Annotated in this window: 200 protein-coding genes, 4 tRNA genes, 1 other RNA gene and 7 pseudogenes (2 of these 212 only partly in view); 110 read left to right on the forward strand and 102 right to left on the reverse strand. The window is 72.1% G+C overall.

Translation table 11 applies throughout. The annotated features are described in order from the left end of the window. From nirB to ACZ7HQ_RS02135, 5 genes are all read right to left on the reverse strand, one after another. Positions 1-1798, reverse strand: partial view of a nitrite reductase large subunit NirB gene (gene nirB, locus ACZ7HQ_RS02115; protein WP_470983480.1) — the 5' portion only. 812 nt of this gene lie to the left of the window's left edge; 1798 of the gene's 2610 nt are visible here — the first part of the coding sequence; the start codon lies at positions 1796-1798; its stop codon lies off the left edge, out of view. Further along, positions 1798-3012: an NAD(P)/FAD-dependent oxidoreductase gene (locus ACZ7HQ_RS02120; RefSeq protein WP_470983482.1), complete on the reverse strand. Its 1215-nt coding sequence runs from the start codon at positions 3010-3012 to the stop codon at positions 1798-1800. The genes nirB and ACZ7HQ_RS02120 overlap by 1 nt, the downstream gene beginning before the upstream one ends. A 166-nt stretch (positions 3013-3178) precedes the next feature. Further along, positions 3179-3814, reverse strand: a complete 636-nt coding sequence (locus ACZ7HQ_RS02125; protein ID WP_470983485.1) for a class F sortase — start codon at positions 3812-3814, stop codon at positions 3179-3181. Positions 3815-3932: 118 nt separating this feature from the next. Further along, the gene (locus ACZ7HQ_RS02130) at positions 3933-4442 is read right to left on the reverse strand and encodes a hypothetical protein (protein WP_470983488.1); all 510 of its coding nucleotides are present in this window, start codon (positions 4440-4442) and stop codon (positions 3933-3935) included. 398 nt (positions 4443-4840) lie between these two features. Continuing rightward, positions 4841-6493, reverse strand: coding sequence for a M4 family metallopeptidase (locus ACZ7HQ_RS02135; protein WP_470983491.1), 1653 nt, complete (start codon positions 6491-6493; stop codon positions 4841-4843). A 139-nt stretch (positions 6494-6632) separates the two neighbouring features. Between ACZ7HQ_RS02135 and ACZ7HQ_RS02140 the strand changes: the two genes are divergently transcribed. After that, on the forward strand, positions 6633-7076 hold the full coding sequence (locus ACZ7HQ_RS02140) for a gamma-glutamylcyclotransferase family protein (protein ID WP_470983494.1): 444 nt from the start codon (positions 6633-6635) through the stop codon (positions 7074-7076). Between the two features lie 9 nt (positions 7077-7085). On the opposite strand, the gene ACZ7HQ_RS02145 is transcribed toward ACZ7HQ_RS02140, so the two are convergent. The 4 genes and pseudogenes from ACZ7HQ_RS02145 to ACZ7HQ_RS02160 all read right to left on the reverse strand — a co-directional run bounded on the left by ACZ7HQ_RS02145 (position 7086) and on the right by ACZ7HQ_RS02160 (position 12518). Further along, positions 7086-7916, reverse strand: coding sequence for an arylamine N-acetyltransferase family protein (locus ACZ7HQ_RS02145; RefSeq protein WP_470983498.1), 831 nt, complete (start codon positions 7914-7916; stop codon positions 7086-7088). A 56-nt stretch (positions 7917-7972) separates the two neighbouring features. Then, the gene (locus ACZ7HQ_RS02150; protein ID WP_470983501.1) at positions 7973-10267 is read right to left on the reverse strand and encodes a molybdopterin oxidoreductase family protein; all 2295 of its coding nucleotides are present in this window, start codon (positions 10265-10267) and stop codon (positions 7973-7975) included. Positions 10268-10367: 100 nt separating this feature from the next. Continuing rightward, positions 10368-11835: pseudogene (locus ACZ7HQ_RS02155) on the reverse strand (membrane-associated oxidoreductase). 2 nt (positions 11836-11837) lie between these two features. Continuing rightward, positions 11838-12518 carry a SanA/YdcF family protein gene (locus ACZ7HQ_RS02160; protein ID WP_470983504.1) on the reverse strand — a complete coding sequence of 227 codons (681 nt, stop codon included), beginning with the start codon at positions 12516-12518 and terminating at the stop codon, positions 11838-11840. 163 nt (positions 12519-12681) lie between these two features. Here ACZ7HQ_RS02160 and ACZ7HQ_RS02165 point away from each other — a divergent pair, with 163 nt between their 5' ends. The 5 genes and pseudogenes from ACZ7HQ_RS02165 to ACZ7HQ_RS02185 all read left to right on the forward strand — a co-directional run. Continuing rightward, a complete protein-coding gene (locus tag ACZ7HQ_RS02165) occupies positions 12682-13536 on the forward strand; it encodes a sirohydrochlorin chelatase (RefSeq protein WP_470983506.1) in 855 nt (284 codons plus the stop codon). A gap of 73 nt (positions 13537-13609) precedes the next feature. Then, the gene (locus ACZ7HQ_RS02170) at positions 13610-14878 is read left to right on the forward strand and encodes a deoxyguanosinetriphosphate triphosphohydrolase (RefSeq protein ID WP_470983509.1); all 1269 of its coding nucleotides are present in this window, start codon (positions 13610-13612) and stop codon (positions 14876-14878) included. 104 nt (positions 14879-14982) lie between these two features. Further along, positions 14983-16248, forward strand: coding sequence for an NAD(P)/FAD-dependent oxidoreductase (locus ACZ7HQ_RS02175; protein ID WP_470983511.1), 1266 nt, complete (start codon positions 14983-14985; stop codon positions 16246-16248). Between the two features lie 47 nt (positions 16249-16295). Beyond that, positions 16296-18197, forward strand: a complete 1902-nt coding sequence (gene dnaG / locus ACZ7HQ_RS02180) for a DNA primase (RefSeq protein WP_470983513.1) — start codon at positions 16296-16298, stop codon at positions 18195-18197. Between the two features lie 191 nt (positions 18198-18388). After that, positions 18389-19568, forward strand: a pseudogene (locus ACZ7HQ_RS02185) (RNA polymerase sigma factor); the annotation flags it as partial. Between the two features lie 33 nt (positions 19569-19601). Here the strand turns inward: ACZ7HQ_RS02185 and ACZ7HQ_RS02190 are convergent. The 4 genes from ACZ7HQ_RS02190 to ACZ7HQ_RS02205 form a co-directional block, all read right to left on the reverse strand. Next, entirely contained in the window at positions 19602-21530 is a 1929-nt protein-coding gene (locus ACZ7HQ_RS02190) for an ABC transporter ATP-binding protein (protein ID WP_470983516.1), read from the reverse strand. Beyond that, the gene (locus ACZ7HQ_RS02195; RefSeq protein ID WP_470983518.1) at positions 21530-23263 is read right to left on the reverse strand and encodes an ABC transporter ATP-binding protein; all 1734 of its coding nucleotides are present in this window, start codon (positions 23261-23263) and stop codon (positions 21530-21532) included. The genes ACZ7HQ_RS02190 and ACZ7HQ_RS02195 overlap by 1 nt, the downstream gene beginning before the upstream one ends. 141 nt (positions 23264-23404) lie before the next feature. Next, positions 23405-24844 (reverse strand): FGGY family carbohydrate kinase, encoded by a 1440-nt coding sequence (locus ACZ7HQ_RS02200; protein WP_470983521.1) that lies wholly within the window; start codon positions 24842-24844, stop codon positions 23405-23407. Between the two features lie 48 nt (positions 24845-24892). Beyond that, positions 24893-25198 carry a YtxH domain-containing protein gene (locus tag ACZ7HQ_RS02205; RefSeq protein ID WP_470983523.1) on the reverse strand — a complete coding sequence of 102 codons (306 nt, stop codon included), beginning with the start codon at positions 25196-25198 and terminating at the stop codon, positions 24893-24895. Between the two features lie 159 nt (positions 25199-25357). Between ACZ7HQ_RS02205 and ACZ7HQ_RS02210 the strand changes: the two genes are divergently transcribed. The 3 genes from ACZ7HQ_RS02210 (at position 25358) to ACZ7HQ_RS02220 (ending at position 25761) form a co-directional block, all read left to right on the forward strand. Beyond that, positions 25358-25430 (forward strand) — tRNA-Asn (locus ACZ7HQ_RS02210). A gap of 6 nt (positions 25431-25436) precedes the next feature. After that, positions 25437-25509, forward strand: a tRNA-Asn gene (locus ACZ7HQ_RS02215). A gap of 175 nt (positions 25510-25684) precedes the next feature. Then, positions 25685-25761: transfer RNA gene (locus ACZ7HQ_RS02220), tRNA-Ile, on the forward strand. Between the two features lie 292 nt (positions 25762-26053). Here the strand turns inward: ACZ7HQ_RS02220 and ACZ7HQ_RS02225 are convergent. Beyond that, complete coding sequence (locus tag ACZ7HQ_RS02225; RefSeq protein ID WP_470983526.1) at positions 26054-26755, reverse strand: ANTAR domain-containing protein; 702 nt, start codon at positions 26753-26755, stop codon at positions 26054-26056. Positions 26756-26913: 158 nt separating this feature from the next. On the opposite strand from ACZ7HQ_RS02225, the gene ACZ7HQ_RS02230 reads away from it, so the two are divergent. Both ACZ7HQ_RS02230 and ACZ7HQ_RS02235 read left to right on the forward strand, forming a co-directional pair. Further along, on the forward strand, positions 26914-27273 hold the full coding sequence (locus ACZ7HQ_RS02230; protein ID WP_470983529.1) for an STAS domain-containing protein: 360 nt from the start codon (positions 26914-26916) through the stop codon (positions 27271-27273). Then, a complete protein-coding gene (locus ACZ7HQ_RS02235; RefSeq protein WP_470983531.1) occupies positions 27270-28232 on the forward strand; it encodes an anti-sigma factor RsbA family regulatory protein in 963 nt (320 codons plus the stop codon). The genes ACZ7HQ_RS02230 and ACZ7HQ_RS02235 overlap by 4 nt, the downstream gene beginning before the upstream one ends. 116 nt (positions 28233-28348) lie before the next feature. Here the strand turns inward: ACZ7HQ_RS02235 and ACZ7HQ_RS02240 are convergent, their stop codons facing one another. Beyond that, positions 28349-29251: a LysR family transcriptional regulator gene (locus tag ACZ7HQ_RS02240; protein WP_470983533.1), complete on the reverse strand. Its 903-nt coding sequence runs from the start codon at positions 29249-29251 to the stop codon at positions 28349-28351. Between the two features lie 93 nt (positions 29252-29344). Here ACZ7HQ_RS02240 and ACZ7HQ_RS02245 point away from each other — a divergent pair, with 93 nt between their 5' ends. Further along, positions 29345-30742, forward strand: coding sequence for an MFS transporter (locus ACZ7HQ_RS02245; protein ID WP_470983535.1), 1398 nt, complete (start codon positions 29345-29347; stop codon positions 30740-30742). Positions 30743-31109: 367 nt separating this feature from the next. On the opposite strand, the gene ACZ7HQ_RS02250 is transcribed toward ACZ7HQ_RS02245, so the two are convergent. Further along, on the reverse strand, positions 31110-32147 hold the full coding sequence (locus tag ACZ7HQ_RS02250) for a rod shape-determining protein (protein WP_470983538.1): 1038 nt from the start codon (positions 32145-32147) through the stop codon (positions 31110-31112). A gap of 346 nt (positions 32148-32493) precedes the next feature. Here ACZ7HQ_RS02250 and ACZ7HQ_RS02255 point away from each other — a divergent pair, with 346 nt between their 5' ends. Continuing rightward, the gene (locus tag ACZ7HQ_RS02255; protein ID WP_470983540.1) at positions 32494-36117 is read left to right on the forward strand and encodes a S8 family serine peptidase; all 3624 of its coding nucleotides are present in this window, start codon (positions 32494-32496) and stop codon (positions 36115-36117) included. 28 nt (positions 36118-36145) lie between these two features. On the opposite strand, the gene ACZ7HQ_RS02260 is transcribed toward ACZ7HQ_RS02255, so the two are convergent. Further along, positions 36146-37477 (reverse strand): carboxyl transferase domain-containing protein, encoded by a 1332-nt coding sequence (locus ACZ7HQ_RS02260; RefSeq protein ID WP_470983542.1) that lies wholly within the window; start codon positions 37475-37477, stop codon positions 36146-36148. Beyond that, positions 37470-38957, reverse strand: coding sequence for an acyl-CoA synthetase (locus ACZ7HQ_RS02265; protein ID WP_470983544.1), 1488 nt, complete (start codon positions 38955-38957; stop codon positions 37470-37472). Before ACZ7HQ_RS02265 ends, ACZ7HQ_RS02260 begins: the two co-directional genes overlap by 8 nt. Positions 38958-39181: 224 nt before the next feature. Between ACZ7HQ_RS02265 and ACZ7HQ_RS02270 the strand changes: the two genes are divergently transcribed. Continuing rightward, positions 39182-40045 carry an ATP-grasp domain-containing protein gene (locus tag ACZ7HQ_RS02270; protein WP_470983547.1) on the forward strand — a complete coding sequence of 288 codons (864 nt, stop codon included), beginning with the start codon at positions 39182-39184 and terminating at the stop codon, positions 40043-40045. Here the strand turns inward: ACZ7HQ_RS02270 and ACZ7HQ_RS02275 are convergent. Beyond that, a complete protein-coding gene (locus tag ACZ7HQ_RS02275) occupies positions 40039-40965 on the reverse strand; it encodes a LysR family transcriptional regulator (RefSeq protein WP_470983549.1) in 927 nt (308 codons plus the stop codon). The genes ACZ7HQ_RS02270 and ACZ7HQ_RS02275 overlap by 7 nt on opposite strands. 100 nt (positions 40966-41065) lie before the next feature. Here ACZ7HQ_RS02275 and ACZ7HQ_RS02280 point away from each other — a divergent pair, with 100 nt between their 5' ends. From ACZ7HQ_RS02280 to ACZ7HQ_RS02300, 5 genes are all read left to right on the forward strand, one after another. Continuing rightward, a complete protein-coding gene (locus tag ACZ7HQ_RS02280) occupies positions 41066-41896 on the forward strand; it encodes an oxidoreductase (protein ID WP_470983550.1) in 831 nt (276 codons plus the stop codon). 365 nt (positions 41897-42261) lie between these two features. Next, positions 42262-42831: a dihydrofolate reductase family protein gene (locus tag ACZ7HQ_RS02285; protein WP_470983552.1), complete on the forward strand. Its 570-nt coding sequence runs from the start codon at positions 42262-42264 to the stop codon at positions 42829-42831. An 8-nt stretch (positions 42832-42839) separates the two neighbouring features. Continuing rightward, complete coding sequence (locus ACZ7HQ_RS02290; protein WP_470983555.1) at positions 42840-43802, forward strand: GNAT family N-acetyltransferase; 963 nt, start codon at positions 42840-42842, stop codon at positions 43800-43802. 110 nt (positions 43803-43912) lie between these two features. Next, positions 43913-46657 carry an ATP-binding protein gene (locus ACZ7HQ_RS02295; protein WP_470983558.1) on the forward strand — a complete coding sequence of 915 codons (2745 nt, stop codon included), beginning with the start codon at positions 43913-43915 and terminating at the stop codon, positions 46655-46657. 71 nt (positions 46658-46728) lie between these two features. Beyond that, positions 46729-46869: a hypothetical protein gene (locus ACZ7HQ_RS02300; RefSeq protein WP_470983560.1), complete on the forward strand. Its 141-nt coding sequence runs from the start codon at positions 46729-46731 to the stop codon at positions 46867-46869. 75 nt (positions 46870-46944) lie between these two features. On the opposite strand, the gene ACZ7HQ_RS02305 is transcribed toward ACZ7HQ_RS02300, so the two are convergent. Beyond that, entirely contained in the window at positions 46945-47502 is a 558-nt protein-coding gene (locus ACZ7HQ_RS02305) for a hypothetical protein (protein WP_470983563.1), read from the reverse strand. A gap of 142 nt (positions 47503-47644) precedes the next feature. Here ACZ7HQ_RS02305 and ACZ7HQ_RS02310 point away from each other — a divergent pair, with 142 nt between their 5' ends. Then, positions 47645-48418 carry an IclR family transcriptional regulator gene (locus ACZ7HQ_RS02310; RefSeq protein ID WP_470983564.1) on the forward strand — a complete coding sequence of 258 codons (774 nt, stop codon included), beginning with the start codon at positions 47645-47647 and terminating at the stop codon, positions 48416-48418. Continuing rightward, positions 48415-49263 carry an SMP-30/gluconolactonase/LRE family protein gene (locus tag ACZ7HQ_RS02315; RefSeq protein ID WP_470983567.1) on the forward strand — a complete coding sequence of 283 codons (849 nt, stop codon included), beginning with the start codon at positions 48415-48417 and terminating at the stop codon, positions 49261-49263. The genes ACZ7HQ_RS02310 and ACZ7HQ_RS02315 overlap by 4 nt, the downstream gene beginning before the upstream one ends. 45 nt (positions 49264-49308) lie before the next feature. On the opposite strand, the gene ACZ7HQ_RS02320 is transcribed toward ACZ7HQ_RS02315, so the two are convergent. The 3 genes from ACZ7HQ_RS02320 to ACZ7HQ_RS02330 are packed head-to-tail and all read right to left on the reverse strand — an operon-like array spanning position 49309 to position 52602. After that, positions 49309-50712 (reverse strand): FAD-dependent oxidoreductase, encoded by a 1404-nt coding sequence (locus tag ACZ7HQ_RS02320; RefSeq protein WP_470983569.1) that lies wholly within the window; start codon positions 50710-50712, stop codon positions 49309-49311. Next, complete coding sequence (locus tag ACZ7HQ_RS02325) at positions 50705-51934, reverse strand: MAB_1171c family putative transporter (RefSeq protein WP_470983571.1); 1230 nt, start codon at positions 51932-51934, stop codon at positions 50705-50707. The genes ACZ7HQ_RS02320 and ACZ7HQ_RS02325 overlap by 8 nt, the downstream gene beginning before the upstream one ends. Then, entirely contained in the window at positions 51931-52602 is a 672-nt protein-coding gene (locus tag ACZ7HQ_RS02330; protein ID WP_470983572.1) for a toxin-antitoxin system, toxin component family protein, read from the reverse strand. Before ACZ7HQ_RS02330 ends, ACZ7HQ_RS02325 begins: the two co-directional genes overlap by 4 nt. A gap of 205 nt (positions 52603-52807) precedes the next feature. Between ACZ7HQ_RS02330 and arfA the strand changes: the two genes are divergently transcribed. Then, positions 52808-54328, forward strand: coding sequence for an arabinosylfuranosidase ArfA (arfA, locus tag ACZ7HQ_RS02335; protein WP_470983574.1), 1521 nt, complete (start codon positions 52808-52810; stop codon positions 54326-54328). On the opposite strand, the gene ACZ7HQ_RS02340 is transcribed toward arfA, so the two are convergent. Further along, entirely contained in the window at positions 54315-57266 is a 2952-nt protein-coding gene (locus ACZ7HQ_RS02340; RefSeq protein WP_470983576.1) for a glycoside hydrolase family 35 protein, read from the reverse strand. The genes arfA and ACZ7HQ_RS02340 overlap by 14 nt on opposite strands. Before the next feature lie 75 nt (positions 57267-57341). Between ACZ7HQ_RS02340 and ACZ7HQ_RS02345 the strand changes: the two are divergent. From ACZ7HQ_RS02345 to ACZ7HQ_RS02365, 5 genes and pseudogenes are all read left to right on the forward strand, one after another. Further along, positions 57342-57544 (forward strand): annotated as a pseudogene (locus ACZ7HQ_RS02345) (RrF2 family transcriptional regulator); the annotation flags it as partial. A 141-nt stretch (positions 57545-57685) separates the two neighbouring features. Continuing rightward, the gene (locus ACZ7HQ_RS02350) at positions 57686-58339 is read left to right on the forward strand and encodes a DUF4360 domain-containing protein (RefSeq protein ID WP_470983578.1); all 654 of its coding nucleotides are present in this window, start codon (positions 57686-57688) and stop codon (positions 58337-58339) included. Positions 58340-58611: 272 nt separating this feature from the next. Continuing rightward, a complete protein-coding gene (locus ACZ7HQ_RS02355; protein ID WP_470983581.1) occupies positions 58612-60039 on the forward strand; it encodes a family 2B encapsulin nanocompartment shell protein in 1428 nt (475 codons plus the stop codon). Between the two features lie 11 nt (positions 60040-60050). After that, a pseudogene (locus ACZ7HQ_RS02360) lies at positions 60051-60641 on the forward strand (SAM-dependent methyltransferase). 121 nt (positions 60642-60762) lie between these two features. After that, entirely contained in the window at positions 60763-62121 is a 1359-nt protein-coding gene (locus ACZ7HQ_RS02365; RefSeq protein WP_470983583.1) for an FAD-dependent oxidoreductase, read from the forward strand. On the opposite strand, the gene ACZ7HQ_RS02370 is transcribed toward ACZ7HQ_RS02365, so the two are convergent. Further along, on the reverse strand, positions 62041-62838 hold the full coding sequence (locus ACZ7HQ_RS02370; protein ID WP_470983585.1) for a GbsR/MarR family transcriptional regulator: 798 nt from the start codon (positions 62836-62838) through the stop codon (positions 62041-62043). The genes ACZ7HQ_RS02365 and ACZ7HQ_RS02370 overlap by 81 nt on opposite strands. A 233-nt stretch (positions 62839-63071) precedes the next feature. Between ACZ7HQ_RS02370 and ACZ7HQ_RS02375 the strand changes: the two genes are divergently transcribed. Continuing rightward, positions 63072-63737, forward strand: coding sequence for a DUF4097 family beta strand repeat-containing protein (locus tag ACZ7HQ_RS02375; protein WP_470983586.1), 666 nt, complete (start codon positions 63072-63074; stop codon positions 63735-63737). Positions 63738-63799: 62 nt separating this feature from the next. Here the strand turns inward: ACZ7HQ_RS02375 and ACZ7HQ_RS02380 are convergent, their stop codons facing one another. The 8 genes from ACZ7HQ_RS02380 to ACZ7HQ_RS02415 form a co-directional block, all read right to left on the reverse strand. After that, complete coding sequence (locus ACZ7HQ_RS02380) at positions 63800-65536, reverse strand: pyridoxal phosphate-dependent aminotransferase (protein WP_470983589.1); 1737 nt, start codon at positions 65534-65536, stop codon at positions 63800-63802. Between the two features lie 101 nt (positions 65537-65637). Continuing rightward, positions 65638-66801 carry an aldose epimerase family protein gene (locus tag ACZ7HQ_RS02385; RefSeq protein WP_470983591.1) on the reverse strand — a complete coding sequence of 388 codons (1164 nt, stop codon included), beginning with the start codon at positions 66799-66801 and terminating at the stop codon, positions 65638-65640. Between the two features lie 26 nt (positions 66802-66827). Beyond that, positions 66828-68072: a multiple monosaccharide ABC transporter permease gene (mmsB, locus tag ACZ7HQ_RS02390; protein WP_470983593.1), complete on the reverse strand. Its 1245-nt coding sequence runs from the start codon at positions 68070-68072 to the stop codon at positions 66828-66830. Then, the gene (gene mmsA / locus ACZ7HQ_RS02395; RefSeq protein WP_470983595.1) at positions 68069-69619 is read right to left on the reverse strand and encodes a multiple monosaccharide ABC transporter ATP-binding protein; all 1551 of its coding nucleotides are present in this window, start codon (positions 69617-69619) and stop codon (positions 68069-68071) included. Before mmsA ends, mmsB begins: the two co-directional genes overlap by 4 nt. 43 nt (positions 69620-69662) lie before the next feature. Beyond that, a complete protein-coding gene (gene chvE, locus ACZ7HQ_RS02400) occupies positions 69663-70772 on the reverse strand; it encodes a multiple monosaccharide ABC transporter substrate-binding protein (protein WP_470983597.1) in 1110 nt (369 codons plus the stop codon). A gap of 46 nt (positions 70773-70818) precedes the next feature. Then, a complete protein-coding gene (locus ACZ7HQ_RS02405; RefSeq protein ID WP_470983599.1) occupies positions 70819-71787 on the reverse strand; it encodes a hypothetical protein in 969 nt (322 codons plus the stop codon). 152 nt (positions 71788-71939) lie between these two features. Further along, a complete protein-coding gene (locus tag ACZ7HQ_RS02410; RefSeq protein WP_470983601.1) occupies positions 71940-72944 on the reverse strand; it encodes a zinc-dependent alcohol dehydrogenase in 1005 nt (334 codons plus the stop codon). Then, a complete protein-coding gene (locus ACZ7HQ_RS02415; RefSeq protein WP_470983603.1) occupies positions 72941-74104 on the reverse strand; it encodes a mandelate racemase/muconate lactonizing enzyme family protein in 1164 nt (387 codons plus the stop codon). Before ACZ7HQ_RS02415 ends, ACZ7HQ_RS02410 begins: the two co-directional genes overlap by 4 nt. A 200-nt stretch (positions 74105-74304) precedes the next feature. Between ACZ7HQ_RS02415 and ACZ7HQ_RS02420 the strand changes: the two genes are divergently transcribed. Continuing rightward, positions 74305-75237, forward strand: a complete 933-nt coding sequence (locus ACZ7HQ_RS02420) for an SCO2400 family protein (RefSeq protein WP_470983605.1) — start codon at positions 74305-74307, stop codon at positions 75235-75237. 187 nt (positions 75238-75424) lie between these two features. Then, the gene (locus tag ACZ7HQ_RS02425) at positions 75425-76576 is read left to right on the forward strand and encodes a serine hydrolase domain-containing protein (protein ID WP_470983607.1); all 1152 of its coding nucleotides are present in this window, start codon (positions 75425-75427) and stop codon (positions 76574-76576) included. An 81-nt stretch (positions 76577-76657) separates the two neighbouring features. On the opposite strand, the gene ACZ7HQ_RS02430 is transcribed toward ACZ7HQ_RS02425, so the two are convergent. From ACZ7HQ_RS02430 to ACZ7HQ_RS02440, 3 genes are all read right to left on the reverse strand, one after another. Beyond that, positions 76658-77329, reverse strand: coding sequence for a hypothetical protein (locus ACZ7HQ_RS02430; protein ID WP_470983610.1), 672 nt, complete (start codon positions 77327-77329; stop codon positions 76658-76660). A 109-nt stretch (positions 77330-77438) separates the two neighbouring features. Next, on the reverse strand, positions 77439-77858 hold the full coding sequence (locus tag ACZ7HQ_RS02435) for an organic hydroperoxide resistance protein (protein ID WP_470983611.1): 420 nt from the start codon (positions 77856-77858) through the stop codon (positions 77439-77441). Between the two features lie 95 nt (positions 77859-77953). Then, positions 77954-78988 carry an NADP-dependent oxidoreductase gene (locus ACZ7HQ_RS02440; RefSeq protein ID WP_470983614.1) on the reverse strand — a complete coding sequence of 345 codons (1035 nt, stop codon included), beginning with the start codon at positions 78986-78988 and terminating at the stop codon, positions 77954-77956. Between the two features lie 88 nt (positions 78989-79076). On the opposite strand from ACZ7HQ_RS02440, the gene ACZ7HQ_RS02445 reads away from it, so the two are divergent. The 3 genes from ACZ7HQ_RS02445 to ACZ7HQ_RS02455 are packed head-to-tail and all read left to right on the forward strand — an operon-like array spanning position 79077 to position 80949. Beyond that, positions 79077-79514: a MarR family winged helix-turn-helix transcriptional regulator gene (locus tag ACZ7HQ_RS02445; protein WP_470983616.1), complete on the forward strand. Its 438-nt coding sequence runs from the start codon at positions 79077-79079 to the stop codon at positions 79512-79514. A gap of 20 nt (positions 79515-79534) precedes the next feature. After that, positions 79535-80338, forward strand: coding sequence for an EI24 domain-containing protein (locus ACZ7HQ_RS02450; RefSeq protein WP_470983619.1), 804 nt, complete (start codon positions 79535-79537; stop codon positions 80336-80338). Beyond that, complete coding sequence (locus tag ACZ7HQ_RS02455; RefSeq protein WP_470983620.1) at positions 80335-80949, forward strand: LysE family translocator; 615 nt, start codon at positions 80335-80337, stop codon at positions 80947-80949. The genes ACZ7HQ_RS02450 and ACZ7HQ_RS02455 overlap by 4 nt, the downstream gene beginning before the upstream one ends. Before the next feature lie 15 nt (positions 80950-80964). On the opposite strand, the gene ACZ7HQ_RS02460 is transcribed toward ACZ7HQ_RS02455, so the two are convergent. Together ACZ7HQ_RS02460 and ACZ7HQ_RS02465 are read right to left on the reverse strand one after the other, a co-directional pair. After that, positions 80965-81102: a hypothetical protein gene (locus ACZ7HQ_RS02460; RefSeq protein WP_470983623.1), complete on the reverse strand. Its 138-nt coding sequence runs from the start codon at positions 81100-81102 to the stop codon at positions 80965-80967. Positions 81103-81366: 264 nt separating this feature from the next. Then, on the reverse strand, positions 81367-81948 hold the full coding sequence (locus ACZ7HQ_RS02465) for a TetR/AcrR family transcriptional regulator (protein WP_470983624.1): 582 nt from the start codon (positions 81946-81948) through the stop codon (positions 81367-81369). 105 nt (positions 81949-82053) lie between these two features. Between ACZ7HQ_RS02465 and ACZ7HQ_RS02470 the strand changes: the two genes are divergently transcribed. Together ACZ7HQ_RS02470 and ACZ7HQ_RS02475 are read left to right on the forward strand one after the other, a co-directional pair. Then, the gene (locus ACZ7HQ_RS02470) at positions 82054-84495 is read left to right on the forward strand and encodes a beta-glucosidase H (RefSeq protein WP_470983627.1); all 2442 of its coding nucleotides are present in this window, start codon (positions 82054-82056) and stop codon (positions 84493-84495) included. A 136-nt stretch (positions 84496-84631) separates the two neighbouring features. Beyond that, positions 84632-85564 (forward strand): hypothetical protein, encoded by a 933-nt coding sequence (locus tag ACZ7HQ_RS02475; protein WP_470983629.1) that lies wholly within the window; start codon positions 84632-84634, stop codon positions 85562-85564. On the opposite strand, the gene ACZ7HQ_RS02480 is transcribed toward ACZ7HQ_RS02475, so the two are convergent. Both ACZ7HQ_RS02480 and ACZ7HQ_RS02485 read right to left on the reverse strand, forming a co-directional pair. After that, a complete protein-coding gene (locus tag ACZ7HQ_RS02480) occupies positions 85561-86532 on the reverse strand; it encodes an aldose epimerase family protein (RefSeq protein WP_470983632.1) in 972 nt (323 codons plus the stop codon). The two genes, ACZ7HQ_RS02475 and ACZ7HQ_RS02480, sit on opposite strands and share 4 nt — an antisense overlap. A gap of 26 nt (positions 86533-86558) precedes the next feature. Further along, a complete protein-coding gene (locus ACZ7HQ_RS02485; protein ID WP_470983634.1) occupies positions 86559-87452 on the reverse strand; it encodes an SGNH/GDSL hydrolase family protein in 894 nt (297 codons plus the stop codon). A 277-nt stretch (positions 87453-87729) separates the two neighbouring features. Here ACZ7HQ_RS02485 and ACZ7HQ_RS02490 point away from each other — a divergent pair, with 277 nt between their 5' ends. Continuing rightward, positions 87730-88224, forward strand: a complete 495-nt coding sequence (locus ACZ7HQ_RS02490; protein WP_030341287.1) for a DUF3145 domain-containing protein — start codon at positions 87730-87732, stop codon at positions 88222-88224. A 75-nt stretch (positions 88225-88299) separates the two neighbouring features. On the opposite strand, the gene fabF is transcribed toward ACZ7HQ_RS02490, so the two are convergent. From fabF to fasR, 5 genes are all read right to left on the reverse strand, one after another. Next, complete coding sequence (gene fabF, locus ACZ7HQ_RS02495; protein WP_470983637.1) at positions 88300-89571, reverse strand: beta-ketoacyl-ACP synthase II; 1272 nt, start codon at positions 89569-89571, stop codon at positions 88300-88302. A gap of 86 nt (positions 89572-89657) precedes the next feature. Then, positions 89658-89906 carry an acyl carrier protein gene (locus tag ACZ7HQ_RS02500; RefSeq protein ID WP_361244522.1) on the reverse strand — a complete coding sequence of 83 codons (249 nt, stop codon included), beginning with the start codon at positions 89904-89906 and terminating at the stop codon, positions 89658-89660. A gap of 80 nt (positions 89907-89986) precedes the next feature. Then, positions 89987-91018, reverse strand: a complete 1032-nt coding sequence (locus tag ACZ7HQ_RS02505; protein WP_470983638.1) for a beta-ketoacyl-ACP synthase 3 — start codon at positions 91016-91018, stop codon at positions 89987-89989. A gap of 10 nt (positions 91019-91028) precedes the next feature. Continuing rightward, the gene (locus ACZ7HQ_RS02510; RefSeq protein ID WP_470983641.1) at positions 91029-91955 is read right to left on the reverse strand and encodes an ACP S-malonyltransferase; all 927 of its coding nucleotides are present in this window, start codon (positions 91953-91955) and stop codon (positions 91029-91031) included. A gap of 89 nt (positions 91956-92044) precedes the next feature. Continuing rightward, the gene (gene fasR / locus ACZ7HQ_RS02515; RefSeq protein WP_470983643.1) at positions 92045-93250 is read right to left on the reverse strand and encodes a fatty acid biosynthesis transcriptional regulator FasR; all 1206 of its coding nucleotides are present in this window, start codon (positions 93248-93250) and stop codon (positions 92045-92047) included. 141 nt (positions 93251-93391) lie between these two features. Between fasR and ACZ7HQ_RS02520 the strand changes: the two genes are divergently transcribed. Beyond that, positions 93392-94045 (forward strand): pirin family protein, encoded by a 654-nt coding sequence (locus ACZ7HQ_RS02520; RefSeq protein WP_470985168.1) that lies wholly within the window; start codon positions 93392-93394, stop codon positions 94043-94045. Between the two features lie 12 nt (positions 94046-94057). Here the strand turns inward: ACZ7HQ_RS02520 and ACZ7HQ_RS02525 are convergent, their stop codons facing one another. Further along, complete coding sequence (locus ACZ7HQ_RS02525; protein ID WP_470983646.1) at positions 94058-94879, reverse strand: serine hydrolase domain-containing protein; 822 nt, start codon at positions 94877-94879, stop codon at positions 94058-94060. Positions 94880-94898: 19 nt separating this feature from the next. Continuing rightward, on the reverse strand, positions 94899-95375 hold the full coding sequence (locus ACZ7HQ_RS02530; RefSeq protein ID WP_470983648.1) for a GNAT family N-acetyltransferase: 477 nt from the start codon (positions 95373-95375) through the stop codon (positions 94899-94901). 97 nt (positions 95376-95472) lie between these two features. Between ACZ7HQ_RS02530 and ACZ7HQ_RS02535 the strand changes: the two genes are divergently transcribed. Together ACZ7HQ_RS02535 and ACZ7HQ_RS02540 are read left to right on the forward strand one after the other, a co-directional pair. Continuing rightward, positions 95473-95937 (forward strand): MerR family transcriptional regulator, encoded by a 465-nt coding sequence (locus ACZ7HQ_RS02535; protein ID WP_470983651.1) that lies wholly within the window; start codon positions 95473-95475, stop codon positions 95935-95937. Continuing rightward, a complete protein-coding gene (locus ACZ7HQ_RS02540; protein ID WP_470983653.1) occupies positions 95934-96950 on the forward strand; it encodes an aldo/keto reductase in 1017 nt (338 codons plus the stop codon). Before ACZ7HQ_RS02535 ends, ACZ7HQ_RS02540 begins: the two co-directional genes overlap by 4 nt. A gap of 1 nt (position 96951) precedes the next feature. Here the strand turns inward: ACZ7HQ_RS02540 and ACZ7HQ_RS02545 are convergent, their stop codons facing one another. The 3 genes from ACZ7HQ_RS02545 to ACZ7HQ_RS02555 all read right to left on the reverse strand — a co-directional run bounded on the left by ACZ7HQ_RS02545 (position 96952) and on the right by ACZ7HQ_RS02555 (position 99800). Then, on the reverse strand, positions 96952-97797 hold the full coding sequence (locus ACZ7HQ_RS02545) for a DUF4429 domain-containing protein (RefSeq protein WP_470983656.1): 846 nt from the start codon (positions 97795-97797) through the stop codon (positions 96952-96954). Positions 97798-97863: 66 nt separating this feature from the next. Beyond that, complete coding sequence (locus ACZ7HQ_RS02550; RefSeq protein ID WP_470983658.1) at positions 97864-99081, reverse strand: alpha/beta hydrolase; 1218 nt, start codon at positions 99079-99081, stop codon at positions 97864-97866. Between the two features lie 83 nt (positions 99082-99164). After that, the gene (locus ACZ7HQ_RS02555) at positions 99165-99800 is read right to left on the reverse strand and encodes a TetR family transcriptional regulator (protein WP_470983660.1); all 636 of its coding nucleotides are present in this window, start codon (positions 99798-99800) and stop codon (positions 99165-99167) included. Positions 99801-99866: 66 nt separating this feature from the next. Between ACZ7HQ_RS02555 and ACZ7HQ_RS02560 the strand changes: the two genes are divergently transcribed. Both ACZ7HQ_RS02560 and ACZ7HQ_RS02565 read left to right on the forward strand, forming a co-directional pair. Then, positions 99867-101486, forward strand: a complete 1620-nt coding sequence (locus ACZ7HQ_RS02560; RefSeq protein WP_470983662.1) for an MFS transporter — start codon at positions 99867-99869, stop codon at positions 101484-101486. Positions 101487-101745: 259 nt separating this feature from the next. Next, entirely contained in the window at positions 101746-102051 is a 306-nt protein-coding gene (locus tag ACZ7HQ_RS02565; protein ID WP_470985171.1) for a small hydrophobic protein, read from the forward strand. Positions 102052-102152: 101 nt separating this feature from the next. Here the strand turns inward: ACZ7HQ_RS02565 and ACZ7HQ_RS02570 are convergent, their stop codons facing one another. After that, a complete protein-coding gene (locus ACZ7HQ_RS02570) occupies positions 102153-102959 on the reverse strand; it encodes a potassium channel family protein (protein WP_470983664.1) in 807 nt (268 codons plus the stop codon). A 70-nt stretch (positions 102960-103029) separates the two neighbouring features. Continuing rightward, positions 103030-105777 (reverse strand): pyruvate dehydrogenase (acetyl-transferring), homodimeric type, encoded by a 2748-nt coding sequence (gene aceE, locus ACZ7HQ_RS02575; RefSeq protein WP_470983667.1) that lies wholly within the window; start codon positions 105775-105777, stop codon positions 103030-103032. A 393-nt stretch (positions 105778-106170) separates the two neighbouring features. Between aceE and ACZ7HQ_RS02580 the strand changes: the two genes are divergently transcribed. The 6 genes from ACZ7HQ_RS02580 to ACZ7HQ_RS02605 all read left to right on the forward strand — a co-directional run bounded on the left by ACZ7HQ_RS02580 (position 106171) and on the right by ACZ7HQ_RS02605 (position 110705). Then, positions 106171-106608 (forward strand): DUF3052 domain-containing protein, encoded by a 438-nt coding sequence (locus ACZ7HQ_RS02580; RefSeq protein WP_470983670.1) that lies wholly within the window; start codon positions 106171-106173, stop codon positions 106606-106608. A 130-nt stretch (positions 106609-106738) separates the two neighbouring features. After that, a complete protein-coding gene (locus ACZ7HQ_RS02585; RefSeq protein WP_228620122.1) occupies positions 106739-107197 on the forward strand; it encodes a peroxiredoxin in 459 nt (152 codons plus the stop codon). A gap of 138 nt (positions 107198-107335) precedes the next feature. Further along, positions 107336-107911 carry a calcium homeostasis/redox stress adaptation protein gene (locus ACZ7HQ_RS02590; protein ID WP_366015830.1) on the forward strand — a complete coding sequence of 192 codons (576 nt, stop codon included), beginning with the start codon at positions 107336-107338 and terminating at the stop codon, positions 107909-107911. Positions 107912-108017: 106 nt separating this feature from the next. Next, complete coding sequence (locus tag ACZ7HQ_RS02595; RefSeq protein WP_470983672.1) at positions 108018-108596, forward strand: TerD family protein; 579 nt, start codon at positions 108018-108020, stop codon at positions 108594-108596. Between the two features lie 142 nt (positions 108597-108738). Beyond that, positions 108739-109878, forward strand: a complete 1140-nt coding sequence (locus ACZ7HQ_RS02600; RefSeq protein WP_470983674.1) for a DUF475 domain-containing protein — start codon at positions 108739-108741, stop codon at positions 109876-109878. A gap of 89 nt (positions 109879-109967) precedes the next feature. Continuing rightward, a complete protein-coding gene (locus tag ACZ7HQ_RS02605) occupies positions 109968-110705 on the forward strand; it encodes a TerD family protein (protein WP_470985174.1) in 738 nt (245 codons plus the stop codon). Positions 110706-110711: 6 nt separating this feature from the next. On the opposite strand, the gene ACZ7HQ_RS02610 is transcribed toward ACZ7HQ_RS02605, so the two are convergent. Next, positions 110712-111455: a TerD family protein gene (locus ACZ7HQ_RS02610; RefSeq protein WP_470983676.1), complete on the reverse strand. Its 744-nt coding sequence runs from the start codon at positions 111453-111455 to the stop codon at positions 110712-110714. A gap of 187 nt (positions 111456-111642) precedes the next feature. Here ACZ7HQ_RS02610 and ACZ7HQ_RS02615 point away from each other — a divergent pair, with 187 nt between their 5' ends. The 3 genes from ACZ7HQ_RS02615 to ACZ7HQ_RS02625 are packed head-to-tail and all read left to right on the forward strand — an operon-like array spanning position 111643 to position 116095. Beyond that, positions 111643-112809 carry an HpcH/HpaI aldolase/citrate lyase family protein gene (locus tag ACZ7HQ_RS02615; RefSeq protein ID WP_470983678.1) on the forward strand — a complete coding sequence of 389 codons (1167 nt, stop codon included), beginning with the start codon at positions 111643-111645 and terminating at the stop codon, positions 112807-112809. Positions 112810-112835: 26 nt separating this feature from the next. Further along, positions 112836-115283, forward strand: coding sequence for a phosphoribosyltransferase (locus ACZ7HQ_RS02620; RefSeq protein ID WP_470983680.1), 2448 nt, complete (start codon positions 112836-112838; stop codon positions 115281-115283). After that, a complete protein-coding gene (locus tag ACZ7HQ_RS02625; RefSeq protein WP_470983683.1) occupies positions 115283-116095 on the forward strand; it encodes an HAD family hydrolase in 813 nt (270 codons plus the stop codon). The genes ACZ7HQ_RS02620 and ACZ7HQ_RS02625 overlap by 1 nt, the downstream gene beginning before the upstream one ends. A gap of 202 nt (positions 116096-116297) precedes the next feature. On the opposite strand, the gene ACZ7HQ_RS02630 is transcribed toward ACZ7HQ_RS02625, so the two are convergent. The 4 genes from ACZ7HQ_RS02630 to ACZ7HQ_RS02645 all read right to left on the reverse strand — a co-directional run bounded on the left by ACZ7HQ_RS02630 (position 116298) and on the right by ACZ7HQ_RS02645 (position 119423). Then, positions 116298-116507, reverse strand: a complete 210-nt coding sequence (locus ACZ7HQ_RS02630; RefSeq protein WP_470983685.1) for an FmdB family zinc ribbon protein — start codon at positions 116505-116507, stop codon at positions 116298-116300. A 9-nt stretch (positions 116508-116516) separates the two neighbouring features. Continuing rightward, positions 116517-117056, reverse strand: coding sequence for a DUF4383 domain-containing protein (locus ACZ7HQ_RS02635; RefSeq protein ID WP_470983686.1), 540 nt, complete (start codon positions 117054-117056; stop codon positions 116517-116519). 92 nt (positions 117057-117148) lie between these two features. Then, positions 117149-118537 (reverse strand): hypothetical protein, encoded by a 1389-nt coding sequence (locus tag ACZ7HQ_RS02640; protein WP_470983688.1) that lies wholly within the window; start codon positions 118535-118537, stop codon positions 117149-117151. A gap of 115 nt (positions 118538-118652) precedes the next feature. Continuing rightward, positions 118653-119423, reverse strand: a complete 771-nt coding sequence (locus tag ACZ7HQ_RS02645) for a DUF4097 family beta strand repeat-containing protein (RefSeq protein WP_470983690.1) — start codon at positions 119421-119423, stop codon at positions 118653-118655. A 243-nt stretch (positions 119424-119666) separates the two neighbouring features. Here ACZ7HQ_RS02645 and ACZ7HQ_RS02650 point away from each other — a divergent pair. After that, positions 119667-119738: transfer RNA gene (locus ACZ7HQ_RS02650), tRNA-Val, on the forward strand. 73 nt (positions 119739-119811) lie between these two features. On the opposite strand, the gene ACZ7HQ_RS02655 is transcribed toward ACZ7HQ_RS02650, so the two are convergent. Together ACZ7HQ_RS02655 and ACZ7HQ_RS02660 are read right to left on the reverse strand one after the other, a co-directional pair. Beyond that, on the reverse strand, positions 119812-120153 hold the full coding sequence (locus tag ACZ7HQ_RS02655) for a hypothetical protein (protein WP_470983692.1): 342 nt from the start codon (positions 120151-120153) through the stop codon (positions 119812-119814). 62 nt (positions 120154-120215) lie between these two features. Further along, a complete protein-coding gene (locus ACZ7HQ_RS02660) occupies positions 120216-121124 on the reverse strand; it encodes a ketopantoate reductase family protein (RefSeq protein ID WP_470983695.1) in 909 nt (302 codons plus the stop codon). 93 nt (positions 121125-121217) lie between these two features. Between ACZ7HQ_RS02660 and ACZ7HQ_RS02665 the strand changes: the two genes are divergently transcribed. From ACZ7HQ_RS02665 to ACZ7HQ_RS02675, 3 genes are all read left to right on the forward strand, one after another. Beyond that, on the forward strand, positions 121218-121448 hold the full coding sequence (locus ACZ7HQ_RS02665) for a DUF2277 domain-containing protein (protein ID WP_470983697.1): 231 nt from the start codon (positions 121218-121220) through the stop codon (positions 121446-121448). Positions 121449-122076: 628 nt separating this feature from the next. Further along, positions 122077-122532 carry a DoxX family protein gene (locus ACZ7HQ_RS02670; protein WP_470983699.1) on the forward strand — a complete coding sequence of 152 codons (456 nt, stop codon included), beginning with the start codon at positions 122077-122079 and terminating at the stop codon, positions 122530-122532. 209 nt (positions 122533-122741) lie between these two features. Continuing rightward, positions 122742-123392: a DedA family protein gene (locus ACZ7HQ_RS02675; protein ID WP_470983701.1), complete on the forward strand. Its 651-nt coding sequence runs from the start codon at positions 122742-122744 to the stop codon at positions 123390-123392. 190 nt (positions 123393-123582) lie between these two features. Here ACZ7HQ_RS02675 and ACZ7HQ_RS02680 read toward each other — a convergent pair whose 3' ends face one another. Beyond that, entirely contained in the window at positions 123583-124227 is a 645-nt protein-coding gene (locus ACZ7HQ_RS02680) for an HNH endonuclease family protein (RefSeq protein ID WP_470983703.1), read from the reverse strand. 394 nt (positions 124228-124621) lie between these two features. Here ACZ7HQ_RS02680 and ACZ7HQ_RS02685 point away from each other — a divergent pair, with 394 nt between their 5' ends. After that, positions 124622-125203: a TMEM165/GDT1 family protein gene (locus ACZ7HQ_RS02685; protein WP_470983705.1), complete on the forward strand. Its 582-nt coding sequence runs from the start codon at positions 124622-124624 to the stop codon at positions 125201-125203. Positions 125204-125403: 200 nt separating this feature from the next. Then, positions 125404-126072 (forward strand): HAD family hydrolase, encoded by a 669-nt coding sequence (locus ACZ7HQ_RS02690; RefSeq protein ID WP_470983708.1) that lies wholly within the window; start codon positions 125404-125406, stop codon positions 126070-126072. Positions 126073-126194: 122 nt separating this feature from the next. Here ACZ7HQ_RS02690 and ACZ7HQ_RS02695 read toward each other — a convergent pair whose 3' ends face one another. Continuing rightward, on the reverse strand, positions 126195-127250 hold the full coding sequence (locus ACZ7HQ_RS02695) for a peptidoglycan-binding domain-containing protein (RefSeq protein WP_470983711.1): 1056 nt from the start codon (positions 127248-127250) through the stop codon (positions 126195-126197). Between the two features lie 138 nt (positions 127251-127388). Here ACZ7HQ_RS02695 and ACZ7HQ_RS02700 point away from each other — a divergent pair, with 138 nt between their 5' ends. The 5 genes from ACZ7HQ_RS02700 (at position 127389) to ACZ7HQ_RS02720 (ending at position 132366) form a co-directional block, all read left to right on the forward strand. Beyond that, positions 127389-129428 carry a DHA2 family efflux MFS transporter permease subunit gene (locus ACZ7HQ_RS02700; RefSeq protein WP_470985176.1) on the forward strand — a complete coding sequence of 680 codons (2040 nt, stop codon included), beginning with the start codon at positions 127389-127391 and terminating at the stop codon, positions 129426-129428. A gap of 52 nt (positions 129429-129480) precedes the next feature. Beyond that, positions 129481-130203: a helix-turn-helix transcriptional regulator gene (locus tag ACZ7HQ_RS02705; RefSeq protein WP_470983713.1), complete on the forward strand. Its 723-nt coding sequence runs from the start codon at positions 129481-129483 to the stop codon at positions 130201-130203. A gap of 50 nt (positions 130204-130253) precedes the next feature. After that, the gene (locus ACZ7HQ_RS02710; RefSeq protein ID WP_470983715.1) at positions 130254-130658 is read left to right on the forward strand and encodes a nuclear transport factor 2 family protein; all 405 of its coding nucleotides are present in this window, start codon (positions 130254-130256) and stop codon (positions 130656-130658) included. A 77-nt stretch (positions 130659-130735) separates the two neighbouring features. Next, positions 130736-131389: a hypothetical protein gene (locus ACZ7HQ_RS02715; RefSeq protein WP_470983717.1), complete on the forward strand. Its 654-nt coding sequence runs from the start codon at positions 130736-130738 to the stop codon at positions 131387-131389. Positions 131390-131394: 5 nt separating this feature from the next. Continuing rightward, on the forward strand, positions 131395-132366 hold the full coding sequence (locus ACZ7HQ_RS02720; RefSeq protein WP_470983719.1) for a hypothetical protein: 972 nt from the start codon (positions 131395-131397) through the stop codon (positions 132364-132366). Here the strand turns inward: ACZ7HQ_RS02720 and ACZ7HQ_RS02725 are convergent. Beyond that, complete coding sequence (locus tag ACZ7HQ_RS02725) at positions 132355-132798, reverse strand: DnaJ family domain-containing protein (protein WP_470983721.1); 444 nt, start codon at positions 132796-132798, stop codon at positions 132355-132357. The genes ACZ7HQ_RS02720 and ACZ7HQ_RS02725 overlap by 12 nt on opposite strands. 99 nt (positions 132799-132897) lie before the next feature. Here ACZ7HQ_RS02725 and ACZ7HQ_RS02730 point away from each other — a divergent pair, with 99 nt between their 5' ends. Then, a complete protein-coding gene (locus tag ACZ7HQ_RS02730) occupies positions 132898-133290 on the forward strand; it encodes a hypothetical protein (RefSeq protein WP_470983722.1) in 393 nt (130 codons plus the stop codon). A gap of 19 nt (positions 133291-133309) precedes the next feature. On the opposite strand, the gene ACZ7HQ_RS02735 is transcribed toward ACZ7HQ_RS02730, so the two are convergent. From ACZ7HQ_RS02735 to proP, 3 genes are all read right to left on the reverse strand, one after another. After that, complete coding sequence (locus tag ACZ7HQ_RS02735) at positions 133310-133981, reverse strand: O-methyltransferase (protein ID WP_470983723.1); 672 nt, start codon at positions 133979-133981, stop codon at positions 133310-133312. A gap of 46 nt (positions 133982-134027) precedes the next feature. Next, the gene (locus ACZ7HQ_RS02740; protein WP_470983726.1) at positions 134028-135152 is read right to left on the reverse strand and encodes a DUF2330 domain-containing protein; all 1125 of its coding nucleotides are present in this window, start codon (positions 135150-135152) and stop codon (positions 134028-134030) included. Between the two features lie 116 nt (positions 135153-135268). After that, complete coding sequence (gene proP, locus ACZ7HQ_RS02745) at positions 135269-136651, reverse strand: glycine betaine/L-proline transporter ProP (RefSeq protein ID WP_470983728.1); 1383 nt, start codon at positions 136649-136651, stop codon at positions 135269-135271. Positions 136652-136981: 330 nt separating this feature from the next. Between proP and ACZ7HQ_RS02750 the strand changes: the two genes are divergently transcribed. Continuing rightward, a complete protein-coding gene (locus tag ACZ7HQ_RS02750) occupies positions 136982-139039 on the forward strand; it encodes a bifunctional glycosyltransferase 87/phosphatase PAP2 family protein (RefSeq protein ID WP_470983730.1) in 2058 nt (685 codons plus the stop codon). Between the two features lie 43 nt (positions 139040-139082). After that, positions 139083-140603 (forward strand): glycosyltransferase family 39 protein, encoded by a 1521-nt coding sequence (locus tag ACZ7HQ_RS02755; protein WP_470983732.1) that lies wholly within the window; start codon positions 139083-139085, stop codon positions 140601-140603. Positions 140604-140615: 12 nt separating this feature from the next. On the opposite strand, the gene ACZ7HQ_RS02760 is transcribed toward ACZ7HQ_RS02755, so the two are convergent. Next, positions 140616-141785 (reverse strand): steroid 3-ketoacyl-CoA thiolase, encoded by a 1170-nt coding sequence (locus ACZ7HQ_RS02760; RefSeq protein WP_470983734.1) that lies wholly within the window; start codon positions 141783-141785, stop codon positions 140616-140618. A gap of 230 nt (positions 141786-142015) precedes the next feature. Between ACZ7HQ_RS02760 and ACZ7HQ_RS02765 the strand changes: the two genes are divergently transcribed. Beyond that, a complete protein-coding gene (locus ACZ7HQ_RS02765) occupies positions 142016-143251 on the forward strand; it encodes a cytochrome P450 (RefSeq protein WP_470983736.1) in 1236 nt (411 codons plus the stop codon). Positions 143252-143344: 93 nt separating this feature from the next. Here ACZ7HQ_RS02765 and ACZ7HQ_RS02770 read toward each other — a convergent pair whose 3' ends face one another. The 8 genes from ACZ7HQ_RS02770 to ACZ7HQ_RS02805 all read right to left on the reverse strand — a co-directional run bounded on the left by ACZ7HQ_RS02770 (position 143345) and on the right by ACZ7HQ_RS02805 (position 151585). Beyond that, entirely contained in the window at positions 143345-144043 is a 699-nt protein-coding gene (locus ACZ7HQ_RS02770; protein WP_470983738.1) for a YoaK family protein, read from the reverse strand. Positions 144044-144131: 88 nt separating this feature from the next. Next, positions 144132-144545, reverse strand: a complete 414-nt coding sequence (locus tag ACZ7HQ_RS02775) for an aggregation-promoting factor C-terminal-like domain-containing protein (protein ID WP_470983740.1) — start codon at positions 144543-144545, stop codon at positions 144132-144134. Between the two features lie 332 nt (positions 144546-144877). Then, positions 144878-145699 (reverse strand): ECF transporter S component, encoded by an 822-nt coding sequence (locus tag ACZ7HQ_RS02780; protein ID WP_470983743.1) that lies wholly within the window; start codon positions 145697-145699, stop codon positions 144878-144880. Then, positions 145696-147441 (reverse strand): ABC transporter ATP-binding protein, encoded by a 1746-nt coding sequence (locus ACZ7HQ_RS02785; RefSeq protein ID WP_470983745.1) that lies wholly within the window; start codon positions 147439-147441, stop codon positions 145696-145698. The genes ACZ7HQ_RS02780 and ACZ7HQ_RS02785 overlap by 4 nt, the downstream gene beginning before the upstream one ends. After that, a complete protein-coding gene (locus ACZ7HQ_RS02790) occupies positions 147438-148535 on the reverse strand; it encodes an energy-coupling factor transporter transmembrane component T (RefSeq protein WP_470983747.1) in 1098 nt (365 codons plus the stop codon). Before ACZ7HQ_RS02790 ends, ACZ7HQ_RS02785 begins: the two co-directional genes overlap by 4 nt. Next, positions 148522-149169: an SCO2322 family protein gene (locus ACZ7HQ_RS02795; protein WP_470983750.1), complete on the reverse strand. Its 648-nt coding sequence runs from the start codon at positions 149167-149169 to the stop codon at positions 148522-148524. Before ACZ7HQ_RS02795 ends, ACZ7HQ_RS02790 begins: the two co-directional genes overlap by 14 nt. Further along, complete coding sequence (locus ACZ7HQ_RS02800) at positions 149166-150374, reverse strand: prenyltransferase/squalene oxidase repeat-containing protein (RefSeq protein ID WP_470983752.1); 1209 nt, start codon at positions 150372-150374, stop codon at positions 149166-149168. The genes ACZ7HQ_RS02795 and ACZ7HQ_RS02800 overlap by 4 nt, the downstream gene beginning before the upstream one ends. A 329-nt stretch (positions 150375-150703) precedes the next feature. Continuing rightward, the gene (locus ACZ7HQ_RS02805; protein ID WP_470983754.1) at positions 150704-151585 is read right to left on the reverse strand and encodes an ATP-grasp domain-containing protein; all 882 of its coding nucleotides are present in this window, start codon (positions 151583-151585) and stop codon (positions 150704-150706) included. Between the two features lie 271 nt (positions 151586-151856). On the opposite strand from ACZ7HQ_RS02805, the gene ACZ7HQ_RS02810 reads away from it, so the two are divergent. Beyond that, positions 151857-152438 (forward strand): XRE family transcriptional regulator, encoded by a 582-nt coding sequence (locus ACZ7HQ_RS02810; protein WP_470983757.1) that lies wholly within the window; start codon positions 151857-151859, stop codon positions 152436-152438. Between the two features lie 14 nt (positions 152439-152452). Here ACZ7HQ_RS02810 and ACZ7HQ_RS02815 read toward each other — a convergent pair. Together ACZ7HQ_RS02815 and ACZ7HQ_RS02820 are read right to left on the reverse strand one after the other, a co-directional pair. Then, positions 152453-152902, reverse strand: a pseudogene (locus ACZ7HQ_RS02815) (nuclear transport factor 2 family protein). A gap of 40 nt (positions 152903-152942) precedes the next feature. Beyond that, complete coding sequence (locus ACZ7HQ_RS02820) at positions 152943-153962, reverse strand: MBL fold metallo-hydrolase (protein WP_470983759.1); 1020 nt, start codon at positions 153960-153962, stop codon at positions 152943-152945. A 193-nt stretch (positions 153963-154155) separates the two neighbouring features. Between ACZ7HQ_RS02820 and ACZ7HQ_RS02825 the strand changes: the two genes are divergently transcribed. Next, positions 154156-156276 (forward strand): right-handed parallel beta-helix repeat-containing protein, encoded by a 2121-nt coding sequence (locus tag ACZ7HQ_RS02825; RefSeq protein WP_470983760.1) that lies wholly within the window; start codon positions 154156-154158, stop codon positions 156274-156276. A 34-nt stretch (positions 156277-156310) separates the two neighbouring features. On the opposite strand, the gene ACZ7HQ_RS02830 is transcribed toward ACZ7HQ_RS02825, so the two are convergent. Further along, positions 156311-156640 (reverse strand): hypothetical protein, encoded by a 330-nt coding sequence (locus ACZ7HQ_RS02830; protein ID WP_470983762.1) that lies wholly within the window; start codon positions 156638-156640, stop codon positions 156311-156313. 127 nt (positions 156641-156767) lie between these two features. Here ACZ7HQ_RS02830 and ACZ7HQ_RS02835 point away from each other — a divergent pair, with 127 nt between their 5' ends. From ACZ7HQ_RS02835 to ACZ7HQ_RS02845, 3 genes are all read left to right on the forward strand, one after another. After that, positions 156768-158219: an aldehyde dehydrogenase gene (locus ACZ7HQ_RS02835; RefSeq protein ID WP_470983763.1), complete on the forward strand. Its 1452-nt coding sequence runs from the start codon at positions 156768-156770 to the stop codon at positions 158217-158219. 2 nt (positions 158220-158221) lie between these two features. Continuing rightward, a complete protein-coding gene (locus ACZ7HQ_RS02840) occupies positions 158222-158455 on the forward strand; it encodes a ferredoxin (RefSeq protein ID WP_470983766.1) in 234 nt (77 codons plus the stop codon). Between the two features lie 717 nt (positions 158456-159172). Further along, positions 159173-159598, forward strand: a complete 426-nt coding sequence (locus tag ACZ7HQ_RS02845; RefSeq protein ID WP_470983769.1) for a helix-turn-helix domain-containing protein — start codon at positions 159173-159175, stop codon at positions 159596-159598. 15 nt (positions 159599-159613) lie between these two features. Here ACZ7HQ_RS02845 and ACZ7HQ_RS02850 read toward each other — a convergent pair whose 3' ends face one another. Then, positions 159614-160252: a TetR family transcriptional regulator gene (locus ACZ7HQ_RS02850; RefSeq protein ID WP_470983772.1), complete on the reverse strand. Its 639-nt coding sequence runs from the start codon at positions 160250-160252 to the stop codon at positions 159614-159616. Between the two features lie 220 nt (positions 160253-160472). Between ACZ7HQ_RS02850 and ACZ7HQ_RS02855 the strand changes: the two genes are divergently transcribed. From ACZ7HQ_RS02855 to ACZ7HQ_RS02865, 3 genes are read left to right on the forward strand one after another with little or no spacing between them, the layout of a single operon-like run. Next, positions 160473-161879 carry a glycosyltransferase family 4 protein gene (locus ACZ7HQ_RS02855; RefSeq protein WP_470983775.1) on the forward strand — a complete coding sequence of 469 codons (1407 nt, stop codon included), beginning with the start codon at positions 160473-160475 and terminating at the stop codon, positions 161877-161879. Continuing rightward, positions 161873-162619 (forward strand): class I SAM-dependent methyltransferase, encoded by a 747-nt coding sequence (locus tag ACZ7HQ_RS02860; RefSeq protein ID WP_470983778.1) that lies wholly within the window; start codon positions 161873-161875, stop codon positions 162617-162619. Before ACZ7HQ_RS02855 ends, ACZ7HQ_RS02860 begins: the two co-directional genes overlap by 7 nt. Continuing rightward, a complete protein-coding gene (locus tag ACZ7HQ_RS02865) occupies positions 162616-163686 on the forward strand; it encodes a prenyltransferase/squalene oxidase repeat-containing protein (RefSeq protein WP_470983780.1) in 1071 nt (356 codons plus the stop codon). The genes ACZ7HQ_RS02860 and ACZ7HQ_RS02865 overlap by 4 nt, the downstream gene beginning before the upstream one ends. A 27-nt stretch (positions 163687-163713) precedes the next feature. Here the strand turns inward: ACZ7HQ_RS02865 and ACZ7HQ_RS02870 are convergent, their stop codons facing one another. Then, positions 163714-164007, reverse strand: coding sequence for a hypothetical protein (locus ACZ7HQ_RS02870; protein WP_470983783.1), 294 nt, complete (start codon positions 164005-164007; stop codon positions 163714-163716). A 129-nt stretch (positions 164008-164136) separates the two neighbouring features. Here ACZ7HQ_RS02870 and ACZ7HQ_RS02875 point away from each other — a divergent pair, with 129 nt between their 5' ends. Continuing rightward, complete coding sequence (locus ACZ7HQ_RS02875; protein ID WP_470983786.1) at positions 164137-164721, forward strand: hypothetical protein; 585 nt, start codon at positions 164137-164139, stop codon at positions 164719-164721. Here the strand turns inward: ACZ7HQ_RS02875 and ACZ7HQ_RS02880 are convergent. From ACZ7HQ_RS02880 to ACZ7HQ_RS02900, 5 genes are all read right to left on the reverse strand, one after another. After that, positions 164718-165728, reverse strand: coding sequence for an LLM class F420-dependent oxidoreductase (locus ACZ7HQ_RS02880; RefSeq protein WP_470983789.1), 1011 nt, complete (start codon positions 165726-165728; stop codon positions 164718-164720). The genes ACZ7HQ_RS02875 and ACZ7HQ_RS02880 overlap by 4 nt on opposite strands. A gap of 106 nt (positions 165729-165834) precedes the next feature. Continuing rightward, the gene (locus ACZ7HQ_RS02885; protein WP_470983792.1) at positions 165835-166593 is read right to left on the reverse strand and encodes a DUF5336 domain-containing protein; all 759 of its coding nucleotides are present in this window, start codon (positions 166591-166593) and stop codon (positions 165835-165837) included. Between the two features lie 116 nt (positions 166594-166709). After that, on the reverse strand, positions 166710-167642 hold the full coding sequence (locus ACZ7HQ_RS02890; protein ID WP_470983795.1) for an N-acetylmuramoyl-L-alanine amidase: 933 nt from the start codon (positions 167640-167642) through the stop codon (positions 166710-166712). Between the two features lie 22 nt (positions 167643-167664). Further along, on the reverse strand, positions 167665-168318 hold the full coding sequence (locus ACZ7HQ_RS02895; protein ID WP_470983797.1) for a class I SAM-dependent methyltransferase: 654 nt from the start codon (positions 168316-168318) through the stop codon (positions 167665-167667). 161 nt (positions 168319-168479) lie between these two features. Next, entirely contained in the window at positions 168480-170228 is a 1749-nt protein-coding gene (locus ACZ7HQ_RS02900; protein ID WP_470983800.1) for an MFS transporter, read from the reverse strand. A gap of 163 nt (positions 170229-170391) precedes the next feature. On the opposite strand from ACZ7HQ_RS02900, the gene ACZ7HQ_RS02905 reads away from it, so the two are divergent. The 4 genes from ACZ7HQ_RS02905 (at position 170392) to ACZ7HQ_RS02920 (ending at position 174447) form a co-directional block, all read left to right on the forward strand. Beyond that, the gene (locus ACZ7HQ_RS02905) at positions 170392-171579 is read left to right on the forward strand and encodes a lipid-transfer protein (protein ID WP_470983801.1); all 1188 of its coding nucleotides are present in this window, start codon (positions 170392-170394) and stop codon (positions 171577-171579) included. Between the two features lie 63 nt (positions 171580-171642). Further along, the gene (locus tag ACZ7HQ_RS02910) at positions 171643-173073 is read left to right on the forward strand and encodes an MFS transporter (protein ID WP_470983804.1); all 1431 of its coding nucleotides are present in this window, start codon (positions 171643-171645) and stop codon (positions 173071-173073) included. A gap of 51 nt (positions 173074-173124) precedes the next feature. Further along, the gene (locus tag ACZ7HQ_RS02915) at positions 173125-173664 is read left to right on the forward strand and encodes a SigE family RNA polymerase sigma factor (protein ID WP_470983807.1); all 540 of its coding nucleotides are present in this window, start codon (positions 173125-173127) and stop codon (positions 173662-173664) included. Then, positions 173665-174447: a hypothetical protein gene (locus ACZ7HQ_RS02920; protein WP_470983808.1), complete on the forward strand. Its 783-nt coding sequence runs from the start codon at positions 173665-173667 to the stop codon at positions 174445-174447. It abuts the gene before it with no gap. Positions 174448-174460: 13 nt separating this feature from the next. Here ACZ7HQ_RS02920 and ACZ7HQ_RS02925 read toward each other — a convergent pair whose 3' ends face one another. Next, positions 174461-175102: a response regulator gene (locus ACZ7HQ_RS02925; RefSeq protein WP_470983811.1), complete on the reverse strand. Its 642-nt coding sequence runs from the start codon at positions 175100-175102 to the stop codon at positions 174461-174463. A 62-nt stretch (positions 175103-175164) separates the two neighbouring features. Between ACZ7HQ_RS02925 and ACZ7HQ_RS02930 the strand changes: the two genes are divergently transcribed. Together ACZ7HQ_RS02930 and ACZ7HQ_RS02935 are read left to right on the forward strand one after the other, a co-directional pair. After that, a complete protein-coding gene (locus ACZ7HQ_RS02930; RefSeq protein ID WP_470983814.1) occupies positions 175165-175938 on the forward strand; it encodes a class I SAM-dependent methyltransferase in 774 nt (257 codons plus the stop codon). 168 nt (positions 175939-176106) lie between these two features. Beyond that, positions 176107-177669, forward strand: coding sequence for an alpha-L-arabinofuranosidase B (locus tag ACZ7HQ_RS02935; RefSeq protein ID WP_470983815.1), 1563 nt, complete (start codon positions 176107-176109; stop codon positions 177667-177669). On the opposite strand, the gene ACZ7HQ_RS02940 is transcribed toward ACZ7HQ_RS02935, so the two are convergent. From ACZ7HQ_RS02940 to ACZ7HQ_RS02950, 3 genes are read right to left on the reverse strand one after another with little or no spacing between them, the layout of a single operon-like run. Next, on the reverse strand, positions 177647-178921 hold the full coding sequence (locus ACZ7HQ_RS02940) for a sensor histidine kinase (protein ID WP_470983818.1): 1275 nt from the start codon (positions 178919-178921) through the stop codon (positions 177647-177649). The two genes, ACZ7HQ_RS02935 and ACZ7HQ_RS02940, sit on opposite strands and share 23 nt — an antisense overlap. Before the next feature lie 16 nt (positions 178922-178937). Next, on the reverse strand, positions 178938-179654 hold the full coding sequence (locus ACZ7HQ_RS02945) for an ABC transporter permease (protein ID WP_470983821.1): 717 nt from the start codon (positions 179652-179654) through the stop codon (positions 178938-178940). Further along, positions 179654-180616 (reverse strand): ABC transporter ATP-binding protein, encoded by a 963-nt coding sequence (locus tag ACZ7HQ_RS02950; protein ID WP_470983823.1) that lies wholly within the window; start codon positions 180614-180616, stop codon positions 179654-179656. The genes ACZ7HQ_RS02945 and ACZ7HQ_RS02950 overlap by 1 nt, the downstream gene beginning before the upstream one ends. A 238-nt stretch (positions 180617-180854) precedes the next feature. Here ACZ7HQ_RS02950 and ACZ7HQ_RS02955 point away from each other — a divergent pair, with 238 nt between their 5' ends. From ACZ7HQ_RS02955 to ACZ7HQ_RS02965, 3 genes are read left to right on the forward strand one after another with little or no spacing between them, the layout of a single operon-like run. Continuing rightward, positions 180855-181712 (forward strand): MaoC/PaaZ C-terminal domain-containing protein, encoded by an 858-nt coding sequence (locus ACZ7HQ_RS02955; protein ID WP_470983826.1) that lies wholly within the window; start codon positions 180855-180857, stop codon positions 181710-181712. A 25-nt stretch (positions 181713-181737) separates the two neighbouring features. Then, positions 181738-182814: a Zn-dependent alcohol dehydrogenase gene (locus ACZ7HQ_RS02960; RefSeq protein WP_470983827.1), complete on the forward strand. Its 1077-nt coding sequence runs from the start codon at positions 181738-181740 to the stop codon at positions 182812-182814. A gap of 14 nt (positions 182815-182828) precedes the next feature. Then, a complete protein-coding gene (locus tag ACZ7HQ_RS02965; RefSeq protein WP_470983830.1) occupies positions 182829-183794 on the forward strand; it encodes a 3-oxoacyl-ACP reductase in 966 nt (321 codons plus the stop codon). A 47-nt stretch (positions 183795-183841) separates the two neighbouring features. On the opposite strand, the gene ACZ7HQ_RS02970 is transcribed toward ACZ7HQ_RS02965, so the two are convergent. Together ACZ7HQ_RS02970 and ACZ7HQ_RS02975 are read right to left on the reverse strand one after the other, a co-directional pair. Further along, entirely contained in the window at positions 183842-184000 is a 159-nt protein-coding gene (locus tag ACZ7HQ_RS02970; RefSeq protein WP_470983833.1) for a hypothetical protein, read from the reverse strand. A 95-nt stretch (positions 184001-184095) separates the two neighbouring features. Then, positions 184096-185349, reverse strand: coding sequence for a hypothetical protein (locus ACZ7HQ_RS02975; RefSeq protein ID WP_470983835.1), 1254 nt, complete (start codon positions 185347-185349; stop codon positions 184096-184098). Between the two features lie 188 nt (positions 185350-185537). Here ACZ7HQ_RS02975 and ACZ7HQ_RS02980 point away from each other — a divergent pair, with 188 nt between their 5' ends. Genes ACZ7HQ_RS02980 through ACZ7HQ_RS02990 form a run of 3 tightly spaced genes read left to right on the forward strand, consistent with a single transcriptional unit; the run spans position 185538 to position 188497 of the window. Continuing rightward, positions 185538-186377, forward strand: coding sequence for a Nif3-like dinuclear metal center hexameric protein (locus ACZ7HQ_RS02980; RefSeq protein ID WP_470983837.1), 840 nt, complete (start codon positions 185538-185540; stop codon positions 186375-186377). Positions 186378-186393: 16 nt separating this feature from the next. Continuing rightward, the gene (locus ACZ7HQ_RS02985; RefSeq protein WP_470985179.1) at positions 186394-187137 is read left to right on the forward strand and encodes a zinc ribbon domain-containing protein; all 744 of its coding nucleotides are present in this window, start codon (positions 186394-186396) and stop codon (positions 187135-187137) included. 22 nt (positions 187138-187159) lie between these two features. Next, entirely contained in the window at positions 187160-188497 is a 1338-nt protein-coding gene (locus tag ACZ7HQ_RS02990; RefSeq protein ID WP_470983840.1) for a bifunctional RNase H/acid phosphatase, read from the forward strand. On the opposite strand, the gene eda is transcribed toward ACZ7HQ_RS02990, so the two are convergent. Next, positions 188469-189146 (reverse strand): bifunctional 4-hydroxy-2-oxoglutarate aldolase/2-dehydro-3-deoxy-phosphogluconate aldolase, encoded by a 678-nt coding sequence (gene eda / locus ACZ7HQ_RS02995; RefSeq protein WP_470983843.1) that lies wholly within the window; start codon positions 189144-189146, stop codon positions 188469-188471. The two genes, ACZ7HQ_RS02990 and eda, sit on opposite strands and share 29 nt — an antisense overlap. A gap of 81 nt (positions 189147-189227) precedes the next feature. After that, positions 189228-190019 (reverse strand): peroxide stress protein YaaA, encoded by a 792-nt coding sequence (gene yaaA, locus ACZ7HQ_RS03000; protein WP_470985182.1) that lies wholly within the window; start codon positions 190017-190019, stop codon positions 189228-189230. A 74-nt stretch (positions 190020-190093) separates the two neighbouring features. Between yaaA and ACZ7HQ_RS03005 the strand changes: the two genes are divergently transcribed. Beyond that, a complete protein-coding gene (locus ACZ7HQ_RS03005) occupies positions 190094-191527 on the forward strand; it encodes an RNB domain-containing ribonuclease (protein ID WP_470983845.1) in 1434 nt (477 codons plus the stop codon). Here ACZ7HQ_RS03005 and ACZ7HQ_RS03010 read toward each other — a convergent pair. The 3 genes from ACZ7HQ_RS03010 to ACZ7HQ_RS03020 form a co-directional block, all read right to left on the reverse strand. Then, positions 191514-192089 carry a hypothetical protein gene (locus tag ACZ7HQ_RS03010; protein WP_470983847.1) on the reverse strand — a complete coding sequence of 192 codons (576 nt, stop codon included), beginning with the start codon at positions 192087-192089 and terminating at the stop codon, positions 191514-191516. The two genes, ACZ7HQ_RS03005 and ACZ7HQ_RS03010, sit on opposite strands and share 14 nt — an antisense overlap. Further along, on the reverse strand, positions 192086-192832 hold the full coding sequence (locus tag ACZ7HQ_RS03015; RefSeq protein ID WP_470983849.1) for a MerR family transcriptional regulator: 747 nt from the start codon (positions 192830-192832) through the stop codon (positions 192086-192088). The genes ACZ7HQ_RS03010 and ACZ7HQ_RS03015 overlap by 4 nt, the downstream gene beginning before the upstream one ends. 121 nt (positions 192833-192953) lie before the next feature. Then, on the reverse strand, positions 192954-194492 hold the full coding sequence (locus tag ACZ7HQ_RS03020; protein WP_470983851.1) for an FAD-dependent monooxygenase: 1539 nt from the start codon (positions 194490-194492) through the stop codon (positions 192954-192956). Between the two features lie 57 nt (positions 194493-194549). Here ACZ7HQ_RS03020 and ACZ7HQ_RS03025 point away from each other — a divergent pair, with 57 nt between their 5' ends. The 14 genes and pseudogenes from ACZ7HQ_RS03025 (at position 194550) to ACZ7HQ_RS03090 (ending at position 208104) form a co-directional block, all read left to right on the forward strand. Further along, positions 194550-195173 carry a TetR/AcrR family transcriptional regulator gene (locus ACZ7HQ_RS03025; protein WP_470985185.1) on the forward strand — a complete coding sequence of 208 codons (624 nt, stop codon included), beginning with the start codon at positions 194550-194552 and terminating at the stop codon, positions 195171-195173. A gap of 88 nt (positions 195174-195261) precedes the next feature. Then, positions 195262-196084 (forward strand): annotated as a pseudogene (locus tag ACZ7HQ_RS03030) (AraC family transcriptional regulator). 85 nt (positions 196085-196169) lie between these two features. Next, a pseudogene (locus tag ACZ7HQ_RS03035) lies at positions 196170-196886 on the forward strand (DMT family transporter); the annotation flags it as partial. Positions 196887-197001: 115 nt separating this feature from the next. Further along, positions 197002-197403: RNase P RNA component class A (gene rnpB / locus ACZ7HQ_RS03040), an RNA gene on the forward strand. Between the two features lie 293 nt (positions 197404-197696). Next, positions 197697-200657, forward strand: coding sequence for an AfsR/SARP family transcriptional regulator (locus tag ACZ7HQ_RS03045; RefSeq protein ID WP_470983853.1), 2961 nt, complete (start codon positions 197697-197699; stop codon positions 200655-200657). A gap of 371 nt (positions 200658-201028) precedes the next feature. Next, complete coding sequence (locus tag ACZ7HQ_RS03050) at positions 201029-201316, forward strand: chorismate mutase (RefSeq protein ID WP_470983855.1); 288 nt, start codon at positions 201029-201031, stop codon at positions 201314-201316. Then, positions 201313-202188 (forward strand): menaquinone biosynthetic enzyme MqnA/MqnD family protein, encoded by an 876-nt coding sequence (locus ACZ7HQ_RS03055; RefSeq protein WP_470983858.1) that lies wholly within the window; start codon positions 201313-201315, stop codon positions 202186-202188. Before ACZ7HQ_RS03050 ends, ACZ7HQ_RS03055 begins: the two co-directional genes overlap by 4 nt. Then, positions 202185-202478: a Dabb family protein gene (locus ACZ7HQ_RS03060; protein WP_470983860.1), complete on the forward strand. Its 294-nt coding sequence runs from the start codon at positions 202185-202187 to the stop codon at positions 202476-202478. The genes ACZ7HQ_RS03055 and ACZ7HQ_RS03060 overlap by 4 nt, the downstream gene beginning before the upstream one ends. Before the next feature lie 39 nt (positions 202479-202517). Further along, positions 202518-202934 carry a DUF2000 domain-containing protein gene (locus ACZ7HQ_RS03065; RefSeq protein WP_470983863.1) on the forward strand — a complete coding sequence of 139 codons (417 nt, stop codon included), beginning with the start codon at positions 202518-202520 and terminating at the stop codon, positions 202932-202934. Between the two features lie 21 nt (positions 202935-202955). Continuing rightward, a complete protein-coding gene (locus tag ACZ7HQ_RS03070) occupies positions 202956-204380 on the forward strand; it encodes a phenylacetate--CoA ligase family protein (protein WP_470983866.1) in 1425 nt (474 codons plus the stop codon). Then, positions 204377-205354, forward strand: a complete 978-nt coding sequence (locus ACZ7HQ_RS03075; RefSeq protein WP_470983869.1) for a branched-chain amino acid transaminase — start codon at positions 204377-204379, stop codon at positions 205352-205354. The genes ACZ7HQ_RS03070 and ACZ7HQ_RS03075 overlap by 4 nt, the downstream gene beginning before the upstream one ends. Before the next feature lie 22 nt (positions 205355-205376). Then, positions 205377-205970, forward strand: a complete 594-nt coding sequence (locus ACZ7HQ_RS03080; RefSeq protein WP_470983871.1) for a prephenate dehydratase domain-containing protein — start codon at positions 205377-205379, stop codon at positions 205968-205970. A 17-nt stretch (positions 205971-205987) separates the two neighbouring features. Continuing rightward, positions 205988-206974: an ornithine cyclodeaminase family protein gene (locus ACZ7HQ_RS03085; protein WP_470983873.1), complete on the forward strand. Its 987-nt coding sequence runs from the start codon at positions 205988-205990 to the stop codon at positions 206972-206974. A gap of 53 nt (positions 206975-207027) precedes the next feature. Beyond that, a complete protein-coding gene (locus ACZ7HQ_RS03090; RefSeq protein ID WP_470983876.1) occupies positions 207028-208104 on the forward strand; it encodes a histidinol-phosphate transaminase in 1077 nt (358 codons plus the stop codon). On the opposite strand, the gene ACZ7HQ_RS03095 is transcribed toward ACZ7HQ_RS03090, so the two are convergent. After that, the gene (locus tag ACZ7HQ_RS03095; protein WP_470983878.1) at positions 208088-208540 is read right to left on the reverse strand and encodes an Lrp/AsnC family transcriptional regulator; all 453 of its coding nucleotides are present in this window, start codon (positions 208538-208540) and stop codon (positions 208088-208090) included. The two genes, ACZ7HQ_RS03090 and ACZ7HQ_RS03095, sit on opposite strands and share 17 nt — an antisense overlap. 159 nt (positions 208541-208699) lie before the next feature. On the opposite strand from ACZ7HQ_RS03095, the gene ACZ7HQ_RS03100 reads away from it, so the two are divergent. Continuing rightward, positions 208700-209638 carry a DMT family transporter gene (locus tag ACZ7HQ_RS03100; protein WP_470983880.1) on the forward strand — a complete coding sequence of 313 codons (939 nt, stop codon included), beginning with the start codon at positions 208700-208702 and terminating at the stop codon, positions 209636-209638. A 63-nt stretch (positions 209639-209701) separates the two neighbouring features. Next, the gene (locus tag ACZ7HQ_RS03105; RefSeq protein WP_470983883.1) at positions 209702-210904 is read left to right on the forward strand and encodes a cytochrome P450 family protein; all 1203 of its coding nucleotides are present in this window, start codon (positions 209702-209704) and stop codon (positions 210902-210904) included. A gap of 73 nt (positions 210905-210977) precedes the next feature. On the opposite strand, the gene ACZ7HQ_RS03110 is transcribed toward ACZ7HQ_RS03105, so the two are convergent. From ACZ7HQ_RS03110 to ACZ7HQ_RS03125, 4 genes are all read right to left on the reverse strand, one after another. Further along, positions 210978-211826, reverse strand: coding sequence for a thioesterase II family protein (locus tag ACZ7HQ_RS03110; RefSeq protein WP_470983886.1), 849 nt, complete (start codon positions 211824-211826; stop codon positions 210978-210980). Next, positions 211823-213703, reverse strand: a complete 1881-nt coding sequence (locus tag ACZ7HQ_RS03115) for an amino acid adenylation domain-containing protein (RefSeq protein ID WP_470983888.1) — start codon at positions 213701-213703, stop codon at positions 211823-211825. Before ACZ7HQ_RS03115 ends, ACZ7HQ_RS03110 begins: the two co-directional genes overlap by 4 nt. Continuing rightward, positions 213690-215636 (reverse strand): cobalamin-dependent protein, encoded by a 1947-nt coding sequence (locus tag ACZ7HQ_RS03120; RefSeq protein WP_470983891.1) that lies wholly within the window; start codon positions 215634-215636, stop codon positions 213690-213692. Before ACZ7HQ_RS03120 ends, ACZ7HQ_RS03115 begins: the two co-directional genes overlap by 14 nt. Positions 215637-216131: 495 nt before the next feature. Next, complete coding sequence (locus ACZ7HQ_RS03125) at positions 216132-216677, reverse strand: DoxX family membrane protein (protein ID WP_470983893.1); 546 nt, start codon at positions 216675-216677, stop codon at positions 216132-216134. 134 nt (positions 216678-216811) lie between these two features. Between ACZ7HQ_RS03125 and ACZ7HQ_RS03130 the strand changes: the two genes are divergently transcribed. Then, entirely contained in the window at positions 216812-217138 is a 327-nt protein-coding gene (locus ACZ7HQ_RS03130; protein ID WP_470983896.1) for a nuclear transport factor 2 family protein, read from the forward strand. A 173-nt stretch (positions 217139-217311) separates the two neighbouring features. After that, positions 217312-218529, forward strand: coding sequence for a D-alanyl-D-alanine carboxypeptidase family protein (locus ACZ7HQ_RS03135; protein ID WP_470983899.1), 1218 nt, complete (start codon positions 217312-217314; stop codon positions 218527-218529). Positions 218530-218747: 218 nt separating this feature from the next. On the opposite strand, the gene ACZ7HQ_RS03140 is transcribed toward ACZ7HQ_RS03135, so the two are convergent. Next, positions 218748-219506: an SDR family oxidoreductase gene (locus tag ACZ7HQ_RS03140; RefSeq protein ID WP_470983902.1), complete on the reverse strand. Its 759-nt coding sequence runs from the start codon at positions 219504-219506 to the stop codon at positions 218748-218750. Positions 219507-219701: 195 nt separating this feature from the next. Here ACZ7HQ_RS03140 and ACZ7HQ_RS03145 point away from each other — a divergent pair, with 195 nt between their 5' ends. The 5 genes from ACZ7HQ_RS03145 to ACZ7HQ_RS03165 all read left to right on the forward strand — a co-directional run bounded on the left by ACZ7HQ_RS03145 (position 219702) and on the right by ACZ7HQ_RS03165 (position 224590). After that, positions 219702-221006 (forward strand): multidrug effflux MFS transporter, encoded by a 1305-nt coding sequence (locus tag ACZ7HQ_RS03145; protein WP_470983905.1) that lies wholly within the window; start codon positions 219702-219704, stop codon positions 221004-221006. After that, a complete protein-coding gene (locus ACZ7HQ_RS03150) occupies positions 220976-222151 on the forward strand; it encodes a serine hydrolase domain-containing protein (RefSeq protein WP_470983908.1) in 1176 nt (391 codons plus the stop codon). Before ACZ7HQ_RS03145 ends, ACZ7HQ_RS03150 begins: the two co-directional genes overlap by 31 nt. Beyond that, positions 222148-223143 (forward strand): small ribosomal subunit Rsm22 family protein, encoded by a 996-nt coding sequence (locus ACZ7HQ_RS03155; protein WP_470983910.1) that lies wholly within the window; start codon positions 222148-222150, stop codon positions 223141-223143. The genes ACZ7HQ_RS03150 and ACZ7HQ_RS03155 overlap by 4 nt, the downstream gene beginning before the upstream one ends. 25 nt (positions 223144-223168) lie before the next feature. After that, positions 223169-223798, forward strand: a complete 630-nt coding sequence (locus ACZ7HQ_RS03160; RefSeq protein ID WP_470983912.1) for a TetR/AcrR family transcriptional regulator — start codon at positions 223169-223171, stop codon at positions 223796-223798. A gap of 63 nt (positions 223799-223861) precedes the next feature. After that, positions 223862-224590, forward strand: a complete 729-nt coding sequence (locus tag ACZ7HQ_RS03165; RefSeq protein WP_470983915.1) for a bifunctional DNA primase/polymerase — start codon at positions 223862-223864, stop codon at positions 224588-224590. 22 nt (positions 224591-224612) lie between these two features. Here ACZ7HQ_RS03165 and ACZ7HQ_RS03170 read toward each other — a convergent pair whose 3' ends face one another. Then, on the reverse strand, positions 224613-225302 hold the 3' portion of the coding sequence (locus tag ACZ7HQ_RS03170; RefSeq protein ID WP_470983918.1) for an SCO2278 family lipoprotein. It continues 303 nt past the right edge of the window; 690 of the gene's 993 nt are visible here — the last part of the coding sequence; its start codon lies off the right edge, out of view — the gene reads right to left on this strand; its stop codon occupies positions 224613-224615.

Here is a 225302-nt window from a genome sequence, read left to right on the forward strand (position 1 = left end):
CGATCACGATCAGCTTCTCGGGGGCGATCTCGCCGCCCGGGATGCGCGGCACGACCGAGTACGAGCCGTTCTTCTGCAGGTTGGCCAGGAAGTGGTCGTTGGTGTCCTGCAGGGCGGCCTGCTCGCCGTCCAGCACATAGCCGCTCGCGCCGATGGCCGGGGCGAGGGAGGCGATGATCGAGCCGACGGCCGGCTTGCAGGTCTCGCAGCCCTCGCCGCCCCGGGCGCCCTCGCGGCCGTAGCCATCCAGCAGCTCCTGGTACGAGGTGATACGCAGGGCGAGGACGATCTCGTACAGCTCCTCGCGGGTCTGGGCGAAGCAGCCGCACAGGCCCTTGTCGACCTCGATGCCGGACGCCTCCAGCTCGGCGTCGACCAGTTGGCCGAGCACCTTCACACAAGAGCCGCAGCCGGTGCCGGCCTTGGTGCACTTCTTCACCTCGGGCACGGTGGTGCACCGGTGCTCCGTCACCGCGCCGCGGATCGTGCCCTTGCTGACGTTGTGGCAGGAGCAGATGACCGCCTCGTCCGGCAGCGCGGACGGACCGAGCTGGGCCCCCGAGTCGGCTCCGGCGGGCAGGACGAGCGACTCGGGGGAGACGGGGGGCACCGAACCCGTCAGCGCGCGCAGGGTGCCGTACGCCTCCGCGTCGCCGACCAGGATGCCGCCGAGCAGCGTGCCGTCCGCGCCGATGACCAGCTTTTTGTACAGGCCGGCGCGGGAGTCGGAGTAGACGACGTCCAGGCAGTCCTCGGTGGTGCCGTGCGCGTCACCGAAGGACGCCACGTCCACGCCGAGCAGCTTCAGCTTGGTGGACAGGTCGGCGCCGGTGAAGGACGCCTCGTCGGCGGCGATGGTCGCCGCAGCCGTCTCCGCCTGCTCGTACCCCGGCGCCACCAGGCCGTACACCCGGCCGTCCGCCGCCAGCGCGCACTCGCCGATCGCGAAGACGTGCGGGTCGCCGACCGTACGGCACTGCTCGTCGACCGTGATGCCGCCGCGCTCGCCGACCGCGAGGCCGCAGTCCCGGGCCAGCTGGTCGCGGGGGCGGACGCCGGCGCTGAACACCACCATGTCGGTGGCGAGTTCGGAACCGTCGGACAGCTTCATGCCGGTGACGGCACCCGAAGCGTCCGTCACGATCTCCTGGGTGCCCACGCCGGTGTGGACGGTCAGGCCCATGCCCTCGATGGTCCGCAGCAGCGCCGCACCGCCCCCCTCGTCGACCTGCACCGGCATCAGCCGCGGCGCGAACTCCACGATGTGGGAGGTGAGTCCGAGGCCCTTGAGCGCACCGGCGGCTTCGAGGCCGAGGAGGCCGCCGCCGACCACCGCACCCGTCGTCGCCCGCGTCTTCGCGTACTCCTCGATGGCGAGCAGGTCCTCGATGGTCCGGTAGACGAAACAGCCCTCGGCGTCCTTGTTCGGGACCGGCGGCACGAAGGGATAGGAGCCGGTGGCGAGGACGAGGGTGTCGTACGCGAAGACCTGGCCGGACCTGGCCGTGACCTTCCTCGCCCCGCGGTCGATCGTCTCCGCCGGGTCACCGACGTACAGCTCGATGCCGTGCGCGTCGATGAACCCCATGTCCGTCAGGGAGAGGTCCTCAGCGGTCCTGCCCGAGAAGTACGAGGTGAGGGCGACACGGTCGTACGCCGGGCGAGGCTCCTCGCACAGCACGACCACGCGGTGCGTGGCGGTCAGGCCGCGCTCGGCCAGCGCTTCGAGGAAGCGCTGGCCGACCATGCCGTGGCCGACGAGCACGATGGTGGGGGTGGCCCCCGGGGTGGCGGTCATCAGGAGCCTCCGTCGTTGGTGAGCAGGTGGAGCAGGGGGCCGTCGTCGGGGAGCGGCTCTGCTCCCTCCCAGGCGCGGGCGAGCGCGCCGACGGTGCCGAGTTCGCCGACGAGGACCCCGCCGACCAGGCGGTCGTCGCGGACGACGACCTTGCGGTAGGTGCCGCGGGTGGCGTCGGCGAGCCGTACGACGTCGTCACCGGGGCGCGCCTCGGTCTCGCCGAACGCGGCCAGGTCGAAGGGGGAGCCCGGGCCGGTGAGGGTCAGCCGGGTCAGTGAACGCGTGCCGTGGTAGCGGGTGTCCGGGTCCCCGGCGAGCAACTCGGCGAGCGCGTCGGCCTGTTCCAGCGCCGGGGCCGCCAGGCCGTAGACCGTGCCGTCGTGCTGCACGCAGTCGCCGACGGCGTGGATGTGCGGGTCCGAGGTGCGCAGCGCGTCGTCGACGAGGATGCCCCGGTGGACGGCGAGACCCGCCTGCTCGGCGAGTCCGGTGCGCGGGCGCACCCCGCAGGCCAGGACGACGAGGTCGGCGTCGAGGGCGTATCCGTCCGCCAGCTCCACGGTGCGGACCGCGTCCGCGACGCAGCGCACGTCCCGCACCCGGCACTCGGTGTGCACCTCTACGCCCAGGTCCGTGAGGTGCCGCAGCACCAGCCGGGAGGCGTCCGGGTCGAGCTGGCGTTCCATGAGCCGCTCGGCCTGCTGGGTGAGGACCACCTGAGCGCCGCGCACGGCGAGCGCGCGGGCGGCGGAGACGCCGAGCAGCCCGCCGCCGATGACGACCGCGCGCACGCCCGGCCGGACCGCCTTGGCCAGCCCCAGGCAGTCGTCCATCGTGCGGAACGCGTGGACGCCCTCGGGGAGCTGGTGGCCGGCGGTGAACAGACCGCGCAGCGGCGGCAGCACGGGGTTGGAGCCGGTGGCGATGACCAGCGTGTCGTATGCGATCGAGCTGCCGTCGGCGCAGCCGACGGTGCGGGCGCCCCGGTCGATCCCGGTGACCCGGGCGCGCAGCAGGCCGCCGGGCGCCGGGAGGCCGATCACCTCCGGGGCGTACCGGCCGGCCAGCACCTCCGCGAGCAGCACCCGGTTGTACGGCGGGTGCTCCTCCTCGCCGACGAGCAGCGCGGGCGTGCCCAGCTCGCCGAGCCGCCGGGCGAGCCGTACGCCCGCGAGGCCGGCGCCGATCACCACCACACGCGTATTCGAGGTCATGCCCTGAGCGTGCGGTCCCGACGTTACCCGGCCGCATCACCCCTGTTTCCCGTGAGGAACGCTGCGCTCAGCGGGGGCGGGCGGTGAGTGTGAGGGGTCCGTGGGCGGGGCGGGGAGGGCTGTGAGGAGAAGGGGACCGGCGCCGACGGCTCCCCGCCGACGCCCCCTAACGGCTCCCCGTCAGATGCGCGAACACCACCACGTTGCCCTGATAGCCCGTGGCCTTCGAGTAGCCGCCGCCGCAGGTGATGACGCGGAGCTCGGGGCGTGCGGCCGCTCCGTACACCTTGTCGTCGGGGAAGTCCCGGGCCGCGTAGACCTCCACCGCGTCCACGGTGAACAGGGCCACGCTGCCGTCCCGGCGGTCCACCTCGATGCGGGCGCCCCGCTTCAGCGCCCCCAGGTCGTAGAAGACGGCCGGGCCCTCCGTGTTGTCGACGTGCCCGGCGACGATCGCGGTGCCCTTCTCGCCGGGCATGGTGCCGGACTCGTACCAGCCGGCCAGGTTCTTGTCCCGGGCGGGCGGCACGTCCAGGCTGCCGGACGGGGTGAGGGACAGTCCCATCAGCGGGGCGTTCACACGGATGGCGGGGATGCGGATGCGCAGGGGCGGGGAGGGCGCGAGGGCCGGGGCCGCGAGGCGTTCCTCGCCCGGATCGGGGCGGCCCTCGGCGGCGGCCGGCTGCGGCGGCGTATCCGTGCCGGGACCGCCGAGCAGCCACACCCCGGCGCCGAGGGCCACCACGGTGACCGCGGCTATCGCGGTGTCGCCGAGCCTGTCACGCCTGGCACTGCTGCGCATACACATCCCTCTCCCGGGGTGGGCCCCGAAGCCCCTTCCCCCTCCGGGCCGCGAGGGGCATCGGACCCGGAGGGGGCGGGACGTGCGGTACCGGCCGACGGACAGCGGAGGGTGTCCGTCAGATCCCGTCGCCTCTCGCCCGGCGATGCAGGAGCCAGGTACCGCCCGCGGCGGCGACGGCCAGCGCCGCCACACCCGCCGCGGTCTGCACGGGGTCGGGGCCGAGTGCGCCGCCGACCCCCGTCTTCACGCTTCCTCGCGGCTGCACCTGCTCGTGCGCCACGCTCAACGCCACCACCAGATCGCCCTTCACCTGCCGGTCGCCCTCGGCGCAGGCGGCGACGATCTCGTACGTCCCCGGCTGCGCGCTCGGCGGCACCTGGAACTGGCCGATCGCCTCGCCCTCGTGCGAGCTGGGCGCCAGCATGAAGGTGCCCGCGCCGACCGCGCCCGCGTCCCCGGCCGCCGAGCCCTTGTCCCCGCACGCGGCGGTGTTCACCGTGACCTGGGCGCCGGGAGCCACGGTGGAGGGGTACACCTCCAGGCTGCCGGTGCCGCCGGCGTGGGCGGGTGCCGCGGCTGCCACGACGAGCGCGGTCCCGGTCAGCAGACGGGCGGTGCGGCGCATGGTGCTCCCCGAACTTCGGCTCGACGGCGTGTCCAGGGGGCTCGCCCCTGCCCTATCGAGGTAAGTCGCAGTCCGGGACTTCCGCTCCCTGAGGGGGCGTCAGGAATGCGGTGAACGGGTGGCGGCCCCGACCCCCACACGGCCCAGCCCACCGAGGGTTCTGGCAGGTCACGGCCGTGTGCGGGGTCAGGCGAGAGACCGGTGCGAAGTGAACACGAATGGAGCGACACCCACCGTTGAACGGGTGACGGCACGTCAGTGCCGACGGCCCGCGGCGCGGCCGCCGGCCCCGGCCCGACCGGCACCCCGCTCCAGCCGACACGCGCCCGTCCGTGGGGCCGCCCCCACCTCGGGGCGTCGGTCCCGGGGCTTCCAGGGCCCCGGGACCATCACAGGGGTCAGTTCACGTTGACGGCGCTCCAGGCCGCCGCCACCGCGTTGTACTCCGCGCTGCCCGTGCCGTAGAGGTCCTTGGCGGCGTTCAGGGTCGCCGTGCGGGCCCCCGCGTAGTTCGTCGAGGAGGTCATGTAGACCGTCAGCGCGCGGTACCAGATCTTGCCGACCTTGTCGCGGCCGATGCCGGTGACCGTGGAGCCGTTGTACGTCGGCGAGTTGTAGCTGACGCCGTTGATGGTCTTCGGGCCGCTGCCCTCCGCCAGCAGGTAGGCGAAGTGGTTGGCGACGCCGGAGGAGTAGTGGACGTCGAGGTTGCCGACCGAACTGCTCCAGTAGTCCGCCGAGTTGCCGTCCCTGGACGGCTTGTCCATGAAGCGCAGGGCGGGCTGGCCGAAGCCGGACTTCACGATCTTCTCGCCGATGAGGTAGTCACCGGGGTCGGAGGGGTTGTTGGCGTACCACTCGACCATCGTGCCGAGGATGTCCGAGGTGGCCTCGTTGAGCCCGCCGGACTCGCCCGAGTAGGTCAGCGCGGCCGTCTTGGAGGTGACGCCGTGGGTCATCTCGTGCCCGGCGACGTCCAGCGCCACCAGCGGCCCGAAGGTGGTCCCGTCACCGTCGCCGTACGTCATGCAGAAGCAGCTGTCGTCCCAGAAGGCGTTGTTGTAGTTGCTGCCGTAGTGGACGCGGTTGTACGAGCCCTTCCCGTCGCCCGCGATGCCGTTCCGCCCCTGGACGTTCTTGTAGTAGTCCCAGGTCTCGTTGGTGCCGTACTGGGCGTCGACGGCGGCCGAGGAGCGGTCGGAGGCGGCGCCGCTGCCCCAGTGGTTGTCGGCGTCCGTGAACAGGGTCGCGGGCGCCCGGCTGAAGCAGATGCCGAAGAAGCACAGGTCGGTCTTGCCCTCGGCGTCACCGGTGAAGGTGTTGCCGCGGGTCGGGTCCTTGAGCTGGTACGACGATCCCGACTGGGTCGTTTCCAGCGGCACGGTCCCGCTGTAGAGCGACTTGCCGTCGCCGGTGGCGGTCTCGATGCTGTCCCAGGCGTCGATCTGGTGGCCGGTGCGGGCGTCGGTCAGCACGGTCCGGGCGACCGGGTTGCCGAGCGAGTCCAGGCCGGCGGCGTTGGTGCGCCAGGCGAGCCTCGGGGTGCCGTGCAGGGCGTCGACGATCAGTTCGGGCCTGGCCTTGACCTGCTTGAGCGTGTTGCCGAGGTGGACGGCGCGCAGCGCGTTCACGGCGAGGTCGGCGGCCTTGGGGGCGGAGATCTCCGGGGTGATCGAGGCGAGGGAGACCGTGCCCCGGCTGGCCCGGTTCGCGCTGCGGTAGGCGCCGTCCGGGGTCAGGTGGACCACGAAGTCGCCGCCCAGCACGGGCAGTCCGTGGTAGGTGCGGTCGTAGCGGACGTGCTGGGTGCCGTTCCTGTCCACGATCACGTCGCGGACGCTGGTCTTCTCGGCGGAGGTCAGGCCCAGGCTCGTGGCGTGGGCCAGGAGCGCCGAGGCCGCGTTCTGGATCGCGGTGGCCCGGGTCGGTCTGGCGTCGGCGTGGGCGGCGGGGGAGAGGGCCATGGTCAGCAGGGTCGCGGTGGTGACGGCGACGCCGGCGGTGGTGGTGAGACGACGGGATCCTCGGACGTGCTGGCGTATCCGGCTCATCGGTCTCCTCGGGGAAGCGCCCGGTCAGGCGTGGGGGCGGCGCTGATGTCCCCAGAGATTTAAGGGGCCATGACATGTCATGTCCATAGTCCCTTCATGGAGATGTGTGAGGAGCCGAAGGGGGTACAGAATCGTTCCCGTGATCACAGAGGAACCCGAGCGGTCCGGAACCCCGCTGCCGTTCTTCGTCTACGGCACCCTCCGCCCCGGCGAGGCCAACCACGACCTGTTCCTGCGGGGCCGCACCGCGACGGAGGAACCGGCCCGGCTGCCCGGCGCGGCGCTCTACGACGGCCCCGGCTACCCCTACGCCGTCGAGCGTCCGGGCGGCGGGGTCCGGGGCGAACTGGTCACCGCCCGGCCCGAGACCTACTCCGGACTCCTCGCCGCCCTCGACCACCTCGAGGAGTACGTGCCCGGCGACCCGCGCAACCTCTACGAACGCGTCGCCCGGAACGTCGTCCGCACGACCGACGGCACACCGGCCCGGGCCTGGGTCTATCTGGCCGCCCCGCGCGTCGCCGCCCGGCTGCGGACCGAGGGACGGCTGATCGAGGACGGCGACTGGCTCTCCCGCCGCTGAGCCGGCGGTTCAGCCCAGCAGGGCCGGCCCCTCGGGCACGGCCACCCCGAACTCCTCCTCCACCACACGCCGGGCCTCCGCCTCGTCCGTCAGCTTGCGCTCGGTCACCGTTCCGTCGGCGCGGGTCTCGGTCAACCGGGCGCCGTCCAGGGCGAGATGGCGCTCGGCGGTGGTCCGCTGCAGATAGGGGCGGCGCGTGAACGGGGAACGCGGGCTGGTGCTGACGTACCAGTTGAACACCTCGAAGTCGGACGGGGCGAACGGCTCCAGCGTGAAGGCGTACTGACCCGCCCACGTGCGCGTCCTGCGGTCGTACGCCTGCAACTCCAGCAGTTCCAGGGGCCCTTGGTGCGGCAGCGGCACCAGCCGGTGCCGGCGTCCCGCGCCCTCGAACTCCTCGCCGGTCACCAACGGCACCGGCACCAGCAGCGCACCGTCGGCGCCGAAGCCGACGTCCGCGAGGTGCGGCCGCGGCTCGCCCGGCACCGCGACCCGCAGCATCGCGTGGGTGCGCGGCCGGCTCTCGGGTGTCCCGGCGCCCAGCACCACCCGCCCGGCCAGCGGCGTCACCCCGAACCCCAGCGCCTGAAGCGCCAGCCGGAGCAGTGTGTTGTGCTCATAGCAGTAACCGCCGCGCCGGCCGTGGATCATCTTGGCCATCAGATCGGCCGGGGCGAGCGACGGAGCCCGGCCGGACACGGCGTCCAGGTTCTCGAAGGGCAGGGACAGCGCGTGGGCCAGGTGCACGCCCCGCAGGGTCTCCAGACCGGCCCGCCGGCCGCCCTGCCATCCGATGCGGTCCAGATAGGCGTCGAGGTCGTGCTGGTCGAAGTCGGACATGCCTCGAACCTACGTGCCCCGGCCGCCTGCCGCCGCGGCCTGCGGATCGATCCGCGCTACTCCCCTGGTCCTACGACCTCGACCCGCACGGCGCACGACTTGAACTCCGGCATCCGGGACGTCGGGTCGAGCGCCGGGTTGGTGAGCGTGTTGGCGCGGCCCTCGCCCGGCCAGTGGAACGGCATGAAGACGGTGTCGGGGCGGATGCCCGGGGTGATGCGGGCCGGGGCCACGGCGCGGCCGCGCCGGGAGACCACCGTGACCGGGTCGCCCTCGCCCGCGCCGATACGGGCCGCGAGGCGGGGGTGCAGTTCCACGAAGGGACCGGGCGCGGCGGCGTTCAGCTCGCCGACCCGCCGCGTCTGCGCCCCCGACTGGTACTGGGCCACCACCCGGCCGGTGGTCAGCAGCAGCGGATACTCGGCGTCGGGCTCCTCCGCCGTCGCCCGGTGGGCCACGGCGACGAACCGGGCCCGGCCGTCCGCGGTGGCGAAACGGTCGAGGAAGAGCCGGGGGGGTCCAGGGTGCACCACGGGCGCGGCGGCTCCGGGCGACACCGCGCCGCCGACGTCCCGGGCCGGGTCGTCGGGCAGGCCGTCGAGCACCGCGTCCTCCCCGTCGTCGACCGCCGCGGGCCTGCCGGTGGTGCCGGTGAGTGCGGGTCCGTCCGCCGGCCTGCCGGCGGGATCCGTGAGGGTTCCGCTGTCGCCATGCGCGGCCGGGCCGGTTCCGGTGTCGGTGTCCTGGGCCGGGCACGGCCAGAACACGCCGTTCTCCTCCGCCAGGCGGCGGTAGCTGATGCCCGAGTAGTCGGCGGGGCCGCCCGCGCTCGCCCGGCGCAGCTCCTCGAAGACCTCCTCCGGGTCCGTCGGGAAGCCCTTCTCCACCCCCAGCCGGGCCGCCAGCTGGTGCAGGACGTACAGGTCGCTGCGGACCCCGGGCGGCGGCGTGATCGCCTGGCGGCGCAGCAGGACCCTGCCCTCCAGACTGGTCGTCGTGCCCGTCTCCTCCGCCCACTGCGTCACCGGCAGGACCACGTCCGCCAGCTCGGCCGTCTCCGACAGCACGACGTCACAAACCGCCAGGAAGCCGAGGGACTTGATGCGCTCCTCTATGTGTGCCGCGCGCGGCGCCGACACCACCGGGTTGGAGCCCATCAGCAGCAGCGCCCTGATGTCCGTACCCAGGCTGTCGAGCAGCTCGTACGCGCTGCGCCCGGGCCCCGGCAGGCTGTCCGGGTCCACGCCCCACACGCCCGCCACATGGGCCCGCGCCGCCGGGTCGTCCAGCTTGCGGTAGCCGGGCAACTGGTCGGCCTTCTGGCCGTGTTCGCGACCACCCTGCCCGTTGCCCTGCCCGGTGAGACAGCCGTACCCGGACAGCGGCCGGCCCGCCCGGCCGGTCGCCAGGCACAGGTTGATCCACGCACCCACCGTGTCCGTACCCTTGGACTGCTGCTCCGGCCCGCGCGCGGTGAGCACCATCGCCGACGCGGGCTCGCAGAACATCCGAACCGTCTCGCGGAGCTGGGGGACGGACACCCCCGTGATCCGCTCCACGTACTCCGGCCAGTACGCCATGGCCGCCGCCCGCGCCTCCTCCCAGCCGGTGGTCCGCTCGCGGATGTACTCGTCGTCCGTCCGCCCGTCCGCCACCACCAGGTGCAACAGGCCCAGAGCCAGCGCGAGATCGGTGCCGGGGCGGGGGGCCAGGTGCAGGTCCGCCTGCTCGGCCGTCCTCGTCCGGCGCGGGTCGACGACGATCAGCGTGCCGCCGTTCTCCCGCAGCTCCGTGAAGAAACGCAGGGAAGGCGGCATGGTCTCCGCGAGATTCGACCCGACGAGGATCACGCACCCGGTCCTCGGGATGTCCTCCAGCGGGAACGGCAGCCCCCGGTCGAGACCGAACGCCCTCGTACCGGCCGCCGCGGCCGACGACATGCAGAACCGGCCGTTGTAGTCGATCTGCGAGGTGCCGAGCACGACCCGGGCGAACTTGCCCAGCGCGTAGGCCTTCTCGTTCGTGAGCCCGCCGCCGCCGAACACGCCCAGCGCATCGGCGCCGTACTCCTCGCGCGTGCGCCCGAGCCGCTCGGCGATCCGGTCGAGTGCCTCGGGCCAGCCCGCCTCCACCAGCCGGCCCCCGGTCCGCACCAGCGGCGAGGTCAGCCGCACTCCCGGCGCCAGCACCTCGGCCGCCGTCCGGCCCTTGCCGCACAGCGCGCCCCGGTTCACCGGGAAGTCCGTCCGCTCGGTCACCTCGACGCCCCCCCGCGGCAGGGGCGTGATGTTCATCCCGCACTGCAGGGCGCAGTACGGGCAGTGGGTGGGCGTCGGGGCGATCGTCTCCATGCCGCCCAGCGTGCGTCGGCCGTGTTACGGCCCCGCCCGCCTTTCGGTTACACGCCCGGCACGGCCACCTCCCCGCCGGGCCGGTGACGCCGTGAGGTCCCTACTGCCGGCTCAGCGAGCGGCTGACCCCCGCCGCGATCGTCGTCGCCAGCACCCAGCCGGCGGCGATCAGCAGATACGACAGCCACTGGTACCCCCCGCGCGGCGCGAACGCCCCCTCCTGCCCGAAGTCGATGATCGGCAGCAGCAGGTCGAGGGTGTAGAAGAGCGGGTTGAACGCGGGTGCCTCGGTGGGCTTGAGGGCGGGCGGATGGTGCAGTGCGAAGGCGAGCGTGCCGATGCACAGCAGGAGCAGCAGCCAGCCCGCGGCCCGCATCGGACGGAAGCCGTAGCCGACGGCCGCGTCCTGGAGGTAGCCCCACAGCCGGGCGTACGGCGGCAGGGTGCCGCGGTGGCGGCGGAGCCTGGCCAGCTGGACGGTGCGGGCTGCGGCGTCGTCGCCCACCGTGCGGTAGGCCGTGGCCAGCTGCTCGTAGGGGTGCGGGAGGTAACCGTCCGGCTCGCGTTCCAGCAGCGGAAGACGCTGCTCAGCGGGGAGGTGCGGGGTCAGGACGCGGTAGCCGAGCCCGTCGATCCGGACCTGCCGGGGCCACACCTCGGGCGGCACGTGCAACAGGTCGACCTGGGCGCGGCGCAGATTGACGGATCCCTCGATCGGCGCGGCCTCCCGCAGCCACAGCTCACCGACGACACCGCTGCTGGCGCGCAGGGCCTGGCCGCCCGGGTTGGACAGACGGGCGTGTGCGAGGTTGAGCTGACGGGGGATGCGGGCACCGCCCAGATTGACCCGGCCACGGGTGCGCAGCCGCATGCCGTGCAGGTCGGTGCCGACCGTCAGGACCTCGGCGTGCAGCGCGTCGTCTCCGGGGGCGTTCAGCTCCGCGTCGTTGAGGTTCACCTGATTGCGGACGACCGTCCCGTTCATGTGGACCTTGCCGTGTGCGACGAGGCCGGGGGCCCACACGTCCGTGCCCACCTCGGCGTGGTTGAGCTGGAGCACGGGCTCCTCGGGGACCTCGCCGGGAGTGCCGAGCCGCGCCCCGTTGGCGAAGAACGCTCCGGACAGCTTCGCGCCCGCCAGCCGTACCGGACCCGCGATGCGGCAGCAGGTGATCCGCAACACCCCGTCGACGCGGAGGGTGCCCGCGGTGAGCCCGGGAAGGACCGAATCGCTCAGTACCAGGGCGGGGATCCTCGCCCCGTACAGATCAGGGGTCTCGTCGAAGTGGCAGGCCCGCAGCCGGACGGGGTGCTCCACGGTCCCGTGCATCAGACTGAGCACCCCGGTTACGCGGGACCCACACCTTCAGACCGGCGATCCGGCCCTCCCGCACCGGGCCGTCCAGCAGCAACTCCCGCAGCACATCCGCCCGCAGGGTCCGCTCCGGACCCCATGAGGCGCCCTGCGCGGGGTCCTCGTCGTCGCCCTCCCGGAAGTCGACGCCCTCGCCGAGCGGGAAGGCGTCCCGAACGCGGCGCTCGGCGGGCGTCAGGTCCGTGATCCCCATGCTCAGCCCCGCCCCTGGCCCAGCGCCCTCGTCACCCCGCGCTCCCGGGGGCCCAGGAACGTCGGGTCCGGGTGGAACACCGCGTCCAGCACCGCCTTGCCGGCCGCGAACACCTCGCGCGTGCCGCCGTAGTACCAGGTCACGTCGTGCTTGTCGGCCACCCCGACCCCGTAGGAGTCCACGCCCGCCGCCTCACACAGCGCCACCGCCCGCCGGATGTGGAAACCCTGGCTGATCAGCACGGCCCGGTCCACCCCGAAGATCTTCTTGGCCCGCACACAGGAGTCCCAGGTGTCGAACCCGGCGTAGTCGCTGACGATCCGCCCGTCCGGCACCCCGTGCTTCGTGAGGTAGGCGCGCATGGCGTCGGGCTCGTCGTAGTCCTTGCGGCTGTTGTCCCCGGTGACCAGGACCACCTCGACCCGCCCGGCCCGGTACAGCTGCGCCGCCGCGTCCAGCCGGTGCGCGAGGTACGGCGACGGCTCCCCGTTCCACAGCCCGGCCCCGAACACCATGGCGACCTGCGTCCGCGGGGCGTTCGCCGTCGTACGCAGCCGGTCCGCCGTGGACACGTACAGCCAGGTCGCCGGCAGCAGCGCCAGCACACACCCGGCCATCACGGCCTGCACCAGCCGCCGGCGCCCCTCACGGGTGCGTGGCAGCCGCGGTCGACGGATCTTCATTCGGCCCCCCAGGGATCGGTGCCAACCGGTTCCGACCATGGAGGACGTCACCGGCAGCCGTCCGGTTCGCCTCACATCGAGCATCCGTACGACGTGAAGCCACGGAAAACACCCGTGACGGCCCGGCAACGGCCACGCAACCTGTCACCGTCAGGATCCTTCCATGACGGCGTCGCACCCTCCCCGCTCCGAGTCCGACCTCCACCTCGACACCACGGCGCACCTCATGAACAGCATCAGCAGCCGGCTCGCCGGGCAGCTCCGGCTCGTCCCCCCGCCCGTGCGCCGCCGCCCGGCCCCGCCCGCCCTCGTCCTGGTCGCCCACGGCAGCCGCGACCCGCGCGCGCTCGACACCGTGCGCACCCTGCGGGACCGCGTACGCGAGCTGCGCCCCGGCCTGGCCGTCCACCTGGGCCACATCGAGCTGAACGAGCCCCTGCTCCCGGACACCCTCACCGCCCTCGGTGACGCCCCCGCCGTCCTGGTCCCGCTGCTTCTCTCCCGCGGCCACCACGTCAAAGCGGACATCCCCGAGACGGCCGCGGCAGCGAAGGCGAGCACCCGGGTGGCCGCGCCGCTCGGCCCGCACCCGCTGCTGGTGGAGGCCCTGCACGACCGCTTGCTCGAGTCCGGCTGGCCCACGGCCATGGACCCGGCCACGCGCCGCACGAGCGCGGTGGTCCTCGCCGCCGCCGGCTCCCGCGACCCGGACTCGGCAACGGACACCCGCCGCACCGCCCGCCTCCTGGCCGGCCGCCTGGGAGTCCCGGTCGTCCCGGCCTACGCGTCGGCGGCGGCCCCGACCGTACCCACGGCCGTGCGCGCCCTGGCGGCACGCGGCCGGCACCGGGTGGCGATCGCGTCGTACTTCACGGCACCGGGCCGCTTCGCGACGCAGTGCGCGCAGACGGCACCGTGGATCGCCTCGGCCCCGCTGGGCGCCCACCCGGCGATGGCCCGACTGGTCCTGCGCAGATACGAGGAGAGCCTTTCCACGCGGTCGGCGGAAGCTGCCTAGGAACACGGAAGCCGCCCGGGGACGCGGGGCCGTATGACGGAATTCGGCAGACGAGTGGGCTTACTGTCGAATCATGGAAGGCACCGTATTCAGCTATGACCCGGCTGCCATGGAACGCTGGGCCACCGAACCCGACAAACGCCCCGGCCGCACCGCCTTCCAACGCGACCGCGCCCGCATCCTCCACTCGGCCGCCCTACGACGCCTCGCCGGCAAGACCCAGGTGGTCACGCCGGGAGCACACAGCCAGGTCTGGGACGCCAGTCCGAGAACCCGGCTCACCCACTCCCTGGAGTGCGCCCAGGTCGGCCGGGAGCTGGGCGCGGCCCTCGGCTGTGACCCCGACCTCGTGGAGGCCGCCTGCCTCGCCCACGACCTCGGTCACCCGCCCTTCGGCCACAACGGCGAACAGGCCCTGAACGCCTTCGCGGACGACTGCGGCGGCTTCGAGGGCAACGCCCAGTCCCTCAGGCTCCTCACCCGTATCGAGCCGAAACGGTTCACCGAGGACCGCTCGGTCGGCCTCAACCTCACCCGTGCCACCCTCGACGCCGCCACCAAGTACCCCTGGCCCCGCGGCGCCCACCCCACCGACCCGGCGTCGAGGAAGTTCGGTGTCTACGAGGACGACCGCCCGGTCTTCGACTGGGCCAGAGCACACGCCCCCGGCACCCGCACCTGCTTCGAGGCCCAGGTCATGGACTGGTCGGACGACGTGGCGTACTCGGTGCACGACGTCGAGGACGGCCTGCACGCCGGTCACATCGATCCCAACTGCCTGCACGCGGAGCCCGAGCGGCAGGCGGTGTTCGAGGTCGCCGTCGGCCGGTACGTCCCCGCCGGCACCGACCCGGCCGAACTCTCCGCCGCCCTCGACCGGCTCCAGGACGAGGAGTGGTGGCCGCACGGATACGACGGCACCGCGGTCGCACAGGCCCGTCTGAAGGACGCCACCAGCCAGCTCATCGGCCGGTTCTGCCTCGCCGCCGAGGGCGCCACGCGCGCCGCGTACGGCACCGGCCGGCTCACCCGCTACGACGCCGAACTCGTCGTACCCCGCGAGGCCCGCATGGAGTGCGCGGTGCTCAAGGCGGTCGCGGACCGGTACGTGATGCAGCGCGCCGAACAGGAGCGGCTGCGCGCGGACCAGCGGGTCGTCGTGGCGGAGCTCGCCGAGGCACTCACCGCCCGCGCCCCCGACGGGCTGGACCCGCAGTTTCGGGCCCTGTTCGACGGGGCAGGCGACGACCACGCGCGCAAGCGGGTGATCGTCGACCAGATCGCCTCCCTCACCGACGCCTCGGCACGCTCGCTGCACGCGAGACTCACGGGGCATATGTGAGAGGAAAGTGACCGGCAGTGGCCTGATCGGGTCACACCCCCTTCCCGCAGCAGCCCGCGTGCGGGACGCTCGCATGTGGCGGCACCCTTACGAGGAGGCATCAAGTGGTCGACGCGGATCAGACATTCGTCATCGTCGGGGGCGGTCTCGCCGGCGCGAAGGCGGCCGAGACGCTCCGGGCGGAGGGCTTCACCGGCCGGGTGATACTGATCAGTGACGAGCGCGACCACCCCTACGAGCGCCCGCCCCTGTCCAAGGGCTACCTCCTCGGCAAGGAGGAGCGCGACAGCGTCTTCGTGCACGAGCCCGCCTGGTACGCGCAGAACGACATCGAGCTGCACCTCGGCCAGACCGTCGACCGCGTCGACCGTGTGGCGAAGACCGTCCGCTTCGGCGACGACGGCACCCTCGTCCGCTACGACAAGCTGCTGCTCGTCACCGGCGCCGAGCCCCGCCGCCTGGACATCCCGGGCACCGGTCTGGCGGGCGTGCACCACCTGCGCCGCCTCGCGCACGCCGAGCGGCTCAAGGGCGTCCTCCAGCACCTCGGCCGGGACAACGGGCACCTCGTGATCGCGGGCGCCGGCTGGATCGGCCTGGAGATCGCGGCGGCGGCGCGCGAGTACGGCGCCGAGGTCACGGTGATCGAGCCGGCACCGACCCCGCTGTACGGCGTGCTCGGCCCCGAACTGGGCAACGTCTTCGCGGAGCTGCACCGCGAGCACGGCGTCCGCTTCCACTTCGGGCGGCAGCTGACCGAGATCGTCGGCCAGGACGGCATGGTCCTCGCGGCCCGCACCGACGACGGCGAGGAGCACCCGGCGCACGACGTGCTGGCGGCGATCGGCGCGGCGCCGCGGGTCGCCCTCGCGGAGGCGGCGGGGCTGGAGATCGCCGACCGGGCGGCCGGCGGCGGCATCGTCGTCGACGAGCGGCTGCGCACGTCCGACCCCGACATCCACGCGGCCGGGGACGTGGCGAACTTCCCGCTCGCCCTGTTCGGCACCCGGCTGCGGGTCGAGCACTGGGCGAACGCGCTGAACGGCGGCCCGGCGGCGGCCCGCGCGATGCTCGGCCAGGACGTCACCTACGACCGGGTGCCCTACTTCTTCACGGACCAGTACGACCTGGGCATGGAGTACAGCGGCTGGGCCCCGCCCGGCTCGTACGACGAGGTGGTGATCCGGGGCGACGCCGGGAAGCGGGAGTTCATCGCGTTCTGGATCAAGGAGGGCAGGGTCCTGGCCGGGATGAACGTGAACGTGTGGGATGTCACAGAGCAGATCCAGCAGCTCACCCGTTCCAAGGCCCAGGTGAACATCGAGGCACTCTCGGACCCCCACGTACCGCTCGACAGCCTCACCTCCTGATCTCCCGGGGCCCCGGAACTGTCACAGCACCCCCGTAGAATTCACGCGTGGCAGGACGGATCAACGACGAGGACGTGAAGGCGGTACGGGACGCGGTCCCGATCGACGCCGTGGTCTCCGAGTACCTCCAGCTGCGGGGCGCGGGCGGCGGCAACCTGAAGGGCCTGTGCCCGTTCCACGACGAGAAGTCGCCGTCCTTCCAGGTCAGCCCGAGCAAGGGACTCTTCCACTGCTTCGGCTGCCAGGAGGGCGGCGACACCATCACCTTCGTGATGAAGGTGGACCACCTCTCCTTCTCGGAGGCGGTCGAACGCCTCGCCGCCCAGGCCGGGATCACCCTGCGCTACGAGGAGGGCGGGTACAACCCGACCCACCAGCGCGGCGAGCGCATCCGCCTGGTCGAGGCCCACAAGATCGCCGCGCAGTGGTACGCCGAGCAGCTCGCCACCAGCGCCGAGGCCGAGGCCGGCCGGGTCTTCCTCGCCGAGCGCGGCTTCGACCAGGCCGCCGCCGTCCACTTCGGCGTCGGCTACAGCCCCCAGGGCTGGGACCACCTCACCCGCCATCTGCGCGGCAAGGGCTTCTCCGACAAGGAGCTGCTCCTCTCCGGGCTGTCGCAGGAGGGCCGCCGGGGTCCCATCGACCGGTTCCGGGGCCGTCTGATGTGGCCGATCCGGGACATCGGCGGCGAGGTCGTCGGCTTCGGCGCCCGCAAGCTGTACGAGGCGGACAACGGCCCGAAGTACCTGAACACCCCCGACACGGCGATCTACCGGAAGTCGCAGGTCCTGTACGGCATCGACCTGGCGAAGAAGGACATCGCCAAGGCCAGCCGCGCGGTCGTGGTCGAGGGCTACACCGACGTCATGGCCTGCCACCTCGCCGGAGTGACGACCGCGATCGCGACCTGCGGTACGGCCTTCGGCGGCGAGCACATCAAGATCCTGCGCCGCCTGCTGATGGACAACGGCAGCGCACGCGTCATCTTCACCTTCGACGGCGACGCCGCCGGCCAGAAGGCCGCCCTGCGCGCCTTCGAGGACGACCAGAAGTTCGCCGCCGAGACCTACATCGCGATCGCGCCGGACGGCATGGACCCGTGCGAACTGCGCCTCGCGAAGGGCGACGAGGCGGTGGCGGACCTGGCCGAACCGCGCACGCCCCTCTTCGAGTTCGCGCTCCGCCAGATCGTGAGCCGCTACGACCTGGACACTCCGGCAGGCCGCGCGGCCGCCCTGGACGAGGCCGCGCCGATCGTCGCCCGCATCAAGAACAGCGGCGCCCAGCACGAGGTCGCCGTCGAACTGGCCGGCATGCTCGGCATCCTCGACACCCAGTTCGTGGTCCGGCGCGTTGCCCAGTTGGCCCGCTGGGCCCGGGAAGGCAAGGGCCCGCAGCAGGGCCGTCCCCGCGCGGCCGACCAGCAGTGGCAGGCCGCCCCGCGCCCGGCGAACTCCGGCCCGGCCCTCACCCTGCGCAATCCCGTCTACGCCGCCGAGCGAGAACTGCTCAAACTCGCCCTCCAGCGACCCGAGTTGGTTTCCCCGGCCTTCGACGCCTACGGCGTGGACGAGTTCACCGCGCCGCCCTACGCCGCCGTGCGCCAGACGATCGCCGAGGCGGGCGGTGCCGAGTACGGCGTATCCGACCCGCAGGAGTATCTGGTCCGGGTCCGCGAGGCCGCGCCGGACGACACCGCCCGCGCGATGGTCACCGAGCTGGCCGTGGAGCCGATCCTGCGCCGCACGGTGGACGAGACCTACGCCGGCACGGTCCTGGTCCAGATCCGCCGCCGCGCCGTCGAGCGCCGCATCCGGGACATCCAGTCCCAGATGACCCGCCTGTCCACCGGCGGCGATCCGGCTCAGCTGGCCTCGGTCCAGAACGAGATGTGGATCCTCCAGCAGTACGACCAGGCGTTGCGGGAGCGGGGCGCGGAGGCGCTGTAGGGAGCCTCCTGGCCTCCGGGAGATCGGTGCAGTTGCCGTTCGCATAGTCCAGCGAACCGCGTAACCGACCGGTGACGGACCGGACGCAAAAAGTCACCGCACGCCCCTCGTGGCGGGGATGTGTCGTACTCCACACTGGGTCCGGTGCCCGAGTCCCCGGGGCCTGTCCCAGGAGCGCAGGCCGTCGACTCTCCGCTCCCGAAGTACCGCTGCCGCCCACCTTCAGCAGCGATCATCCTGGAGGTCGCCCCCGTGCAGACCCAGACCCTCGCCCAGACCGACAGCGCCCCCCGCACCACCGCGGACGCGCCGGACGCGGAGACGGACGTCCTCATGGCCGTACCCCCGCAGGGCCGCCCCGCCGAACCGGCCGAACCGCCGGTGGAAGCGCTCACGGACGAGCCCGAGGAGGCCGTCGAGACCGTCGAGACGCCGGTCTCCGCCAGGGCCGAGACCGGCGGCCCCTCGGCCGACCTGTTCCGCCAGTACCTGCGCGAGATCGGCCGCATCCCGCTGCTCACCGCCGCCGAGGAGGTCGAACTCGCCCGCCGGGTCGAGGCCGGCCTGTTCGCCGAGGAGAGGCTGGGCAACGCACCTGATCTGGACAGTCAGTTGGCGCTCGACCTGGACCGGCTCGTCGTCATGGGGCGGATGGCCAAGCGGCGGCTGATCGAGGCCAATCTGCGGCTCGTCGTCTCCGTCGCCAAGCGGTACGTCGGCCGTGGGCTGACCATGCTCGACCTGGTGCAGGAGGGCAACCTCGGGCTGATCCGGGCGGTGGAGAAGTTCGACTACGCCCGCGGGTACAAGTTCTCGACGTACGCCACCTGGTGGATCCGCCAGGCCATGTCGCGGGCCCTGGCCGACCAGGCCCGCACCATCCGTGTCCCGGTGCACGTGGTCGAGCTGATCAACCGGGTCGTGCGAGTGCAGCGCCGGATGCTCCAGGAGCGGGGCTACGAGCCGACCCCCGAAGAGGTCGCCGCCCACCTCGACCTGCCGCCCGAGCGGGTCTGCGAGGTCCTGCGCCTGGCCCAGGAACCGGTGTCCCTGCACGCGCCGGTCGGCGAGGAGGAGGACGTGGCCCTCGGCGACCTGATCGAGGACGGGGATGCGGCGAGTCCCGTGGAGTCGGCGGCGTTTCTCCTGCTCAGGGAGCACCTGGAGGCGGTTCTGTCCACGCTGGGGGAGCGGGAGCGGAAGGTCGTCCAGCTCCGCTACGGCCTCATCGACGGCCGGCCCAGGACTCTGGAGGAGATAGGCCGGCTGTTCGGGGTGACCCGGGAGCGGATACGGCAGATCGAGTCCAAGACCCTCAACAAGCTGCGGGACCATGCCTTCGCGGATCAGCTGAGGGGGTACCTGGACTGAGAGGGGGCCGCCTGCCGGCGACCCCCCAGGCGGCTAGTCCACCTCGGCCACGGCCTGCGCGAACTGGGCCTTGTACAGCCGGGCGTACGCACCGTCCGCGGCCAACAGCTCCGTGTGCGCGCCCTGTTCGACGATGGCGCCGTTCTCCATCACCAGGATCGTGTCCGCGTCCCGGATCGTCGACAGCCGGTGCGCGATGACGAACGACGTCCGCCCCGTGGCCAGCTTCGCCATCGCCTTCTGGATCAGCACCTCGGTCCGGGTGTCGACGGAGCTCGTCGCCTCGTCCAGCACCAGGATCGTCGGGTCGGACAGGAACGCCCGCGCGATGGTGATGAGCTGCTTCTCACCCGCGCTGACGCCCGTACCCTCGTCGTCGATCACGGTGTCGTACCCGTCCGGCAGGGTACGGATGAACCGGTCGGCGTGCGCGGCCCGCGCGGCCTCCTCGATCTCCCCGCGGGTGACCTCCCTGGACGCCCCGTAGGCGATGTTCTCCGCGATGGTCCCGCCGAACAGCCAGGTGTCCTGCAGCACCATCCCGATGCCGGCGCGGAGTTCGTCGCGGGACATGCGCCGGATGTCCACGCCGTCCAGGGTGATCCGGCCGCCCGACACGTCGTAGAACCGCATCAGCAGGTTGACCAGCGTCGTCTTGCCGGCACCCGTCGGGCCGACGATCGCCACCGTGTGACCGGGCTCGGCCGTCAGCGAGAGGTCCTCGATCAGCGGCTTCTCGGGGTCGTACCGGAAGGACACGTGCTCCAGGCGGACCCGCCCGCGCAGTTCCTCCGGCCGCTCGCCCGGCACCGGATCCGCCTCCTGCTCCTCCGCGTCCAGGAGTTCGAAGATCCGCTCGGCCGAGGCGACACCGGACTGCACCAGGTTCGCCATGGACGCGACCTGCGTCAGCGGCATCGAGAACTGCCGCGAGTACTGGATGAAGGCCTGGACATCGCCGATGGACAGGGCGCCGGACGCGACCCGCAGACCGCCGACCACCGCGACCAGCACGTAGTTCAGGTTCGACACGAACATCATCAGCGGCTGCATCACACCGCTGTTGAACTGCGCCCTGAACGCGGCCTCGTACAGCGCGTCGTTCTGCTCGGCGAACTGCTTCGCCGACTCCTCCTGCCGGCCGAACACCTTCACCAGGGTGTGCCCGGTGTACATCTCCTCGACGTGCGCGTTCAGCTTGCCGGTGGAGCGCCACTGCTGCACGAAGTGCGGCTGCGACCGCTTGCCGACCCGGGTGGCCACCAGGAACGACAGCGGCACGGTCACCAGCGCCACCAGCGCCAGGATCCAGGAGACGTAGAACATCATCGCGAGCACGCCGATGATGGTCAGCAGCGAGTTGATCAGCTGGCCCATCGACTGCTGGAGCGTCTGCCCGATGTTGTCGATGTCGTTGGTCGCGCGGGAGAGCACCTCGCCGCGCTGGCGCTTGTCGAAGTACGACAGCGGCAGCCGCGACAGTTTCGTCTGCACGGACTCGCGCATCCGGTACATCGTGCGGTTCACGGCCCGGTTGACCAGCCGGGTCGCCACCGCCATCAGCAGGCCGGCGATCAGGAACGTGCCGAGCGCGAGCAGCAGGACGTTCCCGACGGCACCGAAGTCGATGCCCTTGCCGGGCGTGAAGTCGGTGCTCGTCAGCATGTCCGCGATCCGGCCCTGGCCGTGGGCCCGCATCTGGTCGAGGACCTGCTGCCTGGTGACCCCGGCCGGCATCCGCCGGCCGATGATGCCGGAGAAGACCAGGTCGGTGGCCCGGCCCAGGATCTTCGGGCCGATGACGTTCAGGGTCACGCTGACGACCACGCACAGCAGCAGCCCGTAGATCGTGAAGCGTTCCGGTCTGAACTGGGAGACGAGCCGTTTGCCCGACCCCTTGAAGTCCATCGAGCGCTGGTCGGGGCCGCCGCCGGCCATCATGCGTCCCATGGGCCCGGCCATCAGGCAGCCTCCGCTTCCGTCAGCTGGGAGAGCACGATCTCCCGATAGGTCTCGTTGCCCGCCATCAGTTCCCGGTGCCGGCCGGAGCCGACGACCCGGCCCTCGTCCAGCACGATGATCCGGTCGGCCTCCCGGATGGTCGCCACCCGCTGGGCGACGATGACGACGGTCGCCTCGGCGGTCTCCCGGCCGAGCGCGGCGCGCAGAGCCGCGTCGGTGGCGTAGTCGAGCGCGGAGAAGGAGTCGTCGAAGAGGTAGATCTCCGGGCGCTGGACGAGCGTGCGGGCGATGGCGAGCCGCTGGCGCTGACCGCCGGAGACGTTCGTGCCGCCCTGCGCGATCGGCGCGTCGAGGCCGCCCTCCAGTTTCTGCACGAAGTCCTTGGCCTGCGCCACCTCCAGCGCGTGCCACAGTTCCTCGTCGGTGGCGTCCGGGTTGCCGTAGCGCAGGTTCGTGGCGACCGTCCCCGCGAACAGGTACGGCTTCTGCGGCACCAGCCCGACGGTCTTCGCCAGCAGCGCCGGCGCGACCTCCTGGACGTTCACGCCGTCGACGAGGACCTCGCCCTCGGTGGCGTCGAACAGCCGCGGGACCAGCCCGAGCAGTGTCGACTTTCCGCTGCCGGTGGAGCCGATCACGGCGGTCGTCTCACCCGGCCGGGCCACCAGGTCGATGGACTTCAGCACCGGCTCCTCGGCACCCGGATAGCGGAAGCCCGCGCCGCGGATCTCCAGATGGCCGTGCGCGCGCAGCTCGGTGACGGGCGCCGCCGGCGGCACCACGCTGGAATCGGTCCCGAGGACCTCCTGGATGCGTTCGGCACACACCTCCGCGCGCGGCACCATCATGAACATGAAGGTGGCCATCATCACGGACATGACGATCTGCATCAGATAGGCGAGGAACGCGGTCAGGTCGCCGATCTGCATCCCGCCGCTGTCGATGCGGTGCGCGCCGAACCACACCACGGCGATCGACGACAGGTTCACCACCGTCATGACGATCGGGAACATCAGCGCGAGCATCCGGCCGGTGGCCAGCTGCATCTCGGTGAGATCGCCGTTGGCCATGCCGAACCGGCCCTGCTCGTACTCGTCACGCACGAAGGCGCGGATCACCCGGTTGCCGGTGATCTGCTCGCGCAGCACCCGGTTCACCGTGTCCAGGCGGACCTGCATCGACCGGAACAGCGGGCGCAGCCGGCGCACGATGAACGTCACGCAGACCGCCAGCACCGGTACGACCGCGACGAGCACCCCGGACAGGGGCACATCGAGGCCGAGGGCCAGCACGATGCCGCCGACGCACATGATGGGCGCCGACACCATCAGGGTGAACGTCATCAGGGCCAGCATCTGGACCTGCTGTACGTCGTTCGTCGTACGGGTGATGAGGGAGGGGGCCCCGAAGTGGCCCACCTCACGCGAGGAGAAGGACTGCACCCGGTCGAAGACGGCACCGCGCACGTCCCGGCCGAGCGCGGAGGCGGTCCGCGCGCCGTAGTACACGGCGCCGATGTTGCACACGACCTGTGCCAGCGAGATGCCGATCATCAGGGCGCCGAAGGACAGGATGTAACCGGTGTCGCCCTTCACGACACCGTTGTCGATGATGTGCGCGTTCAGGGTGGGCAGGTAGAGGGTGGCGCACGTCTGCAGGAACTGCAGCAGCACCAGGACGGCTATGGGTTTCTTGTACGGCCTGAGATGGGACCGCAGAAGTCGTATGAGCACGCTAGGTCTCTCGGAGTCGGCGACAGGGGCTGGTCGGTGTCCCGTGGCCCCTATCGTCGAACACTCCACCCGCGTTACCTCAACCGATTAACCCGTTGGTGAGGCTCTTACAGCCCCAGGGGTTCGCGGTGCTGTACGGCGTCATGAGCGAAACGCCCCCGGATGGGTCTGCTCCCGTACGGCCACGAACTGCTGCCGTACCGCCTGCCCCACGGCCAGCTGGTCGCCGGGCTCCAGCACCTGCGCCGCCGCACCCTGCCAGGCCGGCGGCGTCCGCGGATCGAGTGTGCCCTGTGACACACCGAGCGCCCAGGCCGCCTGCCGGGCCGCGCCGATCGCCGCGTAGTCCGCGGGCTGCGGCACGACGACCTGCGCGCCGAACAGCGAGGGCGCCGAGGCCTGCACGGCGGCCAGCTCGGCGGCCTGGCCCAGCAGGAAGATCCGCCGCACGTCCACGCCCCTCCCGCGGAGCACGTCCAGGGCGTCGGCGAGGCCGCACAGCATGCCCTCGAACGCGGCCCGCGCCAGGTGCTCGGGCTTCATCGACTCGCGGCGCAGTCCGGCGAGCGTCCCGGCGGTGTGCGGCAGGTTCGGCGTCCGCTCGCCCTCCAGATAGGGGAGCAGGACGAGTCCGTGGGCGCCCGGCGTGGACTTCATCGCCAGCTCGGACAGGCTCTCCAGGTCGGCGAGACCGAGGAGTTCGGCGGTGCCGCGCAGGGTTCGCACGGCGTTCAGGGTGGTGACGACCGGCAGGTGCATGCCGGTGGCGTCGGCGAGGGAGGTGATCATCCCGGACTGGTCGGCGAGGGCCTCCGGGTGCACGGCCATCACGGACCCGGAGGCGCCGAGGGACACGACGGCGTCCCCCAGCCCGATCCCGAGCCCGAACGCGGCGGCCATGGTCTCCCCGGTTCCGGCGGAGATCAGCAGCCCCTCCGGGGTCGTACCGGCCGCGTCCGAGGGGCCGATCACCTCCGGCAGCATCGCCTGGTGGCCGAGCGCCAGCTCGACCAGGTCCGGCCGGTAGGCGCCGGTGGCCGCGGACCAGTACCCGGTCCCGGACGCCCCGCCGCGGTCGGTGGTCCTGCGCACGGGCCGCCCGAGCAGCTGCCACACCAGCCAGTCGTGCGCCTGGAGCAGTACGGCCGTCCGGCGGGCGTTCTCGGGTTCGTTCTTCGTGAGCCAGCGCAGCTTGGTGACGGGCTGGGCCGCCGATGGCACACACCCCACGGCCTGCGCCCAGGCCTCCCGGCCGCCGAGCGCGTCGATCAGATCCGCCGCCGCGACCTGTGCCCGCTTGTCGCCGCCGGCCATGGCCGGGCGGACGGTGTTGCCCTGGGCGTCCAGCGGGACCAGGGCGTTCTGCTGCGCGGAGACACCGATCGCCTGCACGCTCTCCAGCAGACCGCCCCCGGCGGCCTCGCCGAGTGAGAGCAGCCAGGCCTGAGGGTCGACATCACTCGGCCGGCCCTCCACCGGGTGCGGGGCATACCCCTGCCGTATGACGGCACCGGTGTCGGTGTCGCAGACCACGATGCGCGTGGAGTCCGGTGAGCTGTCCAAGCCGGCGACTATCCCCATGCGGAGAATTTTGCAGCATTCCTGCGCTTGCTTCGGCTGGGGGCGCGCCTAGGTGTTGCTCGTGCCCCAGTCGTCCTCGGGCGTGCCGTCCACGTTTCGCTCCCTGAGGGAGCGCACGCGCTGGGCGACGGTCTCGGGTACCCGGTCGCCGACCCGGTCGCTGACCGTGTGGAAGGCCTTGCCGGCGTACTGGCGGCCCTGCTGGGCGGCGGTCTCGGCCGTGTTGCGCACGGCGGGGTTCTGCGCGATCCGCTGAGCGGATTTCTTCAGCTGCTCGTAGCGCTCGCGTCCGGCCCTCGTGCCGAGTACGTAACCGAGGGCCAGTCCGGCGACGAACGTGAGCCGGTAGCGCATGGCTGCCACCCTTCCCTTGCCTGGGTCTGCTGGCGCGACGTGGGCGCCGGAGGTACCGATTGGCGGAGCACCCCCCTGCTTGCGCTAATGTATGTGTCGCAGCGAGCGCCCGCCCCCTGGCGAATACCCAGGTAGGTACGTTCGATGCAATCGAGGCGATCCTCCGTAGCTCAATTGGCAGAGCAGCCGGCTGTTAACCGGCAGGTTACTGGTTCGAGTCCAGTCGGGGGAGCTTCGGTCCTCCGTAGCTCAATTGGCAGAGCAGCCGGCTGTTAACCGGCAGGTTACTGGTTCGAGTCCAGTCGGGGGAGCGCGTGAACGAGGACCCCTTGGGGGTCCTTTTTCATGTCCGGGGGAACCGCCGCTCCTGCGCCGATGTCCTCAAGGTCATGAGCAGCGCAGAAGCCGACCAGCCGAAGCAGGAGATCGTATGAGCGGCTATGCTGCGGCAGACGGCGCGCACACTTGTACGCGACACGCCGCTATGGGGCGGTAGCTCAGCCGGTTAGAGCAGCGGACTCATAATCCGTCGGCCGTGGGTTCGAGTCCCACCCGCCCCACCAGGCGTCACCTGTGCAGAAACGATGTGACCTGTGGTGACGCCAAGTTCCCTGGATACAGGGAGGCTTGGCGTCCGCTGGACCCCCGGTCGAGTTGACCCGTACATGCTTGAACGGTCCGCGTCCTGGGCACGCACCCCCTACCGGCGTCCACCGCCGGACCGCTTCGGCACAGGGAGGGCGTCATGGACCGCCGCATCCGGGTACGCGTCAGCCGGCGCCCCGCCGCCCCGCGTGAGCGCGAGATCGACCGCCGGACGCCCTCCGGGCGCATCCTGCCGTACTGACCCCCGCATCAGCCGGCGTCCAGCGGGCCCGGTCCGCCCGGGCGGGTGTCGATCGCTGTCCGCAGGGCCGTGCGCAGTTCCTCCGGCAGGGCCGGGCCGCCGGGGGTCGCGCTCGCGGTGATCGCCGCCGCGACCTGGCGGAGTTTGGTGTTGGAGCGCTGGGAGGCCTCGCGGAGGATGTCCCAGGCGCGGTCCGGGGTGCAGCCGTGCGCTGCCATCAGGATGCCGCGGGCCTGGTCGATCATCGGACGTGAGTCGATCGCCTGCCGCAACTGCTCGATCTCCAGGCGCAGCAGGTCCAGTTGCTCGGCGCGTTCCCGCGCCACCGCCGAGGCGGTGCGGCCGGGGAGCGGGGCGGGCGGTGCGGTGCGCAGCGGGTCGGTGGTCTCCAGACCCATCAGCTCCAGGATCCGGCGCGGCTGACCCCGCCAGCCGGTGGCCGAGACCGCCACGCCGTGCCGGCGGCCGTAGTCCCGCAGCAGGTCCAGGAACGCCGGGCCGATCGAGTCCATGAAGGACACCCCGGTCAGGTCGAGATCGATCCGGGCGACGTCCCCCGGCAGTCCGGCGAGGACCCCGGCGATGGTGTCCGTGCAGCCCTGGACCAGTTCGCCACGGGCCCGGAGGACGATCCGGTCACCCTGCCCGCGGACGTCCACGGCCAGGGTGTCCGGCCGTCCGATGTGCGGTGCGTGTGCCGCTGAACGCATGTCGCCGCCCCGTCCTCCGCTCTCCTGGGTCCTCGCGGTGCCTCGCTGCTCGGCTGCCCTCCGCGCCCGCGCTCACACCCGCGCGCCCGGATCCGTCCCCGGCGGGTGAGTCGCGCGGCATACTGGGCACTTCTCCAGCTGTGCGAGTGGGAGAAGGAGTGAGCGGACCCGAGGTCGTGCGGCCCCGGCGGTCGGCCGACGGCGTGCCGGCCCCCGGGCTCGACGTGTTCCCGCTCACCGGGCGGACCGGATTCCGCGCGGTGGGCGAGGTGAGCCTGCCCACACACCGCATCTGGGAGTGCGCGCTGGACGATGCCGTGCGCGACGACGGGGACGTGTACTACGTGGAGCTCTCCGCGCTGTCCTTCGTCGATGTCGCCGGGGCCGAGGCACTCGCGGACGCCGCCCGGCGCTTCGGCGAGCGACGGCTGGTGCTGGACCGTCCGCCGGCCGCGTTGTCCCGCGTTCTGGGGCTGTTGTGGCCCGGACTCCCAGCGATCGAGGTGTCGACGTCATGACCACGACGACGGAATCCGTCGACCCCGTCGAGCCCTTCGTGCACCCCGCGCTGTTCTACGCGGACACGGAGCAGTACCTGGCCGGCACCGTCCCCTTCGTCCGTGACGCGCTGGCGGCCGGCGCACCGGTCGCGATCGCCGTGCCCGGCGAGAACCTGCGGCTGATCCAGGACGCGCTGGGCGCCGACGGCGACGCCGTACGGTTCCTGGACATGCGGGAGGCCGGCCGCAACCCCGGCCGGATCATCCCCGGTGTCCTGCGCGCCTTCGCCGACGCCCAGCCGGCCGGCCGGCGCGTCCACATCATCGGCGAGCCGGTCTGGGCGGGCCGCAGCCCGGCCGAGTACCCGGCCTGTGCCCAGCACGAGGCGCTGATCAACGCCGCGTTCCAGGGCCGCGAGGTCACCATCCTGTGCCCGTACGACACCGCCCGGCTGGACGGGCGCGCGCTCGCCGACGCCCACGCCACCCATCCGGTCGTCATCCCCGCCGGCGGCGCTGCGCAGCGCCCGAGCGAGGCCTACGACCCCGAGGACGTCGTCGCCCGCTACAACGAGCCGCTGCCGCCCGCCCCCGGCGACGGCACGGGCGTGTTCACCACCGCCTTCGACGAGGACTCCCTCTCGGCCGCTCGGCACCTGGCCACCGGGCACGGCGCCCGGCTGGGCCTGGCCGGCCTGGGGCTGGAGAACCTGGCGCTGGTCACCGCCGAGCTGACCACCAACAGCGTGATCCACGGCGGAGGCACCGGCGTGCTGACGGTGTGGGCCGAGGGCGGGTACGTGCTGTGCGAGGTGCGTGACAAGGGCCGGCTGGCCGACCCGCTCGCCGGCCGCAGGCCGGCCTCCCGGGACCAGCGGGGCGGGCGTGGGTTGTTGCTGGTCAATCTGTTGGCGGATCTGGTGCGGGTGCACACCGGGGCGGCGGGGACGACCGTCCGGTGCTACCTGGCCCGGTGATGCGGCTTCCCGCCGTGGCGGGTCCGGCGGACGCCGGGCGCGGCTCGGCCGTGGCTGCTCGCGCCCGCGCGGCGGAGCCGCGGGTCACCGGCGGCCCCGCGCCCCTCTGGGGTGCCTCACTTCGCGGCGCCCAGCGGGTCCGCTCGGTGGGCCACCGCCAGCAGGGCTCGTACGGTGCTCTCGGCCGGGCCCAGGCGGGGGTGCCACTGGGCGATGATGCTGACCGGGCGGATCCGCTCGGCCAGCCGCAGTTCGACCAGTTCGCCCTCCTGCAGCTCCCGAGTGACCGTCAGCTCCGGCAGCAGGGTGATGCCGTGGCCGTGTCCGATGAGCCGCAGCAGCGCCGCCATCGAGCCCTGGAGCAGGGTCTGCTGGGCACCGGCCAGCAGGTCCTGGCCGAAACGGTCCACCAGCATCTGGCAGGTGCAGCCCCGTTCGGCCACCAGGAACGCGTGGTCCAGCAGTTGTTCGGGCGTCACCGTCTCGTGCCGGGCCAGCGGATGGCCCGGCGCCGCCACCAGCACCGAACGGCAGTGACCCACGACCGCGTGCGGACGGACCGGGCGGACGCCGTTGTCGTACTCGAACACCAGGTCCAGCCGGCCCGCCGCGAAGTCCTGTTCCAGCGCCCTGCGCGGAGCCACCGTCAGTACCACGTCCGCGGCGGCGTCCGTGCCGCCCGCGCCGTACTCCAGCGCGGCCAGCACCTCGGGCAGCCACGCGTGCGCCAGTGACTCCAGGGCGCCGATCCGCAGCCGCGGCCGGTCGCCGCGGGCCGCCCGCCGCATCCGCTCCTCCAGCTCCAGCGACTCGCGGGCGTACGGCAGCAGCCGGGCGCCGGCCTCGGTGAGCGCCGCACCCGTCCCGGCCCGCACCAGCACGCTCACGTCCAAGTCGGCTTCCAGCCGCTTGAGTTGGGCGCTGACACTGGACTGTGCGTAGCCCAGTGCCTGGGCGGCGGCGGAGATGCCGCCGTGCTCGACGACCGCGACGAAGGCGCGCAGATAGCGGGAGTCCACGGCGACCAGGGTAACCAGCCCATCGGACTCTTCGATGGGGCCATCGCGATCACGGCGTCGCGGCACCCGCGCCCAGCGGGACAGGCTGCGCCCATGACCACAGCCGACTCCGCCGCCAGACCACCAGCACCGGCCACCGATCCCGGTTCCGGCAGCGCCCCCGGGAACAGCTTCGGCAGGACGCCCGGGAAGATCTCCGGTCTCACCTTCGCCGGTATCGCCACCGGCAATCTGCTCGTCCTGCTGGACACCTCGATCCTCAACGTCGCCGTCCCCGACATCCAGACCTCGCTGCGCCCGGCCGCCGCCGCGCTGCCCTGGACCGTCGACTCCTACACGGTCGTCTTCGCGGGGCTGCTCCTGGCCGGCGGTGTCATCGCCGACCGCTGGGGCGCCCGCCGCGTCTACACCGTGGCCCTCGGCCTGTTCGCCGCCCTGTCCGTGGCCTGTGCCCTCGCGCCCGGCCCCGGCACGCTGATCGCCGGCCGCGCGCTGCTCGGAGCCGCGGGCGCCGGCCTGGTGCCCGCCTCCGTCGCCCTGCTCATCCACCTGAACCCCGACCCCGCCCGCCGCACCCGGGCCATCGGCGCCTGGACCGCACTCAGCGGGCTGGGCGCCGCCGCCGGACCCGTGCTCGGCGGCGCCCTCGTCGAACTCGGCGGCTGGCGGCTGGTCTTCCTCGTCAACCCGCCGCTCGCCGTGGCCGCGCTGCTCCTCGCCCGCCGGCTGCCCGCGCCGCCCGCCCGGGGCGCCCGCGCCCTGGACCGCCCGGGGCTCGTCCTGTCCACCGCCGGGCTCGGCCTGCTCACCTTCGGCCTGGTCGAGGCCGGCATCGAGGGCTGGGGCGCGCCGCCGGCGCTCGTGCCGCTCGCCGCCGCGCTCGGCTGCTTCGCCGCGCTGGCCGCCGTGGAGCGCCGGGCCGCCGCCCCGGTCCTGCCGCCCGCGCTGCTCGCCCTGCCGAAGGTGCGGACCGCGATGGTCGCCGCCGCGGTGTCCTGCTTCGCCTACTTCGGCGGGCTGTACCAGCTGGCCGTATGGCTCCAGCACACCTACCGTCTGACGCCGTTCGACGCCGGTCTCGCCGCCCTGCCGATGGTCTTCCCGGTGTGCGTGATGCCGTTCTTCACCGGCCGGCTCGTGGCCCGCCACGGCCCCCGCCCCGTCCTGCTGGCCGGCATGTCCGCCACCGTGCTCGCCGGCGCGCTGCTGGCCTGCGCCTCGACGCTGCCGCTGATCGTGGCCGCCGAGGCGGCCCTCGCCGCGGCCGGCACGCTGTCCATTCCCGGGGCCGCGGCCGCGGTGGCCGTCGCGGCGCCCGCGGAGTACGCCGCGACGAGTCAGGGGGCGCTGAACGGCATCCGCCAGGCGGGGTCGGCGTTGGGGGTGGCGGTGCTGGGTACGGTGGGTTCCCTGGCCGCGTCCGGGTACGTCCTCCTCGTGGCCGGCGCCTGTGCGGTGGTGCTGCTGGCGCGGCGGGCAGTGCCGCGGTAGGCAGTCTGCCGTGTCAGCACAGCGGTCCTGCCAGCTGTGTTCGTCCTCGGCCGTGAACGGGCCGCCGCCACGCCGGCCGGCCAGGTGCAGGCGTCCGAACGGCTCGCCGTCGGCCAGGACCGGCACGTCCGGGCCGGCGGCGTCCCCGAGCGGTGGCGTGGCCGTACGGATCTCGGCGAGCTGGTCCTGAGCGGGGCCGGTGGTGCCCAGCGCCGCGTACCGGGCGCCGGCCAGTTCGGCGGCGCCGTCCACGATCCGCTGCAGGGTGGCGCGCAGTCCGGGCTCGGAGCCGACCCCGAGGACCGCTTCGAGCAGCGGCGGCAGGTGCGGGACGGGATCGCCGGCCGTACGGCGTGCCGTGCGCGGCTCAGGCGGCCAGCGGGTTCAGGACCAGCGGCTCGATCCGGCCCTCCAGCATGGCGCCGATGCCCTCGACCGCGCAGAGTTCGGGGCATTCGGCGATGAACACCGGGATCCCGGTGGCCTGCCGCAGCATGTGGTCGAAGCCGGGCAGCAGCGCCGAACCGCCGACCATCGTGATCCCGCGGTCGGCGAGGTCGGCGACCAGGTCGGGCGGGCAGTCGCGCAGCACCTTGCCGATGCCGTCGAGAACGGCGGTCAGCGGGGTCTGGATCGCGCCCCGCACGGCGGCGGTGTCGACGGTCACGCTGCGCGCCAGCCCGGTGACCACGTCCCGGCCGTTGATCTGTGTGGCGCTCGGGCCCTGCGCGGTCAGCCCGTTGCCGGACAGGGCCAGTTGCAGCGGACGCACCGACTGACTGGGCAGGATCAGCTTGTGCGCGTGGCGCAGGTACTGCACGATCGCCTGGTCCACGGCCTCGCCGCCCACCGGGATCCGCTCGGCGGTGACGACGGACCCGAGCGAGAGCACCGCGACCTGGGTGGCCGCCGCCCCGCACATCATGATCATGGTGGCCTCGGGGCGCTCGACGGGCAGCCCGCACCCCACGGCGGCGGCGATCAGCGTGTCCACCAGCTCGACCCGGCGCGCGCCCAGCCCGACCAGCGTCTCGATGGTCGCCCGCTGGGCCAGCGGATCGGCGCCGTGCGGGGTGCACGCGGCGGCCCGCAGTCGCAGGTTGCGCCGCAGGGCACGGCGGGTCTTGTCGCCGAGCAGCTGCCGCAGCATGCGCTGGGCCATCTCGATGTCGACCACCGTGCCGCCGGAGATGGGCCGGACGACCCGGATGTAGCTGGGCGTCCGCCCCGTCATCTGCTCGGCGAACTCGCCGACGCCTATGAGTGCCCCGCTGCGGGTGTTCACGGCGGCGACCGAGGGCTGGTCGACGACGAGACCGGCGCCCTTCACATACACCCGGGTGCGGGCCGCGCCCAGGTCGACGGCGAAGTGGCAGCGGCGCAACTGCTCCAGACGGACGGTCACGGTGGATCCTCCCGGTGCGCGGGCCTCGGTGCGCCCGGCCGGTTGGCGGGCCTCTCACTGCATCCTGCGCGGGAGGTGGGGGCGGGCGCCCTCTGGAGGGGGCCGGGCGGGGTGCCGCTGAATGGGGGGTCTTCGCGGTTCCGGGCGCGTCGGACGGTCCGGAAGGCGAACAGGAGAGGTAGAGGGCCGGTGGCGGCAGGCGCGGCACTCGGACCACGGCCCTGGCGGGAAACCGTCACGGCACCTTCCCGCCAGTACACGTCAACACCCCGGTAGCACCCCGCACATGACACTCGTTCCAGCACGCGAGCCACTCGGACAGACACCCCGACGAGAAGAGGCGTGGATGACCAGAGGACCAGGACGGGCCGGACGCGGGACCGTACTGCTGGTGGCGGGGCTGGTGGGTGCCCTGCTGCCGGCCGGGCCGGTGCCGGCGGCCGCGAACAGGGCCCCGCACACCCCGGGCAGCACCACCACGGCGACCACCGTCACCCTCGTCACCGGTGACAAGGCGACCGTCACCGACCTCGGGCACGGGAAGAAGACGGTCACCGTCCAGCGGGCCGAGGGCGCCACCGGGGCCGTACGGACGCAGGTCGGCAACGGCGTGATCACCGTCGTACCGGACGAGGCGCTGCCATACCTGCGGGCCGGGACGCTGGACCGGCGGCTGTTCGACGTGAGCGGGCTGATCCGGCAGGGGCTCACGGACGCCCGGACGGACGCGCTGCCGCTCATCGTGACCTACGGCAGGAGCGCGCGGGCCGTCACCCCGGCCGGGACCGAGCGGACCCGGAGCCTGCCCAGTGTGCGCGGGGCCGCCGTCGAGGCCGGCAAGGGGCGCACCTTCTGGCGGTCGTTCACGAACCACGACGGCGTCGAGAAGGTGTGGCTGGACGGCAGGGTGAAGGCCGACATGGCCGAGAGCAACGCCCAGATCGGCACACCGGCGGGCTGGGCCGCGGGGCTCACCGGCAAGGGCGTCACCGTCGCCGTCCTGGACACCGGGGCCGACCTCGGCCATCCGGACCTCACGGACCGGGTGACCGCGGCCAGGAGCTTCGTCGACGGTCAGGAGGTCGCCGACCGCAACGGGCACGGGACGCATGTGACCTCCACCGTCGGCGGCAGCGGGGCCGCCTCCGACGGCAAGGAGAAGGGCGTCGCACCCGAGGCCGCCCTCGCCGTCGGCAAGGTGCTCAGCGACCAGGGCACGGGCAGCGAGTCCCAGGTCATCGCCGGGATGGAGTGGGCGGCGCGGGACGTGCACGCCAGGATCGTCTCCATGAGCCTCGGCTCGGCCGAGGCGAGCGACGGCACCGATCCCATGGCGCAAGCCGTGAACACCCTCTCCCAGGAGACCGGCGCGCTCTTCGTCGTCGCCGCCGGCAACACCGGCGCCCCGTCGTCCATCGGCTCACCGGGCGCCGCCGACGCGGCCCTCACCGTCGGCGCGGTCGACTCCACCGACCAGGCGGCCTACTTCACCAGCGCCGGACCCCGGTACGGCGACAACGCCCTGAAGCCCGACATGTCCGCTCCCGGCGTCGACATCCTCGCCGCCCGCTCCCAGCTCGTCCCCGGCAGCGGCTCCTACACCTCCATGAGCGGGACGTCCATGGCGACCCCGCACGTCGCCGGGGCCGCCGCCCTCCTCGCCCAGGAGCACCCCGACTGGACCGGTGCGCGGTTGAAGGACGCGCTGATGTCCAGCTCCAAGCAACTCGACGCCCCCGTCTACGCGCTGGGCGCCGGCCGTGTGAGCGTGCCCGATGCCGTCGGGGCCGCCGTCACCGCCACCGGCAGCGCCGACCTCGGCTTCCACGGCTGGCCGTACGACGCGGACAAGCCGGTGACCCGGACCGTCACCTACACCAACTCATCGGAGAAGCCGGTCGAGTTGAGGCTGTCCGTGCACGGCGCCCCGGACGGTGTCGCCACCCTCGCCGACTCCGCCCTCACCGTCCCGGCGCACGGCACCGCCTCCACCACGGTCACCGGCGACGGAGCCAGGGCACCGGCCGGCGAGACCAGCGGGCAGATCGTGGCCGCGGACCAGACCGGCCGCACCGTGACACACACCGCGTTCGGGCTGGTCAAGGAGGAGGAGCGGTACACGCTCACCGTCCACGTCAAGGACCGCGCAGGCGCGCCCGCCCCCGCCGACCTCACCGTGCAGCGCCTCGCGGCGGGCGAGGACGCCCAGCCGGCCCACGTCGGCGACTCCGGGACCCTCCGGCTGCGGCTGGAGCCCGGCACCTACTCGCTCGCCACCTTCCTCGACGTGCGCGGCAGCCACGGCGCCGACTCCCTCGGCCTCGGCTTCCTCACGGCGCCCGAGATCACCCTCGACCGCGACCAGGACGTCACCCTGGACGGCCGGAAACTGCGCGAGATCAAGGCCGAGGTGGACCGGCGCACCGAGACCCACCAGCTCGTCATGGAGTACGACCGGCAGGCGAACGGCGCCGACCTCTTCAGCGCGGTCCAGGTGCCCCTCACCTACGACAGCGTCTTCGCCGCCCCCACCGCCGAGGTCACCGGGGGCAGCTTCGAGTACCGGACCGTGTGGCGGCTGGCCGAACCGCAGCTGCAGGTCAGGGGCGTCGGCGAGGCGACCGTCCAGCCGGGCGGCACGCTGATCGCGGGCCGGACCAGGCTGCCGCTGGTCGACGCCGGCGACGGCCCCTTCACCGGGGTCCTGGGCAAGGCGGTGCTCGCCCACCTCGCGGACGGCGCCGACCCGGCCGCACTCGCCCGGGCCGCGCAGGACGCGGGCGCCAGGGCGCTGTTCGTGACGGACGACGCGCCCGGCCGGCTGATGGCCTGGTGGGGCACCGACGACAACGCCGACCGGCCGCTGCAGATCGCCACGGTGAACGCCGCGGACGCCGCCCGGCTCCGCGCGGCCGGCCGGGTCGACATGACCGGGACCCCCGACTCCCCGTACGTGTTCGACCTGTCCGAGGGCCACCGGGGCGCCGTCCCGGACCGGGACCTGACCTACGCGCCCGGCACACGCCAACTGGCCGCGCTGCGCGTGAGGTTCCACGCGGCCCGGCCGGCCGACGGCGGCGAGTTCCGCTACTCCCTCACCGACGCCTTCCCCGTCGGCCTCGGCTTCCAGGAACGGATCCACCTGCCCGCCGAGCGCACCGACTACGTCTCCACCGGCCCCGGCCAGCTCTGGCACGAGTCCGTGACGATCGGCGACGGCACCCTGGAGGAGCGCAGCGGCCTGGTGCGGTACGAGGGGGGCTCCTGCCCGGTGCTGAACTGGTTCCGGCCCCTGTGGCACCCCTGGCTCGGCACCGGGCTCGGCTGGGGCCAGCAACGCTCCGGGAACCGGATCCAGTTGAACACCCCCGGCTTTGGCGACTCCGGCCCGGACCACACCGGGTTCGGTGACGTGTGGAGCGAGGACAGCGGCATGCGCCAGACCACCGCCGTCTCCCTCGACGGCACGCTCGTCGACCAGCGCACCGGCTCCGCCGCGTACGTCTGGGACGCCCCCGCCGACGAGCACACGTACAAGGTCGTCACCGACACCGGGCTGGACGCGGGGCGCTGGCCGCTGGGCTCGACGGGGCACAGTGAGTGGACGTTCCGTTCGGCCGCCACTCCTGAGGATCACTGGACCTCCCTGCCGCTGATCAATCTCGCGTACGACATCGGGACGGATCTCGCGGGGACCGTGCGGGGCGGGCGGCGGGTTCCGGTGGGGCTCGGGGCGTCGTACATGGCGCAGGCCACCGGGACGGGGACGCCGGGGGAAGGCCGGCTGGAGGTGTCGTACGACGACGGTGCGACATGGCGGTCGGTCCCGCTGACGGGCGAGGGCACCTCCTGGCGCGGCACGCTGACCGTGCCGCGCGGCGCGACGTCCGTGTCGCTGCGGGCTTCCGCCCACGACGACAAGGGCGGTTCGGTGACGCAGGAGCTCGTGCGGGCGGTGGGGGTGAGATAGCGCTCAGCGGGCTGCCGGCAGGGGCGCTTCACACGATCCCCCGGACCACCCCCAGCTCCACCAGGTCCTGCGGCCGGATGCGCAGCTGGTCGGCGGTCGTCTCCACCTGCTCCTTCGGGCGTTTGAGGATGGCGGCCGCCAACTCGGGGGCGATCACCGAGAAGTAGCTGTCCGGGGTGGCCCAGGTGTTGCCGGGCGCGGCGAGCGCCAGTGCCCCGCCGGAGCCGCCCTCGCCGATGACGAGTGTGGTGATCGGGACCCGGGCGGCGGCCACCGCGCCGAACACCTCCGCGATCGCCGCGCCGGCACCCTGCCGCTCCGCCGCCGCGTCGTTCGCGGCGCCCGGGGTGTCCACCAGGGTCAGCACCGGGATGCCGAGGCGGTCCGCCAGCCGGATCAGACGGGCCGCGGTCCGGAAGCCGGCCGGGCGGGTCGGCGCCCCGGTCTGGGCGGCATAGGCCACGGCATGGCCGTCCCGCTCGCCGAACCCGCACACGACGCCGTCCGGATCGGTACCACCGCAGCGGTCGCCGCTGATGTCACGGCGGTGGGTGAAGTAGGTGTCCAGGTAGGTGTGGGCGCGGGGGCGTCGGGGGTCGCGGGCCCGCCGGACGGCGTCCCAGCCGGTGGCCGGGAGGCCGGCGCCGCTCGGCGCGGGTGGTGGGGCAGGCGCGTCGGCGGACGGGGAGGTGAGCAGGCGCAGCCACGCCCCCAGTGTCTCCTTCAGCTCCGCCGGACCGACCACCGCGTCCGCCGAACCCGCCGCCAGCTGGGACTCCGCCGTGTACGCGGCCGGGTCGGCGTCGGGTGGGCGGACACGGGAGCCGGCGAAGCCGACCTGGGCGCCGGGCAGCGCCAGCACGACGTCCGCGCCCGCGCCGAGCGTGGCCCAGCCGCCACCGGTCGTCGGGTCCCGCAGTACCGCGATCTGCGGCAGCCCGGCCTCGCGGGTGAGCGTCGACTGGCGGGCCACGCGCTGGAGTTGGCCCAGCGCGAGCATGCCCTCCTGCATCCGGCTGCCCCCGGTCGCGATCAACGACACGACCGGCGAACGGTGTGCGCGGGCGTGGGTGTACGCCGCCTCCAGCCGGTCTCCGGTGCGTTCGCCCAGGGAGCCGCCCAGGAAGCCGAACTCGAAGGCGATCAGCACGGCCGGGGTGCCCTCGACGTGTGCGGTGCCGCAGACGACCGACTCCTCCTCGCCGGTGCGGGCGGCGGCGCGGGCGCGCGAGGCGTCGTAACCGTGCCATCCGAGGGGGCCGTCGGGCCCCGACTGCCGCGGGGGGCAGGGCAGTTCGGTGAAGGTGCCGTGGTCCGCGACCAGGTTCAGTATCTCCCGGGCCGAGTGTCGCTCAGGCATCGGCCAGCGCCCGCTTCATGATCTTGCCCATGTCGTTGCGGGGAAGCGCGTCCAGGTGGCGGACGACACGGGGGCGCTTGTGCGGAGCGAGGCGGCGGGCCACGTGGTCGGCCAACTCCTCGGCCGTGGGCGGCGCCTGGGGGTCGGCCGGGACGATCCAGGCCACGATCCGCTCGCCCAGGTCCGGGTCCGGCTCCCCGGTGACCGCGGCCTCCCGCACCCCCGGGTGCTCCAGCAGCGCGTTCTCGATCTCGCCGGCACCGATCTTGTACCCGCCGCTCTTGATCAGGTCCGTGGCCTTGCGGCCGACGATCCGCACCTGGCCGTCGGGCTCGCGGACGGCCATGTCGCCCGTGCGGAAGAACCCGTCGGCGGTGAACGCGGCGGCCGTGGCGTCGGGGCGGTTCAGATACGCGGTGAACAGGTTCGGCCCGCGCACCTGGATCTCGCCGACGCTCTCCCCGTCGAGCGCGGTGATCGGCGTCCCGTCCTCCTCCACGAGCCGCAGCTCGACACCGGGCAGCGGTACGCCCACGGTCCCGGGGCGCGGCTCCCCGTCGGCCCGCACGCTGGTGTTCATGAGGGTCTCCGTCATGCCGTACCGCTCGATGACCCGCCGCCCGGTCGCGGCCAGGATCCGCTCGTGGTCGTGCACGGGCAGCGCGGCCGAGCCGGAGACCAGCAGGCGGGCCCGGCCCAGCGCCTTGGCCAGCTCCGGGTCCGCCGGCAGGGCCTCGGCGATGCGGTGGTACATCGTCGGCACCCCGAACAGCATGGTCGCGCCGGCGTTCAGCTCCCGTGCCACGCCCTCGGTGCTGAACCGGCCCAGGTGCCGGACGCTGCCGCCGCGCCGCAGCGGTCCCAGGGTGCCCAGCACGAGCCCGTGCACATGGAACAGCGGCAGACCGTGCACGAGGACGTCGTCGCCGGTCCACCGCCAGGCGTCGGCGAGCGCGTCCAGGGTGGTGGCGAGGGCCCGGCGGGGCAGGACGGCACCCTTGGGCGGGCCGGTGGTGCCGGAGGTGTAGACGATCAGCGCCGGGTCCTCGTCCGAGGCGGTGTCGTCGGCGGGTGTGGTGCCGGGGGCGGACGCGTCGACGTCGAGCCGCTCCAACCCGGCGAGTGCCCGCGGCAGTTCGGCGTCCGGGGCGGCCAGGACCAGCGTCGGGGCGCTGTCGGAGACGATGTGCGCGAGTTCCCTGTCGCCCGACTTCGGGTTCAGCGGCACCGCGGCGGCCCCGGCGAGCAGGACGCCCGTCACGGCGACGGCGGTCTCCAGCTCCGGCGTGGCCCACACGGCGACCCGGCCGGCGCCGCGCAGCCGGGCGGCCTGCGCACCGGCGGCCCCGGCCAGCTCGCCGTACGTCAACGACCGTTCGCCGAACCGCAGGGCGATCTTCCCCCGGACTTCGTCCGGGGGGACCCCCGTCTCGCTGCGCTCGCCCGGACCGTCCGTCAGGGCGGGGAAGAGGGAGGACACGCGGCGCACTCCTAACTGTGGGACTGTCGCTTGACCGTCGCACCCTTCCTACACCAGGAGCCCCGTCCCGACGACCGCGCTCAAGTCCGCCGCGAGCCGCGGTTCGGCCGCCGGCGAGCGCGGCGGCCCCCGGGCCGCCCGGAGAAGCCGATATCCGCTTCATGCCGGACGGTGCCGGTTGTTAGCCTCGCTTGATCGAACCGTCGTACGACAGGGAGGCCGCCGTGCCCCGCATCGCCCTCGCCACCTACGACCCCGGCGCCGAGCCCAGCCACGACACCGATCTGCCGGAGCTGGTGCGGGCGCTCACCGAGGCCGGGGCCGAGGCCGAGGCCCGGTACTGGGACGACCCCGACGCGGACTGGGGCCGCTACGACCTCGTCGTGATCCGCTCCACCTGGGACTACAGCTGGCGGGCCGCGGAGTTCGCGGCCTGGGTGGAGCGGGTCGGCGCGCTCACCCGGCTCGCCAATCCGGCGCCCGTGGTGCGCTGGAACACCGACAAGCGCTACCTCGGCGAGCTGGCGGCGGCCGGAGTGCCCACCGTCCCCACGCGGTACGTGGCGCCGGGCGAGCCGGCCGAGCTGCCCGACGACCACGAGTACGTGATCAAGCCGACCTCGGGCGCGGGCGCCCGGTTCGCCGCCCGCTACACACCCGACGGGCACGAGCAGGCCGTGCGGCAGCTCGCCCGGATGCACGCCGAGGGCTTCACCGCGATGGTGCAGCCGTACGTCCGGGGCATCGACGTCAGCGGGGAGCGGGCGCTGCAGTTCTTCGGCGGCCGGCTGCTGCACGCGAGCCGCAAGGGCGCCGTGCTCACGCCGGGCACGCCGTACGACGCCAAGAAGGTGGCGCACCCCGGCCTGGAGCGCTGGGAGCCGACGGAGGCCGAAGTCGCCGTCGCCGAGAAGGCGCTGGCCGTGGTGCCCGGTGCGGACGGGCTGCTGTATGCACGCGTCGACCTCGTGGACGGGGAGGACGGTGAACCCCGGCTGATGGAGCTGGAGTTGGTGGAGCCGAACCTGTTCCTGTGGCTGCATCCGGGGTCGCTGGAACGGGTCGTGGAGGCCGTCCGCGCCTACTGACGTGCCGTCCCTTCGGCGTGCGCTCGGCCGACCGTTGCCCGGCAGGCCTGCGCATACGCCCTCACCAGGGGCCGGTTCCCGTCCTCGCGGCGCCAGGCCAGCGCATAGCGGCTCGGGCCGACGCCCCGGACCCGCCGGGTGGTGACTCCGCCCAGGGTGATCAGGGGGGCGTTGCCCTCGGCCACCAGGCAGACGCCCAGGCCCGCGACCAGCGCCTCGTACGTCTCCTCCGCCCCGGAGATCTCCGCGCCGATCCGGGGCGGCCGGCCGAAGCGGGCGTCCAGGGCGAGCCAGTGGTCCCGCAGCCGGCCCGCGCTGCCGGGCAGGGCCAGGAACGGCTCGTCCAGCAGGTCGGCGAAGTCGATCTCGGCGTGGGCGGTGAGCGGATGCGACTCGGGCAGGGCGAGCAGCCGGGGCTCCTCGGCGACCACCGTCCAGGCGTAGCGTTCCTCGTCGGGCAGCGGCAGCCAGACGAAGGCGACGTCCGTCGTGCCGTCCGCCAGGCCCGCCGTCGGATCGTCCCAGCTCATCTGGCGCAGCCGGACCGTGACCCCGGGATGCGCGGCGGTGAACCGGGAACGGATGGCCGGCAGCAGCCCGCCCCGGCCCGGACTGGTGCTCATGCCCACCACCAGGGTGCTGCGCTGGGCCGCCTTGGCCGCCTCCACGGCCGCCGCTCCCGCCTCCCACGCGGCCAGCACCCGCCGGGCGTGCGGCAGCAGCGCCTCACCGGCACCCGTCAGCGCGACGCCGTGCTGGTCGCGCCGGAACAGTTCCGCCCCCAACTGCCGCTCCAGTGCCCGGATCTGCTTGCTCAGTGCGGGCTGCGAGACGTACAGCCTCTCGGCGGCGCGGGTGAAGTGCAGCTCCTCGGCGACGGCGACGAAGTAGCGCAGATCCCGTGCGTGGACGTCCGTCATAGCCGATGGTTATCACCGAGGGTCTTGGACGGGCAACGGCATGCGGCCGCAGTGTGGTCCGTGTCCGGCATGCAGACGAAGACAGTGACGGGGAGTCCTGATGAACAAGGTGTGGCTGGTGACCGGGGCGAGCAGCGGTTTCGGGCGGGCGATCACCGAGGCGGCCGTCGCCGCCGGTGACGTGGTGGTCGGGGCGGTCCGGCGTCCCGAGGCCCTGGCGGACCTGGTGGCCGCCCATCCCGACCAGGTGGAGGCGCTGCGCCTGGACGTCACCGACGTGACCGCGGCCGAGGAGGCGGTCCGGGATGTCGTGGCCCGGCACGGGCGGATCGACGTGCTGGTCAACAACGCGGGACGCACCCACGTCGGCGCCGTCGAGGAGACCACCGACGACGAGCTGCGCGCCCTGTTCGACCTGCACTTCTTCGGCCCCGCGGCCCTCGTGCGGGCGGTGCTGCCGCACATGCGGGAGCGGCGTTCCGGCGCGATCGTGCAGATGAGCAGCATGGGCGGCCAGATGTCCGTCGCGGGCTTCGGGGCCTACAGCGCGACGAAGTTCGCCCTGGAGGGCCTGTCCGAGGCGCTCGTGGACGAGGTGCGCGAGTACGGCGTCAAGGTGCTGGTCGTCGAGCCGGGCGCGTTCCGGACCTCGCTGTTCGAGGCCGACCGGGCCGGGGTCAGCTCCGACACCGGGGTGTACGGCAGGGTCGGAGAGACCCGCGCCGCCGTCGCCGGCGGCCACGGCAGCCAGCCCGGTGACCCGGCCAAGGCGGCCGCCCTGATCCTGGCCGCGCTGGACGCCGAGGACACCCCGCTGCGGCTGCCGCTCGGCGAGGACGGCGTGGGCGCGGTCCTGGGCCACCTCGATCAGGTCCGCGAGGAGGTCACCGCCTGGGAGAAGCGCACCCGGGCCACCGCTTTCGACGCCTGAGCCAGTGCCGCATCAGGCAACGTTCGCCCTGTCCACGGCGGCAGCCACGACTCAGTCCTGGCGTGCTCCTGCCCTCGGTGCCGTTGCCGGCGACTGTCGGAGCGGGACCGCCCACACGCCGCACGATCGCTCCGAGCCCGGTGACCCATGTGCTCACAGCACGGGCGGATGGTCCGGAGCGCCGCCGCGGTCCGGGAGCTGTCCAGGTCGACGGCTGACCACGGCAGCCGGAAAGGCCGGCAACGCGGACTGGCACATTGGGTCGTCGTGACCGATGCCCGGGGCGGTGACCGGAGCCTAGGTTCGGGCTGTCCTCGTCGGCCGCCCGCGGACCGACGGTCACCCAGCGAAGTGAAAGGCGGCCCGTGCGCCGGCTCACCTACTACATCGGCTGCAGCCTCGACGGCTTCATCGCCGGACCGGACGGGGAGACCGATCCATCCGGATTCGACGGTGACCTGAAGGACGCGATCCTCAGCGAGTACCCCGAGACGATCCCCGCCCACGCCCGCGAGGCACTGGGTCTGGCCGACGTGCCCAACAAGGTCTTCGACACGATCCTGATGGGCCGCGCCACCTATGAGCCCGCCCTGCGGATCGGCGTCACCAGCCCCTATCCACACCTGCGGCAGTACGTCTTCTCCGCCACCCTGCCCCGGACCGACCCCGAGGTGGAGGTGGTGTCGGGGAACCCGGTGGAACTTGTCCGCGGCCTCAAGCGGCAGCCGGGCGCGGGCATCTGGCTGTGTGGCGGGGCGAGCCTGGCCGGGCAGCTGCTGGGGGAGATCGACGAACTGGTGCTGAAGCGCTACCCGGTGGTGTCCGGCAGCGGCATCCCGTTGTTCCGCGCTCCCTTCGCCCCCGCCGACTGGCTGCTCAGCGACACCCGGGTCTTCCGCACCGGCACCACCCTGACCAGCTACGTCCGACACTAGGAGCACCGATGCTATTTCGACCCACGACCCGGGCCGAGGCCGACCGAGTCGCCGCGGTGACGGTCACCGAACCCGTCGGCTGGATCGACGCCGACCGCTACCGGGATGAGCTCGGGCAGGGGATGTACCGGCCGGAGTGGACCTGGATCGCCGAGGACGGCGACGGCCGGCTGCTGGCCCGCGCCCTGTGGTGGGGCCGGGCGGACAGCGCCCACCCGGTCGCCCTGGACTGCCTGCACGTCGAGCCCGGGGCGGGCGACCGGGCCCGGGTGGCGACCGGGCTGCTCACCGCCGGGCTGCGGGCGTTCGCCGCCGCGGGCGCGCCGAAGCCGCCGCTGTACAACCTGACGCTGCCCGTCGGCTGGCGCGACGATGCGGTGGCGGCGGACGCGGTGGCCTGGCGCCGGAGCGCCGCGCGGGCCGCCGGCCTCAGCCACGAAGTGGAGCGGCTGCGGCTGGAGTGGGCCGTCGGCGATGCGCTGCCGGGGGGAGGGAGCCGACTCACCTTCGCCCCCGCATCGGACGAGGAGTTCCTCGGGATGTTCCGGAGGATCGCGGTCGGCAGCCTGGACGACGAGACCCGCCGCAACGTCGCAGCGATGGGCGTCGAGGCGGCCGCCCGGGAGGAGTTGGAGTTCTACCTCGGCTGCCCGGGCGAGCGGGAGTGGTGGCGGCTGGCGTACGGCCCCGACGGGCGGCTCGCCGGACTGGCGATCCCCTCCGCGACGCCCTACGCCCGGAACGTCGGATTCCTCGGTGTGCTGCCCGAGTTCCGAGGCCGCGGCTATGTGGACGACCTGCTGGCCGAGGTCACCCGGAGCCATGTGGAGGCGGGCGCCGAACTGATCACCGCCACGACCGACACCGGGAACGCCCCGATGGCGGCGGCCTTCGCCCGGGCCGGCTACCGGACCACGCAGATCCGGATGATCTGGTCGGCGCCGGTGGCAGAGCAGGAGCGAGCGCTGTAGGCGCAGCGGTCGCCGTCCTCGGGTTCGTCCCCGGTCCGTCCCGCCCGGGCCGCGTACAGTGACGGTCAACGAGGCCCGACGGTGGCCGGGTTGGCAGATCCGGAGGGCGGATGCAGGGACGCGACGAGGAGCTGCGGCGGATCGAGCTGCTGCTCGCCGACGCCCTGCGCGGCGAGAGCGGCGTCCTGCTGCTGCATGGCGAGGCAGGCATCGGCAAGACCGCGCTCCTCGAGCACGCCGCCGCCCGCGCAGAGGGCCTGCGGGTGCTGCGCGTGGAGGGTATCGAGTCCGAGATGGAGCTGGGCTTCAGCGGGCTGCACCAGCTCTTCCTGCCGATCCTTGAGGTGCTCGACCGGCTGCCCGCCCCGCAGGCCCAGGCGCTTCGCTCCGTCTTCGGCCTCGTCGACGCGCCGGTGCAGGACCGGCTGACCGTCGCCCTCGCCGCGCTGTCCGTCCTGGCCGAGGCCGCCGCCGACACGCCCCTGCTGTGTCTCGTCGACGACGTTCAGTGGCTGGACCGGCCGTCTGTGGATGTGCTGGCTTTCGCCGCCCGCAGGCTGCGCGCCGAGGGCGTTGCGATGCTCTTCGCCGCCCGCGGCGACTCGCCCGGCAGCACCGGGCGGGCGCTGCCCAGGCTCCACATCACCGGCATCGACCGCACTGCGGCCGCGGCGCTGCTGCCCGGGCTCGCGCCGCACGTCGCCGAGCAGATCATCGGCCAGGCGCAAGGCAATCCGCTGGCGCTGCGGGAGCTGTCAGCAGCGCTCACCCCGGCGCAGCGGTCCGGCCAACTGGGGCCGCTGGTCCTGCCGGAGGTGTCGTCGGCGCTGCCGAGCCGGCTGCAGGAGTCGCTCGCCGAGCGGATCCGCCGGCTGCCCGAGGCCACTCGCCGGATCCTCGCGGTGGCCGCCGCGGACGACACCGGGGACTTGGCCGCAGTGCTGGCGGCGGCGGCCCGGTCCGGGGGATCGGTCGACGATCTGGCGCCCGCCGAGCGGGCCGGGCTGCTGGCCGTCTCCGGCACAGGGCTGCGTTTCAGGCATCCGCTGGTTCGGTTCGCCGCCTACCGCAGCGCGCCGCTCGCGGAGCGGATCGCGGCGCATCTGGCGTTGGCGCAGACGCTGGACGGCGCCGGGCACGCGCACCGCCGTGCCTGGCACCTGGCCGCGGCGGCGACCGGGCCGGACGAGCGGGTGGCCACGGAGCTGGAGCAGGTCGCCGAGTGGGCGGGCAGCCGGCAGGCAATGGCGTCGGCCTCCGCTGCCTACGAGCGGGCCGCTCAGCTGACCGCAGAGCCGGCGCTGCGGGCGAGGCGTCTGATCGGCGCGGCGCAGCGGGCCGGCGAGGCCGGACAGGACGAGCGCTGCGGGGCCCTCGCCGACCAGGTGCCGCAGCCGCTGCAGGATCCTGGAATGGCGGCGGACTTCGCCCGGGTGCGGGCCGTGGTCGAGCTCGGCTTCGGCAGCCCGGCGCGGGCCGCCCGGATCCTCGCCGAGGGCGCGGACGCGACCGCCGCGCAGCGCCCCGACAAACTCCCCGTGCTGCTGACGGACGCGCTGCACGCGGCGTTCGCCGCGGGGGACGCGGCGCTGATCGCCCGGATCGCGGCCCGCGCACCCGATCTGCGGGTCCTCGCGGTGCCGGCACACCTCTTCGCCGACGCGGCGGCCACCCGGCACGAGAACGAGGATGCGGCCGCGGACGACGTCCCCGCTGACCCCGACGTCCGTGGCGCGCGGCGGCTGCTCGCCGAGTTGGTGACCGCCTGCGACCGCGATGAAGCCAGCCTGATGGACCGGCTGATGACCGGGCACTACTGCCATCTGCTCGCCGACCACGCGAGCGCACACCGGGTCGGCTCCGCCGCCGTGGCGCACTGCCGCGACCACGGCGTCGGCGGCTGGCTGCCCACCACGCTGCACCTGCTCGCCCAGGTGGAGCTCGCGCTCGGCCGCCGCGACGACGCCCAGGCGCACGCCGCCGAGGCGCTCCGGCTCGCCGACTACTACGACCTCCACCACCGGGTCGCCCACCTGCGCGCCCTGCTCGCCGTGCTGGCCGCCGCCCGCGGTGAGGAGGACCGCACCCGTGAACTTGCCGACATGGCCCTGGAGTACACCCGCCCGCGAGGCGTCGGCCGGGGCACCTCCGACGCGCTGTGGGCGCTGGGCCTGCTCGACCTCGGCTCCGGACAGAGCCAGCGGGCGCTGGAGCGGCTGGAGACGGCGCGGGATGAGGCCGGTCACGCGCTGATGGCCCGTCACCTGCTGCCCGACCTGGTCGAGGCAGCCGTGCGGGCCGGCCGCCCGGAGCGGGCGAAGGCGCCCGCGGATGCCTTCGCGGTCTGCGCGGACGCCCTCCGGCAGCCCGCGGTCGACGCGCAGCTCCTCCGCTGCCGGGCCCTTGCCGGACCGGATTCCCAGGCCGAGGAACACTACCTCGCCGCCCTCGACCTGCACTCGGCCGACGACAGCTTCGAGCGGGCCCGCACCGAGCTGCTCTTCGGCGAGTGGCTGCGCAGGCAGCGCCGCAAGCTCGACGCGCGCGAGCGGCTGCGCGCCGCGCTGGAGCGCTTCGACCGAGTGGGCGCCCGGCCGTGGGCGCGGCGGGCCCGGACCGAGCTGCGGGCGGCGGGCGGGCACCACGACCCGGCGCTCGCCGCGGACTCGCCGCTCGCGCGGCTGAGTCCGCAGGAGCGCGTGGTGGTACGGCTCGCCGCGACCGGCGCGACCAACCGGGAGATCGCCACCCAGCTGCTACTGAGCCCGCGCACGGTGGGACACCACCTCTACAGGGCGTTTCCCAAGCTCGGCATCAGCTCCCGCACCCAACTCGCCGACGTGCTCGGCGCGTAGGCGGTGCGGGCAGAGGCTGCGCAGCGGAGCGGAGTGAACGGGGCAGGTCGGTGCCGGTCTCCTCGCCCGCCATGGCCGCTGTAACGGTGTCCAGTACGGTCCTGCCGCGTTACCTGGACGATCCGGGCCCACGCACCATGCTCCCGGACCAGGCATTCGCCGGCGCCCGCTCACTCGCCCCGGCCGAGCCGCTGGCGCAGCTGGCCGCCTGAAGGCAGCTCTGCGGTAGCGTCCCGCGAGCACGCCGCCGATGAACACAAACGGGGCAGAGGTTCCCCGACGCGGCACTAGGTCAGCACGGCCGTCCGCTGGAGCAGGCCCCAGGTGAACTCGGCGACCACCTCGTGCCGTGCGCCGTCCCGGTCGGGCGCGGTGAAGGCCAGCCCCCAGCGGGTGGGGGCCGTGCCCTCCAGCGGGCGGGCCGGGGCGAAGGCGCGGGCGGCCTCGTCCACCGTGCAGGACCAGGGGACGAGGTCGTCCAGGGTCTCCAGCTTCGGCGCCCCGGCGCCCGGCGCGCGCACCAGCCACTCGTTCCAGACGGCCCCGTCCGGCCCGACCAGCACCTCGAAGCGCAGACCGGGCCACAGGGGCAGGACCCAGCGCCGGGCCTCGCAGTCGACGTCGCCGAGGCGCCGGGGGAGGACCGACTCGGGTGCGCCGAGGACCGAGCGGTACCGGGCGGCGGCGGACCGGGACCTCGGCGAGCGGACCATCGCCTGCCAGCGCCTGTTCGCCTCCCGCATGTCCGCGACCGAGGCACCCAGCTCCCGCCGGGCGTCCTCGACCAGCTCCGGATTGTGGTCGGCCATGCGGCGCAGCAGTACCAGCTGGAAGTCGACATCCATGGCACTCATGGTGCCCGGCGCCTCCCGGCCATTGCCCGCGCATGCCTCGATGACTAGCCTGTGTTCGTCATGCCGATCGCCTGTTGATATCTCGAACGCGAGGTTCCAGTGGGCGCCTAGACCCAAAGGGAGGGGGCCGGACGTGGGACGCCTCGTGCCTGCCGTGACCCGGGCTCTCGACATTCTTGAGCTGTTCCTCGACGGGGACGGGACGCTCTCCGCCCCCGACATCGTGCGCAGGCTCCAGCTGCCGCGCACCACCGTGCACGAGCTGGTCACCACGCTCGCCGCACGGTCGTACATCGTGCAGGTGCCGGGGCAGCCGGGACGCTACCGGCTCGGGGTACGCCCGTACCAGCTCGGCAGCCGCTACGCCGAGCAGCTCGACCTCGCCGCCGAGGGCCAGCAGGTGGCCCGCTCGGTCGCCGAGACCTGCGACGAGACGGTGCACGTGGCGATCCTGGAGGGCACCGACGTCATCTACATCGCCAAGGTCGACTCCACGCACGCCGTCCGCATGGTCTCCGCGGCCGGCCGCCGGCTGCCGGCCCACTGCACCTCGGTCGGCAAGATGCTGCTGGCCTCGCTGCCCGAGCAGGAGCTCGCCGCACGGATCCCGGACGACGCCGAGCTGACCGCGATGACCCCCAACAGCATCACCGAGCCCGCCGTACTGCGCGAGGCGCTGGCGGAGATCCGGCAGCGGGGCATGGCGGTGGAGAGCCGCGAGTCCAACCCGGACGTCAGCTGTGTGGCCGCCCCGGTCCGCGACCGCACCGGCCAGGTCGTCGCCGCCCTCTCCGTCTCGGTCCCGATGATCCGCTGGAGCGAGGAGCGCCGGGCCGAGCTGGAGCAGCTGGCCGCCAAGGGCGCGGCGGAGCTGTCCGAGCGGCTGGGCCACCGGAGCGCGGCGTGAGCGCCGGGTACGAGGTCGCCGTTCGGGCCGGGGCGGAGCTGGGCGAGGGCCCGACCTGGGACCCGGCCACGGGCCGACTGATCTGGCTCGACATCCTGGGCATGCGCGTCCACACGTACGACCCCGCCACGGGCCGTCGTACCGTGCGCACGACCGAGCAGCACGTGGGCGCGGCCAAGCCCCGCGCGGGCGGCGGCCTGGTGCTCAACCTGCGCGACGGCGTCGGCCTGCTGGACCCCGACGACACGTTCCACTGGCTGCACCACGAGCCGGTCGCCGGCCGCCGCGCGAACGACGCCGCGGTGGCGCCGGACGGCTCGCTGTGGGCGGGCACGATGCGCTACGACGAGGCGACGGGCGGCGGCACGCTGACCCGGCTGACCGGCGACGGGGCGGTGCGGACGGTGCTGCCCGACGTCACGGTCAGCAACGGCACGGGCTGGAGCCCCGACGGCCGCCTCATGTACTACGTGGACTCCCCGACCCGCCGCGTGGACGTCTTCGAGTACGACGGCGAACGGGTCCACGGCCGCCGGCCACTCGTGGAGATCGAGGAGGGCGCGGGTTTCCCGGACGGGCTGACGGTCGACGCGGACGGATGCGTGTGGGTGGCGTTGTGGGACGGGGGCGCGGTGCGGCGCTACACGCCGGACGGCAGGCTCGACCGGGTGATCAGCGTGCCCGCGCCCCGTACGACGGCCTGCGCGTTCGGCGGCGCCGCGCTGACCGACCTGTACGTCACGACGGCCCGGACCGGACTGTCCGGCCCGCACCCCCTGTCGGGCTCGGTGCTGGTGATCCCGGGGGCGGGACAGGGGCTGCCCCAGCCGGCGTTCCAGGGCTGACCCGGCAGGGGGCTTCGCCGCCCACGGCGGCGGGACAGCGGCGGCCTACACCACCCCCGCCGCCTTCCGCTCCTCCGCCGTCAACGGGGGCCCCGCCAGCGGGGGTTGCAGCGGCCCCGCCGCGGCCGCGAGCAGCACGCCCGGTGTCAGCAGGACCTGCGCCCCCCGCTCCAGTGACGTCACGTCGGTGACCCGGCGCGCGATACGGCCGTTCCCCGTCGCGGTGTACATCAGACGGTCGACGTAGGCGGAGACGAGCCGGTCCCGCAGACTGGGGCCCTGCTCCGTCGCGCCGGGGTAGAACACGTCCTGGCCGAGCGCGAGATCCCACGCCGCCCGCACCGGACGGGCGACCGCCCGCTGCACCCGCCGCGCCAGTCCCGGCGTGCCCCAGCCGTGCCGCCGTATCGCCGTGCGGAGCCGCACCGCGCCCTGTGCCGCGACCGCGAGCCCATGGCCGTAGACCGGGTTGAACACGGCGAGCGCGTCGCCGAGGACGGTGAGGTTCTCGGGCCAGACCGGCATGCGCTCGTAGAAGTGCCGGCGGTTGACCGTGGAGCGGGTGACCGACACGTCGGACAGCGGCTCGGCGCGCTCCAGCAGCTCGCCGAGCAGCGGATGCCGCAGCTTCTCGCGGGCGAAGGGGATGAAGTCCTCGTTGGCGGCGGAGGGTTCGCCGCCCCGCGTGCCGGTGAGGGTGACGATCCAGCGGCCGTCCTCGATGGGCAGCAGGAAGCCCGAGCGGCCGGGGCCGCCGCCGCGTGGTTCCGACTGCAGGTTGACCACCGGGAAGCCGTCCCGGGCCGCCTCGGGGGCGCTGAAGAGCCGGCTGGCGTAGACGACGCCCGGGTCGATCTCCCGGCACTCCGGGGCGGGCAGTCCGAGGCCGGCCAGCCAGTGCGGGGTCCGGGACCCGCGTCCGGTCGCGTCGACCACGAGGCCGGCCGCCAGGGTGCGTTCGGCGCCGTCCCGCGTCCGGATCCGTACGCCGGTGACCGCGGCGCCGGTGCCGGTGAGACCGAGGGCCTCGGTGCCGTCGAGCAGGTCGATCCGCTCGTCGGCGAGGACCTGTGCGCGGATCGTGGCGTCCAGCAGGTCACGGCCGGCCAGGAGCACATGGTGGGACTCGGGCCAGCGCCGGAACCAGCCCTGCGAGGAGAGGGCCACGACGCCGGTGGTGACCGGGTGCCGGCGGCCCCCCGCGGCCTTCAGCGCCTCGGTGGTACCCGGCAGCAGCTCCTCCACGGCGCGTACGCCGCCCGACCACAGCATGTGGGCGTGCCGGGCCTGCGGCAGACCCTTGCGGGGTGCCGGACCCTCGGGCAGGGCGTCGCGTTCGACGACGAGCACCCGCTCGGCGAACTCGGCCAGGGCGCGCGCCGCGAGCATGCCGGTGTGGGATCCCCCCAGCACGACGGCGGTTCTGGCGGGGGAGGGGCGTTCACTCATGCGCGAGCACGCTCTCTGCCGGGGCGGCCGCGCGGGCGCGTACCGCCGTGATCTCGTCGGGGTGGCGGAGGGCTTCGGACACGGCCTGGATCTCCTGGAGCAGATACGCCGTGTCGGGGCCGGACGGGGAGCCGGCGCCGTCGGCCCGCGGCGGCCGTTCGCCGCCGGCCGCGTCGAGCAGGGTCACGGCGGCGGCGAGCGCCCGGGCCCGGGCGGGCTCGATGCCGAGGGCCAGGGCGGCCTCGTACGAACGCCCGCGCAGGTCCTCGTCGAGGTGCCGGGACAGTTGCAGCAGGGCGTCGCGGATGAAGGTCTCGCGGCGGATCAGGCGCAGTTCGGCGGGAGCGTGCGGCGCGAAGGGCTCACGCTCGCCGGTGACGGTCCGCGTCAGCCGGTAGAGCGGGCCGAGGCCGCGGTGGCGCAGGCGGACGTTCCAGCGCTCGTGAAGGTACTGGCCGACGTGCGGCACGATGAAGCCCACCGCGACCAGGGTGGCGGACACGCACGCGCCCGCCGGCGCCACGTTGGTGCTCAGCCAGTCCAGGTCGTGGCCGGTCCACCGGGCCACGACGGCGGTCAGCTTGGCCGCGTCGAAGAACAGGTTCGTGGCGTAGCCGACGCCCAGCAGCCCAAGGCCCCAGCGCAGCCACGCGTCGAGTCCGTCGGTGCGGATCCAGTTCCAGATCAGCCGGGCCGTGATGGAGCAGGCCACGGTGTGCGCGACGAGGTAGAGCAGGATCTCCTCGCGCATGAAGGGCGTGTTGGCGTAGTACGTGTCGATGTCCCGCAGCCGCTCCTCGGGCACGTCCGCCAGCGCGAACAGCACCCACAGGGCGACGACGACGCCCGCGTAGACGCAGACGACCCAGCGGGTCACCCGGCGGGTCCGGGCCGAGCGGTCGGAGCGGCCGTTGCGCCAGGCGATGATCAGCAGCAGCCAGGACGCGCACAGCGCGGTGAGCAGCGAGTACACCCAGGGCGCCGAGATGTTCGGCACCCCGGTGACCCGGTTCGTCCAGGCGATGGTCCGCGGGGCCGCGAAGACGAAGACCCCGCAGGCGAACAGCAGCAGACCACCGACGGCACGCAGCATCGGGTCCCGCCACATCCTGATGATGCTGGGCAGCTTGATCGCCAGGGCGGCGGTCAGGACGGCCGTGGGGATCCAGAAGGAGATGGAGACCTCCCCGAGGAATCCCGGGGAACCGAACGCCACGCTCACCGGTCGGCCCCTCCGCTCTTCCTGGTCGCCCGGTTCGCGTCCGGGGCGCTCGCGCGGTCGTGTCCGCGATAGCCGAGCGTCCGTTGCACGGGGCTGAGGGCGCGTTGCGCCGGGCCGGCGGCGGTGTCGGTGCCGGGGCCGGCGAGGTGGGGCCGGAACAGGGCGGCCAGGCGGTGCCCGAAGTCGTCCGCCTCGGCCTCGTCGGCCTCCCGGGAGCCGTTGCGGGCGGCCACCGTCAGCGGGGTGCCCCGCCAGCCGGGCCCGTCGGCGAGCGCGCGGGCCGCCGCGTCGCCTGCCAGGTGGGGGTGCCGGTGCCCGGCGTGCAGGTGCCACAACTCATGGCCGAGGATCACCAGTTGCTGCACCGCCTCGGCCCGCTCCTCCACGATCACCAGGTCGAAGTCGGCGAACTCCAGCCACAGCCCGGTGACCTCGATCTCGTCCGGGATGCGCTCGAAGCGGAGTTCCACCGGCCGCCCGCCGCGCAGTGCGGCCATCTCCTCGCACAGGGCCCGGCACAACTCCCGTATCCCCTCCGGTGTTCCGGGCCGGGCGTGGACGGCGGTGGCGAGGTCGCCGGCCAGCGAGCGCATCGCCGAGCCCGGACGGGAGCGCCGCAGCCGTGCGGAAAGGCGTGCCGCCCGCTCACGCGCGCCCGCGATGCTCATCGGTCCCCTCTCTGCCGCTCCGAGCGTACGCGTCTGGGCGTGTCCTCGTCATGAGGTCCAGGCGTCCTTGGTCAAAGAGGCAACCATTCATGAGCCCGTGTCCGACCCATTGACGGCGCCAGCGCTTCGAATCTACGGTCCCGTTCGAAGTCGCGAGCGATATTCGGTATCTCGAACGTGACCCGAGGACGGGCGAAAGGACCTCATGAGCAAGAGCACTGCCCGCTTCACCCTCGACCCCGCCTTCACCGTCGGCCAGGTCAACCCCCGCCTCTTCGGCTCCTTCGTGGAACACCTGGGCCGCTGCGTCTACACCGGGATCCACGAACCCGGCCACCCCTCGGCGGACGAAGCCGGACTGCGCACCGACGTGCTGGAGCTGGTCCGCGAACTCGGCGTCACCGCCATCCGCTACCCGGGCGGCAACTTCGTCTCCGGCTACCGGTGGGAGGACTCGGTCGGCCCCCGGGCACAGCGCCCCCGGCGCCTGGACCTCGCCTGGCACTCGACGGAGCCGAACCGCTTCGGCCTCTCCGAGTACATCGCGTTCCTGAAGAAGGTCGGCCCGCAGGCCGAGCCGATGATGGCCGTCAACCTCGGCACGCGCGGGGTCGCCGAAGCCCTCCAGCTCCAGGAGTACGCCAACCACCCCTCCGGCACCGCCCTGTCCGACCTCCGCGCGGCCCACGGCGACAAGGAACCCTTCGGGATCAGGCTGTGGTGCCTCGGCAACGAGATGGACGGCCCCTGGCAGACCGGCCACAAGACGGCCGAGGAGTACGGCCGGCTCGCCGCCGAGACCGCCCGGGCCATGCGCCAGGCCGACCCCACCGTCGAACTGGTCGCCTGCGGCTCCTCCCACCAGGCCATGCCCACCTTCGCCGAGTGGGAGGCGACCGTCCTGAAGGAGACCTACGACCTGGTCGACCTCATCTCCCTGCACGCCTACTACGAGCCCACCGACGGCGACCTGGACTCCTTCCTCGCCTCGGCCGTCGACATGGAGTCCTTCATCGAGAACGTGGTGGCGACCGCCGACCACGTCGGTGCGCGGCTGAAGTCCAAGAAGAGGATCAACCTCTCCTTCGACGAGTGGAACGTCTGGTACCTCTCCCGCTGGGAGGAGCACGCCAGGACGATCGACCCGTCCGACTGGCCCGAGGCGCCCCGCCTGCTGGAGGACAACTACAGCGTCACCGACGCCGTCGTCTTCGGCTCGCTGCTCATCGCCCTGCTGCGGCACGCCGACCGCGTCGCCGTCGCCTGTCTCGCCCAGCTGGTCAACGTGATCGCCCCGATCATGACCGAGCCGGGCGGCCCGGCCTGGCGGCAGACCACGTTCTTCCCGTTCGCGCAGGCGTCGAGGTACGGCCGGGGCGAGGTGCTCGACGTGCGCGTGGACTCGCCGACGTACCGGACGAAGAAGTACGGCGAGACGGACCTGCTGCACGCCACGGCCGTCCGCGCGGCCGACGGCACGGTCACCGTCTTCGCCGTCAACCGCAGCCGTACGCGGGCCCTGCCGCTGGAGGTCGCGCTCAACGGGCTCGACCTGACGGCCGTCACCGAGCACAGCGCGCTCGCGGACGCCGACCCCGACGCCCGCAACACCGCCGACGACCCCGAGCGGGTCACCCCGCACCCGGTCGAGGGCACCGCCCTGGGGGACGGCACCCTCGCCGCCGTACTGGAACCGCTGTCCTGGAACGTGATCAGACTGGCGTGACCGGCAGGCCGCCGCTCGCCCTGCCCAGCAGCGTCAGGCCGACCCTGCCCGGCCCCGACAGCGTGGTGAACTCCGACAGGACCGCCAGCGCGAGGGTGTTGGTGCCGCGGGTGCGCAGGACGCCGTTCGGCAGGACGAAGGTGTGCTGCGGGCCCACGTCGTTGATGTACTGGCCCATGTTCCAGCCGTTGAGGAAGATCTGGGCGCGGTAGGCCCGGTAGGGGTCGTCATCCAGGGTCAGACCGATCGAGGCGTCGAGGCCGGCGGGCACCGACAACCGGAAGGTGGTCCGGTACCAGGTCACGCCCTGGTACCGGGCGGCGCGCGGGAAGGCCGTCCTCTCCCAGTCGTGGTCCCGGAAGCCCGGGAGGTGCCAGCCCTTCCGCTCGCCGTACAGACCGCCGTTGTTCATCGGGCCGCGCACGGGGTCGGGGGCCCGCTCGCCCTGGATGCGCCAGCGCACCTTCGGCGAGGCGCCCTTGAAGGAGGCCGCCGTCAGGCCCCGGGCCACCTTGTGCGTGTCGAGCCCCTTGCCGTCCTGGTCGTGCTGCATGCGCCGTACGAGCACGGACAGCACATGCCGGCCGGGCGAGCGCAGCGCGTCGCGCACCGGGAAGGCGGCCGTCGCCGCCCAGCTGCCCTTCCGGACGGTCGTGTCCTTGTCCGGCACCGGCATGCGGTGGGTGCCCAGCGGCTCGCCGTCCAGCCAGGCCATCAACAGGCCCTGGGTGCCGGTGCTGTAGGCGAGCGCGATCTCCTCCAGGCCGGTGGAGTCGGTGAAGGCGCCGCGGTACCAGACGTCGCCGTAGTGGAAGCCGTAGTCGTCCGCGAACAGCACCGGCTGACCGGCGGGGACCGGCGTGGTGCTGAACGACGCCTTCTTGTCCGCGGTCTTCCAGCCGGAGTCGTCGAAGCCGGGCCCGGCCTCCGGGTTCTCCGTCCGCATCCGCCAGCCGCCCAGCTCGGGCAGCTTCACCTCGGGGGCGGCGGGCAGCAGGCCGGTGGTCATCAGGCTGCCGGACAGGGTGACCCGGGTGGGCAGGGTGCGGCCGTTCCACACCAGGGTGTCGATCCCGCGCGGACCCCACACCTCCACGCTCGTCGTCTCGGTGACGTCACCCGTCAGGTGGACCTCGGAACCGCGCAGTTCGACGTGGCGCAGCAGCGCCGGGCCGTAGACCAGCAGGGTCCCGGACGGGGTGTCGTACGGGAAGAGGCGTACGGAGGTGGCGTCGTCGGCGAAGAGCAGCAGCAGCGGGGTCTCGGTCCCGCCCTTCTGCACCAGCACCCGGGTCAGCCCGCCCTGGCCGAGCGGGACGTTCACCCGCAGCGCGTCGCCGTCGTAGACCCAGGCGGCCTCCGGGTCGAGGCGCAGGACGTTCGGCTCGACGGGGCACTGCAGCACCAGCTCGGCCATGTCGTCGCGGCGCCCCGCGAACAGCGCGATGTCCCGCCGGCCCGCGGTCAGGCACAGCACGGGCGCGGCGGTGGAGTACGTGAGCGTCCGCTTGCCGAGCTTGAGCCCGGTCGTGAACAGCCGGGCGTCCTTGCCGGGCACCGTGATCCGCAGCCGGCCGGCGCCGGTCGGCAGGTCGGTGGTGACCGCGTCCTTGCCGTCGTTGCGGGCGACGTACACGTGCGCGCCGGTGTCCGGGTTGGTCAGGTGGTAGACCTTCAGGCCCTCGGCCCGCACGTCCGCCGCCCGGTCCAGCTTGGCGAAGTCGGGGACGCGCTGGAAAAGGTGCCCCAGCTGGTGCATCGGCGCGATCTTGTCGGTGACGCCGCGGCCCTCGTCGATGGCGGCGCCGTAGTCGTACGACGTGTAGACGACCGGCGCGGGCAGCCAGCCCCAGGAGGTGCCGCCGAAGGTCATGTAGACGTTGTGCAGGGTGAGGCCGTTGGCGAGGTTGGTGAGGTAGAAGCGCCGCTCGTAGGCCGCGTCCCGGGTGCGCCGCGACTCGGCGTACCCCTTGCCGTCGAACCAGGCGCCGCCCCACGGGTCGAACCAGCCGCCGCCGAACTCGGGCACGAACCCCGGCGTGGACGGCGAGGCGGTGGACCCGCCCTTTGGTCCTCCGGGCCCGAACGCCCCCCAGTCCGGCGGGGTCTGCGACGGCGACGGGTAGCCGTCGAAGCCGTACAGCCAGCCGCCCTTCTCGCCGCCGGTGTCGAACGACCCGGGCACCCAGTAGCCGTTGCGCCCCTTGTCGTTGTGGAACAGCGGAACGTCGACGCCGTCCGCCCGCACCTTCTTGTACAGGTGCGACATGTACGCCCGGCCGGTGGCGTCCACGTGGGCGTCGTACTCGTTCTCGATCTGGTAGAGCAGGATCGTGCCGGTGCCCTGCGTGAACAGGTGCCTGCGGGCGATCCGGTTCACCTGGGTCAGCCATGCGTCGACGTGCCCCAGGTAGGCGGGGTCGTCGGTCCGCGCCCTGCCCTTCGTCGCCGTCAGCCAGCCCGGGAAGCCGCCGCCGTCGACCTCGGCGTTGATGTACGGGCCGGGCCGCAGGATGACGTACAGGCCGGTCTCGGTGGCCATGCGCAGGAACAGGTCCAGGTCCCGTACCCCGGTGAAGTCGTACCGGCCGGGCGCGGGGGAGTGGTAGTTCCAGGCCACGTAGATGCTCACGGCGTTGTAGCCGTGGGCCCGCATCTTCTGCAGCACGTCCCGCCACAGCGAGGGGCTCGGCAGCCGGAACGGGTGCAGCTCGCCGGACCACACCACCAGCCGCCGGCCGTCCACGAGCAGCGAGTACCGGTCGTATCCGATGGTGTGCCGCTCACCGTCGGCGCGCGGCGGGGCGGGTGCCGGGCCGGTCGGCACGCTGTGCGCCGCGTACGCCGAGGGCGCCCCGGGTCCGCCGCTGCCGCCCAGGGCGAGCCCGAGCGCGGTCGAGCCGGTCAGGGCACTGAAGGTACGTCTGCTGAGCGCCAAGGTGGATCCTCCCGGCGGTCTTACGGGGGCGCGGGTGCGGCCATTCTCCATGCGGCGACGACCCACCATGGACCCATGAGGCTCTCGGCACGGGCGGATTACGCGGTACGGGCGGTACTGGAGCTGGCCGTACGGCAGGGTAACGGCCCGGTGAAGGCGGAGGAAATCGCCGCCGCGCAGGGCGCTACCGGCCGGCGCGGGACGCGGGCGACGTCACGGTCGCGGACGTCATCCGCGCGGTGAACGGCCCGATCGGGCCGGGGGCGTGGGAGCACCCGTAACGCGTCGGTGTGAACGGCCGGTTGTGAATGGCCGGAGTCAGCCCTCCCGGGGGTGAGCGGGGCTTCCTACGATGCGGAGCGCCTCAGGCTCTCCACAGGTTCCACACAGACCCCCCACTCCTCGACATGGGAGAAACCATGGCTGGTGGCCTCCTCCTGAGCGGTGCCGTGGCGGCACTGCTCACCACCGCACTGCCCGCCCGTTCACCCGCCTCCGGCGTGTTCGACAACCCGCCCCCGGACAAGATCGTCATCGACGTGGCGACGGTGAACGGCTCCGGCTGTCCCGCCGGCACGGCCGCGGTCGCCGTCTCACCGGACAACACCGCCTTCACGGTGACCTACAGCGAGTACCTCGCCCAGGCCGGTGGCGGCTCCGACCCCACGGCCTTCCGCAAGAACTGCCAGCTCAACCTGGTGGTCCACGTCCCCCAGGGCTTCACCTACGCGGTGGCCAGCGCCGACTACCGCGGCTTCCTCTCGCTCCAGCCCGGCGCGAGCGCCACCCAGAAGGCCTCGTACTACTTCCAGGGCTCCTCGCAGACCGTGCCCAAGACCCATCCGTTCAACGGCTCCTACAACGACGACTGGCAGGCCACCGACAGCACGGACTGGGCCCAACTGGTCTGGGCGCCCTGCGGGGTGCTGCGCAACTTCAACATCAACACCGAGCTGAGAGTCAACGCCGGCACCACGTCCCCCAGCAAGGTCAGCTTCATGACGATGGACTCGACGGACGGGGACATCAGCACGGTGTACCACCTGGCGTGGAAGCAGTGCCCGGGCACATAGGCACGGGCTCGCCACGCCGGTCACTCTGAGTGTGCGCCGGCTCCGGATGGCTGTCGGCGATGAGCGGTCATCCATGGGTTGAACCTGCGGAATCGTTCGACCTGGAGCTTTGTGCGTCAGGGGCGCGCGGGGGGCGCATGTCCAGTGCGTCGTCTGCCTCGCGCGCCGCCTGATTCGATTACTCAACGTGAGCGCTGCTCTGTTACTCCTGTTTACGCAGCGTGACGACAGCGGGTCGTCGCGCCACGTGCCAGGGAAGACGAGGTAGAGCCATGCCCCTCGACACAGTGACCGCGGCGGCGGCCCCGGAGTCGGAGCAGCAGCGCGAGCAGCAGAGCCTCAGCACCGCGGCGGCGCGCAATCTCGCCACCACCACCAAGTCCGAACCCCAGATGCAGGGCATCAGCTCGCGCTGGGCGACCCGCATCCTGCCCTGGGTGAACGTGCCCGGCGCGACCTACCGCGTCAACCGCCGCCTCTCCTGCACCGTCGGCGACGGCCGCGTCAGCTTCGTCAAGACCGGCTCCAAGGTCCAGGTGGTCCCCGCCGAACTGGGCGAACTGCCGCTGCTGCGCGGCTTCTTGGACAACGACGCGCTCGGCGCCCTGGCCGACAAGTTCGTGCAGAAGGAGTTCGCCCCCGGCCAGGTCATCGTGCAGGAGGGCCGCAAGGCCGACCAGGTGTACCTGATCGCGCACGGCAAGGTCGAGAAGATCGGTGAGGGCCCGTACGGCGACGAGGCCGTGATCGGGCTGCTGGCCGACGGCGACTCCTTCGGCGGCCAGGTGCTCGCCGGCCAGAGCAGGAAGTGGGAGTTCACGGCCCGCGCCATGACCGCCACGACGGTGCTCGCACTGCCGCTGACGGCGTACAAGGCGGTCGCCGACCGTCACCAGGCGCTGCGCCGGCACGTCCAGCACATCAGCTCCAACGGGCAGCGCAGGCTCAACCGGTCGGGCGAGGCCGAGATCGAGCTCAGCTCGGGACACATGGGTGAGGAGACGCTGCCGCAGACCTTCGCCGACTATGAACTCGCCCCGCGCGAATACGAGTTGAGCGTGGCGCAGACCGTACTGCGGGTGCACAGCCGGGTCGCCGACCTCTACAACGAGCCGATGAACCAGACCCAGCAGCAGCTGCGGCTGACCATCGAGGCGCTGCGCGAGCGGCAGGAGTACGAGCTGATCAACAACGAGGAGTTCGGCCTGCTCAACAACGCCGACTTCGACCAGCGGATCTCCACCTACTCGGGGCCGCCGACCCCGGACGACATGGACGAACTGCTCAGCATGCGGCGCAAGACCCGCTGCTTCCTCGCCCACCCGAAGGCGATCGCGGCGTTCGGCCGCCAGTGCAACAAGCGGGGCATCTACTTCGGCAGCGTCGAACTGCACGGCAACCACCTGCCCGCGTGGCGCGGAGTGCCGCTGCTGCCGTGCAGCAAGATCCCGGTCAGCGAGCAGGGCACGTCCTCGGTCCTCGCCCTGCGCACCGGCGAGGACGACCAGGGCGTCATCGGCCTCTACCAGACCGGCATCCCGGACGAGGTCGAGCCCGGCCTGAACGTCCGCTTCATGGGGATCAACGAACAGGCGGTCATCTCCTACCTCGTCAGCACCTACTACTCGGCGGCCGTCCTGGTGCCCGACGCCCTCGGTGTCCTGGAGAACGTCGAGATCGCCCGGACGAACGGGAGCTGACGACGGTGTCGTTGATCTCCCGGGTCACGGCGCCCGCCGCGGCCCACACCGACTACCAGAAGTCGGTCGCGGAGTGCTGGAACAAGGAGAAGGACCCCGTCAACATCAGGCTCGGCGAGGTCGACGGCCTCTACCACCACCACTACGGCCTCGGCGAGTGGGACCCCTCGGTCCTCGTCGGCCGAGGTGCTCCTCGACCACCTCGGCGACATCACCCCGGGCGACCGTCTGCTGGACGCCGGTTCCGGCCGCGGCGGCACCAGCTTCATGGCCAACGACCGCTTCGGCTGCCACGTGGACGGCGTCAGCATCTCCGAGCAGCAGGTGGCCTTCGCCAACGAGCAGGCCGCGCACCGCGGTGTGAACGACAAGGTCCACTTCCACTTCCGCAACATGCTCGACACCCGCACAGCGAGTACTTCAGGGCGCTGGCCGCCCACAACCTCGTCCCCATCCAGGTCGTCGACCTGACCCCCGACACCATCCCCTACTGGGAACTGCGCGCCAAGTCCTCGGTGGCCACCGGTATCGAGGCCTCGTTCCTGACGGCCTACAAGGAGGGCAGCTTCCACTACCTGCTCATCGCGGCCGACCGGATCTGACGTTACGGCGTGCGGGCCCACGGACGCATGATCGTGGGCCTGCACGCGCTCCCCGGATGCCTCCCGAGCCCCGTGCCAGGGCTCCGGGCGGCGCCGTTGACCCGGGTGGATGGGAGACGACATGAAGACAGTTCGACCTTGGGGCAAGGCCGTCGTCATCGGCGGCAGTTACGCGGGGCTGGTGACCGCACGGGTGCTGGCCGACTTCTTCGGCGAGGTCGTCCTCGTGGAACGGGACGCCGTCGACGAGGACACCGGCGTCCATCCGGGCGCCCCGCAGGGATACCACGCGCACGCGATGCTGGCCAAGGGCGGGGAGATCCTTGAACGGCTGTTCCCGGGACTGCGGGAGGAGTTGAGAGGAGCGGGCGCTCCGGTCTTCGACTACGGAGAGGGCATCGACTTCCTGCTGCCCGTCGGACGCGCGCCCCGGCACCGTACGGGAGTCCGGATCCAGACCTTCACCCGCGACGAACTGGAACGCCGCCTGCGCCGCAAGGTGCTCGCACTGCCCCAGGTCAGGCTGTTGCCGTCCACCCGGTGCACCGGGCTGACCCGGGACTCCTCGGGCCGGATCGCCGGCGTGACGTGCCAGTCGGAGAGCGCGGAGCCCTGTGAACTGGCCGCGGACCTGGTCATCGACGCCTCCGGCAGGTCCAGCTCCCTGACCGACTGGCTGGGCACCCTGGGCATCACCGTGCCGCCCAAACGGACGGTGAAGGCGAAAATCACGTACACGTCGATGAACTTCGACCGGCCGCACCGGAGTCAGCCCGGTCATGCGGATTTCTACGTCGCCTACCAGATGCCGTTCGCTCCCAGTGTGCCCCGGGCCGGGGTCCTGCTCGCCGTGGAGCGCGACCGCTGGACGTGTTCCCTCTTCGGCTTCCAGGACCAGCCGCCGGCCGACGACGAGGGCTACCTGGCCTTCGCCAAGACCCTGAAGAACCCGCACCTGGCCGAACAGATCGGCCGGCGTACCGTCCAGGAGCCCACCCGCCGCTACACCAACACCGAAAACCAGTGGCGGCCCTTTCACGCGGTGAAGGACTGGCCGGACCGCCTCATCGCCGTCGGAGACGCCGTCTGCGTCTTCAACCCCGTCTACGGCCAGGGCATGACGGTGGCCGCGATGGAGGCGGAGCTGCTCCACGACATGCTGAAACACCGCCGCGCCTCCGGGCAACTGGACGGCCTCGCCGGCGGTTACCAGAAGAAGCTGGGCCGTCTGCTGCTGGGCCCGTGGACGCTGTCCACCAACTCGGACCTGATGTGGAACCCGGCCGGCCGGCCCCTCGCCGCCCGCTTCGCCCACTGGTACAACACGCGCCTCTTCCACGTGGCGGTGAAGGACGCGGCCGTGTGGACGAGGTTCGTCCGCGTGGTGAACATGGTGGCCTCACCGGCCCTGCTGTTCCACCCCCGGGTGGCCCTGAAGGTCCTGACGCTCCCTCGCCGGCGACGTGACCGGGTCGGCTGAGGCCGGTTCGGTCTTGCTGTAAAGGACTTCGCGGGCCTGTTCCGCGGCCCGCAGGAGGTTTTCGGTGACGAAGTCCAGGAAGCGGGCGGCGTTCTCCAGGCGGGTGGCGGCGGGGGTGCCGGGACCGAGGACGGTGACGCCCTCCCGCGCGGTCTCGACGAGTTGGTCGTTGGACCGGGCGCTGCGGATCATCGACTGGTACCAGAGGTCGTCGTCGACGATGTAGCGCTCGCGGCGGTGCTCGTCGCGTTCCCGGCGGACGAGGTCCATGTTCGCGAGGTACGTGATCGCTTTGGAGACGGACGCCGGGCTGACCCGGAGGCGCCGGGCGAGTTCGGAGGCGGTGAGGCTGCCCGCGTCGGTCATGTAGAGGCAGGCGAGCACGCGGGCCGTCATCTTGGGCAGCCCCGAGACCATGAAGACGGTGGTGAGCTTCTCCTGGAACTCGGTCACGGCCTCGGCGTCGCGGCCGTGGGGCTGGGGGAGGGACGCCGGCCCCCGGGCGGCGGCGGGCCGGCGCCGGCGGGCGCGGTGTTCGGTGGCGCGGTGGGCCAGGTCGGCGCGGTAGGCGGTGGGGCCGCCGTTGCGCATCACCTCACGCGTGACCGTCGAGGTCGGACGGTCGAGGCGGCGGGCGATCTCCGCGTAGGCGAGGCCGTCGGCCACCCCCAGCGCGATCTGCTGGCGCTCCTGCTGGGTGAGCCTGCCTCCAGGCATCGCGGTCTCCTTGGTGGTCCTGCGCGGTGGTTCCTGCCCCAACCATAGCGTTAACTCCTCATCCATTGCAACGGACTGTGGTCTTCGTTGCGTTATCTTGCAGGTCTGTTGCAACAATTTAGCGCTTCTGAGCTGCAAGAATGCCAATTCTGCGCAACAAGCTTGTTGTGGCCCCATGGAAAGCAACGTAGCGTTTCCGGTGTCAGAAACGCGAAGCGCAGGAGGAGAGCACCATGCAGAAGTTCGAGACCCCGGCCCCGATCTCCGCCGTCCTGGACGTCCCCGCCGGACGCGTCCAGTTCATCGCCGCCGACCGCGCCGACACCACCGTCGAGGTCCTGCCCGCCAACCCCTCCAAGAGGCGCGACGTCCAGTCCGCGGAGCAGACGGAAGTCACCTACGCCGACGGCGTCCTGCGGGTCCGCACCGCCGAGCCCAAGAACCAGGTCTTCGGCCCGTCCGGAGCCCTGGAGATCACCGTCAAGCTGCCGGCCGGCTCCCGCGTCGAGGCCAGGACCGGAGCGTGCGAGCTCCGCGGCGTCGGCCGCCTCGGTGACGTCGTCTTCGACGGCGCGTACCGCCAGATCAAGGTCGACGAGGCCGCGAGCCTCCGCCTCACCGCGGTCGACGGCGACGTCGAGGTCGGCCGGCTGGGCGGCTCCGCGGAGATCAGCACCGCACGGGGCGACATCAAGATCACCGAGGCCGTGCGCGGCACGGTCGTGCTCAGCACCCAGTCCGGCGACATCACGGTCGGTGCCGCCGCCGGCGTCTCGGCCGCCATGGACGCGGGCACCGCCTACGGCCGCATCAGCAACGCCCTGAAGAACGACGGCACCACCGAACTCGACATCCGCGCCACCACCTCGCACGGCGACATCACCGCCCGGAGCCTCTGAGTGCGCAAGCAGGACCGTTCTCCGGGACCTTCCCGGAGAACGGGGCCGGCGGCGAGCGGGCGTCAGGCCCCCGCCGCGTTCGGCCAGCTCTGCGCGTTGGGCCACCCGGTAGCCGGGGCCGGTGTCAGGCCCTGCGCGGGGGCCGGAGCCGTCATGCCGCGGACCTGGGCCGCGGTGAGGCCGCCGCGGGCCGGGACACCGGGCGGCGTGGGCGCGGTCACGGCGGCAGGAGCCGGTACCGGCGTGGGCGCGGGTACCGGCGTGGGCGCGGGTACCGGCGTGGGCACAGGAGCGGGCGCCGGCAGGGGAGACACCGGCTGCTGGATCGGTACGGGCTGCTGGACCGGCACCGGTGCCACGGGGGCCGGCATCGGCAGCGGAGCCGGCTGGGCCGCCGCGGGGACCGGGGCCGGCTGGGGTGCCATCGGCACGGGCGCCGGTATCGGCTGGGGCGCCGCGGGCATGGGCTGGGGCGCCGCGGGCACCGGCATCCCGGCGCCGGGCTGTACGGCGGCGGGGAGCGGCATGCCGGTGCCGGCGGCCGGGGCGGGGCCGGAAGCGGCGGCGGCCTGGGCCAGCGCCGGCATTCCGCGCCCGTTGGTCTCGCTCACCAGCCGGTCCACCGCCGCCGTACCCGAGCTGTAACTGGTCCCGGCGCCCAGCTCGGGTACGGCGGCTCCCCTCCTGGACCCGTAGAGCACCTGCTCCAGGCCGGACACCAGGCGACGCACGTCGACCTGGGGGCGCACCACGAGTCTCAGGAAGCGGCTGGAAGAACCGATCTTGTTGCCGCACTCGCGGACCAGGATCCGGTGCTCGGTGAGCATCCGGTCCCGGACCTGCGTGCCCTCGGCGCCCACGGGAAGGCGCACGAACAGGAAGTTGCCCTGGGAGGGGTAGACCGTCAGGCCGGGGAGTGCGGAGAGGTGGCTGGCCATCTCCAGCCGGTCGCGGCGGATCTGCTGCAGGCTCTGCGCGTACTCGGCGCCGTGCTCCTTCAGCATGAACACCACGTGTTCGGCGAAGGAGTTGAGGTTCCACTTGGGGAGCATGGAGCGGACCCTGCCCGCGAGCGCCGGGTTGGCGACCAGGTAGCCGAAGCGTATGCCGTGCAGGCCGAAGTTCTTGCCGAGGCTGCGCAGCACGATCACGTTGGGGCGGAGCACGGCCTCCTGCACGACGCTCGGCTCGGCCTCGGCGTCGGCGAACTCCAGGAAGGACTCGTCGACGACGATCAGGTCCAGGTCGGCCATCGCGTCCATGAACTGCACCACCGACTGCTTGCGCACATAGCCGCCGTCGGGGTTGTTGGGGTTGCAGATCACGGCGACGCGCGTGCCGCGCGCCCGGATGAACTCGGCGTACTGCGCCAGGTCCAGCGCGAAGCCGCTCGCCTCCTGGAGCGGGAACATGTCGACCCGCTTGCCGGTCTCCATCGGCTGGTCGGTCCAGCGGCCGAAGGTGGGCACGGGGACGGCGAGGGACTCGCGGACCAGCAGGTGGTCGATCCAGGTGATCAGTTCCGTGGAGCCGTTGCCCATCGCCACGCACTGCGACGGCAGCTGCAGCAGGGAGCACAGTTCGCCGGTGATGGCGTCGGCGCTGCTCGGGTAGTACGTGATGATCTCGCGCAACCGGGCCGACAGCTCGTCGTACATGGCCGGCGTGGGGAAGTACGGGTTGCACGGGATGCAGAAGTCCACCGGGCCGGTTCCGTCGCCGCTCTCCCGCGTCAGCGCCGCCATCGAGGGGCTGTGCGCGGCGCCGCCGCGGAACAACGAGGTGACGTTGCCGGCCAAAGGGTCCTCCGTTCCGGGTGGCCCGTGCGGGGGAGCACGGGCCACCCATGGATACGGAGGGGACGGCAGTGGCGTTCAACTCACCGGCTGTGTGAGCCGGTTCACGCCCCGAAGGTGTGGACCGTCGTCGTCCGGTACGTCTGTCCCGGCCGCAGCACGGTCGACGGGAACGACGGCTCGTTCGGCGAGTCCGGGAAGTGCTGCGTCTCCAGAGCCAGGCCGTCGCCCTGCCGGTAGGTGTGGCCGGACTGGCCGACGAGCGTGCCGTCGAGGAAGTTGCCCGAGTAGAACTGCACACCGGGCTGGTCGGTGTAGATCTTCAGGGTGCGGCCGGATTCCGGGTCGCGGAGGGTGACGACGTGCTCGGGACGCGCGGTCACCCCCTTGTCGAGCACGAAGTTGTGGTCGTAGCCCTTGGCGGTGACCAGCTGCGGGTGGCCGGTGCGGATGTCCCGGCCGATCGGCTTGGGACGGGTGAAGTCGAAGGGGGTGCCCTTGACCTTCGCCAGCTCCCCGGTGGGTATCAGGCCGGAGTCCGTGGGGGTGAACCGGCCGGCGGCCAGCCAGAGTTCGTGGTCGTAGATGCTGCCGCTGCCCTCACCCGCGAGGTTGTAGTACGTGTGGTTGGTGAGGTTGACGACCGTCGGCTTGTCGGTGGTGGCCTCGTAGTCGATCCGCCAGTCGCCGTGCCGGTTCAGTGTGAAGGTGACCTTCGTCCTCAGCGTGCCGGGGTAGCCCATCTCGCCGTCGACGCTCGTGTAGTGCAGGCGCAGTCCGACGTCGGAGCCCGAGGTGAACGGCTCGATGTCCCACACCTTGGTGTTGAAGCCCTGCTTGCCGCCGTGCAGGCTGTTCACCCCGTCGTTGACGGACAGCTGGTACGTCTTGCCGTCCAGGGTGAACCGGCCCCTGGCGATGCGGTTGCCGTAGCGGCCGATGGTGGCGCCGAAGTAGGTGGTGCCCCTGACGTACGCGTCGAGGGTGTCGTAGCCGAGGGACACGTTGGCGTAGCGGCCGTGCCGGTCGGGGATCTCCAGGGACTGGACGATCCCGCCGTACGACAGCACCTTCAGCCGTGTGCCGCCGTTCTGCAGCGACCAGCGGTACACCTTCGTGCCGTCGGCGAGCGTGCCGAAGAGCTCCTTCACGGGCTTGTGGCGCCCCGACGGGGCGGACGCGGCTTGAGCCGTGCCCGAGCCGAGGGTGGTGGCGGCGATGCCCGCCGCCGCGGCTGAAGCGATGACCGTGCGTCTGTTCAGTTCCATGGGGTGCGGCTCCCTTTTCTGGGCGCTTACGAACCGGACTTGCGCTTGTTCCACACGTCGAACCCGACCGCCGCCAACAGGGCCAGGCCCTTGATGACCTGCTGCCAGTCGGTGCCGACGCTGAGGAGGTTCATGCCGTTGTTCAGCACACCGAGGACGAGACCGCCGATGATGGCACCGAGGACGGTGCCGACACCGCCGCTCATGGAGGCGCCGCCGATGAACGAGGAGGCGATGGCCTCCAGCTCGAAGCCGTCGCCCGCCTTCGGTGAGGCCGCGTTCAGGCGGGCGGCGACCACCAGACCCGCCAGGGCCGCGAGCACGCCCATGTTCAGGAACACCTGGAAGGTGATGCGCTTGTCCTTCACGCCGGACAGCTTGGCCGCCGGCAGGTTACCGCCGATGGCGTAGATGTGCCGGCCGAAGACCGAGTTGCGCATGACGTAGCCGTAGCCGCCCACCAGGACACCGAGGATGATCAGGATGATCGGCGCGCCGTCGTAGCTGGCGAGCAGCATGGTGAGGGCGAGGATCGCGGCGACCAGCGCGACGAGCTTGAGCAGGAACAGCTTCACGGGTACGACGTCGAGCGAGAACTCCTGCTGGCGGCGCCGGTCGCGCACCTCCTGCCAGACCACCGCGGCGATCAGGACGATGCCGAGGAGCAGGGTGAGGTTGTGGTAGTTGGTGTTCGGGCCGACCTCGGGCAGGAATCCGTTGCCGAGCTTCTGCAGGCCGTCCGGGAACGGGCCGAGGGTCTGGCCCTTGAGCAGGATCTCGGTGAGGCCCCGGAAGAGCAGCATGCCCGCCAGCGTGACGATGAACGACGGTATGCCGAGATAGGCGATCAGGAAGCCCTGCACGGAACCCGCCACCGCGCCCACCAGCAGGCACAGCACCAGGGCGAGGGGCCAGGCCAAGTGGTGCTGCACCGTCAGCACGGCCGCGAAGGCGCCCACGAACGCCGTGATCGAGCCGACCGACAGGTCGATGTGCCCGGCGATGATCACCAGCATCATGCCGATCGCGAGGATCAGGATGTAGCTGTTCTGCAGCACCAGGTTGGAGACGTTGCGCGGCAGCAGCAGGTCGCCGCCGGTCCAGAACTGGAAGAGGACGACGATCAGACCGAGCGCGATCAGCATGCCGTACTGGCGCATGTTGCGGCGCAGACCGCCCAGGACCAGCTGCAGCAGGCCGTCCGTGCCGGCCGATCCGCTCCTGCCCGGCGGCGCGGGGGCCGGGCTCTTGGCGGTCACATCCGTGCTCATCGGGTTACCTCTTTGTCCTTCGTCATATGGCGCATCAGCACTTCCTGCGTGGCCTCGGCGCGTGGCACCTCACCGGTCAGCCGCCCGGCGGCCATCGTGTAGATGCGGTCGCACATGCCGAGCAGCTCCGGCAGCTCGGAGGAGATGAAGACGACCGCCTTGCCCTGCGCGGCCAGTCGGTCGATGACCGTGTAGATCTCGTACTTGGCGCCCACGTCGATGCCGCGGGTGGGCTCGTCCAGGATCAGCACGTCCGGACCCGCGAAGATCCACTTGCTGAGGACGACCTTCTGCTGGTTGCCGCCGGACAGCTTGCCCACCGGCTCGAAGACCGTCGGCGCCTTGATGTTCATGGACGTGCGGTAGCCCTCGGAGACCTGCCGCTCCGCCTGTTCGTCCACCACACCCCGCTTGGCGACCTTCCGCAGCGCGGTCAGCGAGATGTTCCGGTTGATGGTGTCGATCAGGTTGAGGCCGTAGTGCTTGCGGTCCTCGGTGACGTACGCGATGCCGTGCTCCACCGCCTCCGCGACGGACTTCGTACGGATCTCCGTGCCGTCCTTGAGGACCGTGCCGCCCGCGTACCGGCCGTAGGTGCGGCCGAAGACGCTCATCGCGAGTTCGGTGCGGCCCGCGCCCATCAGGCCCGCGATGCCGACGATCTCACCCCGGCGGACGCTGAGCGACACGTCGTCCACGACCTTGCGCTGCTGGTCGATCGGGTGGAGCACGGTCCAGTTGCGGATCTCCAGCGCGGGCGCCGCGCCCTCCTCCGGCTCGTGCGGGGTGCGCTCGGGGAAGCGGTGGTCGAGGTCGCGGCCCACCATCCCGCTGATGATCCGGTCCTCGGTCGTGCCCTCCGCCTTCACGTCGAGCGTCTCGATGGACCGCCCGTCCCGGATGATCGTCACCGAGTCGGCGACCCGGCGGATCTCGCCCAGTTTGTGGGAGATGATGATCGAGGTGATGCCCTGGTTCTTCAGCTCCAGGATCAGGTCGAGGAGTTTGCCGCTGTCCTCGTCGTTCAGGGCCGCCGTCGGCTCGTCGAGGATGAGCAGCTTCACCTCCTTCGACAGGGCCTTGGCGATCTCCACGAGCTGCTGCTTGCCCACGCCGATGTCGGCGACGCGGGTCTCCGGGTGCTCGTCGAGACCGACCCGGCGCAGCAGTTCGGTGGCGTGGCGCAGGGTCTCGCGCCAGTTGATGAGCCCGCGCCTGGCGTGCTCGTTGCCGAGGAAGATGTTCTCCGCGATGGAGAGGTACGGCACCAGCGCCAGCTCCTGGTGGATGATGACGATGCCGTGCTGCTCGCTCGCCCGGATGTCCCTGAACCGGCAGAGCTCCCCCTCGAAGAGGATCTCGCCCTCGTAGGTGCCGTGCGGATGGACGCCGGAGAGCACCTTCATCAGGGTGGACTTGCCGGCGCCGTTCTCCCCGCAGATGGCGTGGACCTCGCCCTGCCGGACGGTCAGCGTGACGTCCGACAGCGCTTTGACACCGGGAAAGGTCTTGACGATCGAGCGCATTTCCAGGACGGGTCCCGCCATGGTCGTGCCTTCCAATCAGTGTGGGTCGGGCAGGTGGGCGGACTTACTTGAGCTGGGACTCGGTGTAGTAGCCGCCCTTGACCAGGACGTCCGCGTAGTTGGTCTTGTCCACGCTCACCGGCTGGAGCAGGTAGGCGGGGACGACCTTGGCGCCGTTGGTGTAGGTCTTGGTGTCGTTGACCTGCGGCTTCTTGCCGTGCAGGACGTCGTCGACCATGGACACCGCGACCGCGGTCTCCTTGCGGCTGTCCTTGAAGACGGTCTGGGACTGCTGGCCCGCGATGATCGACTTCACCGAGGCCAGCTCGGCGTCCTGGCCGGTGATGACCGGCAGCGGCTGACCGCTGGTGCCGTAGCCGTCGGACTTCAGCGCGGAGATGATGCCGATGGAGATGCCGTCGTAGGGCGAGAGCACCGCGTCGACCTTGCCGCTCTTGTAGGAGGAGGTGAGGATGTCCTCCATGCGCTTCTGCGCGGTGGTGCCGTCCCAGCGCAGGGTCGTGACCTGGTTGAGCTTGGTCTGCCCGGACTTGACCACCAGCTCCTTCTTGTCGATGTAGGGCTGGAGCACCTTCATCGCGCCGTCGAAGAAGTACTGGGTGTTGTTGTCGTCGTTGGAGCCGGCGAACAGCTCGATGTTGAACGGGCCCTTCTTGCCGCTGTCCAGGCCGAGCTTGTGCACGATGTAGGTGCCCTGGAGGGTGCCGACCTTCTCGTTGTCGAACGAGGCGTAGTAGTCGACGTTCTTGGTGCCGAGGATGAGCCGGTCGTAGGCGATGACCGGGATGTTGGCCTGGGCCGCCTCCTGGAGCACGTTGTTCAGGGACTTGTTGTCGATGGCCGCGATGATCAGGCCCTTGACGCCCTGCGTGATCATGTTCTCGATCTGCGAGACCTGGGTGCTCGGGTCGTCCTCGCCGTAGACCAGCTTGGTCTTGTAGCCCTTGGCCTTGAGGTTCTTGACCATGTCGTTGCCGTCGTTGATCCACCGCTCGGAGGATTTCGTCGGCATCGCGATGCCGATCGTGGCGCCCTTGACGTCGCCCGTCTTCTCCTTGCTGCCGCCCGAGCCGCTCTGGCCGCAGGCGGTCAGGGTGAGGGCGAGGGAGGCGGTCGCGGATATCGCGGCGAGTGCGGCTCTGCGGTTGCGCATGGTGATCATTCCTTGGTCGTCTCGGCGTTGAGAAGTCGTTGAGCGGTCACGCGTTGCTGGGGAAGCGGTGGAGCGTTCCGGGCAGCCGGGAGCCGAGCGGCGCCATGTCGCCGTCCGCGCCGTGCCGGGCGAGCAGGTCCAGGGCGAGCCGGCCGCGCCGCACCCGCTCCCGGGCGGTGTCCAGGGTCACGTCCCTGAGGTGGGTGCCCCACGGGTAGATGCCGGGTGCCTTGGACAGGCCGAACTTCAGATAGAGCGGGGCGCCGCGCCGGATCAGCTCGGCGACCTCGTACATCCGCACATAGCCGCCCAGGTCGTCGGGGGCTTCGATGTACATGTCCATCGGGGCCCCGGACACCCGGCGGATCTCGGTGAGGTGATCCAGTGTCAGATCGCTGGGCACATTGACGGAGTCGGCACCGAGCCGCTCGTAGACGGCGTACGAGGCCGGGTTGACGGGACCGATGAGCGCGGAGACCTTCAGCGTGGTGCCGGCCGGGATGATGCCGTTCTCGCGCGCCCGGTGCAGCGTCCACAGCACGCCCTCGTCGGCGACCAGCAGGCACGTGACGCCCAACTCCGTGGCCCGTACGGCGTCCTCGACGCAGCCGGCGACGGCGTCGTGTCCGCGGGCGCGCAGTCCGGCCCCCCGCGAGTCGGAGCGCACCGAGCCACCGATGTCCCAGGTGCCGCGCGGGCCGGTGAACAGGCACAGCTCGATGTCCCGTTCGGCGGTGGCCTCGACCATCTCGGTGATCTCGGCGTCGGTGAGCATCCACACGCCGCTGCCCTGGCTGATCCGGTGGATCGGCACATCGAGACGGGAGGCCTCCTTCAGGACGACCGCCAGCGCTTCGGGACCCTCGCACGAGGGGATCTCGGTGCGCCAGCGGCCGCCGCCCGGGAAGCTGTGGGCGGAGGCGTCGGCGGGGTCGAGGGCGGGCGCGCCCAGGCCGAGCGTGGCGAGCACCGGCTCGCCGGGCCTGCGGGCTGCCGAAGCGGAAGCGTCGGTCACAAGCTGTCCTTAGGGTCCAGTGTCCTGCGTGTTCGAAATATCGGACGAGGTTCGCGGCTCTGGGTGGAGAGCGGCCTGGGCGGCTCCGCGAAAAAAGCTGGTGGTACGCCGGCCGGGGCGCCGTCAGGTCACGCCCTGGCCGGCGTACGTCTCTAGGGGCGGAGCAGCACCTTGCCCACCTTCGGATCCCCGGCCCCCACCAGCTCGATGGCCTGCGGGAACTCGGTCAGCGGCAGCTCGTGCGTGACCAGCGGCAGCGGGTCCAGCAGCCCGGCGGCGAACACCCGCACGGCGTGCGCCCAGGCGTCCGGCGGCGCCCCGAAGACGGTGTGCACCTCCAGCTGCCGCACGACGAGATCGGTCGGGTCGAGCCCGTCCGCGCCCGGCGCCGGGATCCCGGTGAGGACCAGCCGTCCGCCGCGCCGCAGCAGCGCGGCGGCGGTCCGCGCGGCGGACGCGGACCCGGCGGTCTCGATCACCACGTCGACGTCGTCGGGGAGTTCCTGGTCCCTGGTGCGGAAGTCGCTCGCGCCGTACTGCCGGGACAGTGCCTCCCGGTCCCGTCCGGTGCCCACCACCAGCAGCTCGGCCGGTGAGACCGCCTTCAGGAACTGCACGGCGAACATCCCGAGGGTGCCCGTGCCGACCACCGCGACCCGCTCGCCCGGCCGGGCACGGCCCTTGAGCGCGGCGGCCGCGACACACGCGGCCGGCTCCAGCAGGGCGGCGGCGGTGAGGTCGGCGTCGTCCGGCAGCGCGTGCAGCAGCCGGGCCGGCAGGGTGAGCGTGCCGGCCATGGCGCCCGGCTGGGTGAACCCGGTCTCCTCGTAGCCGGCCGTGCACAGCGTGGTCTCGCCCGCGTGACAGCGGTCGCAGACCTGGCAGTTGCGGAAGCCCTCGCCGACGACCTTGCGGCCGACGAGGGCCGCGGGGACTCCCGGACCCACCCGGGAGACCGTCCCCGACCACTCGTGCCCGGGCGTGAGCGGATACCGCACGTACCCCTCGGGCCGGTTGCCCTGGTACACCTCGCGGTCGCTGCCGCAGATGCCGACCGCGTGCACGGCCACCAGCGCCTCGCCCGGTCCGGGCTCGCGGGGCGTGTGCTCCGCGAGCCGGTGGGCGCCCGGCGCCTCGACGACGACCTGGGAGCTCACTTCGTGCCCTTCGGCTTGCGCTGCTCCCAGCCCTCGGCCCACAGGTCGAACCGGGCCTGCTGCTGGGGGAACTCGGCGGCGGCGTCGACGTCCAGCTCGACGCCGAGGCCGGGCGCGTCGGACAGATGGAAGCATCCGTCCTCCGGATCGACCTGCGGCGCGCCCTTGACCACCTTCTTGATCTCCGCGTCCGCGAAGTCGTTGAAGTGCTCAAGGATCTTGAAGTTCGGCGAGGTGAAGCCGACCTGGAGGGACGCGGCGGTCAGCACGGACCCGCCGACGTTGTGCGGCGCGACCAGCATGTAGTGCGTCTCGGCGGTCGCCGCGAGCTTGCGGGTCTCCCAGATGCCGCCGATGTGGCCGACGTCGGGCTGGATGATGTCCACGGACTGGCTGTCGAACAGCTCGCGGAACTCGATCCGGTCGTGGATCCGTTCCCCGGTGGCGACCGGGATGTCCACCTTGGCCGCGACCTTCTCCAGCGCCTTCAGGTTCTCCGGCGGGACCGGCTCCTCCAGCCAGGCCGGCCTGAAGGGCGCCATCTCCCTGGCCAGCCGTACGGCGGTGGCGGGGGAGAAGCGGCCGTGCATCTCCAGCATCAGCTCGGCGTCCGGGCCGATCGCGTCCCGTACGGCCTCGATGAGGGAGACGGCGTACAGGGTCTCCTGGTGGTCCAGCTCGAAGTGCCCGGTGCCGAACGGGTCGATCTTCAGCGCCCGGTACCCGCGCTCCACGACCTGCTGGGCGGCCTTGTGGTAGGCCTCCGGCGTCCGCTCGGTCGTGTACCACCCGTTGGCGTACGCCTTGACCCTGTCCGTCACCTTGCCGCCGAGCAGCTGCCACACCGGTACGCCCAGCGCCTTGCCCTTGATGTCCCAGCAGGCCATCTCGACGACCGCGATGCCGGACATCACGATCTCACCCGCACGGCCGTAGTCGCCGTACTTCATCCGGCGTACGAGGTCCTCGACGGCGAACGGGTCCGAGCCGAGAATGTGATTGGCCTCGGCCTCCCGCAAGTAGCCGATCAGCGCGTCGGTGTGACCGAGCATCCGGGTCTCGCCGACTCCCGTGATCCCCTCGTCGGTGTGCACCTGGACGTAGGTCAGGTTGCGCCACGGCGTGCCGACCACGTGCGTGCTGATTCCGGTGATGCGCACGGCAGTTGCCCCTCAGCTGTTCGAGATTTCGTCACACGTTCGAAATGCTGGCGTGACAGTAAGGACGGGGCGGCGGGAGTGTCAATGGGTCGAACAGGTAACGGTTTCGGCAAGGCTTTCGAGAATTCTTTCGTTTTCTACGAAACTTTCACAGCGGTGCCTAGGAACATGACCCATGGGGAATCTAGTCTTCCGGCGTCATGGACTACTGCCACCCGTGCCAACGGCACCTCAACGGCGCCCTGGCCTGCCCCGGGTGCGGAGCACCGGCACACCCCGCCGCGGAAGCGACGGTCGCGTACGCCCACGCGGGCACGGGTGAGATGCCGGGGTACGGCGTGCCCCACCAGTACGCGCAGCCCGAGTCCCACGAGTCCCGCATCCCCCAGCAGTACCGGCCTGCCGGGCCGGAACGGACGGGGTGGACGAAGGAGCCCGAGCCGCAGGAGAACTGGGCCCCCGGCGCGGAGGCCGGGTCCCTGGCCGACGGCGACCCGGGCCCCGGGGCCGACGTCGAGTCCGACGCCGAGTCCGACGCCGGGCCCGCCGGTGGCCGGGCCGCCCGCCGCAGAGCGCGCGGCACCGCCGCCGTGGGTCCCGCCGACGCCGACGCCAGCCGCCGTGACCGCAAGGCCGCCGCCCACCGGCGCCGGCGTCGCCGCGCCCTGCTGGTCACCGCGGGCTTCGTGCTGGCCGCGGGCGGCCTCAGCCTCACCGAACTCGGCACGGACGCGCCCTTCTCGCCCTTCTCCAGCGGCCAGCCGGACCCGGCGGGGAACGCCGCGGCCGACGGTGGCACGTCCTCGCCGTCCCCCGGCGCCACGGCCGGCCCGGCCTCCGGCACCTCCGGAGCGCGCCCGGGCGCGGCCGGCTCCGCCTCCCCGGACGCCTCGGCCTCCGCGTCCGCCTCCAAGTCCCCGAAGGACAAGGCCTCCAGGTCGCCCGGGGCCAAGGACACCGGCACGGCGCGGCCGACCGCCACGACGGGCTCCGGCACGACCACCCAGGCTCCGGCGAACCCCGCCCCGTCCCGGCCGGCCCCCGCCCCGTCCAGCGCCCCGACGACGTCCGGCCCGTCCCCGACGCCCTCGCCCACCAAGACCTGCAACCGTTTCCTCTGGTGGTGCACCTGAGCCCCGGCGCGCACGCGCGCACCACCCCGCGCCATCCGCCATCCGGGGCATCGACGACACCCGGTGCCGCTCTCGGCGGTTGAGTCGAACAGGTACGTCGCGCCGTACCGGTCTCGGGAACGCCCCGAGCGGGAAAGGGCGTTGTGCTGAGAGGGAGCAGCGAGCAGCGGCTCGGTTGAGGAGAGCGATGACGCAGCAGATCACCGTCCAGGGCACGGTCGCCGAGGGTTTCGAGGCGGTGCGCGAGGAGTTCGCCGCCTTCGTGGCCGGTGAACGGGACGACTACGAAGGCCAGTTGTGCGCGTACGTGCACGGGCGGCGGGTCGTCGACCTGTGGGCGGGCGCGGAGGCGGACTCGCTGTACGGCGTGTTCTCGTCCACCAAGGGCGCGGCGTACCTGGTCGTCGCGCTGCTGGTGCAGGACGGCACGCTGGAGCTGGACCGCAAGGTCACCTACTACTGGCCGGAGTTCAGCGCCGAGGGCAAGGGCGCGGTGACCCTCCGGGACCTGCTGGCGCACCGGGCGGGTCTGGTCGGGATCGACGCCGGGTTCTCCGCCGAGGAGCTGGCCGACGACCGGGCGCTTGCCGAACGGCTCGCCGACCAGAAGCCGTTCTGGCGCCCGGGGACGGCCTTCGGCTACCACGCGTTCGTGATCGGCGCGCTCACCGGCGAGGTGGTCCGCCGGGCCACGGGCCACACCCTCCAGGAGGTGTACGGGGAACGGGTGCGCGCCCCCTACGGCACGGACTTCTTCCTGGGCCTGCCCGAGTCCGAGGAGCCCCGCTTCCGCCCGGTCCAGCCGATGCTGCCGACCCCCGCCCAGCAGGCCCTGCTGGACGCCCAGCAGACCGGCCCGCACACCCTGGCCTCGATCGCCTTCAACACCCACGTCCCGGAGCCGCGCACCCTGCTGGACCACGCCAACTCCCGCCTCGTACGGGCCAAGGGACCGGCGTCCGCGGGCGGCGTCGCCTCCGCACGGGGGCTCGCGACGATGTACGCGGCGGCGATCAGCGAACTGGACGACCGGCCACCGCTGCTCAAGCCCGACACCGTCGCCGAGGTGGGCCAGATCCACTCCGTCGGCTACGACCTGGTGTCCCTCGGCCACAGGTCGTACGGCCTCGGCTTCCAGGCCACCGCCGACATGGCGCACCCGGTCCTGGGCGCGGGTACCTTCGGCCACAGCGGCGCGGCCGGCAGTCAGGCGTTCGCAGACCCGCGCAGCGGCCTGGCGTACGGCTACACGCGCCGGCGGATGGCTTTTCCGGGCGGAGCGGCGCCGGAGAACGACGGCTTGGTGAGAGCGGTGCACAGGGCAGCGCTGGCGGCGTGAGGGCCGCCCCGCAGGGGCGCGGGGCTGGGGCGGTATGCGGCTCCGCCGCGTGGGCACGGGCGACCGTCATGCGTGCCGGCCTCAGCCTCCGGCGTCCTTCCCCTCAACCGTCTGCTTGATCCGGTCGATCTGAAGCCTCGCGAAATCGTCGTAGGGCTCGCCTTCGGGAAGGCCCTGACTCGCCACGCGGACCAAGGTCCCGCCGAGGCGCATGAAGATCTCGGTGTTCCGCCCGGTGAACGCGTCGGTCTCGTCCGTGTCCGCCGAGACCTTCAGCGGTTTCGCCCCGGCGCCGGCACCACGGTGCTCCTTTGCCGCCAGGCCCTTCATGGCGGCCTCCGCGTCGTCCGGCGTCCGAAAGGCGTAGATGGTGAAGACGACCTGCCCTTCGCCCCCCTGCGTGATGTGCGACGAGCCCAGCGCCACGAAGCCACCGCACTTCGTCCCCGTGTCGGCCTGACAGGTCTTGACGGACACGGCCGGCTTGTCGATGTCGACGCCGAATCCGTCCCAGCCTTCAGGGGCGCTGCCCGTGTCCACCAGGGCCCTGCGCACCTGGTCCCACGTGAGCACGACGGGTGCCTTCGACTGTTCGCCGCCGGCTCCGGCCCCCGCCCCGGCACCGCCACCGGTGCTCCCACTGCTGGCGCCGCCGTTGCCCGCGCACGCCGTGAGCGCCGCCGCCAGCGCGGCTCCCACCGCAATCCCCCGTGCCACTCTGAACACCGTCAACTCCTTCGCGGACCGGATCATTTGGCATGCACCCAACCGCACGGACGTGTCGACCGCCAAATCCCCCCGCCGAAAAGAGACCGCACCCCACGTCCAAGGGTGCGGTCTCCGCAGTACGCAACGACGATCGTCAGACCAGCGTCACGCTGATGTTCCCGCGCGTCGCCTTCGAGTACGGGCACACCTGGTGAGCCTTCTCGACCAGTTCCCGCGCCACCTCGGCGGACACGTTCGGGATGCTCGCCGAGATCTCCACGATGATCCCGAACCCGTCGTCGTTCTTGCCGATCCCGACCTTCGCGGTGACGGTCGACCCGGAGACGTCGGCTCCCTCCTGCCGGGCGACGACCCCGAGCGCGCCCTGGAAGCAGGCGCTGTACCCCGCGGCGAACAGCTGCTCCGGGTTGGTCCCGGATCCGCTGCCGCCCATCTCCTTCGGCGGGTTGACGACGACGTCGAGTCGGCCGTCGTCCGTGGCGACCCGGCCGTCACGGCCGTTCTCGGCGGTGGCGACGGCGGTGTACAGGACGTCGGACTGCGTGATGGGCATGCGGTTGTCTTCCTCCTCGGTCCGCCGCGACTCGCGCCCACGATCGACGACGGATTTCGGAACGAAGTTACCGCATGCCGGAAATTCAGTGAAGGCTAGAGCTTGACGATCATCTTCCCGATGTTGTCGCCCCGCAGAACCCCGAGGAACGCCTCCAGGTTGTTCTCGATGCCCTCGACGACCGTCTCGCGGTACTTCAGCTGCCCCGAGGCGACCCAGGGTCCGACCTGCTGGACGAACTGCTGCTGCAGGTCGTAGTGGTCGCCGACCAGGAAGCCCTCGATACGGCCGCGGGTCTGGATGAGACGGGCGAGGTTCCTCGGTCCCGGCGCGGGCTCGGTGTTGTTGTAGACCGAGATCATGCCGCAGACGGCGATCCGGCCACCCTGGTTCAGCGAACCGATCGCGGCCTCCAGGTGGTCCCCGCCGACGTTGTCGAAGTACACGTCGATGCCGTCGGGCGCGGCCTCGCGCAGCTGCTCGGCGACCGGGCCGTTCTTGTAGTTGAACGCGGCGTCGAAGCCGTACTCCTCGACCAGCAGCTTGACCTTCTCGTCGGAGCCGGCCGAGCCGATGACCCGCGAGGCGCCCATGAGCTTGGCGAGCTGGCCGACCTGGCTGCCGACGGCGCCCGCCGCGCCGGACACGAAGACGATGTCGCCCTCCTTGAAGGAGGCGGTGCGCACCAGGCCGGCGTAGGCGGTCAGGCCCGTCATGCCGAGCACGCCGAGGTACGCCGACAGCGGCACGTCGTGGGCGCCGGCGTCGACCTTGACGGCCGGAACGGCCGTCGGGCCGACCTTGACCGCGTTCTTCGCGTCCACGACCGCGTACTCGCGCCAGCCGAAGAAGTGCAGGACGTGGTCGCCGGCCTCGATGCCCTCGGCGTGCGAGGTGATCACCTCGCCGACCGCGCCGCCCTGCATGACCTTGCCCAGCTCGAAGGGGGCCGCGTACGACTTGGCCGCCGACATCCGGCCGCGCATGTACGGGTCCACGGAGAGGAACTTGTTCCGCACCAGAACCTGGCCCTCGCCCGGGGTGGGGACCGGGGCCTCGACGAGCGCGAAGTCCTCGGGCTTCGGCCAGCCGACGGGGCGGCTGAGCAGGTGCCACTCGCGGTTGATCATGACAGAGCCTTTCCTGATTACTTCAGTACCTGAAACAACCATGCGCTTCAATATTTCAGGATGTCAAGTAAGCGGGTATCCTGGTGGCATGGCCACACCACCGAAGCCCCACCGCCCCGACGCCCTGACGATGGAGGTCGTCGAACTCATCGGGGACGTGGTGGCCCGCTTCTACACCGACTACGAGGAAGCGGCGGGCGAGCACGCGCTGACCGGACCGCAGGCCCGGCTCCTCAGCCTGCTGTCGGCGGAGCCGCTGCCGATGCGGAAGCTGGCGCACAAGCTCAAGTGCGAGCCGTCGAACGTCACGGGCATAGTGGACCGCCTGGAGTCCCGCGGCCTGGTGGAGCGCCGCCCCGACCCGGCCGACCGCCGGGTCAAGGTGGCCGCCGCCACCGACGACGGCCTGCGCGTCGCCCGTGACCTGCGCGAGGGCCTCCGCTTCGCCCGCGAACCCCTGGCCGGTCTCTCCGAGGACGAGCGCCGCTCCCTGCGCGATCTGCTGAGCCGCATGCTGGCCGGCTGAGAGTCGGTAGAGTTCCCGCCATGCGCGATCTTGGGGCGGGATTCGGTTATCTGCTGAAGGGGCAGCGCTGGATGGCCCGGCACGGCCGCCAGTACGGCTTCGGGCTGCTGCCGGGGCTGATCACCCTGGCCCTGTACGCGGCGGCGCTGGTCGCGCTCGCGGTGTGGGGCGAGGACGCCGTCACCTGGGCGACCCCCTTCGCGGACGACTGGTCCAGCCCGTGGCAGGGCCTGTTCCGCGGTTTCCTCACCGCCGTGCTGTTCGCCCTCGGGCTGCTGCTGGCCGTGCTGACGTTCACGGCCGTCACCCTGCTGGTCGGCCAGCCCTTCTACGAGAGCCTGTCGGAGAAGGTCGACGCCGACGTCTCGCCCGACGGCACCGCCCCGCGGTCGGACCTGCCGCTCTGGCGCGAGCTGTGGATATCGGCCCGCGACAGCCTGCGCGTCCTGGTGCGGGCCGCGCTGTGGGGGGTGCTGCTCTTCGCCTTCGGCTTCCTGCCGTTCGTCGGGCAGACGGCCGTCCCCGTGATCGGCTTCTTCGTCACCGGCTTCTTCCTCACCGAGGAACTGGCCGCCGTGGCCCTCCAGCGCCGGGGCGTCGACCTGCGCGCCCGGCTCGCCCTGCTCCGCTCCCGCAAGACCCTGGTCTGGGGCTTCGGCACGCCCCTCGGCCTGGCCTTCCTGGTCCCGTTCGTCGCGGTGTTCCTGATGCCGGGCGCGGTCGCGGGAGCCACGCTCCTCGCCCGTGACCTGCTGGGCGAGGAGAACGCCGACGACGGCTCCGCTCCCGACGGGGAGCCCGACATGGAGGACGTCACCCCGTGACCCAGATACTCGCCGTCGCCGTCATCACGGTCCTCGCCGTGATCGCCCCCGGCGCCGACTTCGCGATGATCGTCCGCAACAGCTACCTGTACGGGCGCCGCACCGGCCTGCTCGCCGCCGCGGGCGTCGCCGCCGGTGTCCTGGTCCACGTCACCTACACCCTGCTCGGCGTCGGCCTGCTGATCGCCTCCTCCACCGCCCTGTTCACGGTGATCAAGCTGATCGGCGCGGCCTACCTCGTCCTCGTCGGCATCCGCACCTACCGCACCCGCGGCGAGCTGAAGATCGACCTGGACGACCGGCGCGAGCTGACCCCGCTCGCGGCGCTGCGCACCGGCTTCCTCACCAACGTGCTCAACCCGAAGACGACCCTCTTCGTCGTCTCCACCTTCGCCCAGGTCGTCAGCCCGGACACCCCGCTGTACCAGCAGGTGGGGTACGGCCTGTTCATGTCGCTCGCCCACCTGCTCTGGTTCGGCGTGGTCGCCGCGTTCTTCTCGCAGGCCCGGATGCGGACCCTGATGCTGGGCGCCCAGAAGATCCTCAACAAGGTCATCGGCTCGGTCCTGGCCGGCCTCGGCGTCAGCCTCGCGCTCGCGCCGTCGCACTGAGCGGACCGGCCGGCTTCAGCGGGGGATCCGTTCCGCCGCCTCCCGCAGCGCCGCCACGAAGGCCCGTGCCGCCGCCGTGAGGGACCGTCCCCGCACCGTCGCCGCGTACACGGCCCGCGGCGGGGCGTCCTCGGCGTGCAGGGGCAGCAGCACGACATCCGGGCGTACGGACGCGGCGGCCGGCGCCGGGACCGGCGTCCCCCCCGAGACCGGCGGCGACGTAGCCCTGCTTGGCGGTCCACTCGGCGACGACCTGGGCGACGCGCGGCCGGAAGCCCTGCCGCACGGCCGCGTCGAGGAGGGTGCCCTCGGGCCGGGCGCTGCCCGCGATCCAGTCGGCGTCGGCGAGCCGCGCCGGCCGCACCCCCCCTCGGCCGGGGCGAGCGGATGGCCGACGGGGACGGCGAAGGGCGAGCCTCAGTCCCCCCGCTCGCCCAGCAACCGCACGAAGTCCCGGAACGCCCCCGGCATGTCCACCGAGTCCGGGTCCAGGAGCCACTGGTACTGTAGACCGTCCATCACGGCCACGAGCAGCGGTGCGGTGCGCTCCGGTGTGAGGCCGTTCGGCAGGCTGTCGCCGTACTCGGCGCGCAGGACCGACGCCATCGACTCCCGTACGCGCGCGTACCGTTCGGTGAAATACCCCCGCGCCGGGTGGCCCTCGGTCACGCTCTCGCCGAGCAGCGCCGAGAAGGTCTGGATGATCGCCGGGCGCATCGCGTTGTACTCCACCAGGGACGCCAGCAGATCCATCCGCCACTGCGTGTCCGGTACCGCGTCCCACCGGTCCCGCTCCTGCAGCACGGCCACCAGCAGGGCGTCCTTGGTGGGGAAGTAGTGCAGCAGGCCCTGCTGGGTGAGGCCGACGCGCTCGGCGACCGCGGCCAGGCTCGCGCCCCGGTAACCGCGCTCGGCGATCACCTCCAGCGCCGCCCCGACGATCTCCGCACGCCGCTCCTCGCTCCTGACCCTCGCGTTCATGAGGTCACCGTACGGCACTCACCCGAGTCGGAGATAACAGCAAGATTACGAAACCTACCGTGTTACAGGGGGTAGATGCACGATGGAGGCACCTGCACGGACGCCCAACGAGGAGGTACCGCGATGGCGGGATCCCAGCCCACCCCGGCCGACACGGCCCGCGAGGCGGCCGTCGAGGCCGCCCTCGGCAAGCTCGGCCTCGACGCCAAGGCGCGGCTGCTGGCCGGCCAGGACATGTGGACCCTGCCCGCGCTGCCGGAGATCGGCCTGAAGTCCCTGGTCATGTCCGACGGTCCGATCGGCGTCCGTGGTGTGCGCTGGAGCGCCGACGACCCGTCCGTCGCCCTGCCCTCGCCGACCGCGCTCGCCGCCACCTGGGACCCCGAACTCGCCCGCCGCGCGGGGGTGCTGCTCGCCCAGGAGGCCCGGCGCAAGGGCGTCCACGTCCTGCTCGCGCCCACCGTCAACCTGCACCGCTCCCCGCTCGGCGGGCGCCACTTCGAGTGCTACAGCGAGGACCCGCTCCTCACGGGCGCGATCGGCAGCGGCTATGTCACCGGCGTCCAGTCCGGCGGAGTCGGCACCACCGTCAAGCACTTCGTCGCCAACGACGCCGAGACCGACCGCTTCACCGTGAACAACCTGGTCCCCGAACGCGCCCTGCGCGAGCTGTACCTCGCCCCCTTCGAGGCCATCGTCGCGGGCGCCCGCCCCTGGGGCGTCATGACCGCCTACAACACGGTCAACGGCACGACGATGACCGAGCACCACCACCTGGTCAACGAGGTCCTGCGGGGCGAGTGGGGCTTCGACGGCTTCAACGTCTCCGACTGGATGGCCGCCCGGGACACCGTCGGCGCCATCTCGGGCGGCCTCGACGTCGCCATGCCCGGACCGCGGACCGTCTACGGGGAGGCCCTCGCCCGCGCCGTCCGGGACGGCGAGGTCGCCGAGGAAGCCGTCGACGCGGCCGTACGCCGGGTGCTCCGGCTCGCCGCCCGCGTCGGGATCCTCGACGGCGCCGAACCCGTCGTACCCGAACCGCCCGCGCCCGTCGACGGCGAGGCGCTGGCCCGCGAGATCGCCCGCCGCTCCTTCGTCCTCCTCCGCAACGAGAACAGCGCCCTCCCGCTGCGGCCGAACGGCACGGTGGCCCTGATCGGCGCCGCCGCCCGCGACGCCCGTGTCCTCGGCGGCGGTTCGGCCACCGTCTTCCCGGCCCGGATCGTCTCCCCGCTCGACGGCCTCACCGCCGCACTCCCCGAGGGCACCCTCAGCTACGCCGTCGGGGCCGACCCGGCCACCGAACTGGGCGTCGCCGACCAGGGCTTCAGCCTCGGCGCCGTCTGCCGCGACGCCGACGGCCGGGTCACCGGCACCCGCTCCGCCCCGAACGGCCTGATCCAGTGGATGGGTTCGGACCTCCCCGAGGGCGTCACCCACGCCACCCTGCACACCGTCGAACTCACCGGCACCTTCACCCCCCGCGCGAGCGGCCCGCACACCTTCGGCATCAAGGGCATGGGCCCCTTCACGCTCACCATTGACGGGACGACGTACTACGACGACGTCCAACGCCCCGACAAGGACGACCCCTTCGAGGCCTTCTTCGGCGCCCCCGTACCCCGTGCCCAGGCCGAACTCACCGCCGGTGAGCCGGTCGACATCTCCCTCACCCATGTCGTCCAGCTCCCCGAGGACCTCCCGATGAAGGTCGTCACCTTCGCGCTCGCCCACGCCGAGCCGCAGCGCGACGCCGAGGAGCTGATCGCCGAGGCCGCCCGGGCGGCGCGCACCGCGGACACGGCCGTCGTCGTGGTCGCCACCACCGACCGGGTGGAGTCCGAGGGCTTCGACCGTACGGACCTGAAGCTCCCCGGCCGCCAGGACGACCTGGTGCACGCCGTCGCCGCCGCCAATCCGAACACGGTCGTGGTCGTCAACTCCGGCTCCCCGGTCGAAATGCCCTGGTGCGACGAGGTCGCCGCGGTCCTGCTCAGCTGGTTCCCCGGCCAGGAGGGCGGCGCCGCCCTCGCCGACGTCCTCACCGGCGCCCACGAGCCCGGCGGCCGCCTCCCCACCACCTGGGGCGCCCTCGGTGACGCTCCGGTCACCCAGGTCACCCCGACCGACGGTGAACTCCACTACACCGAGGGAGTGTTCATCGGCTACCGCGCCTGGGAGCGGGCCGGCCGCACCCCCGCCCACCCCTTCGGCCACGGCCTCGGCTACACCGACTGGGCCTATGAGTCCCTGGACGTCGACGGCACCACCGCGCGCATCCGCCTACGCAACACGGGCGAGCGACCCGGCCGGGAGGTCGTCCAGGTCTACGTCTCCCCGGCCGGGCCCGGCCCCGAGCGCCCGGCCCGGCTGCTGGCCGGCTTCGCCTCCGCAGAGGCGGGCCCCGGCGAGAGCGCCGAGGTGACCGTCGCCCTGCCGCGCCGCGCCTTCGAGGTCTGGGACGAGGCGGCGAAGACGTGGGTGTGTGTGAAGGGTTCGTACGAGATCGCCGCCGGACGCTCGATCGTGGACCGCAGGCTCACCGCGCCGATTAACGTCTGATCCGGGACAAGTCCCCCACGAGCAGCCCCGGTCCGGGACCTGACCCCTGGACCGGGGCTCGTCCCGTCCGGGTACGGATAGACTCCCGGCCCGCGAACAGCGGACAGCGCACAGCACCGGGCACGGGGGAGAGAGCGTGTATCCAGGCCAGCAGCACCAACCCAGTCCTTACGGGCAGCAACAGCCGGGCCCCTACGGGCCGCCGCAGCCGCCCGCAGGACCGTACGGACAGCAGCCGGCGGCGCCGTACGGGCCCCAGCAGCCGGGGCAGTACGGCGGGCAGCCGTATCCGCCTCAGCAGCCCTATCCGCCGCAGCCGTACCAGCCGCACCCGTCGCAACAGACCGCACCGGCGCCCGCCCAGCAGCTCGGCGAGGGGCGGATGCGGCTGGACCCGAACCTCACCCCGGCCCAGCGTGATCTGGCGCTGAAGATCCAGGCCAAGTCCAAGCCGATGGCCTACGGCATGGTCCTGGGCATTCCGCTCACCTTCGGCGGCGTCCACTACGGCATCACCGAGAAGCCCCTCGGATTCGTCGCGGCGCTCGCCGGACTGGCCCTGCTGGCCTTCGGGGTCTACTCCCTGCTGCAGATGCAGGGCCTCAAACGGCAGCTGAGGCTCGTCACGGCCGACGCCTGGCGTTCCCCGGCCGCGCATCTGCCCGGCGCCCGCAAGGCCGCCACCCTGGCCGCCTACCTCAACGGTCTGCTGGTCCTGCTGTCCCTCGCCGCGACCGGCTATCTGCTCTACAAGGGCGCCGGCTGGGGTGCGTACGGCAACTCCCTGGGCTTCGGCGCCCTGATGCTCGGCGCGGCCCTGCCGTTCGGCATGGCGCTGTCCGCGGCGACCACCATCCCGCAGCTGCTCCGGGTGGTTCCGGCCGGGGCGAAGGTTGGCCGGAGCCTGTACTCCATCATCTTCGTGCTGGCCACGACGGTGACCGGTGAGGGGATCAAGGGGCACACGGTGGGGCCGGCGGTGGCCGGCGTCGTGACCCTGCTGATCTGCGGCGGGGCGATGTCCCTGCTGGGCAGGGCGGCCAAGCGGATGCGGGGCGAGACCGTCTAGCGGACCCCGAACCCGTACACCGTCTGCGACCTGAGGACCGCCCCCGGCCGCAGCACCGTGCTCGGGAACTCCGGCCGGTTCGGGGAGTCCGGGAAGTGCTGGGTCTCCAGGGCGATGCCGTCTCCCGGGGCGAACGGCTCGCCCAGGTGGTCGGCGGTGTACAGCTGGAGGCCCGGTTCGGTCGTCGCCACGGTCAGGGTTCGCCCGGAGGCCGGGTCGTACAGCTCGGCGACCTCCTCGGGGGTGCCGGTCACGCCCTTGTCCAGGACGAAGTTGTGGTCGTAGCCCGAGCCGACCTTGCGAGCGGCACGGAAGTCGAAGCGGGAGCCGGTCACGTCCTCCAGGACGCCCGTGGGGATCAGCTGGGTGTCGGCCGGGGTGAAACGCGAGGCGGCGAGCCGCAGTTCGTGGCCGCCGGCGTGGCCCGCGCCGGACAGGTTGAAGTAGCTGTGGTGGGTGAGGTTGATCACGGTCGGGGCGTCGGTGACCGCCTCGTACGCGATCCGCAGCGCGCCGGAGGCGTCGAGCGAGTAGGTGGCCGACACCTCGACCCGGCCCGGGAAGCCCTCCTCGCCGTGCGGGCTGACCCGGCTCAGCCGCACCCCGTGGTCCACCGGCTCCGCCGCCCACACCCGCTTGTCGAACCCTTGCGCGCCGCCGTGCAGGGAGTTCGGGCCGTTGTTCGGTTCCAGGGCGTGGACGACCCCGTCCAGCCGGAAGCGGGCGCCCGCGATCCGGTTGGCGTACCGGCCGACCAGGGCGCCGGCGTACGGCTCCGGGTGGGCGCGATAGCCGTCCAGGCCGGCGAAGCCCAGTACCACGTTCGCCGTCCGGCCCTCCCGGTCCGGCACCTCGACCGAGCGCACGATCCCGCCGTACGTCAGGACCTCCACCCGTGTCCCGGCGCGCTCCAGTGTCCAGCGGTGGACCTCGGTGCCGTCGGAAAGTGTGCCGAAAAGTTCGCTCATGTGGAAAACCCTAGGCGAGGAGTGTCCTAGGCAACCGGACTGGCCGCGGTGATCGTCCGGTAGGCGATGGCCGCGAGCCGGGCCTGGCCGTCCCTGCTGGGATGGAACCAGTCCCAGTGGCTGAGCTGGTCGGTGCCGAAGCGGTAGTCGTACACCGCGTTGTTGTCGAAGCGGCAGCGGCGGTCCTGGGCGCAGACCTCCTTCAGCACCTTGTTGTACTCCACCACCCGCTGCTCCACCTGGTCACGGCGGAGTGCGGCCCCGCTGGTCAGGTCGTCCGCGCCGGACAGCATCGACGGGCAGATGCCCAGCTTCCACACCTGCTTGCCCAGCGGATCGGTGCGGCCCTCGGACCACAGCCGCTTCAGGTTCGGCACGCTCGACACGTACACCTGTGTCTTCGGCCGGGCCGCACGCAGGGTGTGCAGCGCCTCCTCGAAGTCCGCGCGGAAGTCGGCCACCGGGGTCATCGCCCGCGCCGAGGACCGGCAGGCGTCGTTCGCGCCCACCATCACCGTCACCAACTCCGGGCCGCGGGCCGCCGCCTGGGCCATCTGCTCCGGCAGGTCCGCCATCCGGGCACCGGTCTGCGCGTAGTTCCAGCTGCGCTCCGCCGCGCCCGTGACCCCGAGCAGGCGCACCGCCAGGCTGTCGACCTTCGCGTCGCTGCCCGTCGCCCACGACACCTCGGGGCAGTCCGACAGCACCGTGCACGCGTCGAAGCCGCGGGTGATGGAGTCGCCGACGGCGGCGATCGAGTCGGGGTTGCGGTTCCACACCGGGGCGGGCCTGGCGGCGTGTGCACCGGTGGCCTCAGGCGCGGGCGAACTGCCGTCCCCGGCGTCGCACCCGGCGACCCCCAGCACGGCGGCCGCCACGACGGCGAGAGCGGCCCGCCCACGACTGATTCGCTTCCGCATCCCCTGCTGATCCCCTCGTCGTCCAACCCGGCGTCACCGCGTCCCGCCTCTGTGCTTCCTCCCATAACAACGTGCGAGGGTTCCCGACCCGGCGCCTTGGAACGGAGCACCCCCGTACAAGCGTCCCCCTGGGTGAATGGCGCAGGTTTCCTGGCACCGGGACCGACGGTACGTCACACTCCTTGCACCGCCGCAGGGTAGCCTCGCCATCAACGCGGCCGTCGTGCCACTGCCGCCAGCCAGTCCGCAAGATGTCCCGCTCTGCCCGGAGGTTCCGGTGACGACACGTGGAGTTCTGTACGTGCACTCCGCGCCGCGCGCGCTGTGCCCGCACGTCGAGTGGGCCGTCGCGGGGGTGCTCGGCACGCGCGTCAACCTCGACTGGATCCGGCAGCCCGCGGCCCCCGGCACCTGGCGCTCGGAGTTCTCCTGGCAGGGCGAGGCGGGCACGGCCTCCAAGCTGGCCTCCGCGCTGCGCGGCTGGCACCTGCTCCGCTTCGAGGTCACGGCCGAGCCCTGCCCGACCGCGGAGGGCGAGCGCTACAGCTGCACACCCGACCTCGGAATCTTCCACGCCGTCACCGGCATCCACGGCGACATCCTCATCCCCGAGGACCGTCTGCGCGCGGCGCTGACGCGCTCCCAGCGGGGCGAGACCGACCTGGAGGCCGAGATCGCCAAGCTGCTGGGCAAGCCCTGGGACGACGAACTGGAGCCCTTCAGGTACGCGGGCGAAGGCGCCCCGGTCCGCTGGCTGCACCAGGTGGTCTGAGTCTGCGCACCCACGTCTCCTGTCCGGGCACGAGAAAGGGCCCCCGCCGAGAGGCAGGGGCCCTCACTCATGTTCTCAGACGGTCCTGAACGCCAGGACCACGTTGTGCCCGCCGAATCCGAACGAGTCGTTCAGCGCGGCGATCCGGCCCTCGACCGGCAGCTTCCGGGCCTCGCCCCGGACGACGTCGGCGTTGGCCTCCGCCTCCGGGTCGATGTTCTCGACGTTGATCGTCGGCGGCGCCACCCGGTGGTACAGCGCGAGCACGGTCGCGACCGACTCCACGCCGCCCGCACCACCGAGCAGATGACCGGTCATCGACTTGGTCGCCGAGACCGCGAAGTGGTCGGTGTCGTCGCCGAACACCTTCCGCAGCGCCTTCAGCTCGGCGATGTCACCGGCCGGCGTCGAGGTGGCGTGCGCGTTGACGTGCACGATCTCGGCCGGGTTCAGGTCGGTGTTGTCCAGCAGGTTCTGCAGCGCGTGCGAGATGCCGCGGCCCTCGGGCTCCGGCTGCACGATGTCGTGGCTGTCGGCGGAGATGCCCTGCCCGACGGCCTCCGCGTACACCCGCGCCCCGCGCTTCGCGGCGTGCTCGGCGGACTCCAGGACGAGCACGCCGGCGCCCTCGCCGAGGACGAAGCCGTCGCGCTCCAGGTCGTAGGGACGCGAGGCACCCTGCGGGTCCTCGTTGTTCTTGGACATCGCCATCATGTTGCCGAACGCGGCGATCGGCAGCGGGTGGATGGCCGCCTCCGTACCGCCGGCGACGACGACGTCGGCCCGGCCGGTGCGGATCATCTCGATCGCGTACCCGATGGCCTCGGCGCCCGAGGCGCACGCGGAGACCGGCGTGTGCACGCCCGCACGGGCGCCCACGAGCAGGCCCACGTTGGCCGAGGGGCTGTTCGGCATCAGCATGGGGACGGTGTGCGGGGAGACGCGGCGGACGCCCTTCTCCTTGAGCACGTCGTACTGGTCGAGCAGCGTGGTCACGCCGCCGATGCCGGAGGCGATGACCGCGCCCAGCCGGTCCGGGTCGACGCTGCCGTCCTCACCGGCCTTGCCGGTGAAGCCCGCGTCCTTCCAGGCCTCCTGGGTGGCGATCAGCGCGAACTGCGCGGAACGGTCCAGCTTGCGGGCCTGCGGCCGCGGGATGACCTCGGTGGGCTCCACGGCGACCGGGGCCGCGATCTTGACGGCCTGCTCGGCCGCCCAGTCCTGCTCCAGGGGCTTGACACCGGACTTGCCGGCGATCAGACCCTCCCAGGTCGAGGCTGCGTCGCCACCCAGCGGTGTGGTTGCGCCGATACCGGTGACGACCACGGTGCGATTGGTCGGGCTCACGGGAATTCTTTCTCCAACAGATGCGGGATTCTACGGCGCCACCGCCGGGTGGCGGGGCCTTGCAGCCTTCAGGACCGAGGGGTGGCTCAGGCCTGGTGCTTGAGGATGTAGTCGGTCGCGTCGCCGACGGTCTTGAGGTTCTTGACGTCCTCGTCCGGGATCTTCACGTCGAAGCGCTCCTCGGCGGCGACGACGACCTCGACCATGGACAGCGAGTCGACGTCCAGGTCGTCGGTGAAGGACTTGTCCAACTGGACGTCCTCAACCGGGATGCCAGCGATCTCGTTCACGATGTCGGCGAGACCCTTGACGATCTCTTCCTGAGTGGCGGCCATGTCAGGCGCTCCTTCTTCGATGTTCCAGACGGTTTGTGGCAGTTGTCCCCCTGCCGGATGCGAGATCCGGCACGGAGTGCCTAGGGGAGGGTAACGACCGTGGCGGCGTAGACGAGACCCGCCCCGAATCCGATGACGAGCGCGGTGTCGCCGCTCTTCGCCTCCCCGGTCGCCAGAAGCCGCTCCATTGCGAGCGGAATCGAGGCGGCCGAGGTGTTGCCGGTGGTGCGGATGTCCCGGGCGACCGTGACATGCTCCGGCAGTTTGAGGGTCTTCACCATCGAGTCGATGATCCGCACGTTGGCCTGGTGCGGGATGAAGACGTCCAGCTCTTCGGGGCTGATCCCGGCCGCGTCCAGCGCCTGCTGGGCGACCTTCGCCATCTCGAACACGGCCCAGCGGAACACCGCCTGGCCCTCCTGCGTGATGGCGGGGAACTTGACGTTGCCCTCGCTGTCCAGGGGCAGCGCGCCGAGGTCGCCGATGCGGAACCGGTCCCACGGCACGGTCTGCTTGATGGTCTCGGACTTGTCGCCCTCGGAGCCCCAGACGGTCGGGCCGATCGCCGGCTCCTGCGAGGGGCCGACGATGACCGCGCCGGCGCCGTCACCGAACAGGAAGGCCGTGGCCCGGTCCTCCAGGTCGGTCAGGTCGCTCAGCCGCTCCACGCCGATCACGAGCACGTACTCGGCGGAACCTTCCACCACCATGCCCTTGGCGAGGGTCAGGCCGTACCCGAAGCCCGCGCAGCCGGCCGAGATGTCGAAGGCGGCGGCCTTGTCGGTGCCCAGCTTGTCGGCGATCTCGGTGGCGACGGCCGGGGTCTGGCTGAAGTGCGAGACGGTCGAGACGACCACGGCACCGATCTGCTCGGCGTCGATGCCGGCGTCCGCGATCGCCTTGCCGGAGGCCTCGATCGCCATCGCGGCCACGGTCTCCTCGGGACCGGCCCAGTGCCGGGTCTCGATGCCGGAGCGCGAGCGGATCCACTCGTCGGACGAGTCGATCTTCTCGAGGATCACCTCGTTGGGCACCACCCGGGTCGGCCGGTAGCCGCCGACACCGAGGATGCGCGCATACGGGGCGCCCTTGCTGGGCTTGATCTTCGCCATGTACGGCTCCTTAGGCGCCGGCGTGCTCGGAGATGAGCGCGCGGGCCGCGTCGAGATCGTCGGGGGTCTTCAGGGCCAGCGTGGTCACGCCGGGCAGGGCCCGCTTGGCCAGGCCGGTCAGGGTGCCGCCCGGGCACACCTCGATGAGCGCGGTGACGCCCAGCTCCTTGAAGGTCTCCATGCACAGGTCCCAGCGCACGGGGTTGGCGACCTGGCCGACGAGCCGGTCCAGCACCTCGGCGCCGGAGGCGACGGTCTGCCCGTCCTTGTTGGAGACGTAGGGGACCTTGGGGTCGGCGGGCGTCAGCTCCGCGGCGGCCCTGGCCAGCGTCTCGACGGCGGGCGCCATGTGGCGGGTGTGGAAGGCGCCGGCCACCTTCAGTGCGACGATCTTGCGGACCCCTTCGGGCTTGTCCTCGTTCAGCGCGGCCAGCTGCTCCAGCGTGCCCGCGGCGACGATCTGGCCCGCGCCGTTGATGTTCGCCGGGGTCAGACCCAGCTTCTCCAGGTGCGCGACCGAGGTCTCGGGGTCGCCGCCGAGCAGCGCCGACATACCGGTCTCGGTGATCGCTGCGGCGTCGGCCATCGCGAGGCCCCGCTTGCGGACCAGGCCGAGCGCGGCGGTGTCGTCCAGCACGCCCGTGAAGGCGGCGGCGGTGATCTCACCGACGCTGTGACCGGCGACGGCGCCCGGGGCGATCTCGGAAATGTCACCGAGTGCCGCGGCGGACAGGATGCCGGCGGCGACCAGCAGCGGCTGGGCGACCGCGGTGTCACGGATGGCGTCGGCGTCGGCCTGGGTGCCGTAGTGGACCAGGTCCAGTCCGATGGCGTCCGACCAGGCGGCCACGCGGTCGGCGGCACCGGGCAGTTCGAGCCAGGGGGTCAGGAAGCCGGGCGTCTGGGCGCCCTGGCCGGGAGCGACGAGTACGAGCACTCTCACACTCTCTCTTGGGGACGGCCACGGCCGCCCGTGGGGACAGGGACGAAGAACACGAAGGGCTTTTGTGGGCCCCCGACAAAACCCTATGCCTGGGTCTCGCCGTCGGCCAGACGCCCGAGGATCAGCGCGATCCGCAGTGTGAAGGCGGATCGTACATCCGACGGCGACCAGCCGGTGACGTCTGTCACACGTCGGAGCCGGTAGCGCACGGTGTTCGGGTGAACGAAAAGCATCCGGGCCGCGCCTTCGAGACTGCTCGCCTGCTCCAGATAGACACTCAGTGTTTCCAGCAGCGCCGAGCCGGCCTCCTCCAGCGGTCTGTAGATCTCCTCCACCAGCTGCTCGCGGGCGCTCGGATCGCCCGCGATCGCCCGCTCCGGCAGCAGATCGTCGGCCAGCACCGGTCGCGGTGCGTCCTGCCAGGCAGAACACGCCTTCAGCCCCGCCGCGGCGGCCTGCGCGGACCGGGTGGCGGCCAGCAGATCGGGCACGATGGGCCCCGCGACCACCGGACCGGCGGCAAAGGGCCCGATCAGCGACCTGGCCACGGCGAGCGGGTTGCTGCTCCCGCCGGCGATCACCACCAGCCGGTCCCCGAGCACACCGGTCAGCACCTGCAGCTTGGCGTGCCGGGAGGCCCGCCGAATGGCCTCGACGGTCAGCTCGCTGTCCCCGTCGGGCGCGGTCCCGAGCACGACACACACGTGCTCCGGCGAGTTCCACCCGAGCGCGGCGGCCCGGCTGACGGCGCCCTCGTCCGCCTCCCCGCTCAGCACCGCGTTGACGACCAGCGACTCCAGCCGTGCGTCCCAGGCACCGCGTGCCTCGGCGGCCTGGGCGTAGACCTGCGCGGTGGCGAAGGCGATCTCCCGGGCGTACACCAGCAGGGCTTCGCGCAGCACGCTCTCGTCACCGGGGGCCGCCACCTCGTCGATGGCGGACTCCATGACCTCGATGGTGGTCCGCACCATCTCCACGGTCTGGCGCAGCGTGATGGCCCGGGTCAGCTCGCGCGGCGCGGTGCCGAAGACGTCGGTGGAGATCGCCTGCGGGGCGTCCGGGTGCCTGAACCACTCGGTGAAGGCCGCGATGCCCGCCTGGGCGACCAGCCCGATCCATGACCGGTTCTCCGGGGGCATGGCCCGGTACCACGGCAGGGTCTCGTCCATCCGCGCGATGGCCTGCGCGGCGAGACTCCCGGAGGACTTCTCCAGCCGCTTCAGGGTCGCGGTGTGCGGGTGGACGTTGCGTGCGTGGGGATCGCTGCGGTGGGATTCGGGTTCGGGCACGGGACAAGACTGCCTTATCGGGACGGGACCGTGCGTCGCCGGGTCCTGCTTGCCGGTGCGGGACGGTGCCCTGTGCTGCGGCCCGCCCATCCCCGGCACCCGGCCCGGAGCCCGGCGGCCGGGTCTACGGTTGTCCCCGTGATGCACGTACGCCGCGCCGGTGAGCGCTACCGCGGTGGGGAGGCGGAGGCCGGGCTCGAGTCGTGGCACGCCTTTTCCTTCGGGCCGCACTACGACCCCGACAACCTGCGCTTCGGCGCGATGATCGCCTGCAACGAGGAGCGGCTCGCACCCGGCGCCGGCTTCGGCGAACACCCGCACAGCCACACCGAGATCGTCACGTGGGTCGTCGAGGGCGAGCTGACCCACCGTGACTCCACCGGCCACGAGACACGGGTGCGCCCCGGCGACGTCCAGCGGCTCAGCTCGGCCGCGGGCGTCCGGCACGTGGAACGCAACGACGGCTCGTCGCCGCTCACCTTCATCCAGATGTGGCTGGCCCCACGCCACCCCGGCGGCGAGCCGTTCTACGAGATCATCCCGGGCATCGCCGACTCCACGCCGTACGCGGTGCCGGGGGCGGGGGCCATGATGCACGTACGGCGACTGACGACCGGGGAGCGGACGGCCGTGCCGGACGGGGCGCACGTGTACGTGCACGTGGTGCGGGGTGCCGTCCGGCTGGGGGAGGAGCAGCTGGCCGCGGGGGACTCGGCGCGGATCACCGGGGCGCAGGGGTGGGAGGCGGTGGCCCTGACGTCGGCCGAGGTGCTGCTGTGGGAGATGGCGCCGTAGCGGGGCGGACCCTCAGCCCCGCAGTTCCCCGAGCACCGCGTCCGTGAGGACCGGCCACGCCTCGATCGCCCACGGCCCGAACGCCCGGTCCGTCAGGGCGACGCCGGCCACCCCCGCGTCCGGGTCGATCCACAGGAACGTGCCGGCCTGGCCGAAGTGGCCGAACGTGCGTGGGGACGAGGAACTCCCCGTCCAGTGGGGCGACTTGGAGTTCCGGATCTCGAAGCCCAGTCCCCAGTCGTTCGGGTTCTGGTGGCCGTACCCGGGCAGCACGCCCTTCGTCCCCGGGTACTGCACGCTCATCGCCTCCGCGGCCGTGCGCACGTCCAGCAGGCGCGGTGCCTGCACTTCCGCCGCGAACCGCAGCAGGTCCGAGACCGTGGACACGCCGTCCTTCGCCGGTGAGCCCCCCAATGTCGTGGACGTCATCCCCAGCGGCTCCAGCACCGCCTGCCGCAGGTACTCCGCGAACGGAATGTCCGTCGCCTTGGCGATGTGGTCGCCGAGCTGCTCGAACCCGGCGTTGGAGTAGAGGCGGCGCTCACCGGGCGGCGCCATCACCCGGTGCTCGTCGAAGGCCAGCCCCGAGGTGTGCGCGAGCAGGTGCCGGACGGTCGCCCCGGGCGGTCCGGCCGGCTCGTCCAGCTCGATCGCGCCCTCCTCGTACGCGACGAGCGCCGCGTAGGCGGCCAGCGGCTTGGTGACCGAGGCGAGCGGGAAGCGGTGTCCGACGGGGCCGTGCGTCCCGAGGACGGTCCCGTCGGCTCGTACGACGCCCGCCGCCGCGGTGGGGACGGGCCAGTTCTCGATCGACGCCAGGCTGTTCAACGACATGCCGCCGAGCCTATGCGGCTCACAGCAGCAGCCGCATCGACGGGTCCGGGTCACGGGTGAAGCCGAGGGAGGCGTACAGCGGTTCGGCCTCAGGGGAGGCGTTGAGCAGCACGTGCCCGGCGCCCCGTTCCCGGAACCAGGCCAGCAGTTCCTGCATGCACGCGCGCGCGTACCCGCGCCGCCGGGCGTCCGGGTCGGTTGCCACGCTGAACACGTGGCCCACCCGCCCGTGCGGATTGCCGGCCTTCCCGATGCGGTACTCCAGCGTCCCGGCCACCAATGCGGCCAGCGCCCCCGGCCGCTCCGGATCGTCCACGACGAAGGCCGCGAAGTCCCCGTCGGACGCGGCGAGCCGCTCGCGCAGGGCCGGCAGCGCCTCCGCATGCCAGTGGGTCGGCCCGCCGCCGTCCCCGCTCCACAGCGAGTCGATCATGACCTGGCGCAGGCGCAGCACTTCGCTGGCATCCTCGGGCAGGGCCCGGCGTGCAAGACTCATGTGCCGCACGGTAACCAGGCGCCCCGACCCGCGTCCTGCGGATTTCTTAACCGGTTCCGCTTGCTTGGAGTGCACTCCAACGCCATAGCGTGGGGGCATGACGGTGATGCAGACCACGCCAGCGGACACCGCACGCCCGGCCCCCGCCGACATCTGCTCCGCCCCGCCCAGACGCCATCCACGTCCCGACGGCCAGGACCGCTACACGATCAGCGAGGTCGTCGCGTTCACCGGCCTGACCGCGCACACCCTGCGCTGGTACGAGCGGATCGGCCTGATGCCGCACGTCGACCGCTCGCACACCGGCCAGCGGCGTTACAGCAACCGCGACCTGGACTGGCTGGACTTCGTGACCAAGCTGCGGCTCACCGGCATGCCGGTGGCGGACATGGTGCGGTACGCGGAGCTGGTCCGGGAGGGCGAGAGCACCTACGGGGAACGGCAGGCCCTGCTGGAGTCGACCCGCAGCGACGTCCTGAACAGGATCGCCGAACTGCGGGACACGCTCGCCGTGCTCGACCGCAAGATCAGTTTCTACGCGACGGAGGGGACCACGCGATGACCGACGCCAGGATTGCGACGGTACGGCTCGGCGAGGGCGGACCGGAGGTCGGCGTACAGGGCCTGGGCTGCATGGGCATGAGCTTCGCGTACGGCCCCACGGACGCCGGCCAGGCCCGCGCCGCACTGGACCGGGCGCTCGAACTGGGCGTGACGCTGTACGACACGGCGGACGCCTACGGCGCGGGCGACAACGAGCGGTTCCTGTCCCCCTTCTTCAAGGCGCACCGGGACGAGGTGGTCATCGCCACCAAGTTCGCCCTGTCGATCCCGGAGAACGACCCGGCCAAACGGATCATCCGCAACGACGCGCCGTACGTCCGCCAGGCGGTGGAGGCGAGCCTGAGGCGGCTGGACGTCGACGTGATCGACCTCTACTACATGCACCGCCGCGACGTGAACGTCCCCGTCGAGGAGACCGTCGCCGTGATGGCGGAGCTGGTCCGCGAGGGCAAGGTCAAGCACCTCGGGCTGAGCGAGGTCACCGCCGGGGAACTGCGCGCCGCGCACGCCGTGCACCCGATCGCGGCCGTGCAGTCGGAGTGGTCCCTGTTCAGCCGGGACATCGAGGCCAACGTCGTACCGGCCGCACGGGAGCTGGGCGTCGCCCTGGTGCCGTACTCACCGCTCGGCCGCGGCTTCCTCACCGGCTCCTTCACCAACGCCGAGCAGGACCTCACGGCCGACGACTTCCGCCGCCAGCAGCCCCGCTTCACCGGTGCCAACGCGGCCGCCAACGCAGCCCTGCTGGAGCCCGTGCGCTCGATCGCCGAGGCCCACGACGCCACCCCCGGGCAGATCGCCCTGGCCTGGGTGCAGCAGCGCGCCACGATCGACGGCCTCCCGGTCGTCCCGATCCCGGGCACCCGCAGGCCGGGCAGGGTGGAGGAGAACGTGGCGGCGACGGCGATCGTCCTGAGCGACGAGGAACTGTCCCGGCTGGAGCCGATCGCGGCCAAGGTGGCGGGTGATCGCTACGCGGACATGACCTTCGCCTCCGCGGGCCGGGAGTAGGTCAGAGCTCCGCGAGCAGTTCCGCCTTCTTGGAGGAGAACTCCTCATCGGTGACCAGACCGGCCTGGTGCAACTCCCCGAGATGGCGGATGCGTTCGGCGATGTCGGCGGGGTCGCGCCGGGCCGGTGCCGGGACCACGGGCACCGGCCCCCGCGTGCGCACGGTGGCAAGGACGGCCGCGGCGAACGGCAACGACTCGTGCACCGGGCCGTACCCCAGCCCGAAGACGACGGCCGCCGGATCCTGATCGGGCTGCACGGCGGCCGACTCGGCCGCGCGCCGGATCAGCCGCAGGTGGCCCTCGAACAGCTCGGGCGACCGCCACTCGACCCCGCTCAGGTCGGCGACCGCGAAACTCTGGTCGCCGGCCTTCCACTTCGCCGACGACGCCCCCGTCCACGACCAGCGGAACTGCACGGACGTCCCGTCGAAGGACGCCTTCCCGTCGTACGCCTTGAACTGCAGCGGCACCTCGGGCGCGGCCACCAGGTGGCGGTCGGCGGGCCCGGACTCGGTCAGCAGTCCTTTGAGTTCGTCGGCGTAGTACTCGGCGAGCGTCTCCCGCTCGGCCGGCAGCACCAGCCGGTACGGATCGGAGCCTTCCTTGAGCTGACCGGCCGCCGCGTCCATCAGCGGATCGGCGCCGGCCCGCGGCAGCAGCCGCAGTACGACGGTGCCGCGCCTGCCCGGGCCGAGGGTCACGCCCTCCAGCGCGGACAGCGGGACCCGCCGTTCCCCGAGCGCCTGGAACAGCTTCGGTGTTCGAATCCCCCGTTCGTAACGGATGAGCACGGAGTCGGACTCGAACTCCCAGACGGCATGAAAACCCGCCAGTACGTCACCCATGCGGCTCATCGTATGCGGCACGTGCTCCTCCGTCGCCACCCGCGCAGACCGCACTTCCTGCTGTTTCTACGCGCGTCCGGCCATGGACGCATCGGACAGACCGGTACGGCACACATCGTTCTCGTGCGCGCACGTCACCGCGTCGTACGCGCCGACCGCCACGTCGGCGAGGTTGCGCAGGCTGTCCGTGCCTGGCTGGAAGTAACCGGCGTGCCCCTGTGCGTCCCGGGCGGACAGCAGACGCGCACCGAACTCCGGGGACACCGGATCGGCGCCGTGCCCGAGCCCGCCGAGCTCCAGATACGGCACGTCCTGGATCCAGTCGGTGGAGTCCCGCATGGCCCACACCCGGGCCGAGGTGCGCAGGGCGGCGGCGCTGGAGACCCGCATGCCGGGGCTCGCGGCCACCGCTATGTCGGTCACCCGGCGGGGCAGGGCGTGCGCGGCGACCCCGCAGACCACGGAGCCGTAGCTGTGGCAGACCATCGCCACCGGCGCGCCGCCCGGCAGGCCTCCCACCAGGGCGTTCAGCCGTACCGCGCCCTCCTCGGCGCGCAGCCCCGTGGCCGCGTCCATGCCGAGTCCGTCGGGGGAGGTGTAGTCGGCCCAGGCGATCACGGCCGTACGGGTCGTGGGGCTCTGTGCCCGCTCGGTCGCGTACAGGGCCTTGGCCATGCCGACCGGGGCGGTGTACGGGCGGTAGGTCTTCTGGAAGGTGAGCAGGTCGGTGTCGACGCCGGGCACGACGACCGAGACCCGCTGCGCCTCGTTCAGGTTCCCGAACACCTCGGCGACACGGCCCGAGCCCTCGGGGTCGAAGGCGAGGATCTGCCGGCCCGGGGCGAGCAGGGACTCGTAGCGGTGCATACGGCGGCCCGCGTCCTGCTGCCCGGCCGTGCTGAGCCGGCTGTCGTGCATGCGTTTCTTCTCGACCTTGCGTTGCTGCTCCAGCGCGATGTGGTTGGCGCGGTAGCGCAGGGTCACGGGTGCGCCGTTCATGTTGCCGACCGCGAGCGGGTAGCGGTGGGCGAGACGGTCGCGGTCCGTGTGCGAGAGGGAGGCGAAGAAACGGCTGAGCCGGGCCGGTGCGGCATGGGGGTCCGGCAGGTGGAGGCCGTGGAGGCTGCCGTGCTCCCACTTGTCGAGCGAGGCCTGCAGGGCGGTCGACTCCCGGTGACTGCGCAGGGCGGTCCAGCCGGTGGTCGCGAGCATCACGAACACCACGGCCAGCGCCAGCAGGGCGCGCCAGACGTTCAGTGGCGGGGAGGTGTCGAAGGAAGTCACTGGGAGGACACACTAGGAGAACGAGAGGGTCTCGGGGTAACCGAGTGACAGGTATCACGTTTCGCGGAACGTCGAACACCTTGTCAGCGATCTCCGCCGGCACGCCAGTTACCGGTGAGTGCCGAACCCACCTGATCGAGGTGGGACGCGGTGAGTTGACGGATGGCCTCCAGGCTGAAGTCGTCGCCCGTGCACCACTGCCGTTCCGTGACCCTTATCACCCCGCCGAACACGGCCACGGCCAGCCGCGGTCGCGGGTCGGCGTCCACGTCCACGCCCTCGCGCTCGGCCAGCAGGCGCGCGATCGTCTCCTCCGTGGCGGCCGAGCGGCGCAGATGGGCGGCGAGCAGCGCGGGCGTCGACTCGATCGTCCGGTACATCCGCAGATACAGCTCCACCGGGACGGCCGACTCGACGGTCTCGCGGATCGCGTCCCAGCCCTCCAGGACCGCCTGGCGCAGGGCCTCCATCGGTGCCTCGTGCGCCGGGCGCGCCCGTACGGCCGCGACGAAGTGCTCCTCGGTCATCCCCTGCACCGCGAAGGCCACGTCCTCCTTGCCGGCGAAGTAACGGAAGAAGGTGCGCTGGGAGACGTCGACGGCCTCGGCGATCTCGTCGACGGTCGTGTGCTCGTACCCCTGGCTGGTGAACAGCTCCAGAGCGGCCCGCAGCAACGCCTCACGAGTGCGCTGTTTCTTCCGTTCCCGCAGTGTTTCCATAGGTGTCAGTAACTGACTCGTGAAATGGTTTGTCAATTGTCAGAGGCTGTCACTAGCCTCGAAGGTATGACTAGTCAGACGACCATCGACGCGACGGGGCCGGGGGAAGCCGGGTCAGAAGCCCCGCTCGGGTCGGCTCCGGCCGCGGGGCTGCGCGGCCATCCCTGGCTCACCCTCATCACCGTCGCCGTGGGCGTCATGATGGTGGCCCTCGACGGGACCATCGTGGCCATCGCCAACCCGGCGATCGGCAAGGACCTGCACGCCAGCTGGGCCCAGCTGCAGTGGATCACCAACGCCTACTTCCTGGCCCTCGCGGTGTCCCTGATCACCGCGGGCAAGCTGGGCGACCGCTTCGGCCACCGGCAGACGTTCCTCATCGGCGTCACCGGCTTCGCCGCCGCCTCCGGTGCCATCGGCCTGTCGGACAGCATCGCGGCGGTCGTGACCTTCCGCGTCTTCCAGGGCCTGTTCGGGGCGCTGCTGATGCCGGCCGCGCTCGGCCTGCTGCGGGCCACCTTCCCGGCCGAGAAGCTCAACATGGCCATCGGCATCTGGGGCATGGTGATCGGCGCGTCCACCGCGGGCGGCCCGATCCTCGGCGGTGTCCTCGTCGAGCACGTCAACTGGCAGTCGGTGTTCTTCATCAACACGCCCGTCGGCGCGCTCGCACTCGTGCTGGGCCTGCTGATCCTGCTCGACCACCGGGCGGAGAACGCCCCGCGCTCCTTCGACATCCTCGGCATCGCGCTCCTGTCCGGCGCGATGTTCTGCCTGGTGTGGGCGCTCATCAAGGCGCCGGCGTGGGGCTGGGGCGACGGCAGGACCTGGCTGTTCATCCTCGCCGCGGTCGCCGGTTTCGCCCTGTTCTCCTTCTGGGAGACGAGGGTGAGGGAGCCGCTGATCCCGCTGGCGCTGTTCCGCTCCATCCCGCTGTCCGCGGGCGTCGTCCTGATGGTCCTCATGGCCATCGCGTTCATGGGCGGCCTGTTCTTCGTCACCTTCTACCTGCAGAACGTGCACGGCATGAGCCCCATCGACGCGGGCCTGCACCTGCTGCCGCTGACCGGAATGATGATCGTCGGCTCCCCGCTGGCGGGCGCGATGATCACCAAGCTGGGCCCGCGGATACCGCTGGCCGGCGGCATGGCCGTCACCGCGATCGCCATGTACGGCATGTCCACGCTGGAGGAGAACACCGGCAGCGGCCTGATGTCCGTCTGGTTCGCGCTGCTGGGTCTCGGCCTGGCACCGGTCATGGTCGGCGCCACGGAGGTCATCGTCGGCAACGCGCCCATGGAGCTGTCCGGTGTCGCCGGCGGTCTCCAGCAGGCGGCCATGCAGATCGGCGGCAGCCTCGGTACGGCCGTGCTGGGCGCGGTGATGGCCTCCAAGGTCGACAGCACCCTCGCGGACAACTGGGCCGGCGCCGGACTGCCGAAGCTGACTCCGGAGCAGGAGCACGGGGCCGCGGAACTCGTCCAGCAGGGCATCGCCCCGGTCACCAAGGGCACCCCCGCGCCGATCGCCGGCAGGATCACCGAGGTCGCGCACCACACCTTCATCTCCGGCATGAGCCTCGCCTCCCTGGTCGCGGCGGGCGTGGCGGCGGTCGCCGTCCTCGTCGCGCTGCTCACCAAGCGGGGCGCGAACGCCGGGGCGGGGGCGGGCGCAGGGCACGTCTGAGTGCCGCTTCCGGCCTGATTCGGGCCTGCTACAGGCCTGATTCCGGGCGGAGTTCGCCTATCAGGGTGACTCCGCCAAGGATTCCTCGCACCGGGCACACGCCGCAGGTCACAGTGGGTCAAGTCCTCCGCAGGGCATGGGAGGACCGCCGGGTCACGGCGCGCGCCGCGGAGGGGGCTGCGCGCGCCTGCCTGCCGACGCGAAACCGGGGTACCCGCACACCGAAGCCGAACGGTCCATGAACCTCAGGGAGTTGATGATGGCTGGCTTCGGAAACGGAACGCGCGGGTACCCCCGGTCACGTGGCCGGACGTGGTCACGTACCGGGCCGGACCGCGCGACGCTCGGCATCATCGGCACGATCTGTGCCGTTGCCGGCTTCTTCGCGCTGGGTATCGTCCTCGGCCCGGTCGCCATGCTCTGCGGCTGGCAGGCGATGGGCCGCCGGTGGTCCAACGACCGTGACATCCCGGCCCTGGTGGCGCTGATCCTGGGCGCGATCGACACGTTGCTGGCCATCGTCGCCCTGGCGGGCGCGGCGACCTGGGGCCACGGGTTCTTCTAGCCGACGGTCCCTCGCCGTGCGGGCTCCCCGGGGGCGCCGCGGCAGGCCGCCCGTGGTGACATGCGCACCACGCGCGCCCCGCGGCGGCCCCGGGGTCGTGCTCAGTGCTCCCCGTCCCCGGGCCGACGGCGCCCGTTTCCCGAGCAGCCGGCGTGTGCCAGGTCACCGGCGCACATGCACGCTCCCGCGCGCGACAGCGCCTCCACCTCCGCCCGCAGCAGCCGTACCTGCTCGGCCAGGGAAGTGATCGCCTCCGTCTGCCGCCGCTCCTCCACGTCGTCCTTCTCGAACCGCGCGATGAACCACGCCGCGATGTTCGCGGTCACGACACCCAGCAGCGCTATCCCGGACAGCATCAGCCCGACGGCGATCATCCGCCCCAGCCCGGTCGTCGGCGCGTGGTCGCCGTACCCCACGGTCGTCATCGTCGTGAACGACCACCACACCGCGTCACCCAGCGTCCGGATGTTCCCCCTCGGTGAGTCCCGCTCGACGGACAGCACCGCCAGCGACCCGAACATCAGCAGCCCCACCACGGCCCCGGCCACGTACGTGGTGAGCCGGATCTGCGAGGCCATCCGCGCCCGCCGCCCCACCAGCAGCAGCGTCGAGACCATCCGCAGCAACCGCAGCGGCTGCAGCAGCGGCAGCACGACCGCGCACAGGTCTATCCAGTGGGTCCGGACGAACTCCCGCCGCCGCGGGGCGAGCGCCAGCCGCATCAGATAGTCCACCGCGAACGCCGCCCAGACCACCCACTCCGTGAGGGTGCAGCCGAGCGCCAGCGGCCGGCTCGCGGGATTGTCCACGATCGGCACGGCATAGGCGACGGCGAACACCACCGCCAGCGCCAGCAGCGGCCGTTGGGTGTGCCGTTCCCAACGCGCCTGTGCCGACCGATCGTTCATGTCCGTATCGTAAAGAAAAAGCAACGAGGGCGGCGCCACCGGCACCGCCCTCGGCCAGACACGCGGAGTGCTACGCGTCGCCACCCGCGGCCCCCGGATCAGCCGCCGAGACATCCAGCAGCTGGTACCGGTCGATGGCCTGCTTCAGCACGGAGCGGTCGATCCTGCCCTCCCGGGCCAGCTCGGTCAGCACCGCGACGACGATCGACTGGGCGTCGATGTGGAAGAAGCGGCGGGCCGCCCCCCGGGTGTCGGCGAAGCCGAAGCCGTCCGCGCCGAGGGACTGGTACGTGCCCGGCACCCAGCGCGCGATCTGGTCCGGAACCGACCGCATCCAGTCGGACACGGCCACGAACGGACCCTCGGCGCCGCTGAGCTTCCGCGTCACGTACGGCACCCGCTGCTCCTCCTCCGGATGCAGCAGGTTGTGCTCCTCGCACTCCACCGCCTCGCGGCGCAGCTCGTTCCAGGAGGTGGCGGACCACACGTCCGCCTTGACGTTCCAGTCCTCGGCGAGGGTCTTCTGCGCCTGAAGCGCCCACGGGACCGCCACACCCGACGCCATGATCTGCGCCGGGATCGAGCCCGCCGTCCCCTCGCTCAGCTTGTGGACGCCCTTGAGGATGCCCTCGACGTCCACGTTCGCCGGCTCGGCGGGGTGCTGGATGGGCTCGTTGTAGACGGTCAGGTAGTAGAAGACGTCCTCGCCGTGCGGGTGCTCGGCGTCGCCGCCGTACATGCGGCGCAGGCCGTCCTGGACGATGTGCGCGATCTCGTAGGCGTACGCAGGGTCGTAGGCCACGCACGCCGGGTTGGTCGAGGCGAGCAGCTGCGAGTGGCCGTCCGCGTGCTGCAGACCCTCACCGGTCAGGGTCGTACGGCCGGCGGTCGCACCCAGGACGAATCCGCGCGCCAGCTGGTCGGCCATCTGCCAGAACTGGTCACCCGTGCGCTGGAAACCGAACATCGAGTAGAAGACGTACACCGGGATCAGCGGCTCGCCGTGCGTGGCGTACGCCGAGCCCGCCGCGATCAGCGAGGCCGTGCAGCCGGCCTCGGAGATGCCGTCGTGCAGCATCTGGCCGGTCGGCGACTCCTTGTAGGCGAGGAGCAGGTCCCGGTCGACCGCCTCGTACTGCTGGCCGAGCGGGTTGTAGATCTTCGCGCTCGGGAAGAAGGAGTCCATGCCGAACGTGCGGTACTCGTCCGGCGCGATCAGCACGAACCGCTTGCCGATCTCCTTGTCCCGCATGAGGTCCTTCAGGAGCCGGACGAACGCCATCGTCGTGGCGATGGACTGCTGGCCCGTGCCCTTCTTCACCGTCGCGTACGTCTTGTCGTCCGGCAGCACGAGCGGTGCGGAGCGCACGACGCGCGTGGGGACGTACCCACCGCAGGCGTTGCGCATGTCGTGCATGTACTGGATCTCTTCGGTGTTCCGGCCCGGGTGGTAGTACGGCGGCGGGCCGGACTCCAGCTCCTTGTCGGAGATCGGCAGGTGCAGCCGGTCCCGGAAGCGCTTGAGGTCGTCGACCGTCAGCTTCTTCATCTGGTGCGTGGCGTTGCGGCCCTCGAAGTTCGGGCCCAGCGTCCAGCCCTTGACCGTCTTGGCCAGGATGACCGTGGGCTGGCCCTTGTGCTCCAGGGCCGCCTTGTACGCCGCGTAGATCTTCCGGTGGTCGTGGCCGCCGCGGCCCAGCATCAGGATCTGGTGGTCGGTCATGTTCTCGACCATCGCGCGCAGCCGTACGTCGTCACCGAAGAAGTGCTCGCGGATGTACGCGCCGGACTCGGTGGCGTAGGTCTGGAACTGGCCGTCCGGCGTGGTGTTCATCTTGTTGACCAGCACGCCGTCCCGGTCCTGCGCGAGCAGCGGGTCCCAGGAACGGTCCCAGATCAGCTTGATCACGTTCCAGCCGGCGCCCCGGAAGATCGACTCCAGCTCCTGGATGATCTTGCCGTTGCCGCGCACCGGGCCGTCCAGCCGCTGCAGGTTGCAGTTGACGACGAAGGTCAGGTTGTCCAGGCCCTCGCGGGCGGCGATGGACAGCTGGCCGAGCGACTCCGGCTCGTCCATCTCGCCGTCGCCGAGGAACGCCCACACGTGCGACCTGGAGGTGTCGGCGATGCCGCGCGCCTCCATGTAGCGGTTCATCCGCGCCTGGTAGATCGCGCCGAGCGGGCCGAGGCCCATGGAGACGGTCGGGAACTCCCAGAAGTCCGGCATCGAGCGCGGGTGCGGGTAGCTGGACAGGCCGTTCGGGTACTTCGACTTCTCCTGGCGGAAGCCGTCGAGCTGGTCCTGGGTGAGCCGGTCGAGCAGGAACGCGCGCGCGTAGATGCCGGGGGAGGCGTGGCCCTGGAAGAAGACCTGGTCGCCGCCGTCGCCCTCGTCCTTGCCGCGGAAGAAGTGGTTGAAGCCGACGTCGTACAGCGAGGCGGAGGAGGCGAAGGTGGCGATGTGGCCGCCGACGCCGATGCCGGGGCGCTGGGCGCGCGAGACCATCACGGCCGCGTTCCAGCGGGTCGCGTTGAGGATCCTGCGCTCGATCTCCTCGTTGCCCGGGAAGAACGGCTCGGCCTTGGTGGGGATCGTGTTGACGTAGTCCGTGCTGCGCATCTCGGGCACGGCCACGCGCCGCTCGCGGGCGCGCTCGATCAGCCTGAGCATGAGGTAGCGGGCCCTCTCCCGGCCGCGCTCGTCCACGGCGGCGTCGAGCGAGTCGAGCCACTCCTGGGTCTCTTCGGGATCGAAGTCAGGAACCTGACTCGGAAGGCCGCCAATGATGATCGGATTGCGATCGGATCCGGAAGCCACGCTGTTCCTTACCTGTCAGAGGGCCGATTTTTTACTCGTGCCTACACCGTTCCCCATCGTGTACCTCGGGACGGCGTACGTCATCTCCTTGGTGTCCCTTCGGTCAAAACGCAACGATACGCCCGGGGTGTGACAGGCTTGGCAAAGCTGTTCGAGGGTCGTATCGCCGAATGATTCCGAATGGCGCAAACCGGGCACATCGGTGTGAGGTGGGTCACGAGGAATCGGGATACGGTGCCAGGAGTTGCGGCGACACGGCCGGGATCGTCACCGTTTCGGCGGTCCGAACGGCCGGGTACTTGCGCGATCCGTCCCGCCCGTGTGGACTACGGCCAATGCTTCGCGCACGCGCGTGGCTGAGATATTCACCAAGACATGATCAGGAGGCAACCCGTGAGCGCGACCGCGGACCACGCGGAGGAGCGGACGAACCCTGCCGCCAGGCTGGGGTTCCAGCCCGGGCAGGTGGTCCAGGAGATCGGCTACGACGACGACGTCGATCAGGAGCTCCGCGAGGCCATTGAGGAAGCCATCGAGGGCGACCTCATGGACGAGGACTACGACGATGTGGCCGACGCCGTTGTGCTGTGGTTCCGTGACGACGACGGCGACCTGACGGATGCGCTGGTGGATGCCACCACGTACATCGAAGAGGGCGGCGCGATCCTGCTCCTGACGCCGAAGACCGGCCGTTCGGGGTACGTGGAGCCGAGCGACATCCAGGACGCCGTCACGACGGCCGGCCTGACGGCGTCGAAGAGCGTCAGTGTGGGCAAGGACTGGAGCGGCTCGCGCCTGGCGACGCCGAAGGCGGCCAAGTCCAAGAGGTGATCTCCTCCGTCCACCGGACGGGCTGGATTTCGCCCCAGCCCGTCCGGAAGACCCCGGTGATCGCTGCGTAGGGTGGAGCCGAGCGTCTGCTTGCGCTCACCCGAACAGCCCACCGAAGGGATGCACGACGATGGCGATCCAGGTCGGCGACAAGGCGCCCGACTTCGAGCTCAAGGACAACCACGGCCGCACCGTGAAGCTCTCGGACTTCCGCGGCGAGAAGAACGTGGTCCTGCTCTTCTACCCGTTCGCCTTCACCGGCGTCTGCACCGGTGAGCTGTGCGAGCTGCGCGACAACCTCCCGAAGTTCGAAGGCCGCGACACGCAGCTGCTCGCCGTCTCCAACGACTCCATCCACACCCTGCGGGTCTTCGCCGAGCAGGAGGGCCTGGAGTACCCGCTGCTCAGCGACTTCTGGCCGCACGGCAACGTCTCGCGCGCGTACGGCGTCTTCGACGAGGACAAGGGATGCGCCGTCCGGGGCACCTTCATCATCGACAAGGAGGGTGTCGTGCGGTGGACCGTGGTCAACGGCCTGCCGGACGCGCGCGACCTGAACGACTACGTGAAGGCGCTCGACACCCTGTAGGCCGACCGTGGCCGACACCTGTGATTCTTCGGGTCCAGGGTCTGCGGGGTGCGGGAACCCGTCACTAGGATCGGTTCGTTGATCCCATATCCGAAGCACGACGGGGCTCCCCGCCCCTGGACACCACATGGAGGACCCGTGGGAGTCAGCCTCAGCAAGGGCGGCAACGTATCGCTGACGAAGGAGGCCCCGGGCCTGACCGCCGTCATCGTCGGTCTGGGCTGGGACGTGCGCACCACGACCGGCACCGACTTCGACCTCGACGCCAGCGCGCTGCTGCTGAACAGCTCCGGCAAGGTCGCGAGCGACCAGCACTTCGTCTTCTTCAACAACCTCAAGAGCCCCGACGGCTCGGTCGAGCACACCGGTGACAACATCACCGGTGAGGGCGAGGGCGACGACGAGCAGATCAAGATCAATCTGGCCGGCGTCCCGGCCGACATCGAGAAGATCGTCTTCCCGGTCTCGATCTACGACGCCGAGAACCGCCAGCAGTCCTTCGGCCAGGTCCGCAACGCCTTCATCCGCGTCGTGAACCAGGCGGGCGAGCAGGAGATCGCCCGCTACGACCTGAGCGAGGACGCCTCCACCGAGACCGCCATGGTCTTCGGCGAGCTGTACCGGCACGGGGCGGAGTGGAAGTTCCGCGCCATCGGCCAGGGCTACGCCTCCGGTCTGCGCGGCATCGCCCAGGACTTCGGCGTCAACGTCTGATCCCGGCAGGGTCACGACACCCGCACCATCCGGCGCCGCACCGTTTACGTGCGGCGCCGGACGCGCAGGACAACCAGGGAAGCACCATCAGGGGAGGACCAGCATCATGGGCGTCACGCTCGCCAAGGGAGGCAACGTCTCCCTCTCCAAGGCCGCACCGAATCTCACCCACGTCATGATCGGGCTCGGCTGGGACGCGCGTTCCACCACCGGCGCCCCCTTCGACCTCGACGCGAGCGCGCTGCTGTGCGGCGCCGGGAACCGCGTCCTGGGCGACGAGTGGTTCGTCTTCTACAACCAGCTCAAGAGCCCCGACGGCTCGGTCGAGCACACCGGTGACAACCTCACCGGTGAGGGGGAGGGCGACGACGAGTCGATCCTGGTGGACCTCGCCAAGGTGCCGCCGCAGTGCGAGAAGATCACCTTCCCCGTCTCGATCCACATGGCGGAAGAGCGCGGCCAGACCTTCGGCCAGGTCTCCAACGCCTTCATCCGCGTCGTGAACCAGGCCGACGGCCAGGAGCTGGCGCGCTACGACCTCAGCGAGGACGCCTCCACCGAGACCGCCATGATCTTCGGCGAGCTCTACCGCTACCAGGGCGAGTGGAAGTTCCGCGCGGTGGGGCAGGGATACGCGTCGGGTCTGCGCGGGATCGCCCTGGACTTCGGGGTGAACGTTTCGTAGCGCGGGTTGCCCCGGGCGGTACCGCCGGTAGGGTGCACCTCTAGACTCGGGGTCAACGTTTCGCAAAGCCGGGTACGGCGCGGGGGAAACCCTGCCCCAGACTTCGTCCGGGTGGTGCCCCCACTTGCAGATTGGGTAGCCAGTGCTTCTGAAAACCTTCGGCTGGTCGTTCGCGGTGACCGCGCTCGGCCTGGTCGCCGCGGTCTTCTACGGGGGGTGGGAGGCCTTCGGCGTCGTGGCGATCCTCGCCGTCCTCGAGATCTCGCTGTCGTTCGACAACGCGGTGGTCAACGCCGGGATCCTGAAGAAGATGAACGCCTTCTGGCAGAAGATCTTCCTCACGGTCGGCGTCCTCATCGCGGTCTTCGGCATGCGGCTTGTCTTCCCGGTCGTCATCGTCGCCATCACCGCCAAGCTCAACCCCTACGACGCGGTCCACCTGGCCCTCACCGACAAGGACCGCTACCAGCAGCTGGTCACCGACGCCCACCCGGCGATCGCCGCCTTCGGTGGCATGTTCCTGCTGATGATCTTCCTCGACTTCATCTTCGAGGACCGGGACATCCAGTGGCTGCAGTGGCTGGAGCGGCCGCTGGCCAAGCTCGGCAAGATCGACATGCTGTCGGTCTGCGTCTCGCTGATCGTCCTGTTGATCACCTCCTTCACCTTCGCCACTCACGCCCACCAGCACGGCGGCGCTCATGTCGACAAGGCGCAGACGGTCCTGATCGCCGGTATCGCCGGCCTGATCACCTACATGATCGTCGGCGGTCTGTCCGGCTACTTCGAGGACCGCCTGGAGGAAGAGGAGGAGCGTGAGCACGAGGAGGAGGAAGAGGCCGCCCGCACCGGCAAGAAGCGCTCGGCGGTCGTCCTCGCCGGCCAGGCCGCGTTCTTCATGTTCCTCTACCTCGAGGTCCTGGACGCGTCCTTCTCCTTCGACGGCGTGATCGGCGCCTTCGCCATCACCAACGACATCGTGATGATGGCCCTCGGCCTCGGCATCGGCGCGATGTACGTCCGCTCGCTCACGGTCTACCTGGTCCGCCAGGGCACCCTCGACGACTACGTCTACCTGGAGCACGGCGCCCACTACGCCATCGGCGCGCTGGCCGTGATCCTCATGGTCACCATCCAGTACGAGATCAACGAGGTCGTCACCGGTCTCGTCGGCGTCGTCCTGATCGCCTGGTCCTTCTGGTCCTCCGTACGCCGCAACCGCGCACTCGCGGCCACCGGGGAGGGCACCGACGACCGGGCCGAGGTCTCCTCCGGGGTGTGACACCCGGGCGGGTGAGGAACGCTCTGAGCGGGGCGGCCGACGCGGTCGGCCGCCCCGACGGCGTTCACGGGAACTACCAGGGGGCGGGAATGGGTTTCTTCGACGGACTGCGGGGCGCCAGCGCTGCCGACTTCGACTCGGGCAGCGCCTCGACGAACGCCATCGAACTCACCAGGCGGCACCAGACGGTGTCCCTCACCAAGCAGGGCGCGGCCACCGGCCATCTGCGCGTCAACCTCACCTGGCGGATGCGCACCTCCGACTTCGACGGCAACCAGCGCACCAGCCTGTTCCGCCACCCCTTCAAGGCGCTCAAGCCCCCGGAGATCCTCGGCCACGGCCAGAGCATGGTCAACGTCGACCTCGACCTGGGTTGCCTGTACGAGCTGGCCGACGGCACCAAGGGCGTCGTACAGCCGCTGGGCGGCTACCTCGGCGACGTCAACGCACCGCCGTACATCAAGCTCAGCGGCGACGACCGGTTCGGCTCGGCGTCCGGTGAGACGATGTACGTCAACCTCGACCACCGCGACGCCATCAAACGTCTGCTGGTCTTCGTCTACATCTACGACCAGACGCCGGCCTTCGACCGCACCCACGCCGTCGTCACGCTGTACCCGAGCAACGGCCCCCGCGTCGAGATAGGCCTCGACGAACGCCACCCCCAGGCCCGGTCCTGCGCGGTCGTCATGATCGAGAACGTGAAGGGGGAACTGGTCGTCCGCCGCGAGGTGAAGTTCGTGTACGGGTTCCAGGGGGAGCTGGACCGGCTCTACGGGTGGGGACTGCAGTGGGGGCGTGGCTACAAGACCAAGGTCGACGGCTGAGGGGACTCAGCGCCCGATGAACTGGGGCCCCTGCGGCGGCAGCCGGAAGTTCGGATCCACGGGCCCCACGGCCACCGGCACCGGCGCGGGCTGGGGGTAGCCGTACGCCGGCTGCGGATAGCCGTAGGCCGGCGGCTGCTGGGGCACCGCCGGCGTCGGCTGCTCGGGCGGGAGCGGCGGTGACGGCTGCGGTTCCTCCGCCGCCTCCGACTCGTCCACCGAGATGCCGAAGTCCGTCGCGAGCCCCTTCAGCCCGTTCGAGTAGCCCTCTCCCAGCGCGCGGAACTTCCAGCCCTCGCCGCGCCGGTACAGCTCGCCGCAGATCAGCGCCGTCTCCGCACCGGTCTCCGGCTTGATGTCGAACCGGGCCAGCGGCTCCCCGCCGGCCACCGCGGCGTCGTACAGCAGGATGCACAGCGCCGGTACCCGGTCGAAGGTGACCCCGTCCGCGGACGCCACCAGCAGGATCCGGCCGACGTCCGGCTCGACGCCGGGCAGATCCGTCTGGACCGTGTCGGTCAGCCCCTCGGTGATGCGCTTCTTGCCCAGCCGCCACACCTTTCCGGAGGGGTGCCGGGGCTGGTTGTAGAAGACGAAGTCCTCGTCGGAGCGCACCCGGCCGTCGGGGCCCAGCAGCAGTGCCGAGGCGTCCACGTCCGGGACCCCCTGCCCGGGCGTCCAGCGCAGCACGGCGCGGACCGTGTCGGCTTCCAGCGGGACGTTGGACCCCTTCAGCATCGCGTGCGTCATGCGGTCATCCTGCCTTCTCGGTCCTGGCCACGACAATGCGGGGGGTGGTCTCCCGGAGCGCCGCCGACATGGGCGAGTTACCGGAAATTCATGCCCGCAGGGAACCCCTGACATGGATCCCTACGTACTATTACCGGCCACCCTTTACCGAACACTCAGACTCGGCTTACACCCCCGAGGGAGTCATATGCGTCATTTCGGGCACATCGCCCCCGAGGTGCGGCAGCGCCTCTTCCACCGGGAGCCGGGCACGTTCACCGCCGACTCACCGGCCCGGCTGCTCGCCGCCGCCCTCGGCGCCACCCTGTACAGCCCGGCCACCAGGCCGCGGCTGGCCGACGACATCGTCAAACAGGCCGGGAACGGCGTGGTCTCGATGGTGCTGTGCCTGGAGGACTCGATCGACGACGCGGACGTCGTGGCCGGCGAGGAGAACCTCGTCCGGCAGTTCGCCGACCTGGCCGCCCGGCCCGGCACCGAGCCACCGCTGCTCTTCATCCGGGTGCGCACCCCCGAGCAGATCCCCGATCTCGCCCGGCGCCTCGGCCCGTCCGTACGGCTGCTGTCCGGATTCGTGCTGCCGAAGTTCACCGAGGAGCGGGGCATCCCCTTCCTGGAGGCCCTGACGGCCGCCGAGGCCGGCACCGGGCGCAGGCTGTTCGCGATGCCCGTCCTGGAGTCCCCCGAGCTGCTCTACCGCGAGTCGCGCGTCGACACCCTCGAAGGCATCGCCCGCGCCGTCGACAAGTACCGCGACCGGGTGCTGGCCCTGCGCCTCGGCGTGACCGACTTCTGCTCCTCCTACGGCCTGCGCCGCGCCCCCGACATGACCGCCTACGACGTCCAGATCGTCGCCGGCGTGATCGCGGACGTCGTGAACATGCTGGGCCGCGCCGACGGCACCGGATTCACCGTGACCGGGCCCGTGTGGGAGTACTTCCGGGTCTCCGAGCGCATGTTCAAACCGCAGCTGAGGCAGAGCCCCTTCCTGGAGGTGCAGGCCGTCGAACTGCGCGAGCGGCTCATCGAGCACGCCATGGACGGACTGCTGCGGGAGATCTCCCTCGACCAGGCCAACGGCCTGCTCGGCAAGACCTGCATCCACCCCTCCCATGTGCTGCCCGTCCACGCGCTGTCCGTGGTCAGTCACGAGGAGTACAGCGACGCCCAGGACATCCTGCGGCCGGAACGCGGCGGCGGGGGTGTACTTCGGTCGGCCTACACGAACAAGATGAACGAGGTGAAGCCGCACCGCGCCTGGGCCGAGCGGACCCTGCTGCGCGCCGAGATCTTCGGCGTGGCCCACGAGGACGTCGGCTTCGTGGAACTGCTGGCCGCCGGGATACCCGGCTGATCCTTTCCATGTCATCCAAGGAACGCATGAAGAACGCAGTGAACGACGGGGTCTGGTCCGGCAGCTGGGTCGCCGAGCGGCTCGGGGTCGAACTCGTGGGGGACGACGGCCTGCCGGCCCTGCTCGGGCTCGCCCTGCGCCGCAACCCCAAGCGGGCCCACCTGCTGGTCTCGAACGTGCTCGGCAAGCACGTCCCGCAGTCGCCGGCGGTGGTGTACGAGCACGGCCACCGCCTGGGCCGACGGGTCGCCACGCTGCTCGGCGAGGAGGCCGCCGGTGCCGTGGTCCTCGGCTACGCCGAGACCGCGACCGGGCTGGGCCATGCGGTGGCCGACGGTGTCGGCACGGCGCCGTACCTGCACTCCACGCGCCGGCCGGTGGCCGGGGTGGCCCGGGCGGGCGGCTTCGAGGAGTCGCACTCGCACGCGACCTCGCACCTGCTGCTGCCGGAAGACCCCTCGCTGCTCTCCGGTGACGGCCCGCTGGTGCTGGTCGACGACGAGTTCTCCACCGGCAACACAGTCCTCAACACCATCCGCGACCTGCACGAACGGTATCCGCGGCGGCGGTATGTGGTGGTGGCGCTGGTCGATATGCGTGCGGCCGGGGACACCGAGCGGATGAAACGGTTCGCCACCGAGATCGGCGCGCGGATGGATCTGATCGCCGCCGCGTCCGGGACCGTACGGCTCCCTGACGACGTCCTGGAGAAGGGCCGGCGACTGGTGGCGCACCACGAGTCCGCCGGACCCGGGCCCGCCGTGACCGCTCGTGCCCTTCCCCCCGCCCCCCGTCGGCTGGACCTGCGCTGGCCCGCCGGCCTTCCCGACGGCGGCCGGCACGGCTTCACGCCCGATCACCGGGCCCGGTTGGAGGCCGCGCTGCCCGCCATGGCCGCCCGGACAGCCGGCGCCCTGCCCGCCGGCGCCCGGCGCGTCCTCGTCCTCGGCTTCGAGGAGCTGATGTACGCCCCGCTGCGCCTCGCCCGTGAGCTGGAGCGGGTCACGGACGCCGAGGTGCGCTTCTCCACCACCACCCGCTCACCCGTCCTCGCCCTGGACGACCCCGGCTACGCGATCCGCAGCCGCCTGGTCTTCCCCGCCCACGACGACCCGGCCGACGGCCCCGGTGAGCGGTACGCCTACAACGTCGCCGGCGGCGGCTTCGACGCCGTCGTCGCCGTCGTCGACTCGGTCGCCGACACCCCCGCCCTGCACGCGCCCGACGGCCTGCTGGCACAACTCGCCGCACATGTCCCGCACGTCCTGCTCGCGGTCGTGCCCTCGTACGTCCCGCACGCTCCCGAAAGGCCGGCCATGCTGCCCGAGCCCCTCCGCGGCCCCGCATTCTCCTCGTACGCGCCCGACGAGGTCGGCTGGCTGCTGCAGGACCTCTCCGACGTCACCCTGGAGGCGCCGACCGAGGAGCGCGAGGAGGCCATCCAGAGCGGCGGCGCGCACTACGCCGAGTCGCTGCCCGTGGAGTACCAGCCCAGCGAGCAGTACCAGGAGCTGTTCCACACGGCCCTGGACGCCTCCGCCGGCCGCCTCGCCCAGGCGGTCGGCGTGGTGACCGAGGCCGTCATCACCGAGCGCTCGCCCCGCCCGGTGCTGGTCTCCCTCGCCCGCGCCGGCACCCCGGTCGGCGTCCTCATGCGCCGCTGGGCCCGCTTCCGGCACGGCCTCGACCTCCCGCACTACGCCGTGTCGATCGTCCGCGGCCGCGGCATCGACGCCAACGCGCTGCGCTGGCTCGCCGCCCACCACGACCCCCGCGACGTCGTGTTCGTCGACGGCTGGACCGGCAAGGGCGCCATCACCCGCGAACTCGCCCAGGCCGTCGAGGAGTTCGAGGAGAAGGAGGGCATCACCGGATTCGACCCGGAGATCGCCGTCCTCGCCGACCCCGGCTCCTGCGTGCGCACCTACGGCACCCGCGAGGACTTCCTCATCCCCTCCGCCTGCCTCAACTCGACCGTCTCCGGCCTGATATCCCGTACGGTCCTGCGCGCGGACCTGGTCGGGCCCGACGACTTCCACGGCGCGAAGTTCTACCGCGAACTCGCCGGCGCCGACGTCTCCGTGGCCTTCCTCGACGCCGTCTCCGCGTGCTTCCCGGACGTCGCCGACACCGTCGACACCGCGGTCAAGGAGCTGCTGGCCGAGGACCGCACCCCGACCTGGGCCGGCTGGCGGGCCGTCGAGCGGATCAGCGAGGAGTTCGGCATCCACGACGTGAACCTCGTCAAGCCCGGCGTCGGCGAGACCACCCGGGTACTGCTGCGCCGGGTGCCCTGGAAGATCCTGGCCCGCGAAGGCGCCGGCGCCGACCTCGACCACGTACGCCTGCTCGCCGGACAAAGGGGCGTTCCCGTCGAGGAGGTCGGCGCACTGCCGTACACCTGCGTCGGACTGATCCACCCCCAGTACACGCGCGGTGCCACGGGCGCCGACGGCAAGGCGGTGACGGTCTGATGCCGGTGCTGGTGGCCAGCGACCTCGACCGCACGCTGATCTACTCCTCGGCGGCCCTCGCCCTCACCATGCCGGACGCGCGGGCGCCCCGGCTGCTGTGCGTGGAGGTGCACGAGGCCAAGCCGCTCTCCTACATGACCGAGACGGCGGCCCAGCTGCTGACCGACCTCGGCGACACGGCCGTCTTCGTGCCGACGACCACCCGCACCCGCAAGCAGTACCAGCGGATCAACCTGCCCGGCCCGCCCCCCAAATACGCGATCTGCGCCAACGGCGGCCATCTGCTGGTCGACGGCGCCACGGACCACGACTGGCACACGGGCGTCCTGGCCCGGCTCGCCGACGAGTGCGCGCCGCTGGAGGAGGTCCGCGAGCACCTGCTCAGGACCTCCGACCCCGTCTGGGTGCGCAAGCACCGGGTCGCCGAGGACCTGTTCGCCTACCTCGTCGTCGAGCGCGAGCTGCTGCCCGAGGACTGGGTGAAGGAACTGGCGGTGTGGGCGGAGAACCGCGGCTGGACCGTCTCGCTCCAGGGCCGCAAGCTCTACGCCGTCCCGGGGCCGCTCACCAAGAGCGCGGCGGTACGGGAGATCGCCCGCCGCATCGGCGCGGAGCTGACCCTGGCGGCGGGCGACTCCCTCCTGGACGCCGACCTCCTCCTCGCGGCCGACCGGGGCTGGCGCCCCGGCCACGGCGAGCTGGCCGACACGGACTTCACAGCGCCCGGGATCGCGGCGTTGCCGGAGCGCGGGGTCCTGGCGGGGGAGCGAATCGCCCGGGAGTTCCTACGAGCGGCACGACAGGCACCCTGAGGCGGCGCCCCCGGTGGGCGACCGACCACGAGCCCTCGGTGGGTGACTGATCGCGACGCCCCCGGGGACCGACTGATCGCGACGCCACCGGTGGGCGACCGACCGCCACGCCCTCGGTGGGCGATGGACCGCGACGCCCCCGTGGGTGACTGCTCGTGACGCCGCCGGTGGGCGACTGACCAGAACGCCCCCCGGTGGGCGACTAACCGCAACAGCCCCCACCGCAGCAACCGCCGCCCCCGCCGCCCGCGGGGGCCTGCGCGGCCGTACCGCCCACGGCCACCGTCGACAGCAGCTTCACCGTGTCGTCATGCCCCGCAGGGCACACCGCAGGGGCGGCGGACTCCGCCATGGGACGGCTCAGCTCGAACGTGTCACCGCAGGTGCGGCACCGGTACTCATAGCGAGGCATGCGCCCAGACTAGTGCTCTTCCAGCTCGCGGGGCAGCGGCTCGGTCGCCGGGTCGGGATGGCGGGCCCGGTAGTACGGGTTGTCGTGCGGCAGGGTCGAGCCGACCCGGCCGTACATGCCGAAGGTCATCAGCAGCAGGCCCACGATGAAGCTGAAGAACACGTTCTGGATCTTGAACGCCAGGAAGTTGTAGTTGCTGTCCAGCAGGCCGAGGGTCAGGAAGCCGGCCAGCAGGAACAGCACCCCGAAGACCATGTTCAGCGTGGATGCCACGTTCCCGCCGATCACCATGCCCGCGAGCAGGATCGCCCCGACGACGATCGACAGCACACTCAGCGTGCCGTTGGAGTTCAACCCGGCGACGCTGTTACCACCGGTGTTGAAGAAGCCGATGTGGTTGATCAGACCCAGGATGCCGAACGCGACGAGGAACGCGCCGATCAGGCCCGCGCCGATCCGGTAGACCGTGTTCAGCTTGTGGTCGACGGGCAGGTGCTCGTCGAACCGGATCCGTCGCCGCGGCCTCGTGTGCACTGCGTGTGTGGCCATGTCCGCCTCCCTCGGGCGCTAGCGGAGGCCATCCGTCCCACCAATATCCGCCCGCCCCGCAGCACCCCGCAACACACGGACCGCCCGACGGCTCAGTGCCCGCCGCGCTCCTCACGAATCTGCGCCACCACCCGAGCGGCCGCCTGCCGGACGGCATCGGTCTCCGTCAGGAAGTGCCAGTAGTCGGGATGCCGCCCCTCCAGCGCCCCGACCGCCCGATCCAGCCGCGCCACCGCGTCGTCCAGCGGACGGGCGTGCCGGGGATCCGGGGTCGTACGGCCCGTCATGGCCAGCCGCTGGGCGTCGCGGATCGCGAACCGCGTGCGGTCGATCTCGGCCTGCGGATCCTTCTGCACGGCGTTCAGCCGCTGGAGCCGGTCGCCGGCGGCCGACACCGCCTCGTCGGTGGCGTTCAGCAGGGCCCGTACCGTCGACAGCAGCGAGGTGGCGTCCGCCCAGTGCTGGGCGTCCCGCGCCGCCTGAGCCTCGCGCAGCTTCAGTTCGGCCTGCCCCACGTTCTCCGCGGCCTGCGCCGGCACCTGCTGCAGGTCCTGCCAGCACGCGGCAGCGAACCGGCGCCGCAACTCGCTCAGCACCGGGTCCACCTGCCCGGCCCGGGTGGTCAGCGCCTGGGCCCGGGTGCGCAGGCTGACCAGCCGGTGATCGATCTCGGCGGCCTTCTCCGGCAGCCGCTCGGCCTCGGCCCGGATCGCCCCGGCCTCCCGCTGCACCCGCTCGGCCCGCTCCAGCGTCTGCGCCGCGCCGTGCTGCCCGGCACCCTGGTTCAACCGGGTCAGCTCCGGGGACAGCGCGGCGAGCCGGCCCGCCAGGTCATCGGCGCGCAGACCCTTCTCCCGTACGGCGTCCAGGGCGTTGCTCGCGCCCAGCAGCGCCTGCCGGGCCCGCTCCACGGCGGGCGCCAGCCGGGCCAGTTGCGTCTCGGCCTTGCCGAGCAGCGGCCCGAGCGACGTGCCGAAACGGTCCAGCTCCTGCTTGACCCGGACCAGCTCGTCCTTGGCCGACGTCAGCTCGGAGCGCGCCCGGGCGGCCGCGGCGGCCTCCAGACCGTCCCGGTCCAGGTCATGCGCGTCGACGGCCTGGATGTAGCGCTGGCTGACCTCGTCGATGCGCTGCCCGAGCGCCACGAAATCGGTGGCGGCACGCCGGGCCGCGGGGGAGTCGTCCACGGCCGTGATGGTCTCGATGGAGATCCTCAGATCCCGCTGGGCGGTGTCCAGTTCGTAGAACGCGGACGCCGCGGCGTCCTTCGCGGCCTGCGCCTCGGCCCGCTGGCTCTCGGCCCGGCCGCCGAACCAGCGCCGGGTGCCCCCGCCCGCGAACGCGGCGGGCAGGGCGAGCGCGGCCAGCACCGGCAGGCTCATCAGGGTGAGGGTGTCGCGCAGAGCCGCGGACCCGGACCGGGCCCGAACGGCCGACGGCGGGTACGACCGCGTCGCTGACGTGCCCGGTGTCGCCGTCACATCCCTCTCCCGTGCCGTGGTTCGCCGTGGGTGGTGTCATTCTCCCACCCCGTTGTAGACGAAGACACGGGCCGGTCAGTTCGCGCCGCGCACCCTCACTTTCCCGTCGGGACCCTCACTGTGCGGTCCGCACCGTGACCGCGCCGTCCGCCGAGTGGGCCGACACCCGGTGCGGGCTGCGGTCGTCGCGGGGCACGGACACCGACACCGCGCCGTCGTCGGAACCGGCCGACACCCGGTACGCGCCCTTGGGGAGGGCCACCGTCACCGCGCCGTCGTCGCTGGAGGCGTCGACCAGGTCGGGCGCGCCGGACACCCGGACGTCCACGGAACCGTCGGAGGAATCGGCCTTCACCCGGCGCGAGGCGACGTCCGCGCGGATCGACCCGTCGGCCGACCTCAGGTCGAGCGGCCCGCTGGAGTCGGTGACGCGGACCGAACCGTCGCCGGTGTCGACGCTCAGCGGGTCCTTGAAACCGTGCGCCCGCACACCGCCGTCGCCGTCGTCGACCTTCACACCGATCCCGCGCGGCACCTCGATCCGGTGCAGGGCCGAGCAGTCGGCGATGAACCCCGAGCAGTGCACGCGCAGCACCAGCCGGTCGTCCTTGAACGACCACCGCACCGTCGGGTTGTGGCCCACGACGACGGACCCCTGGAACCACCGGGTCACCTCGACGGTGCCGGCCTTGGCGGAGTCCGTGGCGACGACCTCCAGCGCGGAGTTGTCGGAGTCGACGGTGAGGGTGCGGCCGTGCAGGGCGAAGGACCGCTGGTCGGGGTGCTCGTCGTCGCCGGCGGAGGCGCCGCAGGCGCTGATCCCCGCGACGAGCACCCCGGTCACCACGGCCAGTGCGGCGGCGCGGACAGAGACGGAACGAGTCATGTACTTCTCCCCCTGAACCCGGCCCGCCGGGTCACGACGGCCGGACCTGCTCGGTCTTCGGCCGACACTAAATGATCACCCCCCAGCCCTCCGATCCGGCAGCCGCCCGGACACATGGTGGGGTTAACCCCCGTAGGGACCCCCGTCTCGACCCCCGCCGTCGCCCGGGGTCACGGGTTTGCCGCGCACCGGTGCGGGCAAGGTAGGCTGTCGACTCGTCCTGGGCGCACAGCTCGGGTGTCCGGGTGCGTAGCTCAGGGGTAGAGCGCCTGCCTTACAAGCAGGATGTCGGCGGTTCGAAACCGTCCGCGCCCACCGTCGACGAAGCCCCCGGCCGTGTGGCCGGGGGCTTTGCCGTGCGGGGCCGTCCGTTCTTGCGGAGCCCTTGTCATTCCTCTCCGCCCGCCTGTTCGTGGGCGTGCTTCAGCTGGGTGCGGGCGTCGACGCGGTCCGCTGCCGCGACCTCGGCCCAGAAACGGTGCGTGCTGACGAACACCGCGAGTTCGTGTTCGCGGCGGCGCAGCTTCTCCACCTCGGCCTGTTCGTCCGCCGTCCAGCCCGGGGACGCGGGCCGCTCCACCTTGCGCCAGCCGTTGTCGTCGCTGAAACCGTCCCTCGGCTCGACCGACCAGGGCAGGCGCTTGAGCAGGGCCGCCAGCTCGGCCCGGACCTGATGCAGCTCCTCCTGACCGGCGAGGAGGTCACTGGGGAATTCATAGGTCGTAGCCACGTGGCAATGCTACGCCTGTTCGATTTTGGGTGGCGAGTTCGTTCGTGGGGTTCCGGGGAGGTTCAGCCGAACGGGTGGCCGGCCGCGCGCAGCTCGCCCACCAGGCGGGCCGTCACCGGCACCGGTACGCCGTGCCGGTCGGCCGCGCGCAGCAGTGCCCCGCCGATGGCGTCGAGTTCGAGCGGGCGACCCGCCTCGGCGTCGCGCTGCATGGACGACTTGGCGGCGGGCGCAAAGGCGTCGTACCGGGCCAGGGCCCGGGCCGGGTCGGCGGGGGCGCCGCAGGCGCGGCTGACCGCGGCGGTCTCGCTGACCAGGGCCTCCAGTTCCTCGCGGTGCCGGGTGCGGGCCTCGCCGAGCGGGAGGCCGTACCGGGTGGTGAGCAGTGCGAAGGGGGCGAGGAACGCCATCTTGGCCCACAGGGCCGCCGTCTCGTCCGCGACGACGCGTGCGGCCGCACCGGCGGCGGTGAGGTCGGCGGCGAGCGCGTCCAGACGGGCGCGGGGCACGCCGTCCCCGGCGAGGTCGATCTCCGTGAACGGGCTGCCGTGCTCGATCACGCCCGGGGTGACACGGGTGGACTCCACGCGGATCACCGCCGGGGCGACCCGGTCGGGGCGGTAGCGGGCACGCAGCGGGGCGGGGTGTTCGACGCCGTTCAGGAGCGGTACGACAAGGGCGTCACCCAGGGCGGCCGGCGGCACCCGGGTGAGGGCGGCGTCGAGCGCCGTGTGTTTGACGGTGATCAGGCAGGTGTCCACCGGTTCGCGCAGCTCGGTGTCCGCCTCGACGGGGGCGGTGAACTCGCCGAACTGGGGGCTGCGGACCGTGATTCCGGTACGGCGCAGGGTGTCGGCCGTGCGGTCCTGCGCCAGGCAGATGACGCGGTGGCCGGAGCGGGAGAGCAGGGCGGCGAGGAGGCCGCCGGTGCCGCCGGGGCCGAGCAGGGCCACGGTGTTCTTGGTCGCCATGAGGCTGTTCCCTTCTCTGGTCGGCCCCGGGTGCCGGTGGCCGCCTTGCGCGCGATCATCGCAGGGCCGTGCGGTCTGCGTGAGACTGGGGGCATGTGCCGGAGTATCAAGACGCTGCGCCCGCCCGTGCTTCCCACCGAGGCCACGGAGGAGGACATCCACGCCGCCGCGCTGCAGTACGTGCGGAAGGTCTCGGGCTTCCGGGCTCCCGCCGCGCACAACCGCGAGGTCTTCGACCGCGCCGTGGCAGCGGTGGCCGAGGCCACGGCCGAACTGCTCGGGGGCCTGGAGGTGCGGGGGCAGTCGGCGAGGAGCGCGGGGTAGCACGAGTGCGCGGGTAGCGCGGGTGGCCAGGCGGGGGGCGGTCGCCCGGGACTCGGCGATTCGCTTGCCGCGGCTCGGGCGCGTCGGGATTCGCCGTGCCGTGTTCCGCCGCGCCGGGCCCGCTGTTGTGTGACGTCTCTCATACGGGCGCGTCCTCGCGGCGGTGGCGCTGGAGTGCCCTCGGAACCCGATCCGCCGTGCGGGGTCGGCGAGTTGCGTCGCCGGGCTGCCCGAGGCCACAGGTTTTCGGCCACGTTCGCTCACGTCCGGCCCGCGGGTGCGCGCGGTGAGCAGGCCACCTGACTCACCATCAAGGCGTTTTCCAGTCAAGGGAGTCAACCTTCGCATTGCCCGCGGAGGGGGGTGCGTCGGGTGGCCCGGCGGGGTGCGGTGGGGTGTGGATTCGGTCACGCATTCGGGTGTCGGCGCGGTCGCGCGGGGCGCCCCGCGTGCGGCTTTTCCCGGGAGGGAGTCATAAGCCGAGCCGAATCCATGGCCAAATGTTGAACTTGCAAGCACTGATTAGGTAGCCCTAACCTGGGGCTCCATTCGGTACCGCCGCCCCCACGACCGGCCACCCACACGTCCCCGGCCGGTCCGACCGACACCGAAGAGGAGAACTCCCCTCATGACCGCACGTCTCAACACCGCTCAGCCCTATGTCCTCGGGCTCTTCCGCATCGTCATAGGCCTGCTCTTCACCGTGCACGGCGCCGCCTCGCTCTTCGGCGTCCTCGGCGGCGCCATGGGCACCAACGGCGGCACCATCCCGTCCGGCACCTGGCCCGGCTGGTACGCGGCCGTGATCCAGCTGGTCGCCGGCGGCCTGGTGCTGCTCGGCCTCGGCACCCGCGGGGCCGCGCTGATCGCCTCGGGCTCGATGGCGTTCGCCTACTTCGACATCCACCAGCAGGCCGCGCTGTGGCCCATCCAGAACGGCGGCGAGCTGTCGGTCCTGTTCTGCTGGGCGTTCCTCCTGCTGGTCTTCACCGGCTCCGGCGCCTTCGGCCTCGACCAGGTCCTCACCCGCCGCACGGCCGTGAGCGGCACGGCCGCCATGGAGCAGACCCCGATAGCGGCCTGACCCGCGCGGCGCCCTTCTCCGCCAGGAGGGATCGCCCCCGGCGCCCTTCCCCGCCACGAGGGGGAGGGCGCCGCTTGGTGCGGTGCGCGGTGCATGGCTTGTCGCAGCGATGCCGGGCTCGTCATGGATCGCCGCCGACGTCCGGGAAAACCCCGTGATCCCCGGTTCACCCCCCGAGCCCCTCCTGTCACACCCCCGGCGTACGCTGTATGGCTGTCAACGGGGGAGCGACGGGAGTTGTCGTGTTCGAGAGCGTGGGGTCACTGGCCGCCGGACCATGGATCTATGCCGCGGTGGTCGCGTCCGTTCTGCTCGACGTGTTCGTGCCGGTGCTGCCGAGCGGCGTGCTCGTCATCACGGCGGGTACGGCAGCGGCGGCGGGCTCGGGCGCGGCGGCCGGCCGGGTCGTCCCGCACGACGTGCCGGACCTGCTGGCCCTGATCCTCTCCGCGGCGACCGCCTCGGTGCTCGGGGATCTGGTGGCCTACCGCCTGGCCTGGCGGGGCGGTGAGCGACTGGACCGGGCGATCGCCCGCTCCCGGCGGCTGACCACCGCGCAGGAACGTCTCGGCGATGCCCTGGCCCGGGGTGGCGGCGCGCTGGTCGTGCTCGCCCGCTTCGCCCCCGCCGGTCGCTCGGTCGTCTCCTTCTGTGCCGGTGCCGCCCACCGCCGGGCCCGCGACTTCGTACCCTGGTCCGCCCTGGCCGGCCTGTCCTGGGCCGCGTACAGCGTCGCCCTCGGCTACTACGGTGCTCGGTGGCTGGGCCCGACCTGGCTCGCCACAGGGGTCTCGATCGCGGCCCTCTTCGCCGCGGGCGCGGCGGCGGGGTATCTCATGCGCCGCCGCCCGGCATCCTGAGGCACCGCCCCACGGCAGTGGCCGTCTCAGGGGCTTCCCACGCGGTCGGCTCGGCCGGCTGCGGAAGCGGCCGGCTCCCGCCTGCCGAAGCGCCGCCGCCCGCCTGCACGGGGCGGCGCCGCCCGCTGGGTCAGCCGCTCGCCGGTCCGGTCAGCTGCCTGCCGGTCCGGTCGGCGGCTCGCCGGCTCGGTCAGCAGCTCGCGAGGTACTTCTGCAGGGCGCTCTTCTCGGCGGAGTCGACCGAGAGGTCGTAGTAGTACTTCACCTGGACCCAGGCGCGGACGTAGGTGCAGACGTAGGCGGACCGGGACGGGACCCAGGTCGACGGGTCCTGGTCGCCCTTGGCCTGGTTCACGTTGTCGGTGACGGCGAGGAGCTGGGGGCGGGTGACGTCGTTGGCGAAGGACTGCCGCTGGGCGGTGGTCCACTTGCTCGCGCCGGAGTCCCAGGCCTCGGCGAGCGGGACGAGGTGGTCGATGTCGACGTCGGACGGCGAGGTCCAGGTCGCGCCGTCGTACGGGGAGTACCAGCTGCCGCTGGTGGCGGTGCAGGCGGAGTCGGTGACGACGTTCGTGCCGTCCCGCTTGAGGATCCACTCACGGGTGTTGCAGGTGCCCGAGATGGTGATCCAGGTCGGGAACTTGTCGCGGCTGTATCCGGTGCGGTTCTCGGTGGCGACGGTGAGCTGGGACAGGTAGCTGCGGGCGGTGGCGGCGCTGACCGGCGTGGGGAGGGCGGCGGAGGCACTCGGCGAGTTGAAGAGGGCGGCGGACGCTATGAGGCCGGTGAGCGTGGCGAGTATGCTCAGCCGTCGACGCGCGTAGAGCCTGGGCATGCGTGAACTCCCTTGTGGGCTCGGGGTGTTGGGCGCGAGCGAGGGAATGCTCGCGACGCCGTGTTGCCGTGAGGTGAGCGCTCGGTAAGAAGTTAATGTCGTGGGCATGACACGACAAGGTCCACGGCGGTTCACGGCCGAACCTTCACATCCCGTACGATGGGTGGCGCAGAAGGGGAGTAGCTCTTCGCCGGACCGTCGACATACTGCTCAGCCAGCCTGAGCCGGCGCCCGGAGGCGGACCTCGAGTGTTTCGGGGCCGCCCAGCGAGACCTTCGGCAAGCAGTGCACGCCCGTGTCCCACGACATGGGCGCCGAGTGCGCTGCCGTGCCGAGGTGTCATCGCGTGACGTACCGCACTCTCGGTGGGGCAGCCCCGACCGATTGAGGAACCTTGATCAGCATCACCGTGACGGCGCTCGTCTTCGGCGTCATCTTCCTCGCCGAACTGCCGGACAAGACCGCACTCGCCGGCCTGGTCCTCGGCACCCGCTACCGCGCGAGCTACGTCTTCGCGGGCGTCGCCGCCGCCTTCCTGCTGCATGTCGTGCTGGCCGTCGCGGCCGGCAGCGTGCTGACCCTGCTGCCCCAGCAGATCGTGCACGCCCTCACCGGCGTCCTCTTCCTCGGCGGTGCCGCGATGCTGCTGCTGAAGAAGGACGAGGACGAGGAGGAGATCAAGAAGCCCGCCGACCAGTCCTTCTGGAGGGTCGCGGGTACGGGCTTCATGCTCATCCTGGTCGCCGAGTTCGGCGATCTCACCCAGATCATGACCGCCAACCTCGCCGCCCGCTACGACGACCCGATCTCCGTCGGCCTCGGTGCGGTGCTCGGCCTGTGGGCCGTCGCCGGACTCGGCATCGTCGGCGGGAAGGCCCTGATGAAGAAGGTGCCGCTGCGGCTGATCACGCAGATCGCGGCGCTGCTGATGCTCGCGCTCGGCGTGTGGAGCCTGTTCGAGGCGGTGGCGGGCTGAGTCCGGCGGGCGGTGGCGTTTCGGGCCGGCCGAGCTGAACGGCCGGTGAACCGTTGCGGGAGGTGGTGGCGGAATCCGGCCCGGGTTTTGTACCGTAGAGAAACAAAGTGGCTCCCGCCCGTTTTCCCTGACCGGCGGGCGGGGCCGCCTTGTCCCTCCTCGGGGCCTGTCCCCGAGGCCTTTCCCTCCTGGAGCTGCCGATGACGGCCACCACCACGTCCACCGTCCTCACCGCCCGTGCCCTCCTGCTCGACATGGACGGCACCCTCGTCAACTCGGACGCCGTCGTCGAGCGCATCTGGCGGCGCTGGGCAGCGCGGCACGGACTGGACGGCGACGAGGTGATGAAGGTCGTCCACGGCCGGCAGGGGCACGCCTCCATGGCCGTACTGCTGCCCGACCGGCCCGTGGAGCAGAACCTCGCGGACAACGCCCGCATGCTCGCCGAGGAGACCGCCGACACCGACGGCGTGGTCGAGATCCCCGGCGCGAGCGCGTTCCTCGCCTCCCTGCGGGGTCTGCCGCACGCCCTGGTGACCTCCGCCGACGTCCCGCTGTCCACCGCCCGCATGAACGCGGCCGGGCTTCCGCTGCCGGAGGTCCGTGTCACCGCCGAGTCGGTCGGGGCGAGCAAGCCCGATCCCGAGGGCTTCCTGAAGGGCGCCGCCGAGCTGGGCGTGGAGCCGGCCGGGTGCGTGGTCTTCGAGGACTCCGGTGCGGGGATCGCGGCGGGGCGCTCCGCGGGTATGACGGTGGTGGGCGTCGGACCTCGCGCCGCTGTCCATGCTCCCGACGTGGTCGTGCCCGACCTCACGCGGGTGCGGGTCGAGGCGGTGGAGGGCGGGGCGGTACGGCTGCACATCGGCTGACGGCTGATCCTGCCGGCCGCCCGGGCGGGGTGCTGCCGCAAGGGGTTCGCCCCCGCCGGAGGGCCGGCCCCCTGGACCCCGCCTCGGCCTGAACCGTCTCGTCCTCGAACGCCGGGCGGCCCTCACTCCGAAGAGCCGGACGGGTGGGAAGTCTCCGCCTCCAGGCTCTTCCGGGTCGACGGTCCGTACACCCCGGGGGTGTCGCCCCCGATGCCCCGCGCCAGTTGGTAGGTGCGCACGGCGTCCTCCACCGGGCGGGTGAAGGAGTCGCTGATTGGGTCCCCGTAGAGGTTCAACTGCCGCAGCCGCTCCTGGAGTTCGGTCACCTCCGGACCCTGGTCGCCGCGTTGCAGCACCGGGGCGACGGCGGGCGTGGTGCGCGGGGCGGCGGAGGCCGGCGTGGATGCGGTGGGCGAGGCGGGGCGGGACGTTTCGGCGGAGGCGGACGGCGTCGGCGATGCGGAAGACGTGGCCGACGGGTCGGGACGGCTCGCTGACGCGGAGGGTGACGGCAGGGGTGAGCGTCGCGCGGTGGGGGAGGAGGGTGCCGCCGGTGACGCCGGGGCCGATGTCGTCACGTCCGGGACGCTCTCCCTGACCTCCTGGGCGGCCCGGTCCCGGGACGGCGTGTGGTACGAGAACAGCCCGCTCGCGAACCCGGCCACGGCCACGACCGCCACGCTCGCCCCGGCGACGCACACCAGGACGGCCCGCCGGGCCCGAGGGCGGGACGCCTCGCCGCCCAGGGACTCCACGGCACCAAGTTCGTCGCTTGCGCCTAGGCCGCCGTGGCTTCCGGCCGGGGCGTGGCTTGCGCCGGGGCGTTGGCTTCCGTTGAGGCTCTCCGTCCCGTTGAGGCTCTCCTTCCCCGTGCCCCCCGTCCCCTCGTTCTCGAACGCTCCCGGGTCGGGCATGCCCGGTCCCGCCGTGGTCCGCAGGGGCCGGGTGGTGGGTGGTGCAGGTGGCGTGAGCGGTACCGAGTGGGGTGCCTCGACCTCCACATAGGGCCGTATCCGCAGGGGATCGAAGTCCTCCGCCGCTGCCGCTTCAGCCGTACGTGCTTCGCGCAGGGCCTGGGCCGCGCGCTCGGTGCAGTCGCAGGACGGGCTGCGGTCCCGGCCCCTCGGTGCGCCGCACTCCGGGCAGGTGTGGCCGTCGGGACCCTCGGAATCAGTCATGTGTTCGCCCTCCCCTCGCGAACTTCCGAGACTATGCGCACCTTCTCCACATCCGTCGCCGAAAACGCGGGACTCAACAGGCCATAAACGGTGACACCGACCACGATGGAAGGTGCACCCGAGCCCCGGGAGGTCTCCATGGCCCTGGACACGCACGGCACGGAGAAGGAGACGAACGCCGCCGAGCACGTCCTTGGCAACGCGTTCGTCTCGATCGGCGCCCTGCTCCTCGGACTGCTGCTCGCCGCGCTCGACCAGACGATCGTGTCGACCGCGCTGCCCACCATCGTCAGCGACCTCGGCGGTCTCGAGCACCTGTCCTGGGTGGTCACCGCCTATCTGCTGGCCTCCACCGCCGCGACCCCGCTGTGGGGCAAGCTCGGCGACCAGTACGGGCGGAAGAGGCTCTTCCAGGCCGCCATCGTGATCTTCCTGATCGGGTCCGCGCTGTGCGGCATGGCGCAGAACATGCCCCAGCTCATCGCGTTCCGGGCGCTGCAGGGGCTCGGCGGCGGCGGGTTGATGGTGCTGTCGATGGCGATCGTCGGGGACATCGTGCCGCCGCGTGAACGCGGGCGCTACCAGGGGTTGTTCGGAGCCGTGTTCGGGGCGACCAGTGTGCTGGGACCGCTGCTCGGCGGGCTGTTGACCGAGCATCTGAGCTGGCGCTGGGTGTTCTACGTCAACCTGCCCGTCGGCGTGGTCGCGCTCGCCGTGATCGCCACCGCCCTGCGCATCCCGCGCCGCACCGCCCGCCACGTCATCGACTACCTGGGCACGGTCCTCATCGCCTCCGTCGCCACCTGCCTGGTCCTGGTCGCCTCGCTCGGCGGTACGACCTGGGCCTGGGGGTCGGGACAGATCATCGGGCTCGCCGTGCTGGGCGTCCTGCTGGCCGTGGCGTTCGTCGCCGTCGAGCGGCGGGCCGCCGAACCGGTCCTGCCGCTGAAGCTGTTCGGCATCCGCACCTTCACGCTCGCCGCCGTCATCAGCTTCATCGTCGGCTTCGCCATGTTCGGTGCGATGACCTACCTGCCGACCTTCCTGCAGGTGGTGCACGGCATCTCGCCGACCCTGTCCGGCGTGCACATGCTGCCCATGGTGGCCGGCCTGCTGCTGTCCTCCACGATCTCCGGGCAGATCGTCAGCCGCACCGGCCGCTGGAAGGTGTTCCCGCTCACCGGAACCGCCGTGACCACCATCGGCCTGCTCCTGCTGCACCGGCTCGACGAGCACAGTCCGACCGCCGTGATGAGCGTCTACTTCTTCGTCTTCGGCCTCGGACTCGGCCTGGTGATGCAGGTCCTGGTGCTCATCGTGCAGAACGCCGTGTCGTACGAGGACCTCGGCGTCGCCACCTCCGGCGCCACCTTCTTCCGCTCCATCGGCGCCTCCTTCGGGGTCGCCATCTTCGGCACGGTCTTCGCGAGCCGCCTCGGCGACAAGCTCGCCGCCGCCTTCCGGGGCGTCAGCCTGCCGCCCGGCGTCTCCGCGAACGCCCTCAAGTCCGACCCGCGCGGTATCGCCGGGCTGCCGCCCGCCCTGCGCCCGGCGGCCCTGCACGCGTACGCGTCCGCCATCACCGACGTCTTCCTCTACGCCGCCCCCGTCGCCCTTCTCGGCTTCCTGCTGGCCTGGTTCCTCAAGGAGGACCGGCTGCGCGGCTCGGTCACCGCGCCGGACGTCTCCGAGACCATCCCGCCCAACCCGGTCGCACGGTCCTCCTACGACGAGTGCTGCCGGGCCCTGTCCCTGCTCGGCACGCGCGAGGGACGGCGCGAGGTCTACCAGGAGATCATCGAACGCGCCGGGTACGACCTGCTGCCCGCCGCCGGCTGGATGCTGCTGCGCATCCGCAAGTACGGCTCCGTCGAACCGGGTGTGCTCGCCGAGCGCAGCCCCGTCCCGCTGGAGGCCGTCCTCGCCGCCGCCCGTCAGGTCGAGGAACGGCACCTCGCCGAACGCCGGGGCCTGGACCTGTATCTGACCCAGTCCGGCCGCGAGGTCGCCGAACGGCTCGCGACGGCCCGCGAGGAGTCCCTCGCCGAACTCCTCGGTGACTGGTGGCAGCCCGGCCGCTCGACCGACCTGGCGCAACTCGTCAGGGAACTCACCGGTGAACTGTGCGGCACCGACCGCGAGCGCCCGCACAAGGCGGCCGGCACAAAGGCCGGTTGACCGTCCCGGGGGTGCTGACCCGTCGGCCGGGACGTCCCGGAGACTGTCTGCCGTGAACCGCACCGACCGTCTCTACGCCCTCGTCGAGGAGCTGCGCGCCGCCGCTCCCCGCCCCCGCAGCGCCCGCGCGCTCGCCCGGCGCTTCGAGGTCAGTGTCCGCACGATCGAGCGGGACCTGGCCGCGTTGCAGCAGTCCGGGGTGCCCATCCACGCCGAGCCCGGCCGCAGCGGCGGGTACGTGCTCGACAGGGAGCGGACGCTGCCGCCGCTGACCATCACCCCGGCCGAGGCGACGGCCCTCGCGGTCGGGCTGCACGCCCTGGCCGGGTCGCCGTTCGCGGCGGACGCCCGCAGCGCGCTGCACAAGGTGCTGGCCGTGATGCCGGAACGGGAGCGGCGCGCGGCGGACGAGCTGACCGGGCGGGTACGGCTGCTCGTCCCGGCGGCCCGCCCGGAGCGGCCCGCCGGCCCCGTGGTCCCGGCCGCGCTGCGCGAGGCGCTGACCGCGGGCCGGGTGCTGCGGCTGGAGTACGCCGACGCGGCGGGCCGGGTCACCGCCCGGGACGTGGAACCGCTCGGCTTCCTCGGCGGAACGGAACACTGGTACCTGGCCGGCTGGTGCCGGCTGCGTCACGCGCCGCGCGGCTTCCGGCTGGACCGGGTGCGTGCGGCGACGGCCCTCGATGAGCGGGCCCCGCGCCGCGCCGTCGACCTCGCCGCGCTCGACACGCTCGGCTCCGACGTCGTACCGCTCGACGCGGCGACCGTGATGTGACGGCAATCACCGACAGGGGGGTGTCGCGGCCCGGGCGGAGGCTGGCGCACATGACGACAACAACGACACCGCTCACCCCCGCCACCGGCATCGCCCTCTTCGACCGCTGGACCGCCCTGTGGAACGGCGACCTCAGCGACCCTGAGTCCTTCCTGGCGCCGGACTTCCGCATCCGCTTCGCCAACGACCCCGACAGGGGCGCGGTCACCGACGAGGTGTACGGCCCCGCCGGGATCCTCGGCCTGGTCTCGGCCTTCCGCGAGGAGCGGCCCGGGCTGCGGTACGCCGTCGACGGGACGCCGCTGGTGGACGGCGCGCTCGGCCGGGTCGCCTGCTGCTGGTACGTGACCCTCCCGGACGGCGCCCAGAAGAGCGGGATCGACCTGCTGGAGGTGGCGGACGGCCGGATCGCGGCGGTGTGGTCGGTGACCGGGGTGCGCCGCTTCGCCGACTGACCGCCGTTTGTGGCTCCCCTTCCGGGTGACCCGAAAGGGGAGCCGGCCAGTGGGGCCGGCCCGATCGGAAGGCAACCATGTCCACTGGCATGATCGTGTTGATCGTGATCGTGGCGGTCGTGGTCGTCGGCGCGGCCGCCCTCCCGTTCCTGCGCGGCCGGGGCCGACGCGGCGGTCCCGCCCTCAAGCGGCGCTTCGGGCCCGAGTACGAGCGGAGCGTGGCCCTGCACGACGGCGACACCAAGGCCGCCGAACGGGAACTGACCGAGCGCGTCGAACGCCACGGCGACCTGCGGGAACAGCCGCTGGACCCGGCCGGGCGCGAGCAGTACGAGGCCCGCTGGACGGCCGTGCAGGAACACTTCGTCGAATCGCCGCGGCAGGCGGTGGCCGAGGCCGACCGGCTGCTCGCGGAACTCGCCGCCGCGCGCGGCTACCCGGACGGCGGGCACTACGAGGAGCAGCTCGCCGCGCTGTCCGTGCACCACGCCGACCACGTCGACGGCTACCGGCAGGTGCACCGGGTGGCCCGCTCCGGGCCGAGGAACGGGGTGACCGAGGCGGGCTCCGGGACGGAGGAGATGCGGATGGCGCTCGTCGGCGCCCACGCCCTCTTCGACGACCTGACCCACCCCGCGGCGCGGGATTCGGGCCGTCACCGCGCGACCCGTGCCGGTGGCCACTCCCACACTCCCTGGGCCCTCGACAAGGGCCGACCGAAGGAGAGTTGACCGTCATGTCGGACAGGACGAGCGGCCCCGGCGGGGAGCGCCCCGCCGGCCGTTTCACCCAGCCACCGGACGAGGACCGGTCCCCGGAGGGCGCGGTGCCGGAAGGCGGCACGCCCAGGGAGCCCCGGTCGGAGGAACGCCTGCCCGGTGAGCCCCCGCCCTCCCGCCTCCCCGGCACGGCCGGCCCCGGCAGAGAGGGCCTGACGGCGGACGACCGCACCCCCGACGACACGCCCGCGCGCCCACCGGGGCCGGCAGTCACCGCCGGTGCGGGTTCCGGGTCCCGGTACGACACCGGGACCGGCACCGAGGGCCTGCGGCCCGGCACCGAGGACCTGGCCTCCGACACGGGGGAGACAGGGGTGCCCGGCGCCGGGCGCAGGACGGGCGGCGGCGGGATGACGGGCAAGGCCGGGCTGCCCGGTGAGGGGCGGACGGCGGGGGAGGACGAGATGCCGGACGACGGGCTGGGTGTTCCGTTCTCCGGGGAGACGGGCGCCCGTGAGGCGCGCTCGACCGAGTCCCCGGCGCCGGACACCTGGCCGGCGGCACCGGGCGGCCCGCGGGGGTCCACCGGCCCCACCGCGCCCGGGAGCGCGGCACCGGCCGGGACCGCCGTACCCGCGGGTGCGCCGTCCCCTGCCGGCGGCTCCGGCGTCGGTGAGCAGACTGCCTCGCCCTCCGGTGCCGGCGCCCCGCTGCTGCCGCACGACGAGACCGATCGCTGGGAGCAGCGCATACGGCAGCTGACCGCGGCATTCGTGGACGAGCCCCGGGGCGCGGTCCAGGAGGCCGACCGGGCGCTGGAGGAGCTCGTGGCGCGTTTCGACGAGGCCGTGGCCACGCGGCGGCGTACCCTGCGCCGCTCCTGGGAGGCCTCCGAGGACCGTGGCCCGGGCTCCGAGACCGACACCGAGCAGCTCAGGCTGGCCCTGCGCGACTACCGGGAGCTGGCCGGGCGGCTGCTACACCTGTGACGCCCCCGGCCCCGGCACCTCGCCCCTGGCGGCGGCTCTGAGCCGCCGCCACTCGCGTACGACCTCTTCGACGTCGTACGGCTTCTTCCCCAGCGGAGGACCGGGCGGCGGCTTGAACATCATGTCCTTGATCTTGACGTTGACGTCCTCGATCAGCTTCCGGGCGATCCGCTCCGAGGGTGCCGCGTAGGCCGCCGCGAGCGCGTCCTCGGCCTCCTTGCGCAGGGCGAGGGCGGGAGGCAGCACGGACAGGCCCTCGCGCGCCATCTTCCGCTTGACCCACCACAGTTCGTCGTAGACGGAGTCGAGCTCGGCGGGCAGCGGCTCCCCCGTCCCCGGCAGCCGCTCGAACTCTCCGCGCCCCTGCGCGTCGCGGATCTGCTTGTCGACCCAGGACTCGAACGGCACACCCGGTGGCTTTCGCTCGGTCATGACCCCATTGTGCCGGACGCGGCCCGGCGGGGCGTTCTATCATGCGGCGGCGGTACGCCAATCCGGCCGCCGCGCAAGGACGTCACAGGGGGAACGCGCGTGCTCGAACTCACCATGGCCACCGTCTCGGGGGCCGACGCGGGCGCCACGGCCGGCATGACGATGGCCGACGCGCCCAGCGAACCGGGCGCCGTGCTCCGGATCGGCCGGGACGCGTCCGTGTGCCGGCTGGTCACCCCCGAGGACTGGCTGTTCGTCTCCCGTGCGCACCTGGAGTTCCTGTGCGGCCCGGACGGCGTCTGGCAGGTGAGCTGGCTGCGCGGCTCCCAGGCCGAGCCCTCCGCCGAAGTGCGGCTGGTGGTCGGGGAGTACGCGCAGTCCGTCGGCTACGGCTCGACCGTACGGTTGCCGCGCGGCGGGGCCGGCGAGATCGTCGTCCAGGACCGCACCGCGCCGCGCAGCGTCAACGTCGGCTTCTACCACGAGGTCTGAGCCGGGACCCGGGGACCGCTCAGGCCAGTACCCGGGCCAGCGCGAAGCCGTCGTAGCCCTTGCTGCCGACCGTCTGGATCGCCGTTCCGCTCAGCCGCGGATGGGAGGCGATCAGCTCGATCGCGGCCCGCGTGCCCACGACGTCCGGCTCGGTGCTGCGGGCATCGACGACCCGGCCGCCGCGCACCACGTTGTCCACGACGATCAGGCTGCCGGTGCGGGTGAGCCGCAGCGCCCACTCCACGTAGTGCGCGTTGTTGGCCTTGTCGGCGTCGATGAACACCAGGTCGAACGGGGCCGGGTTCTCGTCGGCGAGCTTGGGCAGCGACTCCAGGGCCGGGCCCACCCGCACCTCCGCGATCCGGTCCAGGCCCGCCCGTGAGAGGTTCCGGGTGGCCACCTCGGCGTGTTTGGCGTTGTACTCCAGCGAGATGAGTCTGCCGTCCTCGGGCAGCGCGCGGGCCAGCCAGATGGTGCTGTAGCCGCCGAGTGTGCCGATCTCCAGGATGTGCCGCGCGCCCTGCACCTGGGCGAGCAGCTGGAGGAACTTGCCCTGTGCCGCCGTGACGGCGATCTGCGGCAGCCCGGCGGCGTCGTTCTCCCGCAGGGCCGCCCGGAGCGCCTCGTCGTCGGGTGCCAGATGGCTGGTGAAGTACGCGTCGACGTCGTCCCAGAGCTGGGAGTCGCTCATGCTCCTGCTGCCTTTCCCGAGTGTCTGCCCTTCCCCCCGCATCGTCTCAGCCGCGGGGCGCCGACGGGGTGACCGGCGGCGGAGGCTGTACGGGCGGCGGCGGAATCACCGGCCGCCGCGCGCGCCGTACGACGGCCAGGGCGACGGCGGTACCGGACAGGAACAGACCGCCGCCGGCCGTGAGCAGCCAGGCCGGGACCCCGGCGATCTCGCGCAGCCGGTCGTCGTGGACCACCTGCTGGACCGGGGTGTCGGCGGCCGCCCGGCGCAGCTCGTGGTCGCCGGAGATACGGGCCGGGTCCGGGAACCGCTGGGCGAGCGCGGTCAGGTACGGCGTCCCGGCGGCCAGTTCGCCCAGGCTGCTGTGGCCGGGCGCGTGGAGGCGGCCGGCGAAGACGACGCTGGGCTGAAGTCCGCCGATCGCCGAGCGCGTCCGCATGCGGTGGGCGGCGAGGACGTACAGGCCGAGCGACTGCGGGACGCTTGCCAGCCGGGACAGCCGCATCGGGTACACCGGGGCGCCGGCCGGGAAGGTGAGGTGGATCGGGTCCAGCGCGCCGTGCAGCGCGGCGCCGGCCGTGTCCGGGGCGAGCCGGACGGCCACGTACTGCCAGTGCCGGTCGACGTAGGGCTGCAGGGCCGTCTTCAGCCGGGCGGGCAGGGAGAAGCCGTGGGTGTGCAGCCAGTCGCCGAGGGCGGCGGGGTCGGTGGCGGTCAGCCGGGCCACGTCGAAGGGGCCGAGCCGCTGCCGGTCGACCACGCCGACGGCGCCGGCCGCGGAGGGCGCGGGGGCGCCGGCGGTGGTGTCGTGGCTGTCGAACGGCCAGTCGCCGTTCCTCGGCCAGAAGTGGTACCGCGTGCGGTGCACGGGCTGCACGGCCCTGGCCAGCTGGTCGAAGAGGGCAGGGTCGCCGAGGCGGACGCCGGCGCGGTGCGGGACGGGCATGATCCAGGCGGCGTGCCGTGCGTCGCCGTTCACGGTCAGCCGCATCACGATCTGCTCCTGGCGGCCGTCCCAGCGCAGCACGGACTGCTCGTCGGCGACGGAGATCCGGGCCGCGGGGTCCGGCACCATCGCCCCGCAGCCGCAGGCGTAGGCCGGGGCGATGAGCCAGCTCAGCTGGATGCCGAGGAGGGTGAGGACGAGGGCGAGGATGCGGGCGCGTGTCACGGGGCAACAGACGTGCCGCCCGTGTGATCGGTTCCGGTGCGCCGCGACCCCGCCGGGGGCGCGGGGACCTGCGCGATCAGCACGGCCCGCCCGCACCCGGCAGCGGCGAGGAGCCCTTACGGCTCTTGCCGCTGCTCCACCGCGGGGGCGGAACCCGGCAACGGCCGCCCCGCGCACTCCGCCATCCGCCACACCGCGAACCCGCCGATCACGGCCGCGGCCATCATGTAGTACGCGGGCATCATCATGTTCCCGGTCGCCCCGATCAGCGCGGTCACGACCAGCGGAGTCGTCCCGCCGAACAGGGACACGGACACGTTGAACCCGATGGACAGGGACCCGTACCGCACCCGCGTCGGGAAGAGGGCGGGCAGCGCGGCCGGCATCGCCGCCGTGAAGCAGACCAGGAGCAGCCCCAGCGCGGCCATGCCCAGGCCGACCGCGAGCAGGCTGCCCTGGCGGATCAGCAGCAGGGCCGGGATCGACAGGAACAGGAAGCCCGCGCAGCCCGCCGCGATCACCGGGCGGCGGCCGACGCGGTCGGTCAGCGCGCCGGCGAACGGCTGGACGATCATCATCAGGGCCATCACGCCGAGCACGACCAGCAGACCGTGCGTCTCGTCGTACTTCAGCTCACTCGTGAGGTAGCTCGGCATGTACGACAGCAGCATGTAGTCGGTGACGTTGAAGACCAGCACCAGGCCCATGCACAGCAGCAGCGCCTTCCACTGGCCCGAGACCATCTCGCGCAGCGGCACCTTCGGCCGGGCGGCCTCCGCCTTCTCGACCTCCGCCGCGAACGCCGGGGTCTCCTCCAGCCGCATCCGCAGGTACAGGCCGATGATGCCCATCGGACCGGCGATCAGGAACGGGATGCGCCAGCCCCACGACACCAGGTCGTGCGAGGACAGCAGCGCGGTCATCACGGTGACCAGACCCGCACCGCCGATGTAACCGGCCAGCGTGCCGAACTCCAGCCAACTGCCGAAGAACCCGCGCTTCTTGTCCGGCGCGTACTCGGCGATGAAGGTCGACGCGCCCGCGTACTCACCACCCGTGGAGAAGCCCTGCACCAGCCGGGCGGCCAGGAGCAGCAGCGGGGCGCCCACGCCGATCGACGTGTACGAGGGGATCAGGCCGATCGCGAACGTACCCGCCGCCATCATGATCATGGTGAGGGCGAGGACCTTCTGGCGGCCGACGCGGTCGCCCAGCGGGCCGAAGACCATGCCACCGAGCGGCCGGACCAGGAAGGCCGCCGCGAAGGCACCGAACGTCGACAGCAGCTGCGCGGTCGGGTTGCCGGACGGGAAGAAGACCTTGCCCAGGGTGACCGCGATGTAGCTGTAGACACCGAAGTCGAACCACTCCATCGCGTTGCCGAGCGCGGCGGCCTTCACGGCGCGCTTGACGAGTGCGGGGTCGGTGACGGTGACGTCGCGGGCCGGAGTGGCCCGCCCGGTCTTCAGGGACGGGGAGACGGCTGTGGCGGTCGCCAAAACGGGGCTCGCCTACCTTTCGACGGGGACAGGGGCGCGGTCCGTACGGCGACACTGCCGGAAAACGGGCCGAAAAGTGACCATAGGCGGCGTTCGGCCCTTTACGTCACGCACACGAGTAGCTGCACAGTGCAGCTAAATGCGGCGCATGCAGGCACGTCTGCCCGCTTCCGGCCGGGCATTCCGGTCCGTCGTTGTGATCCTTCTCGCGTCCCGGACGGGCAACCGGGCCCGCCGCCGACTATCGTCATCCGGACAAAAGGAAGATAGGTGTACAGAGGGGGAAGATCTCGGGCGAAACGTGGGTAGCCCGCGGGAGGCCGACGAGGCGTGGCGAACGTTCAGCGCGGTGGGCGACCGGCGGACACCCTCGCAAGGGCCGCGACCGGGGCACGGCTGCGTGCCCTACGGCTCGCGCTGTGGGCGGTGGCCACGGTCCTCCTGGCCCGGCAGCTGGCCGTCGCCCTCACCACCCCGCGCGGCGAGCGCCTGACCGACCTGGAGACCTGGGTCGGCCCCCGGGGCGTCCTGCACGTGAACGGCTCGATCTATGACTCGACCCGGTTCACCGGCACCCCGTTCGGCGGTCTGGTCCTCAAACCGCTCACCCGCTCCGCGCAGGCCGCCCTCGGCTGGGGCTGGACCTTCGGCACCCTGCTGCTGGTCGTCGCCCTCGGCCTGGTGGCCGCCCGCGCGCTGCCCCAGCCGACCGGCCGCCGCACCTCCCTGCTGGCCGCACCGGTCGCGATCAGCCTGCTCATGCTGTCGCTGCCGGTCCGCAACGCGCTGTGGCTCGGCCAGACCAGCATCATCCCGGTGCTGCTCGTCCTGCTCGGCTGCTTCGCCGTACACGGTGAGCGGGAGAGCGGCCTGTGCATCGGCCTGGCCGCCGCGCTCCAGCCGACCATGCTGCTCTTCGCCCCGCTGCTGTGGCTCACGGGCCGCCGCAGGGCCACCGCCTCCACGGCCGGCACCTTCGCCGCCTGCACCGCGCTCGCCTGGGCGGCGCTGCCGTACGACTCGTCCACCTACTGGGTGCACCACATGGCCGGCGTGGGCCTCGGCGGCAAGGCCGACGCCCTCGGCAACCAGTCCCTGCACGGCGCTCTGCTCCGCCTCGGGCTGACCGGCCCGCCGGAGATCGCCCTCTTCCTGGTGCTCGGCGCCGTCGTCGCCGCGCTCGCCCTGCGCCGCGCCGTCCGCTGCGCCCACGACGGCCAGCTGCTGCTCGCGGTCGCCCTCACCGGCTGCGCCGTCGTCGCCGTCTCCCCCACCGCCTGGCAGCACCAGCTGCTGTGGGTGCTGCTCGCGATGGTCGGCCGGGTCGGCGAACGCGCCTGTGACCGGTACGCCTGGCCGGTGGCCGTCGTCCTCGTCACCACCCTCCCGGCGAAGACGATGCTGCCGGACATGCCGGCGCTGTACCCGCTGCGGGACAATCTGGTCCTGCTCGCGGCCCTGGCCGCCGCCACGGCCGTACCGTTCCTGTCCCGCACCTCCCCCTCCTACCGGACGCCGGTCCCGACGGAGTGCGCCCCCCAGGTCCCCGCCCGCTTCCGCCGCGTCCCGCTGCTGCCCTTCGTGCGCCGGGTGCTGACGCGGCCCAACCTCCTGCTGGAGCTGCTGCTCATCCGGGTCACCTACGCCGCCTACTCCTCGGTGCGGCTGGCCGTCAGGGGCAGCCGGGAAACCGCCGAGGCGCACGGCCGGCAGGTCCACTCCCTCGAGAGCGCCCTGTCGATCGACATCGAGCACTGGGCCAACCACACGGTGGTCGCACTGCCGTGGCTGAACCACCTCCTGAGCTTCTACTACGAGACCCTGCACTTCGCGATGCCCCTGACCGTCCTCGCGGTCCTCTACGTCCGGCGGCCCGTGGACTACCGGTGGGCCCGCACCAGCCTCGGCATCGCCACGGCCCTCGGCCTGCTGGGCTTCTGGCTCTACCCCCTCGCGCCGCCCCGGCTCATGCCCGGCTTCGGCTTCGTCGACACGGTGCACGGCGTCCAGGACCTCGCCGAGCCGCACTACGGCGTGATGACCGCGGTGACCAACCAGTACGCCGCCATGCCCTCGCTGCACTTCGGCTGGTCCCTGTGGTGCGGCATCGTGATCGCCGTCGTCGCGCCCGGACGGCCGATGAAGGCGCTGGGCCTGCTGCACCCCCTCTTCACCATGTCGGCGATCGTCGCCACGGCCAACCACTGGATCCTCGACGCCGTGGGCGGCGCGGTCGTGGTGGGCGTGGGCTTCGGCCTGGCGTACCTGCTCACCGGCCCGCGCGCGGCCGGCGTGCCCGCGCCCGGCCGGGAGAGAAAAGCGCCTGCGTCGCACGTGTACGAGCGGCCCCCCGACCTCCCGGGAGGACATCATCACTCGGCATCCTGATCCGGCGCGCCCGTCAAAGGGGGACACCGGGCCGCCGATCACCGTGCCCCTGCCCGGCCGGCGCGGCGACGCCCTGCGGCGGGCCGCTCCCGCGCTCCTGCCGGCCGCTGCCGCGACGGCGCTCGGGCTGTGGGGGATCGGCCGCCGCGACAGCATGTGGCGCGACGAGTCGGTCACCTGTCAGGTGGCCCACCGTTCCCTCGGGCAGCTGTGGCACCTGCTCGCCCACACCGACGCCGTGCACGGCCTGTACTACCTGCTCATGCACGCGGTGTTCGGGCTGTGGGACGGCGGCCTGCCGGCCCTGCGCCTGCCCTCGGTGCTGGCCACGGCCCTGGCGGCGGCGGGGGTCGGCGCGATCGGCGCACGGATGGCGGGCCGCCGGTCCGGCGTCCTCGCGGGCCTCGTCCTCGCCCTGCTGCCGATCACACAGCAGTACGCCCAGGAGGGCCGGTCCTACGCGCTCGTCACGGCCGGCGTCACCTGGGCCACGTACCTCTTCCTGCGCGGCACGGAATCGGCCGGCCGGCGGTGCTGGCCCGGCTGTGCGGCGGTGCTCGCCCTGGCCTGCTGGCTGAACGTGTTCGCCGCCCTCGTCCTGCCGGCCCAGGCGCTGACCCTGTGGCGGCTGAGGGTGCCGCGCCGGGTGTGGGGGCGCTGGGGCGCGGCGGCGACGGCTGTGCTGGTGGCCGTCGCCCCCCTGGCGTGGGTGAGCGCCGGGCAGGCGGAGGGGCAACTGGACTGGCTGGGACGGCCGAGCGCGGCGATGTGGCTGCAGTTCGCGGGTGTCGTGGCCGTCGGCGCCGCGTCGGCCCGGCTGCTGCTGCGCGGGGCCGGCGACGGCCGGGACGCCGGCCGGTCCGCCCTGGTGCGGGTGGCCCTGCCGCTGCTGGTGGCCCCGGCGGGGCTGCTGATGATGGTGTCCCTGGCCACACCCTGGTACGTCGACCGGTATGTGCTCTACTGCACCGCCGGGCTGGCCCTGCTCGCCGGTGCCGCGCTGGACCGGGCGCTTCGGCTGGGGCAGCGGCTCGCCCCCGCCGCCCGGATCCCGACGCTCTGTACGGGGGCGGCGGCCGCGGTCGCGGTGCTGCTGCCGTGGTCGCTGCTCGTGCGCTCCCCGGAGAGCCGCAAGGACGACGTCCTGGCCGTCGCCCGGGCCGTCGCCCGGTCCGCGCGCCCTGGCGACGGTGTGCTGTTCCTGCCCGCCCGGCGGCGCGAGTGGCTGCTGGCCAGCCCCTCCGTGTACCGCCGCCTGCACGATCTGGCCCTGGCCGAGTCCCCGGTGGACTCGGGCACGCTGCAGGGCACCGAGCTGCCCGCCGGCACGATCCGGCGGCACCTCGGCACCGGGGGGGGGGGGGGGGGGCGCCCCCCCCCCCCCCCCCCCCCCCCCCCCCCCCCCCCCCCCGCGCCGCTCGACCCCCTCCCGCGGGAGACGGTCAAACGGCAGGAGCTGCGACGGCACTTCGCGGTGTGCGAGCGCGTCCGGGTCCACGGTGCCCAGATGATCGTCTACGCCCGCCCGGGCCACTGCGCGCGCCGGCCGGGGACCCGCACCTGACGCACCCTCCGGCTACAGCCGCTGAATGATCGTCCCGGTCGCAAGACCACCGCCCGCGCACATGGTGATGAGCGCGAACTCCTTGTCCGCCCGCTCCAGTTCGTGCAGGGCGGTGGTGATCAGGCGGGCGCCCGTCGCCCCCACCGGGTGACCGAGGGCGATCGCGCCGCCGTTGACGTTGACCTTGTCCAGGTCCTGCTCGAAGACCTGGGCCCAGCTGAGCACCACGGAGGCGAAGGCCTCGTTGATCTCCACGAGGTCGATGTCCCTGAGCGACATCCCCGCCTTGCCGAGCACCGCGCGCGTGGCGTCGATCGGGCCGTCCAGATGGAAGTGCGGGTCGGCGCCCACCAGCGCCTGCGCCACGATCCGGGCCCTCGGCCGCAGCTTCAGGGCGCGCGCCATCCGCTTCGACGCCCACATGATCGCCGCCGCGCCGTCGGAGATCTGCGAGGAGTTGCCCGCCGTGTGGACCGCCGTCGGCATCACCGGCTTCAGCCCGGCCAGTGCCTCCATCGACGTGTCGCGCAGCCCCTCGTCCTTGTCGACCAGCCGCCACATGCCCTGCCCGGCGTGCTGCTCCTCCTCGGTGGTCGGGACCTGGACCGCGAACGTCTCCCGCTTGAAGCGCTCCTCGGACCAGGCGATCGCGGCCCGTTCCTGCGAGCGCAGTCCGAGGGCGTCCACCTGCTCGCGGGTCAACCCCCGGTGCCGGGCGATCCGTTCGGCCGCCTCGAACTGGTTGGGGAGGTCGACGTTCCACTCGTCGGGGAAGGGTTTGCCGGGGCCGTGCTTGGAGCCGGAGCCCAGCGGCACCCGGGACATCGCCTCGACGCCGCAGCTGATCCCGACGTCGATCACGCCGCCCGCGACCATGTTGGCGACCATGTGCGAGGCCTGCTGCGAGGAGCCGCACTGGCAGTCGACGGTCGTGGCGGCCGTCTCGTACGGCAGTCCCATGGTCAGCCAGGCCGTGCGCGCGGGGTTCATGGACTGTTCGCCGGCGTGGGTGACCGTGCCGCTGACGATCTGCTCCACCGCGTCGGCGGGGATGCCGGTGCGGCCGAGGAGTTCACGGTAGGTCTCGCCCAGGAGATAGGCGGGATGGAGATTGGCGAGCGCGCCGCCGCGCTTGCCGATCGGGGTGCGGACGGCTTCGACGATCACGGGTTCGGCGGCCATGGGTGCGGGTCCTCTCCGAGAGGGCTCTCCTCCAGAACTAGTACGCGTTCTAGTTCCGAGTGCAGTCTGCTGACGTGATGTCCATCACCGCAAGGGTCTTGCAGGCGCCGAAGCCGCGATCTGCACGAACTCCGCACGGATTGGGGGTGCCGTACCCCTTGCCACTTTTAGAACCGGTTACTACGTTCACGACACTCGCTGATGGACCGTCAGATGGCTGGGAGTCGCCGATGCCCTGTCCAGCGCTGCCCGACGGGTTCGACTTCACCGACCCCGACCTGCTGCACCACCGCGTGCCCTTCCCGGAGTTCGCCGAGCTGCGCCGCGCCGAACCGGTCCGCTGGATCCCGCAGCCGCACGGCGTCGCGGGCTTCGCCGACACCGGCTACTGGGCCGTGACCCGGCACGCCGACGTCAGGTACGTCTCCACGCACCCGGAACTCTTCTCCTCCACCCTCAACACGGCGATCATCCGCTTCAACGAGCACATCCAGCGCGACGCGATCGACGCCCAGCGGCTGATCCTGCTCAACATGGACCCTCCGGAACACACACGGGTGCGGCAGATAGTGCAGCGCGGCTTCACGCCACGCTCCATCCGCGCCCTGGAGGAACGGCTCCGGGCGCGCGCCCGGGCGATCGTCGAGGGGGCCCGCGCCCGCTCCGGTCCCTTCGACTTCGTCACCGAGGTCGCCTGCGAACTGCCCCTGCAGGCCATCGCCGAGCTGATCGGCGTACCCCAGGAGGACCGGTCCAAGATCTTCGACTGGTCCAACAAGATGATCGCGTACGACGATCCCGAGTACGCCATCACCGAGGAGGTCGGCGCCCAGTCGGCCGCCGAGATCATCGCCTACGCGATGAACATGGCCGCCGAGCGCAAGCGGTGCCCGGCGCGCGACATCGTCACGACCCTGGTGGCGGCGGAGGACGAGGGCAACCTCAACTCCGACGAGTTCGGCTTCTTCGTGCTGATGCTGGCGGTGGCCGGGAACGAGACGACCCGTAACGCGATCACCCACGGCATGCACGCGTTCCTGACGCACCCCGAGCAGTGGGAGCTGTTCAAGCGGGAGCGGCCCGCGACGACGGCCGAGGAGATCGTGCGCTGGGCGACCCCGGTCAACGCCTTCCAGCGGACGGCCACCGAGGACACGGAGCTGGGCGGGGTCCCGATCAAGAAGGGTGACCGCGTCGGCCTCTTCTACGCCTCCGCCAACCACGACCCCGAGGTCTTCCCCGACCCGGACGCCTTCGACATCACCCGTGACCCCAACCCCCACCTCGGCTTCGGCGGTGGCGGCCCGCACTACTGCCTCGGCAAGTCCCTCGCGGTCCTGGAGATCGACCTGATCTTCCACGCGATCGCCGACGCGATGCCGGGCCTGCGGCTCGCCGACGCACCCCGCCGGCTGCGCTCCGCCTGGATCAACGGCGTCAAGGAACTCCAGGTCACCACCGGCTGACCGGACCGCGGTCGGCCCACCCCGAGGGAGGCAGGAGCACCCCTACCCCAACGCCCCGTTCCTGCCTCCCCCGAGGTCCGGCATGCGTACGGCTCACTCCCGGCCGGACGCCACCACGGCCAGCACGCCCGACGCCCCCGCCGCGATCAGCAGCGGAGTGCCCAGGCCGTGGTGGAGGACCAGCCACGCGCCCAGACAGGCGCCGGCGAGCATCGCGATCACCGACGCCGTGCGCCGCGGTGAGTGGTGCCCGGTGGCGTCGCCGAGGCGGGACTCGGCGGCCAGGCCGGTCAGGGTCATGGTCAGGACCGTGGTGGTGAGGTCGGCGACGCCCAGCTTGCGGACGGTCGCGTTGCGCAGGCCCATCGCGAACGCCGTCAGGGCGATCAGGGCGTAACGGGTGCCGGTGGTGTCGGGCCAGGCGAAGGCCACCGCCGCCGAGGCGCCGACCAGGGCCGCCTCCGCGGCCAGCGTCAGCCGGGTCCAGCGGCGCCGGGAGCCGGCTGCCACGTGGGCCGCAAGCCGGCCGCCCGCCACCGCGCCGAGCAGGAAGCACAGCAGAGAGGTGGCCGTGTGCGGGACGGAGAAGCCGGGCGCCCCGGCCGCCGCGAAGCCCAGGACGACCACGTTGCCGGTCATGTTGGCCGTGAAGACCCGGCCCAGGCCCAGATAGCTGACGGCGTCGATCAGCCCGCTCACCACGGTCAGCGCCAGCAGCACGACGACCAGCCGCAGCCCGCGCGCCCCGGGGCCGTACGTCCGGGCCGCCGATGCTTCCTCCGCTGCGCTCACCGCTCCAGTTGACCACGCTCAGGCGGGGGCACGCCGAAGGCGGCGGCCCGGGATCGGGCCGCCGCCTTCAGGTGACGTCGGTGTCGGCTCAGTACCAGCCGTTGGCCTGCCAGAAGCTCCAGGCCTTGACCGGGCTGCCGTAGCGGGAGTTCATGTAGTCCAGACCCCACTTGATCTGGGTGGCCGGGTTGGTCTTCCAGTCGGCACCCGCGGCGGACATCTTCGAGCCCGGCAGGGCCTGGACCAGGCCGTACGCGCCGGAGGAGCTGTTGGTGGCGGAGGGGTTCCAGCCGCTCTCCCGCTCGACGATCTTGCTGAACGCGTTGAACTGCGCGGCGTCCGGGATCATCTTGTGCGCGATCGCCTGGGCGGAGGAGGCCGAGGCCGGGGCGGCCTGGGCGGGCGCCGCGGACAGCGCCATACCGGCGGTGGCGGCGGCCACGGCGGCGACGGTGAGGGCCTTCTTCGGGGAAGCGATGCGGCGGATGAAGGAGACGGACACGGAGAACCTCTTGCGTCGGGGACAGGGGATCGCCCGCATGGGACGGACCACGCGCTGTGGCCGCATGCGTCGGCGCCGCGGCCCTGAGGGCTCGTGGCGCCTGGCGACGTCGTCCAGATAAGCAGCCGGGAAATCGGTCCGCAATGCCCCCTTTTACTAGTTGTGGCCGGATCGACGGCAATCGTCGGCTCTGTGGCGTGACTCTCAATGCCCAGGTCAGAAGGGGTGCCGGAAGGGGTGTATCGGACATTCGAGACTACGGCCCCGAATCGTAGGTGACCTGCGTCATGTGGGGTGCTTCACCGTCTCGCTCACGACGCGGATACGACGCCTCACCCACCGCGCTCGTCGAATGTGACCGCGGTCTCGAAAGCGGCCCGCCGGGTGGCCCGGCGCAGCGCGCGCAGCACGGCCGGGCCGAGGGCCAGGGTCAGCGCCACCGTGCAGACGGCCCGGCCCAGGTCCCAGCCGAGCGACGTGGCCAGGCAGTAGGCGACGAAACGGGCCAGGTTGGCGGGGACGGAGGCATGGGCGTCGAAGGAGATGTCCGAGGCGGCGGCGCCCATGAACGGCCAGCCCGCCAGATTCATGACCGTGCCGTAGGCGAAGGCGGCGAGGAAGCCGTAACCGGCCAGCAGCAGCAGTTCGCCGCGCCCCCGCAGCCGCACCGGCCCCGGCAGCAGCCCCGCGCCCATGGTGAACCAGCCCATCGACAGCATCTGGAACGGCAGCCACGGCCCGACACCGCCGGTGAGCAGCGCGGACGCGAACATCGTCACCGAGCCCAGCGTGAAGCCGAAGCCGGGACCCAGCACCCGCCCGCTGAGCACCATCAGGAAGAACATCGGCTCGATCCCGGCCGTCCCCGCGCCGATCGGGCGCAGCGCGGCCCCGGTCGCGGCCAGCACGCCCAGCATGGCCACGGCCTTCGGCCCGAGACCGGACTCGGAGATCGTCGCCGCCACGACCGCGACCAGCAGCACCAGCAGACCCGCGAAGAGCCAGGGCGCGTCCTGGGCGTGGGCGCTCAGCCGCGAGGTGGGCGGAGCGAGGAAGGGCCAGCAGAAGGCGACCACACCGACCGCGCTGACCAGTGCCAGGGCGGCGAGGGAGCGGGGGCCGAGACGGACGGCGTGCAGCCGCGCGGCACTCATCCGAGGGCCTCCCGCACCTCGGCCACGGTGAGCCACTGCTGCGGGGCGAGGATCTTCGTCACCTGCGGCGCGAAGGACGGCGAGGAGACGACGATCTGCGCGGTCGCCCCGTCGGCTGTCACCTCCCCCTCGGCCAGCAGCACCACCCGGTGCGCGATCTCGGCCGCCAGCTCCACGTCATGCGTGGCCAGCACGATCGCGTGCCCCTCGGCGGCGAGGTCGCGCAGCACGGCCACCAGCCGGGCCTTGGCCGCGTAGTCCAGGCCGCGCGTCGGCTCGTCGAGCAGCAGCAGGGGCGGCCGGGCGGTCAGTACGACGGCCAGGGCGAGCGCCAGGCACTGTCCCTCGGACAGGTCACGGGGGTGGGTGCCGTCCGTGATCCCCGGCAGCAGCTCGGACACCAGGGCCCGGCACGTGCCCGGCTCGGCACCCGCGTCCCGGTCGGCCGCCGTGCACTCGTCGGCCACCGTGTCGGCGTAGAGGAGGTCCCGCGGTTCCTGGGGGACCAGGCCGACGCGGCGGACGAGGTCGGGGGGCGGGGTGCGGTGGGGCTCGACGCCGCCGACCCGGACGCTTCCGGCGCTGGGCGTCACCAGCCCGACCAGGGAGCCGAGGAGGGTGGACTTCCCGGCGCCGTTACGCCCCATGAGCGCGACCGTCTCGCCCGGGGCCACGGTGAGATCCACCCGGCGCAGGGCGTCGGTGCGGTCGCGGCGGACGGACAGGCCGTGCACGTCGGCGATGCGGGACGGCCGGGGCGGTGCGGGAGTGGAGCGGCGACGCAGCAGGCGCCGCAGGGGTGCCGCCGCGTCCAGCCGTGGACTGCCGTCCTCCGGGGGCGCGGGCCGTACCGGTGTGCGGCCGTGCCGCGCGGGCGGGACCGGCTCCCGCGCACCGGCATCCGCACAGCCACGCTCGTCCGCGGCTGCGGACAGGCGGTCGCGCAGGCCGGCGGCCCTGCGTCGGGCGTCCCGAACCGTCAGGGGGAGCGGAGACCAGCCCGCCAGCCGTCCCAGGTCCACCACCGGCGGGAACACGGGGGAGACGGCCATCACCGCCGACGGGTCGCCGACGATCGGGGACTCGCCGGGGGCCGGAAGGAGGACGACCCGGTCGGCGTACTGGATCACGCGTTCCAGGCGGTGCTCGGCCATCAGGATCGTCGTGCCCAGATCGTGGACCAGGCGCTGGAGCACCGCCAGGACCTCCTCCGCCGCGGCCGGATCCAGTGCCGACGTCGGCTCGTCCAGGACCAGCACCCGCGGATGCGGGGTGAGGACCGAGCCGATCGCGACCCGCTGCCGCTGTCCGCCGGAGAGGGTGGCGATGGGGCGGTCGCGGAGCCCGGCGAGGCCCAGCAGGTCGAGGGTCTCCTCCACCCGGCGTCGCATCACCTCCGGAGCGAGGCCCAACGACTCCATTCCGTAGGCGAGTTCGTCCTCCACCGTGTCGGTGACGAAGTGGGCGAGCGGATCCTGCCCCACCGTGCCGACCACGTCGGCGAGTTCCCGCGGCTTGTGGGTACGGGTGTCCCGGCCGGCCACCGTGACGCGACCGCTCAGGGTGCCGCCGGTGAAGTGCGGCACCAGACCGCTCACCGCGCCGAGCACGGTCGACTTGCCCACCCCCGACGGCCCGACGAGCAGCACCAGTTCGCCCTCCGGCACCTCGAAGCCGACGCCCCGCACGGTGGGTTGGGCCGCACCCTCGTACGTCACGCTGACATCCTCGAAGCGGATCACGACGGCTCCTTGGGGGCCTGGGGTACGACGAAGGCGGGCAGCAGGGCGAGCAGGACGGCCGCCGCGGGCCACAGGGGCAGGGCGGGGGCGACGAGGGGGACGACACCGGGGTGCAGGGCGTCCGGATCGCGGGCCGAGGCGAGCGTGAGCAGCGCGGCCACAGCGACCCCGGAGCCGGCCACCAGCCAGGCCCGCCCGTCCCAGGGGTCCGGGCGGTACCGGGTGCGCAGCGAACGCCGGCCGCCGAGCCGCAGGCCCGCGAGCGCCGCGGCCACACCGGCGAGCAGCAGCGGAATGCCGTACGTGCCGCCCTCCGCGGTGAGCAGCCCGTAGGTGCCGGCGCACACGCCGAGCAGACCGCCGAGGGTGAGCGCGGCCGTCGTACGGCGGACGCGGGCGGGGACCTCGGCGGTGCGGCCGTAACCGCGGGCCTCCATCGCGGCGGCGAGCGCCACCGAGCGTTCCAACGCGCCCTCCAGCACCGGCAGTCCGACCTGCAGCAGGCCGCGCAGGCCACGGTCCGGGCGGCCGCGCAGCCGGCGGGCGGCGCGCAGGCGCTGGGCGTCGGCGATCAGGTGCGGGGCGAAGGTGAGGGCGACGACCACGGCGACGCCCGTCTCGTACAGCGCACCGGGCAGGGACTTCAGCAGCCGGGTGGGACCGGCGAGCGCGTTCGCCGCGCCGACGCAGATCAGCAGGGTGGCCAGCTTCAGCCCGTCGTAGGCGGCGAAGACGAGCGCCTCGGCGGTGACCCTCCCGCCCAGGCGGATGCCCTGAGCCCAATGGGGGAGCGGGACTTCGGGAAGGGTGAGCAGGGTGTGCGTGCCGGGGATGGGGGAGCCCAGCGCCACCGCGAAGAAGAGGCGGATGAGGACGACGGCGAGAGCGAGTCTGACGAACGCCGGGTAGGCGCGGGAGGTGGCGGTGTGGGTGCGGTGCGTTGCCACCACGTAGGCGGAGGCCGATATGAGGAGGGCGAGCAGAAGCGGGTTGGTGGTGCGGGTGGCGGCGGTACCGAGGGAAAGGGACCAGAGCCACCAGGCACCGGGGTGAACAGCGGACCGGCGTGCCGGGCCGCAGTCAGCCGGAGTCATCGCGTCGCCGCCGGAACCGCCACACCGCCGCGCCTCCCAGGAGGACGACGATCCCCGCGCCGATCGGCAGACCCAGGGACGGCCCGCCGTCCGAACCACCGCTCCTCCCGGCCGGCTTCCTGCCCGTGGACGCCGAAACCTGTTCCCCGCACCCCTTGCCCGGATACCCCGAGATCGCGCACAGCAGGGCGTTGGTGTCGTAGCGCAGGGGCTTGGCGACCGCCGCCAACGCCTCCGCGGTCGTCGCGTCGGCGGACACGCGCGCGCAGGCCGTGCGACGCGCCGGCGGTGTCTCGCCGGACGACGCGTCCGCCGGGGTGCCGAAGTCGAGGACCAGGGCCACCCGCTTCGTCCCGGCCCCGGCAGGGGTGCCCGCACAGATCGTGCCGAAGTCCGCCGCGCCGCGCGGCCGGCTCGCGTCCGCCGAGTCGGCGCTCACCGCGAACCGGAAGCCCTCCACGGCGCCGTCGTCGGGACGGACGTTCGACGGGCCCTGCGTGGCGTACGTCCAGCGGCCGCCCGCCCGCTCCCAGAAGGACCAGTAGCGGTAGCCGGTGGCGTGCGCCTGCCCGGCCCCGGCCAGCAGGACCAGCGCCGTGCACAGCAGGCCCGCGGCGCGACGGACCGCGGTCACGGCTGCCGCTGCTTCCGGCCGCTCAGCAGGAAGCCGATGCCGATGCCCGCGACGAGGCAGACACCGACGAACCACCAGACACCGAAGCCCGAACCGCCGTCGGACTTCGCCTTCTGCTTCTGCTCGGCCGCCATCTGCGGGGCGGGGCCCAGGGCGTTGAGGGACCGGACCAGGCTGGTGCCGCCGAAGTCACCGGGCTGCGCGCCGACCGCGTGGGCGGCGAGGATCAGCTGGGCGTAGGCCGCGGGGCCGCTCTGCACCGCCCACTGGGAGGCGTTCTTCTCCAGCCATGCGTACGACGCCTTCGCCTGCTCGGTGCGGCCGTCCGCGGCGAGCGCGACGACGGTGTCCGCCGTGTTGCCGAAGTCCGGCTGGGTCTTGGCGCCGGGCAGGGTGGACATCAGGTGGCCGCTCCCCGCGACGACCGACGCGAGGTGCGCGCCCGCGTTGTCCGCGACCTGGGCCGGGGTGAGGTGCTTGCCGGTGACGCACGCGCTGTCGCCGGGCTTCCTGCCGGCCTCCACGACGAACCCCTTGCCGAGCGCACCGAGCACGCCCGCCGCCGTCGCGTCCGCGTTGGCGGCCAGCTTGCCCTTCTTGTCCGGCTGGTAGGCGAGCCCGCCGCCGTCGGTCCGGCCGCAGGCGATGGAATAGCCGGCCAGCACGTCGTAGGGGGACTTGCCGGACTTCTTGACGGAGGCCGGGTCCGTGCCGACCGCGCTCAGCGCGCCGATGACGACGGACGTGGAGTTGGTGTCGCTGACCCCGCCCGGCGAGTACCCCCAGCCGCCGTCCTTGTTCTGTACCGACTTCAGCCAGGTCACCGCCTTGCCGACGGCGTCGTCGTGTCCGCCGACCGCCTTCAGGGCCTGGACGGCGGCGGCCGTGCTGTTGGTGTCCACCATGACCTTGCTGTCGCAGGCCTTGGCGGGGGCGGCACGGAAGGCGGCGAAGGCGCCGTCGGCGCACTGCTGGCCGGCGAGCCAGTCCACGGCCTTCGCGGCCGGCCGGTAGCCGAGCGTCCGCTGGGCGATCAGCGTCAGCGACTGGCGCCACACACCGTCGTAGGTCGGGTCGGACGTGCCGTACAGCCCGGACGGGATCGCGGCCTTCGGAGACGGGGACGGGCCGGCGGCCGTGGCGGGTGCGGCGGCGGCCAGCACGCCTACGGCGGCGAGAGCCGCGGCACTGCGGCGGACGTTCATGGTCGGCGACTGCCTCTCCTGCGGGGAACCGGCAGCGCACGGGAGACACCCCGGGCGGCTCGGCTCCGTAAACCTCGACGGTGCCGTGCGCGGCGGACCGCCGACGCACGCGAGCCGGTCAACGTCCCGCCCGGGGCGGTCCGGCTCACCGCCCCGCCTTTCGGTGGGGAGCGGGTCACGGTTGCGGGTCAGCGCCGGAATTGCACCGGCTTTCCCCCGTACGGGTGTGATGACGACCCCGCCACTTTACCGGCAGCCCGGAACGCCCCGAGGGGTGGCTGTGCGCACAGGCACGGGGTGACCGGGGTCACGTGGGCGTCGGCCGACCGCTAAGCGGCAACCCCGGCCACCCCCGCGAGCGCCCGCTCGCACTGGTGCGCGTCGTCGCCCTCGACCGCCCAGTACCCGCGCCGCCCGGTCCCCGTCGACTCCGCGAAGCGAATCGCCGCCGCCCGCTGCCGCGTGGGCGTCACATCGGGCACCGCCCCGCACGCGAGTGCCACCGCCGCCCCCACCAGATCGACTCCCGTGGCCCGTTCCACCAGCCATGGAATCAGGTCGCCCGGCAGATGCGGGGCGACCGCGGCCACCCGCGGACCGCGCGCGGTCAGCCGCAGGCTCACATGCGCGACGGTGTGCGTGAGACCGAGCGCCCGTACCGTCCGTTCCACGGTCCGCCGGAGGAACCGGTTGTGCAGCAGGGCGTCGTGCGCGTGTACGACGTGCCGCAGCGGGGACGTACGGGTCTGCGGCGTCGTACGGGTCAGCGCGGTGATGCGGACCTCGTCGTCCAGGACGACGGTCTCGGCGGAGACCAGCGACCCCTGCGCGTCCTCGGGTCCCGGCGGTGCCAACCGGTGGCGGGCCAGCAGCGCCTGTAACGCCGTCGGGTCGGCGCAGACGGCGGCCGTCTCGTACGGCAGGCCCGGCAGCCCCAGCCGTTCGCTGATCCGCGCGGCCACGGCCAGGTTCGCCCTGCTCCAGGTCAGCACGCCGGAGACCGGGTGCCGGGCCGCGTACCGCGCCGCCGTCTCGGCGGTCTCCGCCTCCCGCGCCGGGTCGGCCACGAGATGACCGGACAGGTGCGGCCGTGCCCAGCCGGGCGGCGACGTGTCCACCAGGACCACCGGGCGTACGGCGGCGATCCGCGCGAGTGGGAAGCCGCCGTGCGCGGCCCGGCCGGCCCCGAGCAGAAGGACGGGCTGCGGCATCGGCGCATCACCCTTCGCGGGAGAGGCGGGACAGAGATCACCCCGGATGCCGCTCCCCCATAGACGGCACCCGGGGCGGGTCTGGACGGCAACCGGGCGGGTCGCATCTTGCTCTCTGTGTCGTGATCCTCACCCGTCACGCCCCCAACTGTCAACGATTACTGCCATCTTCGGCAGGAAGCCTTGTCGCGTCTGGTCGGCGAACGAGCGACCGGGTAGCCTCGCCGTCAGCTCAGCCACCGAACGGACGACACGCCCAGGGGGGACCTCGGTGAGTCACGCCTACGCCTCGCTGGCCGCTGTCCTGGACCGGCTCGGCGAGTTGACCGGCCGGCCCGGCCGGCTGCCGGAAGTCCTCGACGTGGCCGACCTGTCCCATCGCACCGGCATCCCCGCCGGTGTCGTCGCCGACCTGCTTGCCGGTGGGCGGGCACCGGAGACCTGTCTGGCCGAACGGGTGCGCCAGCGGCTGGACTTCATCCGCGAGACCCGGCGCCGGCCCGACGGCAAGCGGTACTCGCTGGACGAGCTGGCGAGGATCGCCGGGACCAGCCGGCAGTGGCTGAGCGAGTGGCGCAAGAGCGGGATGCCCGGCCTGCAGCACACCGACCGGCTGCGCCGCTTCTTCGGTCTGCCCGCCGGCTTCTTCACCGCCGACGAACCGGAGGCGCTGCACGAGGCGTTGCGGCCGGTCCTGCAGAGTCTGCAGGCCGAGGCGGACCCGCTGCTGCGGCTGCGCGAGAGCGGCCTCGTCCGGCTGGCCGCCCGCGCGCCCCAGATGAACGCCCGCCAGCTCACCACGCTCGCCGACCTCGCCGAGATGATCATCGCCGCGGAGCGCGACCTCGGCTGACCTGTGGCCCGCTCTCAGCCGGTCTTCGGGGTCTCGCCGCCGAAGGCCAGGTGCAGCGTGCGCGAGGCGATCAGCCACCTGTCCCCGACCCGGCGGAAGGCGTCCTCGTAGTGACCCACCTGGACGGGCGGCCCCGCGGGGACCGTGCCGCCCGCGTGTCCGTCGACGCGGTGCGTCGAGAAGTACGACACGGCGGTGGCCGCGGTCCGGCCGGTCACCGTGACCAGGACGTTGGACATCAGGCGGCGCGAGAGCCGGTCCGCGGGGCGGGAGCCGAAGTACGCCCCCAGCGCCGCCCGGCCCTCGATCCGGCGTCCGTCTCCCGGCGGAGGTCACTCCCGGACGCCGTCCTCGGTGAACAGCTCGGCCACGGAAGCCGGTTCACCGAGGTCGAGCCGGTGGACGAAGTCGGTGATCAGACGCTCGCAGGCGTGCTCGGCGAGAAGACTGCGCAAAGGGTCCATGCCTCTGTCCAACAGGGATGCCCCACGGGACGCGACGGGATCACACCGCCACGTACGCCACCGGATCGCTGCCCGTCACCGGCTCCGCGCGGCCCTGTTTCACCAGGCGGCGCAGATGGGACTCGGCCTCCGAGACCGCGATGGTGCGGGAACCGTAGGGGATCTCGGGCCAGGGGCGGTTCCACTCCATCCGCTCGGCGAGCTGCCAGGGCGTGAGCGGCTCGGCGAGCAGGGCGAGCAGGCCCGTCAGGCGCTCCTCGTGGTGTTCGAGCAACTCCCGTACCCGGCCGCCGGCGTCGGTGAAGGCGTGCTGATGTGCGGGCAGGACCTCGGCGGGGGCGAGCCGCCCGATCCGCTCCAGGGAGTCGAGGTAGTCGCCGACGGGGTCGGTCACGGTCGCGTCGTCCGGGTCCTCGTACAGACCGATGTGCGGGGTGATCCGCGGCAGCAGGTGGTCGCCGCTGAACAGACGTCCGTGGCCGGGGAGTTGAGCCGGGTGCTCCTCCTCCAGGTGCAGACAGACATGGCCGGGGGTGTGGCCCGGGGTCCAGATCGCGCGCATCCGGCGGCCGGGCAGGTCGAGGAGTTCCCCGGGGACGATCTCCCGGTCCGGCAGGGCGGGGGAGAGGCCGGGCAGGGCGCGGGGGCCGCGCAGCGGCGCGAGGTGTTCCTCCGGGGCGCCGGCCGCCGCGAGTTTGGCGCTCATGTAGGTGAACCAGCGCTCGGGCCGGGCCTCCCGGGTGCGCCGTACGACCGCGGTGTCGGCGGCGTGCATCGCCACCCACGCGCCCGAGGCCTCGCGCACCCGGCCCGACAGGCCGTGGTGGTCGGGGTGGTGGTGGGTGATCACCACCCCGTGGACGTCACCGGCCGAGGTGCCGCAGGCGCGCAGGCCCTCGGCCAGCGTGTCCCAGGAGTCCGGGTCGTCCCATCCGGTGTCGACCAGTACCGGGCCGCGGTCGGTGTCCACGACGTACACCAGCGTGTGGCCGAGGGGGTTGTCCGGGATGGGGACCGCCACGGACCGTACGCCTCCGCCGTGATCGAACGTCTTCGCCATCGATCCTCCGCCCCTTTGCCCCGCCACCCTCCGGCCCAGGGTCAACGCCCACTATAACTAGAACTCGTTTCAAAGGTCGCCCAAGTCGACTGTTGCTGTGGGAAGTTGAGTGATCTGCGCGGCCCGCGGGAATCGGACACCTTGCGACTTTCCTGTGTGTCAGTATTCACGCGTTGTGTGGGGGAGGGGTGTCGTGTCCGGTGAGCCTGCGGCGTTCATGAGCTATGTCCGCTTCAACGATCAGCATGACGACGGCCTGCTCAGCCAGTTCAGGGAACGGCTCGGCGCCGAGGTGCGGGCGCAGACGGGCGAGGAGTTCGCGATCTTCCAGGATCGCAACGACGTCGCGTGGGGCCAGAACTGGCAGCAGCGCATCGACGAAGCGCTGGACGCGGTGACACTGTTGCTGGTCATCGTCACGCCGAGCCTGTTCCGCAGCCCCGCCTGCCGGTCGGAGGTGGCACGGTTCCTGGAGCGGGAGCGCGACCTCGGCCGCAAGGACCTGATCCTGCCGGTGTACTACATCAGCGCCCAGGAGCTGGACGACCCCGTGCGGCGCGAAACCGACGAGATGGCCCGGGTGCTCCACTCGCGCCAGTACGCCGACTGGCGCGAGCTGCGGTTCGAGCCGTTCACCTCACCGGTGGTCCGCAAGGCCATCGCACAGTTGGCGACGCGCATGCGGGACACGTTCTGGAAGCCGCCCGCCGCCCCCCGGGCGCCCGCCGCCCGCCTCACGGAGGCCCCCGAAGAAGGGCCCGGGGTCACGGAACGGATGGGAGGGGATGCCGGCAGGAGCACGGCCAAGTCGGAACCGCCGACCCATGTGGTCGACCCCTACCACCGGGGCGACTTCACGACCATCGGTGCGGCGATCAAGGCCGCGCAACCAGGCGACCGGATCCTGGTCCGGCCAGGCCTCTACGAGGAGGGCCTGGTGATCGACAAGCCACTGGAGGTCCTCGGCGACGGCCCGGTCGCCGACATCCAGATCCGCACCGGCGACGCCGACGCCCTGATGTTCCAGACCAGCATCGGCCGGGTCACCAACCTGACCCTGCGCCAGACGGGCGGACGCTGGTTCGGCGTGGACATCACCCAGGGGCGGCTGGAACTCGAGGGCTGCGACATCAGCAGCCAGGGGCTGTCGTGCGTGGCCATCCGCAACGGGGCCGACCCGCGCCTGCGCCGCAACCAGATCCACGGCAGTGAGCAGTCCGGCGTCTTCGTCTACGACGGCGGTCTGGGGACGCTGGAGGACAACGACATCTGCGGCAACACCGTGCAGGGCGTGGCGATCAGCAAGGGCGGCAACCCCACGCTGCGCCGCAACCAGATCCGCGACAACCAGCAGGCCGGCGTCTTCGTCCATGACAGCGGCCTGGGGACGCTGGAGGACAACGACATCTCCGGCAACGCCCTGCAGGGCGTGGCGAGCAGCCAGCGCGGCAACCCCATCCTGCGCCGCAACCAGATCCACGACAACCAGCAGGCCGGCGTCTTCGTCTATGACGACGGCCTGGGGACGCTGGAGGACAACGACATCTCCGGCAACATCGTGCACGGCGTGGTGATCAGCAAGGGCGGCAACCCCACGCTGCGCCGCAACCGGATCCGCGACAACAGACATGCCGGCGTCAGCGGCTACGACGGCGGTCTGGGGACGCTGGAGGACAACGACATCTCCGGCAACGCCATGCAGGGCGTGGCGATCGGCCGGCGCGGCAACGCCATCCTGCGCCGCAACCAGATCCACGACAACAAACAGACCGGCGTCTTCGTCTACGACAGTGGTCTCGGGACGCTGGAGGACAACGACATCTCCGGCAACACCCTGCAGGGCGTGGAGATCAGCAAGGGCGGCAACCCCACGCTGCGCCGCAACCAGATCCACGACAACAAACAGACCGGCGTCTTCGTCCGCGACGGCGGTCTGGGCACGCTGGAGGACAACGACATCTCCGGCAACGCCATGCGGGGCGTGGCGATCAGCGAGGACGGCGACCCCACCCTGCGCCACAACCGGATCCGCGACAACAAGCGGTCCGGCGTCTGCGTCCGTGACGGCGGTCTGGGGACGCTGGAGGACAACGACATCACCGGCAACACCATGGCGGGCGTGGAGATCACCAAGCGTGGCAGGGCGAACCTGCGCACCAACCGGATCAAGGGCAACGGATACGAGGCCATATGGATCCACGAGGGCGGTGGCGGTGTGGTCGAGGACAATGATCTGAGGGGCAACATCAGGGGTGCGTGGGACCTCGCAGCGGACTGCACGGACAACGTGGTCCGTGCCCGCAACAAGGAATGAAGGGCGAAGCGTCGCTCGCGGCTGGGCGGCCGCGCTACTGCTGAGCCGCTGCCCCGTTGGCCGCAGGGGTGTTGGCGAGCCAGCACGCGCCGCCCTGGGGAAGCCAGTCGAATTCCTCCAGTGTGGACAGGGCCCGCTTCACGACGGCGCCGGGAGTGCCGCTCCACGCCTCGAAGCCGCTGTCTCCGATATCTCCCACCTCCATCAGCCCGCCGCTCACCAGGTGGGTGAGTGCTTCCGTGGCCACGTCGCGGAAGTCACGGCCGGACCGCTGGGCTGTCTCCTGTGCGAGCCCCACCAGACGGTCGACCGGCACCCAGTCGTCCCGTCCTTCTTCCAGGAGTTCGCGGATGATGCGCGTCACCACGTGATCGTACCGGCGGGGAGTTCGTGGACATCCGGGAGCGGACTGTCTGGCCTAGTTCAACTAGAACTGGTATCAGTTCCGAGGCAGCGTCAGAAACTTGCTCTGCGGTGGGAGGCAGTAGGCCATGACCGAGCTCGTGGAACACGGACAGCTGTTCATCGGCGGGGAGTTGACCGATCCCCTGGGCGAGGACGTCATCGAGGTGGTCTCGCCGCACACCGAGCAGGTCATCGGCCGGGTTCCGCACGCCTCCCGGCAGGACGTGGACCGGGCCGTGGCCGTCGCGCGCCGCGCCTTCGACGAGGGGCCCTGGCCGCGGGCGACCCTGGAGGAGCGGATCGAGGCCGTCACCCGGATCAAGGACGGCATCGCCGCCCGGCACGAGGAGATCGCCCGGGTGATCTCCGCCGAGAACGGCTCCCCGTACTCCTGGAGCGTCCTCGCCCAGGCGCTCGGCGCGATGATGGTGTGGGACGCGGCGATCAGGGTCGCGCGGGAGTACACGTACGAGGAGCGCCGCGACGGCGTCCTCGGGCCGATCCTCGTCCGGCGCGAACCGGTCGGCGTGGTGGCGGCCGTGGTGCCCTGGAACGTCCCGCAGTTCGTCGCCGCCGCCAAGCTCGCCCCCGCCCTGCTGGCCGGCTGCACGGCCGTACTCAAGCCGTCCCCGGAGTCCCCGCTGGACGCCTATCTGCTCGGGGAGATCGCCCGGGACGCCGGGCTGCCCGAGGGTGTGCTCTCCATCCTGCCCGCCGACCGCGAGGTCAGCGAGTACCTCGTCGGCCACCCCGGCGTCGACAAGGTCTCCTTCACCGGCTCGGTCGCGGCCGGCAAGCGGGTGATGGAGGTCGCCGCCCGCAACCTCACCCGGGTCACGCTGGAGCTGGGCGGCAAGTCGGCGGCGGTCGTGCTGCCCGACGCGGACGTCCAGTCGGCGGTGTCCGGCATCGTCCCGGCCGCCTGGATGAACAACGGGCAGGCCTGCGTGGCCCAGACCCGCATCCTCGTCCCGCGCGCCCGTTACGACGAGTTCGCCGACGCCTTCGCGCAGGCCGCGAGCGCACTGAAGGTCGGCGATCCGCTGGACCCGGCGACCCAGGTCGGCCCCCTGGTCGCCCGTCGCCAGCAGCAGCGCAGCCTCGACTACATCCGGATCGGGCAGGAAGAGGGCGCCAAGGTGCTCACGGGCGGCGGCCGGCCCGCCCGGTTCGACCGTGGCTGGTACGTCGAGCCGACCCTCTTCGGCGACGTCGACAACTCCATGCGCATCGCCCGCGAGGAGATCTTCGGCCCGGTCATCTGCCTGCTTCCCTACGGCGACGAGACCGAGGCCGTGAAGATCGCCAACGACTCCGACTACGGCCTGTCCGGCAGCGTGTGGACCGCGGACGTCGAGCACGGCATCGACGTCGCCCGGCAGGTCCGCACCGGAACCTACTCGGTCAACACCTTCAGCCTGGACATGCTGGGGCCGTTCGGCGGCTACAAGAACTCCGGGCTGGGCCGGGAGTTCGGGCCCGAGGGCTTCGGCGAGTACCTCGAACACAAGATGATCCACCTGTCGGCGGGGGCGTGAACATGGGCGACCGCTGGCACGTCGAGGTCGACCGGGCGGTGTGCATCGGCTCGGCCCAGTGCCTCCACCACGCCCCGCACGCCTTCCGCCTCGACCCGGCCCGTCAGTCCCACCCGGTGGTCCCGGACCCCGACGCCGCCGAACCCATCCTGGAAGCGGCCGAGAGCTGTCCGGTGGAGGCGATCCTGATCACCCTGCTCGACAGCGGGGAGGCGGTGTTCCCGCCGGAGGACTGACCCTGAGGACGCGAGGGCCGGACCGGGGGCTGATCCGGAGTGCGGGCAGGGGGCGCGGTGGACCGGGCGGCCGGCGGCCGTGCCCGCGCGGTCGCCCGACCGCGCAGCTCGCGCAGTCGGGCGAGGTCCGTCCCGGCTCCGGCCGTGCGCCGCAGTACCGCGCGTTCCGCGTCGCCCTGCGCACGGGCCACCGCGTCGAACAGGCCCGCCTGCCGCTGGCAGGCGGCGTCCGTCCGGGCCGACTTCAGCTCCCGGCCGGCGACCGTGTGCAGGGCGACGGGATCGGTTCGGGCCCGCTGCACCTGCCGGTGGATCGCGGCCGGCGGCTCGTCGAGGGCGCGTACGTCCTGCCCGGCGTCGCGCATGCAGGACCGCCAGGCCCGCAGCGCGGCTCGGTAGCGGGCGTCACCGGTCACCCGGTCCACGACCCGGCCGGCGAGGACCTGGAAGGTGTTGTAGAGGCGCTGGTAGTCGGGGCCGTACAGCGTGGCGTCGGCGGCCGAGACACAGGAGTCGGTGTTGTAGAAGAACTCCAGCTTTCCGGGCAGGCGGACGTACACCCGGTGCTTCTCGGTGCCGAGCAGGGCCGCCGTCCAGCGCTGGTCGGACTCCTGGCGGGCGTTGCCGTCGGCGGCCGTGCGCCCGGCGCGCAGCACGGCGCCCGTCTCGCCGAAGCCGTCCTGCCGGGCTTCGGTGTCGGTCAGCAGGAGGTACGGGTTGGCGTCGAGCCGGTTGGGTCCGGCGGGGCCGCACGGCGACCCCGAGGTGTGCCGGGCCTGGAGTGTCCTGCAGCGGACGGCGGGGCGGGTACGGGTGGAGGCGCTCGCGGCCGAGGCCGGCTGGATCCGCCGCCACCTGGAACGGCGCTTCCGGCTCCAGACCGGTCTGACGCCCAAGGCCGCGGCGCAGGTGATGCGCCTGCAGGCGGCGCTGCGGCTCAAGGAGTCCGGTGTCTCATGGGCCGAGGCGGCGGCCCAGGCCGGCTACCACGACCAGCCGCACTTCGACCGGACGTTCAAGGCGATGACCGGCCGCACACCGAGCCGGTTCCGTGCCGACCGTACGGCCGCGTCCGCCCGGGACGCCCAGGACTTCGTCCCCGGCCAGGTCACCAGCGCCATCCTCCCCGCGGCTCCGGCATGATCCGCCGGACAGGCCCTACGACCGGCCCGGCTCCGTCAGGTCGATCAGGCGGCACACCGTCTCGATGTCGATCTTCACCTGGGCGATGGACGCGCGGCCCGAGAGCCAGGTGATCAGGGCCGAGTGCCAGGTGTGCTCGATGACCCGGACCGCCGAGAGCTGCTCGGGCGTCGGGTCGTCCAGCCCCATCGCGTCCAGGATGATCAGGGTGGTCTGGCGGGAGACCTGGTCGACCTCCGGCGAGACGCTGCGGTCGGCGAAGGTCAGCGCGCGGACCATCGCGTCGGCCAGGTGCGGCTCGCGCTGCAGGGCGCGGAAGGCCCGCATCAGGGTCTCCGCGACCCGTTCGGCGGCCGTGTCACCCGCCGGGGGCTTCTTCCGCAGCGTGCCGTGCATGTGCTCCAGCTGGTCCTGCATCGTCGCCACCAGCAGGTGAACCTTGGACGGGAAGTAGCGGTACAGCGTGCCGAGGGCCACCTGGGAGGACTCGGCGACCTCGCGCATCTGCACGGCGTCGAACCCGCCCCGGCTGGCCAGCTGGGCGCTCGCGTGCAGGATCCTGCGGCGGCGCGCCTCCTGACGCTCGGTGAGCGGAGACGACGGAGCCGGCGAGGGCCGGACCGTACTGGCTTCCACCTTGGATTCCGCAGGCATGGGTCCCGTTCCGTGACAGTCGGTGAAGGCGTCTGTGGGGCACGTGATCAGACAGCATGGCAGGGCGACGCGCCGTGGCGCGAATCACCTGATCCACTGCTCACAGCACCCCTACCTGCCGGTAGATTCAGAGCCTCTTGAACGATCAAGTCTGAAACTTGTTCTAGATTAGCGTCCCGTCGTAGTCTCGCGGGACAGTGCAGGCAGAAGGGGGCACGGAGTGACCGCTGAGGCCCGGGACGCGGGTGCCCAGGAGGACCCCGCGGCCGACGGCGAGCGACCGCTCGACATCGCGCTCCTCACCTACAAAGGGAACCCGTTCTGCGGCGGCCAGGGCGTCTACGTCCGGCACCTCTCGCGCGAGCTGGCGCGGCTCGGCCACCGGGTCGAGGTCATCGGCTCGCAGCCGTACCCCGTCCTCGACGAGGGCTACCCCGGCCTCACCCTCACCGAGCTGCCCAGCCTCGACCTCTACCGCCAGCCGGACCCCTTCCGCACCCCGGGGCGGGACGAGTACCGGGACTGGATCGACGCCCTGGAAGTCGCGACGATGTGGACCGGCGGCTTCCCCGAGCCGCTGACCTTCTCGCTGCGCGCCCGCCGCCATCTGCGCGCCCGCCGCGGCGAGTTCGACGTCGTCCACGACAACCAGACCCTCGGCTACGGGCTCCTGGGCGACATCGGCGCCCCCCTGGTCACCACCATCCACCACCCCATCACCGTCGACCGGCAGCTGGAGCTGGACGCGGCCGGCACCTGGCAGCGCCGCTACTCGGTGCGCCGCTGGTACGCCTTCACCGGGATGCAGAAGCGCGTCTCACGCCGGCTGCCCTCGATCCTCACCGTGTCCGGCAGCTCCCGCCAGGAGATCGTGGACCACCTCGGCGTCCGCGACGACCGCGTCCACGTCGTCCACATCGGCGCCGACACCGATCTGTTCGCGCCGAATCCGGCGGTGCCCCAGGTGCCGGGCCGGATCGTCACCACCTCCAGCGCCGATGTGCCGCTCAAGGGACTGGTGTTCCTGGTGGAGGCGCTCGCCAAGGTGCGCACCGAGCACCCGGCCGCCCATCTCGTCGTCGTCGGCAAGCGACCGGCCGAGGGCCCGGTCGCGGCGGCGGTCGAGCGCTACGGCCTCGAAGGTGCCGTCGAGTTCGTCAAGGGCATCTCCGACGCCGAGCTGGTCGACCTGATCCGCTCGGCCGAGGTCGCCTGCGTGCCCTCGCTGTACGAGGGCTTCTCACTCCCCGCCGCCGAGGCCATGGCCACCGGCACCCCGCTTCTCGCCACCACCGGCGGCGCCATCCCCGAGGTCGCCGGCCGCGACGGCGAGACCTGCCTGGCCGTACCGCCCGGCGACGCGGGGGCACTGGCCGCCGGCCTCGGCCGGCTGCTCGGTGACCCGCAGCTGCGGACCCGGCTCGGCCGGGCCGGCCGTGAGCGGGTGCTGCAGAAGTTCACCTGGGCGCGCGCCGCCGAAGGCACCGTGGCCCACTATCGCGAGGCCATCGCCCGCTCCCGCCGCTCCGCGGCGGCCGCCGGCGGCTTTGCGGCCCAGGACCCCGGCCGCTCCGCGGCCCCGGCAAGTGTTGCAGGCGTCTCTTCCGAAAGCAGGGCCACGTGCTGACCGTCGACTTCTCCCGGTTCCCGCTCGCCCCCGGCGACCGTGTCCTGGACCTCGGCTGCGGGGCCGGCCGGCACGCCTTCGAGTGCTACCGGCGCGGCGCCCAGGTCGTGGCCCTGGACCAGAACGGCGAGGAGATCCGCGAGGTCGCCAAGTGGTTCGCGGCGATGAAGGAGGCCGGCGAGGCACCCGAGGGCGCCACCGCGACGGCCATGGAGGGCGACGCACTCGCCCTGCCCTTCCCCGACGAGTCCTTCGACGTCGTCATCATCTCCGAGGTGATGGAGCACATCCCCGACGACAAGGGCGTACTCGCCGAGATGGTCCGCGTCCTCAGGCCGGGCGGCCGCATCGCCATCACCGTGCCGCGCTACGGCCCCGAGAAGGTCTGCTGGGCGCTGTCCGACGCCTACCACGAGGTCGAGGGCGGCCACATCCGCATCTACAAGGCCGACGAACTGGTCGCGAAGGTCCGCGAGGCCGGCCTGAAGCCGTACGGCAGCCATCACGCGCACGCCCTGCACTCGCCGTACTGGTGGCTGAAGTGCGCGTTCGGCGTCGACAACGACAAGGCGCTGCCGGTGCGGGCGTACCACAAGCTGCTGGTCTGGGACATCATGAAGAAGCCGCTCGCCACCCGGGTCGCCGAGCAGGCGCTGAACCCGCTGATCGGCAAGAGCTTCGTGGTCTACGCGACCAAGCCGCACCTGCCGCGCGTGTCCGACGAGGCGGCCGCCAAGTGACCACTCCCCGGACAGAACACCTCGTCCTGCCCGGGGTCCTCACCGCCGGGCAGGCCGCCGCGACCGTTCGCGGCATCCTCGCCGTACAGCGGGAGGACGGTGCGATCCCGTGGTTCCGCGGGCACCACCTGGACCCGTGGGACCACACCGAGGCCGCGATGGCCCTGGACGCGGCCGGCGAGCACGAGGCCGCCGAGCGGGCGTACGGCTGGCTGGCCCGGCACCAGAACGAGGACGGATCCTGGTACGCCGCCTACGCCGACGGCGCCCACGACGACGTCACCGACCGCGCCCGCGAGTCGAACTTCGTCGCCTACATAGCCGTAGGCGTGTGGCACCACTACCTGTCCACCGGCGACGACACCTTCCTGGACCGCATGTGGCCGGCCGTCTACGCGGCCGTCGAGTGGGTGCTCGCCCTCCAGCAGCCCGGCGGCCAGATCGGCTGGCGCCGCGACGACGACGGAACGCCCACCGCGGACGCCCTGCTCACCGGCAGCTCCTCCATCCACCACGCGCTGCGCTGCGCCCTCGCCATCGCCGAGCAGCGCGAGGAGCCGCAGCCCGACTGGGAGTTGGCACTCGGAGGGCTGCGCCACGCGATCCGCCGCCACCCGGAGCGCTTCCTGGACAAGGACCGCTACTCGATGGACTGGTACTACCCCGTCCTCGGCGGCGCGCTGACCGGCGAGGAGGCCAAGGCCCGCATCGAGGAGTCCTGGGACCGTTTCGTCGTCCCCGGCGCGGGCGTGCGCTGCGTCGTGCCCAACCCCTGGGTCACCGGCGGCGAGTCCAGCGAACTCGCCCTGGCCCTGTGGGCGGTGGGGGAGTCCGACCGTGCCCTCGCGATCCTCCAGTCCATCCAGCACCTGCGCGACCCCGAAAGCGGCCTGTACTGGACGGGCTACGTCTTCGAGGACGACGCGATCTGGCCCCGTGAACTCACCAGCTGGACCGCCGGCTCCCTGCTGCTGGCGGTCGCCGCGCTGGGCGGCCACGAGGCCACGTGCGCGGTGTTCGGGGGAGAGCACCTGCCGACCGGCCTGGACCCCGACTGCTGCCGCTGAACGGACAGCCGGGCCGGGGTCCGGGGTTCAGTGCCGGTGCATACGGTTGGCGACGGCGTGGCCCACGAACAGGTAGACGACCGCCGCCAGGCCGTAGCCGGCGACCACGCGGGCCCAGGCCTCGTTGAACGTGAAGAGGTCGTGGGACCAGCCCGCCAGCCATGCGGCGGCGTCATGGACGAACTGCACCAGGCTGTTGGCCCGGTTCGCGTCCAGCAGGTACATCAGGATCCACAGGCCGAGGATCAGGGCCATGATGTCGGCGACGACCGCGATGACCGTCCCGGCCTGATTCGCACTGTTGCGATATCGAGGGGACATACCTTCCGGATTGCCGGGCGGTGGCCGGTGAAACCCGTACGGCGGCCCCCGAGTGGCGGAGCCGGCCGCCACGGGTGAGGCTGCCGGAGGAAGCAGATCGCTCGGGGAGGACACGTCCGGAGGACTTCCGTGCCCGTACCGATACGGCGCCTCTGCCTGGCGCTCACGCTGTGCTGCGCCCTGCTGGCCGGCTCCACCGCCTGCGGCGGCAGCGAGAACACCGGCGAGAAGACCAGTACGAAGGACACCACGGCGGTCCAGGCCGTCCCCGCCGCCCAGACCCCCACCCCGACCACGTCCGCGGAACGGCGCAAGTTCGCCAAGACGCGCTTCGTGCTCGACGCCGGTCTCGCGGCCGGAGCCACCTACCAGTGGATCGTGAAGCCCTGGAAGGCCGGGAAGTTCAAGAAGGGCGCCAAGGGCCGCAAGACGGCCCTGGTGAAGGCCGGTCTCGCCGGCGCCTTCGCCTACAACCGCCTCAAGGCGGCCCAGAAGAACGCCCAGGGCGATCCGGCACTCGCCAAGGCCCTCGCCCCGCTCGGCGCCGGCATCGACGCCCTGAAGAACCTGCCGTCCAAGCTGCGCAACGGTGACACCGACGCGGTCTCCGCCTTCAGCGACGTCATCGGCAACGTCAAGAGCGCGGGCGCGAGCGCCGGCGCCCCGGTCAAGGACCAGGTGCCCTCGGCGTCCCAGCTCACCAAGGGCAGCTAGGAGTTCAGCTCGGCGAGCACCCTGAGGGTGCGCGGGTCGGGTGACAGGGCCAGCAGGTCCGTCACCGGACCCGCCCGCCACAACTGGAGCCGCTCGGCGATGCGTTCACGCGGACCGACCAGCGAGATCTCGTCCGCGAAGGCGTCGGGCACGGCCAGTACCGCCTCCTGCCGCCGGCCCGCGAGGAACAGTTCCTGGATCCGCCGCGCCTCCCCCTCGTAGCCCATGCGCGCCATCAGGTCGGCGTGGAAGTTGCGGGACGCGTGCCCCATCCCGCCGATGTAGAAGCCGAGCATCGCCTTGACCGGCAGCAGCCCCTCCGCGACGTCGTCGCACACCTGCACCCGGGCCATCGGAGCCACCATGAACTCCTTCGGCAGCTCCCGTACCACGTCCCCGTACACCTCGGGCCGGCTCGGCGCCCAGTACAGCGGCAGCCAGCCGTCGGCGACCCGGACGGTCTGGGCCACGTTCTTCGGGCCCTCGGCGCCGAGCAGGACGGGCAGACCGGCCCGCAGGGGATGGGTGATCGGCTTGAGCGGCTTGCCGAGTCCCGTGCCGTCAGGCCCCCGGTAGGGCAGCGGATGGAACCGCCCGTCCACCTCCACCGGCGCCTCGCGCCGCAGCACCTGCCGTACGGCGTCCACGTACTCCCGGGTCGCGGTCAGCGGCGACCCGGGGAACGGACGCCCGTACCACCCCTCCACCACCTGCGGCCCGGACAGGCCGAGGCCGAGCATCATCCGCCCGCCGGAGAGGTGGTCCAGGGTGAGGGCGTGCATCGCGGTGGTGGTCGGCGACCGGGCGGCCATCTGGGCAACGGCCGTGCCCAGCTTGATCGTCGACGTCTGGGCGGCGATCCAGGTGAGCGGCGTGAAGGCGTCCGACCCCCACGACTCGGCCGTCCACACGGAGTCGTAGCCGAGCCGTTCCGCCTCCTGGGCGAGCGGCACATGACCGGCGTCCGGACCGCGTCCCCAGTACCCGAGTGCGAGACCGAGCCGCATACACCCGCCTCCTGACGCTCCGTCAGTTCACTGGTAGGGAGGCGACTGTACGACAACGGCCCCCCGCCCGGAAGGGCGAGGGGCCGGTACGGCGGTGTACGCGGACTCAGCCGCGCTGGATGCCGGAGGTGTCCTGGAGCACGCCACGGCGACCGTCCTGGGTCTGCGCGACCAGCGCGGCACCGCGCTGCTCGACGGCCAGGTACCAGGTGCCCGGCGCCAGTTCGGCGATCGGCGTCGGCGAACCGTCCTCGGCGAACAGCGGGCGGTTGACCGGAACGGCGAACCAGAACGGGGAGAAGTCCGCGGCGACGGGCTGCGCCGGCGCCGGAGCCCCCTGAGGGGCCGGCGGCTGCTGCCCGAACGGCTGCCCCGGCTGCGGCTGCGCGCCGTAGGGCTGGGCCGGGGCTCCCGGGTAGCCGTAACCACCGGGCGGCTGAGCGCCGTAGGGCTGCGGGGCGACCGGCTTCGGGGCCGGGAGCAGGGCGGCCTGCAGGGCGGGAACGAGGGGGGTGGCGATGGCGGCACCCGCGAGGACGAGAGCCGCGATGAAGCCGAGGATGAGGCCCGCGCCGGCGTCCACCCCGTCGGGCACGTCGATCAGCGTCCACAGCAGCGTCCAGGCCGTCAGGACCGGGAACGCGGCGCCGACCTGGCCGAGGTCGAGCCCGAGCACCTTGCGCTGCTCGGGCAGACAGCGGTTGACGACGATGAGGACGGCACCGATGACCGCGCCCATGTAGATGCCCAGGCTCATGCCCAGGTCGTCCCACGCGTTCCGGCTCTGGCTGGCGCCGAAGGCGGAGATGCTCTCGAAAGTGAGGAACGACGCGATGAACAGCACCACCGCTGCTCCGATCACCACGCCGTCGCCTCTAGTGAGGGAGCGGATATTCACTTCAGGTCCTTCGTAAGTCGTCTCGTCGTCGGTAGACACTACCGTCCACAAGATCCGGCTGTCCGGCCGGTTCCGCCCGCCGGTCACGACCCGCGCAGGAAACTCACGATTCCCTCAGAGATCCCTTGCGCCGCCTTCTGCCGCCAGGCCCCGCTGGTCAGCAGTGCCGCGTCCTTGCTATCGCGCATGTTGCCGCACTCGATGAACACCTTCGGAACCGTTGACAGATTGAGACCGCCGAGGTCCGTACGTGTGACGAGACCGGTACCTTCGCCGACGTAGTTGGACGGCGGCTCGCCGGTGTCGCGCAGGAACGTGCCGGCGATGCGGGTGCCGAGGTCGTGCGAGGGGTCGACGATCGGCCGGGTGTCGGCGGCACCGGCGTGCACGGACCCCGGCAGGATGACGTGGAAGCCGCGGTTGCCCTCGGTGGAGCCGTCGGCGTGGATGGAGATCGCCGCGTCCGCGTGCGCGGCGTTGCCGATGCGGGCCCGCTCGTCCACGCACGGCCCCCAGGCGGGGCTGTCGCCGTCATGGGTCAGCTTCACCGTGGCGCCCTGCTGCTCCAGCAGCGTGCGCAGCCGGTGGGCGACATCGAGGGTGAACTGGGCCTCGGTGTAACCGGCGTTGGTGGACGTACCGGTGGTGTCGCACTCCTTCCAGTTCGTCCCGATGTCCACCTTCTGGTTGATCTCGGCCGTGTGCTGGAAGTTGCCCGGGTTGTGTCCGGCGTCGACGAGGACGACCTTGCCCTGCAGCGGACCGGACCCGGGGGTCCCCGAGGACCGCTTGCCGTCGTCGGCGGGGGAAGGGGAGCGGTCCGACGGCGTGGCGGGCGCGGGGGAGGACGCGGCGGAGCCGCGGGGCGCCGAGGCCCCGTCGCCGCCGCCCACCGCCTCGTACACCAGCCAGCCGAGCAGCGCGCCGGGCACCAGCGCGGCGAGCGCCACGGTCAACGGGCCGCGCCGGGGCCGGCGGGGCTGCGGGGGATCGAAGTCCGGGCCTACGTACGACACGTCTGCGACTCTAACCGGGGCTTCAGATCCCGGCGCCCGTTCGCCGCAGGACACGCAGGGAGCCGGTCACCGAGACCTCCGTGAACGCCCCCGACTCCAGGGCCCGCAGGTACACCCGGTACGGCGCCTGGCCGGTGAACTCGTCCTCGGGGTGCGGGAACACGTCGTGGATGACGAGGAGGCCGCCCTCGGCCACATGGGGTGCCCAGCCCTCGTAGTCGGCGGTGGCGTGCTCGTCCGTGTGGCCGCCGTCGACGAACACGAGACCGAGCGGGGAGTTCCAGATCGCGGCGATCTGCGGGGAGCGCCCGACGACGGCGACCACGTGCTCCTCGAGCCCCGCCCTGAACAGCGTCCGGCGGAAGGCGGGCAGGGTGTCCATCAGCCCGACCTGCGGATCGACGGTCTCGGGATCGTGGTAGTCCCACCCGGGCTGCTGCTCCTCGCTGCCCCGGTGGTGGTCGACGGTCAGCGCCGTGACCCCGGCCGCACGGGCGGCGTCGGCGAGCAGCACGGTGGAACGCCCGCAGTACGTGCCCACCTCCAGCAACGGCAGCCCCAGCAGTCCCGCCTCCACCGCGGCCGCGTACAACGCCAGCCCCTCGTCCACGGGCATGAACCCCTTCGCCCCTTCGAACGCGGCCAGGATCTCGGGCTTGGGGGCGGGGACGGGCATGGGGGGCCTTCCGGTCGTACGGGTGTTCTGGGGGCCCATGCTGCCGCACCCCCGGTCGGTCGTTCGACAGGGGGTGCGTACAGCGCCCTGAAGGGGCGTGGGGAACTGGGCGGTCGACCACGACGGCGCGGCACACGCCGTACGGCAGAACCCCCCGGGCTCTAGGCGCTCACAGCCTCTCCCGGCAAGGAAAGATCCAGATCGACAGCCCGTTCCTCACCCGAATGCGTGGCGGAAGACGCGAGCGGCCCGTGCCCCGCAGCCCGTGCGGCCAGCACGTACGCCCCCTGCGCCGGCACCGCGAGCACATAACCGCCGTTCTCGTCGGAGACGGTCGCCCCCGCCTGCCGCCCCCGCCGGTCGATCAGGGTCACCTTGGCCCGGGCGACCGGGGCCCCGTCGGCACCGAGAACCCGTCCCCGGAACCCACGCAGCACCTCCTCGGCCTGTTCCAGCACGGCGTCCTCCTCGCTGCTGGCCCGGAGCCGGGTGTGCTCCTGCTGGGCCGCGCGGCGGGCGTTCGGCAGGAACAGGGCCAGCAGCAGTCCCACCGCCACCGCGGCCGTGGCGATCAGGAAGGACACCCGGAACCCGTGCATGGTCGGAACGGCGATGCCGCCCACGTTCTTCGCCGTGTTGGCCAGCACCATGCCGATGACGGCGCTCGACACCGACGTGCCGATGGACCGCATCAGCGTGTTGAGGCCGTTCGCCGCGCCGGTCTCGGAGGCGGGCACCGCGCCGACGATCAGCGCGGGCAGCGAGGAGTAGGCGAGGCCGATGCCGGCGCCGAGGACGACGGACGTGACGATCGTCTGCCAGGCCGCGTCCATCAGGCCGAGGCCGCCGCCGTAGCCGATCGCGATGATCAGCAGGCCGATGATGAGCGTGGTCTTCGGGCCGTACTTGGCGGACAGGCGGGCGTAGACGGGCGCGGTGAACATCATCGTCAGGCCCAGCGGGGCCACGCACAGACCGGCGACGACCATGGACTGGCCGAGGCCGTAGCCGGTGGCCTTCGGCAGCTGGAGCAGCTGGGGCAGGACGAGTGAGACGACGTAGAACGCGACGCCGACCATGATCGACGCGAGGTTCGTGAAGAGGACGGCCGGGCGCGCGGTGGTGCGCAGGTCGACCAGGGGTGCCTGGACGCGCAGCTCGTACAGGCCCCACAGGAGGAGGACCACGACGGAGGCGGCGAACAGGCCGAGCGTCGTACCGGACGACCAGCCCCAGTCGCTGCCCTTGGTGATGGGGAGCAGGAGCAGGACCAGGCCGGTGGACAGGCCGAGCGCGCCGAGCAGGTCGAAGGAGCCCTCCGCGCGCATCGGGGACTCGGGGACGACGAGGAGGGTGAGGGTGATGGCGAGCGCGCCGAGGCCCGCGGCGCCGTAGAACAGGGCGTGCCAGTCGGTGTGCTGGGCGACGAGGGCCGCGGCGGGCAGCGCGAGGCCGCCGCCGACGCCGATGGAGGAGCTCATCAGGGCCATGGCGGAGCCGAGCTTCTCGCGCGGCAGCATGTCGCGCATCAGGCCGATGCCGAGCGGGATCGCGCCCATGGCGAAGCCCTGCAGCGTCCGGCCGACGATCATGGTGAGCAGCTGGCTGGTGAGCGCGCTGACCAGGGCGCCGACCACCATGACGGCGAGGCTGAGGATGAGCATCCGCCGCTTGCCGTAGAGGTCGCCGAGCCGGCCCATGATCGGGGTGGCGACGGCGCCGGACAGGAGGGTCGAGGTCAGCACCCAGGTGGCGTTGGAGGGAGCGGTGTCCAGCAGCTGCGGCAGGTCCTTGATGACCGGCACGAGCAGGGTCTGCATCACCGCGACGACGATGCCCGCGAAGGCGAGCACCGGGACCACGGCGCCGTTCGCCCTCCGGGCCGGTTGATCGGTCGTCGTGTGGGTCATTGAGTCGAGGCCTCCCCGTAGAGATAAGTACCGGCTAAACCTCGTATGCACAGGCAACTATTCCGTTGCTTCGGGCCCCTAATGAATCCTTGACCAGGTCATGGGTTTCTGATCTGCCGTCAGGGGGTGGTGAACTTATGGAACGCGTTCTACTCTGCGCGCCATGAAGGCCTATGTCGCCGGGGTCGGGATGACGAGGTTCGAGAAGCCCGAGACCCGTTCATGGCAGTACTGGGACATGGTGCGGGAGGCGGGGAGCGCGGCGCTGCGGGACGCGGGCGTCACCTACGCCGATGTGGAACAGGTTCCCGTCGGCTACTGCTTCCAGCCCTCGACCGCCGGCCAGCGCGCCGCCTACGAACTGGGGCTCACCGGCATCCCCGTCTACAATGTCAACAACAACTGCGCGACCGGCTCGACCGCGCTGATGCTCGCCCGGCAGCTCGTCGAAGGGGGCGCAGCCGACTGCGTACTGGCGCTGGGCTTCGAGAAGATGAAGAAGGGCGCACTCGGTGGCGGCGCGGACGGAGGCGACATGTCGGCCTCTCCCGTCGCCCGGCACTACGGGATCATGGCCGCCCGGCACGGCTTCGAGGCGACCCCGCCCACCGCGCAGATCTTCGGCGACGCGGCCCGCGAGCACATGGAGAGGTACGGCACGACCGAGGCACAGCTGGCCGCGGTCGCCGCGAAGAACCACCGGCACTCCGCGCACAACCCCTACGCCCAGTTCCGGGACGTGTACGACGTCGCCGGCATCCTCGCCTCCCGTACCGTCCACCGGCCGCTCACCAAGCTCCAGTGCTCGCCGACCTCGGACGGCGCGGCGGCCGCCGTGGTGGTGTCGCAGCGGTTCGCCTCCCGGCGCGGGCTCACCGGACTCGTGGAGATCGCCGGGCAGGCCATGACCACGGACACCGAGGAGTCCTTCGCCTCCGGCTCCTGCATCGACGTCGTCGGGCAGCCCATGTCCCGGGACGCGGCCCGGCAGGCGTACGAGCGCTCCGGGCTCGGCATCGAGGACGTCGACGTGATCGAACTGCACGACTGCTTCTCGGTCAATGAACTGCTGACGTACGAGGCGCTCGGCATGTGCGCCCCCGGGGAGTCCGGGAAGCTGGTCGAGTCGGGCGCGACGACGTACGGCGGCCGTTGGGTGGTGAACCCGTCGGGCGGGCTGATCTCCAAGGGGCATCCGCTGGGCGCGACCGGGATCGCGCAGACGGCCGAGCTGGTGTGGCAGCTGCGCGGCGGGGCGGGAGAACGGCAGGTGCCGGGCGCGCGGGTGGGGCTCGCGCACAACATCGGGCTGGGCGGGGCGGCGGTGGTGACGCTCCTGCGGGCGGTCTAGGCCGGACGTCCTACGCCCGGTGGTCCGAAATGCCGATGCAAGGACCGTAACCGGGTTGAGAGCATGACACCCATGCTGGAAGCCGCCGACACCACACCCCTCATATCCCGCCGTGCGACCGCGCCCACCTGGCTGGTGGTGGCGCTCGCCTGCGCCGGACAGTTCCTGGTCGTCCTCGACGTGTCGGTGGTGAACGTCGCCCTGCCGTCCATGCGGGCCGGCCTCGGCCTGACCCCGTCCGGTCTGCAGTGGGTGGTGAACGCGTACGCCATCGCCTTCGCCGGGTTCATGCTGCTCGGCGGCCGGGCCGGCGACCTGTACGGGCGCAAGCGGATGTTCCTGGTCGGCCTCGGCCTGTTCACACTGGCCTCGCTGGGCGGGGGCCTCGCCCAGGAGGGCTGGCAGCTGCTGCTGGCGCGGGCCGTGCAGGGGCTCGGCGCGGCGGTGCTGGCGCCCTCGACGCTGACCCTGCTGACCTCGGCCGTGCCGGAGGGGGCGGCGCGGGCGCGCGCCATCGCCACCTGGACCGCGGTCGGCGCCGGCGGCGGGGCGGCGGGCGGGCTCGTCGGCGGGGTCCTCGTGGACCTGCTGTCCTGGCGCTGGGTGCTGCTGATCAACGTGCCGGTGGGCGCGCTGGTGCTGGCCGGCTCCGTGCGCCGGCTCACCGAGAGCCGGGCCGGTGACGGGCGGCGCCTCGACCTGCCGGGCGCGCTGCTGGTGACGGCGGGCCTCGCGACCCTGGCCTACGGCATCTCGCAGACGGAGGCGGAGGGCTGGACCGCCGCCGCCACCCTGCTGCCGCTGCTCGCCGGGCTGCTGCTGATCGCCCTGTTCCTGCTGGTCGAGGCGCGTACGGCGGCCCCGCTGATGCCGCTCGGCCTGCTGCGGCTGCGCTCGGTCGCCTCGGCCAACGCGGCGATGTTCCTCTCCGGCTCGGCCATGTTCTGCATGTGGTACTTCATGACCCTCTACGCCCAGAACGTCCTCGGCTACACGCCGCTGGAGGCCGGCGTCGCCCTCGTACCGAGCTCGCTGTCCGTGGTCGTCGGCTCCAAGCTGGCGCCGCGCCTGATGCGGACGGCGGGCGCGCGGACCGTGGCGACACTGGGCACGCTGGTGGCCGCGGCGGGCTTCGGCTGGCAGTCGACGATGAGCGCGCACGAGGCGTACGTCACCGCGATCATGATCCCGGGGATCCTGATGATGCTCGGCGCGGGACTGGCGGCGACCCCGCTCGCCTCCCTCGCCACGTCGGGGGCGGCGCCGGGCGAGGCCGGGGTGGTGTCGGGGCTGGTCAACACCTCGCGGACGATGGGCGGTTCGCTCGGGCTCGCCGTGATGTCGACCGTCGCGGCTGCCGGCACGGGCCACGGCCCCGGCCCCCAGGCGCTGACGGACGGCTACGCGCTGGCCTTCCGGGGCAGTACGGCGGTGCTGCTGGGCGGGGCGGTACTGATGCTGCTGTGGCTCCCCCGGAAAATCTCTCCGAGATGAGGCAACGGTCCGGGCGGCCCGTGGACTCCTTTTGATGTCTGGGAGGTGCCCATGGGGGACGGGAAGGACGCTCGGGACAAGGAGTTCCAGAGCTTCATGGTCGGCCGCTGGCCGCGGCTGATGCGTACGGCATTTCTCCTCACGGGGGAGCAGCACGCCGCCGAGGACCTGGTCCAGTCGACGCTGGAGCGGATCTACGTGTCCTGGCGCAAGGTCGGCGCGGCCGACGATCCGGAGGCGTATGTACGGCGCGTGATGATCAATCTGCATGCGCGTAAACACCGAAGAAGGCTCAAGGAGTTCCTGGCCCCGAAGGACGAATCGGGCCTGGTGCACGAGCCGGCCGACACGGAGGACCGGATCGCGCAGGCCGACGACCGCAGCACGCTGCTCAAGGCGCTCGTCCAACTGCCCGTGCGGCAGCGGGAGGCAGTGGTCCTGCGCTACTGGGAGGACCTGACGGAGACCCAGGCGGCGGAAGCGATGGGCTGCTCGGTCGGCACGGTCAAGAGCAACGCGGCCAAGGGGATCGCGAAGCTCCGGGCCATACCGGCACTGGCCGAGACGGTGACGCACGGAGGGCGGAAGTAGATGAGCGCGGACCGGGAGAACCACGACATGACGCAGACGGACATCGCCTTCCTCCTGGCGGACGCCGCGGACGAGGTCGAGATCGGCATAGCCCCCGTGGAGGCGGTCATCCGCGGCGGCCGCCGCCGCAGAGCCCGCCGCTGGGCAGTGGCGACGGCGACGGTCCTGGTGCTCGCGGGGTCGACGGGCGCGACGCTGGCGGTCACCGGCCTGCCCGGCCACGCCGACCGGAAGTCGGCCGTGGCGGACGAGCCGTCGAGCCCCGAGGCCCGGAATGTGGACATTCCGCAGGAAACGGAGGTGGCGCGCGGGACGGACCACGGCAAGAACTGGCGTGTGGTCGTCTCCGTGTGGGGAGCGCCGCGGGACGAGTCGGAGGCGGCCCTGCAGCTGGCCGCGATGCGCAGGTACGGCATCGAGCCGGCCCTGCTTCCCGACCACCGGCACCGGCACCTGGTCGGCATGACCTCGTACTACTCGGGCCTGTACTACGGCGACAACCCGCTCAGACCGATCATTTTCCAAACGCTCAAGGGGTGGGAGCCCCTGACGGGCACGAGCCTGATGTCGGGGGCCCTCACCCTGGGCAAGACGAATTCCGACGGTCCGGTCCGGCTCGTGGTGGGTGAGGTCGCCATTACCGCCCGGCAGGTCAAGTGTTACTGGAAGGACGGCACCAACACCGTGGTCGAGCCCCAGGCGGTGGCCGGCTCGCCGGTGGAGTGGTTCGCCTGCACGGCCCCGGAGGGGACGGCCTACCAGAACGCGGAGGTGATCCAGTAGCAGCGCTCGTGGGTCAAAGCCACCCCTGCTGCCGGGCCTCCCGCACCGCCTCCGCCCGGTTCCGGGTGCCGGTCTTGCCGATCGCCGAGGACAGGTAGTTGCGGACGGTGGACTCGGACAGGTGCAGCCTGCCGGCGATGTCGGCGACCGTCGCCCCGTCCACCGACGCCTTCAGCACGTCGCACTCACGGGCCGTCAGCGGACTCGGTCCGGCGCTGAGCGCGGCGGCGGCCAGCGCCGGGTCGACGACGGTCTCCCCGGTGAGCACGCGCCGGATCGCCGCGGCCAGTTCCTCCACGGGACCGTCCTTGACGAGGAACCCGGCCGCCCCGGCCTCCATGGCCCTGCGCAGATAGCCGGGCCGCCCGAAGGTGGTGAGGATCAGCACCCGGCAGTCGGGCGCCTGCTCCCGCAGCTCCGCCGCCGCGTCCAGCCCGCTGATGCCCGGCAGTTCGATGTCCAGCAGGGCCACGTCCGGCCGGTGGGTGAGGACGGCGTCGACGATGGCGTCTCCCGAGCCCAGCTGGGACACCACCTCGATGTCCTCCTCCATGCCGAGCAGCAGAGCGAGCGCGCCACGCATCATGCCCTGGTCCTCGGCGAGCAGTACCCGAATGGACCTGGCCCTCCGGTGCTCCCGGGGCATCTCGTTCATGCGCTCAGGTTACGGCCGGAAACCAGGACCCATCGCCGCGCCGGGGACGCTAGCCTCGCCGCATGCCCGACACCTCGACTGCGCGTTTCTACGACGAGCTGGCCGACGACTACCACCTGATCTACACGGACTGGGCGGCGAGCGCCCGCCGGCAGGGCGGTGCCCTGGACGCCCTGGTCGGCCAGGAGGGCGCCCTGGTGCTGGACTGTTCCTGCGGCATCGGGACGCAGGCCATCGGGCTGGCGCTGCGCGGCCACCGGGTCCTGGGCACCGACCTGAGCGTGCGGGCCGCCGCGCGTGCGGGGAGGGAGGCCGCCCGGCTGGGGCTGACACTGCCGACGGCCGGTGCGGACATGCGGCAACTGCCCTTCCCTGGCGGCCGGTTCGATGCCGTCGTCTGCGCCGACAACGCGCTGCCCCATCTCCTCACGGAGCCGGACGTGCGGGCCGCGCTGGCGGAGATGCGCAGGGTGCTGCGGCCCGGCGGGCGGTTGCTGGTCAGCACTCGCCCCTACGACGAACTGCTGCGCGAGCGGCCGGTCTCGACGCCGCCGCAGGTGCACGGGTCCGCCGACGGCACCGGGCGGAGCATCACCTTCCAGCTCTGGCACTGGCATGACGACGGTGAGCACTACGACCTGGAACTCTTCCGGCTGCTTCCGGAGCAGGGGGAGTGGCGGGCCCGGGTGCACCGGGCCACCTACTGGGCGCTCGGCCGGACACGGCTCGCCGGATTCGCCGCCGCCGCGGGATTCACGGACATCGCCTGGCTGACGCCCGAAAAGACGGGATTCTTCCAGCCGTTGCTCACGGCACGGGCGGCCGCTGTCGATTAAAGACTTGGCATGGTCCCGTGCGGCGGGGGTTGACGCTCCGAGGCCGCGCTCAAACAATCGCCCCTGCATTTCCAGGAATCCATGCAATTTCCACCGTCGAATGGGTTCGGTATTTCGATCGAACTTTGTCCGAAATATCGAACAATGAATCCGAGGTGTTCCGTGCTCATGAGATCCCCCCACATCCGCACCGGGCGGCTGAGAGGCGCCGCCCTGTCCGTCCTCGCGGTCTGCGCGACCCTCGCCGCGCTGCTGCTCGGCACCGGTGCGCCCCAGGCGGCCGCGGCGAGTTCGCTGCCCTGTGACGTCTACGGCGCCGCGGGGACCCCCTGCGTCGCGGCGCACAGCCTGGTCCGGGCGCTGTACGGCTCGTACAACGGCCCGCTCTACCAGGTGCGGCGCGCCTCGGACGGGGCGAAGACCGACATCGGGCTGCTGTCCGCCGGCGGCTACGCCAACGCGGCCGCCCAGGACTCCTTCTGCTCCGGCACGACCTGCGTCATCACCGAGATCTACGACCAGTCCCCGCGCCACAACGACCTCACCGTCGAGGGTGCGGGCGGCGCCGGAGCAGCCGATGTCGGGGCGCCCGCCGACGCCCTGCCGGTGACCGTCGGCGGCCATCAGGTCTACGGCCTGGAGATCTCCGCCGGCATGGGATACCGGGACAACTCCACCTCGGGCGTCGCCGTGAACGGCCAGGCCGAGGGCATGTACATGGTGACGTCCGGCACGCACGTCAACAACCGCTGCTGCTTCGACTACGGCAACGCCGAGACCAACAACAAGGACACCGGCAACGGCCACATGGACGCCATCAACTTCGGCACCGAGTGCTGGTTCTCGCCCTGCTACGGACAGGGCCCGTGGGTGCAGGCCGACCTGGAGAATGGGCTGTTCCAGTCCGACGCCGGATACAGCAAGAACACCTCCAACACCGGCACCGGGCGGTTGCCTTTCGTGACCGCGCTGCTCAAGAACAACGGGCAGAACCATTTCGCGCTCAAATACGGAAATGCCCAGTCCGGCGGCCTCACGACCACCTATTCCGGAGGTGAGCCGACCACGAGCGGATACACGCCGATGCACCAGGAGGGCGCGATCGTCCTCGGCACCGGCGGCGACAACAGCAACGGCTCCATCGGCTCCTTCTTCGAGGGCGTGATGACCTCCGGCATCCCGACGGACGCCGCCGACAACGCCGTCCAGGGCAACATCGTCTCCGTCGGCTACGGCGGCGCGACCGGCAGCACCGGCACCCTGAACCCCGGCTCGGAGATCTCGCTGCGCGCCACCACCTCCTGCTGCACCGCCGACTACGTCCGCCACCAGAACGACGCCGGCGTGCTCTCCTCCATCACCTCGAGCAGCTCGGGCCTGGACAAGAACGACGCGACCTGGATCGTCCGCCGCGGCCTCGCGAGCAGCTCCTGCGTCTCCTTCGAGTCACGCAACTACCCGGGCGACTTCCTGCGCCACTACAACTACAAGCTCTACCGCCAGCCCATGGACGGCACCGCCCAGTTCCGGGCCGACGCCACCTTCTGCCCGCAGACCGGCAAGAGCGGCACCGGCACCTCGTTCGCCTCGTACAACTACCCGACGCGGTACCTGCGCCACTACGCCTACAACCTCTACATAGCGAGCGACGGCGGCTCCAACGACTTCGACAGCAGCACGTCCTGGACCGACGACGTCACCTGGGCGGTCAGCTCGCCCTGGGCGCCGTAGTCACCGTCGGAGCGAACTGCGCCGACTGCACCGGGAGTTCGGCGGTCACCGTGAAACCGCCGCGTGGCGACGGGCCGGCCGTGAGCGAGCCGCCCGCCGCCGCGAGGCGTTCGGTCAGGCCCGTCAGACCCGTGCCGCCGATGCCCTGCTCGGGCCGGCTCACGGGTCTGCCGCTGCCGTTGTCGGTGACGGTCAGCCGGACCTGCTCGGCGCCGCTCTCGACGGTGATCTCACAGCGGTCGGCGTCGCTGTGCCGGACCACGTTGGTGACCGCCTCGCGCACCACCCAGCTCAGCAGCGCCTCCGTCTGCGGTTCGAGCGGCGCACCGGACTGACGCACCACCGGCTCCAGACTCGCCGCGGACAGCGCCGAGCGGGCCCGGGTCAGTTCGGTGGCGAGGCTGCCCTCCCGGTAGCCGGTCACCGCCTCGCGGATCTCGGTGAGCGCCTGCCGGCCCACCGACTCGATGTCCGTGATCTGGCCCAGCGCCGCGTCCAGGTCGCGCTCGGCCAGCCGCCGGGCCGCCTCCGACTTCACCACGATGACCGACAGCGTGTGCCCGAGCAGGTCGTGCAGGTCCCGTGAGAAGCGCAGCCGCTCCTTCTCCACCGCGCGCCGGGCCAGCTCCTCGCGGGCGGCGCGCAGTTCCCGTACGGCCTCGGACAGGCCGAGGATCGCGGCGGTCACCATGCTGGAGATGAACGTGGCGTAGCCGATGCTGGACGCGTCCCCCCAGCCGCCGCGCACATACGAGACGACACCCGCGTACACCGACAGCAGCAGGCCCGTACGGCCCAGCCACGGGCCCCGCAGGGCCGAGCCCGCCGCGAGTCCCAGCAGCGGGAAGAACGTCAGCCAGTCACCGCCGTAGCCGAGGGCCAGCCCCGTGGTCACCAGGCCCATGAGGAGCAGCGCCACCCGGGTGGAGACGGCCTCGCGCTTCGCCCGGTCGAAGGAGCGGAAGGTGACGTAGATGTAGCAGGAGTTGAAGGCCAACAGGCCCAGGCCGCCGACCCACGGGTTCGGGGTCCTGCCCTGGAGCAGGTTGGAGAGGGACCCCATCCCCATCAGCAGCCAGGGCAGCAGGGCGAACCCGGTGGGCGGGGGACCCGGATGGTCGACGTCCGGTTCCTTTCCCCGCTTCCGGGCGGCCCGTTGCGCGGCCTTGAAGCGTTCGTGCTCGGCCCGCCACTGCCGTCGTTCGGCCCGCAGGGCCTGTATCTGGCAGCCGACTGCCCGCGCCCAGTTCATGTCTGTGTTCCCCCGGTCAGATGGTCCCCGCCCGACGGCGGTACGACAGCACGGCGTACGAACCGAACAGAATGAGCCAGGCCGTCAGCACGATGATGGCATCCGCGCCCGGGGCGCGCCCCTCCGATACGGCGGTGCCCAGCTGGGCGAACCGACGGGTGGGGGTCCAGGCCGACAGGCCCTGCAGCCAGCCGGGGAAGAGGGTGATCGGGAACCACAGACCGCCGAGCACCGCGAGCCCCAGATTGCACAGCGTGTTGACCACCCCGGTCGAGGGTCCGGTGAGCCGGTAGCCGTTGCCGAGGCCGAGCAGGGTGAAGGGGACCGAGCCGAGCCACAGCAGCAGCGCGATCGCCGCCCACCGCCAGGCCGCCAGCCGCACCCCGTCGACCAGCCCGCCCGCCGCCAGCACCGCGACGATCGACGGCAGTACGGTCACCACCCCGGTCAGCGCCCGCCCGGTCACCACCTCGCGCGGCGTCATGGGAGTCACGCGCAGTTGCCGCAGCCAGCCGACGGCGCGGTCCTCGGCGACAGCGCCTCCGGTGTTCAGGCCGGATCCCACCGCGCCGTAGGCCGCCATGCCGACCATGGCCGCCGCCTTCCAACTCCGGTCGTTCTCGCCGAGGTTGGTGAACAGGAGGTACATCATCACGGGCATGGCGACGCCGCCGATGACGAAGCCGGGGTCCCGCAGGGTGCGGCGGACTTCCAGACGGATGTAGGCGAGCATCACACCGCCGACCTGTGGGTGCGGACCGGCTGTGGCCGGCCGTGCGGATCCCCGCGCTCCTTCGGGGCGCCGGTGCCGGCCGTGATCGCGAGGAACGCGTCGTCCAGTGAGGCCGGTGTCACCTCGAGGTTCCTGATCGCGCCCCGTTCGGTCAGGGCGATCACCGTCGCGTCCGAGTCGTCGGTGCGCAGCCGGACCCGGCCGCCCCGCACCTCCGCCGAGCGGACCCCGGGCAGCAGGCCGAGGGACTCCGGCTCCCGGCCCGCCAGGTCGACGCAGACCAGGTTGCCGCCCGCCGAGCGCCGCAGGTCCTCGCCCGTCCCGTCGGCGACGATCCGCCCCCGGTCGAGGACCACGATCCGGTCGGCGTACGTGTCCGCCTCCGCCAGGTGGTGCGTGGAGAACAGGACGGTGTGGCCCCGGCGGGCGTACGCGCGCATCGACGCCCAGAAGGCGTGCCGGGCCTCCACGTCCAGCGCCGACGTCGGCTCGTCCAGCACCAGCAGTGCGGGGTCCCCCGCCAGCGCCACGGCGAAGCGCACCCGCTGGACCTGCCCGCCGGACAGCCGGTCCACCCGCCGCCCGGCCAGGTCCGCGATCCCGGCCAGCTCCAGTGCCCGGGCCACCGGCATCGGGGAGGGATAACGGGAGGCCACGAAGGTGACCAGTTCGCCCACGGTCACCCGCGGCACCGGCCGTGCGTCCTGGAGCATCGCGCCCACGCGGCCCGCGCGCACCGACCGCTCCGGTGCCGCGCCGAACAGTTCCACGGCGCCGGCGTCGGGCTCGTACAGCCCGAGCAGCAGCCCGATCGTGGTCGACTTCCCGGCGCCGTTACGGCCCAGCAGGGCGACGGTCTCGCCGCGCCCGATCTCCAGGTCCACGCCGTCCACCGCGCGTACCGCGCCGTGGGTCCTGACCGCCCCCGTGAAGGACACGGCGGTGTTCTCCGTCTGTGTCATGACTACGACGCTAGGGAACGCGGCCCCTCCCGCGGCAGATGCGCATGTACGGACCCGGGCAGTACAAATGTCACCGCGACCACACCTGACACACCGTCAGGAGCCTTCACAACTGCGGGGCGCTGGGCTATACAGAGGGCGCCGGACTGGAACGCGTTCTAGATCGGCCCGTGGCGACCTCGGTGCGGCCGACGGTGCGGACGGCCGTGCCGAGGTCTTGAGACCTCTCAGGAGTCCCATGCCCATCGACCCAGCCAAGGCCCTCGCCGCCGAGCCACGCTCCGGCCCGATCACCTGGACCACGAAGGACGTCCAGCTCTACCACCTCGGCATCGGCGCGGGCATCCCCGCCACGGACCCGGACGAACTGCGCTACACCCTGGAGTCCCGGCTTCACGTCCTGCCGAGCTTCGCCACCGTCGCGGGCTCCGGCGCGCCCGGGGTGATCAGCGGACTGTCCCTGCCCGGCATCGAGGTCGACCTGGCCCGGGTGCTGCACGGCGGGCAGACGCTGCGGATCCACCGCCCCATCCCGGCCGAGGGCACGGCGACGGCGACCCACCGGCTCGCCGCCATCCACGACAAGGGCAAGGCCGCCATCCTGGTCCTGCGCACCGAGGTCGCCGACGCCGACGGACCCCTGTGGACCAACGACGCCCAGATCTTCGTCCGGGGAGAGGGCGGCTGGGGTGGCGACCGGGGCCCCTCCACGCGCCTCGAACCGCCCGCCGGCGAACCCGACCGGACCGTCGAACGCGCCGTCCGCGAGGACCAGGCCCTCCTCTACCGCCTCTCCGGCGACTGGAACCCGCTGCACGCCGACCCCGAGTTCGCCAAGCTCGCCGGGTTCGAACGGCCCATCCTGCACGGCCTGTGCACCTACGGCATCACCCTGAAGGCGGTCGTGGACACGCTGCTCGGCGGCGATGTCAGCCGGGTGCGGTCGTACACCACCCGGTTCGCCGGGGTGGTGTACCCGGGCGAGACCCTGCGCATCCGCATGTGGCGCGGGCAGGGCCGGGTGCGGGTGGCGGTGAGCGCGGCCGACCGGGACGACGCGCCGGTCCTCGCGGACACCGTCGTAGAGCACTCCTGAAACCAGTACCGAGGGGAGCCGCACCATGCGCGCAGCCGTACTGCACGAGATCGGCCAGGAAAAGCTGGAGGTCCTCGACGACGTCGAGGCGGTGGGCTTCGGCCCCGGCAGGGTCAGGGTCCGGGTACGGGCCACCGGGCTGTGCCACTCGGACCTGTCCGCGATGAACGGGGTGCTGCCGCAGCCCGCCCCGTTCGTGCCGGGCCACGAGGGCGCGGGCGAGATCCTCGAAGTGGGGGAGGGCGTGCGGGGCCTGAAACCGGGCGACCGGGTCGTCCTGTGCTGGCTGCCCGCCTGCGGCGCCTGTCCGGCCTGCAGGCGCGGCCAGACCGAGCTGTGCCTGGCCGGGTTCATGAACGCGGGCACCCCCAACTTCAAGCGCTCCGGCGGTGATGTCTTCGGCTTCGCGGGCACCGGCACCTTCGCCGAGGAGGTCGTGGTCGACGCCGGCTGTGCGGTGCCGATCCCCGAGGACGTGCCCTTCGACATCGCCGCGCTGATCGGCTGCGGCGTCACGACCGGGCTCGGTGCCGCCCTCAACACCGCCGACGTGGAAGCCGGTTCGTCGGTGGCCGTCATCGGCTGCGGAGGCGTGGGCATCTCGGCGGTGCAGGGGGCGCGGCTCAAGGGCGCCGCCGAGATCGTCGCCGTCGACCCGGTCGCCTCCCGGCGTGAGTCGGCGCTCAGGTTCGGCGCCACGCGAGCGGTTTCCCCCGAAGAGCTGCCCGACGCCAGGCAGCAGGTCACCGGCGGCGAGGGCTTCGACTATGTCTTCGAGGTCGTCGGCAGGTCGGCCACCGCACGGACGGCGTACGAGAACACCCGGCGCGGCGGCACCCTGGTCGTGGTCGGCGCCGGCGCCATGGACGACTTCCTCCAGCTCAACATGTTCGAGCTGTTCTTCGACGAGAAACGGATCCTGCCGTCCATGTACGGCGGCGGGGACGTGCTGCGCTCCTACGAGCGCACCATCGCCCTGTGGCGGGCGGGCCGCGTCGATCTCGCCGGGCTGATCACCCACCGGGTGCCGCTGGCCGGGATCAACGAGGCACTGGACCAGATGCGCAGCGGGACGGCCCTGCGCACGTGCATCGAGATCTGAGGACGGGGACCGGCATGGCACTGCCACAGGAGGCGCCGCGGGAGCGGCCACTGGAAGGGCTGTCCGCCGTCGTCACCGGCGCCGGACGCGGGCTCGGCCGGGCCGAGGCCCTGGAACTCGCCCGGCTCGGCGCGGCCGTCGTCGTCAACGACCACGGGCGGCCCGGCCGGGACGGTTCCGGCGAGGCCTCGGCGGGCCCCGCCGGGGAGGTCGCCGCCGAGATCCGCGCCCGGGGCGGCCGGGCCCTCGCGCACACCGGGGACGTCGCCGACTTCGCACAGGCGCGGGAACTGATCGGGCTGGCGATCGACGAGTTCGGCAAGCTGGACGTCCTCGTCAACAACGCGGGCATCCTGCGCGACCGCATGGTCTTCTCGATGAGCGAGGACGAGTGGGACTCGGTGATCCGCGTCCACCTCAAGGGCCACTTCAACACCACCCGCTTCGCCGCCGCGCACTGGCGGGAGCGGTCCAAGGCGGCCGGGGGAGCGAAGGTCCACGGCCGGATCGTGAACACCTCCTCGGAGGCCTTCCTCGCCGGCTCCGCGGGCCAGCCCAACTACGCGGCGGCGAAGGGCGGAATCGTCGGGCTCACCACCTCCACGGCCCTCGCCCTCGCCAAGTACGGCGTGACCGCCAACGTCATCTGCCCGCGCGCCCGCACCCGGATGACCGAGGACGTCTTCGCCGGCCTCAAGCGGCCGGACGAGGGCCTGGACCCGCTGGCCCCCGAGCACGTCGCCCCGCTCGTCGGCTATCTGGCCGCACCGGCCGCCGCCCGGATCAACGGCCAACTGCTCGTCGTCCACGGCGGCATGGTCGCGATCGTCGAACGGCCCCGGGTGCAGGCCAGGTTCGACAGCAAACAGGAGACGTTCACGTACGACGAGCTCGACGCGCTGCTCACCCCGCACTACGCGGACCGGCCCGAGGGGGAGACCTTCGCGGCGGCGGAGGTGCTGGGGCTCAAGCGGGGCTGAGAACGCGAAGAGGGGGTGCCCGTCGGGCACCCCCTCTCCCCCAACCGTCAGGCAGCCGCCTCGGTGGTCTCCCCGGCCGGCCTCCGGTGCCGGCCGTGCGGAGCGGTCTCGCTCTCCTGGACCGAGACCGGACCCCGGTGCCTGCCGTGGCCGGCAGCCTCCTGGGAGTCGGCGGACAGCTGCTCCGTCGTACTGGTGTCGCTCATCGGACGTATTCACCCCGTCACATGATCTTTCGTACAGCCGGGCGAGTGTAACCGGCGCACCGCGGGCCGGATCCAGGCGCACACGCCAACCGCCACTACTTCGTTACAAGACGTCCCAGGGGCGCCTGCTGCAACGGCACGGGACGTGCCACCACCGGCTGCGGAGCCCGGAGTTCGGCAGGCTCCAAAGGGTCCGGTTCCGTCGGCTGCCGCGACGCCCCGGGCGCCCCGGCAGCCGTGCCGTCCCGGACCGGACCCTCCAGGCCCGCGCCCCCGGTGCCCCCCGAAGGCCCGGCGATGCCGCTCCCCGCGGCAGCCGTGCCTCCCGTCTCCCACCGGGGCGCCGTCAGCTCCGCCACGCCGCACGGAGTCTCCTGCGTGGCGTACGGCAGCCGCAGCACCCCCTCCGGTGTCCACAGCCCGGTCCCGGCCAGCCAGCCCTCCGGCGCCGGGAGATGACTCACCTGCCGTCCGGCGGGCCGCCAGGCGCTCACCCAGCTGCCGAACGGCCCGTCGACGCGCAGCGCCACCGCGCAGTTCTCCGGCATCAGCACCTGCCCGGGCTGGATCGCGAACGGAGTCACCACGCAGTCCGGCATCCGCAGGCTCTCCGGGAAGCGCACCGGCAGCCTGCTGCCGAGCACGCCCCAGCCAAGGCGTTCCTCGCCCGGCGAGGGGGCGTCCGAGGAGATGAGCAGCAGCCCGCTGTCGGGATCGGCCAGCAGCAGCCGGTCGTCGCTCCCGGCCGCGATCTGCAGCAACGGCGACACCTCGGCGCGCGCCAGGTCCACCACGACCGTCTTGACCGGCCCGCCGGTCTCCCGGTCCAGCGCCAGCATCCGCCCGGTGCGGTCCAGCCAGACCCCGCCCGAGCACCGCCCCGGCACCTCGGCGAGCCGCTCGGGCCCGCCGGTGCCGCCCGCCACCAGCCAGACCACGCTGGAGTGCGGGCCGACCGCGAGGGCGTACGCCCGCACCCCGCCGGGTGCCGGCGGCAGCAGTGTGAGCCGGGTGCCGGGGCCGGGGCAGTCCACCGCGCCCAGCGGCAGCTCACCGGTGCCCGGGCCGGTCGGGTACAGCAGCGAGAAGGCGTGCCGGTGCTCGACCAGCCGGTGGATCAGCACCCGGCCGTCGGACAGGGGCTGCACCTCGGTGCCGGGCTCCTCCGGCTGGTTGCCGGGCAGCGGCACCGCGTAGGGTTCCGGGCCGTCCAGCGTCCAGCGCTCCGGGAACCAGCACTCGCCGCTTCGCGCGAGCCGCGCCGCGTACGCGCCGTCCGCCGTGAGGGCGCAGCCCGCCCCGCCGTCCTCGGCGCCGGTCGACGGGGGTTCGATCGCACAGGCCGTCATCGTTCGGTCACCTCCGGCGACGAAGCTAGTTTTCGCACGCACAGGCGGGGGACCGGGCGACAGCCGCTTCACACATACGGGTGGAGCAGAAGCGATTCACCTGAGGAAATCGGGGCCTTTGTGCTGAGCGGGGCCAGACCGGACGGATGCGGTACGGCCCCGCAGGCCAGCCAGGTAGCCTTTGCATCGTGCCCCGTCTGTCTGAAGTCATCGCCGCGCTGGAGAGCCTGTGGCCCCCCGAGCGGGCCGAGTCCTGGGACGCGGTCGGCACGGTGGTGGGCGACCCCGACCAGGAGGTCACCCGGGTCCTGTTCGCCGTCGACCCCGTCCAGGAGATCGTCGACGAGGCGGTGAAACTCGGCGCCGACCTGCTGGTCACCCACCACCCGCTGTACCTGCGCGGGACGACCACGGTCGCGGCCGGCCACTTCAAGGGCCGTGTCGTGCACACCCTCATCAAGAACGACATCGCCCTGCACGTCGCCCACACCAACGCCGACACCGCCGACCCGGGCGTGAGCGACGCCCTCGCCGGCGCGCTGGACCTCCGTGTCGTACGGCCCCTCGTCCCGGACCCGACCGACCCGAACGGCTGCCGGGGTCTCGGCCGCGTCTGCGAACTCGACCACCCGCTGACCGTCCGCGAACTCGCCGCGCGGGTCGCCGAACGGCTGCCCGCCACCGCCCAGGGCATCCGGGTGGCCGGCGACCCCGACGCCGTCGTCCGCACGGTCGCCGTCAGCGGCGGCTCCGGCGACAGCCTCTTCGACCAGGTCCGCGCCGCTGGCGTCGACGCCTTCCTCACCGCCGACCTGCGCCACCACCCGGCCTCCGAGGCGGTGGCCACGAGCCCCCTCGCGCTGCTCGACGCGGCGCACTGGGCCACCGAGTGGCCCTGGTGCGAGCTGGCCGCAGCCCAGCTCGACGAGATCTCCGACCGCCACGGCTGGGACCTCCGGGTCCACGTCTCCAGGACGGTCACCGACCCCTGGACCGCCCACGCGGCGTCCACCGCCACCTCTAGCTGAACCTGGGAGCCCCCAACTGAACGCCGCGCCCGCCGACCAGATCCGACTCCTCGACGTCCAGGCCCTCGACGTCCGCCTGCAGCAGCTGGCGCACAAGCGGAGGTCGCTGCCCGAGCACGCCGAGATCGACTCGCTGAACAAGGACCTCACCCAGCTGCGGGACCTGCTCGTCGCCGCGCAGACCGAGGAGAGCGACACCGCCCGCGAGCAGACCAAGGCCGAGCAGGACGTGGACCAGGTGCGCCAGCGCGCCGCCCGCGACCAGCAGCGCCTGGACTCCGGTGCGGTCACCTCGCCGAAGGACCTGGCCAACCTCCAGCACGAGATCGCCTCGCTCGCCAAGCGGCAGGGCGACCTGGAGGACGTGGTGCTCGAGGTCATGGAGCGCCGCGAGGCCGCACAGGAGCGGGTGAACGAGCTGACCGAGCGGGTCGCCTCCGTCCAGTCGAAGATCGACGACGCGACCGCCCGCCGGGGCGCGGCCTTCGAGGAGATCGACGGCGAGGCGGCGACGGTGACGAAGGAGCGCGAGGTCATCGCCGGTTCCGTGCCCGGTGATCTGCTGAAGCTCTACGAGAAGCTGCGCGAGCAGCAGGGCGGCATCGGCGCTGCCAGGCTGCACGCCCGCACCTGCCAGGGCTGCCGCCAGGAGCTGGCTATCACCGAGCTGAGCGAGATCCGAGCGGCGGCGCCGGACGCGGTGGTGCGGTGCGAGAACTGCCGCCGCATCCTGGTGCGCACGGCCGAGTCGGGTCTGTAAGAGCCGGTAAGGGGCTTCAGGGGTGCGGGAGTTCATCGTCGAGGCGGACGGCGGGTCACGGGGCAACCCCGGGCCCGCGGGCTACGGGGCGGTCGTCCGTGACGCGGTCACGGGTGAGCCCCTGACGGAGGCCGCGGAGTACATCGGCGTCGCCACGAACAACGTGGCCGAGTACCGGGGCCTGCTGGCCGGCCTGCGCGCCGCCCACGCCCTCGACCCGTCGGCCCGGATCCACGTCCGTATGGACTCCAAGCTCGTCATCGAGCAGATGTCGGGCCGCTGGAAGATCAAACACCCCGACATGAAGCCCCTGGCGGCACAGGCCAGGTCCGTGTGTCCGCCGGACCAGGTCAGCTACGAGTGGATCCCCCGCGAACAGAACAAGCACGCGGACCGCTTGGCCAACGAGGCGATGGACGCGGGCGCACGGGGCGAACAGTGGTCCGCGTCGGCGTCCCGGGCGGCCCTGGACACCCCGCCCGCCGTGCCGGAACCCCCGGGCCCGCCCGGGGACGCGGCGGCGGGCGCGGCGCGGGCACGTGCGGCGCTTGCCGGGAAGCGGGGGACGGGCCCCGCGCGACCGGTGGCGAGCCCGGCCGAGGACGACGTCGAGGCCGAGGCGGTGCGGGAGGCCGGGGCCCCGCGTGGTGCCGCAGCCGCGGAGCAGCGCCTCACCGCCCCCGATGAGCAGCGCCCGGTCACCGCCCCCGGCTGGAGCGCGGCCCCCGACCTGGGCGCGCCCGCCACCTTCGTGCTGCTCCGGCACGGCGAGACCCCCCTCACCCCCCAGAAACGCTTCTCCGGCAGCGGCGGCACCGATCCCTCCCTCTCCGCCGCCGGCCGGGAACAGGCCCGGCGCGTCGCCGAGGCACTCGCCAGGCGCGGCACCGTCCAGGCCGTGGTCGCCTCGCCCCTCACCCGCACCCGCGAGACCGCCGCCGCCGTCGCCGCCCGCCTCGGCCTCGACGTGACGATCGAGGACGGCCTGCGCGAGACGGACTTCGGCGCCTGGGAGGGCCTGACCTTCGCCGAGGTCCGCGAGCGCTACCCGGACGACCTGAACGCCTGGCTCGCCGACCCGCAGGCCCACCCCACCGGCGGCGGCGAGAGCTTCGCCGAGACGGCCACGCGGGTCGCCGCCACCCGGGACAAGCTGGTCGCGGCCTACGCGGGCCGCACGGTTCTCCTCGTCACCCACGTCACCCCGATCAAGACGTTCGTCCGCCTGGCCCTCGGCGCCCCCTCCGAGTCGCTGTTCCGGATGGAGCTGTCGGCCGCCTCCCTGTCGGCGGTGGCGTACTACGCCGACGGAAACGCGAGCGTCCGCCTCTTCAACGACACGTCCCACCTGCGTCCCTGACCCCGGTGAGCCCGCCGAGAGCTGCCGCGCCCCGCGCCAGCTCCGCGATCCGCGCCCAGTCCCCGGCGGCCACCGCGTCCGCCGGGACCATCCAGCTGCCGCCCACACAGCCGACGTTGGGCAGGGCCAGGTACTCCGGCGCGGTCGCCGCCCCGATCCCGCCGGTCGGGCAGAAGCGGGCCTGCGGCAAGGGGCCCGCCAGCGACTCCAGATAGGCCGTACCGCCCGCCGCCTGCGCCGGGAAGAACTTCATCTCCCGCACTCCCCGCTCCAGCAGCGCCACCACCTCCGAGGTGGTCGACACACCGGGCAGGAACGGCACCCCCGACCCACGCATCGCCTCCAGCAGCGCGTCCGTCCACCCCGGGCTGACCAGGAACCGCGCCCCCGCGGCCACACAGGCGCCCACCTGCTCCGGCGTGATCACCGTTCCCGCGCCGACGACGGCCTGCGGCACCGCACCGGCGATCGCGCGGATCGCGTCGAGGGCCGCCGGTGTCCTGAGTGTCACCTCGATCGCGGGCAGCCCGCCCGCCACCAGCGCCCGCGCCAGCGGCACGGCGTCGGCGGCGTCGGAGACGACCACCACGGGCACGACGGGCGCGAGATCCAGCACGGAGGCGGCAGCGGAGGGCAGCGGTGAGGTCATGCCCTCATCGTGCCCAGGGGTAGCAAGAGTCGCAATGAGCGTTGCGCAGATTGCAACGCGATCAGGATGTGGTCAGGGGACTCAGTGAACCTCCTCCACCAGCACGTCCAGCGACCACACCTTGCCCGCCCTGCCCGGCGCCTCCGCCTCCACGACGTAACCCAGCTCCCGGAGCGCCTCGACCAGCTCGGCGGGGTCCTTCGGCGCGGCACCGGCAGTCAGCAGGCTGCGGACCATCCGGCCCTTGGTCGCCTTGTTGAAGTGGCTGACGACCTTCCGGGTCGGCGCGTGCAGCACCCGCACGGTCGCCGTCCGACCGGCGACCTCGCCCTTCGGCTTCCAGGCCGTCGCGTAGGCGGAGGAGCGCAGGTCCAGCACCAGCCCGTCCCCGGCCGCCTCCGGCAGCACCTCGGCCATCGGCGCCCGCCAGTGGGCGGCCAGCGCACCGAGCCCCGGCAGCCTCACGCCCATCGAGCAGCGGTAGGACGCAATGCGGTCCGTGATCCGTACCGCGCCCCACAGCCCGGAGAACACCAGCAGCGAGTCCGCCGCGCGGCGCCGCGCCGCCGCGTCCAGGGTGGCCAGGCCGAGGGCGTCGTAGAGGACCCCCGTGTAGATCTCCCCGGCGGGGCGGGCGCCGGCCGTGCGCAGCCCGGCGTTCTTCGCGACCTCGCCGCGCAGCCCCTCGCTCAGCCCGAGCACCTCACGCGCCTTCTCGTTCTGGCCGGGGTCCACCGCGCACAGCTCGACCAGCTCGGTGAGCACGGCCTCCCGCGCGTCGGTCAGCCCCGGCAGGGACAGCGCCCCGAGCTCCAGCGGGGCGCCGTCGCCCGAGTTCGCCTTGCCTTCCGAGGGCGGCAGCAGGACCAGCAACACGTACTCCTCACGTAGACCTCCGCGACAGCGTACGGCGTGCCCCCGGCCCGGCCCCGACCTACGCTCGCTGTATGCCCCGCCGCAAGATCCGCGTGACCGGCGCACCCGAGGCCCCGCTGCGGGCCGCGCTCGCCGCGCTGCGCGCCGGACTCGGCCTTCCGCAGGACTTCCCGCCCGAGGCCCGGGCCGAGGCCGACCGCGCGGCGAAGGCGCCCGTCCTGCCGCCGTACGACGCCACGGACATCCCCTTCTTCACCCTCGACCCTCCCGCCTCCACCGACCTCGACCAGGCCGCCCACCTGTCCCGGCAGGGCACCGGCTACCGCGTCCGGTACGCCATCGCCGACGTCGCCGCCTTCGTCGTACCCGGGGGCGCGCTCGACGCGGAGGCGCACCGGCGGGTGAACACCCTGTACTTCCCCGACGAGAAGATCCCGCTGCACCCCACCGTGCTCAGCGAGGGCGCGGCCAGCCTGCTGCCGGACCAGGTCCGCCCCGCCGTGCTGTGGACGATCGAGCTGGACGCGGACGGCCGTACCGGCGCGGTCGACGTGCGGCGCGCCCTGGTCCGCAGCCGGGCCAAGCTCGACTACGCCGGCGTGCAGAAGCAGATCGACGCCGGGACCGCCGAGGAACCGGTCGCGCTGCTCAAGGAGATCGGCGAGGCCCGGGAGCGGCAGGAGACCGAGCGCGGCGGCATCTCCCTGAACGTGCCCGAGCAGGAGATCACCGAGCGGGACCACACCTACGTCCTCGGCTACCGCGCCCCGCTGCCGGCCGACGGCTGGAACGCCCAGCTCTCCCTGCTCGCCGGCATGGCCGCCGCCGACCTGATGCTCGCCCACGGCACCGGCGTCCTGCGCACCCTGCCCGCCGCCCCGGACGGCGCCGTGGCCCGGCTGCACCGCACCGCGACCGCGCTGCACATCGACTGGCCGCACCATGTGTCGTACGCCGCGCTGATCCGCACCCTCGACCCGCACGACACCCACCACGCGGCCTTCCTCCAGGAGTGCACCACCCTGCTGCGCGGCGCCGGATACACCGTCTTCCGGGACGGCGACCTGCCCGCGATCACCACGCACGCCGCCGTCGCCGCCCCCTACGCGCACTGCACCGCCCCGCTGCGCCGCCTGGCCGACCGCTATGCCGCGGAGATCTGCCTGGCCGCCGTCGCGGGCGAGACCCCGCCCGACTGGGTGCTCGCCGCGCTCGACGCGCTGCCCCGGCGGATGGCCGACGGCTCGCGCATCGCCGGCACGGTGGAGCGCGAGTGCGTGGACATCGTGGAGGCGGCCCTGCTCAGGGACCGGGTCGGGGACCTCTTCGACGGCTGTGTGGTGGACGTGGACGAGCACCGGCCGACCGTGGGGACCGTGCAGGTGGACTCGCCCGCGGTCATCGGCCGGATCGAGGGCGACCGGCTGCCGCTCGGTGAACGCCTGCGGGTACGGCTCAGCCGGGCCGACCCCGGGACGGCGAAGATCCTCTTCACCGTGGCATGAGGGCCGCCACGAGGCCGCCGGGATCGTCGGCGTGCAGCCGCACCACGCTCACCTGCCGGGGGCGTCCGAGGAGCGACCGATGGGTGACGGGTTCGGCCAGCTCCAGCTCGACCGACGTCCGCGAGCCGACCGCGAGGTCGAGCACGCCGTCCGCCGGCTCGTGCGTCATCCGCGTACGGCGGCGTACGGCGCCGATCGCGTCCAGCGGGATCCGCAGGTCCACGTGGGCGCCGTACCGAACCCGCAGCGCCTGCCGGGTCAGCACGTGCGGACGCACCACACAGGCCGCGTGCAGACCGACGACGAACAGCACGGTGTAGACGTCCAGCACCAGCAGGACGTCGTGCGCGGTGGGCATGCCGCGCAGCATCACGGACACGCCGGCCGTCTCCACCACGCACACGAAGGCCAGCCCCGCCATCACGGCGCCCTGCCCGCGCATGTACCCGAACGCCCGCCCGCCGGCCGTGCCCTGGGTGCGCCGGGCCGGCCACAGCGCCAGGCAGGCGAAGAGCCGGGCCTCGTGCCGCGCCAGCAGCCCCACCGTCCTCAGCAGCCTCATCCCCCCTCCTCGGCAAGGAGGTTGAGCGCCCGGCGGATCACCTCGGCCTGGGCGGGGGCGAAGTCGGCGTACAGGGCGCGCAGCACGGCGTGGCCGGAGTCGACCGGACCGGCCGGCAGCAGCCCCGGCGGGATGCAGCCGGCCAGGGTCCGTGCGGCCTCCGCCACGCGCGGGTCGTCCGGCGCGGCGTCCGCGAGCGCGTCGAGCAGCGCGTACACCTCGCGGGTGCGCGCCAGGGTGTCCGGGTCGTCCAGAACGCCGCGCAGCGCGGACGCCAGCCGTTCCCGCTCCTCGGGCGGTGCCCCCGTGTCGATCAGGGCGAGGATCTCCCGGTCCTTCGCGGCAGCGGGCGAGTCGACGGCGGGCAACGAGCCGAACAGCTCGGCCAGTTGCGGCGAGACGGGCCCTTCGTCGGGCAGCTCCCCGGAGTCCAGCAGGGCCCGCAGCCGCTGCTGGCGCTCCCTGATCTCCGCCTCCTGCCGGGCCAGGTCCTCGTCCAGCTCGGTGAGCACCTCGACCAGGTCCTTCCCGGCGTCGTCGGCGAGCACGTCCCGCACCTCGGCGAGGCCCAGCCCCAGCTCGGTCAGCCGCCGGATCCGGGCGAGGACGACGGCGTGCCGCAGCGTGTAGTGCCGGTAGCCGTTGGCCCTGCGCTCCGGTTCCGGCAGCAGGCCCAGGTGGTGGTAGTGCCGCACGGTCCGCGTCGTGACACCGACGGCGGCGGCGAGTTCTCCGATCCGCATGGGACCAGTACAGACGTTGACGTCGCGGCAGGGTCAAGCGGCGCCGGCCGACGCTACGGCCGGCCGGCGTGGCGCGCTCACGCCGCGACGGTCGACTGCGCGGGCGGCCGTTGTGGCGCGCTCACGCGGCGGCGGCCGGTGTGCCGAGCCAGTGTTCCAGGGCCTCCGGCAGGCCCTTGCCGCCCTCCGTGCCGGCGGCCCAGGCCACGAACCCGTCCGGCCGGAGGAACAGCGCGCCGAGGCCGGGCCGGTCCGGGCAGGCGAGCGTACGGACGTCCAGCCGGTCGCCGTATCCCTCGGCACGGGCGCGCAGTCCCGCGTCGTCGGTGAGGTCGAGCAGCAGGGCGCGGCCGGAGTGCAGGTGGTCGCCGAGCCGGGAGCCGTCGGCCAGCACCAGGTCGGGGGCGCTGGCGCCGGTCAGCGGATGGTCGCCGGGCAGGTCGTAGCGCTGCCAGATGCCGGAGATCCTCGTGACGAGGTACGTCGTGCCGGTGGTGGTCAGCGCCAGGTCGGTGACCACCCGGCGCAGGGCGCGGGCGTGCCGGTCCGGGCGCATCACTGCGATCTGGGCGCGGGTCCAGTCCAGCACCCAGGCGCCGATCGGGTGCCGCTCGGCGGTGTAGCTGTCCAGCAGCGACTCGGGTGCCGTGCCCCGTACGACGGCGGCCAGCTTCCAGCCCAGGTTCATCGCGTCCCCGATGCCGAGGTTGAGCCCCTGCCCGCCGAACGGCGAGTGCACGTGCGCGGCGTCGCCCGCGAGCAGGACCCGGCCCTTGCGGTAGTCGGTGGCCTGGCGGGCGTTGTCGGTGAACCGGGTGGCGCTGATCACCTTGTCGACGGTGACCTCGGGAACGCCCGAGACCCGGCGCAGGGCGGCCTGCAGTTCCCCGGCCGTGACGGGCGCCGACCGGTCGGCCGGGGGCCGGTCGAACTCCACGGTCAGGATCCGGCCCGGGAACGGTCCGTGGACGTACGTGCCCGCATCGGTCGTGTTCCAGCCCTCGCGCAGCCGCTCGGCACCGGTCAGCTCCACGACCGCCTGGTAGGCGGTGATCTCCGGTTCCGTGCCGGGGAAGTCGAAACCGGCGAGCTTGCGGACGGTGCTGCGGCCGCCGTCGCAGCCGACGAGCCAGCCCGCGCGGACCGTCCCCGCGGCCGTGCGGACGGTCACCCCGTCCTCGTCCGCGTCGAAGCCGGTCAGCTCCACGCCACGGCGCACCTCCACCCCGACCCGTTCGGCCCGGCGTGCCAGGATCCGCTCCAGCTCCGCCTGCGGCACGCCGAGGCCGGCGCCGGCGGCGGGGCCGGCCTCGGCCCAGGCGGGGTCGGAGCCGTCGAACAGGTCGGGGTCCATGGGGATCCCCGCGAAGTGCCCGGCGAACTTGGGCGGGTGCTTCGCCGTCCCGGCGCCGGGACGGAAGGCCAGGATCCGCTGCCGAGCCGCCTCCCACACCGCCTCCAGCTCGGGCAGCAGCCCCCGCCGGTAGAAGGCGATCGCGCTCGGGACGTTGATCGCGCCGGCCTTGATCGTCTCGTCCACCTCGGTCAGCCGCTCCACGACCAGCACCCGTGCGCCGCCGAGCCCCAGCTCGCAGCCGAGGAAGAGCCCCACGGGCCCGGCGCCCGCCACCACCACGTCGTACTCGGTCAACGTCGTCATGGGCGTTGACTATAGTCACTAAAATTTTTGTGCGGCTATAGTTTTCTCGTGGATCTCATGGACGAGGAACTTCCGCTGAGGGAGCGCAAGAAACGGGAGACGCGGCAGCGGATCTCGGACGTCGCGACGGGCCTGTTCGCGGCCCGCGGCTTCGACGCCGTGACGGTCGCGGAGGTCGCGCGGGCGGCGGGCGTCTCCGCGATGACCGTCTTCAACTACTTCCCGCGCAAGGAGGACCTCTTCCTCGACCGCATCCCGCAGGCCGCCGAACTCCTCGCCGGTGCCGTGCGCGACCGCGCACGCGGCGAGACCCCGCTCGCCGCCCTGCACCGGCTCGCGCTGCGCCTGCTCGACGAGCGGCACCCGCTCGGCGGCGTGGGCGAGACCTTCGCCCCCTTCTGGCGGGTCGTCGCCGACTCGCCGGCGCTGCGTGCCCGCGCCCGCGAGGGCGCCGAGGAGGTGGAGAACGAGCTGGCCACCGCCCTCGCCGCGACCGACGCCCCCGACCCCCGCCTGCTGGCGGCCCTGGTCGTGGCGGCCTACCGTACGGTCTTCGCCGCCTCCGTACGCCGGCTGATGGCGGGCGACGCCGTGGAGACGGTGGCCCGTCGCCACCGGGCGGCCCTGGAGGCCGCGTTCGAGGCACTCGGCCGGACGGGCCTGGACGGCCGGGCGAGCTGAGCGCACACCGCCGGCCGGGACGCGGCATGGATACGAGGCCTGAATGCGTTGCACCCTGGGCTGCAACCGCACGACAAGGGGGTGTTCCATGCCGGAACAGGCGCTGTGGACGCGGGCCCGGCTGGGCCGGGGCGGACCCCCGCTCGACCTCCTGACGGCGAACTTCCGCCGGCACACCTACGCCCCGCACGCCCACGAGGAGTACACCGTCGGCGTGTGCGTCGGCGGCTGCGAGGTGATCGACTACCGGGGCGGCCACATCCGCACCGGACCGGGCACCATCGTCGTCCTCGACCCCGGCGAGATGCACACCGGAGGTCCCGCCAACGCCACCGACGGCTACGCCTACCGAGCGCTGTACGCCGCGCCGGCGCTGCTGGCCGACGGCATCCTCGGCGGCCTGCCACACTTCCGCGAACCGCTCCTCGACGACCCCGAACTCGCCGCGGCGCTGCGCCGTGCCCACACCGAACTCAGCTCCTGCCCCGACCCCCTGGAGACCGAGTCCGTGCTGCCCTGGCTGCTGACCGCGCTGGCCCGCCGCCACTCCACGGCCAGACCCGGACCCGACCTGGTCCCCGGAGCGGGGACGATAGCCCTGACGGTCCGCGACCGCCTGGCCGACGAACTCACGGCACCCCCACCGCTGTCCTGCCTCGCCGCCGACCTGGGCCTGTCCCGCTACCAGCTGCTCCGGGCCTTCCGTACGACGATGGGCGTACCCCCGTACGCCTGGCTCGCCCAGTACCGGGTGAACAGGGCGCGGGCCCTGCTGGAAACCGGGCTGCGCCCGGCAGAGGTGGCCGGTCTCGTGGGGCTTCGCCGACCAGGCGCACATGACCCGCTGGTTCCGCCGGGTGCTCGGGGTGACGCCGGCGGCGTACCGCAACAGCGTTCAAGACACCCCGTGAGGACGTGGCCGAAACTCACGGCATGACTGCACGTGGCTGGTTCCTGTTCTCCCTCATGGGAGTGATCTGGGGCATCCCCTATCTGATGATCAAGGTGGCGGTGGACGAGGTGTCCCCGCCGGTGGTCGTGTTCACGCGCTGTGCGCTCGGCGCGGTCCTGCTGCTCCCCTTCGCCCTGCGCCAGGGCGGCCTGCCCAGGACCGTACGCACCCACTGGCGCCCCATGCTGGCCTTCGCGTGCCTGGAGATCCTGATCCCCTGGTTCACGCTCACCGACGCCGAACGGCACCTGTCCAGCTCGACGGCCGGTCTGCTGATCGCGGGCGTACCGATCGTGGGCGTGATCGCCGCCCGCCTCCTGGGGGACACCGAACACCTCGGAGCCCGCCGCGTCACCGGCCTCGCCCTGGGCCTGGGCGGTGTGACGGTCCTGACCCTTCCCCACCTGACCGGCGGCGATGCCCGCTCCCTGGCCGAGGTCCTGCTGACCGTCCTGGGCTACGCCACCGCCCCCCTGACAGCCGCGCGCCGTCTGAAGGAGGTCCCGTCCCTGCACCTGACGGCGGCCTGTCTGACCCTGGCGGCCGCGGTCTACGCCCCGGTGGCGATCGTGGCGCGGCCGTCGTCCGTCCCCTCTTCCACCGCGCTGGCGGCCCTGGCCGGCCTGGGCGTGCTCTGCACCGCGGTGGCGTTCGTGGCGTTCCTGGAGCTGATCAGGGAGGCGGGCCCCACCCGCGCCACGGTGATCACGTACGTCAACCCGGCGGTCGCGGTGGCGGCCGGCGCGATGTTCCTGCACGAGCCGCTGACTCCCACGGTCCTGGTGGCCTTCGCCCTGATCCTGGCGGGCTCGGTCCTGGCCACGGCCGCCGGCCCGCGCAGGTCCCGGCGCCCGGTACCATGGTCGACACGGCAGACGAGCCGGGCGGACGGCCGCGTGGAGTCCCCCTAGGGGGCTTCCCGAGGAACGTCCGGGCTCCACAGGGCAGGGTGGTGGCTAACGGCCACCCGGGGTGACCCGCGGGACAGTGCCACAGAAAGCAGACCGCCGGGGACCTCGTCCTCGGTAAGGGTGAAACGGTGGTGTAAGAGACCACCAGTGCCCAGGGTGACCTGGGCAGCTAGGTAAACCCCACCCGGAGCAAGGTCAAAAGGAAGCACCCCGGTGTTTCTGCGCGGACGTTCGAGGGCTGCCCGCCCGAGTCCGCGGGTAGACCGCACGAGGCCGGTGGCAACACCGGCCCTAGATGGATGGCCGTCGCCCCGGCGTCCGCGAGGACCCCGGGGAACAGAACCCGGCGTACAGCCCGACTCGTCTGCCGCTCCTTGCGGAACGCCCCGCGAAGCGGTGTCCCTCCTGTCACCGTGCGTAATCGGCCTGAATTCATATCCGCCGTCTCTCCATGTGGACAAGATGTGGTAACCATCTGTCAGATGTGCGAGGGTGAGTTGAGGGTTCACGGGGAGAGATGCAATTAACGGGGTGCTTGGGGTGCTGTCGTCGCCTGCCGGTAAACTTCGATTCCGTGTGCTGGGTCCACTGGAAATATGGGCGGGCGATAAGCGGCTGCAGCTGACAGCCCCGCGGCTTCAGATCACGTTGGGAACGCTTTTGCTGAAGCCCGACCGCACCGTTTCTGTCGAGGAGCTGGCGCAGAGCATCTGGGAAGGCCGGACGCCGGCCGATCCGGCGAACCAGATCGCCATCTGTATCTCCAAGCTGCGCGGCCGGTTCCAGCGGGTGCGGACGGCGGGCGATCTGATCCTGACCCAGCCGCCCGGTTACCTGCTGGCCACGCAGGACGTCGAGCTGGACACGCGGCGCGTGCAGGCCCTCCAGGCGGAGGCCGACGAACTGGCGGCCGCCGGGGACCACGCCGGGGCGGTCTCCTGTCTCGACCGGGCGCTCGCGCAGTGGCGCGGTCCGCTGCTCGCGGGCCTCACCCGGCAGGCCTGGCAGGCCGAGGCCCGCGTGTGGGAAGAGGCGCAGGTGGCGCTGCGGGTCAGGAAGGCCGAACTGCAACTCGGCCTCGGGCAGTACGAGCCGGTGATCTCCGAGTTGTCGGCCTTCATACCGGAGCACCCGTTCTTCGAGAGGCCGCGGGCCCAGCTCATGACGGCCCTGTACCGGTCGGGCCGGCAGGCGGACGCACTGCGCCTCTACCGCGACACCTCACGGCTGCTCGACGAGTCACTCGGCCTGGCGCCCGGTGCCGAACTGCAGCAACTGCGCCAGGAGATCCTCAGCAGAGCCGTGCCGCCCGGCCCCGAGGCCGCTCACGCCGTCTTACCGTCCGCCCCCTCCCCGCTGCCCGCCAGGCCGTGCCTGCTTCCCCGTGACATCGGCGAATTCGTCGGGCGGGAGCAGGAGAGGGCCAGCCTGGTCGAATACCTGAAACCAAAGGGCCGGCATGTTCCGGTCGTCGAATTGGTGGGCGCGGGCGGAACGGGCAAGTCGACCCTCGCCATTCATGTCGGGCATCACCAGCGGGCCAATTTCCCGGACGGTCAGCTTTACATTGATCTGCGCGGCCTCGACAAAGTTCCAGTGATGCCGGAGGAGGCCCTCGCTCGCTTTCTTCGAGAGCTGGGACTGCCGGGATCCGACATTCCTGACGGGCTCGACCAGCGTGCCGAGAAATTTCGGGCACTGTTGACCGACAAGCGCGTGCTCATCATTCTCGACAATGCATCCGACGCCGCTGGTATCCGCCCCCTGCTGCCGGGAACGGACAGCTGTGGCGTCATCGTGACCAGTCGTTCCAGGGTCGCGTCGTCGTTTTCCGCACAGGTCGTGGAACTGGGCGGACTCCCCACGGAACAAGCCGTGGAACTGCTGTACCGCAGCGCCGGGCGCGAGCGGTCACCCGCCGAACAGGGCGCCGCGCAGCGACTGGTCGGGTACTGCGGCAACCTGCCCCTCGCGGTGAGCATCGTCGGCGCCAGGCTGGCGGCCAAGCCGCACTGGACGGTGAACCGTGTCGCAGAGCGGCTCGCCGACGAACGGCGCAGGCTCGACGAGCTGGAACACGACAGCCTGGCCGTCCGTACCACCTTGGAGCTCTCCTACGACGGCGTCAGCGCCGACGCCAAGGCGCTCCTGCACCGTCTGGCGCTCCTCGCCGTACGGGACTTCGCGGACTGGCTCGCGCCGCCCCTGCTGGGCCTGGACAGGGACAAAGCCGAGGACCTGGCCGAGGAGCTGGTGGACGCCCGGCTCATCGAGGTGACCGGCCGGGACCGGGCGGGCCAGCTACGCTACCGCCTCCACGATCTGGTCCGCCTGTTCGGCTCCGAACGGGCCGAGGGCACCGAACCGGAGTCCCAGCGCCGCGCCGCGGTCTCCCGCACGGCCCTCGCGGCTCTCGCCCGGGCCGACGCGGCCCACCGCACCGTCTGCGGCGGCGACCACACCGTCGTACGCAGCGGTGTGGCGAGCTGCGACGGCGACAGCGGCTTCACCGATGCCGAGGACGCCGATCCCTTGCGCTGGTACGAGGCCGAACGCGGCACCCTGACCACCCTGGTGCGGCAGGCAGCCGGCCACGGGCTCGCCGATGTCGCCTGGGACCTCGCCGCCGTGTGCCGCTGTCTGTTCAGCACGCGCGGGCACTACGACGACTGGCTGGAGACCCATCAGCATGCGCTGGACGCTGTCCGTTCGGCGGGCGACAGCAAGGGCGAGGCCGCGCTGCTCCTCGGCTTGGGCGAGCTGTACCTCGACAAGCGCGACCACGCCCGGGCGGCCGTGCTCCTCGAGCGGGCCCACACGATGTTCACCGAGCTGGGGGAGGACCACGGTGCCGCGCTCGCGCTGCGCGGGGCCGCCTGCGCGGACCGGATCCTGGGCCGTTACGAGCAGGCGCTGGAGCGCTGGCGGGCCTGTCTGCCCGTACTCGGCGCACACGGGGACCTGGAGGCCCGGGCCCAGGTGTTGCGCCGGCTCGGCCTGACCCTGCTCGAACTGAGCGATCTGGAAGGCGCCGAGCCGTACCTGAGGCAGGCCGAGGAAGTCACCCGCGGCGGTGCCGGCCGGTCGGCCGGTCAGGTGCGGCTGGCCCTCGGTGATCTGCTGCGGGCGCGGCGCCGGCTGGGCGAGGCGGAGGCCGAGTACGCCCGGGGCCGGGAGCTGGCGGAGGCGCTCGGCGATGTCGTCGGTGCGGGCTGCGCCGACTTAGGCCTGGGAGTCATCGCACTCGAACGCGGGCAGACGGCCGGGGCCCGCCAACTCCTGGGCGAGTGCCTGGAGTCGGCGCGTGCGGTGGGCGACCCCCTGCGTGAGGCGTTCACCATGTTCTGCCTGTCCGGCGCACACGCACACGAGGGCGGGTTCGCCGAGGCCGAGCGACTGCTCCTCGCGTCCACCGCGATCTACCGCGACCTCGGCACGCCGGTTCGCTACGCGCGTTGTCTGCGGGCCCACGCGCGGGTCATCGACCTGCGGGGTGGGGACGCGGCCGAGGCGGCCGGTCTGCGCTCCCGGGCGGCGGCCGCGGTGGCAGCCACGGGCTCGCCCCTCGCGGCCAAGGCCTTCGACCTGACGGCGGGCCTGCGCTACCCGCTGGTGCTGTGACCCGCCGGGGACCGTCGGGTGTGTCTGCTCGATTTCTCCTCGATGTCCATAGAAACCCGCAGGTCAAGCGCGTTTTTCGGGATAGGCAACACCGTTGGGGAACGTCCTTGCTCCCACCGTTGACATCGGACAGGATTGCGGACAGCGGCGAGTTCCAGCGACGCAACGTCGCCGCGAAGGCAGTGGAAGCACGGGGAAGCGGCCAGAAGCCCGAGGGCGCCGGGGCGGCCGGCAGGACCCCCTGAGCCGCGCCCGGTCCCGCTGGACTGCCCCGACAACGGACCTGTCAGAGAAAATTGCGATCTCAACATTTGAGATTGCTTTCGAAAATATTTGATCCGTAGTGTCCACGCTGGATAGAAAAGGTTGTTGTGGAGCAGCACGAGAACGTCGCAGTCGACACCGGCAATCAAATCGACAGTGCCCGCGAGACAATCGATGCCCTGGATCTGCAGATCATAGAGATAATCCAGCGTCGCCGGGCCATATCGCTCCAAATTCAGCAGCAGCGCATGCGTGAGGGTGGGACGCGAACTGTTCTCTCTCGCGAGAACATCATCCTTGAGCGTTATGCGACCGGGCTCGGTCCGGAAGGGACTGCTCTCGCCCTGAACATCCTGAGTCTTTGCCGGGGCAAGATCCCCAGGTCCGACTCGTGACGGCGAGCGGGACCGTGCCGCCGCGACTCGGCGACATCTCCTTCCTCAACTGCGCCCCGATCCGCTGGGGCCTGGCCGACAGCGGAGCCCTGCGCAAGATCGATCTCGTCTCCGCGACACCGGAGCGCCTTGCCGCGGAGCTCCTGTCCGGTGCGCTGGACATCAGCCCGGTCAGCCTCGTCAGATATCTGCGGCACGCGGACGACCTGTGTCTGCTGCCCGGTCTCGCGATCGGCAGCGACGGCCCGGTGGGCTCGTGCCACATCGTCTCGCGCGGCCCGCTCGAGGGCCTGGACGGACAGGTGGTCGCGCTCTCCGAGGCCAGTCGCAGCACCGCCCTGCTGGCCAGGATGCTGCTGGAGGACGGGGTCGGTGTGCGCCCCGTGTACCGCACGGTGCGCCAGGACCTGGACGGGATGCTGAGGACGGCCCGGGCCGCCGTCGTCATCGGTGACGACGCGTTGCGTCTGCAGGCCGACGTGCCGCGCGGCCTCACCGTTCACGACACCGGCGCGATGTGGCGGAACTGGACGGGTCTGCCCATGGTCTTCGCGGTCTGGGCGGTGCGCCGTGAGTTCGCCGAGGCTCGTCCGGACGTGGTGCGCGAGGTGCAGGCCGCGCTCACCGACGCGGTCGGGCGGGCCCGGTCGCACCCCCTGGAGGTGGCGGCCGCGGCGGCCCGTGCGTCGCACGAAGGCCGGGCCGGCGCCCTCGAGGTGCCCGTGCTGCTCGACTACTACCGATCTCTCGACTACTCGCTGGGCGACCGCCAGCTGGCCGCGATCCAGGAGTTCGCCGAACGCGCCGCCGCTCGCGGCGAGACGCCCTTTCCCGTGTCCGCGCGCATACCGATTCCCGGAGGACGCACGTGATCCGTCACATCGTGCTTTTCAAGTTCAAGCCCGGAGTTTCCTGGGACGATCCCAGGGCGCAGGAAGCGGAGCGAGTCGCGGCCAAGGTGGGCGGCGAGGTACCGGAACTCCACGAGTGGAAATCCGGCCGCAACATATCTGGCCGTTCCATCGCGTACGACTTCGCGGTGATCGGCCTCCTGGATGACGAGGACGCACTGGAGCGGTATCTGGTGCACCCGTTCCACCAGGAAGCGATCCGGCTTTGGCGAGAGATCAGCGACTGGGTTATCGCGGATCTCGAAGAGTAGCAATTCTTTGCAAGAGTGAATTTCCAGTAGGGGTTAGTAGTGAGCGCTAAGTACGAGAAGTGTGCCTTTGTCATCGACAAGGACCTCGCCCCCGGGCTCGCCATGAACACGGTGGCGGCGCTGTCGATGTCCGTCGGACGGTTCGTGGAGGGGATCATCGGCGACGCCGTCAAGGACGCCGACGGTCAGGCACACAGCGGCATCACGGCGATCCCGTTGCCCATCCTGAAGGGCGAGGCGACGGACCTGCGGGACATCGCGCTGAAGGCAGCCGGCATGCCCGACGTCTTCGTGGTCGACTTCACGGCGGTCGCGCAGTCGTCGCGGAGCTACGACGAGTACATCCGCCGGACGTCCGAGCTGCCCACTGCGGAACTGCCCTACATCGGAGTTGCCGTCTGCGGCGGCAAGAGCGCCGTGAACAAGCTCACCGGCAGCCTGCCGCTGTATCGCTGACGCGACTGACACGAGGGAAACATGTTCACCGTCTTCAACGAAGAACTCGACAGGACCGCACGGGAGATACGCGACCGCCACCAGGCGTTCGCCGCGGGCGGATGGACCGACGCCGCCCTGGCCGGCCACCAACTCCAGGAGTTCCGCCGCACGGTGGCGTACGTGAAGGAGAAATCCCCCTTCTACGCACGGCACCTGGCGTCGGTGGACCCGGACTCCCTCACGTCCCTGGCTCCCGAGCACCTCGCCTCCGTACCGTTCACGACGAAGGACGACCTGCGGCGGGAGTTCGAGAACGTGCTCTCGCTCCCGCTGTCCAAGGCCTGGATCTTCTACGAGACCACCGGTACCACCGGCCGCAGCACTCCCTGCCCGCGGAGCAACACCGACTCGCTGCACAACAACACCGCGCTGACGGTGTACTACGACACGGTCTTCCGGCCGTTCGGAGACGAGCAGGTGATCGGCGTGTCCGGGCCGACCGAGCTGCACGCCTTCGGCGACACCTTCGGTGACGTCTGCCGCAACCTGGGGCACGCCGTCGCCAAGATGTGGCCCCACTCGCCGATGGTCGGGTACGACCGCGCGCTGGAGACCCTGCGGGTCCTTCCGGCCACCGGCCTGTTCAGCACGCCGGGGATGGCACTGTCGCTGGCCAAGAAGGCGTACGCGGCCGGCCTGCACCCGCGGCGGGACTTCCGTCTCGACGTCGTGATGTGCACGGGTGAACTGGCCTCCCCCAGCCTGCTCGAGAACATCGGCGAGGTGTGGGGAGCCAAGGTCTACAACGCCCTCTACGCCTCGCAGGAGGCTTCCGTGATGGGCGCGGCCGGCGCCGACGGTGCCCTGTACACGGCCCCGCTGCTCAATCTGTACGAGGTGATCGACCCGGACACCGCGCTGGCGGTCGCGCCGGGACCGGACGGCGTGCGCACCGGCGAACTCGTCGTCACCTCGCTCTACCAGGGCAGCAAGCCCCTGGTGCGCTACCGCACGGGGGACCTGGTCCGGCTGGGCCCGGCCGCCGCGCACCGCACACTGCCCGCGCCGACCCTGGAGGTGCTCGGCAGGACCCGCGACAGCCTCTCGATCGGCGGCAGCCGGATCAGCGGCTACGACCTCGAGGAGCTGCTGCTCTCCCAGCCCCGGGGCTACCTCGACTACCAGATCGTCATCGACGCGGTGGACGGCCAGGACGAGCTGACCCTCCATCTCGAAACGCCCCCCGACGGTGAAGGCACGCGCATCGACGAGGCGGCGATCGCCGCAGCCGTGCGTGAGCGGCTCGACGTCCCGGTCCGGTTCGCGTACGGCCCGCTCGGCGGTGTCACCACGACCGGCGCCATGGTCAGCTGGAAGGCCGCCAGGGTGGAGGACCGGCGTCGCTCCGCCCCGGACGAGGAGCGTGCCGCCGCGCTCGCCGTGGCCGGCGGGAGGGCCCAGTGACCAGCGCCGTGGCAGCGGCCACGGGCACGGCGGCACCCTCCCTCGCGGCCCTGGCCTACCACGACGGGGAGTTCGTACCGCTGGAGCGGGCCCAGGTGCCCGTCACCACACAGGCGCTCCAGTACGGCACGGGCGTGTTCGAGGGGATCCGCGCCTACGCGCAGGCGGACGGCGGCCTGGCGGTCTTCCGCGGCCACGATCACTATCTGCGCTTCCTCAGGAGTTCCCGGACCCTGCGCATCGACGTGGGGCGGGACGCGGAGGAACTGTGCGGGCTGACGGCGGAACTGCTCCGCCGGATCGGCTCCACCAGCGACATGTACGTCCGCCCGCTGGCCTACAAGCGCTCACTGCTGCCCGGGACGCCGCCCGGCGTCCAGCTCACCGGGGTCTCGGACGCCTTGTCGATCAACGCGTTCCGGATGGGCTCCTACACCGACCGCGGCGGGATACGCGTCGCGATCAGCTCGTGGCGCAGGCCCGAGTCCGGTGTGCTCCCGGTCCGCGCGAAGGTCACCGGCGGCTACGTCAACAACGCGCTCGCCGTGGACGAGGCGCGGGCCGCCGGGTACGACGACGCCATCCTGCTCAACAGCCGGGGCCAGGTCGCCGAGGCCAGCACGGCCAACGTGTTCGCGGTCGTCCGGGGCCGGCTGGTCACGCCGCCGGTCTCGGCCGATCTGCTCGAGGGCATCACCAGGGAGACGGTCGTCACCCTGGCGGCCGAACTGCTGGACGTCGAGACCGGATTCCAGGACCTCGGCCGTGACGATCTGTGCAACGCCGACGAGGTGTTCCTCACCGGCACGGGGGCGGAGATCGTGCCGGTGACCGAGATCGGCGGCCGCCCCGTCGGGGACGGTGTCCCCGGACCGCTCACCACCGCGCTGATGGCCGCGTACCACGAGGTCGTCCGCGGCAAGAACCAGCGATATCGCCATTGGCTCCAGGCCGTCGGCTCCGCCGCGGCCTGACCGTCAGCTTTTGGGGGAAACCATGATCCAGGCAGCAGGCTGGATAGACACCGCACTGTCCCTGGGCCCCGCGGTCGAGACCATCGGCACGCTCGGGCCCGCCGGCACCAGCAGCGAGCAGGCGGCCCTGTACCTCTGGGCCGACCACGGTCGCGGCGGCCCGCCGGACATCCGGCTCTACAACACCTACGAGGACGCCGGCAAGGCACTGCGCGAGGGTGCCGTCAGCCATGTCGTGATCGCGAACGCCTACGCGTCGGTGCACAACTTCTACATGGACCCGTCGCTGCGGTTCGCCGGCGCGTTCCTCTTCGACACCCCGCACTACGGCATCGCCGTCTCCCCGGGGCACCGCATCCCCGACGCGGCGCGGATCGCCACCCACCCGGCACCGGTCCCCCTGGTCGAGGAACTCCTGCCCGAGGAGTACTCGGTGGCGGAGATCTGCTACGCCACCTCCACCAGCGCGGCAGCCGACCAGGCTCGCCGCAGGGAGACCGATCTGGCGCTCACCACACTGCCGGCGGCCAAGGCCAACGCCCTGGAGTTCATCTCCCGTACCCGGCCGATCCGCATGCTGTGGTCGGTCTTCACCGTCGCCGGTACGGACTCCTGAAGGAAACAGGTACACCCATGCTCCTGATCGACCGAGCCACGGTGCGTGAGCTCTACCCGGTCGAACGCGCCCTGCCGGTGATGGCCGAAGCCATGCGCCGGTACAGCAGCGGCCAGGTGGAACTGCCGCTGCGGACCATCCTCCGGCCCGAGAAGGACACCGGTCTGCTGGGCACGATGCCCGGGTTCGTCGCCGGGGACGACCTCGCGGGATACGGGTTGAAGGCCATGGTGCTCAAGCCCGAGAACCCGGCCCGTGGTCTCGATCTGCACATCGGTGTCGTCATGGTCTTCGACCCGGAGACCGGTGCTCCGCTGGCGATGATGGACGCGGGCGCGGTGACCGCCGTGCGCACCGCTGCCGTGTCCGCCGTCGCCACTGGGGAGCTGGCGCGGCCGGACGCCGGGGATCTCGCCGTGCTCGGCTCCGGGGTGCAGGCCCGTAGCCACCTGGAGGCCATGCAACTGGTCAGGCCGCTGCGCCGGGTCCGGGTGTGGAGCCGTACCGCCGGGAACGCCGAGGCCTTCCGCACATGGGCGGCCGCGGAGCTGGGCATCGAGGTGGAGACCGTGAGCACCCCGGCGGCAGCGCTGGCGGGGGCCGACCTGGTCTGCACCACGACGGCGGCGAAGGAACCCGTGGTCCAGGCCGCGGACCTCGCACCCGGAGTGCACGTCAACGCCGTCGGCGCGTCCTTCATCGATCATCGCGAGGTGTCCTCGCGGGCCGTGGCGGGAGCGTCCTTCTTCGTCGACAGCCGGGAATCGGCTCTCGCCGAGTCCGGTGACCTGCGCGCGCCGCTCACCGAGGGCCTGGTCGGACCCGATCACATCCGGGCCGAGCTGGGCGAGGTGCTTCTCGGAGCCCGGCCCGGGCGCCGTGCGGAGACCGAGATCACCGTCTTCAAGTCACTCGGCCTCGGCGTCCAGGACATCATGTCCGGATTCGCCGTCGCCGAGGAGGCCGCCGCCCGCGGGCTGGGCCGGACCTTCGAACTCGACTGACCACCGCGCCCGTGAACAGCACCCCCGAGAAGCAGCAGAGGAGAGCTCCAGGAGTGAGTCCGCACTCGCCTTCGCCGCGCGCCGTGCTCGACGGCATACCGGCCTACGTGCCCAAGCCGCCCAGGCCGCCCGCCACGGGCACGTCGTACCGGCTTTTCCTCAACGAGAACCCCTGTCCGCCGTTGCCCTCGGCCCTCGCGGCCGTCTCCGGGGCCGCGTCGCGGACCAACCTCTACCCGGGGATCTTCCCCGACCAGCTCGCGGACGCCCTCGCGCGCAAGCTGGACGTCCCCCTCGCGCACGTGGTGACCGGCCCGGGATCGGTCGGCATCTACCAGCAGATCGGCCAGGCCATGCTCTCGCCGGGCGACGAAGTGGTCTACGCCTGGCCCTCGTTCGAGGCCTTTCCGATCGTCGTGCGGATGGCCGGCGCCGTTCCGGTCGAGGTGCCGCTCACCGGCGGGACCCATGACCTGGAGGCGATGGCCGAGGCCATCACGCCCCGAACCACCATGGTGCTGCTCTGCGAGCCCAACAACCCCACGGGCACCGCCGTCGGCGCCGCCGAGCTCAAGCGGTTCCTGGACCGGGTACCGGGCCGTGTCCTGGTCGTGCTGGACGAGGCCTACTTCGAGTTCTACCAGGAACCGGACGCGCCGGACGGCGTCGAACTCCACCGGGACCGGCCCAACCTGGTGGTGCTGCGCACCTTTTCGAAGGCGTACGGCCTGGCCGGACTGCGCGTCGGCTACGGCGTGGCCCACCCCGAGATCGCCGAAGCCCTGCGCAAGTGCGCCGTGCCGTGCGGAGTGAGCCGGATCGCGGAGCAGGCGGCCCTGGCCGCGCTGGAGGCGGAGGACGAACTCCTCGAACAGGTGGGCAGGATCACCGCCGAGCGCGAGCGGTTGCGGGAGGCTCTCGGCGCGCAGGGCTGGAGCGTCCCGCCGAGCGCCACCAACTTCCTCTGGCTGCCGCTCGGTGCGGACGCGAGCGCGGTCGCCGCCGCACTCGAGCAGCGCGGGCTGCTGGTCCGTGACTTCCCCGGGGCCGGGCTGCGGATCACCGTCGGCAGCCCGGAGGCCAACGAACTGCTGATCTCGGCTCTCGGAGACCTCACACCGGCTCGATGACGTTCTTCCGCAGGTGCCCGTAGACCACCGAGGTGCGGACGTCCGCGAGTTCCTGTCGCTCGGTCAGCTTGTCCAGGACCACCGAATGCAGGTGGTCGGCGTCGCGCACCGCCACGTGGAGGAGGAAGTCGTCGGTGCCCGTCAGCACGAAGACCGCTATCACCTCGGGCATCCGCGCCACGAAGGCCTGGAACTGCTCGATGACCGCACGGGTCGGCGGCCGTACCCGCACGGCGATGATCGCCTGCAGTCCCCGGCCGAGCGAGGGGAGGTCGACCTCGGCGTGGAATCCGAGCAGCGCGCCGCGCTCACGGAGGGAACGCACCCGCTCCAGGCAGGTGGAGGGAGCGATCCCCAACTCCTGTGCCAGGTCCCGGTTGGTACGCCGACCATCCTGCTGCAGAAGCCGCAGCAGCGCCGAATCTAGTTCGTCCATGTTCCTTCAAGCTCCCGGAGGGCCGAATTATATTCGGTCAGCATGCCATAGTCCCGGACTGATTGCTAGCATTCCCGCAGTAACTCCGTTCTTGATTCGCTTCTCCACTACGCGGCCTGGGCGGTGTCGGGAGAGTTCGGACGGGAAGGGGCATCAGGGGTGGACGACCGGAGGGCCAGGGCCGTGGCGGTCTGTTCCGTCGTGGCGGCCGCGCTGTTCTGGAGCAGTTCGTACGCGGTGACCAAGGAGGTGCTGGCGGACGTCGGGCCGCTGACCATCGGGGCCATCCGCTTCACGTTCGCCGCCGTACTGCTCGGGGCCACGGTGCGTGTGCGCCGCAACCCGGCCGCCCGGCCGGACGCCCGCCAGCGGCGGATGATCTACCTGAGCGGTCTGCTCGGCATCACGCTCTACTTCGTGCTGGAGAACTTCGGCGTCGAGCTGTCGACCGCCTCCGACGCCTCCCTCATCGTGGCCTCCTACCCGCTGATGACCATGCTCCTGGAGCTGGTGATCTTCCGGACCAGGATGCCGCTGCTCCGGGTCGGCGGCGTGCTGCTCGCCGCCGTGGGAGCCTTCCTGGTCGTGCGCAACGGCGCGGAAGTCGGAGGCAGCGCCCGCTGGTTCGGCGATGTCCTGCTGCTCCTCGGCGGGCTGGTGTGGGCCGGGTACAACGTGCTGGCCAAGTCCGCGGGACGCGGGCAGGACGCGGTGAACCTCACCTACTACCAGACCGTCGCGGGCGCCGTCGGCTTCCTGCTCGCCTCGCTCCTGGAGATCGGGGACTGGCGGGTGCCGGACGTCAAGGCCTCGGCGCTGCTCGCCTATCTGGCGGTCGCGTGTTCCGTCGGCGGCTTCCTCCTCTACAACTACGGCCTGCGCCGGATGACCTCGAGCGTCGCGGTCAACATCCTCAACCTGGTCCCGGTGTTCGGTGTGCTCGGTGCCGTGGTGATCAACGGAGAGACCGTCCGGCTCGCGCAGGTCTTCGGCGGTGTGATCATCATCGCCGGTGTGGCACTCGGGATGGTCGAACGCCGAACGGCGGTCGAGCCGGCGGCCGTCACCGAGCCGACGCCGGTCGGCGAGCGCGCCTGACCGGAAACCAGGCATCAGGAAACAGGAAACAGGGAACAGGACCGGGACGTCCCAGGGGGGCCCATGCACACCGTGACCGAGCGGCTGGACAATTCCTTCTTCCAGGATCCTCAGGGCTTGTTCGCGCGGCTGCGCTCGTCCGCGCCGGTGACCGAGGCGATCACGCCCGAGGGCGTCCGGGTCTGGCTCGTCACCCGGTACGAGGACGTGCGCGCCGCGCTGGCCGACCCGCGGGTGGCCAAGGACTGGGTGACGCACATGACGCCCGAGGACTTCGACATCAACGTCGATCCCGTGCAGGCCTATCTCGACCAGCACATGCTCAACCTCGACCCGCCCGACCACACCCGGCTGCGCCGCCTGGTGGTGAAGGCGTTCACTCCGCGCCGGGTGGCCGCCCTGCGGCCCCGGATCTCGGCCGTCACCGACGAGTTGCTGGACGCGATGGCGGACGGCCCCGCCGAGACGGAGCTGATCGAGGCGTTCGCGTTCCCGCTTTCGGTGACCGTGATCTGCGAGCTGATCGGCATCCCGGTCGGCGACCGGGAGTCGTTCCGTGCGTGGTCGGAGACGGTGCTGTCCTCGCAGGGGACGCGTGAGGAGTCCCGCGCGGCCGCCGTCGCCATGCACGAGTACTTCACGCAGCTGGTCGAGCAGCGCCGGCGGGCACCGGAGGGCGACCTGCTCTCGGCGCTGATCGCGGCCCGGGACTCCGAAGACTCGCTGTCCGAGCACGAGTTGCTCTCGATGATGTTCCTGCTGCTCGTCGCCGGGCACGAGACGATGCTGAACCTGATCGCCAACGGGGTGCTGGCGCTGCTGACCCATCCGGCCGAACTGGCGCGGCTGCGGGAGGATCCCTCGCTGTTGCCCTCGGCGGTCGAGGAACTGCTGCGGTTCGCGAACCCGCTGAACCACGCGACCGAACGGTTCACGCTGGAGCCCGTGACCATCGGCGGCGTCACCATTCCCGCGAAGGAATGGGTCATGCTCGCCTCGGCCTCGGCGAACTGGGATCCGGCCCGGTTCACCGACGCCGAACGGCTGGACATAGGCCGGGACACGTCCGGGCACATGGGGTTCGGGCACGGGATCCACTACTGCCTCGGCGCACCACTGGCGCGGCTGGAGGGCGAGATCGCCTTCGGGGCGCTGCTGTCCCGGTTCCCCGAGCTGGCGCTGGCGGTCCCCCAGACCTCCCTGCGGTGGCGGCCCTCCAGCCTCATCCACGGGCTGGAGGACCTCCCCGTCCGGCTGCGCGGCTAGGGCCCGTCCGGCGGATCATGCCGGAGTCGCGGGGCTGATCCGCCGGACAGACCCCAGGGGCCCGTCCGGCGGGTCACGCCGGAGTCGCAGGGCCGGACAGGCCCTGGGCCGCTTCTTCCGGCTTCTGCGGAACCGCCGTCGCCGGGCCGGACTCCAGCAACGTCTTCTTGATGACGGCGACCACCTCGTCGGGCGCGGCGTGGTGGTAGAAGTGGCCGCCGTCGAACACCTCGAGACGGAACTCCGCCGACGTCAGGCTTTCCCACGCGCCGAGCCTGTCCACGCTGACGCCGGGATCGCGGTGACCGCCCAGCGCCGTGACCGGGACCGGCACCCGCAGCGACGAACTCGGGCGCGGGACGTACGTCTCCCAGACCTCGAGGTCCGCACGGAACAAGGGGAGCAGGAGCTGCACCAGCTCCGGCTGGGCCAGCGTCTCCGGTGTCGTCCCTTCCAGATCGGCGATGGCCGTGAGCAGGTCGTCGTCCGTCTGTTCGTGCAGCAGCGGTCCCACCGGCGGCAGATGCGGTGCGCCCAGCCCCGAGACGAACAGGTGCCTCGGAGGCTTGCCGAGAGCACACAGCGCATGCGCCAGTTCGTAGCACAGCAGAGCGCCCATGCTGTGCCCGAACAGGGCGAAGTCCCCTCCCGCGCGGCGCGCCAGGGGCCCGGTCAGCTCGGCGACGATCTCCGAGGCCGAATGGAACGCCGGCTCCCTGTGGCGGCTCTCCCGCCCCGGCAACTGCACGAGTATCGCCTCGATGCCCGGGGCCAGCGACGCGGGCCAGTCCCGGTAGGCCGACGCGCCCGCCCCCGCGTGGGGCAGGCAGAACAACTGGACCGCGTCCGCCTCCAGTGCCGGCGCGGGAGCGGACGACGGCCGGCACGGAGGGAACCAGGACTCGTCGGTCGCCCCCGTCATGACTGCGCCACCCCGGGCCGGGCGGCCGGATCGGTCCGCTCCCTTACGTACGTGGCGATGCCGCGTGCCGTCGGGTCCTCGAAGAACTCCGCCAGCGTCATGTTCACGTCGAAGCGCCTGCCCACCTGGGTGAGCAGCCGGATCGCCAGCATCGACTGCCCGCCGCTTTCGAAGAAGTTCTCCTCGCGGCCGAAGCTCGGCACCTTCAGCAGCCCCGCGATGATGGCGGCGATCTCGTCGTCGAGCTCGCCGGCGTCCGCCTGGCGGACGTCGTCGTCCGCCGGCGGTGACGAGACCTCCGGCAGCGGCAGCTGCGCCCGGTCGATCTTCATGTTGGCGTTCTTCGGCAGTTCGGGGAGGCGGACGAGCCGTGCCGGCACCATGTAGTCGGGCAGCCGGTCCCGCAGGAACGCCAGAAGGTCAGCTGTTTCCGGGGACGCCTCGCCTGCCGCCACGTAGTAGCCGACGAGTGTCTTCTCCCCGGTCGCCGTGTCGGTGACGGCGACCGTCACCGCTTCCCTGACCCCGGAATGCTGCAGCAGCGTCGCGTCGATCTCGTTCAGCTCGACCCGGAAGCCCCGGATCTTCACCTGGAAGTCGGCACGGCCGACGAAGTCCAGTGAGCCGTCCGGCAACTGGCACACCAGGTCCCCCGTGGCGTACATGCGCATGCCCGGCTCCGCCACGAAGGGGTCGGGAAGGAACCGTTCGGTCGTCAGCTCCGGACGACCGAGATAGCCACGAGCGACACCGTCACCGCCGATGTAGAGCTGGCCGGGCATCCCGGCCGGCAGCGGCCGCAGCATGTCGTCGAGCACGTAGCACGTCGTGTTCGAGATGGGGCGGCCGATCGGCACACGCAACCGGTCCGCGGGCATCGGCGTGACGTGGTGCGCGGTGGCGAGCGTCGTGCACTCGGCGGGGCCGTACCCGTTGATCAGGGTGCAACCCGGCAGCGCCGAGACCGAGTTGGCCTGGGCGACCGCCATGACGTCGCCGCCGACGAGAACGTGGGAGACCGTGGCGAACGTCGAAGGATCGTCCGCCGCGAGCTGATTGAAGAGCGGTGTCGCGATGACCATGGTGTCGATACGGCGCTCGCGCAGGGCGGCGGCCAGCCGGCCCGGCGAGAGAATGGTGTCGCGGTCGAACCCGATGAGTTCGCCCCCGTTGAGCAACGCCCCCCACACCTCGATCGTCGCGGCGTCGAAGGCCGCGTTGGAGATCTGTGCGACCCGGTCTCCCGGCTTGAACGTGAGGTAGTCGGTGTCCTGCGTGCGCGCCACCACGTTGCGCTGGGTGACGCAGATTCCTTTCGGCGTGCCGGACGATCCCGATGTGTACACCACGTAGGCGAGGTCTTCGGGGCCGGCGCCGCCGTCGACCCGGACGTCATGAGCGGCGCTGTCGCGCACGGCGTCCCCGAGGTGCTCGGCGACCGTGAGCACCGGTATTCCGAGACCGCTCGGATCCTCCGCGTCCGCCTCCGTCAGCAGAGCCACGGGCTCCGCCTCTTCCACGATCGTGCGCAACCGGGCGGCCGGGTGGGCCGGATCCAGGGCCAGATAGGCACCGCCGGCCTTGACGGTGGCCAGCATGCCCACGATGACGCCGAGGTTCCGGTCGGCCTGGATCGCGACCAGCCGGTCGGGCCGCACGCCCAGTTCCCGCAGCCGGGAGGCGAGGGAGTTGGTCACCCGGTCGAGCTGCCGGTAGGTCAGCGTCACGGAGCCGTAGGTGACGGCGGGTGCGTCGGGCCAGCGTGCGACGTGCTCCGCGAACAGATCGCTCAGCGACCTGTTCCGGGGAAAGTCGCCGGCCGGCCGGCTCGGCGCAGCGAGAGGCACCGTGTCGATCCCCACATCAGACTTCGGCATGGGCGTGCAGTCCTTTCTCGTCACATGATTCCTTGGCCGGCTGGTCGGCGTCGGCCGGCAGCCAGAACGGCATGACGTTCCCGACCTTCTCGATCATTCCGTGGCAGTAGGACCCGCTGTGGTCGCGGCTCTGCGTCGGCATGAACGGATACTGCAGCCGCTTGTGCTCGACCTTGAACACGCCGTCCGCCGGCATCGCCTGAATCTGGACCGCGTCGGCCAGATCCGCCAAGTGTTCCGGCGGGACCTGCACGGTGTAGCTTCGCGGCCCACTGTCCAGGAAACGCAGCTCCTGGAAGTCCTCGGCGCTCACGTCCAGGGGTGTGTTGCTGTACATGTAGGGGCGGTTCAGCATGTCGATCTCGAACAAGGCCCGCACCTTGTCGTCGGCCCACCACTCCTGGCTCTGCGCGAAGCGCCGTACGTGCTCGGTGAAAACGTCCCGGTGCTCGTGCAGCACGGTGTGGATGTAGAGGCCGTAGTTGTTCACGTCGTAGTAGTCGGCGTCCCGGATGGAGCGTTCCGCGTACGCGAAGACGGGGTCGTCCCCTCCCTGCCGGCGCAGGAACTCGGCGAAGGCGGCGAAGATGTCCTGGTACTGCATCCCCGACTGCTTCACCAGGTAGCGGCTCACCGCCCGGAGGCTTCGCGTGTTGTGCAGTGCGTGGAAGGCGTAGAAGAAGTACATGCCCTCGACGAACTCCGGTACGGACACCTCCTTCGTACCGATGACGACGCGGGCTTCCGCGACATCCCCTCCGGCCGGGCGGCTCACGATTCCCATTTTTTCCGAACTGTGGAATATGGGAGTATTGTTCAGGAGCAGGTGCGGGTACGCGATCACGGTTTGCGCCTCGTTCTCGCACAGCGTGCCGATGCCGCGCTTGAACGAGTCGAGGGTTTCTCCCGGCAGCGGCCAGATGAGCTCGATGTAGGAGCTGATCTGCTTCTCGCGCAGATCTTCCTGGATCTCGGCGAAGGCGTTCAGCTTGATGTTCGACCGCGAGATCAGCTCAAGGCTGGCCGGTTCGAGGGTCTGCAGGGAAACCGGCTGCGAGGCGATGAGGTTGGCGTCCTGGAAGATCCCCGTGATCTTGGTGACCGCATGCGGCTTGTTCTTCGCCGCCGAGAAGTAGACGACGTTCGGGGCCCCGTGTTCGCCGGCGCAGTCCGTGATGTGCCGGGAGATGTCGACGTCCCGGCTCAGCATTCCCCAGTTCGCGTCGGCGATGAAGAGGAAGAGGATCTCGTTCTTGGCGATCCACTTGATTTCCTCACGGACCCGCTCCTCGTCGAAGCGGTGCACCCGGTCGTTCGTCGCGGCGCCCCAGAAGCAGAACCCGCAGTGGTAGGGGCAGCCGCGGTTCGTCTCCAGGATGGCGATGCTGTACGCGGAGTCGAAGACCCCCGTCAGGTACGGCGAGGGAATGTCGTCCAGGTTGCTGATCCGTGGTTGCTTCGTGGTCGTCACCAACTCGCGGTCACGGTAGAAGCTGAGGCCCTGCACGGCATCGAGCTGCGGGCTGGATTCGGTCAGCGCGCGGAGGTACTGCGTGAAGGTGATCTCGCCTTCGCCGTTGCAGATGACGGTGCGCTCGTCGGTGCTGTTGAGGTAGCGCTGGGCCTGCGACATCACCTGGGGGCCGCCGAGGATGATCTGCGCATGCGGCCGCGCCTGCCTGACGGCGTCCACGACGGACCGCACCAGGCCCATGTTCCACACGTAGCAGCTGAACGCGTACACATCGGCGGCCGACCTGAGCAGGTCCCGGATGATCTCGGCCCGGGGTGTCTTGGCGACGGTCGAGTACCGCTCGAACCGGTACTCGCTGCGAACCACCGAATCCGTCATGGCGTACGCCTCGAGATAACCGGAGGCCAGCGGTGTCATTCGCTCGAAAACGGACAGCTCGACGAGCAGGACGTTCTTCATTCGCTCACCTTTCAGGAGGTGGGAAGTGCCCCGCGAGTGGCGCCGCCTGCGACGGCCCCCGTCTCATCGGGGGCCGGAGGACCGGCAGTTCCACATGCGTGTTCATCGGCAGCGCGCGGGACAGACAGAAACGGACCGTCAGGAGGAGCGCGGCGGCTGCGTGTCACCCCCCCGGTGGTTCACGTGGTTCGTGAGTAGTGATCATTGACCGAAAGATGAACGGACTACTGCACGAGATGCTAGGGGATGGACGGAGTATTTACCGAGCCACCGAACTTAGTTCGGAAGATCGATCTGGAGGCGATTCCTGGCTGAACTTCGTTCGCCTCAGGTACGGCTTCCGGACAGAGATGGTCGGCGGCAGAGCCGGCCCGTGTCCGCCACCGCACACGCGCCGAAGGTGCGGACACCGTGGAACAACCCCCCGCCCGACGCGAGAGGTTGAACGCGGACGGCGAGCCCCAGCCCCCGTCCGCAACGCCTGGAACGGCGTCGCTACTCCTCGAACAGCATCTCCTGCTCGCCCTCCCGCTTCGCCCGCACCCGTCGCGCGCGCAGGCCCACGATCAGTGCCGTCGCCGCGGCCGTGGCGCCCAGGGCCGCCGGGACCATCCAGCCGCGGTCGAGGACATGGCCGAGGGCGTGGTCGAGGGAGAGCCGGCCGGGGCCGGTGACGGCGAGGCCCGCCGCCGCGAGGCCCAGGCTCGCCGCGTACTCGTAGCCGCCCTCCTGGGCGAAGAAGCCGTGGGGCAGGTGGACCGCCGCCGCACCCGCCATCGCGCCGGCCGCCGCCGCGCCCGCCGCCGGGGTGGCCAGGCCCAGGGCGAGAAGGGTGCCGCCGCCGGCTTCCGCGAGACCGGCCGCCGTGGCACTCGCCTTGCCGGGTGCGTAGCCGACGGACTCCATGAACTGCCCGGTGCCCTCCAGACCGTGGCCGCCGAACCAGCCGAACAGCTTCTGCGTCCCGTGCGCGGCCAGCACGCCGCCGGTCCCCAGCCGGAGCAGCAGCAGGCCCAGATCACGTCGGTCGTAACAGCTCACGGTGACTCCCAAGCGGACAGGCGGACGGGGGCAGGTTCCTCCCGCGTTTCCACCGTCGCAGCTCTCACGCCGACGGGCCCGCCACGGCGGGCGTTCGGGTGGCGGGGCCGGGACGGCGGTGTGAACCTGGCGCCATGACGATTCAGCCAGCCAAGCTCAGCGATCCGGCCGTCCGGGCCTTCGTGAACGCCGTCAACTCCCATGACAGGGAGGGCTTCATGGCGCTGCTCGCCCCCGGCGCGACCATGTCCGACGACGGCTCCGACCGTGACCTCGCCGACTGGATCGACCAGGAGATCTTCTCCTCCCACGGCCATATGGAGGTCGACAACGAGTCCGCCGGCGGCCGTTCCCTGCTCGCCCGCTACCGCAACGACACCTGGGGCGAGATGCGCACCCGGTGGTCCTTCACCATCGAGGACGACGGGCGGATCTCGCGGTTCGAGACCGGGCAGGCATAGACCAGGGCAGGCGGTCCGCCCCAGCCGGTTTCCCCTTTGAGCCACCCTGGCCAGAGGATGTGTAAGAGCCGAGAAGGCGGGGTCACTCATCGGATTTTCATAACGCGGCAAATTCCGCCCCGCCCGGCCCGCCCTGGCGGAATCCCCTGCTGGGCGCGGTGTACGGTCCCCGGGTGCGTGAATGTTCCCGGCTCAGCCGGCGTGCCGTCCTCGGGCTGACGGCCGCCGCCCTTCCCGTGTCCACGGCCACCACGGCCGCCGCCGCCGATTCCACCGTCGTCGGGGGTGAGCAGCTGGCCCGCTCCGGCGTCCAGGTGCGCGGCGCCTCGGGTCTGCCCAAGAAGATCACCGCCCTCTCCTGGCTGATCGCCGACTGCGACAGCGGAGACGTGCTCGCCTCGTTCAACGCGCACCGGCGGCTCCCGCCCGCGTCCACGCTGAAGATGCTGTTCGCCGACACCGTGCTGAAGAAGTTCGACCGCACCGAGCGGTACACGGTCAAGGACGCCGACATCTCCGACGTCCCGGCCGGCTCCAGCCTGGTCGGCATCAAGCCCGGCATCACCTACAGCGTCGCGCAGCTGTGGCAGGGCGTGTTCCTGCGCTCCGGCAACGACGCCGTGCACGTGCTGTCCCACATGAACGGCGGCATCGCGAAGACGGTCGCCGAGATGCAGGCCAAGGCCCAGGACCTGCAGGCCCTGGACACCCATGTGGTCAGTCCCGACGGCTTCGACCACCCCGGCCAGATCTCCTCGGCGTACGACCTCACGCTGTTCGCCCGGCACGGTCTGAAGGACGCCGACTTCCGCGGCTACTGCGGCACGCGGACCGCCGACTTCCCGGCGGGTGGCAAGAAGACCTTCCAGATCCAGAACACCGACCGGCTGCTGACCGGGGCGTGGGGCCTGAGGACGTACGACGGCCTGATCGGCGTCAAGAACGGCTACACCAGCCATGCCGGCAACACCTTCACCGGCGCGGCCACCCGTGGTGGGCGCACCCTGCTGGTGACGGTCATGCACCCCGCAGAGGGGAGCAACGCGGTCTACGAGCAGACCGCCGCGCTGCTCGACTGGGGCTTCGGGCACGGACGTTCGGCGCAGGCCGTGGGCACACTGGTCGATCCGCTCAGCGAGGGCGGGGCGAGCGCGAGTCCGGCGCCCCCGGGCAGGGCGGTCGCGGCGGCGGCCGGCGCGCCCGCTTCGGGCTCCCGCGGGCCGTCCACCGGACGGCTGGTCGAGGGTGCGGGCGGCACGGCGCTGCTGCTGGCCGCGGCAGGGGCGATGGTGATGAAACGCCGCCGCAGGGCGGTCGCGGCGGCCGCGATGGCGGAGGCGACCCAGGGCGCCCTGGAGACGGCGGAGCCGGGGGGCCGGCACCGGCGCTGACGCATGCGGCGGCCGTTCCACCGACCGGTGCGCACCCCGCGTCCCGCGCGGGGTCCACCCCCAACTCCGGCTCGGTGGAACGGCCGCCGACTCCCCCCTCGGTGTGGCTGCGGAATCCACGTGCTCCAACTGTGAAGCTCTTGTGGAGGAAAGTTGAGCATACGTGCTCCACGGGCGGCAAGACCGTAGATGTTCAAATTCCGTTTGTGGTAATGGGGTCAACCCCGCCCGATGTACGGCATCGCCGTCGCGAGCACCGTCGCGAACTGCACGTTCGCCTCCAGCGGCAGCTCGGCCATGTGCCGCACGGTGCGCGCCACGTCGGCCACGTCCATCACCGGCTCCGGGACCACCTCGCCGTTCGCCTGGAGCGCGCCGGTCTGCATCCGGGCCGTCATGTCCGTCGCCGCGTTGCCGATGTCGATCTGCCCGACCGCGATGTCGTAGGGCCGCCCGTCCAGCGACAGGGACTTGGTCAGACCGGTCAGCGCGTGCTTGGTCGCGGTGTAGGCGACCGAGCGCGGGCGGGGTGTGTGGGCCGAGATCGAGCCGTTGTTGATGATCCGCCCGCCCCGCGGATCCTGCTCCTTCATCCGCCGGTACGCAGCCTGCGCGCACAGGAACGCCCCGTTGAGGTTCGTGTCCACCACGTGCCGCCAGGCGTCGTAGGACAGCTCCTCGACGGGCACGCCGCCGGGCCCGAAGGTGCCCGCGTTGTTGAACAGCAGGTCCACCCGGCCGAACCGCTCCACCGTCGCCGCGAACAGCGCCTCCACGTCCTGGGGGCAGGACACGTCGGTGCGCACGGCGAGCGAGGCGGCCTCCGGAACCGCTGCCGCCGTCGCCTCCAGCGGCTCGGCGCGCCGGCCGGCCAGTGCCACCGACCAGCCGGCCCGGAGCAGCTCCACGGCGACGGCACGCCCGATTCCGGAACCGGCGCCGGTCACCACCGCGATCTTCGATTGCCTGTCAGTCATGGCTCCGCAGCGTAGGCGGAACATCCGCCATTCGGAATCCGCTGTCCGCCATACGGTTACAGCGGAGCGGCCGCCGTCGTCCTCGTTCGTGTGTACCCCGGCAGTCCGTGCGAACTGAGAGCATGGGGGGCCGGTCGTTCTCGGCAAGGGATTCGGCAAGGCATTCGGCAAGGGACTCAGCCAGGGAGGGGACAGATGCCCGAGCACGCGGCGGCGCCGACACCGGACACCCACCACTCGCCCGCCCCGGCCCCGGCGTCCGCCGCCGCCCGCCGCACCGGCCTGCTCGTCACCCTCGTCCTCGGCGGCCTCACCGCGACACCCCCGCTCGCCATGGACATGTACCTCCCGTCCCTGCCGGAGGTCACCGCTTCCCTGCACGCGCCCGCCGCCACCGTCCAGCTCACCCTCACCGCCTGCCTGCTGGGCATGGCGCTCGGCCAGCTGGTCGTCGGCCCGATGAGCGACCGCTGGGGCCGGCGCCGCCCGCTGCTCACCGGCCTCGCCGTCTACCTCCTCGCGACCGCCCTGTGCGCGGTGGCCCCGAACGTCGGGACCCTCGTCGCCTTCCGCCTGGCCCAGGGCCTCGCGGGCGCGGCCGGGATCGTCATCGCCCGGGCCGTCGTACGCGACCTGTACGACGGCGTGGCCATGGCCCGCTTCTTCTCCACCCTGATGCTGGTCTCCGGGGTGGCGCCGATCGTGGCGCCACTGATCGGCGGGCAGATCCTGCGGGTGACGGACTGGCGGGGGGTGTTCGTGGTCCTCACGGTGGTCGGCGCGCTGCTCGCCGCGCTCGTCCGGCTGCGGCTGCCCGAGACCCTGCCGCCCGCCGAACGGCACGCCGGGGGAGCGGGGGAGGCGCTGCGGGCGATGCGCGGGCTGCTCGCCGACCTGCCGTTCACCGGCTACATGCTGGCCGGCGGCTTCGCCTTCGCCGCGCTGTTCGCGTACATATCCGCGTCCCCCTTCGTCGTCCAGGAGATCTACGGCGCCTCCCCGCAGACCTTCAGCCTGCTGTTCGGCCTGAACTCGGTCGGCCTGGTGCTCGCCGGGCAGGTCAACGGCAAGCTGCTGGTCGGCCGGGTCGCCCTGGAGAAGGTCCTCGCCGCCGGCCTCACGGTGATCGTGCTGGCCGCGACCGCGCTGCTGCTGATGACCACCGGCGTCCTCGGCGAGACCGGTCTCGCGCCCGTCGCCGCCGCGCTCTTCGTCCTCATGTCCGCCATGGGCATCACGCTCCCCAACGCCCAGTCCCTCGCCCTGCTGCGCACCCGGCACGCCGCCGGTTCCGCCTCGGCGCTGCTCGGCACGTCCTCCTTCCTCGTCGGAGCGGTCGCCTCACCCCTCGTCGGCGTCGCCGGGGACCACACCGCCGTACCCATGGCGGTGGTCCAACTGGCGGGCGCACTGGTCGCGGCGGCCTGCTTCGTGGGAATGTGCCGTCCCTGGAGCACGCGTGGGAACGCATGTGCGGGTTCGGAGGGAGACGGGAACTGAGCGCACCCAGACTGCGCGCCGACACGCCGGAACGGGCCGGGCTCGACCCCGTGCACCTCGGGCACCTGGTCGGCGAGGCGCACGCCCTCACCGCCGGCGACCGCCCCTGGGCGGCCGGCGCCGTCGTGCTGGCCGGCCGCGGCCCCGTGATCGCCGTGGCCGAGGCGGCGGGCTGGGCGGTCCGCTACGCCTCCTACGACCCCAAGACCGACACCGGCGTCGAACTGCCGCCGGCCGCCCGGGTCCCGGCCACCGTCGACACGCCCTTCGATCTGGCCTCCCTCACCAAGCTGTTCACCTCCGTCGCCGCGGTGCAGCAGATCGAACGCGGCACCCTCGGCATGGACGCCCGGGTCGGCGACTACCTGCCCGACTTCCACGCCGCGGCCGCCCACGGCATCACGGTGCGGCAGCTGCTCACCCACACCTCGGGGCTCCGGCCCGAACTGCCGCTGTACGACTGCCCTGACGACGCCGCCCGGCTGGCCCTGCTGCGCGCCGAGGCCCCGACGAGCGAGTCGGGCCGGTACCGGTACTCCGACCTGAACATGCTTCTGCTCCAGTTCGTCCTGGAACGCGTCACCGGCCGCGGCCTCGACGTCCTCGTCCAGGACGGCATCACCCGCCCGCTCGGCATGACGGCCACCGGCTTCACGCCCTGCCCCGGCGCGGCCGCCACCGAGGACCAGCGGCGCCCGTGGGCCAAGGCGGACCGCGGGATGCTGCGGGGCGTCGTCCACGACGAGAACGCCTGGGCGCTCGGCGGCGTCGCCGGGCACGCCGGCCTGTTCTCCACCGCCCGCGACCTCGCGGCCTTCTGCCGGACCCTGCTCGCGGGCGGCTCCTACGGCCCCGCCCGCATCCTCGGCCCCGACTTCGTCGAGCTGCTGCTCACCCCGCCGGGGCTGGGCTTCGTCGTCGACCAGCCGTGGTTCATGGGCGAACTGGCGGGCAACGGCGCGGCGGGCCACACCGGCTTCACCGGCACGTCGCTCGTCCTCGACCCGAGCACCGACACGTTCCTGGTCCTGCTGGCCAACACGGTGCATCCACGGCGCCGGGCACCGGACAGCGCGCCCCGGGCAGCACTGGCGACCCGTCTGGCGAGGGCGGTGGTCCGAGACCACCGTAGAATCTCCGGGTGAACGACCCCGTACGCCCAGCGGAGCAACTGCGCGCGGCCCTGGACGACGTCCTCGCCGGACTCCCGCCCAGGCAAGCAGCCGGAGCAGTCGACAGACTCATCGCCAACTACCGGGGCGAGACACCCACCCACGCCCCCATCCTCCGCGACCGCGCCGACGTCGTCGCCTACGCCGCCTACCGCATGCCGGCCACCTTCGAGGCCGTCCGCTCGGCACTCACCGCGTTCGCGGACGCCGTACCCGACTGGACGCCCGCCGACCACGTCGACGTCGGCGGCGGGACCGGCGCCGCCACCTGGGCGGTCACCGCGACCTGGCCCGGCGAGCGCGGCGTCACCGTGCTGGACTGGGCCGAGCCCGCGCTCGCCCTCGGCCGGGAGATCGCCGCCGCCAACCCGGCCCTGCGGGGTGCCCGCTGGCAGCGCGCCCGGATCGGCGCCGACCTCACCGTGGCGGACACCGACCTCGTCACGGTGTCGTACGTCCTCAACGAACTCTCCGAGCCCGACCGCGCCGCCCTCGTGGACGCCGCCGCGGCCGCCGCGCAGGTCGTCGCGATCGTGGAGGCGGGCACCCCGGCCGGCTACGCGCGGGTCATCGAGGCCCGCGACCGCCTGATCCGCGCCGGACTCCATGTCGTCGCCCCCTGCCCCCACAGTGCCACCTGCCCGATCGAGCCCGGCAAGGACTGGTGCCACTTCTCCGCCCGGGTGAGCCGCTCCTCCCTGCACCGCCAGGTCAAGGGCGGCACCCTGCCGTACGAGGACGAGAAGTTCTCGTACGTCGTCGCCACCCGCCTGCCCGCCGGGCCGGCCCCCTCCCGCGTGGTCCGGCGCCCGCAGATCCGCAAGGGCCAGGTGCTGCTGGACCTGTGCGAGGCCGGCGAGCAGCTGCGCCGCACGACGGTCACCAAGCGGCACGGCCACCTGTACAAGGCGGCCCGGGACGCCGAGTGGGGTGACTCCTGGCCGCCACGGGAGCCGCCCGCGTAGTCCCGCCGCTTGTTAGCGTCGCCCCATGGTCGACAAGCCCGCCCCCGACGCCACCCGCCGCAGCGACAAGTCCCGCAGAGCGATCCACGCCGCCGCACTCGCCCTGATCGGCGAGGTCGGCTATCCGAAGACCACCGTCGAAGGGATCGCGGCGCGGGCCGGTGTCGGCAAGCAGACGATCTACCGCTGGTGGTCGTCCAAGGCGGACGTCCTGCTGGAGGCGTTCCTCGACCTCTCCGCGCAGGCGGCCGAGGAAGCGGGGCAGGAGCCGTACGCCATCCCGGACACCGGCGACCTGGCCGCCGACCTCAAGGCGGTGCTGCGGATCACCGTGGACCAGCTTCTCGACCCGCGCTTCGAGGTACCGGCGCGGGCGCTCGCCGCGGAGGGGGTCTTCAACGAGGAGGTCGGGCGGGAGTTCGTCGCCAAGCTGCTCGAACCCCAGCTTCAGCTGTACGTCTCCCGCTTGCGCTCGGCGCAGGACAGCGGGGCGGTGCGGGGTGACGTCGACCCCCGCATCGCCCTGGAACTGTTCGTCTCGCCGCTCGCGCAGCGGTGGCTGCAGCGGACGGGGCCCATTTCCTACGACTACACGGACACGTTGGTCGAGTACGCGCTGCACGGAATCGCACCCCAGCCACCCCGAAGCGCATGAAGACGGGACGATAAGGCACACTGTCCGCACACCAGCGAGGCGACCACCAGACTGAGGCGATAGATGAGCGCGACGTTCGGCGGCCGGTCCGGCCGGCAGGGCAAACTCTCCCAGTGGCTGCGTGGACGCCGCCCGAAGGAGGCCGCCGCCGACGACGGCGGCCGCGAGGCCCTGCTGCTCGCCGCCGCCGCGGCGGGTCTGCCGCTCGCCCCGGCCGCGCACCCCGCCCCCGGCTACCGCTGTTCCTGCGACCGCGTCGGCTGCCCCACCCCGGCCCGGCACCCGGTGTCGTTCGCCTGGCAGACCCAGTCGACCACCGACCGCGGACAGATCGAGCGCTGGGCCCGGCACCAGCCGCAGGCCAACTTCATCACCGCCACCGGCATGGTCCACGATGTGCTCGACGTCCCCGTGGAAGCCGGGCGGGAGGCCCTTGAGCGGCTGCTCTCCTGCGGGGTCGACGTCGGTCCCGTCGCCGAGAGCGACGACGGCCGCATGCTGTTCTTCGCCCTCACCCGCGGCACCCCCGAGGACGAGGACGAGTGGTGGCCGTGCGAGCTGGACTGCCATCCCGAGACCATGGACGAGCACCCCGGGCTGCGCTGGCACTGCCGGGGGTCGTACGTGCTGGTGCCTCCGGCGCGGCTGCCCGGTGACGATCAGCAGGTGCGGTGGCTGCGGGGGCCGGAGCACGCGTTGCCGGATCCGCTGAGTCTGCTGGAGGCGCTCACCGATGCCTGCGCGCGGTATGCGGGCGCCGAGCACCCGAGCGCCTGGCCGCTTCGGCACTGAGCGCGTCGCGGGGTCGCGTTGCTCACCCGCCCTGTGCGGAAGTGAGGCCCGGAACCCTCCCCAGCACCGACACCTTGCCGCTCCCCGCCGGGTCCAGGGCGGCCTCCGCCGACATGAACTCCAGCGTCAGGGACTGCTTCACCTCGCCCTGCGTCAGGGCCCGTACGTCGTTGTTCGGGATCGGCACGGTGGTGCCCGGCGCGGAGGTCTGCTTCTCGTAGTGGTGCGTGGTGAAGAACACCAGCGCCCCGCCGTCCGCCGTGCGCAGGGCCAGCGGGGCGTAGTCGCCGCTCGTCAGCGGGCGGTCGATGAACTGCGTGACCAGGCCCGGCTTGCGGTCCCGCTTGGCACGGTCGGCGCGCTCGCCGCTGGTGTACGCGCCGGCGGCGAAGGTCTGGCCGCCCTTCTTCAGGTACGCCACGTAGTCCGCGCTCAGCTTCCCGGGCGCGACGGCGAACTGCCGGGAGCCGGCCGGTACCGCCTCGGCCCAGCCGTCGTTGTCCGTCCTGAACTGCGGTACGGCGCCGGGCGCCACGAGGGTCACGTACGCCACCCGCCAGCGCTCGCCGAGGTCGCCCCGGGTGAACACCATCAGCCAGCGCGCCCTGCCGGTCTTGTTGCCCTGGGCGTCGGCGACGAACCAGCGCGGCCAGCCGGCCTTCTTGGGGATCGTGATCTTCACGTCCGACAGCTTCAGCGGCACGTGGTTCGG

The sequence above is a fragment of the Streptomyces sp. NPDC037290 genome, assembly GCF_055603245.1.

Excerpts from the sequence above, each read along its gene's own strand:
- ACZ7HQ_RS02120 (WP_470983482.1), bottom strand. The coding sequence starts at position 3,012 with ATGACCTCGAATACGCGTGTGGTGGTGATCGGCGCCGGCCTCGCGGGC.
- ACZ7HQ_RS02125 (WP_470983485.1), bottom strand. The coding sequence starts at position 3,814 with ATGCGCAGCAGTGCCAGGCGTGACAGGCTCGGCGACACCGCGATAGCC.
- ACZ7HQ_RS02130 (WP_470983488.1), bottom strand. The coding sequence starts at position 4,442 with ATGCGCCGCACCGCCCGTCTGCTGACCGGGACCGCGCTCGTCGTGGCA.
- ACZ7HQ_RS02135 (WP_470983491.1), bottom strand. The coding sequence starts at position 6,493 with ATGAGCCGGATACGCCAGCACGTCCGAGGATCCCGTCGTCTCACCACC.
- ACZ7HQ_RS02145 (WP_470983498.1), bottom strand. The coding sequence starts at position 7,916 with ATGTCCGACTTCGACCAGCACGACCTCGACGCCTATCTGGACCGCATC.
- ACZ7HQ_RS02150 (WP_470983501.1), bottom strand. The coding sequence starts at position 10,267 with ATGGAGACGATCGCCCCGACGCCCACCCACTGCCCGTACTGCGCCCTG.
- ACZ7HQ_RS02160 (WP_470983504.1), bottom strand. The coding sequence starts at position 12,518 with ATGAAGATCCGTCGACCGCGGCTGCCACGCACCCGTGAGGGGCGCCGG.
- ACZ7HQ_RS02165 (WP_470983506.1), top strand. The coding sequence starts at position 12,682 with ATGACGGCGTCGCACCCTCCCCGCTCCGAGTCCGACCTCCACCTCGAC.
- ACZ7HQ_RS02170 (WP_470983509.1), top strand. The coding sequence starts at position 13,610 with ATGGAAGGCACCGTATTCAGCTATGACCCGGCTGCCATGGAACGCTGG.
- ACZ7HQ_RS02190 (WP_470983516.1), bottom strand. The coding sequence starts at position 21,530 with ATGGCCGGGCCCATGGGACGCATGATGGCCGGCGGCGGCCCCGACCAG.
- ACZ7HQ_RS02200 (WP_470983521.1), bottom strand. The coding sequence starts at position 24,844 with ATGGGGATAGTCGCCGGCTTGGACAGCTCACCGGACTCCACGCGCATC.
- ACZ7HQ_RS02205 (WP_470983523.1), bottom strand. The coding sequence starts at position 25,198 with ATGCGCTACCGGCTCACGTTCGTCGCCGGACTGGCCCTCGGTTACGTA.
- ACZ7HQ_RS02225 (WP_470983526.1), bottom strand. The coding sequence starts at position 26,755 with ATGCGTTCAGCGGCACACGCACCGCACATCGGACGGCCGGACACCCTG.
- ACZ7HQ_RS02235 (WP_470983531.1), top strand. The coding sequence starts at position 27,270 with ATGACCACGACGACGGAATCCGTCGACCCCGTCGAGCCCTTCGTGCAC.
- ACZ7HQ_RS02245 (WP_470983535.1), top strand. The coding sequence starts at position 29,345 with ATGACCACAGCCGACTCCGCCGCCAGACCACCAGCACCGGCCACCGAT.
- ACZ7HQ_RS02255 (WP_470983540.1), top strand. The coding sequence starts at position 32,494 with ATGACCAGAGGACCAGGACGGGCCGGACGCGGGACCGTACTGCTGGTG.
- ACZ7HQ_RS02260 (WP_470983542.1), bottom strand. The coding sequence starts at position 37,477 with ATGCCTGAGCGACACTCGGCCCGGGAGATACTGAACCTGGTCGCGGAC.
- ACZ7HQ_RS02275 (WP_470983549.1), bottom strand. The coding sequence starts at position 40,965 with ATGACGGACGTCCACGCACGGGATCTGCGCTACTTCGTCGCCGTCGCC.
- ACZ7HQ_RS02280 (WP_470983550.1), top strand. The coding sequence starts at position 41,066 with ATGAACAAGGTGTGGCTGGTGACCGGGGCGAGCAGCGGTTTCGGGCGG.
- ACZ7HQ_RS02290 (WP_470983555.1), top strand. The coding sequence starts at position 42,840 with ATGCTATTTCGACCCACGACCCGGGCCGAGGCCGACCGAGTCGCCGCG.
- ACZ7HQ_RS02295 (WP_470983558.1), top strand. The coding sequence starts at position 43,913 with ATGCAGGGACGCGACGAGGAGCTGCGGCGGATCGAGCTGCTGCTCGCC.
- ACZ7HQ_RS02300 (WP_470983560.1), top strand. The coding sequence starts at position 46,729 with ATGGCCGCTGTAACGGTGTCCAGTACGGTCCTGCCGCGTTACCTGGAC.
- ACZ7HQ_RS02305 (WP_470983563.1), bottom strand. The coding sequence starts at position 47,502 with ATGGATGTCGACTTCCAGCTGGTACTGCTGCGCCGCATGGCCGACCAC.
- ACZ7HQ_RS02320 (WP_470983569.1), bottom strand. The coding sequence starts at position 50,712 with ATGAGTGAACGCCCCTCCCCCGCCAGAACCGCCGTCGTGCTGGGGGGA.
- ACZ7HQ_RS02330 (WP_470983572.1), bottom strand. The coding sequence starts at position 52,602 with ATGAGCATCGCGGGCGCGCGTGAGCGGGCGGCACGCCTTTCCGCACGG.
- arfA (WP_470983574.1), top strand. The coding sequence starts at position 52,808 with ATGAGCAAGAGCACTGCCCGCTTCACCCTCGACCCCGCCTTCACCGTC.
- ACZ7HQ_RS02350 (WP_470983578.1), top strand. The coding sequence starts at position 57,686 with ATGGCTGGTGGCCTCCTCCTGAGCGGTGCCGTGGCGGCACTGCTCACC.
- ACZ7HQ_RS02355 (WP_470983581.1), top strand. The coding sequence starts at position 58,612 with ATGCCCCTCGACACAGTGACCGCGGCGGCGGCCCCGGAGTCGGAGCAG.
- ACZ7HQ_RS02365 (WP_470983583.1), top strand. The coding sequence starts at position 60,763 with ATGAAGACAGTTCGACCTTGGGGCAAGGCCGTCGTCATCGGCGGCAGT.
- ACZ7HQ_RS02370 (WP_470983585.1), bottom strand. The coding sequence starts at position 62,838 with ATGCCTGGAGGCAGGCTCACCCAGCAGGAGCGCCAGCAGATCGCGCTG.
- ACZ7HQ_RS02375 (WP_470983586.1), top strand. The coding sequence starts at position 63,072 with ATGCAGAAGTTCGAGACCCCGGCCCCGATCTCCGCCGTCCTGGACGTC.
- ACZ7HQ_RS02385 (WP_470983591.1), bottom strand. The coding sequence starts at position 66,801 with ATGGAACTGAACAGACGCACGGTCATCGCTTCAGCCGCGGCGGCGGGC.
- mmsB (WP_470983593.1), bottom strand. The coding sequence starts at position 68,072 with ATGAGCACGGATGTGACCGCCAAGAGCCCGGCCCCCGCGCCGCCGGGC.
- mmsA (WP_470983595.1), bottom strand. The coding sequence starts at position 69,619 with ATGGCGGGACCCGTCCTGGAAATGCGCTCGATCGTCAAGACCTTTCCC.
- chvE (WP_470983597.1), bottom strand. The coding sequence starts at position 70,772 with ATGCGCAACCGCAGAGCCGCACTCGCCGCGATATCCGCGACCGCCTCC.
- ACZ7HQ_RS02420 (WP_470983605.1), top strand. The coding sequence starts at position 74,305 with ATGGACTACTGCCACCCGTGCCAACGGCACCTCAACGGCGCCCTGGCC.
- ACZ7HQ_RS02425 (WP_470983607.1), top strand. The coding sequence starts at position 75,425 with ATGACGCAGCAGATCACCGTCCAGGGCACGGTCGCCGAGGGTTTCGAG.
- ACZ7HQ_RS02430 (WP_470983610.1), bottom strand. The coding sequence starts at position 77,329 with ATGATCCGGTCCGCGAAGGAGTTGACGGTGTTCAGAGTGGCACGGGGG.
- ACZ7HQ_RS02435 (WP_470983611.1), bottom strand. The coding sequence starts at position 77,858 with ATGCCCATCACGCAGTCCGACGTCCTGTACACCGCCGTCGCCACCGCC.
- ACZ7HQ_RS02440 (WP_470983614.1), bottom strand. The coding sequence starts at position 78,988 with ATGATCAACCGCGAGTGGCACCTGCTCAGCCGCCCCGTCGGCTGGCCG.
- ACZ7HQ_RS02445 (WP_470983616.1), top strand. The coding sequence starts at position 79,077 with ATGGCCACACCACCGAAGCCCCACCGCCCCGACGCCCTGACGATGGAG.
- ACZ7HQ_RS02450 (WP_470983619.1), top strand. The coding sequence starts at position 79,535 with ATGCGCGATCTTGGGGCGGGATTCGGTTATCTGCTGAAGGGGCAGCGC.
- ACZ7HQ_RS02470 (WP_470983627.1), top strand. The coding sequence starts at position 82,054 with ATGGCGGGATCCCAGCCCACCCCGGCCGACACGGCCCGCGAGGCGGCC.
- ACZ7HQ_RS02480 (WP_470983632.1), bottom strand. The coding sequence starts at position 86,532 with ATGAGCGAACTTTTCGGCACACTTTCCGACGGCACCGAGGTCCACCGC.
- ACZ7HQ_RS02485 (WP_470983634.1), bottom strand. The coding sequence starts at position 87,452 with ATGCGGAAGCGAATCAGTCGTGGGCGGGCCGCTCTCGCCGTCGTGGCG.
- ACZ7HQ_RS02500 (WP_361244522.1), bottom strand. The coding sequence starts at position 89,906 with ATGGCCGCCACTCAGGAAGAGATCGTCAAGGGTCTCGCCGACATCGTG.
- ACZ7HQ_RS02505 (WP_470983638.1), bottom strand. The coding sequence starts at position 91,018 with ATGGCGAAGATCAAGCCCAGCAAGGGCGCCCCGTATGCGCGCATCCTC.
- ACZ7HQ_RS02520 (WP_470985168.1), top strand. The coding sequence starts at position 93,392 with ATGCACGTACGCCGCGCCGGTGAGCGCTACCGCGGTGGGGAGGCGGAG.
- ACZ7HQ_RS02525 (WP_470983646.1), bottom strand. The coding sequence starts at position 94,879 with ATGTCGTTGAACAGCCTGGCGTCGATCGAGAACTGGCCCGTCCCCACC.
- ACZ7HQ_RS02530 (WP_470983648.1), bottom strand. The coding sequence starts at position 95,375 with ATGAGTCTTGCACGCCGGGCCCTGCCCGAGGATGCCAGCGAAGTGCTG.
- ACZ7HQ_RS02535 (WP_470983651.1), top strand. The coding sequence starts at position 95,473 with ATGACGGTGATGCAGACCACGCCAGCGGACACCGCACGCCCGGCCCCC.
- ACZ7HQ_RS02540 (WP_470983653.1), top strand. The coding sequence starts at position 95,934 with ATGACCGACGCCAGGATTGCGACGGTACGGCTCGGCGAGGGCGGACCG.
- ACZ7HQ_RS02545 (WP_470983656.1), bottom strand. The coding sequence starts at position 97,797 with ATGGGTGACGTACTGGCGGGTTTTCATGCCGTCTGGGAGTTCGAGTCC.
- ACZ7HQ_RS02555 (WP_470983660.1), bottom strand. The coding sequence starts at position 99,800 with ATGGAAACACTGCGGGAACGGAAGAAACAGCGCACTCGTGAGGCGTTG.
- ACZ7HQ_RS02560 (WP_470983662.1), top strand. The coding sequence starts at position 99,867 with ATGACTAGTCAGACGACCATCGACGCGACGGGGCCGGGGGAAGCCGGG.
- ACZ7HQ_RS02565 (WP_470985171.1), top strand. The coding sequence starts at position 101,746 with ATGGCTGGCTTCGGAAACGGAACGCGCGGGTACCCCCGGTCACGTGGC.
- ACZ7HQ_RS02570 (WP_470983664.1), bottom strand. The coding sequence starts at position 102,959 with ATGAACGATCGGTCGGCACAGGCGCGTTGGGAACGGCACACCCAACGG.
- ACZ7HQ_RS02585 (WP_228620122.1), top strand. The coding sequence starts at position 106,739 with ATGGCGATCCAGGTCGGCGACAAGGCGCCCGACTTCGAGCTCAAGGAC.
- ACZ7HQ_RS02595 (WP_470983672.1), top strand. The coding sequence starts at position 108,018 with ATGGGCGTCACGCTCGCCAAGGGAGGCAACGTCTCCCTCTCCAAGGCC.
- ACZ7HQ_RS02605 (WP_470985174.1), top strand. The coding sequence starts at position 109,968 with ATGGGTTTCTTCGACGGACTGCGGGGCGCCAGCGCTGCCGACTTCGAC.
- ACZ7HQ_RS02610 (WP_470983676.1), bottom strand. The coding sequence starts at position 111,455 with ATGACGCACGCGATGCTGAAGGGGTCCAACGTCCCGCTGGAAGCCGAC.
- ACZ7HQ_RS02615 (WP_470983678.1), top strand. The coding sequence starts at position 111,643 with ATGCGTCATTTCGGGCACATCGCCCCCGAGGTGCGGCAGCGCCTCTTC.
- ACZ7HQ_RS02620 (WP_470983680.1), top strand. The coding sequence starts at position 112,836 with ATGAAGAACGCAGTGAACGACGGGGTCTGGTCCGGCAGCTGGGTCGCC.
- ACZ7HQ_RS02625 (WP_470983683.1), top strand. The coding sequence starts at position 115,283 with ATGCCGGTGCTGGTGGCCAGCGACCTCGACCGCACGCTGATCTACTCC.
- ACZ7HQ_RS02630 (WP_470983685.1), bottom strand. The coding sequence starts at position 116,507 with ATGCCTCGCTATGAGTACCGGTGCCGCACCTGCGGTGACACGTTCGAG.
- ACZ7HQ_RS02635 (WP_470983686.1), bottom strand. The coding sequence starts at position 117,056 with ATGGCCACACACGCAGTGCACACGAGGCCGCGGCGACGGATCCGGTTC.
- ACZ7HQ_RS02645 (WP_470983690.1), bottom strand. The coding sequence starts at position 119,423 with ATGACTCGTTCCGTCTCTGTCCGCGCCGCCGCACTGGCCGTGGTGACC.
- ACZ7HQ_RS02660 (WP_470983695.1), bottom strand. The coding sequence starts at position 121,124 with ATGGCGACCAAGAACACCGTGGCCCTGCTCGGCCCCGGCGGCACCGGC.
- ACZ7HQ_RS02665 (WP_470983697.1), top strand. The coding sequence starts at position 121,218 with ATGTGCCGGAGTATCAAGACGCTGCGCCCGCCCGTGCTTCCCACCGAG.
- ACZ7HQ_RS02670 (WP_470983699.1), top strand. The coding sequence starts at position 122,077 with ATGACCGCACGTCTCAACACCGCTCAGCCCTATGTCCTCGGGCTCTTC.
- ACZ7HQ_RS02675 (WP_470983701.1), top strand. The coding sequence starts at position 122,742 with ATGGCTGTCAACGGGGGAGCGACGGGAGTTGTCGTGTTCGAGAGCGTG.
- ACZ7HQ_RS02680 (WP_470983703.1), bottom strand. The coding sequence starts at position 124,227 with ATGCCCAGGCTCTACGCGCGTCGACGGCTGAGCATACTCGCCACGCTC.
- ACZ7HQ_RS02690 (WP_470983708.1), top strand. The coding sequence starts at position 125,404 with ATGACGGCCACCACCACGTCCACCGTCCTCACCGCCCGTGCCCTCCTG.
- ACZ7HQ_RS02695 (WP_470983711.1), bottom strand. The coding sequence starts at position 127,250 with ATGACTGATTCCGAGGGTCCCGACGGCCACACCTGCCCGGAGTGCGGC.
- ACZ7HQ_RS02700 (WP_470985176.1), top strand. The coding sequence starts at position 127,389 with ATGGCCCTGGACACGCACGGCACGGAGAAGGAGACGAACGCCGCCGAG.
- ACZ7HQ_RS02710 (WP_470983715.1), top strand. The coding sequence starts at position 130,254 with ATGACGACAACAACGACACCGCTCACCCCCGCCACCGGCATCGCCCTC.
- ACZ7HQ_RS02715 (WP_470983717.1), top strand. The coding sequence starts at position 130,736 with ATGTCCACTGGCATGATCGTGTTGATCGTGATCGTGGCGGTCGTGGTC.
- ACZ7HQ_RS02720 (WP_470983719.1), top strand. The coding sequence starts at position 131,395 with ATGTCGGACAGGACGAGCGGCCCCGGCGGGGAGCGCCCCGCCGGCCGT.
- ACZ7HQ_RS02725 (WP_470983721.1), bottom strand. The coding sequence starts at position 132,798 with ATGACCGAGCGAAAGCCACCGGGTGTGCCGTTCGAGTCCTGGGTCGAC.
- ACZ7HQ_RS02735 (WP_470983723.1), bottom strand. The coding sequence starts at position 133,981 with ATGAGCGACTCCCAGCTCTGGGACGACGTCGACGCGTACTTCACCAGC.
- ACZ7HQ_RS02760 (WP_470983734.1), bottom strand. The coding sequence starts at position 141,785 with ATGGCCGCCGAACCCGTGATCGTCGAAGCCGTCCGCACCCCGATCGGC.
- ACZ7HQ_RS02765 (WP_470983736.1), top strand. The coding sequence starts at position 142,016 with ATGCCCTGTCCAGCGCTGCCCGACGGGTTCGACTTCACCGACCCCGAC.
- ACZ7HQ_RS02780 (WP_470983743.1), bottom strand. The coding sequence starts at position 145,699 with ATGAGTGCCGCGCGGCTGCACGCCGTCCGTCTCGGCCCCCGCTCCCTC.
- ACZ7HQ_RS02790 (WP_470983747.1), bottom strand. The coding sequence starts at position 148,535 with ATGACTCCGGCTGACTGCGGCCCGGCACGCCGGTCCGCTGTTCACCCC.
- ACZ7HQ_RS02800 (WP_470983752.1), bottom strand. The coding sequence starts at position 150,374 with ATGAACGTCCGCCGCAGTGCCGCGGCTCTCGCCGCCGTAGGCGTGCTG.
- ACZ7HQ_RS02805 (WP_470983754.1), bottom strand. The coding sequence starts at position 151,585 with ATGCCGCAGCCCGTCCTTCTGCTCGGGGCCGGCCGGGCCGCGCACGGC.
- ACZ7HQ_RS02820 (WP_470983759.1), bottom strand. The coding sequence starts at position 153,962 with ATGGCGAAGACGTTCGATCACGGCGGAGGCGTACGGTCCGTGGCGGTC.
- ACZ7HQ_RS02835 (WP_470983763.1), top strand. The coding sequence starts at position 156,768 with ATGACCGAGCTCGTGGAACACGGACAGCTGTTCATCGGCGGGGAGTTG.
- ACZ7HQ_RS02840 (WP_470983766.1), top strand. The coding sequence starts at position 158,222 with ATGGGCGACCGCTGGCACGTCGAGGTCGACCGGGCGGTGTGCATCGGC.
- ACZ7HQ_RS02850 (WP_470983772.1), bottom strand. The coding sequence starts at position 160,252 with ATGCCTGCGGAATCCAAGGTGGAAGCCAGTACGGTCCGGCCCTCGCCG.
- ACZ7HQ_RS02870 (WP_470983783.1), bottom strand. The coding sequence starts at position 164,007 with ATGTCCCCTCGATATCGCAACAGTGCGAATCAGGCCGGGACGGTCATC.
- ACZ7HQ_RS02880 (WP_470983789.1), bottom strand. The coding sequence starts at position 165,728 with ATGCGGCTCGGTCTCGCACTCGGGTACTGGGGACGCGGTCCGGACGCC.
- ACZ7HQ_RS02895 (WP_470983797.1), bottom strand. The coding sequence starts at position 168,318 with ATGCCCGTCCCCGCCCCCAAGCCCGAGATCCTGGCCGCGTTCGAAGGG.
- ACZ7HQ_RS02900 (WP_470983800.1), bottom strand. The coding sequence starts at position 170,228 with ATGACCCACACGACGACCGATCAACCGGCCCGGAGGGCGAACGGCGCC.
- ACZ7HQ_RS02905 (WP_470983801.1), top strand. The coding sequence starts at position 170,392 with ATGAAGGCCTATGTCGCCGGGGTCGGGATGACGAGGTTCGAGAAGCCC.
- ACZ7HQ_RS02910 (WP_470983804.1), top strand. The coding sequence starts at position 171,643 with ATGACACCCATGCTGGAAGCCGCCGACACCACACCCCTCATATCCCGC.
- ACZ7HQ_RS02915 (WP_470983807.1), top strand. The coding sequence starts at position 173,125 with ATGGGGGACGGGAAGGACGCTCGGGACAAGGAGTTCCAGAGCTTCATG.
- ACZ7HQ_RS02920 (WP_470983808.1), top strand. The coding sequence starts at position 173,665 with ATGAGCGCGGACCGGGAGAACCACGACATGACGCAGACGGACATCGCC.
- ACZ7HQ_RS02925 (WP_470983811.1), bottom strand. The coding sequence starts at position 175,102 with ATGAACGAGATGCCCCGGGAGCACCGGAGGGCCAGGTCCATTCGGGTA.
- ACZ7HQ_RS02930 (WP_470983814.1), top strand. The coding sequence starts at position 175,165 with ATGCCCGACACCTCGACTGCGCGTTTCTACGACGAGCTGGCCGACGAC.
- ACZ7HQ_RS02935 (WP_470983815.1), top strand. The coding sequence starts at position 176,107 with ATGAGATCCCCCCACATCCGCACCGGGCGGCTGAGAGGCGCCGCCCTG.
- ACZ7HQ_RS02940 (WP_470983818.1), bottom strand. The coding sequence starts at position 178,921 with ATGAACTGGGCGCGGGCAGTCGGCTGCCAGATACAGGCCCTGCGGGCC.
- ACZ7HQ_RS02945 (WP_470983821.1), bottom strand. The coding sequence starts at position 179,654 with ATGCTCGCCTACATCCGTCTGGAAGTCCGCCGCACCCTGCGGGACCCC.
- ACZ7HQ_RS02950 (WP_470983823.1), bottom strand. The coding sequence starts at position 180,616 with ATGACACAGACGGAGAACACCGCCGTGTCCTTCACGGGGGCGGTCAGG.
- ACZ7HQ_RS02955 (WP_470983826.1), top strand. The coding sequence starts at position 180,855 with ATGCCCATCGACCCAGCCAAGGCCCTCGCCGCCGAGCCACGCTCCGGC.
- ACZ7HQ_RS02960 (WP_470983827.1), top strand. The coding sequence starts at position 181,738 with ATGCGCGCAGCCGTACTGCACGAGATCGGCCAGGAAAAGCTGGAGGTC.
- ACZ7HQ_RS02965 (WP_470983830.1), top strand. The coding sequence starts at position 182,829 with ATGGCACTGCCACAGGAGGCGCCGCGGGAGCGGCCACTGGAAGGGCTG.
- ACZ7HQ_RS02970 (WP_470983833.1), bottom strand. The coding sequence starts at position 184,000 with ATGAGCGACACCAGTACGACGGAGCAGCTGTCCGCCGACTCCCAGGAG.
- ACZ7HQ_RS02975 (WP_470983835.1), bottom strand. The coding sequence starts at position 185,349 with ATGACGGCCTGTGCGATCGAACCCCCGTCGACCGGCGCCGAGGACGGC.
- eda (WP_470983843.1), bottom strand. The coding sequence starts at position 189,146 with ATGACCTCACCGCTGCCCTCCGCTGCCGCCTCCGTGCTGGATCTCGCG.
- ACZ7HQ_RS03005 (WP_470983845.1), top strand. The coding sequence starts at position 190,094 with ATGCCCCGCCGCAAGATCCGCGTGACCGGCGCACCCGAGGCCCCGCTG.
- ACZ7HQ_RS03010 (WP_470983847.1), bottom strand. The coding sequence starts at position 192,089 with ATGAGGCTGCTGAGGACGGTGGGGCTGCTGGCGCGGCACGAGGCCCGG.
- ACZ7HQ_RS03015 (WP_470983849.1), bottom strand. The coding sequence starts at position 192,832 with ATGCGGATCGGAGAACTCGCCGCCGCCGTCGGTGTCACGACGCGGACC.
- ACZ7HQ_RS03020 (WP_470983851.1), bottom strand. The coding sequence starts at position 194,492 with ATGACGACGTTGACCGAGTACGACGTGGTGGTGGCGGGCGCCGGGCCC.
- ACZ7HQ_RS03025 (WP_470985185.1), top strand. The coding sequence starts at position 194,550 with ATGGACGAGGAACTTCCGCTGAGGGAGCGCAAGAAACGGGAGACGCGG.
- ACZ7HQ_RS03070 (WP_470983866.1), top strand. The coding sequence starts at position 202,956 with ATGTTCACCGTCTTCAACGAAGAACTCGACAGGACCGCACGGGAGATA.
- ACZ7HQ_RS03080 (WP_470983871.1), top strand. The coding sequence starts at position 205,377 with ATGATCCAGGCAGCAGGCTGGATAGACACCGCACTGTCCCTGGGCCCC.
- ACZ7HQ_RS03085 (WP_470983873.1), top strand. The coding sequence starts at position 205,988 with ATGCTCCTGATCGACCGAGCCACGGTGCGTGAGCTCTACCCGGTCGAA.
- ACZ7HQ_RS03095 (WP_470983878.1), bottom strand. The coding sequence starts at position 208,540 with ATGGACGAACTAGATTCGGCGCTGCTGCGGCTTCTGCAGCAGGATGGT.
- ACZ7HQ_RS03105 (WP_470983883.1), top strand. The coding sequence starts at position 209,702 with ATGCACACCGTGACCGAGCGGCTGGACAATTCCTTCTTCCAGGATCCT.
- ACZ7HQ_RS03110 (WP_470983886.1), bottom strand. The coding sequence starts at position 211,826 with ATGACGGGGGCGACCGACGAGTCCTGGTTCCCTCCGTGCCGGCCGTCG.
- ACZ7HQ_RS03115 (WP_470983888.1), bottom strand. The coding sequence starts at position 213,703 with ATGCCGAAGTCTGATGTGGGGATCGACACGGTGCCTCTCGCTGCGCCG.
- ACZ7HQ_RS03120 (WP_470983891.1), bottom strand. The coding sequence starts at position 215,636 with ATGAAGAACGTCCTGCTCGTCGAGCTGTCCGTTTTCGAGCGAATGACA.
- ACZ7HQ_RS03130 (WP_470983896.1), top strand. The coding sequence starts at position 216,812 with ATGACGATTCAGCCAGCCAAGCTCAGCGATCCGGCCGTCCGGGCCTTC.
- ACZ7HQ_RS03140 (WP_470983902.1), bottom strand. The coding sequence starts at position 219,506 with ATGACTGACAGGCAATCGAAGATCGCGGTGGTGACCGGCGCCGGTTCC.
- ACZ7HQ_RS03145 (WP_470983905.1), top strand. The coding sequence starts at position 219,702 with ATGCCCGAGCACGCGGCGGCGCCGACACCGGACACCCACCACTCGCCC.
- ACZ7HQ_RS03150 (WP_470983908.1), top strand. The coding sequence starts at position 220,976 with ATGTGCGGGTTCGGAGGGAGACGGGAACTGAGCGCACCCAGACTGCGC.
- ACZ7HQ_RS03160 (WP_470983912.1), top strand. The coding sequence starts at position 223,169 with ATGGTCGACAAGCCCGCCCCCGACGCCACCCGCCGCAGCGACAAGTCC.
- ACZ7HQ_RS03165 (WP_470983915.1), top strand. The coding sequence starts at position 223,862 with ATGAGCGCGACGTTCGGCGGCCGGTCCGGCCGGCAGGGCAAACTCTCC.